The 230,686-nt window shown below is 71.0% G+C and carries 198 protein-coding genes, 1 tRNA gene, 1 pseudogene and 1 riboswitch (2 of these 201 cut by a window edge); of the genes and pseudogenes, 95 read left to right on the forward strand and 105 right to left on the reverse strand.

Annotated features, from left to right (window positions below; translation table 11 throughout):
- Positions 1-147: the beginning of a DUF2599 domain-containing protein gene (locus ACSMXV_RS19385; RefSeq protein WP_473178817.1), read on the reverse strand. Its footprint begins 1,815 nt before the window's first position; 147 of the gene's 1,962 nt are visible here — the first part of the coding sequence; the start codon lies at positions 145-147; its stop codon lies beyond the left edge, outside the window.
- A 324-nt stretch (positions 148-471) separates the two neighbouring features.
- Positions 472-1,293: an alpha/beta fold hydrolase gene (locus tag ACSMXV_RS19390; protein WP_473178818.1), complete on the reverse strand. Its 822-nt coding sequence runs from the start codon at positions 1,291-1,293 to the stop codon at positions 472-474.
- Between the two features lie 160 nt (positions 1,294-1,453).
- On the opposite strand from ACSMXV_RS19390, the gene ACSMXV_RS19395 reads away from it, so the two are divergent.
- The 3 genes from ACSMXV_RS19395 to ACSMXV_RS19405 all read left to right on the forward strand — a co-directional run bounded on the left by ACSMXV_RS19395 (position 1,454) and on the right by ACSMXV_RS19405 (position 3,884).
- Entirely contained in the window at positions 1,454-2,884 is a 1,431-nt protein-coding gene (locus ACSMXV_RS19395; protein ID WP_473178819.1) for an FG-GAP-like repeat-containing protein, read from the forward strand.
- Positions 2,885-3,174: 290 nt separating this feature from the next.
- Positions 3,175-3,441 (forward strand): hypothetical protein, encoded by a 267-nt coding sequence (locus ACSMXV_RS19400; RefSeq protein WP_473178820.1) that lies wholly within the window; start codon positions 3,175-3,177, stop codon positions 3,439-3,441.
- Complete coding sequence (locus tag ACSMXV_RS19405) at positions 3,438-3,884, forward strand: hypothetical protein (RefSeq protein WP_473178821.1); 447 nt, start codon at positions 3,438-3,440, stop codon at positions 3,882-3,884. The genes ACSMXV_RS19400 and ACSMXV_RS19405 overlap by 4 nt, the downstream gene beginning before the upstream one ends.
- A gap of 169 nt (positions 3,885-4,053) precedes the next feature.
- On the opposite strand, the gene ACSMXV_RS19410 is transcribed toward ACSMXV_RS19405, so the two are convergent.
- The 5 genes from ACSMXV_RS19410 to ACSMXV_RS19430 form a co-directional block, all read right to left on the reverse strand.
- The gene (locus ACSMXV_RS19410) at positions 4,054-4,890 is read right to left on the reverse strand and encodes a carbohydrate ABC transporter permease (RefSeq protein ID WP_473178822.1); all 837 of its coding nucleotides are present in this window, start codon (positions 4,888-4,890) and stop codon (positions 4,054-4,056) included.
- Positions 4,891-4,892: 2 nt separating this feature from the next.
- Complete coding sequence (locus tag ACSMXV_RS19415) at positions 4,893-5,873, reverse strand: carbohydrate ABC transporter permease (RefSeq protein WP_473178823.1); 981 nt, start codon at positions 5,871-5,873, stop codon at positions 4,893-4,895.
- A gap of 86 nt (positions 5,874-5,959) precedes the next feature.
- Positions 5,960-7,303 (reverse strand): ABC transporter substrate-binding protein, encoded by a 1,344-nt coding sequence (locus ACSMXV_RS19420; protein ID WP_473178824.1) that lies wholly within the window; start codon positions 7,301-7,303, stop codon positions 5,960-5,962.
- A 106-nt stretch (positions 7,304-7,409) separates the two neighbouring features.
- Positions 7,410-8,885 carry a glycoside hydrolase family 32 protein gene (locus ACSMXV_RS19425; protein WP_473178825.1) on the reverse strand — a complete coding sequence of 492 codons (1,476 nt, stop codon included), beginning with the start codon at positions 8,883-8,885 and terminating at the stop codon, positions 7,410-7,412.
- Between the two features lie 392 nt (positions 8,886-9,277).
- Positions 9,278-10,336: a LacI family DNA-binding transcriptional regulator gene (locus ACSMXV_RS19430; protein ID WP_473178826.1), complete on the reverse strand. Its 1,059-nt coding sequence runs from the start codon at positions 10,334-10,336 to the stop codon at positions 9,278-9,280.
- Positions 10,337-10,816: 480 nt separating this feature from the next.
- On the opposite strand from ACSMXV_RS19430, the gene ACSMXV_RS19435 reads away from it, so the two are divergent.
- Both ACSMXV_RS19435 and ACSMXV_RS19440 read left to right on the forward strand, forming a co-directional pair.
- Positions 10,817-11,923, forward strand: a complete 1,107-nt coding sequence (locus ACSMXV_RS19435) for a serine hydrolase (RefSeq protein WP_473178827.1) — start codon at positions 10,817-10,819, stop codon at positions 11,921-11,923.
- A gap of 182 nt (positions 11,924-12,105) precedes the next feature.
- The gene (locus ACSMXV_RS19440) at positions 12,106-12,705 is read left to right on the forward strand and encodes a DinB family protein (protein ID WP_473178828.1); all 600 of its coding nucleotides are present in this window, start codon (positions 12,106-12,108) and stop codon (positions 12,703-12,705) included.
- A 55-nt stretch (positions 12,706-12,760) separates the two neighbouring features.
- Here the strand turns inward: ACSMXV_RS19440 and ACSMXV_RS19445 are convergent, their stop codons facing one another.
- Both ACSMXV_RS19445 and ACSMXV_RS19450 read right to left on the reverse strand, forming a co-directional pair.
- A complete protein-coding gene (locus ACSMXV_RS19445; protein ID WP_473178829.1) occupies positions 12,761-14,365 on the reverse strand; it encodes an FG-GAP repeat domain-containing protein in 1,605 nt (534 codons plus the stop codon).
- A 153-nt stretch (positions 14,366-14,518) separates the two neighbouring features.
- On the reverse strand, positions 14,519-14,749 hold the full coding sequence (locus ACSMXV_RS19450; protein ID WP_473178830.1) for a hypothetical protein: 231 nt from the start codon (positions 14,747-14,749) through the stop codon (positions 14,519-14,521).
- Positions 14,750-14,999: 250 nt separating this feature from the next.
- Between ACSMXV_RS19450 and ACSMXV_RS19455 the strand changes: the two genes are divergently transcribed.
- From ACSMXV_RS19455 to ACSMXV_RS19465, 3 genes are all read left to right on the forward strand, one after another.
- Complete coding sequence (locus ACSMXV_RS19455; protein ID WP_473178831.1) at positions 15,000-15,869, forward strand: arylamine N-acetyltransferase family protein; 870 nt, start codon at positions 15,000-15,002, stop codon at positions 15,867-15,869.
- Positions 15,870-16,031: 162 nt separating this feature from the next.
- A complete protein-coding gene (locus ACSMXV_RS19460; protein WP_473178832.1) occupies positions 16,032-17,561 on the forward strand; it encodes an ABC transporter substrate-binding protein in 1,530 nt (509 codons plus the stop codon).
- A gap of 6 nt (positions 17,562-17,567) precedes the next feature.
- Positions 17,568-19,322, forward strand: a complete 1,755-nt coding sequence (locus ACSMXV_RS19465) for an ABC transporter permease subunit (protein ID WP_473178833.1) — start codon at positions 17,568-17,570, stop codon at positions 19,320-19,322.
- Positions 19,323-19,414: 92 nt separating this feature from the next.
- Here the strand turns inward: ACSMXV_RS19465 and ACSMXV_RS19470 are convergent, their stop codons facing one another.
- Positions 19,415-20,266: a polysaccharide deacetylase family protein gene (locus ACSMXV_RS19470; RefSeq protein WP_473172646.1), complete on the reverse strand. Its 852-nt coding sequence runs from the start codon at positions 20,264-20,266 to the stop codon at positions 19,415-19,417.
- Between the two features lie 205 nt (positions 20,267-20,471).
- Here ACSMXV_RS19470 and ACSMXV_RS19475 point away from each other — a divergent pair, with 205 nt between their 5' ends.
- Positions 20,472-21,014 (forward strand): glutathione peroxidase, encoded by a 543-nt coding sequence (locus ACSMXV_RS19475; RefSeq protein ID WP_473172647.1) that lies wholly within the window; start codon positions 20,472-20,474, stop codon positions 21,012-21,014.
- 80 nt (positions 21,015-21,094) lie between these two features.
- On the opposite strand, the gene ACSMXV_RS19480 is transcribed toward ACSMXV_RS19475, so the two are convergent.
- Positions 21,095-21,406, reverse strand: a complete 312-nt coding sequence (locus ACSMXV_RS19480) for a trypco2 family protein (RefSeq protein ID WP_473172648.1) — start codon at positions 21,404-21,406, stop codon at positions 21,095-21,097.
- A 74-nt stretch (positions 21,407-21,480) separates the two neighbouring features.
- On the opposite strand from ACSMXV_RS19480, the gene ACSMXV_RS19485 reads away from it, so the two are divergent.
- The 5 genes from ACSMXV_RS19485 (at position 21,481) to ACSMXV_RS19505 (ending at position 30,554) form a co-directional block, all read left to right on the forward strand.
- A complete protein-coding gene (locus ACSMXV_RS19485; protein ID WP_473172649.1) occupies positions 21,481-23,550 on the forward strand; it encodes a trypsin-like serine peptidase in 2,070 nt (689 codons plus the stop codon).
- Positions 23,547-26,060 (forward strand): serine/threonine protein kinase, encoded by a 2,514-nt coding sequence (locus tag ACSMXV_RS19490; protein WP_473172650.1) that lies wholly within the window; start codon positions 23,547-23,549, stop codon positions 26,058-26,060. The genes ACSMXV_RS19485 and ACSMXV_RS19490 overlap by 4 nt, the downstream gene beginning before the upstream one ends.
- 458 nt (positions 26,061-26,518) lie before the next feature.
- Positions 26,519-27,853: a VWA domain-containing protein gene (locus ACSMXV_RS19495; protein WP_473172651.1), complete on the forward strand. Its 1,335-nt coding sequence runs from the start codon at positions 26,519-26,521 to the stop codon at positions 27,851-27,853.
- Entirely contained in the window at positions 27,850-29,133 is a 1,284-nt protein-coding gene (locus ACSMXV_RS19500) for a hypothetical protein (RefSeq protein WP_473172652.1), read from the forward strand. The genes ACSMXV_RS19495 and ACSMXV_RS19500 overlap by 4 nt, the downstream gene beginning before the upstream one ends.
- Positions 29,130-30,554 (forward strand): alpha-glucoside ABC transporter substrate-binding protein, encoded by a 1,425-nt coding sequence (locus ACSMXV_RS19505; RefSeq protein ID WP_473172653.1) that lies wholly within the window; start codon positions 29,130-29,132, stop codon positions 30,552-30,554. The genes ACSMXV_RS19500 and ACSMXV_RS19505 overlap by 4 nt, the downstream gene beginning before the upstream one ends.
- Positions 30,555-30,802: 248 nt before the next feature.
- Here ACSMXV_RS19505 and ACSMXV_RS19510 read toward each other — a convergent pair whose 3' ends face one another.
- The gene (locus ACSMXV_RS19510) at positions 30,803-32,740 is read right to left on the reverse strand and encodes an MFS transporter (RefSeq protein WP_473172654.1); all 1,938 of its coding nucleotides are present in this window, start codon (positions 32,738-32,740) and stop codon (positions 30,803-30,805) included.
- A gap of 301 nt (positions 32,741-33,041) precedes the next feature.
- A complete protein-coding gene (locus tag ACSMXV_RS19515) occupies positions 33,042-35,768 on the reverse strand; it encodes a D-alanyl-D-alanine carboxypeptidase (protein ID WP_473172655.1) in 2,727 nt (908 codons plus the stop codon).
- A 250-nt stretch (positions 35,769-36,018) separates the two neighbouring features.
- Here ACSMXV_RS19515 and ACSMXV_RS19520 point away from each other — a divergent pair, with 250 nt between their 5' ends.
- The 4 genes from ACSMXV_RS19520 (at position 36,019) to ACSMXV_RS19535 (ending at position 38,945) form a co-directional block, all read left to right on the forward strand.
- Positions 36,019-36,156, forward strand: a complete 138-nt coding sequence (locus ACSMXV_RS19520; protein WP_473172656.1) for a hypothetical protein — start codon at positions 36,019-36,021, stop codon at positions 36,154-36,156.
- A gap of 344 nt (positions 36,157-36,500) precedes the next feature.
- The gene (locus ACSMXV_RS19525) at positions 36,501-37,241 is read left to right on the forward strand and encodes a GOLPH3/VPS74 family protein (protein WP_473172657.1); all 741 of its coding nucleotides are present in this window, start codon (positions 36,501-36,503) and stop codon (positions 37,239-37,241) included.
- A 356-nt stretch (positions 37,242-37,597) separates the two neighbouring features.
- Positions 37,598-38,455, forward strand: coding sequence for a helix-turn-helix domain-containing protein (locus tag ACSMXV_RS19530; protein WP_473172658.1), 858 nt, complete (start codon positions 37,598-37,600; stop codon positions 38,453-38,455).
- Positions 38,456-38,735: 280 nt separating this feature from the next.
- Positions 38,736-38,945 carry a DUF397 domain-containing protein gene (locus tag ACSMXV_RS19535; RefSeq protein ID WP_473172659.1) on the forward strand — a complete coding sequence of 70 codons (210 nt, stop codon included), beginning with the start codon at positions 38,736-38,738 and terminating at the stop codon, positions 38,943-38,945.
- Between the two features lie 120 nt (positions 38,946-39,065).
- Here ACSMXV_RS19535 and ACSMXV_RS19540 read toward each other — a convergent pair whose 3' ends face one another.
- Complete coding sequence (locus ACSMXV_RS19540; RefSeq protein WP_473172660.1) at positions 39,066-40,031, reverse strand: hypothetical protein; 966 nt, start codon at positions 40,029-40,031, stop codon at positions 39,066-39,068.
- A gap of 96 nt (positions 40,032-40,127) precedes the next feature.
- Between ACSMXV_RS19540 and ACSMXV_RS19545 the strand changes: the two genes are divergently transcribed.
- Both ACSMXV_RS19545 and ACSMXV_RS19550 read left to right on the forward strand, forming a co-directional pair.
- Positions 40,128-40,910: an SDR family oxidoreductase gene (locus ACSMXV_RS19545; protein WP_473172661.1), complete on the forward strand. Its 783-nt coding sequence runs from the start codon at positions 40,128-40,130 to the stop codon at positions 40,908-40,910.
- Positions 40,911-41,256: 346 nt separating this feature from the next.
- The gene (locus tag ACSMXV_RS19550) at positions 41,257-42,822 is read left to right on the forward strand and encodes a sodium:solute symporter family protein (protein ID WP_473172662.1); all 1,566 of its coding nucleotides are present in this window, start codon (positions 41,257-41,259) and stop codon (positions 42,820-42,822) included.
- 65 nt (positions 42,823-42,887) lie between these two features.
- On the opposite strand, the gene ACSMXV_RS19555 is transcribed toward ACSMXV_RS19550, so the two are convergent.
- Entirely contained in the window at positions 42,888-44,006 is a 1,119-nt protein-coding gene (locus tag ACSMXV_RS19555; RefSeq protein WP_473172663.1) for an ADP-ribosylglycohydrolase family protein, read from the reverse strand.
- A 291-nt stretch (positions 44,007-44,297) separates the two neighbouring features.
- Between ACSMXV_RS19555 and ACSMXV_RS19560 the strand changes: the two genes are divergently transcribed.
- The gene (locus ACSMXV_RS19560) at positions 44,298-45,707 is read left to right on the forward strand and encodes an FG-GAP-like repeat-containing protein (RefSeq protein ID WP_473172664.1); all 1,410 of its coding nucleotides are present in this window, start codon (positions 44,298-44,300) and stop codon (positions 45,705-45,707) included.
- A 110-nt stretch (positions 45,708-45,817) separates the two neighbouring features.
- Here ACSMXV_RS19560 and ACSMXV_RS19565 read toward each other — a convergent pair whose 3' ends face one another.
- Entirely contained in the window at positions 45,818-48,445 is a 2,628-nt protein-coding gene (locus ACSMXV_RS19565) for a bifunctional FO biosynthesis protein CofGH (RefSeq protein WP_473172665.1), read from the reverse strand.
- A gap of 262 nt (positions 48,446-48,707) precedes the next feature.
- On the opposite strand from ACSMXV_RS19565, the gene ACSMXV_RS19570 reads away from it, so the two are divergent.
- Entirely contained in the window at positions 48,708-50,216 is a 1,509-nt protein-coding gene (locus tag ACSMXV_RS19570; protein ID WP_473172666.1) for a CehA/McbA family metallohydrolase, read from the forward strand.
- A 92-nt stretch (positions 50,217-50,308) separates the two neighbouring features.
- On the opposite strand, the gene ACSMXV_RS19575 is transcribed toward ACSMXV_RS19570, so the two are convergent.
- The 7 genes from ACSMXV_RS19575 to ACSMXV_RS19605 form a co-directional block, all read right to left on the reverse strand.
- Complete coding sequence (locus tag ACSMXV_RS19575) at positions 50,309-51,868, reverse strand: APC family permease (RefSeq protein WP_473172667.1); 1,560 nt, start codon at positions 51,866-51,868, stop codon at positions 50,309-50,311.
- Positions 51,869-52,129: 261 nt separating this feature from the next.
- Positions 52,130-53,596: an aldehyde dehydrogenase family protein gene (locus tag ACSMXV_RS19580; protein ID WP_473172668.1), complete on the reverse strand. Its 1,467-nt coding sequence runs from the start codon at positions 53,594-53,596 to the stop codon at positions 52,130-52,132.
- Positions 53,593-55,332 (reverse strand): N-acyl-D-amino-acid deacylase family protein, encoded by a 1,740-nt coding sequence (locus ACSMXV_RS19585; RefSeq protein ID WP_473172669.1) that lies wholly within the window; start codon positions 55,330-55,332, stop codon positions 53,593-53,595. The genes ACSMXV_RS19580 and ACSMXV_RS19585 overlap by 4 nt, the downstream gene beginning before the upstream one ends.
- Before the next feature lie 30 nt (positions 55,333-55,362).
- Positions 55,363-56,481 carry an LLM class flavin-dependent oxidoreductase gene (locus ACSMXV_RS19590; protein WP_473172670.1) on the reverse strand — a complete coding sequence of 373 codons (1,119 nt, stop codon included), beginning with the start codon at positions 56,479-56,481 and terminating at the stop codon, positions 55,363-55,365.
- A gap of 110 nt (positions 56,482-56,591) precedes the next feature.
- Positions 56,592-57,371 carry an SDR family NAD(P)-dependent oxidoreductase gene (locus tag ACSMXV_RS19595; RefSeq protein ID WP_473172671.1) on the reverse strand — a complete coding sequence of 260 codons (780 nt, stop codon included), beginning with the start codon at positions 57,369-57,371 and terminating at the stop codon, positions 56,592-56,594.
- 50 nt (positions 57,372-57,421) lie between these two features.
- Positions 57,422-58,357: an LLM class F420-dependent oxidoreductase gene (locus tag ACSMXV_RS19600; RefSeq protein ID WP_473172672.1), complete on the reverse strand. Its 936-nt coding sequence runs from the start codon at positions 58,355-58,357 to the stop codon at positions 57,422-57,424.
- A 2-nt stretch (positions 58,358-58,359) separates the two neighbouring features.
- Complete coding sequence (locus ACSMXV_RS19605; protein ID WP_473179002.1) at positions 58,360-59,592, reverse strand: amidohydrolase family protein; 1,233 nt, start codon at positions 59,590-59,592, stop codon at positions 58,360-58,362.
- Positions 59,593-59,854: 262 nt separating this feature from the next.
- On the opposite strand from ACSMXV_RS19605, the gene afsR reads away from it, so the two are divergent.
- The 3 genes from afsR to ACSMXV_RS19620 all read left to right on the forward strand — a co-directional run bounded on the left by afsR (position 59,855) and on the right by ACSMXV_RS19620 (position 63,505).
- The gene (gene afsR, locus ACSMXV_RS19610) at positions 59,855-62,809 is read left to right on the forward strand and encodes an SARP-family global regulator AfsR (RefSeq protein WP_473172673.1); all 2,955 of its coding nucleotides are present in this window, start codon (positions 59,855-59,857) and stop codon (positions 62,807-62,809) included.
- A gap of 193 nt (positions 62,810-63,002) precedes the next feature.
- Positions 63,003-63,164: a hypothetical protein gene (locus tag ACSMXV_RS19615; protein WP_473172674.1), complete on the forward strand. Its 162-nt coding sequence runs from the start codon at positions 63,003-63,005 to the stop codon at positions 63,162-63,164.
- 185 nt (positions 63,165-63,349) lie between these two features.
- The gene (locus ACSMXV_RS19620; RefSeq protein ID WP_473172675.1) at positions 63,350-63,505 is read left to right on the forward strand and encodes a hypothetical protein; all 156 of its coding nucleotides are present in this window, start codon (positions 63,350-63,352) and stop codon (positions 63,503-63,505) included.
- Between the two features lie 78 nt (positions 63,506-63,583).
- Here the strand turns inward: ACSMXV_RS19620 and ACSMXV_RS19625 are convergent, their stop codons facing one another.
- From ACSMXV_RS19625 to ACSMXV_RS19645, 5 genes are all read right to left on the reverse strand, one after another.
- Entirely contained in the window at positions 63,584-63,979 is a 396-nt protein-coding gene (locus ACSMXV_RS19625) for a hypothetical protein (protein WP_473172676.1), read from the reverse strand.
- The gene (locus tag ACSMXV_RS19630) at positions 63,979-64,257 is read right to left on the reverse strand and encodes a hypothetical protein (RefSeq protein ID WP_473172677.1); all 279 of its coding nucleotides are present in this window, start codon (positions 64,255-64,257) and stop codon (positions 63,979-63,981) included. Before ACSMXV_RS19630 ends, ACSMXV_RS19625 begins: the two co-directional genes overlap by 1 nt.
- Positions 64,258-64,531: 274 nt before the next feature.
- Complete coding sequence (locus tag ACSMXV_RS19635; protein ID WP_473172678.1) at positions 64,532-64,867, reverse strand: hypothetical protein; 336 nt, start codon at positions 64,865-64,867, stop codon at positions 64,532-64,534.
- The gene (locus ACSMXV_RS19640; protein ID WP_473172679.1) at positions 64,867-65,238 is read right to left on the reverse strand and encodes an ATP-binding protein; all 372 of its coding nucleotides are present in this window, start codon (positions 65,236-65,238) and stop codon (positions 64,867-64,869) included. The genes ACSMXV_RS19635 and ACSMXV_RS19640 overlap by 1 nt, the downstream gene beginning before the upstream one ends.
- Positions 65,235-65,489, reverse strand: a complete 255-nt coding sequence (locus ACSMXV_RS19645) for a hypothetical protein (RefSeq protein ID WP_473172680.1) — start codon at positions 65,487-65,489, stop codon at positions 65,235-65,237. The genes ACSMXV_RS19640 and ACSMXV_RS19645 overlap by 4 nt, the downstream gene beginning before the upstream one ends.
- Before the next feature lie 138 nt (positions 65,490-65,627).
- Here ACSMXV_RS19645 and ACSMXV_RS19650 point away from each other — a divergent pair, with 138 nt between their 5' ends.
- The 6 genes from ACSMXV_RS19650 to ACSMXV_RS19675 all read left to right on the forward strand — a co-directional run bounded on the left by ACSMXV_RS19650 (position 65,628) and on the right by ACSMXV_RS19675 (position 69,105).
- Positions 65,628-66,482, forward strand: coding sequence for a helix-turn-helix domain-containing protein (locus tag ACSMXV_RS19650; protein WP_473172681.1), 855 nt, complete (start codon positions 65,628-65,630; stop codon positions 66,480-66,482).
- On the forward strand, positions 66,463-66,741 hold the full coding sequence (locus tag ACSMXV_RS19655; protein WP_473172682.1) for a DUF397 domain-containing protein: 279 nt from the start codon (positions 66,463-66,465) through the stop codon (positions 66,739-66,741). Before ACSMXV_RS19650 ends, ACSMXV_RS19655 begins: the two co-directional genes overlap by 20 nt.
- A 175-nt stretch (positions 66,742-66,916) precedes the next feature.
- Entirely contained in the window at positions 66,917-67,882 is a 966-nt protein-coding gene (locus tag ACSMXV_RS19660; protein ID WP_473172683.1) for a hypothetical protein, read from the forward strand.
- Between the two features lie 90 nt (positions 67,883-67,972).
- On the forward strand, positions 67,973-68,362 hold the full coding sequence (locus tag ACSMXV_RS19665; protein ID WP_473172684.1) for a VOC family protein: 390 nt from the start codon (positions 67,973-67,975) through the stop codon (positions 68,360-68,362).
- A gap of 121 nt (positions 68,363-68,483) precedes the next feature.
- Positions 68,484-68,843, forward strand: a complete 360-nt coding sequence (locus ACSMXV_RS19670; protein ID WP_473172685.1) for a DUF6247 family protein — start codon at positions 68,484-68,486, stop codon at positions 68,841-68,843.
- Entirely contained in the window at positions 68,836-69,105 is a 270-nt protein-coding gene (locus ACSMXV_RS19675) for a hypothetical protein (protein WP_312870506.1), read from the forward strand. Before ACSMXV_RS19670 ends, ACSMXV_RS19675 begins: the two co-directional genes overlap by 8 nt.
- Positions 69,106-69,195: 90 nt before the next feature.
- Here the strand turns inward: ACSMXV_RS19675 and ACSMXV_RS19680 are convergent, their stop codons facing one another.
- A complete protein-coding gene (locus tag ACSMXV_RS19680; protein WP_473172686.1) occupies positions 69,196-70,878 on the reverse strand; it encodes a fatty acid--CoA ligase family protein in 1,683 nt (560 codons plus the stop codon).
- Between the two features lie 103 nt (positions 70,879-70,981).
- Here ACSMXV_RS19680 and ACSMXV_RS19685 point away from each other — a divergent pair, with 103 nt between their 5' ends.
- From ACSMXV_RS19685 to ACSMXV_RS19700, 4 genes are all read left to right on the forward strand, one after another.
- Entirely contained in the window at positions 70,982-72,133 is a 1,152-nt protein-coding gene (locus tag ACSMXV_RS19685) for a lipid-transfer protein (RefSeq protein ID WP_473172687.1), read from the forward strand.
- A 1-nt stretch (position 72,134) separates the two neighbouring features.
- The gene (locus ACSMXV_RS19690) at positions 72,135-72,590 is read left to right on the forward strand and encodes a Zn-ribbon domain-containing OB-fold protein (RefSeq protein ID WP_473172688.1); all 456 of its coding nucleotides are present in this window, start codon (positions 72,135-72,137) and stop codon (positions 72,588-72,590) included.
- On the forward strand, positions 72,587-73,423 hold the full coding sequence (locus ACSMXV_RS19695; RefSeq protein ID WP_473172689.1) for an enoyl-CoA hydratase/isomerase family protein: 837 nt from the start codon (positions 72,587-72,589) through the stop codon (positions 73,421-73,423). Before ACSMXV_RS19690 ends, ACSMXV_RS19695 begins: the two co-directional genes overlap by 4 nt.
- Before the next feature lie 194 nt (positions 73,424-73,617).
- Entirely contained in the window at positions 73,618-74,253 is a 636-nt protein-coding gene (locus tag ACSMXV_RS19700) for a hypothetical protein (RefSeq protein WP_473172690.1), read from the forward strand.
- Positions 74,254-74,398: 145 nt separating this feature from the next.
- Here ACSMXV_RS19700 and afsK read toward each other — a convergent pair whose 3' ends face one another.
- On the reverse strand, positions 74,399-76,783 hold the full coding sequence (afsK, locus tag ACSMXV_RS19705) for a protein serine/threonine kinase AfsK (protein ID WP_473172691.1): 2,385 nt from the start codon (positions 76,781-76,783) through the stop codon (positions 74,399-74,401).
- Between the two features lie 191 nt (positions 76,784-76,974).
- Complete coding sequence (gene kbpA, locus ACSMXV_RS19710; RefSeq protein WP_473172692.1) at positions 76,975-77,754, reverse strand: AfsK-binding protein KbpA; 780 nt, start codon at positions 77,752-77,754, stop codon at positions 76,975-76,977.
- A 323-nt stretch (positions 77,755-78,077) separates the two neighbouring features.
- On the opposite strand from kbpA, the gene ACSMXV_RS19715 reads away from it, so the two are divergent.
- A complete protein-coding gene (locus ACSMXV_RS19715) occupies positions 78,078-78,725 on the forward strand; it encodes a TetR family transcriptional regulator (protein ID WP_181658102.1) in 648 nt (215 codons plus the stop codon).
- A 246-nt stretch (positions 78,726-78,971) separates the two neighbouring features.
- Here ACSMXV_RS19715 and ACSMXV_RS19720 read toward each other — a convergent pair whose 3' ends face one another.
- A complete protein-coding gene (locus tag ACSMXV_RS19720; RefSeq protein ID WP_473172693.1) occupies positions 78,972-79,460 on the reverse strand; it encodes a nitroreductase/quinone reductase family protein in 489 nt (162 codons plus the stop codon).
- Entirely contained in the window at positions 79,460-80,683 is a 1,224-nt protein-coding gene (locus ACSMXV_RS19725) for an acyl-CoA dehydrogenase family protein (protein WP_473172694.1), read from the reverse strand. The genes ACSMXV_RS19720 and ACSMXV_RS19725 overlap by 1 nt, the downstream gene beginning before the upstream one ends.
- Positions 80,684-81,006: 323 nt before the next feature.
- On the opposite strand from ACSMXV_RS19725, the gene ACSMXV_RS19730 reads away from it, so the two are divergent.
- A complete protein-coding gene (locus ACSMXV_RS19730; protein ID WP_473172695.1) occupies positions 81,007-82,197 on the forward strand; it encodes a thiolase C-terminal domain-containing protein in 1,191 nt (396 codons plus the stop codon).
- A 295-nt stretch (positions 82,198-82,492) separates the two neighbouring features.
- Positions 82,493-83,149, forward strand: a complete 657-nt coding sequence (locus ACSMXV_RS19735; RefSeq protein ID WP_473172696.1) for a pyridoxine/pyridoxamine 5'-phosphate oxidase — start codon at positions 82,493-82,495, stop codon at positions 83,147-83,149.
- Here ACSMXV_RS19735 and ACSMXV_RS19740 read toward each other — a convergent pair.
- Genes ACSMXV_RS19740 through ACSMXV_RS19750 form a run of 3 tightly spaced genes read right to left on the reverse strand, consistent with a single transcriptional unit; the run spans position 83,127 to position 84,955 of the window.
- Positions 83,127-84,011: a GNAT family N-acetyltransferase gene (locus ACSMXV_RS19740; protein WP_473172697.1), complete on the reverse strand. Its 885-nt coding sequence runs from the start codon at positions 84,009-84,011 to the stop codon at positions 83,127-83,129. The genes ACSMXV_RS19735 and ACSMXV_RS19740 overlap by 23 nt on opposite strands.
- A 36-nt stretch (positions 84,012-84,047) precedes the next feature.
- The gene (locus tag ACSMXV_RS19745; RefSeq protein WP_473172698.1) at positions 84,048-84,506 is read right to left on the reverse strand and encodes a Zn-ribbon domain-containing OB-fold protein; all 459 of its coding nucleotides are present in this window, start codon (positions 84,504-84,506) and stop codon (positions 84,048-84,050) included.
- Positions 84,503-84,955, reverse strand: coding sequence for a DoxX family membrane protein (locus ACSMXV_RS19750; RefSeq protein ID WP_473172699.1), 453 nt, complete (start codon positions 84,953-84,955; stop codon positions 84,503-84,505). Before ACSMXV_RS19750 ends, ACSMXV_RS19745 begins: the two co-directional genes overlap by 4 nt.
- A gap of 280 nt (positions 84,956-85,235) precedes the next feature.
- Here ACSMXV_RS19750 and ACSMXV_RS19755 point away from each other — a divergent pair, with 280 nt between their 5' ends.
- The 6 genes from ACSMXV_RS19755 (at position 85,236) to ACSMXV_RS19780 (ending at position 91,227) form a co-directional block, all read left to right on the forward strand.
- Positions 85,236-86,429: a flavin-containing monooxygenase gene (locus ACSMXV_RS19755; RefSeq protein ID WP_473172700.1), complete on the forward strand. Its 1,194-nt coding sequence runs from the start codon at positions 85,236-85,238 to the stop codon at positions 86,427-86,429.
- 67 nt (positions 86,430-86,496) lie between these two features.
- Positions 86,497-88,722: an acetate--CoA ligase family protein gene (locus ACSMXV_RS19760; protein WP_473172701.1), complete on the forward strand. Its 2,226-nt coding sequence runs from the start codon at positions 86,497-86,499 to the stop codon at positions 88,720-88,722.
- Between the two features lie 244 nt (positions 88,723-88,966).
- A complete protein-coding gene (locus ACSMXV_RS19765; RefSeq protein ID WP_473172702.1) occupies positions 88,967-89,809 on the forward strand; it encodes an enoyl-CoA hydratase/isomerase family protein in 843 nt (280 codons plus the stop codon).
- A gap of 44 nt (positions 89,810-89,853) precedes the next feature.
- A complete protein-coding gene (locus ACSMXV_RS19770) occupies positions 89,854-90,471 on the forward strand; it encodes a flavin reductase family protein (RefSeq protein ID WP_473172703.1) in 618 nt (205 codons plus the stop codon).
- Positions 90,472-90,562: 91 nt separating this feature from the next.
- The gene (locus ACSMXV_RS19775) at positions 90,563-90,832 is read left to right on the forward strand and encodes a hypothetical protein (RefSeq protein ID WP_181658113.1); all 270 of its coding nucleotides are present in this window, start codon (positions 90,563-90,565) and stop codon (positions 90,830-90,832) included.
- Positions 90,829-91,227 carry a PIN domain-containing protein gene (locus ACSMXV_RS19780; protein WP_473172704.1) on the forward strand — a complete coding sequence of 133 codons (399 nt, stop codon included), beginning with the start codon at positions 90,829-90,831 and terminating at the stop codon, positions 91,225-91,227. The genes ACSMXV_RS19775 and ACSMXV_RS19780 overlap by 4 nt, the downstream gene beginning before the upstream one ends.
- Before the next feature lies 1 nt (position 91,228).
- Here the strand turns inward: ACSMXV_RS19780 and ACSMXV_RS19785 are convergent, their stop codons facing one another.
- Entirely contained in the window at positions 91,229-92,842 is a 1,614-nt protein-coding gene (locus ACSMXV_RS19785) for an MFS transporter (protein ID WP_473172705.1), read from the reverse strand.
- 71 nt (positions 92,843-92,913) lie between these two features.
- Here ACSMXV_RS19785 and ACSMXV_RS19790 point away from each other — a divergent pair, with 71 nt between their 5' ends.
- Positions 92,914-94,092: a GlxA family transcriptional regulator gene (locus ACSMXV_RS19790; RefSeq protein WP_473172706.1), complete on the forward strand. Its 1,179-nt coding sequence runs from the start codon at positions 92,914-92,916 to the stop codon at positions 94,090-94,092.
- A 16-nt stretch (positions 94,093-94,108) separates the two neighbouring features.
- Here the strand turns inward: ACSMXV_RS19790 and ACSMXV_RS19795 are convergent, their stop codons facing one another.
- From ACSMXV_RS19795 to ACSMXV_RS19805, 3 genes are all read right to left on the reverse strand, one after another.
- The gene (locus tag ACSMXV_RS19795; RefSeq protein WP_473172707.1) at positions 94,109-95,158 is read right to left on the reverse strand and encodes a Zn-dependent alcohol dehydrogenase; all 1,050 of its coding nucleotides are present in this window, start codon (positions 95,156-95,158) and stop codon (positions 94,109-94,111) included.
- A 16-nt stretch (positions 95,159-95,174) separates the two neighbouring features.
- Positions 95,175-96,551 (reverse strand): acyl-CoA dehydrogenase family protein, encoded by a 1,377-nt coding sequence (locus ACSMXV_RS19800; protein WP_473172708.1) that lies wholly within the window; start codon positions 96,549-96,551, stop codon positions 95,175-95,177.
- A 186-nt stretch (positions 96,552-96,737) separates the two neighbouring features.
- Positions 96,738-97,649: an SDR family oxidoreductase gene (locus ACSMXV_RS19805; protein WP_473172709.1), complete on the reverse strand. Its 912-nt coding sequence runs from the start codon at positions 97,647-97,649 to the stop codon at positions 96,738-96,740.
- Between the two features lie 105 nt (positions 97,650-97,754).
- On the opposite strand from ACSMXV_RS19805, the gene ACSMXV_RS19810 reads away from it, so the two are divergent.
- Positions 97,755-98,681, forward strand: coding sequence for a cyclase family protein (locus ACSMXV_RS19810; RefSeq protein ID WP_473172710.1), 927 nt, complete (start codon positions 97,755-97,757; stop codon positions 98,679-98,681).
- Positions 98,682-99,176: 495 nt separating this feature from the next.
- Here ACSMXV_RS19810 and ACSMXV_RS19815 read toward each other — a convergent pair whose 3' ends face one another.
- The 4 genes from ACSMXV_RS19815 to ACSMXV_RS19830 form a co-directional block, all read right to left on the reverse strand.
- The gene (locus ACSMXV_RS19815) at positions 99,177-99,722 is read right to left on the reverse strand and encodes an ATP-binding protein (RefSeq protein ID WP_473172711.1); all 546 of its coding nucleotides are present in this window, start codon (positions 99,720-99,722) and stop codon (positions 99,177-99,179) included.
- Positions 99,723-100,092: 370 nt separating this feature from the next.
- On the reverse strand, positions 100,093-101,040 hold the full coding sequence (locus tag ACSMXV_RS19820; protein WP_473172712.1) for an acyl-CoA dehydrogenase family protein: 948 nt from the start codon (positions 101,038-101,040) through the stop codon (positions 100,093-100,095).
- 7 nt (positions 101,041-101,047) lie between these two features.
- Positions 101,048-102,229 carry an acyl-CoA dehydrogenase gene (locus ACSMXV_RS19825; protein WP_473172713.1) on the reverse strand — a complete coding sequence of 394 codons (1,182 nt, stop codon included), beginning with the start codon at positions 102,227-102,229 and terminating at the stop codon, positions 101,048-101,050.
- Between the two features lie 9 nt (positions 102,230-102,238).
- Positions 102,239-103,432 carry an amidohydrolase family protein gene (locus ACSMXV_RS19830; protein ID WP_473172714.1) on the reverse strand — a complete coding sequence of 398 codons (1,194 nt, stop codon included), beginning with the start codon at positions 103,430-103,432 and terminating at the stop codon, positions 102,239-102,241.
- Positions 103,433-103,746: 314 nt separating this feature from the next.
- Here ACSMXV_RS19830 and ACSMXV_RS19835 point away from each other — a divergent pair, with 314 nt between their 5' ends.
- Positions 103,747-105,282: a class I adenylate-forming enzyme family protein gene (locus tag ACSMXV_RS19835; RefSeq protein WP_473172715.1), complete on the forward strand. Its 1,536-nt coding sequence runs from the start codon at positions 103,747-103,749 to the stop codon at positions 105,280-105,282.
- A 176-nt stretch (positions 105,283-105,458) separates the two neighbouring features.
- Here the strand turns inward: ACSMXV_RS19835 and ACSMXV_RS19840 are convergent, their stop codons facing one another.
- Positions 105,459-105,971, reverse strand: coding sequence for an EF-hand domain-containing protein (locus ACSMXV_RS19840; RefSeq protein ID WP_473172716.1), 513 nt, complete (start codon positions 105,969-105,971; stop codon positions 105,459-105,461).
- 194 nt (positions 105,972-106,165) lie between these two features.
- A complete protein-coding gene (locus ACSMXV_RS19845) occupies positions 106,166-106,558 on the reverse strand; it encodes an STAS domain-containing protein (protein ID WP_473172717.1) in 393 nt (130 codons plus the stop codon).
- A 432-nt stretch (positions 106,559-106,990) separates the two neighbouring features.
- Here ACSMXV_RS19845 and ACSMXV_RS19850 point away from each other — a divergent pair, with 432 nt between their 5' ends.
- Both ACSMXV_RS19850 and ACSMXV_RS19855 read left to right on the forward strand, forming a co-directional pair.
- Positions 106,991-107,569 carry a sigma-70 family RNA polymerase sigma factor gene (locus ACSMXV_RS19850; protein ID WP_473172718.1) on the forward strand — a complete coding sequence of 193 codons (579 nt, stop codon included), beginning with the start codon at positions 106,991-106,993 and terminating at the stop codon, positions 107,567-107,569.
- Positions 107,566-108,942: a zf-HC2 domain-containing protein gene (locus ACSMXV_RS19855; protein ID WP_473172719.1), complete on the forward strand. Its 1,377-nt coding sequence runs from the start codon at positions 107,566-107,568 to the stop codon at positions 108,940-108,942. Before ACSMXV_RS19850 ends, ACSMXV_RS19855 begins: the two co-directional genes overlap by 4 nt.
- 37 nt (positions 108,943-108,979) lie before the next feature.
- Here the strand turns inward: ACSMXV_RS19855 and purU are convergent, their stop codons facing one another.
- Entirely contained in the window at positions 108,980-109,861 is an 882-nt protein-coding gene (gene purU, locus ACSMXV_RS19860; RefSeq protein WP_473172720.1) for a formyltetrahydrofolate deformylase, read from the reverse strand.
- 157 nt (positions 109,862-110,018) lie between these two features.
- Positions 110,019-110,519 carry an SCO4402 family protein gene (locus ACSMXV_RS19865; RefSeq protein ID WP_473172721.1) on the reverse strand — a complete coding sequence of 167 codons (501 nt, stop codon included), beginning with the start codon at positions 110,517-110,519 and terminating at the stop codon, positions 110,019-110,021.
- 117 nt (positions 110,520-110,636) lie between these two features.
- Between ACSMXV_RS19865 and ACSMXV_RS19870 the strand changes: the two genes are divergently transcribed.
- The gene (locus ACSMXV_RS19870) at positions 110,637-111,929 is read left to right on the forward strand and encodes an ABC transporter substrate-binding protein (protein WP_473172722.1); all 1,293 of its coding nucleotides are present in this window, start codon (positions 110,637-110,639) and stop codon (positions 111,927-111,929) included.
- A gap of 90 nt (positions 111,930-112,019) precedes the next feature.
- On the opposite strand, the gene ACSMXV_RS19875 is transcribed toward ACSMXV_RS19870, so the two are convergent.
- The 3 genes from ACSMXV_RS19875 to ACSMXV_RS19885 form a co-directional block, all read right to left on the reverse strand.
- Positions 112,020-113,675: a transporter gene (locus tag ACSMXV_RS19875; protein WP_473172723.1), complete on the reverse strand. Its 1,656-nt coding sequence runs from the start codon at positions 113,673-113,675 to the stop codon at positions 112,020-112,022.
- Positions 113,672-114,460, reverse strand: coding sequence for an ABC transporter ATP-binding protein (locus ACSMXV_RS19880; protein WP_473172724.1), 789 nt, complete (start codon positions 114,458-114,460; stop codon positions 113,672-113,674). The genes ACSMXV_RS19875 and ACSMXV_RS19880 overlap by 4 nt, the downstream gene beginning before the upstream one ends.
- A 130-nt stretch (positions 114,461-114,590) precedes the next feature.
- Positions 114,591-115,268, reverse strand: coding sequence for a bifunctional DNA primase/polymerase (locus ACSMXV_RS19885; protein WP_473172725.1), 678 nt, complete (start codon positions 115,266-115,268; stop codon positions 114,591-114,593).
- A gap of 276 nt (positions 115,269-115,544) precedes the next feature.
- Here ACSMXV_RS19885 and ACSMXV_RS19890 point away from each other — a divergent pair, with 276 nt between their 5' ends.
- The 3 genes from ACSMXV_RS19890 to ACSMXV_RS19900 all read left to right on the forward strand — a co-directional run bounded on the left by ACSMXV_RS19890 (position 115,545) and on the right by ACSMXV_RS19900 (position 121,555).
- On the forward strand, positions 115,545-116,927 hold the full coding sequence (locus ACSMXV_RS19890) for a transcriptional regulator (RefSeq protein WP_473172726.1): 1,383 nt from the start codon (positions 115,545-115,547) through the stop codon (positions 116,925-116,927).
- Between the two features lie 578 nt (positions 116,928-117,505).
- The gene (locus ACSMXV_RS19895; RefSeq protein WP_473172727.1) at positions 117,506-119,533 is read left to right on the forward strand and encodes a hypothetical protein; all 2,028 of its coding nucleotides are present in this window, start codon (positions 117,506-117,508) and stop codon (positions 119,531-119,533) included.
- Between the two features lie 612 nt (positions 119,534-120,145).
- A complete protein-coding gene (locus ACSMXV_RS19900; RefSeq protein ID WP_473172728.1) occupies positions 120,146-121,555 on the forward strand; it encodes a PAS domain-containing protein in 1,410 nt (469 codons plus the stop codon).
- 52 nt (positions 121,556-121,607) lie between these two features.
- On the opposite strand, the gene ACSMXV_RS19905 is transcribed toward ACSMXV_RS19900, so the two are convergent.
- Positions 121,608-122,426, reverse strand: a complete 819-nt coding sequence (locus ACSMXV_RS19905) for an SIS domain-containing protein (RefSeq protein WP_473172729.1) — start codon at positions 122,424-122,426, stop codon at positions 121,608-121,610.
- Between the two features lie 267 nt (positions 122,427-122,693).
- Here ACSMXV_RS19905 and ACSMXV_RS19910 point away from each other — a divergent pair, with 267 nt between their 5' ends.
- Both ACSMXV_RS19910 and ACSMXV_RS19915 read left to right on the forward strand, forming a co-directional pair.
- On the forward strand, positions 122,694-123,386 hold the full coding sequence (locus ACSMXV_RS19910; RefSeq protein ID WP_473172730.1) for an iron-dependent transcriptional repressor DtxR: 693 nt from the start codon (positions 122,694-122,696) through the stop codon (positions 123,384-123,386).
- Between the two features lie 645 nt (positions 123,387-124,031).
- Positions 124,032-124,889, forward strand: a complete 858-nt coding sequence (locus tag ACSMXV_RS19915; RefSeq protein ID WP_473172731.1) for an alpha/beta fold hydrolase — start codon at positions 124,032-124,034, stop codon at positions 124,887-124,889.
- 124 nt (positions 124,890-125,013) lie between these two features.
- Here the strand turns inward: ACSMXV_RS19915 and pdxH are convergent, their stop codons facing one another.
- Positions 125,014-125,652, reverse strand: a complete 639-nt coding sequence (gene pdxH / locus ACSMXV_RS19920) for a pyridoxamine 5'-phosphate oxidase (RefSeq protein ID WP_473179003.1) — start codon at positions 125,650-125,652, stop codon at positions 125,014-125,016.
- Positions 125,653-126,155: 503 nt separating this feature from the next.
- On the opposite strand from pdxH, the gene ACSMXV_RS19925 reads away from it, so the two are divergent.
- Entirely contained in the window at positions 126,156-127,256 is a 1,101-nt protein-coding gene (locus ACSMXV_RS19925) for a citrate synthase 2 (protein WP_473172732.1), read from the forward strand.
- Positions 127,257-127,377: 121 nt separating this feature from the next.
- Here the strand turns inward: ACSMXV_RS19925 and ACSMXV_RS19930 are convergent, their stop codons facing one another.
- From ACSMXV_RS19930 to ACSMXV_RS19970, 9 genes are all read right to left on the reverse strand, one after another.
- Complete coding sequence (locus ACSMXV_RS19930; RefSeq protein WP_473172733.1) at positions 127,378-128,124, reverse strand: TetR/AcrR family transcriptional regulator; 747 nt, start codon at positions 128,122-128,124, stop codon at positions 127,378-127,380.
- Positions 128,112-128,864 (reverse strand): enoyl-CoA hydratase family protein, encoded by a 753-nt coding sequence (locus tag ACSMXV_RS19935; protein WP_473179004.1) that lies wholly within the window; start codon positions 128,862-128,864, stop codon positions 128,112-128,114. The genes ACSMXV_RS19930 and ACSMXV_RS19935 overlap by 13 nt, the downstream gene beginning before the upstream one ends.
- Before the next feature lie 214 nt (positions 128,865-129,078).
- Entirely contained in the window at positions 129,079-130,254 is a 1,176-nt protein-coding gene (locus ACSMXV_RS19940) for an acyl-CoA dehydrogenase family protein (protein ID WP_473172734.1), read from the reverse strand.
- Positions 130,251-132,161: an acetyl/propionyl/methylcrotonyl-CoA carboxylase subunit alpha gene (locus tag ACSMXV_RS19945; protein ID WP_473172735.1), complete on the reverse strand. Its 1,911-nt coding sequence runs from the start codon at positions 132,159-132,161 to the stop codon at positions 130,251-130,253. The genes ACSMXV_RS19940 and ACSMXV_RS19945 overlap by 4 nt, the downstream gene beginning before the upstream one ends.
- A 20-nt stretch (positions 132,162-132,181) precedes the next feature.
- On the reverse strand, positions 132,182-133,780 hold the full coding sequence (locus ACSMXV_RS19950) for an acyl-CoA carboxylase subunit beta (RefSeq protein ID WP_473172736.1): 1,599 nt from the start codon (positions 133,778-133,780) through the stop codon (positions 132,182-132,184).
- A 43-nt stretch (positions 133,781-133,823) separates the two neighbouring features.
- On the reverse strand, positions 133,824-135,518 hold the full coding sequence (locus tag ACSMXV_RS19955; RefSeq protein ID WP_473172737.1) for an acyclic terpene utilization AtuA family protein: 1,695 nt from the start codon (positions 135,516-135,518) through the stop codon (positions 133,824-133,826).
- A gap of 73 nt (positions 135,519-135,591) precedes the next feature.
- On the reverse strand, positions 135,592-136,398 hold the full coding sequence (locus ACSMXV_RS19960; protein WP_473172738.1) for a TIGR03084 family metal-binding protein: 807 nt from the start codon (positions 136,396-136,398) through the stop codon (positions 135,592-135,594).
- 175 nt (positions 136,399-136,573) lie between these two features.
- Complete coding sequence (locus ACSMXV_RS19965) at positions 136,574-137,527, reverse strand: EamA family transporter (RefSeq protein WP_473172739.1); 954 nt, start codon at positions 137,525-137,527, stop codon at positions 136,574-136,576.
- Positions 137,528-137,734: 207 nt separating this feature from the next.
- Positions 137,735-140,497: an FAD-binding and (Fe-S)-binding domain-containing protein gene (locus ACSMXV_RS19970; RefSeq protein ID WP_473179005.1), complete on the reverse strand. Its 2,763-nt coding sequence runs from the start codon at positions 140,495-140,497 to the stop codon at positions 137,735-137,737.
- Between the two features lie 310 nt (positions 140,498-140,807).
- Between ACSMXV_RS19970 and serC the strand changes: the two genes are divergently transcribed.
- Both serC and ACSMXV_RS19980 read left to right on the forward strand, forming a co-directional pair.
- The gene (serC, locus tag ACSMXV_RS19975; RefSeq protein ID WP_473172740.1) at positions 140,808-141,926 is read left to right on the forward strand and encodes a phosphoserine transaminase; all 1,119 of its coding nucleotides are present in this window, start codon (positions 140,808-140,810) and stop codon (positions 141,924-141,926) included.
- Positions 141,927-142,088: 162 nt separating this feature from the next.
- On the forward strand, positions 142,089-142,508 hold the full coding sequence (locus tag ACSMXV_RS19980) for a PPOX class F420-dependent oxidoreductase (RefSeq protein WP_473172741.1): 420 nt from the start codon (positions 142,089-142,091) through the stop codon (positions 142,506-142,508).
- A gap of 102 nt (positions 142,509-142,610) precedes the next feature.
- Here ACSMXV_RS19980 and ACSMXV_RS19985 read toward each other — a convergent pair whose 3' ends face one another.
- A complete protein-coding gene (locus ACSMXV_RS19985) occupies positions 142,611-143,591 on the reverse strand; it encodes a WD40 repeat domain-containing protein (RefSeq protein WP_473172742.1) in 981 nt (326 codons plus the stop codon).
- 99 nt (positions 143,592-143,690) lie between these two features.
- Between ACSMXV_RS19985 and ACSMXV_RS19990 the strand changes: the two genes are divergently transcribed.
- From ACSMXV_RS19990 to ACSMXV_RS20005, 4 genes are all read left to right on the forward strand, one after another.
- Positions 143,691-144,380, forward strand: coding sequence for an SGNH/GDSL hydrolase family protein (locus tag ACSMXV_RS19990; RefSeq protein ID WP_473172743.1), 690 nt, complete (start codon positions 143,691-143,693; stop codon positions 144,378-144,380).
- A gap of 72 nt (positions 144,381-144,452) precedes the next feature.
- Complete coding sequence (locus ACSMXV_RS19995; RefSeq protein ID WP_181868144.1) at positions 144,453-144,668, forward strand: type II toxin-antitoxin system VapB family antitoxin; 216 nt, start codon at positions 144,453-144,455, stop codon at positions 144,666-144,668.
- Positions 144,665-145,087: a PIN domain nuclease gene (locus ACSMXV_RS20000; protein WP_181868143.1), complete on the forward strand. Its 423-nt coding sequence runs from the start codon at positions 144,665-144,667 to the stop codon at positions 145,085-145,087. Before ACSMXV_RS19995 ends, ACSMXV_RS20000 begins: the two co-directional genes overlap by 4 nt.
- A gap of 77 nt (positions 145,088-145,164) precedes the next feature.
- On the forward strand, positions 145,165-146,157 hold the full coding sequence (locus tag ACSMXV_RS20005; protein WP_473172744.1) for an aldo/keto reductase: 993 nt from the start codon (positions 145,165-145,167) through the stop codon (positions 146,155-146,157).
- A 578-nt stretch (positions 146,158-146,735) separates the two neighbouring features.
- Here the strand turns inward: ACSMXV_RS20005 and thpR are convergent.
- The 3 genes from thpR to ACSMXV_RS20020 all read right to left on the reverse strand — a co-directional run bounded on the left by thpR (position 146,736) and on the right by ACSMXV_RS20020 (position 149,404).
- Entirely contained in the window at positions 146,736-147,305 is a 570-nt protein-coding gene (thpR, locus tag ACSMXV_RS20010; protein ID WP_473172745.1) for an RNA 2',3'-cyclic phosphodiesterase, read from the reverse strand.
- 169 nt (positions 147,306-147,474) lie between these two features.
- A complete protein-coding gene (locus ACSMXV_RS20015; RefSeq protein WP_473172746.1) occupies positions 147,475-148,818 on the reverse strand; it encodes an MFS transporter in 1,344 nt (447 codons plus the stop codon).
- A gap of 148 nt (positions 148,819-148,966) precedes the next feature.
- The gene (locus ACSMXV_RS20020; RefSeq protein WP_473172747.1) at positions 148,967-149,404 is read right to left on the reverse strand and encodes a MarR family winged helix-turn-helix transcriptional regulator; all 438 of its coding nucleotides are present in this window, start codon (positions 149,402-149,404) and stop codon (positions 148,967-148,969) included.
- 226 nt (positions 149,405-149,630) lie between these two features.
- Between ACSMXV_RS20020 and ACSMXV_RS20025 the strand changes: the two genes are divergently transcribed.
- Positions 149,631-149,864: a ribbon-helix-helix protein, CopG family gene (locus tag ACSMXV_RS20025; protein ID WP_473172748.1), complete on the forward strand. Its 234-nt coding sequence runs from the start codon at positions 149,631-149,633 to the stop codon at positions 149,862-149,864.
- A gap of 15 nt (positions 149,865-149,879) precedes the next feature.
- Here ACSMXV_RS20025 and ACSMXV_RS20030 read toward each other — a convergent pair whose 3' ends face one another.
- Complete coding sequence (locus ACSMXV_RS20030) at positions 149,880-151,331, reverse strand: NCS2 family permease (RefSeq protein WP_181868139.1); 1,452 nt, start codon at positions 151,329-151,331, stop codon at positions 149,880-149,882.
- A gap of 283 nt (positions 151,332-151,614) precedes the next feature.
- Here ACSMXV_RS20030 and ACSMXV_RS20035 point away from each other — a divergent pair, with 283 nt between their 5' ends.
- Together ACSMXV_RS20035 and ACSMXV_RS20040 are read left to right on the forward strand one after the other, a co-directional pair.
- Positions 151,615-151,884 carry a DUF2530 domain-containing protein gene (locus tag ACSMXV_RS20035; protein ID WP_473172749.1) on the forward strand — a complete coding sequence of 90 codons (270 nt, stop codon included), beginning with the start codon at positions 151,615-151,617 and terminating at the stop codon, positions 151,882-151,884.
- Between the two features lie 90 nt (positions 151,885-151,974).
- Entirely contained in the window at positions 151,975-154,386 is a 2,412-nt protein-coding gene (locus tag ACSMXV_RS20040; protein WP_473172750.1) for an HAD-IC family P-type ATPase, read from the forward strand.
- 197 nt (positions 154,387-154,583) lie between these two features.
- Here the strand turns inward: ACSMXV_RS20040 and ACSMXV_RS20045 are convergent, their stop codons facing one another.
- The gene (locus tag ACSMXV_RS20045) at positions 154,584-157,877 is read right to left on the reverse strand and encodes a sacsin N-terminal ATP-binding-like domain-containing protein (RefSeq protein ID WP_473172751.1); all 3,294 of its coding nucleotides are present in this window, start codon (positions 157,875-157,877) and stop codon (positions 154,584-154,586) included.
- A gap of 450 nt (positions 157,878-158,327) precedes the next feature.
- Positions 158,328-159,248, reverse strand: a complete 921-nt coding sequence (locus tag ACSMXV_RS20050; RefSeq protein ID WP_473172752.1) for a DUF3027 domain-containing protein — start codon at positions 159,246-159,248, stop codon at positions 158,328-158,330.
- 368 nt (positions 159,249-159,616) lie between these two features.
- Between ACSMXV_RS20050 and ACSMXV_RS20055 the strand changes: the two genes are divergently transcribed.
- From ACSMXV_RS20055 to ACSMXV_RS20075, 5 genes and pseudogenes are all read left to right on the forward strand, one after another.
- On the forward strand, positions 159,617-161,008 hold the full coding sequence (locus ACSMXV_RS20055; protein ID WP_473172753.1) for an MFS transporter: 1,392 nt from the start codon (positions 159,617-159,619) through the stop codon (positions 161,006-161,008).
- Between the two features lie 183 nt (positions 161,009-161,191).
- Positions 161,192-161,692, forward strand: a complete 501-nt coding sequence (locus ACSMXV_RS20060; protein WP_181868157.1) for a DUF2771 domain-containing protein — start codon at positions 161,192-161,194, stop codon at positions 161,690-161,692.
- An 11-nt stretch (positions 161,693-161,703) separates the two neighbouring features.
- Positions 161,704-162,513 (forward strand): futalosine hydrolase, encoded by an 810-nt coding sequence (locus ACSMXV_RS20065; protein ID WP_473172754.1) that lies wholly within the window; start codon positions 161,704-161,706, stop codon positions 162,511-162,513.
- Positions 162,514-162,664: 151 nt separating this feature from the next.
- Positions 162,665-163,492, forward strand: a complete 828-nt coding sequence (locus ACSMXV_RS20070) for a 1,4-dihydroxy-6-naphthoate synthase (RefSeq protein WP_473179006.1) — start codon at positions 162,665-162,667, stop codon at positions 163,490-163,492.
- A gap of 79 nt (positions 163,493-163,571) precedes the next feature.
- Positions 163,572-163,679 (forward strand): annotated as a pseudogene (locus tag ACSMXV_RS20075) (1,4-dihydroxy-6-naphthoate synthase); the annotation flags it as partial.
- 56 nt (positions 163,680-163,735) lie between these two features.
- On the opposite strand, the gene ACSMXV_RS20080 reads toward ACSMXV_RS20075, so the two are convergent.
- Entirely contained in the window at positions 163,736-164,119 is a 384-nt protein-coding gene (locus ACSMXV_RS20080; protein ID WP_181868159.1) for a cold-shock protein, read from the reverse strand.
- 182 nt (positions 164,120-164,301) lie between these two features.
- Between ACSMXV_RS20080 and ACSMXV_RS20085 the strand changes: the two genes are divergently transcribed.
- The gene (locus tag ACSMXV_RS20085) at positions 164,302-164,556 is read left to right on the forward strand and encodes a hypothetical protein (RefSeq protein WP_181658163.1); all 255 of its coding nucleotides are present in this window, start codon (positions 164,302-164,304) and stop codon (positions 164,554-164,556) included.
- Positions 164,557-164,758: 202 nt separating this feature from the next.
- On the opposite strand, the gene ACSMXV_RS20090 is transcribed toward ACSMXV_RS20085, so the two are convergent.
- Both ACSMXV_RS20090 and ACSMXV_RS20095 read right to left on the reverse strand, forming a co-directional pair.
- Complete coding sequence (locus tag ACSMXV_RS20090) at positions 164,759-165,385, reverse strand: HAD family hydrolase (RefSeq protein WP_473172755.1); 627 nt, start codon at positions 165,383-165,385, stop codon at positions 164,759-164,761.
- Positions 165,386-165,505: 120 nt separating this feature from the next.
- Positions 165,506-166,615 (reverse strand): hypothetical protein, encoded by a 1,110-nt coding sequence (locus ACSMXV_RS20095; protein WP_473172756.1) that lies wholly within the window; start codon positions 166,613-166,615, stop codon positions 165,506-165,508.
- 288 nt (positions 166,616-166,903) lie between these two features.
- Between ACSMXV_RS20095 and ACSMXV_RS20100 the strand changes: the two genes are divergently transcribed.
- Entirely contained in the window at positions 166,904-170,107 is a 3,204-nt protein-coding gene (locus ACSMXV_RS20100; RefSeq protein ID WP_473172757.1) for a helicase-associated domain-containing protein, read from the forward strand.
- Between the two features lie 125 nt (positions 170,108-170,232).
- Entirely contained in the window at positions 170,233-171,876 is a 1,644-nt protein-coding gene (locus tag ACSMXV_RS20105; protein WP_473172758.1) for a DNA repair helicase XPB, read from the forward strand.
- A gap of 97 nt (positions 171,877-171,973) precedes the next feature.
- Here ACSMXV_RS20105 and ACSMXV_RS20110 read toward each other — a convergent pair whose 3' ends face one another.
- The 3 genes from ACSMXV_RS20110 to ACSMXV_RS20120 all read right to left on the reverse strand — a co-directional run bounded on the left by ACSMXV_RS20110 (position 171,974) and on the right by ACSMXV_RS20120 (position 173,949).
- Positions 171,974-172,351, reverse strand: a complete 378-nt coding sequence (locus ACSMXV_RS20110; RefSeq protein ID WP_473172759.1) for a hypothetical protein — start codon at positions 172,349-172,351, stop codon at positions 171,974-171,976.
- On the reverse strand, positions 172,299-173,639 hold the full coding sequence (locus ACSMXV_RS20115) for a glycosyltransferase 87 family protein (protein WP_473172760.1): 1,341 nt from the start codon (positions 173,637-173,639) through the stop codon (positions 172,299-172,301). Before ACSMXV_RS20115 ends, ACSMXV_RS20110 begins: the two co-directional genes overlap by 53 nt.
- A gap of 121 nt (positions 173,640-173,760) precedes the next feature.
- Positions 173,761-173,949 (reverse strand): hypothetical protein, encoded by a 189-nt coding sequence (locus tag ACSMXV_RS20120; RefSeq protein ID WP_473172761.1) that lies wholly within the window; start codon positions 173,947-173,949, stop codon positions 173,761-173,763.
- Positions 173,950-174,313: 364 nt separating this feature from the next.
- Here ACSMXV_RS20120 and ACSMXV_RS20125 point away from each other — a divergent pair, with 364 nt between their 5' ends.
- Complete coding sequence (locus ACSMXV_RS20125; protein WP_473172762.1) at positions 174,314-176,554, forward strand: UvrD-helicase domain-containing protein; 2,241 nt, start codon at positions 174,314-174,316, stop codon at positions 176,552-176,554.
- A 121-nt stretch (positions 176,555-176,675) separates the two neighbouring features.
- On the opposite strand, the gene ACSMXV_RS20130 is transcribed toward ACSMXV_RS20125, so the two are convergent.
- Entirely contained in the window at positions 176,676-177,386 is a 711-nt protein-coding gene (locus ACSMXV_RS20130) for a copper homeostasis protein CutC (RefSeq protein WP_473172763.1), read from the reverse strand.
- 219 nt (positions 177,387-177,605) lie between these two features.
- Between ACSMXV_RS20130 and ACSMXV_RS20135 the strand changes: the two genes are divergently transcribed.
- Positions 177,606-178,307 carry an HD domain-containing protein gene (locus ACSMXV_RS20135; protein ID WP_473172764.1) on the forward strand — a complete coding sequence of 234 codons (702 nt, stop codon included), beginning with the start codon at positions 177,606-177,608 and terminating at the stop codon, positions 178,305-178,307.
- Positions 178,308-178,496: 189 nt separating this feature from the next.
- Here the strand turns inward: ACSMXV_RS20135 and ACSMXV_RS20140 are convergent, their stop codons facing one another.
- A complete protein-coding gene (locus tag ACSMXV_RS20140) occupies positions 178,497-178,781 on the reverse strand; it encodes a DUF4031 domain-containing protein (protein ID WP_473172765.1) in 285 nt (94 codons plus the stop codon).
- A complete protein-coding gene (locus ACSMXV_RS20145) occupies positions 178,778-179,176 on the reverse strand; it encodes a hypothetical protein (protein ID WP_473172766.1) in 399 nt (132 codons plus the stop codon). The genes ACSMXV_RS20140 and ACSMXV_RS20145 overlap by 4 nt, the downstream gene beginning before the upstream one ends.
- A 123-nt stretch (positions 179,177-179,299) precedes the next feature.
- Between ACSMXV_RS20145 and ACSMXV_RS20150 the strand changes: the two genes are divergently transcribed.
- Together ACSMXV_RS20150 and murQ are read left to right on the forward strand one after the other, a co-directional pair.
- Positions 179,300-180,229, forward strand: coding sequence for a MurR/RpiR family transcriptional regulator (locus ACSMXV_RS20150; protein ID WP_473172767.1), 930 nt, complete (start codon positions 179,300-179,302; stop codon positions 180,227-180,229).
- A 129-nt stretch (positions 180,230-180,358) separates the two neighbouring features.
- Complete coding sequence (gene murQ / locus ACSMXV_RS20155; protein WP_473172768.1) at positions 180,359-181,378, forward strand: N-acetylmuramic acid 6-phosphate etherase; 1,020 nt, start codon at positions 180,359-180,361, stop codon at positions 181,376-181,378.
- 195 nt (positions 181,379-181,573) lie between these two features.
- On the opposite strand, the gene ACSMXV_RS20160 is transcribed toward murQ, so the two are convergent.
- The 5 genes from ACSMXV_RS20160 to thrC form a co-directional block, all read right to left on the reverse strand.
- The gene (locus ACSMXV_RS20160) at positions 181,574-182,698 is read right to left on the reverse strand and encodes an NADH:flavin oxidoreductase (RefSeq protein ID WP_473172769.1); all 1,125 of its coding nucleotides are present in this window, start codon (positions 182,696-182,698) and stop codon (positions 181,574-181,576) included.
- Between the two features lie 228 nt (positions 182,699-182,926).
- A complete protein-coding gene (gene groL, locus ACSMXV_RS20165) occupies positions 182,927-184,549 on the reverse strand; it encodes a chaperonin GroEL (RefSeq protein WP_473172770.1) in 1,623 nt (540 codons plus the stop codon).
- Positions 184,550-184,846: 297 nt separating this feature from the next.
- On the reverse strand, positions 184,847-185,050 hold the full coding sequence (locus tag ACSMXV_RS20170; RefSeq protein WP_009339379.1) for a cold-shock protein: 204 nt from the start codon (positions 185,048-185,050) through the stop codon (positions 184,847-184,849).
- A gap of 499 nt (positions 185,051-185,549) precedes the next feature.
- A complete protein-coding gene (locus ACSMXV_RS20175; protein WP_181658179.1) occupies positions 185,550-185,825 on the reverse strand; it encodes a ubiquitin-like small modifier protein 1 in 276 nt (91 codons plus the stop codon).
- Between the two features lie 100 nt (positions 185,826-185,925).
- Positions 185,926-187,230: a threonine synthase gene (thrC, locus tag ACSMXV_RS20180; RefSeq protein WP_473172771.1), complete on the reverse strand. Its 1,305-nt coding sequence runs from the start codon at positions 187,228-187,230 to the stop codon at positions 185,926-185,928.
- Between the two features lie 17 nt (positions 187,231-187,247).
- A riboswitch (SAM riboswitch) is annotated at positions 187,248-187,405 on the reverse strand.
- 194 nt (positions 187,406-187,599) lie between these two features.
- Here thrC and ACSMXV_RS20185 point away from each other — a divergent pair.
- On the forward strand, positions 187,600-188,574 hold the full coding sequence (locus ACSMXV_RS20185; protein WP_473172772.1) for a glucosyl-3-phosphoglycerate synthase: 975 nt from the start codon (positions 187,600-187,602) through the stop codon (positions 188,572-188,574).
- A 219-nt stretch (positions 188,575-188,793) separates the two neighbouring features.
- Complete coding sequence (locus ACSMXV_RS20190) at positions 188,794-190,206, forward strand: alpha,alpha-trehalose-phosphate synthase (UDP-forming) (RefSeq protein ID WP_473172773.1); 1,413 nt, start codon at positions 188,794-188,796, stop codon at positions 190,204-190,206.
- A gap of 137 nt (positions 190,207-190,343) precedes the next feature.
- Here the strand turns inward: ACSMXV_RS20190 and otsB are convergent, their stop codons facing one another.
- From otsB to ACSMXV_RS20205, 3 genes are read right to left on the reverse strand one after another with little or no spacing between them, the layout of a single operon-like run.
- Positions 190,344-191,195 (reverse strand): trehalose-phosphatase, encoded by an 852-nt coding sequence (gene otsB, locus ACSMXV_RS20195; protein ID WP_473172774.1) that lies wholly within the window; start codon positions 191,193-191,195, stop codon positions 190,344-190,346.
- A gap of 41 nt (positions 191,196-191,236) precedes the next feature.
- Positions 191,237-191,479: a DUF3263 domain-containing protein gene (locus ACSMXV_RS20200; RefSeq protein ID WP_473179007.1), complete on the reverse strand. Its 243-nt coding sequence runs from the start codon at positions 191,477-191,479 to the stop codon at positions 191,237-191,239.
- Positions 191,480-191,526: 47 nt separating this feature from the next.
- Positions 191,527-192,792 carry an ABC transporter substrate-binding protein gene (locus tag ACSMXV_RS20205; protein ID WP_473172775.1) on the reverse strand — a complete coding sequence of 422 codons (1,266 nt, stop codon included), beginning with the start codon at positions 192,790-192,792 and terminating at the stop codon, positions 191,527-191,529.
- A 301-nt stretch (positions 192,793-193,093) separates the two neighbouring features.
- Between ACSMXV_RS20205 and ACSMXV_RS20210 the strand changes: the two genes are divergently transcribed.
- The 3 genes from ACSMXV_RS20210 (at position 193,094) to ACSMXV_RS20220 (ending at position 196,542) form a co-directional block, all read left to right on the forward strand.
- Entirely contained in the window at positions 193,094-194,098 is a 1,005-nt protein-coding gene (locus ACSMXV_RS20210) for an ROK family protein (RefSeq protein WP_473172776.1), read from the forward strand.
- Positions 194,098-195,297, forward strand: coding sequence for an N-acetylglucosamine-6-phosphate deacetylase (gene nagA, locus ACSMXV_RS20215; protein ID WP_473172777.1), 1,200 nt, complete (start codon positions 194,098-194,100; stop codon positions 195,295-195,297). Before ACSMXV_RS20210 ends, nagA begins: the two co-directional genes overlap by 1 nt.
- A gap of 315 nt (positions 195,298-195,612) precedes the next feature.
- On the forward strand, positions 195,613-196,542 hold the full coding sequence (locus ACSMXV_RS20220) for a 1-phosphofructokinase family hexose kinase (RefSeq protein ID WP_473172778.1): 930 nt from the start codon (positions 195,613-195,615) through the stop codon (positions 196,540-196,542).
- 94 nt (positions 196,543-196,636) lie between these two features.
- On the opposite strand, the gene ACSMXV_RS20225 is transcribed toward ACSMXV_RS20220, so the two are convergent.
- Complete coding sequence (locus ACSMXV_RS20225; RefSeq protein ID WP_473172779.1) at positions 196,637-197,626, reverse strand: carbohydrate-binding protein; 990 nt, start codon at positions 197,624-197,626, stop codon at positions 196,637-196,639.
- A gap of 106 nt (positions 197,627-197,732) precedes the next feature.
- Complete coding sequence (gene cdgB / locus ACSMXV_RS20230) at positions 197,733-199,439, reverse strand: diguanylate cyclase CdgB (protein ID WP_473172780.1); 1,707 nt, start codon at positions 199,437-199,439, stop codon at positions 197,733-197,735.
- Positions 199,440-199,807: 368 nt separating this feature from the next.
- Between cdgB and ACSMXV_RS20235 the strand changes: the two genes are divergently transcribed.
- Complete coding sequence (locus ACSMXV_RS20235) at positions 199,808-200,437, forward strand: flavin reductase family protein (RefSeq protein WP_181867315.1); 630 nt, start codon at positions 199,808-199,810, stop codon at positions 200,435-200,437.
- A gap of 120 nt (positions 200,438-200,557) precedes the next feature.
- Here the strand turns inward: ACSMXV_RS20235 and arfB are convergent, their stop codons facing one another.
- The gene (gene arfB / locus ACSMXV_RS20240; RefSeq protein WP_473172781.1) at positions 200,558-200,986 is read right to left on the reverse strand and encodes an alternative ribosome rescue aminoacyl-tRNA hydrolase ArfB; all 429 of its coding nucleotides are present in this window, start codon (positions 200,984-200,986) and stop codon (positions 200,558-200,560) included.
- Between the two features lie 206 nt (positions 200,987-201,192).
- Here arfB and ACSMXV_RS20245 point away from each other — a divergent pair, with 206 nt between their 5' ends.
- Complete coding sequence (locus ACSMXV_RS20245; protein ID WP_181658191.1) at positions 201,193-201,768, forward strand: TerD family protein; 576 nt, start codon at positions 201,193-201,195, stop codon at positions 201,766-201,768.
- Positions 201,769-201,953: 185 nt separating this feature from the next.
- Here the strand turns inward: ACSMXV_RS20245 and ACSMXV_RS20250 are convergent, their stop codons facing one another.
- Complete coding sequence (locus tag ACSMXV_RS20250) at positions 201,954-203,432, reverse strand: M1 family metallopeptidase (protein ID WP_473172782.1); 1,479 nt, start codon at positions 203,430-203,432, stop codon at positions 201,954-201,956.
- Between the two features lie 160 nt (positions 203,433-203,592).
- On the opposite strand from ACSMXV_RS20250, the gene ACSMXV_RS20255 reads away from it, so the two are divergent.
- A complete protein-coding gene (locus ACSMXV_RS20255; protein WP_181658193.1) occupies positions 203,593-204,090 on the forward strand; it encodes a hypothetical protein in 498 nt (165 codons plus the stop codon).
- 27 nt (positions 204,091-204,117) lie between these two features.
- Here the strand turns inward: ACSMXV_RS20255 and ACSMXV_RS20260 are convergent, their stop codons facing one another.
- Positions 204,118-204,807: a pentapeptide repeat-containing protein gene (locus ACSMXV_RS20260; RefSeq protein WP_473172783.1), complete on the reverse strand. Its 690-nt coding sequence runs from the start codon at positions 204,805-204,807 to the stop codon at positions 204,118-204,120.
- A gap of 240 nt (positions 204,808-205,047) precedes the next feature.
- On the opposite strand from ACSMXV_RS20260, the gene ACSMXV_RS20265 reads away from it, so the two are divergent.
- The 3 genes from ACSMXV_RS20265 to ACSMXV_RS20275 all read left to right on the forward strand — a co-directional run bounded on the left by ACSMXV_RS20265 (position 205,048) and on the right by ACSMXV_RS20275 (position 209,037).
- Positions 205,048-206,208, forward strand: a complete 1,161-nt coding sequence (locus ACSMXV_RS20265) for an NAD(P)-binding protein (RefSeq protein ID WP_473172784.1) — start codon at positions 205,048-205,050, stop codon at positions 206,206-206,208.
- A gap of 204 nt (positions 206,209-206,412) precedes the next feature.
- Positions 206,413-207,417, forward strand: coding sequence for a zinc-binding dehydrogenase (locus ACSMXV_RS20270; RefSeq protein WP_473172785.1), 1,005 nt, complete (start codon positions 206,413-206,415; stop codon positions 207,415-207,417).
- Positions 207,418-207,540: 123 nt separating this feature from the next.
- Positions 207,541-209,037 carry an MFS transporter gene (locus tag ACSMXV_RS20275; protein ID WP_473172786.1) on the forward strand — a complete coding sequence of 499 codons (1,497 nt, stop codon included), beginning with the start codon at positions 207,541-207,543 and terminating at the stop codon, positions 209,035-209,037.
- Positions 209,038-209,187: 150 nt separating this feature from the next.
- On the opposite strand, the gene ACSMXV_RS20280 is transcribed toward ACSMXV_RS20275, so the two are convergent.
- Positions 209,188-209,709: a GNAT family N-acetyltransferase gene (locus ACSMXV_RS20280; protein ID WP_473172787.1), complete on the reverse strand. Its 522-nt coding sequence runs from the start codon at positions 209,707-209,709 to the stop codon at positions 209,188-209,190.
- 9 nt (positions 209,710-209,718) lie between these two features.
- A complete protein-coding gene (locus tag ACSMXV_RS20285) occupies positions 209,719-210,609 on the reverse strand; it encodes an aminoglycoside phosphotransferase family protein (protein ID WP_473172788.1) in 891 nt (296 codons plus the stop codon).
- 93 nt (positions 210,610-210,702) lie between these two features.
- Here ACSMXV_RS20285 and ACSMXV_RS20290 point away from each other — a divergent pair, with 93 nt between their 5' ends.
- Positions 210,703-212,094, forward strand: coding sequence for an NAD(P)/FAD-dependent oxidoreductase (locus ACSMXV_RS20290; RefSeq protein WP_473172789.1), 1,392 nt, complete (start codon positions 210,703-210,705; stop codon positions 212,092-212,094).
- Positions 212,095-212,223: 129 nt separating this feature from the next.
- On the opposite strand, the gene ACSMXV_RS20295 is transcribed toward ACSMXV_RS20290, so the two are convergent.
- From ACSMXV_RS20295 to ACSMXV_RS20305, 3 genes are all read right to left on the reverse strand, one after another.
- Positions 212,224-213,435: an IMP dehydrogenase gene (locus ACSMXV_RS20295; protein ID WP_473172790.1), complete on the reverse strand. Its 1,212-nt coding sequence runs from the start codon at positions 213,433-213,435 to the stop codon at positions 212,224-212,226.
- A 52-nt stretch (positions 213,436-213,487) separates the two neighbouring features.
- Positions 213,488-213,691 carry a hypothetical protein gene (locus tag ACSMXV_RS20300; RefSeq protein ID WP_473172791.1) on the reverse strand — a complete coding sequence of 68 codons (204 nt, stop codon included), beginning with the start codon at positions 213,689-213,691 and terminating at the stop codon, positions 213,488-213,490.
- A gap of 483 nt (positions 213,692-214,174) precedes the next feature.
- A tRNA-Thr gene (locus ACSMXV_RS20305) sits at positions 214,175-214,247 on the reverse strand.
- 178 nt (positions 214,248-214,425) lie between these two features.
- Between ACSMXV_RS20305 and ACSMXV_RS20310 the strand changes: the two genes are divergently transcribed.
- The 4 genes from ACSMXV_RS20310 (at position 214,426) to ACSMXV_RS20325 (ending at position 218,922) form a co-directional block, all read left to right on the forward strand.
- Positions 214,426-215,838 (forward strand): RNA-guided endonuclease InsQ/TnpB family protein, encoded by a 1,413-nt coding sequence (locus tag ACSMXV_RS20310; RefSeq protein ID WP_473172792.1) that lies wholly within the window; start codon positions 214,426-214,428, stop codon positions 215,836-215,838.
- Between the two features lie 382 nt (positions 215,839-216,220).
- Entirely contained in the window at positions 216,221-217,357 is a 1,137-nt protein-coding gene (locus tag ACSMXV_RS20315; RefSeq protein WP_473172793.1) for an ABC transporter ATP-binding protein, read from the forward strand.
- 323 nt (positions 217,358-217,680) lie between these two features.
- Entirely contained in the window at positions 217,681-218,121 is a 441-nt protein-coding gene (locus ACSMXV_RS20320; RefSeq protein ID WP_473172794.1) for a hypothetical protein, read from the forward strand.
- A 66-nt stretch (positions 218,122-218,187) separates the two neighbouring features.
- Complete coding sequence (locus ACSMXV_RS20325) at positions 218,188-218,922, forward strand: nucleotidyltransferase family protein (RefSeq protein ID WP_473172795.1); 735 nt, start codon at positions 218,188-218,190, stop codon at positions 218,920-218,922.
- Between the two features lie 166 nt (positions 218,923-219,088).
- Here the strand turns inward: ACSMXV_RS20325 and ACSMXV_RS20330 are convergent, their stop codons facing one another.
- The 7 genes from ACSMXV_RS20330 to ACSMXV_RS20360 all read right to left on the reverse strand — a co-directional run bounded on the left by ACSMXV_RS20330 (position 219,089) and on the right by ACSMXV_RS20360 (position 226,475).
- A complete protein-coding gene (locus ACSMXV_RS20330) occupies positions 219,089-220,894 on the reverse strand; it encodes a DoxX family protein (protein WP_473172796.1) in 1,806 nt (601 codons plus the stop codon).
- Between the two features lie 148 nt (positions 220,895-221,042).
- Positions 221,043-221,987, reverse strand: a complete 945-nt coding sequence (gene rlmB, locus ACSMXV_RS20335; RefSeq protein WP_473172797.1) for a 23S rRNA (guanosine(2251)-2'-O)-methyltransferase RlmB — start codon at positions 221,985-221,987, stop codon at positions 221,043-221,045.
- Between the two features lie 122 nt (positions 221,988-222,109).
- Positions 222,110-223,510, reverse strand: coding sequence for a cysteine--tRNA ligase (gene cysS / locus ACSMXV_RS20340; RefSeq protein ID WP_473172798.1), 1,401 nt, complete (start codon positions 223,508-223,510; stop codon positions 222,110-222,112).
- Between the two features lie 331 nt (positions 223,511-223,841).
- Complete coding sequence (locus ACSMXV_RS20345; protein WP_473172799.1) at positions 223,842-224,246, reverse strand: PPOX class F420-dependent oxidoreductase; 405 nt, start codon at positions 224,244-224,246, stop codon at positions 223,842-223,844.
- A 193-nt stretch (positions 224,247-224,439) separates the two neighbouring features.
- Positions 224,440-224,955 carry a 2-C-methyl-D-erythritol 2,4-cyclodiphosphate synthase gene (gene ispF, locus ACSMXV_RS20350; protein WP_473172800.1) on the reverse strand — a complete coding sequence of 172 codons (516 nt, stop codon included), beginning with the start codon at positions 224,953-224,955 and terminating at the stop codon, positions 224,440-224,442.
- Positions 224,945-225,706: a 2-C-methyl-D-erythritol 4-phosphate cytidylyltransferase gene (gene ispD, locus ACSMXV_RS20355; RefSeq protein WP_473172801.1), complete on the reverse strand. Its 762-nt coding sequence runs from the start codon at positions 225,704-225,706 to the stop codon at positions 224,945-224,947. Before ispD ends, ispF begins: the two co-directional genes overlap by 11 nt.
- 286 nt (positions 225,707-225,992) lie before the next feature.
- Positions 225,993-226,475, reverse strand: a complete 483-nt coding sequence (locus ACSMXV_RS20360) for a CarD family transcriptional regulator (protein WP_003953493.1) — start codon at positions 226,473-226,475, stop codon at positions 225,993-225,995.
- 635 nt (positions 226,476-227,110) lie between these two features.
- Between ACSMXV_RS20360 and ACSMXV_RS20365 the strand changes: the two genes are divergently transcribed.
- Complete coding sequence (locus ACSMXV_RS20365) at positions 227,111-227,830, forward strand: copper chaperone PCu(A)C domain-containing protein (protein WP_473172802.1); 720 nt, start codon at positions 227,111-227,113, stop codon at positions 227,828-227,830.
- A 67-nt stretch (positions 227,831-227,897) separates the two neighbouring features.
- On the opposite strand, the gene phoP is transcribed toward ACSMXV_RS20365, so the two are convergent.
- A complete protein-coding gene (gene phoP, locus ACSMXV_RS20370) occupies positions 227,898-228,569 on the reverse strand; it encodes a two-component system response regulator PhoP (protein WP_010985401.1) in 672 nt (223 codons plus the stop codon).
- Positions 228,570-228,574: 5 nt separating this feature from the next.
- Entirely contained in the window at positions 228,575-229,849 is a 1,275-nt protein-coding gene (gene phoR, locus ACSMXV_RS20375) for a two-component system sensor histidine kinase PhoR (protein ID WP_473172803.1), read from the reverse strand.
- A gap of 211 nt (positions 229,850-230,060) precedes the next feature.
- On the opposite strand from phoR, the gene phoU reads away from it, so the two are divergent.
- Positions 230,061-230,686, forward strand: the 5' portion of a protein-coding gene (gene phoU / locus ACSMXV_RS20380) for a phosphate signaling complex protein PhoU (RefSeq protein WP_473172804.1). 70 nt of this gene lie beyond the right edge of the window; only the first 626 of its 696 coding nucleotides appear in the window; the start codon lies at positions 230,061-230,063; the stop codon falls past the right edge of the window.

Here is a 230,686-nt window from a genome sequence, read left to right on the forward strand (position 1 = left end):
CATGACGACGTCGCCGTCCTTGTTGTAGATCTTCCCGTTGCTCGTCGCAGCCTGGGCTTCTTCCGCGGCACCCGGGCCGAACGGGACGGCCAGCAGGCCGAGGCCGAGAGCGAGAACGGTGACAAGGCGCAGTAATGCACTTCTCATCGCGAGAGGTCCCCCGTGGACTCTGGCCGCGCGGTGCCCCGTGCCGGATGGCCGGGTCCTGCGCGCGGCGTGCGGGAGGAGCGTAGGGGGAGACCGGGCAGTTGTGGGTGTGTGAGGCGTGTGACTCATGCGGGCATTGTGTGTCAACTGCGCTGTGGGGCCCAGGAGATAGGACCGCAAAAAACTGGCCAGCCGGGCCTTTCCGCGGTACGGGCGCCGGTCGAGCACGGCTTTGCCCACCGGGAGCAGCGGTTGCCGCGGGGAGCAGCGGTTGGCCGCGGGCAGCGGATACGGGAACGGCCTCCGACCATCAAGGTCACAGCACTAGCGGGCGAGAAACGGGCCGAGTAGCGCAGTGAGTTCGGTGGGCGCGTCCAGTGCGATGAGGTGAGCAGCGGTGGCAAACTCGACCAGTGTGGCATCGGGGATCTCGGAGGCGTAGCGCCGGGCGATGTCCTGGAAGTCGGCGACGTCGAGCTTGCCGATTCCGACCAGTGTGGGTACGGAGATGACGGAGACGTCGCACGTCGCGGCGCCCTGGGAAGACTCCGCGACGATGCCCTGGTTAACCAGCGACGTTCGGAGCGGGCCGCGGAGTTGGTCGGTCAGTCCGGCGGCGACGTCCTCCCACCTTCGAGCAGGCCCGCGCAACCACATGTCCAGGTTTATACGGACGGCGGCGTTCAGGTCGCCTGATGCCAGGGCCGCCGTTTCCGCCTCGTCGTACGCGACCATTTCCGCAGACCAGTGGTATCCCGGCCATGGCGGGGCGAACAGCGCAAGGGAGTGCACCCGGCCCGGGTGCGTGAGACTGAAGTCCACGGCTACACGGCCGCCCCAGGACGCGCCGACGAGCCGGACACGGTCGTAGCCGAGGTGGTCCAGGAGGCGGCGCAGATCGTCGGTCTCGCTGAACGGGCCGGTCGGTGGTGCGGATTGGCCGAAGCCGCGCAAGTCGTACCGAATGACGGTGTGCCGTTCTGTCAGGTCGGGCACGACCGCGTCCCACATACGGTGGTCGGCGACGCCGGCGTGCACGAGTACGACTGGTGGTCCGTCGCCGGTGACGACGTAGGAAAGGTGTCCAAGATCATCAGCGAGTGTGAGCATCCGCAGATGCTTGCAGGACGACAGTGCACGTGCCACCCAGTAAGGGGAAGGCTCCACCCACGCCCCAGCTGCCACTGGCATCCGGCTCCGCTCATGAGCAGAGCGACAGTGAACGTCACGCCTGCCTCGTACAACCCTTCAACCCCCTGGGTCGTCTACGGAACCGTCCGGACCGGTTCCAAGGAGTAACACCGCCATGTCTCTGCAGCTCCGCACCGTCATCGCCACCGCGACCGCAGCCGCGCTGACCGGTGGCCTGCTCACCGCCGTCACCGCGGCACCGGCAGTCGCTGCCCCTGCCGAGTACGCCGACGACTTCAATGGCGACGGACACCGAGACCTCGCGATGGGCGCGCCGTACAAGACCATCAACGGCGCCTCGGCCGCGGGCGGCGTGGTCGTGGCTCTCGGCTCCGCCACCGGTCTGACCACCCAGCGGGTCGGGCTCACTCAGAGTTCCTCCGGGGTTCCGGGGACGCCAGAGGAAGGCGACCACTTCGGCATCTCGATCGCCAGCGGAGACCTGGACGCGGACGGATACGCGGACCTGGTCGTGGGCGCCGACGGCGAGGATGTGGGCAGCAACGGCGGCCAGGGCAGCGTGACCATCCTCTGGGGCGGCGCCAAGCCGTTCACCAGCAGCACCACGACCGTGGTGGACAGCCCGCACGAGTGGCAGGGCCACGGCTGGGATGTCGCGGTGGGGGATTTCACGGGGGACAGCGGCGCGGACCTCGCCGTGATCAACACGGATTCTGTCGCCGTGTATGCGGGAGGTTTCACCCGCGGGAGCCAGCCGGAACCGACGTACACCAGCCTGACCGGGCCTGGGGGGCAGCTCGGCAACAGCGAAGCAGCCGTAGGCGACATCGACGGGGACGGCAAGGACGACCTGGCGGTGACCGGACGGGACTACGGGAACGACCGGCCGGCCATCGACGTCTTCTACGGCGCGGCAGGCAGGCCGCAGTCGGGTGCGCGGGTGACCGGCGGTGGCACGGCAATCGCCCTCGGCGACATCAACGGGGACGGTTACGACGACATGGCCGCCTCGCTGACCTGGCCCGAGTACTACTCCGCCGCCGATCCGAGTGGCGGCGCCGGCTATGTCACCGTCCGGTACGGCAGTGAGGCAGGCGTGGGCGATCCGGTGGTCATCCACCAGAACAGCACGGGCGTGCCCGGCGCAAACGAGGACTCCGACGGCTTCGGCTGCTCACTGTCGATCGGCGACATCACCGGCGACGGGCGTGCCGAACTGGTGGTCGGCGCCAATGGCGAGGCCCTCGGCAGCATCGAGAACGCCGGCGATGTGACGGTGTTCCGCGGCTCCGCCTCCGGAGTGTCGATGTCCGGGGTCGTGCGCGTCTCCCAGGACACCGCCGGGGTGCCGGGCGTCCCCGAGACCGACGACCTCTTCGGCGGCCGGGTCAGGCTCGCCGACTACAACCACAACGGCAAGGCGGATCTGGCCGTCACCGCTCCCTTCGAGAACGCTCGCAACGGCGCCCTGTGGACCCTGCTGGGCACCTCGTCCGGCCTTACCGGCTCCGGTTCCAAGGCCTTCGGCTCCGACGACTACGGCCTCGCGAACGGATCGCGGCTCGGGGAGTCGCTGCTCGACTGAGCCGGGCGGGCGATTCCGGTCCGAGCGGCCTGGCGGACCCTTACAAGGACTCAACCCGATGCGGAGCTGTAGATCTCCTCGCACCGTGGCACCCGGCATGCACGATGTCCGTCGAGAGGACGGCCCGAGCAGCCGAAGGCCCCTGGAATCCGCCCACGGTCTCGGGCCTTTGGCATCCACGCCTGACACCAGTGCGGGCGAACGACGGCATCTCGCGCACTCCCACGCTGCGGAGGCGGCTGCTCCGAGAAGAGCAGGCCGCAACACACGGAGCATGGCATACTTGAAGTATGGCAACCCGGAAGATCACCATCACCGTGCCGGAAGAGCTGGTGGAATCGATCAAGGAGCGCGTCGACGCGCGCGGGGTATCCGGCTACATCGCGGCCGCCGCTGCTCATCAGGACGCCATGGACCGATTGCGCGAGTTGGCCGAACGTCTCGAAGAAGACCACGGAGCCGTGACGGACGACGAGCAGCAAGCAGCGCTGGACCGCATCGCCGCCATTGACGGCTGGCATGACGAGCAGCGATCGCATTCGAACGAGGCCGCGTGAGCCGCACCGCCCGAGCGAAGCTGCACCGGCCGCGACAGCGCGTCTTCGTGTTCGACTCGGAGGCTCTCTCCAAGGCGGTTCAGGGCGACCGGGAGATGGCTGCGCTGATCAAGACGGCTCCGCGGCTCGACATCCCGATCGTCACCTCGGCGCTTACCACCTTGGAGGCATGGGACCCTCGCGAAACGTCGAGGCAGGCACTGTGGAGCTGGACGCTGTCCCGGATCCGCGTCGTGCACACGGACGACCGAGTGATCGCCATGGCGCGCGACATGCTGAAGGCAGCCGGCCTGCATGGGCACAAGTACGCCATCGACGCCATTCTGGCGGCTGTGGCCGGGCGGGAAGCCGCGCAGGGCGCTCAGGCAACCGTCTTCACCTCCGACACCGACGACATGAACCAACTCCTCGCGGGACACTCCGTGCGAGTCGAGAAGGTCTGACGAGACGCCTCCCGCACCTCACTCCGCCCACTCGCCCGGTCAGAAAGCCCAGCTCAGGAGCGCGCAGCGGCATAGGTGGGGCTGTACGTCGGTCGTAGGTGCGAACCCTTCCTGGGCGCGACCGTACGAGAGCAACCGACCGCCCCGCGAAGCGCTGCGCGCGTCCGGCTCAGCCCTTGACCGCGGAGCTGGCCACGCCCTGCACGAACCACCGCTGGAAGAACGCGAAGACGATCAGCACAGGCAGGACCAGCAGGACACCGAAGGCGAGGACCTGGCCCCAGTCCACGGGCTGCTGCCCCTGGAAGACGCTCATTTCCAGGGGCAGGGGGCGTACCGCGGGGTCGGAGACCATCAGGACCGGCCAGAGGAAGGAGCCCCACTGGCCGAGGAAGGTCAGGATCGCCACCGACGCGAACACCGGCTTCGACATCGGGACGATGATCGCGAAGAACGTGCGCCAGGGGCCGGCGCCGTCGATGCGGGCGGCTTCCTCGATGCTGGGCGGGATCGCGCGGAAGAAGGTGGCGAACTGGTAGATGGAGAAGGCGCTGGCGATGAAGGGGACGGCCTGGATGTAGACGGTGTTGCGCTGGTCGTTGAGCATGTAGAACAGCGGGACGGCCACTGCCTCGAACGGGACGAGCATCAGCAGCAGTACGAGGGTGAATACGGCGCCCTGGCCTTTCCAGCGCAGCCGGGAAAGCCCGTAGGCGGCCATGGAGTTGACGATCAGTCCGCCGAGGACCACGACGCTGGACACAAGCAGTGAGATGCCCATGAAGCGCCAGAAGTAGCCGGTGGCGTCGGAGTTGAAGTTGTCCAGGACGGCTGTGTAGTTGTCGAAGGACAGGTGGGTGGGCAGGAAGCCGTTCAGGCCGTTCAGCACTTCGTCGGAGGGCTTGAAGCTGCCGAGGATCAGGTAGAGGACGGGCAGGACGAAGATGAAGGCCAGGACGCTCAGGACGGCGTAGTCGAGGCAGCGGCGCAGGGATGTGCGGGTCATGGTCAGTCCTCGTTGCCGGGGCGGACGGCGCGGCGCTGGATGAGGGTCAGGGCGACGACGATCAGGAAGAAGACGACGGTGATCGCGGAGGCCTGGCCGATGTTGTTCTGATCGAAGGCGGTGGTGACGGCCTGGTACATCACGGTGCGGGTGGCGTCCTCGTCGAGTCCGCCGCCCTTGACGAGGACGTAGACCTGGTCGAAGACGCGGAAGGAGAACACCGAGGTCAGCAGGGCGACGAAGACGAGCGTGCCGCGGATGCCGGGCAGGGTGACGTGGCGGAACTGCTGCCGGCGGGAGGCGCGGTCGAGCTGGGCGGCCTCGTAGAGCTCGGTGGGGATCTGCTGGAGGCCGGCGAGGAGGATGACCATCTGGAAGCCGACGCCCTGCCAGACGGACAGCACGATGATCGAGGCCATGGCGGTGGCGGCGTCACCGAGCCAGTCGAAGGCGCCCCAGTTACCGAAACTCACCGCGTCCAGTGCGGAGTTGAGCAGGCCGTCGCCGCTGCGGGCGAGGATGAGCCGCCAGATGACGGCGACCAGGGCCATCGGGAAGACGACCGGCAGGAAGAACAGGGACCTGAACAGGCCGATGGCCTTGAGCTTGCGGTTGAGCAGGATCGCCAGGGCCAGTGCCAGGCCGGTCTGCAGGGGGACCACGACCACGGCGAAGGTGAGGTTGTTCAGCAGGGCCCGCAGGAACGGGCCGGACATGTCGGGGTCGGTGAAGATCCGCCGGTACTGCTCGATGCCGAAGAAGCGGGGCGGGAGCGGCGAGCCGAGGCGCACGTTGTAGAAGGAGAGTACGACCGCGTAGACGAACGGGACGCCGACGAAGGCGATGAGGCCGCCGAGGGCGGGCGCGGACATCAGCAGCCCGTGTATCCAGTCGCGGTTCCTGCGCCCGGACCGTGGGGGCTTGGCGGATGTCGGTGGTGGGGTGGGTTTCCTGCCGGCGGGCGTGGCAGGTGCGGGGTTCACGGTGGTCACGGTAGGGGTCCTCTTCCCGGCCGGGAGGGAAGGGCGCTGTCAGGGTGCGCCCGCCCCTCCCGGCTGCTGGATGCCGGCTACGGCAGCTGGTAACCGTCGTTGTCCGAGTAGTCCTGGTCGATGGCGCGGGCGGCCTTCTCCAGGGCGCTCTTCGGGTCGGCGCCGCCGTAGATGTCGCTCACCGCCTGGCTGAACTTGGCGGTGACCGTGGGGTATCCGGCGGTGACCGGGCGGGTCACGGCCACGCAGGACTTGTCGACCTGGCTGTCGCCGCAGGGGTTGGCGAGCTGGTCGGCGAAGAGCTGGAGCGGGCCGCCCTGCTTGTACAACTCACTCTTGGCGAGCACGGACTTGGTGCCGGGAGGAGCACCGTTGGCCGTGGTCATCGCGGTGACGTTGGTGTCGTTCAGGAGGGTGCCGAGGAAGGCGCCGGCCGCCTTGCCGTTCTTGGTGTTGGCGCCGATGCCCCACTGCCAGGAGCCCTGGCCGGTCTTGGGGCCGTTGCCGAAGTCGGGCAGCGGCAGCACGACGAGGTCGTCACCGAGGGCCTTGCTGTAGGCGGGGTACATCCAGTGGCCGACCCAGCTGAGGGCGACGCGGCCCTTGGCGAAGGCGTTGGCGTCGGGGTTGGGGTCGACGTACTTCTTCCAGGACTGGAAAGTCTTCAGCGCCGAGGCCACGGCCGGGGTGTCCAGAGCGCCTTCGGCCTTGCCGTTCTTCAGCAGCGAGCCGCCGGCCGACCAGGCGATCGGGGCGAAGCCGTAGGTGCCCCACTCGTTGGCGAAGCCGCCACTCTCCTGCAGGTCCAGGCTCTTGCCGTCGGAGTCGTCGGCGGCCAGCTTCTTCACGGCGGCGGTGAACTCGTCCGCGGTCCAGACGTCGTTCACACCGGTCGGGTATGTGATCCCGGACTCCTCCAGCAGCTTCTTGTTGCCGTAGATGCCGAGCCCGGAGTCGAACATGCCCAGTCCGTAGTGCTTGCCGTCGATCTCGCCTTGCGCCTTGATGGCGTCCGTGGCGTTGGCCAGGGTCTTGACGGAGACGTAGTCGTCGATCGGCGCGAGCTTCTTGTTGTAGGCGAAGTTCGCCATGGTCGGGCCGTCGAACTCCATCACGTCCGGCAGCTTGGAGGCGTCGGTGGTGGTGATGGTCTTGGTGTAGTCGTTGTCGGGTATCAGCGTCAGCTTGACCTCGATCTTGTCCTGCGAGGAGTTGAAGGACTTCACCGCGTTCTGCACGGCGGTGGCCTCGGGGGCCTGACCCTGGTGGGCCCAGACGGTGATGGTGCCCGTCCCGCTGCCCTCCTCGGCGGAGGTGTCGGTGGTGCCGCCTCCGCCACAGGCGGCCAGCGCGGCCAGGGGAAGGACGAGGGCCAGGGCCGCACAGGCTGTCCGGCGTGATCTCCTGCTGCCGACGTTCATGGTGGGTGCCTCCGGTGTGTGGTGCGGGTGAAGGTGGGTGGTGTGGAGGTGCATTGGGGGATTCGGGATCGCCACGGGCCGTACGGCGCCGAGAACGACGGCTTGGTTATGTGGGCCGGCCTTGCGGCAGTTCGGTTCCGGCGCTCGGCTCCTTGATCACCAGGGGCAGCAGCTCCCAGGCGTCGACCGCGTAGCCCAGGCGCGTGTCCGGCGCCGTGTGGGCCTGCAGTCGCCACGGTCCGTCCCCTGTCGGGTAGAAGCGCAGGGTGAGCACCTGGCCGGTGGAGGTCAGGAAGACTTCGGCGATGGAGTGGTCGACGACCACGCGCAGGTCGACGGGCCGGTCGGCTGGGCAGGGCATCCGGTAGGAGCCGCCGTGGGCGCGGGCGTCCAGCGAGGCGTGGTCGCGGTCGACGACCAGTTCGCCGGTGGTGGGGTCGAGGCGGATGTCCAGGTACTCGGAGCCGTCCGGGGTGGTGAGCAGCCGTAGGCCCGCCGCTCCCGTCGGCTCCAGACGGGCCGTCAGGTCGAAGGCGCGGCCCACGCTGCCGAGGTCCACCGGCTGCGGGCCGTACATCGCGCCTGCGGCGTGCACGGTGTGTTCGCCGCGCAGGGCGAGCAGTTCGGCGGCGGGCTGCTGCCGCAGCGTGCCGGCGCCGTCGACCGAGATCTCGCGGGGAAGGGTCAGCACGCCGGCCCAGCCGTCCGCGACCGCCCAGGATTCCTCTCGGGCTTCCCCGGACCAGCCCCACAGCAGCCACCGGCCGCCCGGTGCGCGCAACAGCGCGGGGGCGTAGCATTCCGGGCCATGGTCGACGAAGACGGGTGAGCCGGCCTCGAAGACGTCGCCGCGTTCCTCGCCGATCAGGGCGGTGACGCAGCGGGCTCCGTCGTGGTCGTTCCATGCGCTGAAGATGAGGGCGCCGGGCCGTCCGGACTGCGCCGGGAGGTACTGGGGACACTCCCAGCCCTCACCGGTGTGCAGGTCGGTGCCGCCGACCGGCTGCTGCTCGCGAGCATCGAAGGGGCCCCGATAGGTCCAGGTTTCCAGGTCAGGCGACTCGTACAGCAGGGCCGCGCCACGGCCGTCCGCGAGGGCGGCTCCCACCAGCATCCGCCAGTCGTCGCCGTCCTGCCAGACGTACGGGTCGCGGTACATGGTGCAGCCCTCGGGCAGCTCGGGGATGAGCAGTTCCCCGCGCGAGGTGAAGGTTCGGCCTCCATCGAGGGAGGTGGCACAGGTGACCGGCTGATGCTGGGGCGAGCGGTCCTCGCGGTGCGCGGAGTAGAAGGCGACCAGCCGGTCGCCTTCGGAGACGGCGTTGCCGGAGAAGCAGCCGTCGGCGTCCACGCCACCCGGGGTCGGGGACAGCGCGATCGGCAGCGGCTCCCAGGTCAGCAGGTCGGGGCTGCGGAAGTGGCCCCAGTGCATGTTCGCGTGGGTCGCGCCGTGCGGGTTGTACTGGTGGAAGACGTGGTAGTGGCCGTCGTGGAAGGCCAGTCCGTTGGGGTCGTTGATCCAGTTTCGGGGCGGGCGCAGATGCGTGACGGGCCGGAGCGGATCACAGGGCGCGGTGGACACACACGTGCCTTTCGGTATGGGCGGAGAGCAGGCGGGGACGGTCACCGGACAGCGCCGGTCACGAGCCCCTGGTAGAACTCGAAGCAGGTGGCCCAGCCAGCACTCGCGGCAGATCCCCGATGGCATGGCGACGGGAGCCAGGTCCGTCCGGCGCGATGCCGGCGGCGAGTTACGGGAGAGACTTGCTGAAGCTTCGACGGCTGGTCGGCGAGGAGCGCGAGGCTCAGAACGCTCGTGCCTGAGAGGTCGGAAGCAAATTGCGGCGGCTCATCGGCTCATTGAAAGACTCAGGGGACATATGTGTACCCTCACCGTGTTCCAAGTACTGACAGGGGTGACGACCGGTTGCGACGGTCGCCTGTCATGGTGCGAATTGCTTCGCCGTCCCGGGGTCAGAGTCGGGGCGGCGAAGCGACCGATGCCCGCGCCACCAGCGGGCAAAGCAGCATCTCCTGAATGTCCGGGCCCGGTGGCCGGCCCGGAGTCTTGGTGAGCGCGAGCAACTGGGCCACGGCCCGTGCCCCCATCTCGTAGTGCGGGAGCTGAACGGTGCTCAGCGCAGGATGGACCGCTTCGCAGACCAGCTCCTGATTGTCGAACCCGATGACCGACAGATCTCCGGGGATGGACAGCCCCAGCTCGGCGGCAGCCCGGTAAGCACCGGCGGCCATACGGTCGTTGAAGCAGAACAGAGCCGTTGGGCGCTGCCTCGCCGTCAGCAGGCGCCGGGCGGCCCGGTAGCCCGCCCCCACATCACCGGCGGTCGTACCGAAGGGCACTGCCGTCTCGGCGGCGACCAGAGACGGGTCGTACGGAACACCGACCTCGGCCAGCGCCTTGCGGTAGCCCTCCAGGCGGCCCTGCTTGGCGGGAACGTCGACGGTCTGCACGGTCACGCCGATCCTGCGGTGCCCGTGGTCGATCAGCTCCCGCACCGCCGTATAGCCGCCCTGGACCTCGTCGGGCACCACGAAGGGGACGGCGGGGTCCTCGGAACGGCCGTCCAGCAGCACGGTGGGGGTCGAGCCCAGGCTCTCCGGCACTCGCACTTTCTGGTGGTACATCGCGGCGTAGAGCACGCCGTCCACCTGCCGCTGGAGCAGCATCTCGATGCTCGTGCGCTCCAGTTCGGCATCGCCGCTGGTGTTGACCAGCAGCAGCACCAGGCCCTCGGCCGCGGCGGCCTCCTGGGCGCCCAGGATCATCCGGCCGGCATGGGGGGTGGTGGCGATCTCGTCGCTGACAAAGCCGATGGTCTGCGAGCGCTTCAGCCTCAGCCCGCGGGCGAGGCCGTTCGGCGCGTACCCGAGCTCCTCGGCGACCTGCAGGACGCGCTGCCGGGTCTGAGCGCTGGCCCGCTTGCCCTCGACGCCGTTCAGGATGTGCGACACGGTCGCGGTCGACACACCTGCCGCCGCGGCCACGTCCTTGATCCCGATCCGGCGCGCCATTGCCCCTGCCCAAAGTAGTGGATTCCGGATTGGCTAATCGTTTAGCCAATCGCGTGCACATGAGAGTGCCCATGGCCAGAGCTCCTGTCAATGGCTCGTAAACGAACTCTTGGACCGACCGGCAAATGGGGGGTGGGAGAAGGAGCGGGGCCGAGGGGTAGCGGGCCTGCGCACTGCCCGGCCGCTGGTCCGCCGAGTCCTGGCATTCGGCCCAGCATGCCGCCGTACGCCACGCTCCCGTACCCGGACCGAACGACAAGGCTCCCGTCGAGACACTCATTTACGACATAAGACCGCATAGCCGCCATAATCTCGTGATCATCTCATCATCGTCACTACCGGGATTCCGGAGGCTTGGTTGCCGTGCCACGAAGACGAAGCTCCGCTCGAACGAACCGCCATCGCCACATAGTGAGCGTCTGCCTCGCCGCTGCCGCCCTGGGGGCGCTCGCAGGGTCTGCCGCCGGTACCCGCGAGACGGTGGACACGGTGGAGCCGGCCCTCGCCCCGATGGCGCTGCAGAGGGACCGCGTGCCCACGACTCCCTTGAAGCCCCCCAGCGGGGCATCGACCGCAGACCCCGGCAAGAAGCTGGCCGAAGCGCTCACATCTGTTATTCCGGACGGGGGCGCACGGCTGTCCGTGGCGGCGATCGGCCTGAACGGCGGGCACCGTGAGGCCCGTGACGCCGCATACGCCAAGTACAACGACCGTTCTACGTACGACGCCGCGAGCATCATCAAGGTGAATATCCTTGCGGCGCTCCTACTCCAGGCACAGGACGAAAAGCGGCAACTGACCAGGGAGGAGCGTTGGCACGCCAAGGCGATGATCCAGAGCAGCGACAACGGCTCGGCAGGCGTTCTGTGGCGGGCGATCGGGAGAGCCGACGGCCTGAACGCCGCGAACAAGCGGCTGGGGCTGGTTTCGACGGAGGGTGGCCACGGCAACCGCTGGGGGCTGACCCAAACGACGGCGCAGGACCAACTCACGCTGCTGCGTGCCGTGTTCGGGACAACGCAGACGGGGTCGGCGCCGGTGCCCGTTTCCTCCGGCGGGTTGAACCAGGCGTCGCGCGCGTACATCCAGAAGCTGATGGGGCGGATTGCGCAGGACCAGATCTGGGGTGTCTCGGCGGCGGCCGATTCCGGGTGGGCGCTCAAGAACGGCTGGCTGCCGCGTATCACGACCGGCCTGTGGGACATCAACAGCATCGGACGAGTGACGGCGGATGGCCGCCACTACCTGATCGCGGTCCTGTCCGACGGCAATGCGTCGATGTGGAAAGGGGTTTCCCTGGTCGAGGACGCTGCGAAGGCGGCGGTCTCCGCCCTGCAGTGCCAGCGGCCGAAACCCTGGAGCCTGACTGCTCTGGAAGCGCGCAGCCTCAGCGCTGCGAAGGACGGCCTCGCGACAGCACCACCGAGGCTGCCAGCAGTACGGCGCCGAGGACGCCCGCCAGCCGTCCCGCCCAGCCCGCCGGGCTGCCGCCACCATCGGACGTGCCGCTCGGAAGGCGGGGCGCAGTCCGGGGTGGAAGCCGACCACGCACTTCACCGGTGGTCGGTTCTTCGTGCTCGAAGATGAGCGGGAAGCACCCGAGGAGATCGAGCAGCGTGCTGCGGATGCGCGCTGAGGCCATGGACCGCGCCTCCAACTTGGCCTTCATCTGGGCCAGTTGCATGGCGCGGCGCCTCTCGGCGGAGCTCCAGTTCCCACCGGCAGGGTGTACAAAGGCCGAGTAAGGCCACTGAGACTGAGGGGCTAGGGTGTTCGATCTCAAACAGGAATTGCATCGCAAGCTGCAAGCTGGCAGGGCAGGGCTACTGAGCAAGCTTGAGGACTTGAGCGAGTACGACCTGCGTCGGCCCATGACACCGACTGGCACCAACTTGCTCGGCATGGTCAAGCACCTGGCCGGTGTGGAGTACGAGTACCTCGGTGAATCATTCAAGCGACCGGCGCCCGAGACCATGTCGTGGATCGAGGACGGCTCGATCTGGCAGGGCGCCGACATGTGGGCGACACCCGATGAGTCCAGCGAGTACCTGATCGGGCTCTACAAACGCGCCTGTGCGCACGGCGATCAGACCATCGCGGACCTGGACCTGGAGACCCCCGGGTGGGTGGCCCACTGGCCGGAGGGAAAGCGCGACACGACCTTGGGCGTTCTGCTCATTCGGATGGTGTCCGAGACTGCCCAGCATGCCGGCCACGCCGATGTGATGCGAGAGCTCATCGACGGGCGCGCCGGTCCGGATCATGACGCGGTGGGAGACGAGGCTTGGTGGCGTGAGTACGTTGCCGGGATCCAGGCGGCAGCGGACTCATTCGCAAACGGGGGTCACTCGGACAAGCCGACCGGCTGATGCGGAACACTTATTCGTTGAGATTTCCTTCGGCGGGGGGAGAGAGCGGGAGCGGTCACCTTGTGCCCAGTTCCCGTACGGGTACGAACCGCGCCTTCTTGATGTCCGGACCGTCGGCTGTTCCGGGGAAGACCCAATAGCCGTGTTCCTCGCGGGGCTTGAAGAAGCCCCGGTAGCCGACGAGGAGTTCGGCGCGACCGTCGCGGTCGAGGTCGGCAGCGGCGACGTCCCAGCCGAAGTTGTCGGCGTCCGCACTGTGGGTGGGACGGCTGGGCAGGTGGAGCCGGTTGCGATCGATGGTGAGTGGCGGCGCGTAGCCGCCGTTCGGCTGGGAGAGCAAGATGGTCACGGTGCCCGCCGGTTTGCTGCGGGAGTCCCGGTTGACCAGGTCGTCCTGGCCGTCGCCGTTCAGGTCGGCTAGGACGGGGCCTCCGGTGTAGCCGATGGTCTGCAACGTTCCGGGTGGGTCCTCGCCCCCGGTGTCGTAGGGGGCGGGGAGTCGGCTGGTGCGGGCGCCGGGGCCGTGCGGGCCGCCGTGCAGGATCGTGCCGTCGGTCTGGACGATGTCCGTGAACCGGTCGCCGTCCAGTTTCCCGGCGGTGAGCAGCGGTGTGGTCCGGTCGCGGTCCGGCAGTGGCAGAGCTCTGCCCGCGCGGGCAGGCAGGGCGGCCACGGCCGGCCCTGCGGGCGTACCGCGGTAGTAGCGGGTGTCCACGAGGCCGCCGGGCAGGCGGTCCTCGTCGTACCAGTCGGACACGTCCTGATCCTCCGGCGGCACGGGCAGCCCACCGCGGGTGACCACGTCATCGCGCCCGTCTCCGTCGAAGTCGCCGGTGACGAGGGTGGACACACCCACGTATCCACCCTGGGTCGCCTCGACGGCGACGGTCCTTCGGGGTGCGCCGCTGCGGGTGAACGGCCCGTAGAGGATGGTGAGGCAGGCCGAGTGGCGCGGCTCGTGGAAGCCCCGAGGCTGCACCTCGCGGCCGTCCCGCAGCCCGATCAGGTCCAGCGATCCGTCTCCGTCGAAGTCACCGGTCGCCGGGAACAGCGGGTAATCGGCGGGGAGTCGCACCATGCGTGGCGTGCCCTTCCGGCTGCCCCAGACGATGCTCTGTCCGGTCCAGGAGCGCTCGCGGTTGTGGAACAGGTTCTGGACGACGAGGTCCGCCAGGCCGTCGGCGTCCAGGTCCCCGGTGAGGTGGGCGGCGCTGTTCGCGACCAGCGGGCGGGTGCTCGTGGCCGGGTCGAGTCCGGGAAGGCTCAGCGAGACGCCGGCCGCCGGGGCGATGCCTCGTGCCGAGCCGGGGACGAGGGCGCGGTGGTGCAGCCAGCCGCCGCCCTCCTTCGGGCGGTACCAGGCGTCGAGGTGGATGTCGGGGAAGCCGTCGCCGTTGAAATCCGTGCGGTTGACCGTCTGTTGCGGGGCTGCCCGGGCGGTGCGCGCCGGGGCGGCGGGCGGTTCGGCGCACACGGCCGGGGCGACGGTCGGCGCCTTTCCGTCCGACTCGACCGGCGGCGTGCGCTGCGGTATGCCCGGGTTGGGGTGGCCGCTGGAGGAACCGGAGAGGTGTACGTACATCACCACGCTCGCGAGACTCAGCGCGAGGACGACGACAGCGACGATGGCGGTGGCGGTGGTGATACGGCGACGGGACACAGCCCGAGTCTCGGGCCGGGCGACCGGGCGCGACCAGGCCTGACGCGTTCCGGATCGACAACGGTTTCCGAGCGGCCTGCAGCGGCAAAAGGCCCCGGACCGATCAAGGTCCGGGGCCTTTGAACCGATCAAGGTCCGGGGTCTTCGGAACTGCTAGCAGTCGTACTCCTCGTAATACCAGTTGCCGTACCCGTCTTCCACATACGACCAGCAGACGTAGTCGTACTCCTCCATGGCGTGAGGCGACTGCGTCGCATGGGTCGCGGCTGGAGCACTGGGCGTGGTGGCCGCCGAGGCCGGCGCGCTCGACACGGCCACGAGTCCGCCGAAGAGCATGGCGGACGCGGCGCCTGCCGTCAGAGTCCGCTTCGCGAGGTTACGCATGGTGATCCTGCCTTTCACTGGACGTTTTCCACCTCTTTGCGGTGGGCCTGAGGTCCAGTAAGCGGGGCCATGAGGGCCGGCGTCACGTCACGCAAAATCGCATCTTGACACCGCACGTTGATCTTGGGTGTGCCGCGGGGACGGAGCGAATCTCGCGACCGGCCCAGGCCTACCGCCTAGGTCCCACGGTCCAAACAGCCCGGTCCCCTGGTCCGACGTCGACGCCGCCGTCCGTCCCTACGATCGGAGCATGACTCACACGACCGCACCGGCGACCTCCGGCGTCCCCGCCCCCTCCCCCAGCGAGGCACCTCGGCTCGGCCTCGACGCGTATCTGGCGCGTATCGGCTGGTCAGGAAGGCGTGAGGCGAGTGCGGAGACGCTGCGGTCGGTGCACCGAGCCCACATCCAGGGCATTCCGTTCGAGAACGTCCAGCCCGTCCTGGGCTCCGCGCCCTCCCTCGCGCTGGACGACCTCCAGGCCAAGCTGGTCCGTAGCCGTCGCGGCGGCTACTGCTTCGAGCACAACACCCTCTTCGCCGCCGTCCTCGAAGCGCTCGGCTTCGGCGTCACCCGCCTCGCCGCACGCGTCCGCGTCGGCGCACAGGGCGCCGTCCGCCCGCGTACGCACATGCTTCTCCTGGTGGACGTGCCGGGCGAATCCCGGCAGTACCTCGCCGACGTCGGCTTCGGCAGCATCGGCGGCCTGCTCGAAGCCATCCCGCTGACGGCCGGCTCCGAGGTCCACGGCGGCGGCCGCACGCACCGCCTGGTCCGCGAGCCGCATCGAGGTCTGGAGGATCTGTGGGTCCTGCAGGCGTTCCAGGAGGGCGCGTGGTCCGACCAGTACGCCTTCACCCGGGAGCCGTTCGAAGCCGCCGACTACGAGGTCATCAACTGGCACGTGGCGACCAACCCCCGCTCCCCCTTCCAGCACACCCTCTACGCCCAGCGCACCACGCCCGACGCCCATCTCGCCCTCGCCGGACACGTCCTGGTGATCACGCGCGCCGACGGTACGCGCGAGAAGCGGGAGTTGACGGACCCGGTGGAGCTGCGGCGGGTGCTGGACTCCGAATTCGGTATCGAACTGCCGGAAACGGCACGGCTGGAGTTCTAGGGATCGGGGGTCCGTCGTTCCCGGGCGGCAGCAGTCCAGTAGTTGAGACTTCACCAAGCCGTCGTAAGTTTGGTAAGGCTTGCCTCATATACTGACGCCCCCATTGGCCGCCGTACATGGCACGCCAGAGGCACACCCATGCCCGTACGACAGGACGTTGACATGCGCACCCCCTCCCGCGGGCTCATCGCGGCACTTGCCCTCACGCCCTTGCTGGCCGGCTGTTTCGCGTCGGGCCAGAACGACAGCAGCTCGGGGGCGGGCTCGAAAGAGGGAGCGGCCGGGCGCCTGCGGGTCGCCCTCGCCGTGCCGCCGGCGCAGGCCCTGTCCCCGTACAGCAACGACGCCACGGTGCTGAGCAAGCTGTCCGTCGCCGAAGGCCTCACCGCCCTGGACGAGGACGGCGCCGCCGCACCCGCGCTCGCGCGGTCCTGGAAGCGGAACGACGCCACCACCTGGACCTTCGAGCTGCGCAAGGCGTCGTTCCAGGACGGCACCGAGGTCACCGCCCAGTCCGTCGTCGACGCGCTGGACCACGCGAACGAGGCCGAGACCAAGCCCCGTGTCCTCAGCGACGTGAGCCTGACGGCCAAGGCCGAGGACGCCGACACCGTCACCATCACCACCAAGAGCGCCGACCCGGTGCTGCCGCTGCGGCTGGCGAGCCCCGCACTCGCCATCCTCTCCGCGAAGGCGTACGCGAAGGACGGCACCGTCAGCCCGGTCGGCACCGGCACCGGCCCCTTCGAGATCACCCGCCTCAGCGGCAAGACCGGCGCCGCCCTCACCCGCTTCGACGGCTACTGGGGCGGCAAGGCGAAGGCCCCGGGCATCGACGTGAGCTGGATCGCGGACGGCACCGCCAGGGCCAACGCGCTGCGCGGCGGCGACGTCGACATCGCCGAGTGGATCCCCACCGCCCAGGCGAAGCTGCTGGACAAGGACACCCGTCACGAGGTGCCTTCCGTACGCACCGACAGCCTGGTCCTCAACACCGGCAGCGGCATCTTCACCGACGCCACGCTGCGCGCCGCCGCCCGCGAGGCCGTGGACGGTTCCGCTCTCGTCGCCTCCGTCTTCGGCGGATACGCGGACCCGGCCGAGGGCCTGTTCGGAGCGGCCGTCTCCTGGGCCGCCGACCAGCGCGTCACGGTAACCGGCCAGGCCGAGGCCGCGACCACCGCACAGGTCGAGTCCAGGACCGCGGGCAAGACGCTGCGCCTGGCCACCTACACCAACCGCGCCGAACTGCCCGAGGCCGCGAGCGTCCTCCAGCAGCAGCTGGAGAAGGCCGGGTTCACGGTCAAGCAGGACGTACGCGAGTACACGCAGATGGAGGCCGACCTCCTCGCCGGCAAGTACGACGCGCTCGTCTTCTCCCGGGTGACGCTCCTCGACACCGGGGACGCGGTCGCCTACCTCGCCAGCGACTACACGACCGACGGCGTCTACAACATCGCCGCTCTGAAGGACTCCGCGGTCGACAAGGCCATCAGGGCCGCCGCCGAGGAGAGCGACACGGCGAAGCGGCAGCAGAAGATCATGCGGGCGGAGGCGGAGATCCTGCGCACCGATGCCGTCGTGCCGCTGGTCCACGAGAAGGCCGTGCAGGGAATCGCCCCTGATGTCGAAGGCGTGCTCCTCGATCCCCGCGAGCGCTCCCTGATCGACCTCGACACGCACCTGAAGTAGCACCGGATGAGCGTCGCCCACGGCCTCGCCCCTGCCCGCCCGCGCCGGTGGCGGTCGGGGGCCGGCCGCGTGCTCGCCGGCGCCGGGCTGGTGTCCGCCGTCGCCCTGCTGCCCTGGCTGTCCAGGACCGACCCCGCGCTGACGGTCCTGCGGGCACGCTCCGCCGATCAGGATCCCACGCCCGCGGACCTGGCCGCCGTACGTGAGCAACTGGGCCTCGACGAAGGGCCGCTCGCCCATCTCGCCGCCTGGCTGGGCGGCCTGGCGCGCGGGGACGCGGGCACCTCCTGGGTGTCGGGCGAACCGGTCCTGCCCCAGGTGACGGGCGCCTTCGGAGTCTCCGTCACGCTGATGCTGGGCGCGCTCGCGGTCACCGTCCTGGTGGCCGGACTGGTCTGCGCCCGCACGGTCTTCCTGGGTTCCCGGCGGCGGCTGCGGCAGGATCGGGTGAGCACCGGGCCCGCGGTTCTGGCCGCGCTGCCGAAGTTCCTGCTCGCTTCCCTGCTCGCCACGGTGTGCGGGGTGTGGCTGGGCTGGTTCCCCTCGAGCGGCTGGGAGGGGCCGCAGTCCATGGTGCTGCCCGCCCTCGCCCTCGGCATACCGTCCGGGGCGATGATCGGCGGGCTGCTCGACCAGGCGCTGCCCGCCGCCTTCCACGAGCCGTGGGCGCGGACGTGGTACTCCGTCGGGTTCCCGCCCGGCCACACCGCCCGGCACGCGCTGCGCCGGGCGCTGCCCGGCGTGCTTCCGCAGTTGCTGCCGACCGTCGTGGCGCTGGTCGGGGGCGCCGTCGCCGTGGAGAAGATCTTCAACATCCCCGGGCTCGGCCGCCTCGCCCTCGACGCCGCCATCGCCCAGGACCTCCCGCTGCTGCAGACCGCGACGCTCGCACTCGCTCTGCTCGGCATGGCCGCCGGTCTCCTCGTGGGGGCCCTGCGGCACGCACTCCTCGGCCGTCCGCTCCGGGACGGCGCCCTGCCCGCGCTGCACCGCCCCGCCCTCCCGCAGGGACGCTCTCTGCGCTGGGTCGCCGGGTTGTGCGCCTTTGTGCTGCTCGGCCTCGTCGCGGCCGGACTGCTGCGCGACCCACTGCACGTCGACACGGCGGCGCGGCTGGTGCCGCCCTCCGTCGCCCACCCGCTCGGCACGGACTCGCTGGGCCGTGATCTGCTGGCCCGGCTGGGTCACGGGGCGCTGCGCACGGCGGGCGTGGCGCTCGCCGTGACAGCCGTCGGCGCCGTCACGGGACTGCTGCTCGGCATGGTGCCGCAGGTGAGCGCGGGTCTGACAGAAGCGGCAGCAACCATGCCGGCCGTCCTCGCGGGACTGCTGACGACCGCGGTGACCGGGCCGTCCGTCTGGGGCGCGGCGTGCGCGGTGTGCCTGGTCGGCTGGAGTCCCTACGCCGCCCAGAGCGCCGCGCTCCTCGAGCAGGAACGGGCGAGCGGCCACATCGCCGCGTCCGTCTCGCTCGGCGCCGGGCGGCTGCACCTGCTCCGCCGCCATCTGCTGCCCGCGCTCGTGCCGGCCCTCGTCCGCAACGCCCTGCTGCGGCTGCCCACCGCCGTCCTCGTGCTGGCCTCCCTGGGCTTCCTCGGCCTGGGCGAGCAGCCCCCCACTCCGGAGTGGGGGCGGCTCCTGTCCGAGAACCAGCCGTACGCCGAGCTGGCACCCTGGACCGTCCTGGGCCCGGCCGGCGCCCTCGTCCTGCTCTCGGTCCTCGCCGTGTCGGGCACCGCGCTGCGTCAGCGCAGTGCATGACCGCAGCCGCGAGGTCCGAAGGCGCGTTGTCCGCCCTCCCCTCGAGGACTTCGCCCTCCCCTCGAGGACTCCTCTCCGGCAACCGGGCCGTCTCACAGGTAGTCGTCCAGGCGCGCCACGGTGAAACCCTGTTCCTGGATGCGCCGGAGCAAGGTGAGTGTCATCTCGGTCGCTGTGGTGCCTTTGAGGTCTTTCGCGCCCCGGAAATGGGCGAGGATGATGTCGCCCGGCTGCAGCTTTCCGTCACCCCGCTGGTATCGCAGGTTCGTGATCTGCATGGTTTCGCGCCACAGAACGATGGCTTCGATGCCGCAGGATTTTGCGGCAGCGCGGGTTGCTTCATTCCAGTTGCCGTACGGCGGCCGGAAGAATCGCGGGGTCGTTCCGTATTCTTCGGCAAGTCTCCGTTGCTGACCGCAGATCTCGTTCGCCTGAGCAGATTGCGAGAGTGCGAGGAGGTCGGGGTGGGTCAGCGTATGGTTCTGGATGGCGTTACCGAGGTCCTGCAGGGGCTTGAAATATTTGTAGCCATTCCTGATCGCCGCGTCGGTGAGGAACATGGTGAAGGGGATGCGCAAGTCCCGCATCATCCTGACGAATTCAGGGTCCTTCTCGGCGCCGTCGTCGAAGGTCAGGAAGACAACCCTGTCCTTTACCGGGACGTCCCGGATTACCGGCACTGAACCAAGAGACATTTTCCCCGACTTGACCTGTGGCGGGGTGGGCGGTGCGGGCAGCGGTTCGAGTCCCCATGTGCGGAAAGCGGCCGTTCTGTGACTCTCGGCGGGCCCTTTACGGGGATTCGGCGAGACAGGTGCGGAGGGTGCCGAGGCTTCCCGTGTCACAGTCCCCGGCTTCTTCGCTGGGGGATTTGATGCACACCCCAGCGCGAGCATGGACATGATCCCCGCCGCGAGGAACAGTACGGCTGCTTTGGTTCGCATGAGGGGACCGTATCGACGTACAGAAAGAGTCGTTTGCTTGAATAGCTCTGTGCGATGCGAAATCCCCGACAGAGAGTATTTCCCGGGTTAGATTCTGGTTCGATTCTGGCTCGACGTAGTTCGATGTCCAGCTCGCACCGCTCGGTCGCGGTCCTGACCTTGCCCACGCCGACCCTGGAGTACGCGGCCGGGTTAGCATCCGGCCATGACTGCTGACAACGCTGTGGAAAACGTCGGAGACGTCGACGGGTCCGGCTCCGTGTACGACGTCGAGATCGGGGCGCTGCAGGGCGGCTCCGCCGATCTCGGCCAGTACCGCGGGAAGGCCGCGCTCATCGTGAACGTCGCATCGAAGTGCGGGCTCACGCCCCAGTACGCGGGGCTGGAGCGGCTGCACGAGCAGTACGCAGGACGCGGGTTCACCGTCCTCGGGGTGCCCTGCAACCAGTTCATGGGGCAGGAGCCCGGCACCTCGGAGGAGATCGCCGAGTTCTGCTCCGCGACGTACGGCGTGACCTTCCCGATGACCGAGAAGGCCGAGGTCAACGGGGACGGACGGCACGCGCTGTACGAGCGGCTGGTCGGGTTCGCCGACGCGGAGGGGCACAGCGGGGACATCCGCTGGAACTTCGAGAAGTTCCTCATCTCCGCCGACGGTTCCGTGGTCGCGCGCTTCTCGCCGCAGACGGAGCCGGAGTCGGCGGAGGTCGTGGCGGCGATCGAGAAGGTGCTTCCCGTCTCCGCCTGACGATCAGCCACGGGCCACGGGCCGGCCACAGGCCTTGTGGTCCGGCCCGTGGCCCGGATTCTGTCGCGGTGTACGAGGGTTCAGTCCCGTCCTACGTCCAGGGTCCGGCCGTCGTCGCCGCGGCGCGGCTGCAGTTCCACCTGGATGCGGTGCACCGTGTCGCGGGACAGCGCGCCGCCCGCTCCCGCCGTGACCACGCCGATGCGCAGGCCGGCCCGGCCGGAACCCTCTCGTCGTACCTGCACGGCGAATTCGAGGCTGACCTTCTCCACGCTGAAGCGCACCGGACTGTCGGCGCCTCTGCGCTGGGCCTCCTCCAGTTCCTCCCGCACCTGGCTCATCACATCGGCGAGACCTGCCACCGCGGCGCCGTCGTCGGTCCCGTGCCCCATTGCACTACCTCCTCATGTCCCTGCCCATGCATCTCAGGAGTCATTGTCCGACCCGGCACCTATCCTGAGGAAGCATGGAGGGGGATGCGGACGAGGAGGTCCCGGAAGTCACCGACCTTTATGGTCATGCCAGTTGGCGGGTCCGGCTGCGCCGAGGCGGTGTGTCCGGCAGTGGTGACGTGCTCGGTGCCGGTGTGCTGCTCGGCGCCGACCGGGTGCTCACCTGTGCCCATGTGATCCGCGATCCGGAGACGGGACAGCGGCCCGACTGCGTACAGGTCGACTTCCCTCTGCTGCAGGGCCTGCCGCGGACCGAGCGCCGTACGGCGACCGTGCTGGACGGCCATTGGGTGCCGCCGTTCGGGAAGGCACAGGGGGACCTCGCGCTGCTCGTCCTCGACGAGCCCGCTCCGGTGCCGTCACCGGTCACACTGCACCGGACGCTGGACTACCGGGGTGCGCCCGTCCTCATCGACGGTTTTCCGGAGCAGCGGTCCGGCGGGCAGTGGCTCACGGGAGCTTGTATGGGGCCCGGCGGGCACGGTGACGAGCGGGTGCAGATCGACCTGGCCGATCCGCGCGAGCCGGGGCGGCGGTTGGCGGGCGGGTTCAGCGGGGCGGGCGTCCTGGAGGAAGGGACCGGACGGTTACTGGGCATCGTCGTACAGGCCGATGAGCGCGCGGGATACGGCTACATGATTCCGGCGGCGACCGTCGCCAAGTACTTCCGCGACATCGGCAGGGCCTACGTCACCGGGCCGCCCGCCATCCCCGCCCCGCACACCGTCTCCCCGGACGCCGCCCGCGCCGCACGGCCGCACGGCCTGCAGCGCACCGTCATGCGCTGGCTCCATGAGGAGCCCGGCTGCTGGGATATCGAGGTGCTGTTCCTCGGCGAGGGCGACGTCCGGGCCCGGGACGCCCTGCACCTCGTGCTGAACATGGCCGACCGCGAGCAGTCGCCGCAGCTGTCGGTTGCTCCGGAGGGGGACGCGGGGACGCGGCGGTTGTCCGGGGCGGACCCGGGGGCCGCAGACCGGTCGCCGGACGGGGTGCCGACGGATGGTGTGCCGGAGACGCCCATCGACCCGGCCGACGGCCTGGCAGCCGGCGCCCCGCATCTGTCGCAGGCCGGGATCGAGCCTCGCCTGGGCAGCATCAGTCTGTTCCTGGACGTGACGGGCGCGTCGCTGGAGCGCGCCGAGCCGGAGCATCCCGCGATCGGCGAGGCCCTGCTCGCCCTCCGCCGGCAGCTGGCGTACTCGCGGCAGCGCGGCGCCCGTCCCGCCGTCGCAGTCCTTGGCGCCGACCTGTCCGCCACCGAGCCGGTCGTGGCCGTGCGGGTCCTGCGTGAACTGGCCGGGGCCGGCGCCCGGTTGCTGCTGGTGGTGCGCGACGGCGGCGGCAGGGGCAGTCACGACGGTGCTGACGGCGGCAGGGACAGTGGCGGCGGCAGTGAACACGGATTCGCGTACGAGATGGCGCACCGGCTGCTGCCGGACGACCGCGCCGAGCGCTGGCTCGAGCGGATCGTCGACCGCGTCTCGCTGCTGGCTGCCACCGAGGAGCGCTCCAGGGACGTGTACCGCCGTGTGGAGCGTCGGGTCGTCGATCCGCCCCGTCCGACGGCGTACGGGGCGCGGGCCCGGCTGTGGACGGTGCAGCTCGCGAGCGAGGCGGGCACGGGGGGACGGCGTCCGCCGGGCGCGCCACGCCTGCCGGCGCCCGGCCGGGAGAGGCAGCGGGCGGCCTTCCTGGAGAAGCTCTCGTACGCCGAACAGGCCGTGGAGAACTGCCTGATGCGCGCGGAACGCGCCGAGCGGGAGCTGCGTGGCGTACTCGACGCGCATCTGCGGCTGCGCGGTCTGCTCGCCGCGCAGCAGGCGCGGCTCGACGGGCAGGGCCTGGCCGAACACCCCGACGCCGTCGGCGCCTTCGGCCGCGCGCAGGAGCTGCTGATGAGCGGTCCCTGCCCACTCGCCGACGCGGAACGTGCGGTGGAGGCGTTCGCCCGGGTGGTACGTCGGCTCACGCGGGACGGGTCGTGGGAAGCGGGGCGGCAGGAGGGTGGGCCGGAGACACCACGGCCCCCCGACGCGACGCATACGGGACCCCCGGCTACTGGCGAGGCAGGTGGGCCATGACCCCGTGTCCTCACCCGGGATGCCCCGGCACGGTCACCCCATCCGGGTACTGCCGGGTCTCCGGCGAGCGGGTCGACCCCGTCTCACGGCGCCACTCGTCGGCGACCGCCCCGGACCCGACAGCGCCCGTGGCGAAGAGCTCCTCTGCCGTCCCGGAGCCGGACGCATTGGAGCACGTGGAGCCCCAAGCGCACCTTGGGCACCAGGAGCACGACGAGCCGTTGTTCGTCGTCGGAGCCGGTGCCGGGTCCGGCCCGGGTGACGGCCGAACCGCCGACGTCGAGCTTCCGGACGAGAGCCCGGATCCCACCCTGCTGCCCGAGATCAGGCCGCGGGGCGGGACGGTGTCCCCGGGCGCCCCTGACTCCCCAGGCGCCCCGGACGCGCTGTCCGGGCAGCTGCTCGCCGAGCAGTACCGGATGGTCAGGCCGCTCGGCCATGGCGGCATGGGCGAGGTCTATCTGGCGCTCGACACGAAGGTCGACGACCGCGAGGTGGCCGTGAAGTTCCTGCGGCCGGTGCAGGCCGCGGTCGCGCGGGACGCGCTGGCGAAGGAGCGGCAGGCGTTCGCCGACCTCAACCACGAGGGCATCATCCCGGTGTTCAACTACGGGCATCACGACGGGGTCGGTGACTTCCTCGTCCTGCCGTACGTGGACGGGCTCAACCTCGAAGAGGTGCGGGCCCTGGTGTGCCGCGATCCCGGACGGTTCGGCGGCGCGCGGTTCCACGAGTTCGTCCTCGCGTACGGCGTCCGTGTGCTGTCCGCGCTCGCGCATCTGCACGCGCCCGACCGCAGGAAGGTCTACGGCGATCTGAAGCCGCAGAACGTGATGCACGACGGCAGCACCACGAAGCTCATCGACGTGGGGAGCATCCGGGGCGAGCGGGCGCCCGGCCTCACGACCACCGGCTATCGTGCGCCGTCCGTGCCCGCCGCGACAGGCGCCTCCACCAGCCAGGACGACCTGTTCAGCCTCGGCGAGACACTGCGCGGCGTGTGCGGCCTTGGCGAGTCGAGGCACGATCTCGCCGCGCTCGGCGCCCTGGACCGGCTCGCCTCGTCCGGCCCCGACGAGGTGACGGTCCGGGCCGCCCTCCTCATGACCGCTCCCGCGCCGCAGGGCCTGGGGCTGGCTTCGCTGGCCCGGGTGCTGCGGCGCGCCACGCGCGAGGAACCGGCCGACCGGTTCGCGACGGCACGTGAGATGGAGGAGCAACTACGGGGCGTGTTCCGGGAGTTGCGGTCGCTGCGTACGGGGCTGGAGACGTTCGAGCCGTCACCGCTGTTCCTGCAGTCGCCCCACGCCCTCGAGGGCGCGCTCGGCGTCGCGCCCCGGCTGTCGCGGTGGGCCGCTCCGCCCGAGGACGACGGGCCGCGGGCGCCCCTGCACGCGGCGCCGTCCGCGGCCGACGTGGCCCAGCGGCTGCCGGTGCCCCGGCCGGATCCGGACGACGCGCACCATGCCGGGCTGAGCCGTCTTTCCGACGCCGATCCGGCGGCGTTGCTCCAGCACACGAAGGGATGGGACGGCTCCGCGGAGGTTCATCTGCTGCGGAGTCGGCTCGAGTTGAGGGTGGCGCTCTCGGACAATGCGGAACGCCTGTCCACAGCGGAGCCCGAGCTCATCGACGCGGAACGCGAGTTGCAGCTCGCCATTGCGGCCATCGGCGCCGGACGCGCTCGGCATGACTGGCGTGTCGACTGGCACCGGGGGCTGCTCGCCCTCGCGCGGGACCAGGCCGAGGAGGCGTGGGACCACTTCGACCGGGTCTACGCGGCGATCCCCGGCGAGTACGCACCGAAGCTCGCCCTCGGCTACTGCGCCGAGCGGCTGGGGCGCCGGCATGAGGCGCTGACGTTCCACGAGGCGGTGCGCCTGCGCAATCCGTCGCTGGGTGGCGCGGCGTTCGGCGTTGCGCGGGCACGGCTGGCACAGGGCGGACCGCAGGCCGACGCGTACGCCGTCGAGGCCCTGGACGCGGTGCCGCAGCACTCGCGCCACCGCACAGCGGCCCGTACCGCCGCCGTGCGCATCGGCGTCAGCCGGGCGCAGGACGCCGGGCAGCTGGCCGCGGTGCTCCGGCGCCTCGCCCGGCTCTTCCACGAGCACGGCCTGACCGACGAGCAGGCCCGGGTACGGATGAAGGCGGAGGTCTGGGAGGCCGCCCAGGACCTGCTGGCGCGACGCTCCGTCGACGCCCGGCAGCTCCAGGCGGTGTCCGCCGCACCGGACACCGCGCGGATCGGCTTCCCCGGCGACGAACAGCAGCTGCGCACCGACCTGTCCCGGTTCTACCTGGGCCTCGCCCAGCAGGCGGCGCGTTCCGACGCACCGGACGGCGCCGACCTCGCCGAGCGGCTTCTGGACCGGGCCTACCAAGTCCGTCCGTTCGCCTACCGACACCACAGGGACAGTCCATGGTTGGGGAAGAGGATCAGCAACTGGCTGCGGGCCGCGGCGCTCACCCCGCCGAGGGTCCGGCCACCACGATCGGGCTCGAGGTGAGCCAGGTCATCGAGCTGCCGAGGCCCAGACCGGGCACTGGCCGGACACACGGACGGGGCACCGAGCGCCCGCCCCAGGCAAACCCGCCGGAGGCGGCCCCCACGCGGGCCCCGGATACGCCAGACGCGCGCCCGCCCCACACAAACACCCCAGACGCTGCCCGCACGCAGGCCACAAACACGCCAGAAGCGCGCCCGCCCCACACAAACACCCCAGACGCTGCCCGCACGCAGGCCACAAACACGCCAGACGCGCGGCCGCCCCACACAAACACCCCAGACGCAGCTCCCACGCAGGCCACAAACACGCCAGAGACGCGCCCGCCCCACGCAGACACGCCACATGAGCGCCCGCCCCACACGAGCGCCCCAGACTCAGGTCCGCCACCCGTAAGCCCCCCACACCCAGGCCCGCCCCCCGCAAGCACCCCGGACGCGGCCGCCGCAGGCGCGACGCGCGTGCCCGAAGCGCGGGACGCCGCGCGCATGTACGCGGTGATCACCGTCTCCGTCCGCCGCCCCGGCGGCGGACGCCCCACGCCGGACGGCGCGCCGCGTCTCGCCGAGGTGCTGCTCATCGACCACTCCTCCTCGATGGTCAACCCGCCGAGCCGGCTGGCCGCCGCCCGTGACGCCGCGGCCGCCGCGCTCGACCGCATCCCGGACGGCGCCCACTTCGCGGTCGTCGCCGGACGGGACCGGGCCGCCATGATCTATCCGCAGCGGTTCGGACTCGCGGTCGCGGACGCCCGCTCACGTGCCGACGCACGGATCGCCCTGCACGCCTGCACCCCGGGCGGTGGCACGGCGATGGGCACCTGGCTGGAGAGGGCGCGCCAGCTGTTCCGCGAACTCCCGGACGTCACCGGCAACGACCCCTTCGTCCGGCATGCGCTGCTGCTCACCGACGGCCGGAACGAACCGGGATACGAATCGCGGGACGAGCTGCGGGAGCGGGTCGAGCACTGTGCGTCGGAGTTCACGTGCGACGCCGTCGGCATCGGGGACGCCTGGGACACCGACGAACTCCTGCTGATCACCCGTGAGCTGGGCGGCCGGGCGAGCGCCGTGGGTGATCTCGCGCGGCTCTCCGGCGAGTTCGCGGCGCTCACCGCGCGGGCCGCGGAGCGCGACGTCACCGGGCTGCGGCTGCGCCTGCACCACCGGGCGGACGTCACGCTGCACTCCTTCGAACAGGTACACCCGACCCGGGTCGCGCTGCGGCCGGCGTATGTCGACATGGCCGCGGTGGAGTCGGGGGCGGGCGGCCCGATCGAGGAGTACGCGACGGGCGCGTGGGGCGGGGAGACGCGCGACTATCTGCTGTGCGTCAGCGCTCCGTACCGCCCGGAGCATCTGGGCAAGGTGCTGTTCCTCACGGAGGTGGAGGTCGACGTGGCGGGGCCCGCCGGGGCCGATGTGGAACTCCCGGATCCGGCCGCCGTGTTGATGCGCTGGTCGGACGAGGCGGATCTGTACAGCAGACTCGATCCGCGGGTCGCCCACTACCTCCATGAGGACGAGCTGCACCGCACCTTCGAGCAGGGCTGCACCGCACTCCGGGAGGGCGACACGGCGGCCGCCGAGGCCCACTTCGCCCGCTCCTGGGCACTGGCGACCCGCACGGGCGACACGGCCATGCAGGACCACCTCCGCAAGCTTGTCGACGTACGAAGTCGTGACGAGGGCGATCTGGATGTCCGGCTCCGCACCGTCATCGAGCGCTTCGACATCGAGGCGGCTCGCATCCAGGCGACCACCAGCGTCCTGCCGGCTGTGGAGCAGGACCGGTGAGCGAGGCGCGCGACCGGCTCCGCACCGGCGACCAACTCCACACCGGCCACAGCCTTCGCACCGCCAACCGGCTTCGCTCAGGCGCACGGAACCAGGCCGAGCGGGCCTTACGAGGTCTACGTGCCGTGGGCGCCGGCGGCACCGCCGTCGGAGCCGTCGCCGCCGAGCTGGCCAGGCGCCTGTGGCGGTACGCGTGGCCGTCGCCGACGGGCCGCCGCAACCGCGCCTATCTGCGGGACCGGTTGATCGCGCTGCCGCTGCTCTCGGTGATCGCCTTCGGCGCGTTCGGCTGGGCGTACGCCGACGTCCGCGGCGACTCCGCGTACCTCCGGGACCATGTCGCGCCCGCGCTGGTGGATCTGGCCGACGCCAGGGTGTCGCTGCAGATCGCTCAGACCGAGGCGCGCAGGGCCCTGCTGGACGAGGACGGCGCGGTGGAGCTCAGCGGGCTCAGCGAGCGGTACCGGACGCGGATGAGCCGGGCCACGCAGAGCCTGAGCCAGGTCGCGCAGCACGGCGCACTCACCGTGTCCGAACAGCAGAAACTGAGTGTGGTCTCGGGTCTGCTCGTGAACTACGGCGGCTGGATCAACCGGGCCCAGGCGGACAGCGACCCCACACTGCGCGAGGCCGAACTCACCTACGCCCAGAGCATGCTGTGCGAGACACGCCAGGCCGACGGCACCTCGTACCCGGAATGCCGGCCGTCGACAGGAACCACGGCGACCGCGACCACGATCGTTGACCGTATCTCCGCCCTGGAGCAAGGACTGCACGACCGGCTCGAGGCGCGCGCGGCATGGGGCGGAGGCGTCCTGGCCGCCCTGGCCGTCTCGGCTGTCGCCTTCGTCCTGCTCGCCGTCGGGCTGGCCCGGACAGTCGTCTTCCTGCGCCACCGGTTCCGGATCCGGCTGAGCCTGCCGCTGGTGGTGGCCGCGCTGCCGCTGGCGGCGGCGCCCCTGCTCGCGACCGATGCCGTACTCGCGTACGACGCGCAGCAGCAGGTGGTGCCGGCGGCCGACGGCCTCTCCGACAAGACCTCGCCGGATATCGAGCTGCTCGCCGAGGAGCAGTGGGCCGGAAAGCCCAGCCCACGGGCGATCGGCGTGCTGGAGTCGTCGATCAAGGACGAACTGGCCGCGGGCCGCTTCGGGTTCCTGGACGGGGTGGCGCCCTTCGTGACGCCGGTGGGGCTGGTCGGCGCGGCCGTCATCGGCGGCGCCCTGCACGCGTACCGCCGCGAGTACCTCCTCCTCGTGCGCCCGGGAGCGGCCTCATGAGCGACCTCATCAGCCATCTCCGGAGCGGCCTCATCAGCCGCCGCCCGCACCCGCGGCCGCCGCACCCCAGCCGCCGCCGGCATCGCAGCCGCCCTCGCCCCCTCCTCCGTACCGCCCTGGCCTGCGCCCTGTTCGCCCTCGCCGCGCTCTCCGGCGGCTGCGCGCAAGGCGCCAAGGAAACGCTCGTCGTTCTCGGCCCCTGGACGGGCCCGGAGGGCAAGGCCTTCGAAGCGATGCTGAAACAGCTCGACGACGGCACCGCGTACACGTACGCGTACGAGGGAACCAGCTCCCTGCGCGAGACCCTCGTCGCACAGCTCGAGGCGGACGCCCCGCCCGACGTGGCGATCCTCAACAGCATCGGTGAACTGAGCGAGTACGCACACAGGGGCAGACTCAGGCCGCTCGAGAAGGCGGCCGAGCGCGCCTATGCGCCCTGGGCGGGGCCGCTGCGGGTGCAGGGCCGGCTTCACACCTATTGGGTGCCGTTGAAGGTGGACCTCAAGAGCCTCGTGTGGAGCAAGAAGGGCACGTCCGACGGCACTTCCGCACCGAAGTGGTGCATAGGCCTCGCGTCCCAGGCGACCTCCGGCTGGCCGGGCACCGACTGGATCGAGGACATCCTGCTGCACCAGGCCGGGCGCACCACGTACACGGACTGGGCCACCGGCAGGCTGAGCTGGCAGAACGACGCCGTGGAGCGGGCCTGGAAGACCTGGGCCGACCTGCTCGGGCCCCGTACGGACGACGCGGTCGAGGAGTCCCTCACGACCTCCTTCGAGGGCGCGGCCGACGGGGTCGGCGGCAAGCGAGGGCTGCTCAACTCGCTCGACTGCACACACGAGCACCAGAGCGCGTTCATCCGCTACCTGTACGCCGACGACGACGTGCGCGTCGAACCGTCGGCCCGATTCCTCCAGGGCTCCGACGAGTTCAAGAACACGTACGAGGTGTCGGGCGACATGGCCGCCGTGTTCAGCGACAACCCCGACGCGCAGGAACTGGTCGAGCTGCTGTCCGACCGCACAGCACGCGGACTCTGGCGGGACATGACCAGGAAGGTGTCCGAGCCGGAGCCCCAGCCGCTGTTTCCCGCCTCGGACGATCCACAGCCGACCGACCCGATCGGCCGGGAGATCGCCGGCATCCTGACCGAGCCGACGAACTGGCTCTGCTTCGACGCCTCCGACGTCATGCCGCCCTCGCTGCGGGACGCCTTCCACCGCGCCGTCCTGGAGTACTTCCGAAACCCCACGGACAAGCACCTCGAGGACCTGCTCAAGAGGCTCGACTCGGTGCGGGATGCGGCGACGCGCCCATCGACGACCGGCCCATCGGCGGGCGGCTCATCGGCGGGCGACGACGGTCCGCTGAGCACGGCCCGCCCGCCCGAGGCCATCTGCGCGTCACCGAGCGGCTAGGCCCTGTCGTCAAACTCCCGCCGTCCGCCCGAAGGGCGGGCCCCGCGGCGTCTGGTGCGTGCGATCGCAAGGCGCCGGAAAGTCCTCGTAGCGGAGCTACTAGGGCTTTTCGGCAACGCGGCGTGGGGGCACCTCCCAGCGTTAGCTGGGGGAGTGCGTGCCAGGCGTCGCGGGGCAGGGGGCACCTCCCAGCGTTAGCTGGGGGAGGGAGTTTGACGACAGGGCCTAGGGAGCCGCACTGCCGCCGCTCAGCGCAGCTCCTCGGGGCAGGGCGTCCCCCGAGGCAGCTGGTAGGGCGCGGCAAGCCGGTAGACGCCGGGGTGCGGGGCGAGGAGTTCGGTCCACTTGTCGCCGGCCGCGTCCTCCTCCGTCTCCATCAGACAGCCGTTGACGTTCCGGTACGTCTTCGGGGTGCCGTCCTCGCGCTGCCTGGACTCCTCCGTCTCCTTCGGCGGTTCGACGCTCTTGCCCTCGGTGTCGACGAGGCCGAGCCACGGCGAGTACGGAATGCGGATGAGCACCCGTCCCGCCTGCTTCACCTCGATGGTCAGCTCGCCCTGCTCGGCACGGTCGACCGTCGCGTTGGGCTCGGCGAGCGGCGTGGGGTCCTCGACGGCGAACAGCCGCCAGTTGGCGTCACCCCAGACCTCCTCGAGATAGGGCTGTCCGCGCTGCACGAGCTGGCGCTCCCGCTCCCCGCCGTGCCCGTCGGGCTCGTCCTTCGGCAGGACGACGTAGTGGACGGCCCAGCGCTTCAGCCATTCGTGGTAGTTGGCGGAGTTCAGGGTGTCGTCGTAGAAGAGCGGGTTGCGCTCCATGTCCGCCTGCCGGTTCCAGCCGCGGGCGAGATTGACGTACGGCGCGAGCGCGGAGGCCTCGCGGTGGGAGCGGGCCGGGACGACCTCGACGCGGCCCTTCTCCGCACCGACCACCTGCAGCTGGTTGACGAGCGGGGCGAGCTCCCGCGCCCAGGACGCGGCGGGCGTCGTGTGCACCACGTCGTCGACCGCCTTGTAGCCGATCCAGGCGACGGATCCCGCGAAGGCGACGACGATCGCGTACCACTTGCGCGTACGGGGTGCGGTGAACGGCAGCGCTGCGAGCAGCACCACCCCGGCGAACAGCATCGCGAGCCGGGTGATGTTGGAGCCGATCTGCGAGCTGATCAGCCAGGTGAGCAGCACGGCGAGCGCGTAGACGGCCGTCGTGAGGCGTACGGTCGTCCATTCCTTCGGTACGAGGAAGAAGACGAAGCCCGAGAACACCAGCGGCAGCACAGCCGACCCGAACCCCATCGGCTGGGTGCCGGAGAACGGGAACAGCCAGGAGGACAGGGCCACCACGGCGGTCGGCGCGAGCCCCAGCGCGTACGCGCCCGGCCGCCGCTTCTGCAGGAACAGCGCGACGGCGACGAGCCCGACGAAGAGCCCGGCGACGGGGGACGAGGCGGTCGCGAGCCCGGCGAGCGGCGCGGCGACGGCGGCCTTCGCCCAGCGCTTGTAGCGCCAGCGGTACGGCCAGCAGAACACCGCGGCGACCGCCGCGAGCCCGAACATCGTGCCTAGACCGTAGGTCACACGGCCCGACGCCGCGTTGCACAGCAGCGCGACGACCCCGCCGAACGCGGGCCACAGCGGCCGCCGCACGGCGGGGCTGCGGACCAGTATGAGCGTGATCAGACCGGCGGAGACGGTGCCGGCGATCATCATCGTCGTCCGCACACCGAGCACGGACATCAGATACGGCGACACGACGCTGTACGACACGGGGTGCATCCCGCCGTACCAGGCGAGGTTGTACGCGGAGTCGGGGTTCCGCCCGACGAACTCGGCCCAGGCGTCCTGGGCCGCGAGATCGCCCCCGCTGTTCGCGAAGGTGAAGAACCATACGAGGTGCACGACGGCGGCGAGGGCGGTCACCCAGGTGACCGGGTGACGGAGGAGCGGGAGGAGCGGCAGGAGCCCGAGGCGGCCGGGCGGCCGTCCGCTGCCTCCGGCAGGCGTCCGCTGCTTCCGCGGCGACCGCGGCGTCCGCGACGCCCCCGGCGCTCTGGGCAATTGGGGTGATGGGGATATCTGGGCGTGTCTGGTGCGCTGCTCGTGCCGCTGTTCGGGCAGTGCTATTCGCACGCCCTTTCCCTTACCCGGCTCGGCGTCGTCGGCCCGCGTCGGCTCCGCAGTGGCCACTCAGGACACTCCCCGTACGTGTGTAGTTCTCGTTCGGGGCCCCGGGGTCCATCCGCCCCGGGCAAGCCCCGGCACCCGCCCCGATCCCCGCGACGCTAGCACGAGGGCCACCCGTGGGCGCCCTGGAGGACGCCCACGGGTGGTGCGGATCGGACGGGTGCCGGTTCAGCCGGGGGACAGTCCCAGGTCACCTCACGGACAGCTCGAGGTCAACCCGGGAACATCGGCCAGGGGCGACGGGAGCCGGGACGGCTGCACGGTCGCCCGGACGGCTGCGGGATCAGCCCGGACGTCTGCGGGGTCAGCCCAGTCGGGTGACCTTGGCGCCGAAGTCGGGCTCCTTGAGCTCGTCCTGGAGTGCGATCGGGACCTCGACCGCGCTGCCCGTGCCGTCGCCGACGCTCAGCACACCGACCTTGGTGCCGGCCTTCGCCGTGTGCGGGATCGTCGTACCGTCGTCGCCGAGATCCAGCTGCACCGTGAGCCCGGCCCAGCCGACCGCGGACACGTCCTGCGTGACGACGACCGGAGTCCGCCCGCCGAGACCGTCGTCCACGTACCCGACGACGTCGCCCTTCTTCAGGATCGTCTGCCCCTTCAGGGCGCCCTGGGCCGCGAGCATCGCCGTCTTGCTGACCGCGTTGACGGTGTCGATGATCGGCGGCGTGTGCTGGCCGAGCACCGCGCCGACGACGGTCACCGTCTCCCCGCCGACCTCCTTGGTGGCGGCGAACAGGAGGTTGCCGCCGGCCTTGGTGGTCGAGCCGGTCTTGATGCCGATCGCGTTGTCGTACGGCACCAGGCGGTTGTAGTTCTGCCAGGTCCGGCCCGAAGGGTCCTTCCAGGTGGGCAGCTTGGTGATGTCCGTCAGCGCCTTGATCTTCACCAGCTCGTTGCCGAGCTTCACCTGGTCCTCGGCGGTGGAGACGGTGGTCTCCTTCAGCCCGGAGGGGTCGGTGTACGTGGTGTTGGTCATCCCGAGCTTCTTGGCGGCGTCGTTCATCTTCTTGACGAACGCCTCCTCCGAACCGGCGTCCCAACGGGCCAGCAGCCGCGCGATGTTGTTCGCAGACGGAATCATGATGGCCGCGAGGGCGTCCTTCTCGGAGAGCTTGTCGCCCTCCTTGACGGTGTTGAGCGTCGACTCGCCGTCGGCGTCGTAGCCGCCCTCCTTCTCGGCCAGCGCGTCGACGGTGATCGACGATCCGTTCGCGCCGGCCTTGAGCGGGTGCTCCTGCAGCACGACGTACGCGGTCATGGCCTTGGCCACGGAGCCGATCGGTACGGGCTTCTGCTCGCCGAAACGGTCCATGGTCCCGAGGCCCGTGACGTCCATCCAGCCCTGGCCCTCCTGGGGCCACGGCAGCGACACCTTGCCGCCCTCGAAGGCGTACTCCGACTCGGCCGTCAGCGCGAGCGTCGGCGTCGGCAGCGGGCGCACGGCCTGGACGACCGCGAACACGATGGCGAGCAGCACCACCAGCGGCGTCCAGATCTTGATCCGGCGCACGATGGTCCGCACCGGGGTGTCCGGGGGCGGCGGCGTGTTCGTCAGCTCGGCCAGCAGATCGAGCGGCGGCTTGGGCGGCAGGGGCTGCTGCGCGGTCCGCTCGGGACCGACGTTCCCGGAACCTGCCGGAGCCGGGGCGGCGGGTGCCGCGGATCCAGCGGGGGCGGATGCCGCGGATCCAGCGGCGGGTTCGCCGGACGATGTGGAGGCACCGGGAGCCGTGGGGGCGTTGGCACCAGGTCCAGCGGCGGTGCCACCGGGCGCGGCAGGGGACGAGGCGTCGGCCGGGGAAGCCACGGGCTTGTCCCCGGCGGGCCTGTTCGGCGCCGCGGGCTCGTCGAGCGGCTTCAACGCCACGAACTTGCTGGTCCGCTCGCCATCGGACTCGCCCGTGCGCCCGGCACCGCGCGCCGGCTCCCCACTCCCGGAGTCGCCCCCGGAGTCGCCGCCCTTACGGTCGTCCTGCACCCCATCGGCCTGCTGCGCGTCGCTGCTCCGCTCGGCGGCGCGGTCCTCAGGCGCCTTCTCGCCGGGCTTCGTCCCGCCGATCTTCAGCATGGTCGTCGGCTGATCGACAGCAGGCCGGACGGCCTTGAACACGGCGGTGGCCTGATCGACGGCGGGCCCGGAGGAATCACGGTCGCCGGCGTCGGCGTCGGCGTCGGCGTCGGCGTCGGCGTCGGCGTCGGAAGGAACGCTGGAGCGGGACGGGGCGTCGTCCGCGGGGTTGGGGGCGGGGTCGGAGGCGCTGTCACGCTCGGGGCCGGGGTCGGCGTCGGAGCCGCCGTCGCTCACGGAGTCGGGGTCGGCGCCTGAGCCGCCGTCCCCCTCGGAGTCACGCATGGCGTCCGGGCCGCCGCCAGGCCCCGAGTCGGCGTCGGCGTCCGCGTCGGCTTCGGCGCGGGCGTCGGCGTCTGTGTCGGAAGGAGATTCCACGCGCGCGTCGGCGTCAGTGTCGGAGCCGCCGTCAGCCCGTGAACCGGCGTCAGCCGCGGAGTTCTTCGGCCCTGCGTCGGCGTCGGCCGCGTGGGCCACGCCGTTGACCGTACCGTCCGCGCCCGGCGCGGACCCGCGCTCTTCGGCGGTCTGCGCCGCGGGCCGGGCCTGGTCGGCCGGCGCACCCGCCTCGAGAGCCACATCCGAGTCGGAGGCGGAGCCGTCGCCGGACCCCGAGTCGGAGTCCGGAACCACGTTCGCGGCAGCGCCCGAACCGGAAGCCGAAGCCGTTTCCGGGCTCGAATCCGAAGCCGAGTCAGAGCCCGAGCCCTCGGCACCCGCGCCCAAGCCCGCGCTCTCGCTATCGCTCTCGCTCGAGTCCACGTCCGCATCCGGCGCGTCCCCGCTCCCGGTAGCCGGAGCAACGTCGCCGGACGGCGGGCGACCACCGTCAGCCGCGTCCTCCGCCGTCTCCGCATCAGCAACGTCGGAACCGGTGGCCGTTCCGGCGGAGTCCTCGGTCTCCCCCGTCGCCTCGGTCGCCGCGGCCGCCTTGGCCTCCTCGGCGTCCGTGCCCGTCACCCACGCGGCGACGGCCGCACGCAGCCGGGCGTCGCCGGCGGCCTCGACGGCAGCAGCCGCAGTCTCCCCCTCGGTGTCCCCGCCGCTCCCAGCTCCGCGGGACCCCTCAGAGTCCCCGGCCCTCCCGGAACCGCGGGACCCCTCGGAGCCCCCAACACCCCCGGCGCCGCGGGAGCCCTCAGCACCCTCGCCGCCCTCGGAGCTCAGCCCGGCAGACCCGGAAGACCCGGAAGACCCGGAAGACCCTGCAGTGTCCTCCGAGGCCCCCGGGGCAACCGCTTCAGCATCGGTCGGCGTCTTCGTGTTCGAAGACGCCGCCGCCTCCGCCCTCTCCGTCGCGGACGACGCCTCCCCGCGTGTCCGCGTCGCGAAGACCGCCGTCGGCTGATCGACGCGGATCGAAACCTCGCGGGCGACCGCGAGCCGCGGGTCGCGGTCCCCCGAGGACGGCGCCGGAACCGGCGCCGCGGCCGGGTCCCCAGACGACTTCTGCTGCTTCGACCTGTCGGGGGACTCGCCCGCCACCGATGCCTCCTTCATACGCCCAGCGCCCAACCGCTCCGTCGCCGAACTCGCTGTCCGAACCATGTACCAGTGTCCTGTGTGAGGGCTTGGCCCTGGTGCTAGACGAGAACGACATACCTACCGGTTCCCTTACGAACCGGTCACGCACCCTCGACAGACCATTGTGAGAGGGGTCACCCTGTCATTCATCCACGCGGGGAGGCATGGATGGGCAGGAGCCGCAGAACTATTCCGGAGGAGCTACTGCTTCTCGCTCTGGACCCGGCCACGGGTACCACAGCGCAGCCGCAGTCGCTCGACCTCGGTCTGGCCGGAGCACAGCTAGTGGAGCTGGCGCTGGCCGGACGTATAGCCCCAGACGGGGATCGTATCGCCGTGGTGGTACCACGGCCGACAGGAGATCCGACACTGGACTCCGCACTGGAGTTGCTGCGCAGGCGTGGCGCTCCGGTTCGGGCCGTCCACTGGATCGGCGGGCCCCGCCTGGGGCTGCGCCAGACGTATCTCTCGCATCTGGAGCGATGCGGCATGGTGCATGCCGTGGCGGGCCAGATGTGCGGGGTGCTGCCGACGACTCGCTACCAGGCGACGGACACGGCAATCAGCCGGGAGATCAAGGCCCGGCTGGACTCGGCGATCCGTACCGGCGTGCCGCCGGACCCACGGACCGCGGCGCTCGCCGCGCTGGCCCACGCGGTCGGACTCGGCAAGCACCTCTACCCCGGGAACGAGGGGCGCTCGTCGCGCTCCCGGCTCCGGGACCTCATCAGGCACGACCCGATGGGCGGCCTCGTGGCGCACGCCGTGATGGACGTCCAGAACGGTGTCGGGGCGCAGCCCCGCCGGGCTGCGGCCGCCGGCGGCCGCCCGGGCGGCAGGGCACCGGAACCCGGCAGGGTTCCGATGCAGCCGCACCGCGGGTCCATGGCACGCGCCGTGGCCCACTGAGCAGCACCACCCGCACCACCGCGGCACGGCAACAGCCGCACCAGCAACACCGCACCACCCGCACCAGCGCCGCACCGCAGTCCCCAGACCCGGTTCGGGAGCCGCTGGACCGCGCGGGGCAGTGACGCCGGACGTCAGGACGACGACTCGGCGCGCTGCCCCGCGCGGCCGCTTTTCACGGCCCCATCACCGCCAGGGGGCTCCCACAGAGCCGACGCGCATACCGCCAGCCCGTACAACGGACGCGTATGCGCCGCATATCCGCCGTTTCCCAGCGGTAGGAAGCCCGTTGGTGGCAATCTGCTGAGCACCAGATACGCAAAGTTGACAGGCCCGCAGCCGGAGGTGCACGTCCCGTGGCGTCCAATGTCAATCCCACCGTCAGGCGACGCCGACTGGGCCAGGAGCTGCGCCGGCTCCGAGAACAGAAGGGCATGACCGCCGAGGAGGTGGCGGAGCGGCTGCTGGTCTCGCAGTCGAAGATCAGCCGCCTCGAGAACGGCCGCCGCTCCATCAGCCAGCGCGACGTCCGTGACCTCTGCGGTGTGTACGAGGTCGAGGACCACCGCATAGTCGACTCGCTGATGCAGATGGCCAAGGACTCGCGCCAGCAGGGCTGGTGGCACTCCTTCGGCGACATCCCGTACAGCGTCTACATCGGCCTGGAGACCGACGCGGCGTCCCTGCGTGTGTACGACCCGCAGGTCGTGCCGGGCCTGCTGCAGACACGCCCGTACGCGGAGTCGCTGATCGCCGGCGCACTGCCGGAGACCGCGCCGACCGACATCGACAAGCGCGTCCAGGTGCGGATGCGCCGCCAGGAGCGGATCTCGGCGCCCAGCAATCCGCTGCGGCTGTGGACCGTGCTGGACGAGGCGGCGCTGCGCCGGGTCGTCGGCAGCCGCAACGTGATGCGCGACCAGCTCGAGCACCTGGTGGAGCAGTCCCAACTGCCGCATGTCACGGTGCAGGTCATCCCGTTCGACATGGGCGCCCACCCGGGACTCAACGGCCAGTACGCGATCCTTGAGTTCCCCGACGCGGCCGATTCGAGCGTGGTCTACATCGAGGGCGTCACCAGCGACCTCTACCTGGAGAAGGCGAACGACGTCCACAAGTACAGCGTCATGTACGAGCATCTGCGGGCGCAGGCGCTGAACGTGGAGCAGTCGCGGAACTTCATCGCGGACATCGCCAAGGAATACGCCCGCTGAACGAAAAGCGTCCAAGAGCCCCGAACGGGACATGGATCCGCCCGAACCGGGAAGGTGCCGCACAGTACACCTTCGCCACATCAGGGCGGAAGTCTCAGATGGAATATGCCATCCGGTCGAGTGAATGGCAGCGTCGCCCGGGGATGTTGGCGAGTAGCGTCGATCACGCCAAAGAGCAAGAGCGTTGGCGCACACCGAGCAGTACAGAGGGCGTTGGCCACCACCAGCATCCACACTGCACTGCGGCAGCAACTCGACAACTGGGTAAACCGGAGCAAACATGGCAATTCAGCAGGGCGCCACGGATACGTGGGTCAAGTCCTCGTACTCCACAGGAAACGGCGCATGCGTCGAGGTCAAGTCCCCAGTTCTGCACGCGATCGCCGTGCGGGACTCGAAGATCACCGATGGCCCCGCCCTCGGCTTCGCGCCTGACTCCTGGAACGCGTTCGTTTCCGAGGTGAGCCGGGGAGCCTTCGACCTCGCCTGATGCACCACACACACTGCACGACTAGCACAACCGACAACTGCACAAGCACCACCCGACAGCCCTCTCGACTGGCCCGCCGTCCCGGCCGAGGGGGCGCTCCCCTTTTTGGACACCCTCTGATCAGCGCAGCCGATCCACGTACAAATCCGTCCCAGGCACCGTAGGAATGAACGGGGCCACCAATTCGACCCGGCCCAGGCCCGATTCGGCCACCTGCGCGTCCAGCCCTCCGAAGTGCTCCTCCCAGCACTCCCTCGGGTCCGCCTCCAGGAACCACAGCAGCGTCAGGCGCCTGTCGACGCCCTCGACCTGCTTCACATACGTCATCCGGTCGCCCGGCAGCGGCGTCGGCCGGAAGACGGTCACCATCGCGGCCGGCGAGCCCGCCAACCGGCTCGGCAGATGGCGCGACAGCAGCCACTCCAGCAACTCCGCCCGCTGGACCGGCCCTTCCGCGTCGATGACCTCGACGACCAGCCCGGCATACGGATGGTCGAGCGCATGGAAGTCACGCGGGCCGGCCGCCCCGTCCCGGTAGACCGTCGCCTCGTGGTCCTGGAACGCGGTGAAGACGTGCGTGCGCTCCCGGTAGACCCGGCCGTCCCTGTTCAGCCGCTTGTTGATGCCGACGGTCCACTTCATGTGCTCGTCGTAGCGGCCTTCGGTGACCCAGTACACCGAGATGTAGCAGCCCGCCGTCACCGGCTCCGCGACCGCCGACTTCTCCGGGTAGCGCAGCAGTTGTAGATCACGCGTGGCGACCCAGCGCCGTCCGGCGTACATCCAGGGCATCGCCATCGCGCCCGCGTAGTAGTGGTCGTCCTCGTACCAGCGGTTGTAGGCGTACTCATGCCCGGGGTGCGGTTCCACCATGGTGATCAGGGCGTGGCCGGGATGCACGCCGTAGGGCCCTACGCCGGCCAGCTCCGCGTAGACCTCACTGCGGGTGTCCACCGCCGATTCCGCGGACGACCCCGCGGCCGCCTGCGCGTCGAGGGACTTCACTACTGTCTCCGCGTCGCGGGACTTCACGACCGCCTCCGCGCGGGCTTCCGCAGTGGTCCCTGCGGCTGACTCCTCGCTCATGAACGCTCCCCTTCCTTCCTCCGCCGAACGCCCCTAACGTGACCCCCGCCCACTCTGACGCTCCGTCAGAAAATCCACCAGCCCCCGGAGGCGCACGTGCTGCTTGAAGGGAAGACCGTCATCGTCTCGGGAGTCGGCGCCGGGCTCGGGCATCGCGTCGCCGCGGCCGTCGTACGCGACGGGGGCAATGCCGTGCTCGGGGCGCGCACCGAGGCGCGTCTCGCCAAGTCCGCCGCCGAGATAGACCCGGACGGCGTCCATACGGCGTATCTGCCGACCGACATCAGGGACGAGGCCGGGTGCGGGGCGCTCGCGGCGCTGGCGCGGGAGCGGTTCGGGCGGATCGACGCGGTGGTCCACGTCGCCGCCTGGGACAGCTACTTCGGCGGGCTTGAGGACGCCGACTTCGCCACCTGGCAGGAGGTCCTGGACGTGAACCTGCTGGGGACGCTGCGGATGACCCGGGCCTGCCTGCCGGGTCTGAAGGAGCGCGGTGGGTCGGTCGTCATCATCGGTACGCAGTCGTCGGTGGCCGCCCCGTCGCAGGTGCGGCAGGCGGCGTACGCGGCGTCCAAGGGTGCGTTGACGTCGGCGATGTACTCGCTGGCGCGCGAGCTCGGCCCGCATCGGATCAGGGTCAACACGGTGCTGCCGGGATGGATGTGGGGCCCGCCGGTCGAGGCGTACGTACAGTTCACGGCCCTCACCGAAAGCGTGCCGGAGGACGAGGTGCTGCGGCGGCTCACCGACAGGATGGCGCTGCCCGAGCTGGCAACGGACGGCGATGTGGCGGACGCCGCGGTGTTCCTGGCGTCCGACCGCGCGCGGGCGATCACCGGCCAGTCGCTGCTCGTGAACGCCGGGGAGCTCATGCGGTAGCAGAGGCCGTTCGCCCCACCTCCTTCGCGGCCGCACGGGACCCGCATCCCGCGCGGTCGTACGTCTGTGCCCTAGGGCCCTCGTAGCTGTACGGCGCCTGACGAAGCGCCCGCTTATCGTCCGGGTCCCGTCGCGTGCACGACAACGCCCCGGGAGGTCAAGAACAGGCAAAATGGTTCGGCTTCCTGATTGCCGTTCACGTCCATGACCGAAATGACGTCTTGACCGGCCCACCACAGAGGGGTTCAATCCCCCGAGTCCCCAACTCCCGCACGGGGGCGCCCGCTGAACGGACGTACTGACGAAGAGCCGCAACGTTCACAAGGCGGACCCCTGGAGGGGGCACATGAACAGTCTCGACTGGGTCGTGCTCATCGGCTACTTCGGCGTGATGGTCGCGATCGGACTGTGGTCGCACAAGCGCGTCGACAGCGTCAGCGACTTCTTCACGGCCGGCGGGAAGATGCCCTGGTGGCTGTCCGGCATCTCGCACCACATGTCGGGCTACAGCGCGGTGATGTTCACCGGCTTCGCCGGTATCGCCTACCAGTACGGCATCACGTCCTTCGTCACCTGGTCCTTCCCGATCGCCATCGGCATCGCGATCGGCGCCCGGCTGTTCGCGCCCCGGCTGAACCGGCTGCGCTCCCGCCTGGGGGTCGCCTCCCCGCTGGAGTACCTCAAGGACCGCTACAACATCGCGACCCAGCAGGCGCTCGCCTGGTCCGGCGTGCTGCTGAAGATCGTGGACGTGGGTGCCAAGTGGGCCGCCATCGCGACCCTGCTGTCCATCTACACGGGCATCTCCATCACGCAGGGCATCTTCATCACGGGCATCATCACCGGCATCTACTGCACGGTCGGCGGCCTGTGGGCGGACGCGCTGACGGAGATGGGGCAGTTCGTCATCCAGTTCTTCGCCGGTATCGCGATGCTGGTGGCGGTGCTCGTGGAGCTGGACGGCGTCTCCACCTTCTGGACCATCTGGGACAAGCTGCCCGAGGGGCACGCGGAGCCGACGGCCGGTCCGTACACGGTGACGTTCTTCGTCGCGATCACCTTCATCAAGACCTTCGAGTACAACGGCGGCATGTGGAACCAGGCCCAGCGCTACATGGCCACCGCATCCGCCCGTGAGGCGACCCGGTCCGCGATCCTCTCGGCGATCCTGTGGGCGGTCTGGCCGCTGATCCTCTTCTTCCCGATGTGGTGCGCCCCGCTGCTGGTCAAGGCCGAGAAGCCGGACGCCTCCGACGCGTATGCCCTGATGACCGAGCAGCTGCTGCCGCACGGCCTGCTTGGACTGGTCATCGTCGGATTCTTCTCGCACACGATGGCCATGTGCTCCTCCGACGCCAACGCCATCTCCGCGGTCTTCACCCGGGACATCGCCCCGGCGCTGGCGAAGAGCGCGCGCACCTGGTCCGAGAGGGCGGGGCTGGTGGCCGCCCGCTGGTCGACGATCACGTTCCTGCTGCTGTCCATGGCGATCGCCACACAGATCAACTCGCCCACGTTCAAGGACATCATCACGGTGGTGGTGAAGTGGGTCGCCGGGCTGATGGGCCCGATCGCCATCCCGCTCATGCTGGGCATGCTGGGGACGTTCCGCAGGTCGGGCCCGACGGCCGCGCTGACCAGCTGGGCCTCGGGGCTGCTCGCGTTCTTCCTCATCAACTACAACCTGGACTTCTCCCAGCGTGAGGGTGTGCCGCTGCAGTACCAGGTCTCCGTGCCGCTGGCGATCTCGCTGGTCCTGTACATCGTGATCGGATTCGTGAAGCCCGAGGACACCCCGAAGCGCGTCGCGATCATCGACCGCATCAATACGGACGGCGACTCGGCGGCCGCGGCGGTTCCGGCGCCGGCGGGTCCGATGGAGGACACGATGCGGGCGCCGGCGAAGGAATGAGGGACTGCCGGTTCGCGTGAAGGGTGCGGGTTTCGGTTTCGCGTGAGGGGTGCGCGTTCGCGTGGTCAGCCGCGCGGATACCGCGCCAGCCACCCCGGAGACGACCCGGCCGGCCCGTGGAGAGCGGGCCCCTGGGTCATCTCCATCGCGAAGTCGTCGGCGAGTTCGAGAAGCGTGGGACGGCCCTCCAGCTCGGCGAGCCAGCCGGGTGGGAGGGCCGTCTCGCCGTGCAGGGCGCCGAGCAGCGCGCCGGTGAGCGCGCCCACGGCGCCCGAGTCGCCACCGTGGTTGACGGCCAGGCACAGCCCATGGCGTATGTCCTCGGCGACGAGGGCGCAGTACACGGCGGCCGCGAGCGGCCCGTCCGCCGTACCGGGCGACCCGGCCAGCTCCTCCACACGCGCGGGCGTGGGCATGCCCTGCCGCACCGCGCCCAGCGCGTGCTGCAGGCCGTCCGTGACGGGCTGGTGGCCCGGGCGGGCGGCGAGCAGGGAGAGGGCGCGCTGTACGGCGGCGTCGAGGCTCTCACCGCGGGCCAGCGCGTGCACGATCACCGCGTACGCGCCCGCCGACAGATACGCGACGGGGTGGCCGTGCGTCTGCACGGCGCACTCGACGGCGAGCTGCGCGACGAGTCCCGGTTCCCAGCCGACGAGCAGGCCGAAGGGCGCGGAGCGGAGGGCGGCCCCGACGCCCTGTTCCTCGGGGTTCTTCGGGGTTTCGACGGTCCCCATGATGTCGTCGCCGAATCCGGTGAGGCAGGCGCGGGACGGGTCGCGGCGGGCGTAGAGCCACTCCTCGCGGGCGAGCCAGCCGTCGTCCTTGCGGCGCTCGTCGGGACCCCAGTCGGTCTGCGTGGCCGTCCAGCGGCGGTAGGCGCGATGCAGGTCGGTCGGCGGGTGCCAGGCTCCGGTGTCGCGCCGGACCTGGGCGCGTATGAGCCCGTCCACGGTGAAGAGGGTGAGCTGGGTCGTCGCGGTGACGGCGCCGCGTCGGCCGTGTGCGGGGGCGAGATCGGTGAGGCCTTCCGTGCCGTGCTCGGCGCGGATCTCCTCGATCGAGAGGGGCGCGACGGGGGCGCCCAGGGCATCGCCGACGGCGACACCGAGGAGCGTGCCGCGGACCCGGCTGCGGAAGTCCTGCTGTTCGGCACGGCCCCAGACGGCACCGGCTACTGCGCTCACCGGGCCCTCCTTCCTGCCCCCCGTACGGCTGACTGCGCAGCACTGTAATCGAACAGGAATGGCCGGTTCAGGGCCCTGATCGATATCCGGAACGTCACCGAGCTGATCACTTCGGTGGGTGGAGCGTCGTCCAAGGATCATTTCTGAACGTATGGGGCCTGGTTGGCGCGAGCACCACAACCATTTGCCGGACTTGACGGTCAAGGTGAACGACTGCCGTACACAGACCCAACTGCCGGTGCGCACACGTGCTGTGGCTGCCGGCGAAGCGACGTAATGGAGAAGACGCCGATGTCCCAACCCTCCCGCCGCCGGGCCGTCGCCGCCGTGGCCGCCCTGCTCGCCGCTCCCTGCGTGGTGTCAGGCGCTCTCGCCGCACCGGCCGTCGCGACCACCACCGGGGCGACACCCGTCGTCGACTTCAACGGCGACGGATACGCGGACCTCGCCGTCTCCGCGCCCAACGGCACCGTCTCCGGCATGCCCCAGGCCGGCTACGTCTCGGTCGTGTACGGCTCGTCGGCAGGCGCCGACACCGCGCACCCCCAGCTGATCACCCGCGCGACCGCGGGCGTGCCGGGGGATGTCTCGGAGTACGACACCTTCGGCCGCAGCACGGCCGCTCGCGACCTCGACGGGGACGGCTACACCGACCTCGTCGTGGGCCACTACTCCACCCCGGTTGTGCTCTGGGGCTCCGCGAGCGGCCTCAGCGGCGGCACCGTACTGACCACACCCTCCTCCAGACTTGCCGCGGGCGACTTCAACGGCGACGGCTACGGCGACCTGGTGACCGACAGCGACGTCGGTCTTCAGGTGTCCTACGGCCCCATCTCCCGCACCGGGGCGCCCGCCTCCACGGACACCCTTCCCTTCGACGAAGAGGTGGACCCCCGGGCCATCGCTGTGGGCGACATGACGGGTGACGGCGTCGACGACATGGTCACGACCCACAGCTTCGAGGAGATGCAGTACAAGTCCCGCTTCTGGGCAGGCGGGAAGGACGGCCTCAGCCACACCTACAAGACCACCGGCTACTACACGGTCGGCGGGGTCATCGCCGATGTGAACAAGGACGGCTACGGCGACTTCATGGCCCTCCAGGTCGACCAGGTCTCCGAGGCCCGTTCCTACGACGCGGGCGCGATCCGCGTCGTCTACGGCTCGGCATCCGGCCCCTCCACCCGGACGGCGAAGATCACCCAGGACACGGCGGGCGTCCCCGGCGTGAGCGAGGGGGGTGACTACGAGCTCAACTACGGGGACCAGTTCGGCTACTCCCTGGCGGCAGGCGACGTCACCGGCGACGGCTACCCGGACATCGCCGTGGGCGTCCCCGGCGAGGACGTCGGCTCGGTCCGCGAGGCGGGCGCCATCGTCCTGCTCAAGGGCAGCGCGGCAGGCCTCACCGGCTCGGGCGCCCAGGCCTTCCACCAGTCGACGTCCGGCGTCCCCGGCATCTCGGAGAAGAGCGATTACTTCGGCCGGGGCGTGCTCCTCTCCGACGTCAACGCCAACAACCGCGCCGACCTTGCGGTGGCGACCCCCTATGAGGACGGCACCTACGCGGACTCGGGCGCGGTGTGGGTCCTGCGCGGCTCCAAGGCGGGCCTGACCACGACCAACATCACGTCGTTCGGTCCGCGCGCGCTGGGCGCGCCCGAGAAGGGGGCGCGCTTCGGGGACAGCTTCGCCCGGTAGGAGGCCGGTAGGTGGCTGCGTGCGGCGTCGGCCCTGCCGCGCGTGGCCGCCCGCACACCGCAGCCAGCGCTGCCAGGGCCCGGTCCCGGTGAACGCGGGACGGGCCCTGATCAGTCCAGCACCGGCAACAACTCCGGCAGATGCCCGTCCGATGCCTCCGCCGCCCGCTGCCGCTCCTCCGGCACCTCCCCGTACAGCGTCGTCCGGGGACGGGCCGGGCGGCCAGCCGTCTCTGCGATGGCGATGAGGTCCTTGATGGAGCGGTACGAGCCGTAACTGGAGCCCGCCATACGGGAGATGGTCTCCTCCATCAGCGTGCCGCCCAGATCGTTCGCGCCGGAGCGGAGCATCTCCGCCGCGCCCTCCGTGCCGAGCTTGACCCAGCTCGTCTGGATGTTGGGGATGTGGGGGTGGAGGAGGATGCGGGCCATGGCCGTCACCGCGCGGTTGTCGCGGGTGGTCGGGCCGGGGCGGGCGATCCCCGCCAGATACACCGGGGCGTTGGTGTGGATGAACGGCAGCGTCACGAACTCCGTGAAGCCCGCGACGCCCTTGGACAGCGCGGTCTCCTGCATGCGCGACAGGGTGCGGAAGTGGCCCAGCCAGTGCCGCGGCTGGTCCACATGGCCGTACATCATCGTGGACGAGGAGCGGATGCCCAGCTCATGGGCCGTCTCGACGACCTCGATCCAGGTCGCCGTCGGCAGCTTGCCCTTCGTCAGGACCCAGCGCACCTCGTCGTCGAGGATCTCCGCCGCCGTGCCGGGGATCGAGTCGAGGCCCGCTTCCTTCGCGGCCGTCAGCCATTCCCGTATCGACATGCCGGTGCGCGTCGCGCCGTTGACGACCTCCATCGGCGAGAAGGCGTGCACGTGCATGCCGGGCACGCGGGCCTTCACGGCGCGCGCGATGTCGAAGTACGCCGTACCGGGCAGGTCCGGGTGGATGCCCCCCTGCATGCACACCTCGACTGCGCCCACGTCCCAGGCCTGGGCGGCGCGGTCGGCGACCTGCTCCAGCGAGAGCGTGTACGCGTCGGCGTCCGTGCGGCGCTGCGCGAAGGCGCAGAAGCGGCAGCCCGTGTAGCAGACGTTGGTGAAGTTGATGTTCCGCGTGACGATGTACGTCACGTCGTCACCGACGACCGATGTGCGGAGGTCGTCCGCGACCGAGCAGAGCGCGTCAAGTGCCGGGCCGTCCGCGTGCAGCAGCGCCAGCGCCTCGTCGTCCGTCAGCTTCGTCGGGTCGTCGGCGGCCTGCCGCAACGCCTGCCGTACGTCGCCGTCGATGCGCGACGGCACCATCCCCGGCGCCGCCTGCTCGCGCAGCGCCTCCCAGTCGCCGTAGACCTCGTCGAAGTCGTCACGCCGGTCGGACGTACGCCCCTCGGTGTCGATCGTGCGGTGCAGATCCGTACGGCCGCCGGCGACGAAGCCCTCGTCGGGCTCCTGCCAGGGGCGGCCCACGACCTCCGCGTCCGGGTTGGCCAAGCCCGTCTCCGGGTCCGCCAGCGCCCTGACGTGCGGCAGCAGCCGCGGGTCCAGCCAGGGCTCGCCGCGCCGCACGAACTCCGGGTAGACGCACAGGCGTTCCCGCAGTTCGAAGCCGGCGGCCGCGGACCGCTCGGCGAGCAGCTCGATCCCCGGCCACGGCCGCTCCGGGTTCACATGGTCGATGGTCACCGGGGACACCCCGCCCCAGTCGTCGATCCCCGCGCCGATCAGCCGCTCGTACTCCGCGTCGACCAGGTTCGGCGGGGCCTGCAGACAGGCCGACGGGCCCATGATGTGCCGGGCGACGGCGACCGTGGCGACCAGGTCGTCGAGCTCCGCGTCCGGCATGCCTCGCATCGCCGTGTCCGGCTTGGCGCGGAAGTTCTGGATGATCAGCTCCTGGATGCCGTGGTACGAGCGGGCGACGCGGCGCAGCGCGAACAGCGACTCCGCACGCTCCTCGTACGTCTCTCCGATGCCGATCAGCAGGCCGCTGGTGAAGGGGACGGACGAGCGGCCCGCGTCCTCCAGGACGCGCAGCCGGACCGCGGGCTCCTTGTCGGGCGATCCGTAGTGCGGCCCGCCCGGCTCGCTCCACAGCCGCTCGGCGATGGTCTCCAGCATCATGCCCATCGAGGGCGCCACCGGCTTGAGCCGCTGGAAGTCCGTCCACGACATGACGCCCGGATTGAGATGCGGCAGCAGGCCGGTCTCCTCCAGGATGCGGATCGCCATCGCCCGTACGTACGCGATCGTGTCGTCGTACCCGTGGGCGTCCAGCCACTCGCGGGCCTCCGGCCAGCGGTCCTCCGGCTTGTCGCCGAGGGTGATCAGGGCTTCCTTGCAGCCCAGTTCGGCGCCGCGGCGGGCGACGTCGAGGACCTCGTCCGGGGACATGAACATCCCGTGGCCCTCGCGGCGCAGCTTGCCCGGCACGGTCGCGAACGTGCAGTAGTGGCACTTGTCGCGGCACAGGCGCGTGAGCGGGATGAAGACGCTCTTCGAGTACGTGATGACGCCCGGGCGGCCCGCCGCTTCCAGGCCCGCGTCCCGCACGCGCGCCGCGGACGCCGCGAGGTCCCGCAGATCGTCCCCGCGCGCCTGCAGCAGCACGGCCGCCTCGGCGGTGTCCAGCGCGACGCCGTCCCGCGCACGCCTCAGCGCACGGCGCATGGCGTTCGCGGTGGGGCCGGCCGCGTCGGCGGGCCGGGTTCCGAGCGGCTGCGCAGGCTGAGGATCAGTCATGCCCCCGAGCATACGAGCGCGCACCGACATCGTCTGCGACGCAGCGAGTGCCGCTGATCACGCCGTTTCGTGAGCCCGTTCACGTTTCGTTCCGCTCCCGGCCGTCGGCGGTACCGCGCGACGCCGCCCCTGGTCGACGTCCAGCCAAGAGGGGCGACTGCTGGGCGAAATCTGCCGCTCCCCTTCCCTTACAAGGACGTTCACGGCTCGCCATCAGGGTTGCCTGTACGACCCACCGTCACCGACGACTCCTGGAGCCGGCATGTGCGAGGACCACCACATAGGCAGACGTGCGCTGTTCGTGACGGGAGCGGCCGCCGCCCTTACCTTGGGCAGCGTGAGCTTCGCGAGTGGCGCCAACACCCCCACGGCGACACAGGAGAAGAAGACGGTGCGCGGCACCCTTCCTACCGGTTCGCCCGACTTTGTCTATCTTCCGCTGGAAATCCCCAGCGGTGTACGGGAGATCCACGTCTCCTACACCTACGACAAGCCGACGGTTCCCGCCGGCACCCAGGGCAACGGCCTGGACATCGGCATCTTCGACGAGCGTGGCACGGAGCTCGGCGGCCGGGGGTTCCGCGGCTGGTCGGGCGGGGCCCGCACGGAGTTCTTCATCCGCGCGGACGACGCGACGCCCGGCTACATCCCGGGCCCGATCCGCGCGGGCACGTGGAACGTCATCCTCGGCCCGTACACGATCGCCCCGCAGGGCCTTTCGTACGAGGTGACCATCACCCTCACCTACGGTGAGCCGGGCGAGACGCCGAAGCCTGTGTACCCGCCGGAGCGGGCCAAGGGCCGGGGCCGCGACTGGTACCGCGGCGACTGCCATCTGCACTCCTGGTACTCGGACGGCAAGCGCACCCCCGCCGAGATCGCGGCGCTCGCGCGCGCGGCCGGGCTCGACTTCATCAACACATCGGAGCACAACACGCATGCCGCGCACGCCCACTGGGCGGACCAGGCGGGCGACGACCTGCTGATCCTGCTCGGCGAAGAGGTCACCACACGCAACGGGCACCTGATCGCGCTCGGCACCGACCCCGGCACGTTCATCGACTGGCGCTACCGCGCGCGCGACAACCGTTTCGGCAAGTACGCCCGCGACATCCGCCGCGCCGGCGGCCTTGTCGTACCCGCGCACCCGCACGCCACCTGCATCGGCTGCAACTGGAAGTTCGGGTTCAACGACGTGGACGTGGTCGAGGGGTGGAACGGCCCCTACACGCCCGACGACGAGGTGAACATGGCCGACTGGGACAGCATGCTCGTCGCCTCCGTACGCTCCGGCCGCGCGTGGATTCCGGCCATGGGCAACAGCGACGCACACCGCCACCCCGATCCGGTCGGCACCCCGCAGACGGTCGTCCTCGCCGACGACCTGACCCGCGAGGCGATCCTGGACGGCCTGCGCGCGGGCCGCTCCTACATGGCCGAGTCCAAGTCGCTCTCCCTCTCCTTCAGCGCCTCCGGCAGCCGCGGCGAGCACGCCGGCATCGGCGAGCGCCTGCCGGTCGACCTCGACGCCCCGGTGACGGTCCGCCTGGAGGTGACGGGCGCCCCGGGCTGCACGGTCCGCTTCGTCACGGACCAGGGCGTCCTGTTCACCTCCCCCGTACTCCCGGCCTCCGGCTCGGGCACGGCCGAGTGGCGTACCACGGCGTCGTACGCGGCCTACGTACGGGCCGAGGTGCGGCACGCGCCCGTGGTGACGGGCCTGCCCGGGCCGCTTGCGGCGTTCACGAATCCGATCTTCCTGGGCCGCTGAGAACCAGCGGCCGGGCCCGGCCCTCGAGGGAAAGGAGCCGGGCCCGGAGGTTGTCAGCAGCCGGAGACGGCTGGGACCGGAAGGCGGGCGGATCAGTCCGCGACCACCAGCAAAGGGGTCTCCTTCGTCAGCACCTCGCCGCGGAAGAAGGCCGGACTGCGGCGCTGCATCACGCCCATGACGACCACGCCAAGGAGCAGCAGGCCGACGCCGATCACGAAGACCGAGCCGACGCCGAAGACGGCGGAGCCGGAGCCGTAGGCCGGGTCCCACATGTCGTACAGGGTCTTGCCGAAGACCGCCGCCAGCAGGGTCCCGCCGAGCACCGGGAAGAGGCCCTTGAAGGCGAAGTCGCGGGCCGAGCGGCGGAGCTCCGCGCGGAAGTACCAGGCGCAGGCGAAGGCGGTCAGCGCGTAGTAGAAGCAGATCATGAGGCCGAGCGCGTAGATCGTGTCGACCAGGACGTGCTCGCTGACCAGGGTCATGACGGTGTAGAACGCGCCGGTCGCGAGGCCCGCGACGACCGTGGCCTTGCCCGGCGTCTTGAAGCGAGGGCTGACACGGGCGAAGGAGGCGGGAAGAGCCTCGTACGCCGACATCGCGAGCACCGTGCGGGCGACCGGGATGAACGTCGTCTGGAGGCTGGCGGCGGCCGAGGCGAGGACGGCGACGAAGAGCGCGATGCCGAGGACCGGACCCATCACGGGTCCCGCCAGGGCGGCGAAGACGTTGTCGGAGGTGTCCGGGTTGGCGAGGCCGAGGCCCTTGTCGCCCGAGCCGACGGCCATCTGTGCGGCCACGCCGGTGGCCAGGTAGGAACCGACCAGGACGACCATCGCGATGAGCGCGGCGCGGCCCGGGGTCTTCGCGGAGCCGGTGGTCTCCTCGTTGGTGGACAGGCAGGCGTCCCAGCCCCAGTACATGAAGATCGAGAGGGACAGACCGGCGGTGAAGGCCGCGAACGACTGGACCGCGAAGGGGTTCATCCAGGACCAGGAGAAGTCGACGCCGGTGTCGAAGGCGCCGCTGCCGGCCTTCTGCAGTGCCATGACGACGAAGACGGCGAGCACAAGGAGCTGCAGGCCGACGAGGGCGTACTGAACGCCCTTCGTCGCCGTCATGCCGCGGTAGCTGATCGCGGTGGCGGCGGCGATCAGGGTGAGGCAGGTGAGGATGTGGACGGCCTTGTTGCCGTCCAGGGCGGCGACCGACTCACTGCCGCTGATCTCACCGGCCAGCAGCCAGAAGTAGGAGGTCGCGACGCCCGCGAGGTTCGACAGCACGATGACCGTCGCGATCACCAGGCCCCAGCCGCACATCCAGCCCACACGCGGCCCGAACGCCTTCACCGTCCAGGTGAAGGAGGTGCCGCAGTCCGGCATGGCGCGGTTGAGCTCACGGTAGGCGAAGGCCACGAGCAGCATCGGCAGGAAGCCGGCCAGGAACACGGCGGGCATCTGCAGTCCGACCTCGCCGGCCGTGGAGCCGAGGGTGGAGGTCAGGCAGTAGACGGGGGCGACCGTCGACACACCGATGACGGCACTGCCCAGGAGGCCGACGGAGTTCCCGCCGAGTCCCTTGGTCCGGACACCCCCGTCGGAGCGTCCCCTTACCGTGTCTCCGACCTGTGGCCGGCTCTCCAGCTGAGTCATGAAGACGACGGTAAGTGCTGCGGTTCCCGTATCCGGAACAACTGACTCCAGATACGGGAACCTTGAATATCGCTCGATTGAACCCCATCCGACCATGGATTGAAAGATCACCAACGCGTACCGAGCACTATTTGCAGGCGCAGAACCGAACTCTCGGGTTGCGAAAACCGCAGAGCTGTCCATTTTGCCCGTTTCAAAGTTTTCCCATTGAGGCTCAGGTCTCAGTCACCGGAGGCCCGGCAGGCGCCCCTCGGGCCTCGTTCACCCCGGCCACACGATCGCCTGCAACTCGCTGTACGCGTGCAGCGCGTACGAGCCGACGTCCCTCCCGACCCCGGACTTCTTGAAGCCCCCGAACGGCGCCTCCATGTTGCGGCCCACCGTGTTCACGCCGACTCCGCCGGCCCGCAGCCGCCGGGCGACACGGAAAGCGCGGGCCACGTCGCCGGACCAGACGTAGTCGATCAGCCCGTACTCGCTGTCGTTGGCGAGGGCGACGGCCGCTTCCTCGGGGTCCTCGTCGTCGAAGGGCACGACCACGACGACGGGCCCGAAGATCTCCTCTCGTACGACCCGCATGTCGTTGGTGCAGTCGGTGAGCAGAGTGGGGGCGACGTAGAACCCCGTGTCGAGCTCCGGCCGGGCACCGCCCGCGACCAGCCGCGCGCCCTCCTTGCGGCCCAGCTCCACGTACGACTCGACCCGGTCCCGGTGGGCCGCGGAGATCACCGGGCCCACGATCGTGCCCTGCTCCCTCGGGTCGCCGACCTTCATGAAGCCGATGTACTGCACCAGCTTCTCGACGAGCCGGTCGTGGACGGAGCGCTGGACGAGCACGCGGGTCGGGGCGGTGCAGATCTGGCCGCTGTAGAAGGCGTACGTCGTGCCGATGCCGGCCACGGCCTGGTCCAGGTCGGCGTCGTCGAAGACGATCGCGGCGCCCTTCCCGCCCAGCTCCATCAGCTGCCGTTTCATGCCGCGCCCGCACACCTCGGCGATGCGTTGTCCGACGGCGGTCGAGCCGGTGAAGCTCACCATGTCGACGTCCGGCGAGTCGACGGCTGCCTCTCCTACGCCGACATCCGTCCCCGAGACCACGTTCACGACGCCCGGCGGCACCCCGGCCGCCTGAAGCGCCTCAGCCATTCGGTACACGGACAGCGGGTCCTGCGGCGCGGGCTTCACGACCACCGTGTTGCCCATGGCGAGGGCCGGGGCGACCTTTCCTGCCGGATTCGCCCACGGGTTGTTGTACGAGGTGATGCAGGTGACGACGCCGACCGGCTGCCGTATGGCCAGGGCTCCCATGACGCCCGCCTTCCCCATCGGGCCCGCCTCGTTGATCTGAGGCGGAAGGGGGGTCTCGACGGGTTCCAGCGCCCCCTTCGCATACCGCCGGAAGCGGGCCACGCCCACGCCCACCTGCATGCCGCGCGCCGTCCCCGTCGTGGCGCCGCTCTCGGCCTGCGCGAGGTCCGCGTACGAGGCGAATTCGCGCTGTATCTCGTCCGCCGCACGGTCGAGGATCGCGGCGCGCTCCTCGGATGCCGTACGCGACCAGGACGCGAAGGCCTCGCTGGCCGCTCGCGCAGCCTCATGCACCTGTTCACGGCTCGCCTCCGGTGCGAGCCCGACGACCTCCTCCGTCGCCGGATCGATCACCTCGTAGTGGCCGCAGTCCGGCTCGACCCACTCGCCGCCGATGAACAGCCGCTGTGCGCCGGTCACCTGGTGCTCACCGTCCTGGTGTCCCGGCCGGAGCGCAGCACCTTGCCGGGCACGGCACCGGTCACCACGTCGTCGCGGATCGCCTCGACGCCGTTGACCCACACCGCGTTGACGCCGATCGCCTTGGCATCGAGGCGCGGGCTGTCCCCCGGCAGGTCGTGGACGAGGGTGGCCTGGCCCGCCTCGATCCGCTCGGGGTCGAAGAGGACGAGGTCGGCGTGCCAGCCCTCAACCACACGCCCGCGCTCCCGGAGGCCGAAGAGCTGCGCCGGATCGTCCGTCAGCATCTTCACGGCCTGCTCCAGCGGGACCAGCTTCCGGCCCCGCAGACAGTCCCCGATGAAGCGCGTCGTGTACGGCGCGCCGCACATACGGTCGAGATGGGCGCCCGCGTCGGAGCCGCCGAGCATGACGTCCTCGTGGGCCCAGGTCTCCTGGCGCAGCGCCCAGGAGGCCGGGTCGTTGTCGCTGGGCATCGGCCACAGCACCGTCCGCAGGTCGTCGTTGGCGCAGATCTCCACGAGGCACTGGAACGCGTCCTGGCCGCGCTCGGCCGCGATGTCCCTGACCACCCGCCCGGTGAGGCCCTCGTTCTCCTTGCTGTACGTGTCACCGATGACGTACCGCCCGAAGTTCGCCAGCCTGCGGAAGACCCCGGCCTCCTTGGAGCCGGCGCGCCGCAGCATCTCCGCCCGTATGTCCGGGTCGCGGAGCTTGGCGATCCGCTCGAGCACCGGCAGGCCGAGGATCTCGCCCCAGCCGGGGATGAGGTTGAGCGCGCAGAAGGTGCCGAGCGACATGTTCATGGGCGTGAGAATCGGCATGGTCAGCGCCACGATCCGGCCGCCCGCCTTGCGGGCGCGCTCACTCGGTATGAGCTGGCGCGGCACGCGCTCGGGCACGGCGGCGTCGATCGTCAGCACGTTCCAGTTGAGGGGACGTCCGGCGGCCGCGCTCATCTCCACGAAGAGGTCGATCTCTTCATCGGAGAACTGGTCCAGGCAGCCGGCGACGATCGCTTCGAGCTGGGTGCCCTCGTGCTCGCCGACGGCCTTCGACAGCGCGATCAGCTCGTCGGGCCGAGCGTGCCGGGACGCGACGGGCTTCCCGTCCCCGTCCGAATGCGTGGACGACTGGGTGGTGGACAGGCCCCAGGCGCCCGCGTCCATCGACTCGTGGAACAGCCGGAGCATCTCCTCCAGCTGTGCGGCCGTCGGCTGCCCGCCGACCGCGTCCGCCCCCATGACGTACCGCCGCAGCGCGCAGTGCCCCACCATGAACCCCGCGTTGACGGCGATACGCCCTTCGAGCGCGTCCAGGTACTCCCCGAACGTGTGCCAGTTCCAGGGCGCGCCCTCTTCCAACGCCACCAGGGACATGCCCTCGACCTTGGACATCATCCGCCGCGTGTAGTCGGCGTCCTCGGGCCGCTCCGGATTGAGAGGCGCGAGCGTGAAACCGCAGTTGCCGCCCGCGACGGTCGTCACGCCGTGGTTGAGGGACGGCGTCGCGTACGGGTCCCAGAAGAGCTGTGCGTCGTAGTGCGTGTGGGGGTCGACGAAGCCGGGCGCGAGGACGAGCCCGGTGGCGTCCTTGCTGGTCCTGGCCTCCTCGGTGACGGTGCCCGGCTCGGCGATGACGGCGATGCGGCCGTCGTGTATGCCGACGTCGGCGGTGTATGAGGGCGCGCCCGTGCCGTCCACGACGGTCGCGCCCTTGATGAGGTGGTCGAGCATGGCGGCGCCCCTTTCGCTGGAATGCCCGGGTCAGGCGGCCTGGCGGAAACGGGTGGTCCGGTGCACGGGATCCGTGTCGATCTTCGGGATGACATGCTCGCCGACAAGCCGGATCGACTGCAGCGTGTCCTCGCGCGAGATCCCGACCGGCAGGCCGAAGGAGATCTGGTCGGCGCCCGCCTGCTCCCAGCGCTTGCACTGCTTGAGCACCTCGTCCGGGTCACCGCAGATCAGCAGCTCCTCGGCGATGAGGAGTTCGATGATCTCCTCGTTGTACTCGGGCAGCGTCTCGGGCCACTCGGGGAAGCCCTCGGGGCGCGGGAAGGTGTCGTGGTAGCGGAAGACGAGGGACGGCAGATAGTGCAGTCCGCCGTTCGCCGCGATCCGGACGGCCTCCTCGTGCGTGGGCGCGCAGACGGCGGTCGTCGTCACCATGACGTTGTCGTTGACGAAGTCCCCGACCGGCTCGGCCTTGGCGATGTTCGACTTGTACTGCTCAAGGACCCACTCCATGTCGGAGACCTTCTGGACGCTGAAGCCCAGCACCCCGAGGCCCTTCCTCGCCGCCATGGCGTACGAGGGCGGGGACCCGGCGGCGTACCACATGGCCGGGTGCGACTTCCCGTACGGCTTGGGGAGGACCTTGCGCGGCGGCAGCTGCCAGTGCTTGCCATGGAACCCGACGTACTCCTCCTGGAGCCACATCTTCGGGAACTCGGCGATGGTCTCTTCCCAGATCTCCTTCGTGTAGTTCATGTCGGTGATGCCGGGCAGGAAGCCCAGGATCTCGTGGCTGCCCGCGCCCCGGCCGCTGCCGAACTCGAACCGCCCCTCGCTGAGGTGGTCGAGCATCGCGACCTTCTCGGCGACCTTCACCGGGTGGTTGACCTGCGCGAGAGGGTTGAAGATCCCCGAGCCGAGGTGGATGCGCTCGGTGGCGTGGGCGAGATAGCCGAGGAAGACGTCGTTGGCGGAGAGGTGCGAGTACTCCTCCAGGAAGTGGTGCTCGGACGCCCAGACGTACTTGAAGCCGGACTTGTCCGCCTGGATGGCGTACTCGGTCTCCTCCATCAGCGCCTTGTGCTCCGCGAGCGGGTCGGTCTCGGCCCGCTTGCCCAGATATCCCTGTACGAAGAGCCCGAATTCCAAGGAGGTTCACCGTCCCCTGGTTCACTCCCGCCATTTCTGACGGATCGTCAGATTACTTTGTGCGCCGACTGTCGCACCGCACCCTCGGCACGTCAATAGCTGACCCACCGTCAGATGACGCTGACGCCTGCCAGCCACCCGCCGTCGATCACGAACGGCTGTCCCGTGATGTACGAGGAGTCCTCGCTGGACAGGAACAGCACCAGGCGCGCCACCTCCTCGGGCTGCCCGATCCGCCCCATGGGCAGCAGGTTCCGGTAGAGCTCCTCGACGGCCGCCGAGATCTCCTCGGCGTTCGCCATCCCGGGGTCGAGCTGCGCGGGATTGCTCATGGCGGTATCGATCGCGCCCGGGCAGACGGCGTTGACCCGGATGTTCTTCGCGGCCAGTTCGAGCGCGGCGACCCGGGTGAGGCCGACGATGGCGTGCTTGGTCGCGGTGTACGCCCCTACGCCCGCCATGCCGGTCAGCCCCGCGTACGAGGCGGTGTTCACGATCGTCCCGCCACCCGCCGCCTCTATCTCCGGGGCGACGGTCTTGATCCCCAGGAAGACACCGACCTGGTTGACCTGAAGGATCTGCTGGAACTCGTCCAGCGGCGTGCTCACCAGCTCGTTGAAGCGCAGGATGCCGGCGTTGTTGACCAGCCCGTCGATGCGGCCGTACGCGCTCTTGGCGGCGGCCACGACGGACTGCCACTCGGCCTCCTGGCTCACGTCGAGGTGGAGATAGAGGCCTCCCAGCTCCTTGGCCAGCGCCTCGCCCTGGTCGTCGAGTACGTCGCCGAGGACCACCTTGGCCCCTTCGGCCGCGAAGAGCCTGGCCTCCTGTTCGCCCTGCCCGCGCGCCGCGCCGGTGATGATGACGACGCGGCCGTCCAGCTTGCCCATGACGCTCCTAATGTGTATGTCGGTGCGGTGCGGCTTGGATGCGGTGCGGATCAGGTGAGATGTGGTGCGACGTCGGTGCCGAAGGCCGCCATCTGGTCGGTGAGCTCGGTGCGGCCGCGGCTGCGGAACCGCACCTGGATCTGGTCCACGCCCATCGCGGCGTACGCCCGCAGCGACTCGGCTAGCGCCTCGGGGTGGCCGCTGAGGGTGCGCCGCCCGACGTCCCAGCCGGGCTCCCCCACGTACAGGGCTTCCGTGACGGCTCCGATGGTCATCGGCTCCGCGACCCCGGCTTCCTCCCTGAGCCGCCTGAGCCGGGCGATCTGCTGCGGCAGCCGGTCGCGCGGGTCGCCCTGCGGCAGCCAGCCGTCGCCCTTGAGCGCGGCACGGCGTACGGCGGCAGGCGAGGACCCGCCGACCCAGAGCGGAACCCGGGCCTGGGCGGGCCGGGGCCGCTGCCCGAGCCCCTCGAACGCGTAGAGCTTCCCGTGGTGCTCGGGGAACTCGTCCGGGCCGAGGGCGGCTTTCAGTGCGTCGATCGCCTCATCGAGAACGGCTCCCCGCCGCGCGAAGTCGACCCCGAGCACCTCGAACTCCTCCTGTACGTGCCCGGCGCCGACCCCGAGGATCAGCCGGCCGCCTGAGAGATGGTCGAGCGTCGCGTACTGCTTGGCGGTGACGAGGGGGTGGCGGAGCCCGACGACGGCGACATGACTGAGGAGCCGTACGCGCTCGGTCACTCCCGCCAGGAAGGAAAGGGTGGCGACGGGGTCGTACCAGACGGTGCTCATCGCGGGGGCGAGGCGCCGGGGGATGGCGACGTGGTCGCAGCTCGCGAGGTAGTGGAAGCCGGTGCAGTCGGCGACTCGGGCGATCTCGGCGAGGTCGTCCGGGCCGGCGGTGGCCTCCCAGGGCTCGGCGTAGATCGTGCTCTGCGACTGGACCGGGAGCTGCATTCCATAGACGAGCTTCGCATCCTGCGCCATGGCTAGGCCCCCGCTCCGGCTCCCGCCCAGAGGCCGTCCTCCGTCAGCCCGAGGAGGTCGATGGCGTTGCGCCGTACGATCCGGTCGACGACGTCCGGCGGCAGGTGCCTCATCTGTGCCTCTCCGACCTCCTTGGACTTCGGCCAGGTGGAGTCGGAGTGCGGGTAGTCGGTCTCGTAGAGGACGTTGGCGACCCCGATGGCGTCCAGGTTCCTGAGCCCGAAGGCGTCGTCGAAGAAGCAGCCGTACACGTGCTCGGCGAAGAGCTCGGACGGCGGCCGGTGGACCTTGTCGGCGACGCCGCCCCAGGCGCGGTTCTCCTCCCAGACGACGTCGGCGCGCTCGAGGATGTAGGGGATCCAGCCGATCTGCCCCTCGGCGTACATGACCTTCAGGTTCGGAAAGCGCTCGAACTTGCCGCTCATCAGCCAGTCGACCATCGAGAAGCAGCAGTTGGCGAAGGTGATGGTGGAGCCGACGGCGGGCGGGGCGTCGGCTGACGTCGACGGCATCTTGCTCGACGACCCGATGTGCATGGCGATCACGGTGCCGGTCTCGTCGCAGGCGGCGAGGAACGGATCCCAGTCGTCGGTGTGGACGGACGGCAGTCCGAGGTGGGGCGGGATCTCGGAGAAGGCGACGGCCCGTACGCCGCGCGCGGCGTTGCGGCGGACCTCGGTGGCGGCGAGCTCGGCGTCCCAGAGGGGGATGAGGGTGAGGGGTATGAGCCGCCCCTGCGCATCCGGCCCGCACCACTCCTCGACCATCCAGTCGTTGTAGGCCTGGACACCGAGGAGCCCCAGCTCGCGATCCTTGGCCTCGGTGAAGGTCTGCCCGCAGAAGCGCGGAAAGGTGGGGAAGCAGACGGCGGACTGAACGTGGTTGACGTCCATGTCGGCGAGCCGCTGCCGCACGTCGTACGACCCCGGGCGCATCTGCTCGTACGTGATGACCTCGAGCTTGATCTCGTCCCTGTCGTACCCGACGGCGGTGTCGAGGCGGGTGAGGGGCCGGTGCAGGTCCTCGTAGACCCACCAGTCGCCGATCGGGCCGTCGTCGCCCTTGTCGCCCATCACAGGAGCGAACTTGCCGCCCAGGAAGGTCATTTCCTTCAGCGGCGCGCGGACGATGCGCGGCCCGGTGTCCCGGTACCGGGACGGGAGCCGGTCCTGCCAGACGTGGGGCGGCTCGACCGTGTGGTCGTCCACCGAGATGATCTTCGGGAAGGGGTCCAGGGTCTTTTCCAAGGTCTCCATGGTCTCCATAGGGCTCACGGTAGCGCCGATCTGACGAACCGTCAGCTACCGTGCGTGGACTGACTCACCAGTGATGACCTTGTGAGAGGCGGCCCCCCAGAGCTGACGCATCCGCCATGAACAAGGCAAACTGACGGGTGCGTCATGACGGGCGCGTCATGACGCGTCATGACAGGTGTGGTGGGCGGTTGTGGCGACGGGCGTGCAGGACGCGGGCAGGACGGCGTGCAGGGGGACAGCGATGGACGATGTACCGCGAGTAGCGGAGCAGCGAAGTCCGACACCGGGGCCCGACCCCGAGCAGCCGGACCTGCGCTTCAGCGTGCTCGGACCGGTACGCGCCTGGCGCGGTGCCGAGCCTCTGCCCACGGGCTCGCCGCAGCAACGCGCCCTGCTGGCCGCCCTGCTGCTCCGCGAGGGCCGCACGGCCACGGCGCACGAACTGATCGACGCCCTGTGGGGCGACGAGCCCCCGTCGCAGGCCCTGGCGGCCGTCCGTACGTACGCCTCCCGGCTGCGCAAGATCCTCGACCCGGGCGTCCTGCTCAGCGAGTCGGGCGGCTATGCGATCCGTACGGGCGGCCAGGCCCTGGACCTCTCGCTCGCCGAGGAGCTGTCGGCGGACGCGGAGAAGGCCCGGAACGCCGGTGACCTGTGCCAGGCCCGCGCACTGATCAACAAGGCGCTGGGCCTGTGGGACGGCGAGCCGCTGGCGAACGTACCCGGGCCGTACGCGGACACGCAGCGGACACGGCTGGAGGAGTGGCGCCTGCAGCTGCTGGAATCCCGCCTGGACATGGACCTGGAACAGGGCTGCCACGCGGAGGCGGTCTCGGAACTGACGGCGCTCACGGCCGCGCACCCGCTCCGGGAGCGGCTGCGCGAGCTGCTGATGCTGGCGCTGTACCGGTCCGGCCGCCAGGCGGAGGCGCTGGCGGTGTACGCGGACACGCGCCGCCTGCTCGCCGACGAACTGGGCGTCGACCCGCGCCCCGGCCTGAAGGAACTCCAGCAGCGCATCCTGCAGGCGGACCCGGGGCTGGCGGAGCCGTCGGCTCCGGCCGCGGAGCCTGCGGCTGGGCCGGTCCGCCCGGCGCAACTCCCTGCGACTGTCCCCGATTTCACGGGCCGATCGTCCTTCGTATCCGAACTGAGCGATGTCCTGTCCAGCGCGGAGGGCCGCGTGATGGCGGTCTCGGCGGTCGCCGGGATCGGCGGCGTCGGCAAGACGACCCTCGCAGTGCACGTGGCGCATGCGGCACGGGCGTCCTTCCCGGACGGGCAGCTGTACGTGGACCTGCAGGGCGCGGGCCCGAGACCGGCGGAGCCGGAGACGGTGCTCGGCGCGTTCCTGCGGGCGCTCGGGACGGCGGACTCGGCGATTCCGGACTCCCTGGAGGAGCGGTCGGCGCTCTATCGGTCTGTGTTGGACGGCCGCCGGGTGCTGGTGTTGCTGGACAACGCGCGGGACGCGGCGCAGGTACGCCCGCTCCTGCCGGGCACGGAGGGCTGCGCGGCGCTGATCACGGGCCGGGTGCGGATGGTGGACCTGGCGGGCGCGCACCTGGTGGACCTGGACGTGATGTCGCCCGAGGAGGCCCTCCAGCTCTTCACGAAGATCGTGGGCGAGGAACGGGTCGCTTCGGAGCGCGAGGCGGCCCTGGACGTGGTGGCGGCGTGCGGCTTCCTGCCGCTGGCCATCCGTATCGCGGCGTCCCGCCTGGCGTCGCGGCGGACGTGGACGGTGTCGGTGCTTGCGGCGAAGCTCGCGGACGAGCGCCGCCGCCTCGACGAACTCCAGGCGGGCGACCTGGCGGTCAAGGCGACGTTCGAGCTGGGCTACGGCCAGCTGGAGCCGGCGCAGGCACGGGCGTTCCGCCTGCTGGGGCTGGCGGACGGCCCGGACATCTCGCTGGCGGCGGCTGCGGCGGTCCTCGATCTCCCGGTGGAGGAGACGGAGGACCTGCTCGAGTCCCTGGTCGACACGTCCCTGCTGGAGTCGGCTGCGCCGGGCCGCTATCGCTACCACGACCTGGTCCGCCTCTACGCGCGTGCGTGCGCGGAACGCGACGAGCAGCCGCCGAGCGAGCGGGATGCGGCGATGTCGCGGCTGCTTGACTTTTACCTGGCCACGGCGGCGGGGGTCTATGCGATCGAACGGCCGGGGGATCGGTTGGTGGATCACCTGGAGCGGACGGAGTATCCCGGCCTGACGTTCAAGGATCGTCATGAGGCCCAGGACTGGTTGTACGCCGAGGCGAACTGCCTGCTTTCCTGTGTCCGCCAATCTGCTTCCGCCAGCGGGCTGCGCCGAGCAGTCGACCTCCTCTGGGCAGCAAAGGATCTCGCCGAGTCCGGAGCGAATTCGCGTCAATACGAGGCAGTTGCCGTCGCGGTACGGGACATTGCCCAGGCGTCCGACGACACCCGGGCGGAAGCACGCGCCCGAACGGCACTGACGGACGCGCATCTTGCCGCAGGGCGCTTCGACCAGGCCGAGGAGGAATCCCGTCACGCGAAGGCGCTCGCCCCGGACCTGGGCGATGCAGCACTCAACTGCTGGGTGCCGAATCACCGCGGAGTAATCGCGGTGTACAACAACCTCCATTCGGAGGGGGCTACATATCTGCAGGAGGCAATCAACAGCTTCCGGTCGGACGGAAACTTGGCAGGTGAGGCCAGTGCCCTGTGCAACTTGTCGCGCTCCCACCTCGCCATGGGCCGTACGGCAAGCGCGATCGAGCTGGCACAGCTAGGAGTCGACCTTTACGACCGACTCGGCCACGCGCTCCGCGGTGCGAACGGCCGATACGCTCTCGGCCTCGCCCTCGCCCAGTCTGGCCAGATCGACGAAGCCACGAGTCGACTCCTGGAGGCCCTCGCGGTCTTCCGCGACAGCCGTCAGCGCCTTTGGGAAGGCATGACACTCTTCCGCCTCGCCGAAGTCGACCTGACTGCTCAGCGCCTGACCCAGGCGGCGGTCAATGCAGAATCAGCGCTGACCGTTCTGCGAGGCATCGGAGGCGAGTGGCGGCGAGGCAATGTCCTCACGGTCCTCGGCCGAGCGCTCCAGGGGATCGGCCAGTCAGGAAGAGCACATGCCTGCTGGCAGGAGGCACTCACCATCTATGAGCGCCTCGATTCGCTGGAGGCAGCTGCTGTGCGCTCTCTTCTGACGCCTACCGCAGCTGCCTGATCCTCCGCATCGACGTTCATCGTTCGTTTATCGCCGCACGGCACTCTCGTACTCACCGATCCGTCGCATCGGGGGGCAGACGGGTTGACCACGGCCGCATCGCTAGGGTGAGCGGCCTTGAATGGTCCGTCCGGCGACCCACGGGGGAGTCGCCGGACGGACCCATCCGCCACTGTCACGGGAGTTGAGAACCTTGACCGAAGTCGAGAAGAACGACGGCACCGTCAAGCCGCAGGACACCCACATCACCGACGCCGACGACGGCACGGTCAAGCCGCTGGACACCCACATCACCGACGCCGACGACGGCACGGTCAAGCCGCTCGACACCCACATCACCAGCGAAGAGGCCTAGCAGAGCCTTCTCCAACGGGGGTCGGCCGCGGCGGCGCGGAGGGGAGCCGTCGCGGCCGATGCGTGTCTGATGAAAGGTTCAGGACATTCTGCGGCCAGAACCGTTCGATCCCCTCGAACAATCGCCCCCCCTGACGCTAGCGTCCCTTGGTGTTCGGAAGTCCCCTCTCTCGCAAAGGAGTTGAAGTGACCCGCACCAAGAAGATCCTCGTGGCTGTCGCCGTGGCAGCCGCAGCTGCCCTCGGAACGGCTGGTACGGCGATGGCCGACGATCACGCCACCGTGGCCCCGCAGGACGAGCACGCCACGGTCGTCACCCCGCAGGACGAGCACGCGACCTGAGTCACTCAAGCCTGGGGGCCGGGGCCGACGCTCGGCCCCGCAGCTTTGCCCGGCTCCTGGCGCCGCGCCCCACGCACCTCACAACCCCCTGACCGACGCCCCCGCCCCGCACAGCTTCTTCATGTCGTCCACGTCGGACGTGTAGACCGCTACGTTCCCCGCCTGCCGCCCCGCGATCACCGCCAGCGCCGCGTCGATCGCGTACTTGTGACCGTGCAGCCCCGCGCCCTCCAGCAACACGATGGCCGTATCAGCGACCTCGCGGGTCACCGGCTCCACGACGACGCGCGACATCGCCCATGACCAGGCCGGGTGTCGGACCTGACCGTGATACGCCTCGATCAAGGTCATCGAGCTGGTCACCACTCGGAGCCCCTTCTCGTGGGCAGCCGCCAACAGGGCTGTCATCTTGCGCTCGCGGAGCGCAGCCCGTGACAGTCCCTCGCTGTCCAGCACCAGGCAGTCGATCACCATCAGCCCGCCAGCGGAAGATGGCCGTCGCCGGGCACATCACGCTCGGCGAAGTGCCGCCCTGCCTCGCGCAGCTCGGCCTCGGCCTCCGCCATCTCCTCCTCGGTGAGCGGCCCGCCCTCCTCCTGCATCCACGCCACCAGCTCGCCAAGCCGGTCGCGCTCCCGCTGCCGCTCTATGGCCCGCGTGACGTACGCACTGAACCCGCCGGGCCCGACCTCGCTCCGGATCTCCTCGGCGAGCTCCTCCGGCAGCGTCACGGTGTACTTCTTCGTTGCCATACCACTCACCATACCCACCCCTGCCCCAGGCCGCTCGCCGCGCTCCAGTTTGTCGATCAGCCCGCCGAAGCGATCGAGAACCGCCTGCGCCCCAGCCATGAAGGCCGTCTGCTCACGCTCACTACTCACCCTCGCCCACCCTCCCCTCCAACTGCCCAGCCTTGGACAGCAACTTGACTGCTGCGTCCAGGAGTTGAACGAACCGCGCCACACCAGGTTCTGTCCTTACCGTTGCCGAGCCCACGGCCAGACGATCAGCCGACCAGCCGACCGATCAGGCGGCCAGCGGGATGCCATGAATGACCGCAGGGCCGCAGTCCACGCCGTCCACGCCGTCCAGCGCGAGTACCAGGGCCAGGCGGCGCTCGTACTGGAGCCGGCGCTTCTCTGCCGCGCGGAAGTAGGGGCGCGTCAGTAGGGCATCCGTGACGTCGATGCGGCGGTCCACGGCCGCTTCGCGGGCGTACGGGCTGCGTGGCAGCGGTGACGGTGGCGCTTCGCTCGGCCGGGAACGCGGTAGCGGTGTCGGGCGGCCCTCGGCCGGAGCCGCCCGGCGCCGGCCGGTGCCGGGGAGCAGCAGGGCCAGGAACCCGATGAGAAACGACCGCACTACGCCTCCCCCACTTCGCACCAGACCGTCTTGCCCGCCACCCCCTGCTCAACGCCCCACCGCAGTGCCACGGCATCCAGCAGGGCCAGGCCGCGCCCGGACTCCTCGTCACCCGTGACGCGCGCGAGGACAGGAAGGACGTACGGGACCGGGTCGGTGACCTCGACGCGGGTCCGGCCGTCCGCCCGCTCCACCCGTACGCGGAGAGGCGTGCCCTCGCCCAGGTGCCGGATGACGTTGCCCACCAACTCGGTCACGCAGAGCTGGACGTCGGCGCACGGAGCACCCACGTACCGGCGCACGCTGCGACGCAGCTCGGGCACCGCCTTGGGGAGGGCCGGCAGGTCGATCTCCAGGTACGTGGCGTTCACTGCGCGTCCGCCTTGCGCAGGACAGCGGTGAGCCGGCGGGCGGTGGCTGTGTTGCAGTTGCCGAGCGCGACCAGCCCCGTCGGAGGCGCGTACGTACCCGCGAAGGTCGGCAGGTCGGCACGGAGGGAGGGGAGCGTGATGCCGTGTACGGCGAGGGCGTCGCGCAGCTCCTCCACGCAGTGGGTCACGTCGTCGACGGTGGGACGGGGACCGGGATTGGCCGGGGCGCGGTGGTCCTGGTTCGGGGTCATGGAGGGGTACGCCTTCCTGTGCGCTCTGTGATGAACCAGTCACACGTTGACGCGAAAAGGCCTACCGTAAAAGGGGTTTGGGTTCCCGGGCGCGAACCGTGGAACTGGGCACGGTAGTTGTGGAACGGGCGGGAGCACATGGCGCGGCGCAAGGACATCGACGGCTCCGAGAGCGTCCCCTGCTTCTACGGCAAGGAGTTGCGCTGGAAGCGGGAGGAGGCGGGGCTCACGCTTCAGCAGCTGGTCGAGGGCAGCTTCTACGGGCAGAGCCACCTCAGCGAGATCGAGCGCGGCGAGCGCCGCATGCCCCGCGACCTCGCAGAACACGTGGACCGGGTGCTGAAGACCGACGGGTTCTTCGCCCGCCGCTGCGAGGAGGTGCGCAAGGCCCGGCGGGCCGGGCACGCCTGGTACTTCGAGAAGGTCCTGGAGGCAGAGCGACACGCGGAGGTCATCGAGGAGTGGTGCCCGACGCTCATCCCGGGCCTCCTCCAGACCGAGGCGTACGCCCGTGCCGTCATCCGAGCCACGCACCCTCTGGAACCGCAGGAGAAGACCGACACGAAGGTGCATGCCCGGCTGTCACGGGCCCGCCTCTTCGACGACGACCCCACGACGCCCGAGTACTGGGTGATCCTGCACGAGTCGTTGCTGCGGCTGCCGATCCTCCCGCCGGAGGCTATGGCCGAACAGCTTGAACGTGTCGTGGACTTGGCGCGCCGACCCCGGATCACTCCACAGATCCTTCCGTGGAATTGCGGGGCGCATCCCCTGATGCTCGGCGCCGTCAAAGCCATGACCTTCCCCGACGCTCCGCCGCTGGTCTACACGGAGTCGCCGTACAGCGGCGACACCCTCGACGATCCGGCCCTCGTGAAGCAGTACCGCAAAGCATACGATCGGCTCAGGGCCGCCGCACTGCCGCCGGAGGCGTCCCTCGCCATGATCGAGGAAGCGGCTGAGGACTACCGAAATGGCAAACACCAAGCCTGACTTGAGCACCGCACGTTGGCGGAAGAGCAGCTACAGCAACGGCGACGGCGGTGACTGCGTCGAGGTCGCCGAAGCCTTCCCCGGCGCCGCCCTCTGGCGCAAGAGCAGCTACAGCAACGGCTCCGGCGGCGACTGCGTCGAGGTAGCCGACGGCCTCCCCGGAGTCGTCCCGGTCCGGGACTCCAAGCTGCAGGACGGCCCCGTACTGCTGTTCCGGCCCCCTGCCTGGACCGCCTTCATGTCCGGAGTGAAGCGCTGACCCAACTCTCTGTGCGGCAATTGGCAGATTTGGGCCACCCCTGTGACGTAGTCACCGTGCCAGAACGTCACATGCGTGGCCCAAATCTGCCATTCCCCGACCGCCAGCCGCCCCCTCCCCGGCCGGTTATCCACAGGGGGTGCGGGAACTCCGGGCCTCTCGGGAGAGTGGGGCCGTGGAGCAGGGGGAATTGCGCGGGCTCGTGGAAGGTGGGGTGCTGCTCACCTCGCGTGCCCTGGAGGCGGGGTGGCCGCGGCGGTCCCTCCTTCGGAGGCTCGGTGCGGAAGGGTGGACCCGCATCCAGGCGGGCGCCTGGGCCGAGCCGGGGTGGGAAGTCGACCTGCCCACCCGCCTCCGGGCCGCGCAGCTGCTCAAGCCGCAGCTCGTAGTGAGCCATCGCTCGGCGGCCGCGCTGTGGCGGATCGAGGTGCTGGGCTCGGCGCAGCGGCAGCGGCCGAAGATGGAGTTCAGCGACCCCGGGCTCGCCGTCCGGCGGGAGGGGACGGGGGTACGCGTGTACCGGGTGCCGATCCCGCACGACGAGGTGGTGGAGCGTCGCGGGCTGCGGGTCACCACCGTCCGCCGTACGCTCGCGGACCTGTTGCGGGCCGGGCCGAGGGACGACGCGCTCGTCGCCGTGGAGTCGGCGCTCACCCGACGCACCGTCGACCACGTCCGCCGCGGGCCGCTCACGACCCTCGCAGCGATCACCACCGCTCTCGAAGCTCCTCAATCTTCCGGAACCCCGCTCCGCGGGACGTCCAGAGCCCGCCGCTGGCTGGAGCTCGCCGACCCGAACGCCGGCTCACCGGCCGAGACGATTGCGCGCCTGCACATGCATGACGCGGGCCTCCGCCCCGAGAGCCAAGCCGAACTCCTCACCCCCGGCGGCCGCCGCTGCTTCCTGGATTTCCTCTTCCGAGCCGAAGGCCTGGCCGTCGAGATCGAGGGATATGCCTACCACGGCACCCGCGAGTCCCACCGCCGTGACCTCGCGCGCTTCAACCAAGTACTTCAGTGCGCCGAGGTCCGCACGCTCCTCCGCTACACCGCCGTGGACGTCTTCCAACGGCCCACTCACCTGATCGAGGACATCCGCAACACCCTCATCCGGCTCCGACACGGGCGCGCACCACAGTGACCAGCAGCCCGCTCAGCGCGGTGCCGTCCACGGCCTGGGCGCCTCAAAACCCGTGGACGCACGCGGCGCCCGAGGACGATAGTGACGCCCATGGCTTCTCTCGTGCGTCACGTGACCTTCGACTGTGCCGATGCCTACCGCCTCGCGAGCTTCTGGGCCGAGGTGCTGGAAGGTTCGCTCGCGGAGGACGACAATCCCGGTGACCCGGAGGCGCTGGTCACCGCCAAGGGAGTCGGGCTGCTGTTCATCAGAGTGCCCGAGCCCAAGAGCGTGAAGAACCGCGTACACCTTGACCTGCAGCCGCAGGACCGCTCACGGGACGAGGAGGTCGAGCGACTCCTCGCCCTCGGCGCCACGCTCGTCGAGGATCACCGGAAGCCCGACGGGACCGGGTGGGCCACGCTCGCCGACATCGAGGGCAACGAGTTCTGCGTGGAGCGCAGCGCGGCCGAGCGGCCGACCGAGCGGGCGGCCGGCTGATCAAGGGTTGGCCGGGCCCGGTACCGCAGGTCCGTCTCGATAATGATCGAGCCGAACACGCTACGTGACCGGTAACGCCTGCCGTACCGTAGGCATCGCACGGTCCCAGGGAAGGATCAGGATGACCGCACAGCACATCGAACCCGGTGGGCCACTCATCCCCCGGCCCGAGCGGACACCCGCCGCACTCCGTGTAGCACTTGCCCAGGTGGCTCCCCACCGTCTCGCCGAGATGGAGCGGCAGAAGGACGAGGCCATCGCCCTGGCCGCGCGTACCGGCAGCCTCGGACCGATCGTCCAGTTCCTCGAGACCTGGGCCGTCGTCGTGGAGATCGCAAGGGTGCCGGCCATGGCCGCACGGCTTCGGGCCGCCGAGTACACGGCGCAGAGCGTCGACCGAGACGATCCCGCTTGGCGAGCGGCCATGGACGAGATCCACGCGCTCCACTCGACTACCCGGGAGTCCCTCGACCGTGAGTAGCTGGCGGTGGGAATACGACCCGGATGAGGTCCATGTGGTCGGCGGGCCCACACCCGCGCCGCCTGCCTTCGTCGTCGAGGTCGAGAAGCGCGCCGACGAGATCGTGAGAGCCGCGGAGGCCCTTCACCTGGACGGCAGCACCTACCAAGGCGCCGGAGAAGGAGTACAGACCGCCTACGTGCCCGGCGGCATGTTTCTTTACCTGACCGTCGCGCGGCATGAGTGCGTCTACATCCTCCAGGTCACGGCCTGGCCCACCTGACGCAGAGCAGTCGCATCAGCCCATTCCGAAGGCGTCGGCAACGTCGTCGGGCACTGCGTCGAAGTCGTCCGTCACTGCCATACCCGATGTTCACGTCGCCCCGCCGGTGCCGTGCCGCCCACCCCGCCCCCGCAACTCCCCCTTGACCACCTTCCCGCTGGCGTTCCGCGGCAGCTCCCCCAAGAACTCCACCGACCTCGGCACCTTGTAGTTCGCCATCTCGCGGCGCGACCACGCGATCAGATCGTCCGCCGTCAGCGTCGTCGCGCCCGGCCGCCGCACCACGTACGCCTTCCCCACCTCCCCCAACCGGGGGTCCGGGACGCCGATGACCGCCACGTCCGCCACGTCCGGGTGCAGGCCGAGCAGCTGCTCTATCTCCGCGGGGTACGCGTTGAAGCCGCCGACGATGAACATGTCCTTGATGCGGTCCGTGATGCGGAGGTTGCCCGCCTCGTCCAGGACGCCCACGTCACCCGTGTGCAGCCAGCCGTCCGGCGTGAGCACCTCAGCGGTGGAGGCCGGGTCCTCGAAATAGCCCTGCATGACGTTGAAGCCGCGGACCAAGACCTCGCCGGGGGTGCCCGGGGACAGCGGATCGCCCGCCGGCCCCACGACCCGTACCTCCGTGCCGGGGATCGCCCGGCCCGACGTCGACGCGATCACCTCCGCCGCGTCCCCCCGCCGGCACATCGTCACGATGCCGCTGGCCTCCGACAGGCCGTACGCCGTGAGCACCGTGTCGACGTGCAGCTCCCCCCTCAGCCGCTCCACCAGCTGCAGCGGCACCACCGCCGCCCCCGTCACCACCAGCCGCAGCGCCGACAGGTCGTACGCGTCCCGGGACGGATGGTCCAGAAGCGACTGGTGCAGGGTCGGCGGGCCCGGCAGGACCGAGATGCGTTCCGCCGCGATGTTCGCCAGCACCGTGTCCACGTTGAACACCGGCTGAGGGACCATCGTCGCGCCCCGCATCAGACAGGCCACGATGCCCGCCTTGTAGCCGAACGTGTGGAAGAACGGGTTCACGATCAGATAGCGGTCGCCCTCGCGCAGGCCCGCCAGGTCGCTCCACACCTCGTAGCCGCGGAGCGTCTGGGCGTGCGTGATCACCGCGCCCTTGGGGCGGCCCGTCGTCCCCGACGTGAAGATGATGTCCGAGGGCGATCCGCCCGTGATCCCGTCCGCCCGCCTACGGACCTCGGCGGCGCCCACTCCCTCCCCGTCCGCCAGGAAGTCCTTCCACGTACGGAAGTCCGCCGGTGCGTCGTCCGACAGCACCACCACCTGCTCCAGGTGCGGCAGGCCAGGCAGCGGGCCCGCAGTCCCCCCGGCCCTCGCCGTCCCCTCGGCCCCCGCCATCCCCTCGGTCCCTTCGGCCCCCTCGCCCGCCGCCCTCCGCAGCGACGCCACATACGACGCCCCTAGGAACGTGCCCGTCACGAACAGCAGCTTCGCGCGGGTCCGTTCCAGTACGTACGCCGCCTCCGCTCCCTTGAAGCGCGTGTTCAGCGGTACGAGGACCGCCCCCGCCGTCACCGCGCCCAGCGCCGAGACGATCCAGTCCAGGGTGTTCGGGGCCCACACCGCCACCCGGTCCCCTGCCCGCACCCCGTTCGCGATGCACGCCGCCGCCGCCCGTTCCACGCGCTCGCCCAGTTCCGCGTACGAGACCCGGGTGCGGCCGTCGACGACGGCCTCCCCGTCCTCGTACCGCTCGGCCGCCGCTCGTACGAGCCCCGGGATGCTCCCCCACTCCAGATCCCCGCGCATCGCACGCCTCCCACAAGACCGAAAAACAGTAGCTGACTACCCGTCAGATTAGCTGTACTCTGACGGCCTGTCAGCAGTGGTGGCCCCACGGTGGAGGTGGCAGGTGGCGGCGAGTCTCAAGGACGCTACGGCGATAGTCGGGATAGGCCAGACCCCCTTCGCCAAACGACTCCCCGAATCGGAGAAGACCCTCGCCTGTCGCGCCGTCCTCGCCGCTCTCGACGACGCCGGGATCGCGCCCTCCGAGGTCGACGCCTTCGCCTCCTACACCATGGAGGAGACCGACGAGGTCGAGATCGCCAAGGCCATCGGGGCCGGCGACGTCACCTTCTTCAGCAAGGTCGGGTACGGGGGCGGCGGCTCCTGCGCCACCGTCGCGCATCTCGCCGCCGCCGTCGCCACCGGGCAGGCCAGTGTCGGTGTGGCCTGGCGGTCCCGTAAGCGCGGGTCAGGACCCCGGCCGTGGAAGAACACCGCCGTCCAGCTGCCGACCCCCGCCCAGTGGACCCGGCCCTTCGGGCTCCTCCGGCCCGCCGACGAGATCGCGATGCTCGCCCGCCGCTATATGCACGAGTACGGCGCAACCCGCGACCACCTCTTCAACGTCGCCCTCGCCTGCCGCAACCGCGCGAACCAGAACCCCGCGGCGATCATGTACGAGCGCCCGCTGACCCGCGAGATGTACATGACCGCCCGCTGGATCAGCGAACCCCTCTGCCTCTTCGACAACTGCCTGGAGACGGACGGCGCGCTGGCCTGCGTCATCGTCTCCGCCGAGCGCGCCCGCGACTGCCGCCGGAAGCCGGTGTACGTCCACTCGGTCGCCCAGGGCCTGCCCTCGCAACACCACGGCATGGTCAACTACTGGAACGACGACCCCCTCTCCGGCCCCGCCTGGACCGCCGCGCGACACCTCTGGAAACAAGCCGACTTCGGGCCGGAGGACGTCGACGTCGCTCAGATCTACGACGCGTTCACCCCTCTCATCCCGCTCTCCCTCGAGGGATACGGCTTCTGCGGCCGCGGCGAAGGCGGCGCGTTCACCGAGGGAGGCTCTCTCGAGATCGGCGGGCGGCTGCCCATCAACACCGGGGGCGGCGGGCTGAGCGAGGCCTACGTCCACGGCTTCAACCTCATCAACGAAGGCGTCAAACAGCTGCGCGGCACCAGCACCGCCCAGGTCCCGGACGCCGCCACCTGCCTGGTCACGGCGGGCGAGGGAGTCCCCACGTCGGCACTGCTGCTGAGGAGTTGAGATGCCCCGGTCCGACACCGACACCCTGCTCTCCCCCGTCATCGACGACGACGGCGCCCCCTTCTGGGAGCACGCCTCGCGCGGCGAGCTTCGCATCCAGGCGTGCGCCCGCCCCGCCTGCGGCGAGCTGCGCTTCCCGCCCCGCCCCTGCTGCCCGCACTGCCAGTCGTTCGACAGCGAGTGGCGCAGGATGAGCGGGCGGGGGCGAATCTGGTCGTACGTGATCCCGCATCCGCCGCTGCTTCCGGCCTACGCCGAGCTGGCCCCGTACAACGCGATCCTCGTCGAGCTCGCCGACGCCCCGCACATACGGCTGGTCGGCAATCTCGTCAGCGGGCCGGACGCCCCGCTGAACTCGGTCCCGGCCGAGCGGCTGCGGATCGGCGCGAAGGTGCAGGTCGTGTTCGCATACGTCGGCGGTGTGGCGGTGCCGCGCTGGGTACTGGAGCGGCCATGACCGTCCGTACCGAGGTGCACAAGGAGACCGGAGTGGCCGTCGTCACCCTCGACCGCCCGAGCAGGCACAACGCCATCGACCTCGAGGCGGCCGGTGAACTTGCGGCCTCATGGCGGGAGTTCCGGTTCGACGACTCCGTACGTGCGCTCGTGATCACCGGCGCCGGCACCAGGGCCTTCTGCACCGGGATCGACCGTTCCACCGAAGTCCCGCAACCCGCCTCGCCGTACTCGACCGACGACCCGCTCCTCAACATCGGGCCGAAGGCGAACGACCTCTGGAAACCCGTCATCGCCGCCGTCAACGGCATGGCCTGCGGCGGCGCCTTCTATCTGCTCGGCGAGGCCGAGTTCGTGGTCGCGGACGAGACGGCGACGTTCTTCGATCCGCACACGACGTACGGCATGGTCAGCGCGTACGAGCCGATCCTCATGGCGCAGCGGATGCCGATCGGGGAGGTCGCGCGGATGGCGCTGATGGGCACGGCCGAGCGGATCTCGGCGCGCCGGGCGTACGAGACGGGGCTGGTCTCGCAAGTGACCGCGCCCGGAGAGGCGTTGGACGCCGCTCTCGAGTGCGCCCGGGTGATCGCCTCGTATCCGACCGAGGCCGTGCAGGGCACGGTGCGTGCCGTGTGGGCGGCGAAGGATGCGGCGCGCGCCCACGCGTTCGCGCAGGCGCCGCACCTCATCGCGCTCGGCAGTCTGCCGCCCGAGCGGCAGGCGGAGCTGTTCGCCGCCCGCCGCTCGGGGCCTGGTGCGGGCTCCGGGGCCGGAGCCGGTGGCGGTGGCGGTGGCGGTGGCGGTTCTGATTCCGGCCACCGCTTCCGCTGAGCGGCGCCGGGGACGTACCTGAACTTCCCCGGCGCCGGCGGGGTGTGGGCGGGCGGTTCACGTACTCCTTCGCGGGTACCCGCGCAGTGTCCCGGGCGTCCTGGGCTGGGATGTTGCCGTATGGATGTTGCCGTATGGCGCGGCTCGCGCACGGGGCGTAGCGTCGTGATCGAGAGCTGCGGAGGAGGCCTGCGATGGTCCGCAACGTCCTCGGGTCCGTCCTCGCTCTCATCGGAGCGACGGCCGCCGTCTGGAGCCCCTTCCGTGTCTGGTACGACGGCCGTCTCGGGCGCGACTACCGCCTCGCGGATCTGTTCTCCGGTACCGGAGTCACGGCCGCGAAGGCCGAGTTGTTCGGCTCGCTCGTGCTGCCGTTCGCTGCCGCAGCGGTGGTGACGCTGGTCGGGATCGTGCTCCGCTCGCGCGGTCTGGTGGCCCTGGCGGGCCTGATCGCCCTGGGGTTCGCCGTGCTGTGGACGGTGCGGCTGGGGCTTGCCCAGGGCAGCCTGACGGTCGGCGGTGACGGTCCCGGCCTTGAGATGGGTCTCCTGGGCGCCGTCGGGGGCGGCGCGGTGCTGCTGCTCGCGGCCCTGGTGATGCCGGGGCGCAAGCGGCGCCGGGGCCGCAGGCGGCGGACCACACCGCCGGCGGCGGAGCCCACAGCCACGGTTGAACGTTCCCGGGCCGCCGAGGACCAGCCCCGGGACGAGCACGCGTACCCGGGCCGGGAGCCGCCACCGACACGTCCGTCGTACGACGGACGCACGCGCCCCGCGGCCCACGATGAACCGACGCGTCCGATCTGGCGGCGGCCGCCGGACCAGAGCTGATCGGTCGGTCGGCAGCCGTCCGAGCATCACTCCCCCACCCCGCCCCTTCCCGTAACCAGGGGGCCAGCCCCCTGGACCCCCGGTCCTCAAGCTCCCCCAGCTAACGCTGGGAGGTGCCCCAGACGGGCTGATTTTCAGGCGCGGGTTACCCCCGCGCCGTCCCCGTCCCCTTCTCCGCGTCCAGCGCGTACACGCAGCGGTCCTTGCTGCACGCGTACACGACCCCGTCCTGCACGACAGGCGACCCGGTGATCTCGCCGCCCGTCGCGAGCTTCCAGCGCAGGCGGCCGTCGTCCGCCTTGAGGGTGTACAGCAGGTGGTCCGTCGAGCCGAAGTGGATACGGCCATCGGCGACGGCGGGCGCGCCGACCACGTCACCGCCCGCCTGGAAACGCCACTTCGGGGTGCCGGTCACCGCGTCCAGCGTGTACAGGCCCTTGCCGCTGCCCACATGGACATGGCCGTCCGCGACCAGCACGGGGTCCACGGATGACCGGGACTCGGTGGCGATGCGCCAGCGGTCGCGGCCGTCCGTCGCGTCCAGGGCGTATACCGTGCCGAGGTAGTCGGCCAGGTAGACGCCGCCGCCGGTGACCGCGGGACCGGGTACGTACGCGGGCGGGCTCAGGAAGACCGCGGGCGCCTCGAAGTGCCAGCGGACGTGGCCGCTCGCCACGTCGACCGCGAGCACCCGGGTGCCCGCGGAGATGTACACATGGCCGTCGGGCGCCTGCGTCAGTCGTACCGGCACGCCACCGCAGGACGCGGCGTCGCCGATCGGGTACGACCAGCGTTCGTCGCCGGTGCGTGCCTCGAGCGCGCGCAGCCGCGCGTTCTGCCACACGTACACCGTCCCGTCGTGCACGACGGGCCCGGCCTCCGGGGTCTCGAAGTCGCTCTGCGCGCCGGTGATCTCCCAGAGCTTGTCGCCGTTCCCCGCGTCCCAGGCCTGGACGCCGCCGCCGCGCGTTGCGGTGACCACGGTCCCGCGGTCGGCCTTCAGCGAGTAGACCCAGCCGTTGACGGACAGCCGCCACAGGTCGGAGCCCTCGCGGGCGTCGAGCGCGAGGAGTGTGGGCCCGTCCGAGGCGTGGATACGCCCGTCGGCCACCGCCAGCGACCAGGCGACGTCCCGCGTCTTGAACCGGCGCCGGCCCGTGGCGACGTCCAGCGCGTGGACCTCGAACGACGTGACGTACACGAGGTCTCCGGCGACGACGGGCGTCCCCCACACCTCGTTGGACATCCGGAACCGCCAGGGGCGCCAGGCCGCTCCCGCCTCAGGCTCGGGCACGGGCGGTGCGGTCGTGGGCGCGGGCACCGCGGGAGCGCCGTTGACCGCGGCGCCGGCCCGGGACCAGGAGGCGGCGAGGCCCGCGGCGACGGGAGCGGCCTTGACGGCGGCTGCGCGGGCGTCGGCCACGCGGGGTCCGGGCCCGATGGGCACCTGGGCGCCGGGAAGGCGTACGGGTCCGGCGTCCAGGGCCGGGCCGCCCTGCCGGCCGCCGCCGTCGCCCACGGGCGCGGGCCCCGGGTGCTGCTCGGGCGCCGGGGGCCGCTCGGGTCGCGGGGGTACGGCGGGGGCCGCACCCCGTCCGCCGCTGCGCCCGGAGCCGCTGCTCCTGACGGGCGGGCGGCCGTTGCGCCGGGCCTCGATCAGCGCCACGGCACGCTCGGGCAGCCACGCGGACGCCGTACCGCTGTCGTCGGAGCCGGGACCGAACAGATGCGGTGCGAGCTGGGCCTGGAGGTCGGCGGGGGTGGGGCGGGCGGTCGCCTCCATCTGCATACAGGACTCGATGAGCGGACGGAGCTCGTCCGGCAGCCCTTCGAGGTCGGGGCCCTCGCGCAGCAGCATGAACACCGTCTCGACGGGGTTCGCGCCGTGAAAGGGCGCGTGCCCGGTGGCGGCGAAGACGAGGGTCGAGCCGAGCGAGAACACATCGCTCGCGCCCGTCACGCTGCGGGAGTCCTTGGCCTGCTCGGGCGACATGTACGCGGGGGTGCCGACGGCCACGTTCGTCATGGTCAGGCGCGTGTTGGAGACCCCGGACGCGATACCGAAGTCGATCACGCGCGGCCCGTCCTCGACCACGAGCACGTTCGACGGCTTGAGGTCGCGGTGGACCAGGCCGGCGCCGTGGATGGACTCCAGCGCCTCGGCGACACCGGCCGCCAGCCAGCGCACCGCCTGGACCGGCAGCGGCCCGTGCTCGTTCACTATCTCCTCGAGCGAGGGGGCGGGAACGTACGCGGTGGCGAGCCAGGGCACCGCGGCGCGCGGGTCGGCGTCCACGACCGCTGCCGTGTAGAAGCCGGACACGGCACGGGCCGCCTCCACCTCGCGCGTGAAGCGGACGCGGAACAGCTGGTCCTCGGCGAGCTCGGTCCTGACGGTCTTGATCGCCACACGCCGGCCCGAGGCCGACCGCGCGAGATAGACCAGCCCCATGCCTCCGGCACCCAGCCGGCCCAGCACTTCGAACGGCCCGATCCGCCTCGGATCGTGCTGCGTCAGCTGATCCACCACTTCCCTGCCACCTCCCCGTACGCGGCTGCGCGGCAGCCGCCACTGCGCAGCGTCTCACCCCGGATCGCCACGGCGCCGCGCACCCCGATTCTTCCTGTCTTGGGCACCGGTTGCGAACCCGGGGCCGCTTCGGGGTGTCTCAGGGCAAAACGTATCCCTTACTTCCCCGCCGCCGCCCCGGGTGACCGGGTTCAGTCCTGCAGCACCGCGAACGACGCGCCCTGGTCGTCCATGAGAACCGCGATGCGGCCGTACGGGATGTCGAAGGGTGGCGCCTGAACGCGGCCGCCCAGCCGGACCACCGCATCGGCTGTCGCGTCGCAGTCCGCGACGTTGAAGTAGATGAGGAAATGGGAGGGCATCTCGACGGGGAAGGCGCCGGACATCACGCTCCTGCCGCCGATCGCGGTGTCCGGTCCCGGCTTCGCGCCGGCGGGCGACCAGGTGCGGAAATCGACCCCGGCGTCCTCCAGGTCGTATCCGCCGTAGCCGAAGACGCTCTCGTAGAAGGGGTCGACGACCGTCTTGTCGCGCGAGTACACCTCGGTCCAGCAGAAGGACCCCGGCTCCTGCTGCTTCTCGAAGCCGGTATGGGTGCCGCCCTGCCAGAGCCCGAAGACGGCGCCTTCGGGGTCGGCCGCGAGCGCCATGGTGCCGAAGGGCCCGACCGGCATGGGCTCCACGACCAGCTGCCCGCCGGCGTCCCGGATGCGGCCGGCGAGCGAGACCGCGTCGGGGGTGGCGAAATAGACGGTCCAGACGGTGGGCAGCCGGCCGTCCTGCTTGGGCGCGAGGGCCGCCACGTTCTTTCCGTCGCTGTACGCCTGCGTGTAGTAGCCGTACTCCGCGCCCGCGCCCTCGTCGAAGGTCCAGCCGAAGATCTCGCCGTAGAAACGCTTGCCCGCTTCGACGTCGGGGAGCATCGCGTCCACCCAGCACGGAACGCCTTCCGCGAAGGTTCTCTCGCCCATGAGCCCGCCCTGCCCCTCTTTTCTCTGTGGTCCCTCTGGTTTCGGCGTCCGCCCTGTGGCACCCGCCCGACACCCACGTGTGGCGTCCGTCACACATAAGCTAACGGCCACCCACGGCCCCCGCAGGCCCTTAATTCGAACACTTGGTCAATTTCTCATCCACCGATCTTGTCCACAGGCTGTTGATAACACTTGTGCATAACCGCCCGTACGTGAACATCCTGTGACGCACGAGACCCGCGTGACACACGCTCACGGAGGCCGCCAACCCCATTTGCAGTCGGCCGAATCGCGCTCCGATCACCCCTCGGTAAGCTGACGGCATGACAGGACAAGTACGTACCGTTGACGGCCGTGTGGCCGGAAGGCGCGGGCAGGCGACGCGTCAGAAGCTGCTCGAGTGCCTCAGTGAAATGCTCAGCTCGTCGCCCTATCGGGACGTCAAAGTCATCGATGTGGCCCGGAAGGCGGGGACCTCGCCCGCGACCTTCTATCAGTATTTTCCGGACGTGGAAGGGGCGGTCCTCGAGATCGCCGAGCAAATGGCCGCGGAGGGAGCCGGGTTGACCGAACTCCTCGCCGGCCGGTCCTGGGTCGGCAAGGCGGGCTGGCAGACGGCACAGGACCTGGTCGACGGCTTTCTCGACTTCTGGCGCAAGAACGACGCGATCCTCCGGGTCGTCGATCTGGGCGCGGCCGAGGGCGACAAACGCTTTTACAAGATCCGGATGAAGATTCTCAACTCCGTCAACAACTCACTTACCGAGACGGTCAAGGAGCTCCAGGCCAAGGGCAAGGTCGACAAGGAGGTGAGCCCCGCGGCGATCGCGGGTTCCCTGGTCGCCATGCTCGCCGCGGTCGCCGGGCACCAGAAGGGCTTCCAGTCCTGGGGTGTCAAGCAGGCCGAACTGAAGCCCAACCTGGCTTTGTTGGTGCATCTGGGCATCACGGGAAGGAAGCCGACCCGGTAGCCCCGGGCAACCGAAGTCCTGTCAGGCAGGCGGCAGATCACCCAGGTGATCTGCCGCCTGTTGCGTTGCGGGGAGACGGCGGCGGGCCGGGTCCGCCCGTCTGTGCGATGGAGGAGGGCCGGGTCTGCCCGTCTGCGCGAGGGCGGGGCCGGGTCTGCCCGTCTGCGCGAGGGCGGGGGCCGGGCCTGCCCGTCTGTGGCCAGGCGTTCCAGCACGACCGTCAGCGGCGAGCGCCCCGCGGCACTGTCATCGAGGCGTCAGCCGGAAAACGCGAATCTCCCGCTCGACCCGGGCCTGGTACAGCCCGTACGGCGGCCAGAACCCGAGCGCCTCCTCCCACACCCGCGCCCGCTCCTCCCCCTCCAGCAGCCGCGCCGTCACCGGGATGTCCCGCCCCCTCCAGTTGATCTCGGCGTCCGGGTGGGCGAGCAGGTTCACGGTCCACAGCGGGTGGTCCGGCCGGCCGTAATTGGAGCCGATCACGATCCAGTCGCCTGACGCCTCCGGCATGCAGGCGAGGGGCGTACGCCGGGGCAGACCGCTCTTGGCGCCGCGCGCCGTGAGGACGAGGCCCGGCAGCGCCTGCGCGCTGAGCTGCACCTTTCCACGGGTCAGCCGGTGCACGGCGAGGTCCACCGCGGGGAGGAAGTGCGGTGCCAGCTTCATGAAGGCGCGGGAGCTGGAGACCTTCTGCACGAGGCGCAGCGCGGGCGTGCCCGAGGTTGCAGGAGACATCAGATGCCGGCCTCCTCGAAGAGTCCCGACCGTTCCGCGGCATGGGCCCGAAGGCGGTGCACCGGGCCGAAGAGCAGTTCGTCGCTCGAGGCGCGTTTGAAGTACAGGTGCGCGTCATGCTCCCAGGTGAAACCGATGCCGCCATGCAGCTGCACGGCCTCGGATGCGGTGGAGCGCAGCGCCTCGAGGGCCTGCGCCAGGGCCAGGCTCCCCACGGCCGGCTCCTCGCCGCCCTGGCCGCCGTCCGCTGCCGCGGCCCAGGCCGCGTAATACGCGGCGGAGCGCGCCGCCTGCACCTGTACGTACATGTCGGCCAGCCGGTGCTTGACCGCCTGGAAGGAGCCGACCGGGCGCCCGAACTGCTCGCGCTGCCGCACGTACTCGACGGTCCGCTCGAGCACCCGGTCGGCCGCCCCCACCGCCTCCGCGGCGATCACCGCGGCGGCCGTCTCCCCGACGGCGGTCAGGACACCCGCCACGTCGGCCTCGCCCTCGGCGCCACTCTCCCGTCCGGCCCCGCCGAGCAACTCCGCTTCGACGTCGCGCAGTTCGACACGTGCCTGCGGGCGGGTCTCGTCCAGCGACGTCTGCCGGGTGCGCCCGAGCCCCGCCGCCCCCTCCGGGACGAGGAAGAGGAGCGTGCGCGAGCGGGCGAAGCCACCGGTGTGGGCGGCCACCAGGAGGAGGCCGGCGCTGTGGCCGTCCAGCACCTGCTCGGCTTGCCCGTACATCCGCCAGCCCCCGTCCGCCCGCCGCGCCTGCACCCCGCCCGCGCGGCCGCCGCCGGCCCAGTCGCCGCGGTTGTCCCCGGTCAGTCCGAGTGCCGTGGCGAGCCCGGCACCGGGGACCGCGAGGGCCGCGGTGAGCCCGCCCGAGGCGATGCGGGGCAGCAGTTCCGCGCGCTGCCGCTCCGTGCCGAGGGCCATGAGGAGAGGCGCCGCCAGGACGGCGGTGGCCAGCAGCGGGGACGGTGCCAGGGCGCGGCCCGACTCCTCACAGACGAGGGCGAGTTCGGTGGCCGAGCAGCCCACGCCTCCGTAGGCCTCGGCGATGGCGAGCCCGGGGAGGCCGAGCTGCTCGGAGAGCGCGGTCCACAGGGCGGTGTCGTAGCCGGCGGCGGCCCGCGTCGCCGATTTCACCTCGTCCGGACCACAGCGTTTGAGCAGGAGTTCTCGCAGGGTGCGGCGGATCTCGTCCTGCTCGGCGGTGAAGGTGGCATCCATCGGCGGGGCTCCTCCCCGGGCCGGATCCGTACCGAACCCGATCGGATCTGAGCAGTTATCCACGTGTCCAGGTGAAGATCCACGTGTGCAGGCAACAGCTGATCTGACGGGCCGTCATGTTAGGGCTCGAGTGCACAGAAGCACAGGGGCGGGATCGCTTGAGCGGGATTGCCTGGGCGGGATTGCTCGGGCGGGTCCGCTTGGGCGGGATCTGGCGGGTTCGCTTGGGCGGGTTTGCCTGGGTGGGTTCGCTTGGACGGGATGACGCACGCCCGCGCCACTCCCCTCCCGTCGCCCACCAAATCTGATGTACCGTCAGATTCATGCCAGGTTCATCGACCTCCGGCGTAGCCGGGACCCGCAAGGTGGCCGTCGTCGGCATAGCCCTCTCGGACTGCGGCCGCGTCGACGAGGCCACCCCCTACGCCCTGCACGCCCAGGCCGCCCGCCGCGCCCTCGCCGACTCCGGGCTCGGCCGCGAGGTCGTCGACGGCTTCGCCTCCGCGGGGCTCGGCACTCTCGCGCCGGCCGAGGTGGCCGAGTACCTGGGCCTCAGGCCCACCTGGGTCGACTCGACCTCGGTCGGCGGCTCCACCTGGGAGGTCATGGCGGCCCACGCGGCGGACGCCATCGCGGCCGGGCACGCGAACGCCGTGCTGCTCGTCTACGGCTCGACGGCCCGCGCCGACATCAAGGCGGGCCGCCGCACCTCCAACCTGTCCTTCGGCGCGCGCGGCCCCCTCCAGTTCGAGGTGCCGTACGGGCACACGCTGATCTCGAAGTACGCGATGGCCACGCGCCGCCATATGCACGAGTACGGCACGACGCTCGAGCAGCTCGCCTCGGTGGCCGTACAGGCGCGCGCCAATGCCGCACACAACCCCGACGCGATGTTCCGCGACCCGATCACGGTCGACGACGTCCTCTCCGGCCCGGTGATCGCGGACCCGTTCACGAAGCTGCACTGCTGCATACGCTCCGACGGCGGGGCGGCCGTCCTGCTGGCCGCCGAGGAGTACGTACGGGACTGCCGCACCGCCCCCGTCTGGATCCTCGGCACCGGCGAGCACGTCTCCCACACCACCATGTCTGAGTGGCCCGACTTCACGGTCTCCCCGGCGGCGGTCAGCGGACGGCTGGCCTTCGAGCGCGCGGGCGTGCGGCCGGACGAGATCGATGTGGCCGAGATCTATGACGCCTTCACGTACATGACACTCGTGACGCTGGAGGACCTCGGCTTCTGCGCGAAGGGCGAGGGCGGTTCGTTCGTCGAGAAGGGCCGCCTGACGCTGACGGGCGACCTGCCGGTGAACACGGATGGCGGCGGTCTTTCGGCCCAGCACCCGGGGATGCGCGGGCTGTTCCTGCTGGTCGAGGCCGTGCGGCAGCTGCGTGGCGATGCGGGCGAGCGACAGGTCCGCAGGCCGGGCGGCCGCCCGCCGCAGCTCGCGGTGGCGTCCGGTACGGGAGGGTGGTTCTGCTCGTCGGGGACGGTGGTGCTGGGGCGGGGCTGAGCGCGGGCCGAGGGCTGCCCGGGTGACGGGCTCCCGGGGACTCCGAGGCTTTCGGGCCCGGGGCTTCCGGGGCCGGGGCTTCCGGGGCCAGAGGCATCGGAGGCCTCCGGGCCCGAGGCGTCCGAGGCGTCCGGGGCCTCGGGGGCCTCCGGGCCCGAGGCATCCGGGGTCTCCGAGGTTTCCGGGCCCGGGGGCTTCCGGGCCCGGGGGCTTCCGGGCCCGGGGGGCTTCCGAGGCCGCCGAGGCTTCCGTGTCCGGGTGAGCGCTGTCAGTGCCAGCGGTAATACTCGGGCGCATGGGAACGGATCTTCACGAGCTGCTGAGGTCACTCCGGGTGTGGGACACGGAGCTGCCCGTCTTCGACCCGTCCGCCGCGCCCGCGGAACCGCTGCCGCTGTTCGAGCAGTGGTTCGCCGAGGCCGTGACTGCGGGCCAGACCGAACCGCACACCGTCGCACTGGCGACGGCGGACGAGGACGGTCTGCCCGACATCCGCACGGTGATGCTGCACGGGGCGGACGCGGAGGGCTGGTCGTTCGCGACACATTCGACCAGCCGCAAGGGCCGGCAGCTGGCCGCGCGCCCGTATGCGGCCCTGGGGTTCTACTGGCCGGTCCACGGCCGCCAGGTCCGTGTCCGCGGCCCCGTCACGGTGGCGCCGCCGGAGCAGAGCCAGGCGGATCTGCACGCCCGCTCGACCGGCGCACTGGCGGCCGCACTGGTGGGGCGCCAGAGCGAAGTCCTGGAGTCCACCGAGGAGTTGACGCGGGCCTCAGAGGCGGCTTGGGAGCGCGCCCAGCGCGAACCGGACGCCGCCGCCCCGTCCTGGACGCTGTACCGGGTCGCCCCGGACGAGGTGGAGTTCTTCCAGGGCGACGAGCGCCGGCGGCACGTCCGGCTCACGTATCGCAGGAGCGGTCCCGGCTGGGTCAGGCAGCTGCTGTGGCCGTGAAGAGGCAGACCATGGAGTCCTGTACGGGGCGGTAGCCGATGCGCTGGTAGAGGCCGTTGCTGGTGGGGTTGGCGAGGTCGGTGAAGAGCAGCACCTCGTCGGCGCCAGCGGCCAGCGCGGCGCGGCTCACCTCGGCGGTAGCGGCACCCGCGTAGCCACGGCCGCGCAGCGCCCGCGGGGTGTAGACGGGGGCGACGCGGACCATGCCCGCGATGCGCCGGGTCGCGCCCGCCATGGACACCGGGGTGCCGTCGGGTGTCTCCCAGAGAGTGACGCCTCCGTAGGCGAGGCGGCTGTCGGCCCACTCGCCCGGGTCCATGCCGGGCCCATCGCCGACGGCTTCGCTGAACTCGGTGTGCCAGCGCTTCAGCAACTCCCGGTCGCCTTCGCCTGCGACCCGGGCGCGGCCGGGCGGTGCGGGCTCCGGCGGCGTGAGCTTCTCGAGCCGGTAGAGGCGCTGGCGGAGGCCGACACGGGGGACCGCACCGGTGCGCTTCTGCCAAGCCACCCCGAACGCGTCGGCGGTCGCCTGTTCGGCCGCCACGCCGGGCACATCCGCGGTCCGGTCGGCCAGCCGCTCCGCCAGGGCAGCCGCGGCCTCCGCCGGTACGGACGTGAGCTGAACCGGAAACGGCGGCGTCCAGAGGAAGGCACCGACGACCTCACCCCGTACCGAGAGCGAGCCGAACAGCGGCTCGCCTGCGCCGTAGACATGAAGACCGCGCCCTCGCAGGTTCTCGGTGACGGTCAGCAGCACGGTGTGCAGAACGGGATCAGCGCGCAGGAAGTCCCCGGCGCGGTCCATGAAATCGTCGAGGTCGCTGGTCAGCTGCCAGTCGATGTCATACGAGGGTGCGGCCATACCTCATGGTGGCGGGAGCCGCAGGTACGGCGGAAGCTAATTTCGGGGTTGCCCGTGCCCCTGGTCCCCGGCCGCCGCGGGCCGGAACACCGGAACCACGAAGTCATCGCCCGCCACGGCCCGGAACGCCACCTCCAGCCTCATCCCGATCCGCAGCGCCTCCTGCTCGCACTCCACGATCTCCGTCATCATCCGCGGCCCCTCTTCGAGGTCCACGACTGCGGCGACGTAGGGCGTACGCGTGCCGAAGGGCGGCAGGTCGTTCCTGTGGACCACGGACCAGGTGTAGAGCGTGGCGCGGCCGCTCGCCCGTTCCCAGTCGGTGTCCTCGCTCCAGCAGTGCGGGCAGAACTCGCGGGGGTAGTGGTGGGCGCGGCCGCAGGCACGGCAACGGCGCAACAGCAGACGGCCCTCGGCCGCCGCCTCCCAGTAGGGGCGGGTGAACGCGTCGGGTTCGGGAAGGTCGAACCGCGCGGCCGCTCTTGCCGGCGTCATCCGAAGAGTCCGATCGCGCTGTCGAGGGACCAGGTCTGCCAGGACATGCCGAAGAGCGCGACGAACGAGACCAGCGCCATCATCGAGTTCTGCCCCTGCTCGGCCCAGTCATGGATCATGAGGACGAGGTAGAGGACGTTGAGCAGCAGCCCGCCGACCAGGGCGATCGGCGTCAGGAAGCCGAGGATCAGGCCGAGCCCAAGGGCGAGTTCGGCATAGACGACGACATACGCCATGACCTTGGGCCGGGGTGCGACGACCGCGTCGAAGCCGCTGCGTACCGCGTTCCATCTGTGCTTCGCGGCGACGTCCGCCGCCCACGCGATCCCCGTGCCCCGCTCGAACCAGCCCTTCTTGTCCTTGTGCCGCCAGCTCTCCAGCCACCACAGACCGAGTCCGATACGGAGCACGGCGAGCCATTCCGCACCGGTGAGCCAGATGGACTCCATGGGCGGGTTCCTCCCACTGCTGGACGCTGTCCCGACGGCACTACGGACACCCGAGGGTGTTGCCGACGGCACGTATCTGACGATACGTCAGTTCAGCGCATTAGGACGCGTCTGACAAGAGCCCTGCCGACGCTCGCGCCGGCGGCCCCGTGTGCGTACGCAGTACCTCCGTGCACGGAAAGGGACCCGCACGAGCCCGGTTGACGCCCGTGATCGATTCGCAATCGGTTTCCGCCTCGACCATGTCCCTACCAGGGGCAACGCCGATACGCTCCCGCCCATGAACGACTCGACCACCCCCGCACACCCCTCGGTGCCGCACCACGAAGGCCGCCCCGTCTACGTGATCGGCGGCGGGCCCGGCGGGCTTGCCGCGGCCTTCGCGCTGCGGTCTCGGGGCGTACGAGCCGTCGTACTCGAGCGGACGGAGCACGTCGGAGCCTCCTGGCGCCGGCACTACGACCGGCTCCATCTGCACACCACCCGGCGGCTGTCCGCCTTGCCGGGACTGGCCATGCCGCGCTCCTTCGGGCGGTGGGTGTCGCGCGACAACGTGGTCCGCTACCTGGAGAAGTACGCCCAGTACCACGAACTCGAGATCGTCACCGGGGTCGAGGTGTCCCGCGTGGAGCCGTCTCCCGACGGCTCGGGCTGGCTGCTGCACGCCACGGGCGGACGCGAACTGACGGGCAGCGCCGTCGTGGTCGCCACCGGCTACAACCACAGCCCGCGTCTGCCCGACTGGCCCGGCCGCGGCTCGTACGCCGGCGAGCTGCTGCACGCCTCCGACTACCGCAACGCCGCGCCCTACGCCGGCCGCGACGTCCTCGTCGTCGGCGTCGGCAACACGGGCGCCGAGATAGCCGTCGACCTGGCCGAGGGCGGGGCCTCGCGGGTGCGGCTCTCGGTCCGCACGGCACCGCACATCGTGCGCCGGTCCACGGCGGGCTGGGCGGCCCAGTTCACCGGCATCCTGGCACGTCGGCTGCCGGTCGCGGTCGTCGACCGCCTCGCCCGGACCCTGGCGAAGGTCAGCGTCCCCGATCTGACGGAACACGGCCTGCCGCGACCGGACACAGGGCTGTACTCCCGCGTCAACGAGGGCTCCATCCCGGTGCAGGATGTCGGCCTGATCGACGCCATACGCAAGGGCCGCGTCGAACCGGTGGCGGCCGTCGAGTCCTTCGAGGACGGCAAGATCGTCCTCGCGGACGGCAGCCGCATAGGCCCGGAGGCCGTCATCGCGGCCACCGGCTACACCCGGGGGCTGCAGGAACTGGTCGGCCACCTGGACGTACTCGACGGGCGAGGCCGCCCGGTGGTCCACGGCGCACGCACGCCGGAGAACGCCCCCGGCCTCTACTTCACCGGATTCACCAATCCCATCAGCGGGATGTTCCGCGAACTGGCCATCGACGCGCAGAAGATCGCCAAGGTGATCGCCGGAAGAGCGTCGGCGCCAACCCGTTCCTGACTGGGCGTCAGTTCAGTAATCTGACTATGCGTCAGTTATTGACTGTCACACAGGAGCGGGCGGACCGATGCTTGGATCGACATACGGCACCCTGACCACCGACTCCCGCCGCACGCGCGTCGTGGCCTGCGGCGAGACCCTGCCGCCTGCCGTGCACGGCAGCGCCGCGACGGCCGGCGACCTGGATGTCAGCGGACGGCCGCTGAACGCCGCCGTGCCCGACCTGGACCGCCTCTTCCGCCCCGAGTCCGTGGCCGTCGTCGGCGCCTCGGACACCGAGGGGCGGCCGAACACGGGCATCACCAGGCAGCTGCTCTCCTGGGCCGAGCGGGTCGGCGCCCGGCTGCACCCGGTACACCCGACCCGTCAGTCCGTCTTCGGCATACCGTGCTTCCCTTCCGTCAGAGACCTGCCCGAACAGGTCGACCTGGCCGTACTGCTCGTCGCGGACCCCCTTCCCGTGATCGAGGAACTCGCCGAAACCAAGGTGAAGTTCGCGGTGGCGTTCGCCTCCGGGTTCGCCGAGACCGGCGAGGCGGGTGCGGACGCCCAACACCGGCTCACCGCCGCCGTCGAACGCTCCGGCATACGGCTGCTGGGCCCCAACACCAACCTCAACGCTTTCGAGCGGTTCCGCGAGGACCTGGACGGACCGGCGATCGCGCTGATCACACAGTCCGGGCACCAGGGCCGCCCCGTCTTCGCCCTGCAGGAACTGGGCATCCGCCTCTCCCACTGGGCACCGACGGGTAACGAGGCCGACCTGGAGACCGCGGACTTCATCTCCTACTTCGCCGAGCAGCCCGAGGTCGGCGCCATCGCCTGCTATGTCGAGGGCCTCAAGGACGGACGCTCCTTCCTGCTCGCCGCAGACCGGGCCGCCCGGCGAGGAGTGCCGGTCGTCGCGGTCAAGGTCGGCCGCACCGAGACCGGTGCCCGGACGGCCGCCTCACACACCGGCAAGCTGACCGGCGCGGACACGGTGGTGGACGCGGCGATGCGGCAGTACGGCGTGATCCGCGTGGACGGGCTCGACGAACTCCAGGACACCGCGGCCCTGCTGGCACGGGCCCGCAGGCCGGAGGCCGACGGGGTCGTCGTCTATTCGATCTCGGGCGGCACGGGCGCGCACTTCTCGGACCTGGCGACGGAGGCCGGGCTCGAACTGCCGACGCTCTCCGAGGAGAAACAGGCCGAACTGCACCAGTGGATACCCGAGTATCTGAACGTCGCCAATCCCGTCGACAACGGCGGGCACCCCGTGGGCGACTGGCGCGGACGCAAGATCATCGACGCGATCCTCGACGACCCCTCCGTCGGCGTACTGATCTGCCCGATCACCGGGCCCTTCCCGCCGATGAGCGACAAGCTCGCGCAGGACCTGGTGGATGCCGCGGAGCGGACCGACAAGCTGGTGTGCGTGGTCTGGGGATCGCCGGTCGGCACCGAGGACGCCTACCGCAACACCCTCCTCGGGTCCTCGCGCGTGGCCACGTTCCGGACCTTCGCGAACTGCATCACCGCAGTTCGCGCGCACCTGGACCACCACCGGTTCACCACCGCGTACCGCTCGCCCTTCGATGAGGCGCCCCGCACCGCGTCCCCCGCCTGCCGCAAGGCGCAGGCGCTGATGCGGCCAGGCCGGCAGCTGAGCGAGCACGCGGCCAAGCAACTGCTGCGCACCTACGGCATCCGCGTGCCGCGCGAGCAGCTGGTGACCAGCGCGGCCGCGGCCGTGCGCGCCGCCGGGCTCGTGGGCTATCCGGTGGTGATGAAGGCTTCGGGCGCGCAGCTCGGCCACAAGACCGAACTGGGCCTGGTGAAGATCGGGCTGACCTCGGCCAGCCAGGTCCGCGACGCCTACCGTGAGCTGACCGACATCGCCCGCTTCGAGGGCATCTCGCTGGACGGTGTCCTCGTCTGCCAGATGGTCGAGCGGGGCGTCGAGATGGTCGTCGGCGTCGCGCAGGACCCGCTGTTCGGGCCCACCGTGACCGTCGGCCTCGGCGGCGTACTCGTCGAGGTGATGCGGGACGCGGCGGTGCGCGTGCCGCCCTTCGGCGAGGACCAGGCACGGGCCATGCTCGGCGAACTGCGCGGGCGGGCCCTGCTCGACGGGGTCCGGGGGGCGCCCCCTGCCGATGTGGACGCGCTGGTCGAGGTCGTGCTGCGCGTTCAGCGGATGGCGCTCGAACTCGGCGACGACCTCGCGGAGCTCGACATCAACCCGCTCATGGTGCTGCCCCGTGGGCAGGGGGCGGTGGCACTGGACGCGCTGGCCGTGTGCCGTTGAGGTTCCTCGCGTATACACCGCAACCGGCGGCGGCGCGGGCGCCAGGGCCCGCACCCCTGCCCATGCTCGCGCCGCCCGTGCCCATGCCCGCCTCCGCGCCCCTGCCCGGGTCCACGCCCACTCCCCTGACCATGCTCGCGTCCGCACGCATGCCCGCGTCCGTACCCATGCGGGCGCCGACACCGATGCCCCCGCCCGCAACCACGCCCTAGCCCACCGCCGTACCGAACGGAGCCACTCCCCCATGACCGACGCCCCCCTCACGACACCCTCCCCCGACGACTCCCCCGAGAAATCCGTCGATTCATTGGTACTGCACGCCACTGACAACGGCGTCTTGTGGATCACGCTCAACCGGCCCGAAACCATGAACGCCGTCACCTGGGACCAGCGAGAACGCATCATTCAGCTGCTCGCCGACGCCTCCGCCGCCCCTGACGTACGAGCCGTCGTGATCACCGCCACCGGCAGGGGTTTCTGCGCGGGAGCCGATCTGCGCGGGGCCCCCTCCACCGCCGAGCGGATCCCGGGCGACGTGGCGAGGACGATCCGGCTCGGTGCCCAGCGTCTGATCGCGGCCGTCCTGGACTGCGAGAAGCCGCTGATCGCCGCCGTCAACGGCACGGCCGCCGGTATCGGCGCCCACCTCGCGTTCGCCTGCGACCTCGTACTGGCCGCGGAATCCGCCAAGTTCATCGAGGTGTTCGTACGGCGGGGACTGGTGCCGGACGGCGGGGGTGCGTATCTCCTCCCTCGTCTCGTCGGTCCGCAGCGCGCCAAGGAACTGATGTTCTTCGGCGACTCGCTCCCTGCCGCCGAAGCCGAACGGCTCGGGCTCGTCAACCGCGTCGTGCCGCCCGACGAACTGGAGAAGACGGCCCGCGACTGGGCACAGCGGCTGGCCGCCGGCCCGACCCGAGCCCTGGCCCTCACCAAGCACCTGGTGAACGCCTCGCTCGACTCGGACCGCGCGACGGCCTTCGCGGCCGAGGCCGCCGCGCAGGAGATCAACATGGCGACGGCGGACGCACAGGAGGGTGTGACCGCGTTCGTGGAGCGCCGCGCTCCGGCGTACAAGGGGCGCTGAACGACTTCACTTCTGACGTATCGTCAGATTCAATGGATGGCGTGATGGGACACGCAGGGATGGCGGCCACCGTCGTCCGATACCTGAGGTCTGTCGGGGCGCCCACCGCCGCCGCCGTCGAAGCGCTGCCACGGCCGGAGTTGCGTGCGGTCGGGGACGACGAGCGCGCGCCGGTCGATGCGGCCGAGTTCCGGCGCGTACTGGGGAGCTTCGCGACCGGCGTGACCGTCGTCACCGCCCGGGCCGGCGAGGAGGAGGAGGGCCCGGCGGGCTTCGCCTGCCAGTCCTTCTCGTCACTCTCCCTCGATCCTCCACTCATCGCGTTCATGGTGGCCCGTACGTCGACCACCTGGCCGCGCATCGCACGAGCAGGCGTCTTCTGCGTCAACATCCTGGGAGCACATCAGGGCGACTTGTGCCGCGGCTTCGCGGTGAGCGGCGGTGACAAGTTCGCGGGCGTCGACTACGACCCGGCACCGGTGTCCGGCTCGCCCCGCCTCTCCGGTGCGACTGCCTGGATCGACTGCACGATCCAGGCCGTGCACACCGGCGGCGACCATCTGATCGTGGTGGGGCGGGTGAACGCGCTGGGCACGCTGGACGACGGTCCGGGTGACCCTCTGCTGTTCCACCGAGGGCGGTTCGGACGGTTGAGCGACTGAATCCTCGATTCCGCAGATGACGCTCATCAGTGCGAGTGATTCGTACGATGGGGGCTGTTACGGAGCGTGGCGGGGCCTCTACCTTCGAGGCATGAACGAACCCACGCGCATCGACGTGTCCGAGCTGCACGAGCCCCACCGCCTGACGCAACTCGTCGCCGGTCCCTACCCGGTCGAGATCACGGATCACGGTGAGGTGATCCAGGTCATCGAGGGCGACAAGCCCTACCTCACAGCTGAGGAGATGATCCGGTTCTGGGAGTCCGGTGGCGGCATTGACCGCGAGATGCTGGACGAGATCGATGCCCTGTTCTCCGGCTCGGACGAGTACACCTCCGGAGACTCCGGTGACGTGTCGTGAGTAGTGAACTCGCCCTCGCAGACACCGGCTTCTTCGTGGGCCGCGAGGCGGGCCGCCCCATGGCCGCGGCGCTGCCCCGACGGTTCGGGGTCTCATCGATCACACTGGCTGAGCTGAGTCTGGGCGTCAGCACAGCCCGCGACGGGGAGACACGCGCGCGTCGGCTCGCGACCCTCCGCACAGCAGCCGGGCACCGGATCCTCGTGCCCGACCGTATCGTCGCCTCCGTCTGGTCGCAGATGATGGCCGAGATAGTCAGGTCCGGCCGCCGGCTGCCCAAGGCGCGCGTCAACGACGCCTGGATCGCGGCCACCGCCCGGGCCAACAGCATCCCTGTCATCACCCAAGACGACGGCTTCACCGCCTTCCCCGGCGTCCAAGTCATCCGCGTCTGACCTACGCCCCCGCCACCACCGGTGCCATCGCGCGCCCCTTCCTGATCACCAACGCCATCAACGCCGCCACCGCACACAGCGCGCCCGACGCGTACCAGACCATGTCGTAGGAGCCGAACACATCTCGGGCGACGCCGCCGAGGAAGGCCACCAGGGCCGCGCCGACCTGGTGGGAGGCCAGGACCCAGCCGAAGACGATCGCGCTGTCGTCGCCGTAGTGCTCGCGGCACAGGGCGAGCGTGGGCGGGACCGTGGCGACCCAGTCGAGGCCGTAGAAGACGATGAAGAGGATCATCGGCGGGTGGACGGAGGGGCCGCCGAGGGCGAGGAGCATCGGCAGGAAGAGGAGCGAGATGCCGCGCAGGGCGTAGTAGACAGCCAGCAGGCGGCGTGCCTCGAAGCGGTCGGTGAACCAGCCGGAGGCGATCGTGCCGACGACGTCGAAGACGCCGATGATCGCGAGCAGCGAGGCCGCCGCCGTGACGGGAATTCTCTCGTCGTGGGCCGCCGGGATGAAGTGCGTCTGGATGAGGCCGTTCGTCGAGGCGCCGCAGATCGCGAAGCTGCCGGCAAGCAGCCAGAAGGGACCGGTCCGTGCCGCGGAGAAGAGGATCGTGACCGCGCGACGAGCGGCACCCTGGACGGGCGGGGGCTTCTCCACGAACACCTCGGAGCCATACGGCTTCAGCCCCACATCAGCCGGATGGTCGCGCAGGAGCAGCCATACGAAAGGCACCACCGCCAGCGCGGCGAGCGCCACCGTCACCGCCGCCGGCCGCCAGTCGTGCTTCTCCACGATCCGGGACAGAAGGGGGAGAAAAATGAGCTGTCCCGACGCTGATGCGGCCGTCAGGATGCCCGTGACCAGGCCACGGCGCTCGGTGAACCACCGATTGGTCACGGTCGCCGCGAACGCCAGCGCCATCGAGCCGGAACCGAGACCGACGAGCACGCCCCAGCAGAGCAGCAGTTGCCAGGCCGCCGTCATCCATACCGTGAGACCGGAGCCGAGCGCGATCACGGTCAGCGCGACGGCGACCACCCGCCGGATGCCGAACCGGTCCATAAGCGCCGCGGCGAACGGCGCGGTGAGGCCGTACAACGCGAGGTTGACGGACACGGCGAGGCCGATCGTGCCGCGCGACCAGTCGAACTCCCGGTGCAGGGGGTCGATCAGAAGGCCCGGCAGTGAGCGGAAGGCCGCAGCGCCGATGATCGTCACGAAGGTGACGGCCGCGACGAACCAGGCCCAGTGCACCGGCAGCCTGCGCGTCCGCAGCGGGCGCGCGGTCGCGCCCGTCGCGCCGGTCCCGGTCGCGCCTGGCGCGCGGTTCGCCTCGGTCGCGCCGGTCCCGGTCGCACGACCCGCGCCGCTCGCGCCGGCTGAGCCGGTCAGGCCGTCAGGTTCGACACCATGGCGCGAACCGGCACCCCGGTCCAGCCCTTGTCCTGCCCCATCGGTCGAACGGTCCGCGCCCGGCTGTCCAGCCCCCTCCATCGAACGGCTCGGACCCGGCTTTCCGGCCCCCTCCGTCGAACGGTTCGGGCGGTCTGCGGTCAGCTCGTCCTGGGTGCCGGGCGCTGCGGTTGTCGGGGTCACGTCGTTCTGCGTCACGCCCTATAGCTTCCGTGTCCCTGTCACCGCGAGCGAGTGGCCCGGAAGACATCCTTCGCTAGGATCGGGCCATGACTGCCGTCCGCGCACTACGCAGACACCGCATCGTCGTCCTCGCCATGGACGGGCTGCTCCCCTTCGAGCTGGGCATCCCCCAGCGCATCTTCGGTCGCGCCCGGGATGCCGAGGGACGACGGCTGTACGAGGTCGTCACCTGCTCCGTCCGACCGCCGGGTCCGGTGCGTACGGACGCCGACTTCGACATCCTCGTCCAGAACGGGCCGGAGACGCTGGCCACCGCGGACACGCTCGTCGTGCCTGCCTCGTACGAGCTCGGTCCGGTCTTCGAAGAGGGCCGGCTCACGAAGGAACTGGCCGCCGCCCTCGCCCATCTGAGGCCGGGGACCCGGCTTCTCTCCATCTGCACCGGCGGCTACGTCCTGGCCGCAGCCGGCTATCTCGACGGGCGGCCCGCGACCACACACTGGGCTCACGCCGAACACTTCCAGCAGCTCTTCCCCTCGATCAAGGTCGACGCGGACGTCCTCTTCATCGACGACGGCGAGGTGCTGACCTCGGCCGGGGTGGCCGCCGGCATCGACCTGTGCCTGCATGTCGTACGCCGGGACCACGGCACCGCGGTGGCCAACGATGTCGCGCGCCGCACCGTCGTGCCGCCCCATCGCGACGGCGGGCAGGCGCAGTACATCCAGCGCCCGATCCCCGAGCCGCAGCAGGCCACCACGGCTGCCGCGCGCGCCTGGGCGCTGGAGCGGCTGCACGAGCCGATCCAGCTGCGCGACATGGCCGCGCAGGAATCCATGTCGGTACGCACCTTCACGCGCCGGTTCCGTGAGGAGGCCGGTGTCAGCCCTGGCCAGTGGCTGACGCAGCAGCGCGTGGAACGGGCCCGGCAGCTGCTGGAGTCCAGCGACCGCTCGGTCGACCAGATCGCACATGACGCCGGTTTCGGCACCGCCCAGTCCATGCGCCAGCACCTGCAGGCGGCTCTCGGCGTCACACCGACCGTCTACCGGCGCACCTTCCGCTCCACAAACCCACCTGCCAACCGGCCTGCCGCCCCGTTTGCGAATCCGCCCGCCGAACTGCCTGCGAATCCGCCCGCCAACCCGCCTGCCAACCCGCCTGCGAATCCGCTCGCCGAGCTCGCCAACCCGTCTGCGAACCGGCCCGCCAAACTGCCTGCCGATCCGTCTGCCCACGGGGTTGCCCACCGGGCTGCTTCATGAGGTGGTACCGCCACGCTCAGAACGTCAGTACGGCCCGCGCCACCCGTCCCTCGCGGGCGTCCTGGGTCGCCTTCGCGAAGTCCTCCACCGGATACGTCGTGGTCACCAACTCGTCCAGGAGCAGCCGGCCGTCCCGATACAGGTCCGCGTACAGGGCGATGTCCCGTTGCGGACGCGATGAGCCGTATCGGCAGCCGAGGATGGACTTGTCGAGGTACATCGACGAGACAAGGAACGACGCCTCGGCGGTCGCGGGCGGGACGCCGAGCAGGACGGCCTGGCCGTGACGGTCGAGCAGGTCGATCGCCTGCCGGATCAGCTCCACGCGCCCCACGCACTCGAACGCGTGGTCCGCGCCGTTCGGCAGTACGTCCCTGACGCTCTCCGTCGACGTGAGGAAGTGCGTGGCGCCGAACTGCCGGGCCACCGCCTCCTTCTCCGGGTTCGCGTCCACCGCGACGATCGTGAGGGCGCCCGCGATCCGCGCACCCTGGATGACGTTCAGGCCGATGCCGCCGGTGCCGATGACGAGCACGCTGTCGCCGCGGTCCACACGCGCGCGGTTGAGCACGGCGCCGACTCCCGTCAGCACCCCGCACCCGATCAGCGCCGCCGATGTGAGGGGGATCCCCGGTGGGATCCGCACGGCCTGTACCGCCTTCACGATCGTCCGTTCCGCGAAGGCCGAGTTGGACGCGAACTGGTACAGCGGCCGTCCGTCCCGTGCGAACGGCTGCTGCGGCATGCCGATCGCCTTCCGGCACATCGTGGGGCGTCCCCGGTCGCACTCCGCGCACGCCCCGCAGTTGGCCAGCGTCGACAGTGCTACATGGTCACCGGGCTGGACATGGGTGACGCCCACACCCACCGCCTCGATCACACCGGCGCCCTCATGTCCGAGCACCACAGGTATGGGGAAAGGTATGGTCCCGTCCACCACCGACAGATCGCTGTGACAGAGCCCGGCCGCGGAGACCCGGACGAGCACCTCACCCGGGCCCGGCTCCCGTATCTCCAGGTCGTCGACCACCTGGACCTGTTTCCCGTCGAAGATCACGCCTCGCATCACTGATGCACGCTCCTCATCGCGGCTCCCTGGGTAGGCCGAGCACCCGCTCGGCGATGATGTTGCGCTGGATCTCGTCCGAGCCGCCGTAGATCGTGTCGGCACGGCTGAAGAGGAACAGGCGTTGCAGCGCGTCGAGTTCGTACGGTGCGTCCGGCGACCAGTCCGCCGGTCCCACGGCAGCGGCGGCGCCTCGGACCTGCATCGCAAGCTCGCCGAGCCGCTGGCGCCAGCCGCCCCACAGCAGCTTGGCGACGCTCGGCGCGCCCGAGTCTGAGCCCGCCCCCGGCCCGGAGCCCGCGCCCGCCCTGGAGCCCGCCCTCGGCCCGGAGCTCGTCCCCGGTCCCGGCCCCGACCCCGATCCCGAGCTCGCCCCTGGCCCCGGACTGCCCAGCGTACGAAGGGCGTTCCAGCGCATCGTGCGCAGCTCGGCCCACTGCCGTACGAGGCGGTCCCGCAGCAGGGGGTCGGCCACCGCACCGGAGGTGACGGCGAGCCGGACGACGCGCATCAGCTCCTCCGCGAACCCGATCTGCTGGGCCAGAGTCGACACACCGCGCTCGAAACCGAGCAGCCCCATGGCGACGCGCCACCCGTTGCCCTCGCCACCGACGACGTGCCCGGCGTCCGCCACCGCGCCGTCGAAGAAGACCTCGTTGAACTCGCTCGTGCCGGTCATCTGCCGGATCGGCCGGATCTCGATACGGCCGGGCTGGTCCATCGGCACCAGAAGGAACGACAGTCCGTGGTGACGGCGCGCCGTGGGGTCCGTGCGCGCGAGGACGAAGCACCAGTCGGCCTCGTGCGCGAGCGAGGTCCAGATCTTCTGACCGGTGATGCGGTAAGTGGCCGGGGCGGCGCCACCGGCGACGTTGTCGCGTACCGCCGTCGTGCGTACCGCCGTCGTTCGTATCGCCGTCGTGCGTACCGCCGTCGTGCGTACCGCCGTCGTCCGTACGCCCGCGAGGTCCGACCCCGCGCCGGGCTCGCTGTATCCCTGGCACCACAGTTCCTCGCCCCGGGCTATCGACGGCAGAAACCGCTGTTTCTGCTCCTCCGTGCCGTAGGCGAGGAGGGTGGGGGCCAGGAGGTTCTCGCCGATGTGGCCGTAGCGGGCGGGCGCCTGGGCGCGGGCGTACTCCTCGGCCCAGACGACCTGTTGGGTGAGGGTCGCGCGGCGGTTGCCGTATCCCTCGGCGTCCCAGCCGAGGCCTATCCAGCCGGACGCGCCCAGTTCCCGCTCCCACGCTCTGCGGGCATCCGTGCTCTCGTGTTCGCTTCCCGGGCCTCCTCGGCCTGCTGCTTCGGCGTACTCCTCTGTGAGGTGTTCGCCGAGCCAGGCCCTTGCCTCGGCCCGGAAGGCCTCGTCCTCCGGGCCGAACCGGAAGTCCATCCCCGCCTCCTCCGTTGTCGGGGTTGCGCCCTCCCTACCCCGGGATCAGGTCTCACGCGCGGGAGCCGCCGTCGGGGGTTGTGGCCACCCGTTCCGCCCTGCTTCCGCCCTGCGGAACGCCTGGCCACCACGGGAGCGGCGCACGTGCCCACGCATGCAAGCCCCCTACGCCACAGCCGGAAACCCCTACGCGTTCGGCCGTTCCTTCGCTGCTGCCGCCCTCGCCATCTCCTCGAGTCGGGCCAGCATCGGCATCGGGTCCGTGCCGACCGTGCCGGGGAGGAAGTCGGCGATCTTCTCCGGGGTCCAGGCTCCGTCCGCGTACCCGGCGCGCAACTCGCGCGGCTGCGCCCACACGGCGATCTTGGGGCCGGCGATCGTGTACACCTGCCCGGTGATGTTCTCCGCCTGCGCGCGGTCGCTGAGCAGATAGACGACCAGAGCGGCCACGTCCTCGGGCTCGCCGATCTCCTTGAGCTCCATGGGGACGCCCGCAGACATGCGCGTACGGGCCACAGGGGCCACCGCGTTCGCCGTCACGCCGTACTTGTGCAGGCCGAGTGCCGCGCTGCGTACGAGCGAGATGATGCCGCCCTTGGCCGCCGAGTAGTTGGCCTGGGACACCGAGCCCTGATGGTTGCCGCTGGTGAAGCCGATGAGGGCCCCGGAGCCCTGCTTGCGCATGACCGCCGAGGCGGCGCGGAAGACCGTGAAGGTGCCCTTGAGGTGCGTGGCCACCACGGGATCCCACTCCTCCTCGGACATGTTGAAGAGCATGCGTTCGCGCAGGATGCCCGCCACGCAGACGACGCCGTCGATCCGCCCGTACTCCGCCAGCGCCACGTCGACGAGCCGCTGGCCGCCCGTCATCGTGGAGATGTCGTCGGCGACCGCCACCGCCTCTCCGCCCGCGGACTCGATCTCCTTGACCACCGCAACGGCTATCTCGCTGGCCGGTTGGGCGCCCTCGACCGAGACGCCGTAGTCGTTGACGACGACTTTCGCGCCTTCCGCGGCCGCGGCGAGGGCGACCGCCCGGCCGATACCGCGCCCTGCGCCGGTCACCGCGACGACCTTGCCTGCCAAGAAGTTCCCCACGTCCGGCCCCTTCCCGAGTTTTCTGACGGACCGTTAGATTCGATGCCGAGCCGATTCTACGACCCGTCAGATACCTCGACACAAGCCCCGGGGAGGGACCGACCCATGTCGCTGCCGGACGAGTTCCACGACATCGCCAAGCGCGTCAACAACTGGGGCCGCTGGGGCGCCGACGACGAGATCGGCACGCTGAACCTGATCACGGACGAAGTCGTACGGGAGGCGGCCGCGACCGTCCGTACGGGGCGCCGGGTGGCCCTCGCGCTGCCCCTCCAGCAGGACGGCGTGCAGACCGGCATGATCCCGGGCCGGGTCAACCCCCTGCACGCCATGGTGCAGATCAACCAGGAGATCTTCGGCCCCGGTACCGTCGCCTGCAGCGACGACGCCGTGACGATGGGCCTGCAGGCGGCGACCCATTGGGACGCCCTCACTCATGTCTCACACTCGGGGAAGATCTACAACGGCCGCCCCGCGAGCACCATCACGCCGCACGGAGGAGCCGGGTTCAGCGGTATCGACAAGCCGCGGCACATCGTCTCGCGCGGGGTCCTGCTGGACGTGGCCCGCGCACACGGCACGGACCGGCTCGACGGCGCTCACGCCGTGACCCCCGAGGATCTCGAAGCCGCCGAGGAGTTCGCGGGCACGACGGTACGGGCAGGCGACATCGTCCTCGTACGCACCGGGCAGATCCAGGCGTATCTGGCAGGGGACAAGCACGCATACGGCTATCCGTCCCCCGGACTCTCCGTGCGGACGCCCGAGTGGTTCCACGCCCGCGATGTTGCGGCGGTCGCAAACGACACCCTGACCTTCGAGATCTTCCCGCCGGAGATCGAGAACCTGTGGCTGCCGGTGCACGCGCTCGACCTGGTCGAGATGGGAATGCTGCAGGGCCAGAACTGGAATCTCGAGGAGCTCTCCGAGGCCTGTGCGGACGAGGGGTGTTACAGCTTCCTGCTGTCCGCCATGCCCGAGCCGTTCGTCGGCGGGACGGGAACTCCCGTGGCGCCGGTCGCGATCCTGTAGCCCAGCGCGATCGCAGAGCGGGCTGGAGGGAAGCGATGGAGTGGCGGCGCGCCGCATCCGCCCCGAGCACGGAACCACGCACCGCCATCCAACTCCGGCGTAACGGCACCGCATCCCCTGTGCCCCCGCGAGGTGCCGCCGCCACGCCGCGATCCACACTCGCCGAGGACCCCCGTGATGGACGCCCTCGGCGTCCCCTCGCCGCGAATCGCTGACCACAAGGGTGATGAATCGGACACCTCACGTCAACACCCGCTCGGGTGTTATGTAAGTTATGCCTGATTTATGGGGGCGCGCATGGGAGCGCACAGGGGCGCGATCTCGCGCGCACTTCAACTCGGGGCTCAAGCTCCGGCGCCTCACGCCGCCTGCTCAACGGCCTCTGCTGCACGGACCCCTGCCACAGGACCCGCAAGACGCGTAAGACGCGCATGACCCGCGAGACCCGCAAGACGCGCATGACCAGCATGACCCGCACGGTGCGCGCAACCTCTGCTACACAGCTTCTGCCTGCACGGCTTCGTACGCCGCACCCTCGTACCGCGTACCCCCGTGCGCCGCACCTTCGTACGCCGGGCCTTCGTACCCCGCACCGCCGTGCACCGTCGCCTCGTACGACGTGGTGGTCGTCGCCGGTTCACAGCGGTCCACCTCGCACCAGATGCGCTTGCCCGCTCCTTCGTGCTGCCAGCCCCAGCGGTCGGCGAGCCCGTCGACCAGGGCAAGGCCGCGTCCGTTCGTCTCGTCGCCGTCGGCCTGCCGCGGCCGCGGGGCCCGGGCGCTGGAGTCGGCGACCTCGACACGGACCGTGCCGGGAGGCGTTGCGGGCACGCCGGGGAGAAGCATGCGCAGCACGGCGGGGCAGCCGGTGTGCACAACGGCGTTGGTGACCAGTTCGGAGACGAGCAGGACAAGCGTCTCGGCCAGCGGTTCGTCGGCCTCTATGCCCGACCCGGCGAGCCGCGACCGGGCCCATCTCCGGGCCCGCCCCACTTCCGCGGGGTCGGGCCGGACCTCGATCTGAACCTGAAGCACCTGCACCGCTCACACCATCCGAACCGGCGGACACATCGCCTCGCGCCTCCACGGGGTCACGGACCGTGATCCCCTTGTGAGACAGCATGGTTGACGTACAGTCACCCCAACAAGCGCTTCGGGCATATTCCAGCGCGAAGGAGTACGCGTGCGGCATACTGTGCGACGCGTGCTGCGGGGGGTCGAACAGGCGGGCACGTGACGTCGCCATGCCCTGCGACCGGCGCGCATCACCCGTTCCGGCGTCGCCCCAGGGGCAACTCCGGGATGGCTCAGTCTCGGAACCGGTCGCATCCCACACAAGGTACCCGAGCCGGGACGTGACTCCTTGCTGTGACGAGTCACGCGTAGGACACAACCGTGTATCGACGCAGGGTTACCGTTTCTCCGGTACCAGCAGGTCCGCTGCCAGAGACTCCTCGTGCGCCACGGTGCTCTGCCCCCGCCGGGCCCTCACCCATGCCCGTTTCAGGTACATATGTACGTCGGCCTCCCAGGTGAAGCCCATGCCGCCGTGGATCTGGAGGCAGTCGCGGGCCCCGCAGACGGCCGCCTCGTCGGCGAGGAGCCGGGCGGCGGCGATGTCGAGCGGGTCGGCGGTCACGGCGGCGGCGTAGACCGCGGCGCGCGCCACCTCGGTGCGTACGAGCATCTGGGCGCACAGGTGCTTGACCGCCTGGAAGGAGCCGATGGGCCGGCCGAACTGCTGTCGTTCGCGGGCGTACTGGACGGCCATGTCGCAGGTGCGGGTGGCGCCGCCGAGTTGCTCGGCGGCGGTGAGGAGCGCGGCCGTGTCCGAAGTGGGCGGGCCGTCGGCCGGTACGGCGTCAGCGCCCGCCCCCGGCATAGCGTGCAAGGGCGTCAGCGGATCCACCGAGCGCAGGGGCACTGCCCCAGAAGCGTCTCCCTGTACGACATCCGCCTCGTTCAGCCACTCCACCACCGCCCCGCTCCCGACCCCGTCCACTGCCGTGACCACTGCCGTGACCACGGTCAGGCCCTCGGCGGCTCCCGGGACGGTGCCCGCGGCGAGGTGTGTGGCGATGAGTGGGCCCGGCAGCAGGGCACGCCCCGCCTCCTCGAAGGCAAGTACGGCCTCGGGGAGTCCGAGTCCGACGCCGCCGTCCGCTTCCGGGAGGCACAGCGCGAAGAACCCGGCCTCGCCGAGCTCCCGCCACAGGCCGCGGTCAAGACGGGCCCCCGACCCGTCCACGCCGGCCTCGTCGACGGCCGCACGCAGCGCCTCGCGCCCGAACCGGCCGGCCACCAGCTCCCGTACGCCCTTCTGCAAGGCGCACTGCTCGTCCGTCAGTTGGAAGTGCACCCCGAACTCACCCGTCCTTCCGTCCGTTCCGGTCCTTCGGGAGGCCGAGGATGCGCTCGGCGACGATGTTCTGCTGGATCTGCGACGTTCCGGCGGCGATGGTGTACGAGAGCGAGGACAGCCGGTCCAGGGTCCACTCGTGGGACAGGTCGAGGGAGTCGGGACCGAGGACCTCGGCCGCGGTGTCGTACAGCTCCTGGCGGGCGTGCGAGTACCGCAGTTTGAAGACCGAGCCGCCAACGCCCGGGACTCCGCCGGTCCTCTCCGACTCGCTCACGTTCCACTGGGTCAGCCGCCACAGGGCCCGGAACTCCGCGTTCAGCCGGCCCAGGCGGCGCCTGAGCACGGGGTCGTCCCAGCGGCCGTTCTCCCGTGCCTGGCGGGCCAGCTCTCCAAGCACCCGCCGGCAGGCCACGACCTCGCCGACGAACGCCGTGCCGCGTTCGAAGGACAGCGTCACCATCGTCACGCGCCAGCCATCGTTCTCCGCGCCCACCCGGTTCCCGACCGGAACGCGCACCTCGTCGAGGAAGACCTCCGCGAACTCCGTCGAGCCTGCGAGGGTCCTCAGTGGCCGGACCGTGACGCCGGGCGCGTCCATGGGCATCACGAGCCAGGTGATGCCGCGGTGCTTGGGCACGTCGTCGCTGACGGGCTGCGTGCGCACGAGCAGTTCGCACCAGTCGGCGACCTCGGCGTGCGAGGTCCAGATCTTCGATCCGGTGATGACGTAGTCGTCGCCGTCCCGGACCGCCCTCGTACGCAGGGACGCCAGGTCCGAGCCCGCGTCCGGTTCGCTGAAGCCCTGGCACCACACCTCCTCGCCGCGCAGGATCGGCGGCAGCCAGCGGCCCCGCTGCTCCGGCGCCCCCTCCGCGGCGATCGTGGGTCCCGCGTGCAGCAGGCCGACGAAGTTGGCGCCCACGTAGGGCGCGCCCGCCCGTTCCGTCTCCTCCAGGAAGATCAGGTGCTGGGTCGGGGTCGCTCCGCGGCCGCCCGCGTCGACGGGCCAGTGCAGCCCCGCGTACCCGGCGTCGTACAGCATCCGCTGCCAGCCGAGGTCGTACGCCCTGCGCGCGGGCCAGTCGCCGGGGTCGGGCTTCGGCGGGAGTCCCGGCAGCACCTTGGTGAGCCACTCGCGCAGCCCGGCCCGGAACTCTTCCTCTTCCTCCGTGTACGTGAGGTCCACGTGCGCGCTCTACTTGTCGAAGTCGAGGTCGAGCATGCGGATGGCGTTGCCGCGCATCAGCTTGTAGACCGTTTCGTCGTCGAGGCCCTTGACGTGGTCGAGGGCCACCTCCTTGGTGTGCGGGAAGGTCGAGTCGACATGCGGGTAGTCGGTCTCGAACGTCGCGTTGTCCCGGCCGACCACGTCCAGCGAGGCGACGCCGTGCTTGTCGCGGAAGAAGCAGCAGAAGATCTGCCGGTAGTAGTACGTCGACGGGGGCTCGGGGATCAGATCGCGCACCCCGCCCCAGGCGCGGTGCTCCTCCCACACGTCGTCGGCGCGCTCCAGGGCGTACGGGATCCAGCCCATCTGGCCCTCGCTGTAGGCGAGCTTCAGCCGCGGGAACTTCACGAGCACCCCTGAGAACAGGAAGTCCATCATCGAGGCCATGGCGTTGTTGAAGGACAGCGACGCCTGGACGGCGGGCGGGGCGTCGGGGGATGCGGCGGGCATCTGGGACGACGACCCGATGTGCATGTTCACGACGGTGCCGGTGTCCTGGCAGACGGCGAAGAACGGGTCCCAGTAGCCGGAGTGGATGGACGGCAGCCCGAGGTGGGTCGGGATCTCGCTGAAGGTCACGGCGCGCACCCCGCGGGCCGCGTTCCGCTGGATCTCGGCCACCGCGAGGTCGATGTCCCACAGCGGAATGAGGCACAGCGGGATGAGCCGGCCGCCGCTGTCGCCGCACCACTCCTCGACCATCCAGTCGTTGTAGGCGCGTACGCAGGCGAGGGCGACCTCCTTGTCGTGCGCCTCGGCGAAGGTCTGCCCGCAGAAGCGGGGGAAGGTCGGGAAGCAGAGCGATGCCTCGACATGGTTCAGGTCCATGTCCTTCAGCCGCTCGACGGGGTCCCAGCAGCCGCGCCGCATCTCGGCGCGCGTGATGCCCTCCAGCGTCATCTCGTCGCGGTCGAAGCCGACGGCGGCGATGTTCCGCTTGTAGGGGAACTTGAGGTCCTCGTAGATCCACCAGTCGGTCGGGGGCCCGTCCGGGTCCATGGTGATCTGGTACTTGCCGCCGACGTACGCGAGCTCCCCGATACCGGCGGTGAGGGGCTTGGGGCCGCGGTCCCGGTACTTCTGCGGCAGCCAGGTCTCGAAGAGATGCGCCGGCTCGATCACATGGTCGTCGACGCTGATGATCCGAGGCAGTTCGGTCATGTGTCCGTGTTCCCTCCGGCGTTTCCGGTGGCCCGTCGGCGCCCGTCGTCGCTGATCAGCCTCATCATTTCTGACGGTTCGTCAGATACCTGCTGAGGTCAGGCTAACCCCGCACCCCTGGACCGACAAGGCGACGGGCCCTACGCTCTCCGCACGATCTGACGCAACGTCAGCTACGGGGCGAGTGAGCCGAAGGGGCGCGCCGGTGTCGAGAGGTCGAACGCGCGGAGGCCCGAAGGGCTGAGCACGATCGAGCTCTCGACACCGGCTCTAGCGCCCCGGAGGCGAACCGAGCCACAAAAAAGGGGACCGCCGTGACCGACACCGCACACGCACTGGGCGCATCCCGGACGCTCTGGGAGCTCGTCGACCGCCGCGCCGCACTCACCCCCGAAGCCCCCGTCCTGTTCCAGGACGACCGGAGCCTCACCTTCGGCGCCCTGCGGGACCGCGCCGAGCGGGTCGCGGCCGGCCTGTACGACATGGGCGTACGCCCCGGCACCGTCGTCGCCTGGCAGCTCCCCACGCGTATCGAGACCGCGCTGCTCTCCTTCGCGCTGGCCCGGCTCGGCGCGGTGCAGTCACCGGTCATCCCCTTCTACCGGGACCGTGAGGTGGCCTTCGCGCTGACGGAGTCGAAGGCCGAGTACTTCGCGGTACCGGGCGTCTGGCGTGGCTTCGACCACACTGCGATGGCGCGACGGCTCGGCGCGAAGGACGTCTTCGAGGCGTACGACTCACTTCCCGACGGCGACCCCGCCATCCTGCCCCCGCCGCCCGCCGACGGCACCGCCGTGCGCTGGATCTACTGGACGTCGGGCACCACATCGGACCCCAAGGGCGTGCTGCACACGGACCGTTCGCTGATCGCGGGCGGCTCCTGCCTGGCCCACGCGCTGCGCCTCTCCACCGACGATGTCGGCTCGATCGCCTTTCCGTACGCCCACATCGGCGGCCCCGACTACACCGTCATGCTGCTGCTGTACGGCGTACCGGCCGTCATGTTCGAGCAGTTCGCGCTGCCGGAGGCGCTGGAGGGCTACCGGCGGCACGGCGTGACCGTCGCGGGCGGCTCGACCGCCTTCTACTCGATGTTCCTCGCCGAGCAGCGCAAACAGCCCGGCCGGAAGCTCATCCCTACGCTGCGCCTGCTCGCGGGCGGCGGTGCGCCGAAGCCGCCCGAGCTCTACCACGCGGTCGTACGGGAGATGGGCTGCCAGCTTGCGCACGGGTACGGCATGACCGAGGTCCCCATGATCACGATGGGCGACCCGGAGGACACCGCCGAGAACCTCGCGACCACGGAGGGCCGTCCACCCGAGGGAATGGAGATACGGATCACGGACGGGAACGGCGATCAGGTGCCCACGGGGACGGACGGAGAGGTGCGGCTGCGCGGAGAGGCCGTCTGCCAGGGGTATCTCGGCCCGGTACAGAGCGCGGAGGTCTTCGACGCCGACGGTTTTCTCATCACCGGCGATCTGGGGCATCTCACGCCCGGTGGACATCTGGTGCTGACCGGCCGCGTCAAGGACGTCATCATCCGCAAGGGCGAGAACATCTCCGCGAAGGAGATCGAGGACCTGCTCCATCAGCATCCGGCGGTGGGCGATGTCGCGGTGATCGGGCTGCCGGACCCGGAGCGGGGCGAGCGGGTCTGCGCGGTGGTGGAACAGCCGGCGGGCGCGGAGAAGCTGACCTTGGAGACCGTCACGGCCCATCTGCGGGCGGAAGGGCTGTCCGTGCACAAGCTTCCCGAACAGCTGGAGCTGGTGGACGCACTTCCGCGCAACGAGACCCTGCGCAAGGTCCTCAAGTACAAGCTGCGCGAGCGGTTCGCGGGGGCGTGAGCCGGCTGCTGGGGCCGGCTCCACGCCGGTTGCGTAAGAGAAAACGGTGAAGGTTCGTCACTGGGGAACGGTGAAGGTTCGTCACTGGAGAACGGTGAAGGTTCGTCACTGGAGAACGGTGAAGGTTCGTCACTGGAGAACGGTGAAGTCCGTCACTCGAGAGCGGTGCGGATTCGCTACTCGGGGACGGTGAAGTACCGCGCGAACGCGGTCACGATCTCCGCTTCCATGACCCGGCCGTCGCCGTCCGAGTCGAGGGTCGCGGCGGCCGCGGCGGCGACGTCCTCGGGCACGCCGAGCACCTTCAGTACCCGTGCGGTCTCCTCGACGGTGGCCGCGCCGTCCCCGTCGCCGTCCGCGACGGCCAGCGCGGCGTGCAGGAAGGGGCGGGCGATCTCGGCGAACCGGTCCGGGTTGTCACGCAGGCGCTTCACGGCACCGTTCACGAACTCGTCGCGGGTGATCCGCTGATCGCCGTCCCGGTCCGCGATCCCGGCCATGCCCTGCCAGAACGCCTCCGCGCCGATGTACAGAGCCTGGCCCCTGTCGCACCGGGCCGTCGTACCGAACTCGGCGAGCAGCGACTTGGCGGCGCTGCTGAAGTCCTCGCGGTCGATATAGCCGTTGCCGTCCTGGTCGAACGTGGCGAAACGGGCAGCGATCCTGCGTTCGTACTCGGTGCTGACCATGTGTTCTCGGGCCGCCTTACCTCACTTGGTGGTGTATCTGGCAGGGAGCGTACGACGCCGGGGCGGGTTCGGGAGCCGGAAAACGACGCTTGTACCAAGACCGCAGGAATTCCGGGACAACAGCGTGGCACTGCGATGGCGTGATGTGATCGATGCCGCACAGCGGGAGGCCGCCTGGGATCAGGCGCCGGCCCTCACGCGGAGAGAGGGCCGGCCTCGTCGTCGACGGCCGATGCCGCGTCGGGATAGACGTCGAAGAGCCGGCGTACGCCCAGGGCGGCGAGGACCTTGTTGACGTGGGCGCCTCCCCCGCTCGCCGAGCCGTCGTCGGCGCCCTGCGCGGGAAGTATCAACCGCAGCCGGCCCTGGCAGGAGCGGATGAGACGGCGCGTGGCGATCAGGACGCCGACCCCGCTGGAGTCGCAGAAGAAGACCTCGGAGAGGTCCAGGACGAGGCTGCGGCGGCCGTCGGCCACGGCGTCGTGCACCCGCTGCCGCAGCAAGGGGGAGGTCACCAGGTCCATTTCACCCGATACGGACAGAACGACCCACTCGCCCTTGACTCCTTCTCTCACGCTCAGTGTCACGTCACGTCCTTCGCCAGTCGATCCGGAAGCTTCACCTTCGCTTCCCTTCGCGGCTGCCCGGCCGCCGTTCCACGAAACACCCCGGACGAAACCCCTTGGTACGGCCCCCCTCGCGAGGGATCCGGTGCGGCACCCGTCACGGGGAGATCTGATGGAGCACCTCGTGAAGCACCTTGCGCATTCGACCGCACAAGGACCCGCAGACGTATCACACTTGGACTGGTTCGGTCTCTTTCAGTCACCTGTGGGTCTCGTATGCTCACAGTACGCGCAAGAGGAGTCGGCGGAAGGGTCTGGGGTGGCCAATACCACCTCAAGGCCTGAACTGGACGGGCATTGACGCAAAGCGACGTGGTCCGCAGTGACCGCGGACTACATTCGAAACACGGTGGCAGACGCACGGAGCGCGGCACGACCAGGTGAGGGGGTCGCATGGCGAAGGAATCACCGCCCCGCTGGGACCGCACCATGCAGCAACGACTGGCGCGCGGCGAGGCGGCGGCGCTCGGCGAGCTGTACGACCGCTTCGCGTCACTCGTGCACGGACTGGCGCATCGCGTCCTCGACGACGAGGGGGACGCCGACCGCATCACCCGCGAGGTCTTCAGCCACATCTGGGAGAACCCCGAGACGTTCGACCCCAAACAGGGTCCGTTGCGCTCCTGGGTGGCCACGCTCACCCACCGGCTGGCCGTGCAGCGGCTGCGGCAGACCGAGGCCGCGGCGCTGGCCCGGGACGGCTCGGGCACCACGGAGGATCTGGAACGCAAGGTCCGCCGCGCGTCGGCGGCCGCCCGCGCGGACTACATCGTGACGAACATGCCCGCCCCGCTGCGCGCCGCCCTCGAACTGGCGTACTTCCAGCGCCGCGACTACCGGCAGGCCGCCGCCGACCTCGGTGTCACCGCGGACGAGGCCCGCCGCAGGCTCCGCCTTGGTCTGCAACTGCTGTCCACCGCCCACGACAACAGCACCTCGGGTGCACCGCCCGGACACGGGAGGACGTGGTGAACGGTCCGGAGCGGTTCGAGTCGTACGACGGACGCATCCCGAACCCCCGCTTCTCCGTGGAGGACGGCGGGCAGCCGCTGCCCGAGCCCTCGCCGCCCGCCCCCGGCGCGTCGACGACCGCGTCCGCGCCTCTCGTACTCGAGCACCGGGTACTCAAGTCGCTCCTGGGAGCCTGGGCGCTCTCCGCGTGCTCCCTGGAGGAGGCGGAGGCCGTCGAGGCGCACCTCGGCACGTGCGGACCGTGCGCCGAGGAGGCGCTGCGGCTGCGCGACGCCGTGGGACTGCTGCATCCCGCGGAGCCCCTCGACCTCGACCCGATGCTGCGCACCCGGGTCCTGGAGGGCTGCCTCGACCGGCGGCCGCCCCGGATCCCGGTGCCGGAGTGGGTCGCTCCGTATGACGCGGAGACCGCGCGACTCGACGCACTGCTACAGGACATCGGCGACTCCGAGTGGCACGCCCCGGTGCGGCTGCAGTGGTTCGACCGGGACGGGCTCGTGAGCCGCAAGACCACGGTCGCCGGGGTCCTCGCGCATCTGATGATGGTCGACGGCCTGGTGGCGCTCGCGCTCGGCCTGGACGAACTTCCCCCGATGGTCGAGGCGTCCGGGCACACCGGCGGTGAGGCGAGCGGGGGCCGTCCGGGTCCCGCGGAGCGCACCGAGGCGTACTGGCGCGCATCGCACCGGCCGCCCACCCGCGCGGTACGCCGGCCGTGGCGTGACCAGACTCATACGCTCGTGCGTACGGTGGCCTTCGAGGCCGGGAGCGGCCCCGAGGACCCGGCCATCGCACTCGGCTCCGGCTCCGGCTCCGGCTCCGGCTCCGGCTCCGGCTCCGGCTCCGGCTCCGGCTCCGCTGAAGGATCACGCGGACCGGGGCGGCTGTCCGTCGACTACGGCAACTTCGAACTGTCCCTGCGCGACTCCATGCTGGACCGCGCCTTCGAGTGCTGGGTGCACGCGGGGGACATCGCGGACGCCGTGGCCTACCCGTACGACCCGCCGGCCCCACGCCATCTGCACCACATGTTCGACCTCGCGGCGCGCCTCCTCCCGAAAACGCTGGCGGCGCGGCGGCGCGCCGGGCTCGCGAGCCCGCCCCGCCGACTGGTCGCCGCCGGGGCTCCCGGCCGCACGCTGCGGCTGGAGGTGGAGGGGGCCGGCGGGGGCGAGTGGCTCATCTCCCTCGACTCTCCGGGAGCGGTCGCCTCCGCCGAGCACGAGGTGGCCCATATCGCCCTGGACGGCGTCGAGTTCTCCCGGCTGGCCGCGGGGCACATCGCCCCGCACGAGGCGGTGGCAGGCCTGGACGGCGACCGCGAGGCCATCAGAGAGGTACTGTTCGCGGCGGCTTCACTGAGCAGGATGTAGGGCGCCGCTCCCGGCCCCGCTGGGCGGTCAGGGCAGGTCAGGCAAAGATCACCGTACGGTGCCCGTTCAGCAGAATCCGGTGCTCCGCATGCCACTTGACGGCCCGCGCCAGCGCCTGGCACTCCACATCGCGCCCGATCGCCACCAGCTGCTCGGGCGTCACCCCGTGCCCGACCCGCTCGACCTCCTGCTCGATGATCGGCCCCTCGTCGAGGTCGGCCGTCACATAGTGCGCGGTCGCACCGATCAGCTTCACACCGCGCGCATGCGCCTGGTGGTACGGCTTCGCGCCCTTGAAGCTCGGCAGGAACGAGTGGTGGATGTTGATGATCCGGCCGCTCAGCTGCTTGCACAGGTCGTCGGAGAGCACCTGCATGTAGCGGGCCAGCACCACCAGCTCCACGTTCTCCGCGCGAACGAGCTCGAGAAGCTGCGCCTCCGACTGCGCCTTGGTGTCCCGTGTGACCGGAATGTGGTGGAACGGAATGTCGTACGACGCCACCAGCTCGGCGAAGTCCGAGTGATTGGACACGACCGCCGCGATGTCCACGGGCAACGCGCCGATACGGGCGCGGAAGAGCAGGTCGTTCAGGCAGTGGCCGAACTTCGACACCATCAGGACGATGCGCATCTTCTGCTCGGCCCGGTGCATCTGCCAGTCCATCTGGAAGGAGTCACCGACGGCGGCGAAGCTGGCCCGCAGCTTGTCGACGGTCACCGAGGGCTCCGCCGAGAAGTGGACCCGCATGAAGAACAGGCCCGTGTCGTGGTCGCCGAACTGCTGGCTGTCCTCGATGTTGCAGCCGGTCATGAAGAGATAGCTCGACACGGCGTGCACGATGCCCTTCTTGTCCGGGCAGGAGAGGGTAAGGACGTACTGCTCAGGGGACACGGAAGACCCAGCCGGCTGCTCACTCATGCGGTCAGGGTCCCACAGCAGCCCGGGCCGCGGGCAAACCCACTCCCCCAGCGTCTCAAGGGCCGGGAGACACCTCACGCGCCGGAACGGAACGTCACGGCTCCGCCACGAGCCGCAACGACTCGCCCGGCCGACGCCCGACCGGCCCCCGCCGCCCTCAGGCCGACCGGGTAAGGATCCGCAGCACCTCGAGCGTCCGCGGCGGCGCGTCCGGGTCCTCCCCGTCGCTCATCGCGAGCCGCACATGTGCGTCCCTCGCGGCGCGCACCGCCTCGGGCCACCCGTGGTGGTCGATATACGCGGACACCGGGGCGTCCGGCCCCACCTGGTGCATGATCCGCAGCACGCGCAGCACAGCGGTGTCCACGAGGGCCGCCTCCTGCGAGTCGCGGAAGATCGTCCCCACGTATTTCTCGGCGGACCAGTTGTCGAGCCAGGTGTCCTCGACGAGGCGGTACACGGCGTCGGTGACGTCCCCGTACCCCTCGACGCCGGCCAGCCAGACGTCCCGCTGGAATACGGGGTCGGAGAGCATGTGGAGCGCCGAGCGCACATTGCTGCGCCAGCGCCACCACGGCATGTCGTTCACAGGCATGCCGCCCATGGTGGTGTAGCGGCGGGCGCGACGGGAAGACTTCTCCGAACCTTGCACGGTCATCGATCGTACGTTCCTCATTCGGCCGACCGATTTGACCCCCGTAATTCACCCACGTGTCACCATGTGTTGGCCCAAGATCACGCCGCGGTTAGAGATGCGGCGGAATCGTGCGTGTCCATGACCGGCAGGCGACGCATGAGCACCACCCATCCCGCTCCTCCCCGCCGGGCCAAAGCGGTCCTGCTCGCTGCAGGAGCCGTGACGGCCTGTGCGTCCGTCCTCGCCGCATGCGGCGTGCTCCCTGGGGCCACGGGGGGCTCCAGGGAGACTGTCACCGTGATGACGATGGCGCCCGAGAAGACCGAGGCGACCAACAAGCCCGGAATGCCCGCCATGGCGCAGGCGTATGCGCGCTGGGTCAATGCCAACGGTGGCCTCGGCGGCCGCCAGCTGAAGGTCATCACCTGCAACGACCACAACGACACCGTGGGCGCCGGCGAGTGCGCGCAGCGCGCGGTCGACGAGCAGGTCGTCGCGGTCGTCGGCTCCTACAGCCAGTACGGCCGGTCCTTCCTCGCCCCGCTGGAGGGCGCCGGCATCCCCTACATCGGCGGCTACGGCGTCACCGACGAGGAGTTCACCAGCCCGCTGTCGTACCCCGTGAACGGCGGCCAGCCCGCGCTCATGGCGGGCCTCGGCCGCCAGCTCGCCAAGACGTGCTCCCGCGTCTCGCTCGTACGTCCCGACACGATCGCCGGCGACGAACTGCCGGACCTGTTCAACGCCGGACTCGCCGCGGGCGCCCGCAGCGAGTCCCTCGACATACGAGCCGTCGAGGACGCCACCGACTACACGCCGCAGGCGCGCAAGGCCCTCGAGCGGGCGAGTGCGGATCCCGCCACCAAGGGCTGCGTGACGGCCGCGCTCGGCGACCGCACGGACACCTTCTTCGACTCGTTCCGGCGCACCCGCGACGAGTATCCGGCGGTCAGGATCGCCTCGGTGCTCGGCTCCGTGGACCAGTCCCTCGTCGACCGTACGGGCGGCAGGTCCGGTGTGTACGAGGGGGCTTCCGTCACGGGCTGGTACCCCGTGTCGAGCGACCGCCGCTGGGACACCATGCGCAAGGTCATCAACGAGCACGCTTTCGGCGACAACCGGATCGATCCCACGGACGCGGGCGTGCAGACCACCTGGATCGCCTACACGGTGCTCAAGAAGGCCGTCGAGTCGCTCGGGGACGGCGAGGTGACGGCCCACAGCCTCCGGGACGAACTCGACGACGGCCTCAAGGTGACCACCGGAGGCCTCACCCCGAAGCTGAGCTGGCGCTTCGAGGACATGATCGCGGCCCGCGACTTCCCCCGTCTGGTCAACGCGTACGTCACCTTCCAGAAGGTCCGCGACGGACGCGTGGTCTCGGAGCAGCGCGGCTTCGTCGACATGAGGAAGACGCTGGAGAACGAGTGACGCGCGGGGCCGGGCCTCACTTGTGCCGACCGCTGACGACCTCTTGCCGACCGCTCAGCCCTTGCCGAGCCGTCATCCCTTGCCAACCGCTCACCCCTTGCTGACCGCCGCCAGGATCTCCGGCAGCCGGCCCGCCGTACGGGGTGCAGCCAGGCGCAGCCCCAGAACTGTGATCCCCGCGCCGTACGCCGTGCCGAGGGGCAGCAGCAGCCAGCTCCAGGTGTCCGCGTCCGCGACGTGCAGCCAGATGGTGAGGGCGAGGACCGGGGCGCACAGCAGGGCCGCCGCGACCATACCGCCGAAGATCGAGATCCAGGCGAGGCCGGTCTGTCCGGGGGCCACGTTCTTGTAGCCCTCCTGCGGGATGGAGTAGGGGAAGCGGGCCGAGGACCAGGCGCCGGTGGCGAGCATGGCGCCGAGGAGGGCGAAGGACAGGCCCAGGACTTCGGGGAGCGCGGGCCAGTCACCGAGCATGGCGGTGGTCACGACGGTGACCAGGGTCGCGTACGGAAGGGTTATCACCAGCAGGGCCAGCGCGCGGCCACGCAGTTCCACGTAGGCGTCACGGGGCGACGAGATCGTCATCGCGACCATCCAGAAGGCCGAGGTGTCCTGGCCGAACTGGTTGTACATCTGGATGCCGAGCATCCCGGCGGCGAAGCAGGCGAAGTAGATGGAGCCGGTGCCCTGGAGGGCGTTGAAGAGCGGGACGATCAGACCGATGGCCAGTGAGGTGACCCAGGCCGCCTTGGTCTTGGGGTCGCGCCATACGTAGCGCAGGCTGCGTTCCATGACCGTGGCGGTACGGCTGGGGACGCCGCCGCGGGCGTCGGCTCGGAGGAAGGGCAGAAGGCGGGCCGGGCTCGTCGAGCCGCGCGTCCCGTCGGTGGTCGGCCCGGCGGCGCCGAGCGTCGAGCCGTCGGGGGAGGTCATCAGGCGGGTCAGATTGCGCTGCCAGGAGCGGAGCAGCGCGGCCAGCACGACCCCGGTCAGGGCGAGTTGGGCGATCGCCGTGGCGTACGCCCCGTCGCCGACGGAGTCGACCGCGTCGAGGGCCGCTGCGGGCGGGATCCAGCGCAGTACGTCGGCGAAGGGTTCGAGCGCGGCGAGGCCACCGGCCGAACCGAGTTTCTGGAGGCCGAAGTTGACGACCTGAGCGCCCAAGGCAATGACGAGGCCGCTGAGTACGGCCAGGTCCCGGCCTTTGCGGCTGGTCAACAGCCGTACGTTGGCGGCGGCGACGGCACGGGCCAGAGCAACGCAGACGAGGAGCGTGAGGGCGATCGCCAGGATGCCCACCGCGAAGGCGGCGGCGCCCTGCGCGATCGCGATCACCGCGCCCACCGTGAGACAGAGGGTGAACAGCGGTCCGATGCCCACGAGAGAGGCGGCCAGCAGGGCCCGTACGAGAGGCTCGGGGCGCAGCGGGAGCATCACCAGCCGCGTGGGGTCAAGGGTTTCGTCGCCGCCGGGGAAGAACAGCGGCATCACGGCCCAGCCGAGCGCGAGCACGGCGACGAGCAGGACGCCGACGGCCGTGGCGTGCGGGTTGCCCCGCAGTGCGATGAGGCCGATCAGCTGGAGTGCGGCGACGAGCAGGGCGACGACGATGGACGTGATGTAGGCGGCTCTGCGTCGGGTGGACTGCCGGAGTCCGTTGCGCAGCAGGGACACCTTCAGCCGTACGACGACGGAGGTGAGGGACCTCGCTGTGGCGCCGCCGGATGCGGTCGTGGTGGTGCTCATCGGGCGCCGCCGCCGAGCCAGTCGAGCTCGGATCCGGCGGTGCGGGCGCCGGCGCCGACGAGTTCGAGGAAGGCTTCCTGGAGGGAGGACGCCTTGCCGCGCACTTCGTCGAGGGGGCCGTGGGCGCGGATACGGCCGGCGGCCATGACGGCGACCCAGTCGCACAGCGACTCGACGAGCTCCATGACGTGGGAGGAGAAGACGACGGTCGCACCGGAGGCCGTGTAGCGCTCCAGGACTCCGCGGATCGTCTGGGCGGACACGGGGTCGACGCCCTCGAACGGTTCGTCGAGGAAGAGCACTTCGGGGTTGTGGAGCAGAGCGGCGGCCAGCCCGATCTTCTTGCGCATGCCGGTCGAGTAGTCGACGACGAGCTTGTTCCGGGCTCCCGCGAGGTCGAGTACGTCGAGGAGCTGGGCGGCACGCTTGTCCACCTCGGCGCCGGGCAGACCGCGCAACCTCCCGGTATAGGAGAGGAGTTCACGTCCGGAGAGCCGCTCGAAGAGCCGCAGCCCCTCGGGCAGCACGCCGATGCGGGCCTTCACCTGGGCGGGGTCGCGCCATACGTCATGGCCGACGACCTCGACGGTGCCATGGTCGGGGCGGAGCAGGCCGGTCACCATGGACAGAGTGGTCGTCTTTCCCGCGCCGTTGGGTCCGACGAGACCGATGAAGCGGCCCGCGGGCAGCTCCAGGTCGATTCCCGCGACCGCGATCTGCTCCCCGAACCGCTTCCACAACCCCTGCACGCGCACCGCCGGTACGCCCGCCGCTCCGTCGACCACTCGCCGGCCTCCCGTCGTTCCCTGCGAGCACGATACGGGTCGAGGCGGCGGTTCCGTTGCGGCAACGGTTCTTCGGCCCGGACCTCGGCTGAACCGAGACCCGAGCCGAGACCTCAGCCAGGCAGAGCCTTCAGCGCCTGGCCTCCCGCCCGCACGCGTACGCCACCGGCGAGACGATCTCCTCGGCGGCGGGCAGCCACCGATTGGAGGCGGTGGGACGGCAGGCCCACTGAACGGCCCCGCGCCCACCGACCCTTGTGGGCGGCGCCGCGACGTAGGAGCCCTCGCCGAGGACCACGAGGTCCAGCGAGAGGGGCGACCAGCCCAGCTTCCGAACGAGATCGGTCACCTTCGCCGCGCCGCCCGGCTGCACGAGGAAGTGCATCCGGCGGTCCGGGGTGCGGGTCACCGGACCGAGCGTGAGCCCCATGCGTTCCATACGGGCCAGCGCCAGGAATCCGGCGGTCTCGGGCACGTCGATCACGTCGAACGAGCGCCCTGTCGGCAGCAGGATCGACGCCGTGGGCTGTTTGGACCACAGGCGGCGCGCGACCGTCGCGCTGCCCGTGGCCTGCGTGGGCCAGTCCTCGCGCGCGGGATGCGCGCCGGGCGCCTCGCACGCCGGGTCGCCGCAGGAGCACCGCTGGCTGCCCTCGACGGGCTCCAGCCAGGTGCCCGGGAACACGTCCCAGTGGCGCTCTTCCGCGTACTGCACGGCGGTGTCCAGCAGTGAGGTACCGCGTGGTGTGTCGCGGGCTGCTCCACGCTGCTTCGGGATCTGTGCGGTTGACGTCACTCCGATGGTCATCTCATCCACGGTGGCCTCAACTCCGGTCGCCCGCAGGGGTTACGGCCGCCATGCCCCCTACGGCGGCGCATCGTTCCTGCATCCGGGGCGCACGGGTGCACGTCCGGGGCGCGCATGAGGATCGGCACCAGGGGACGGGTAGCCAGCTGTGGGGTGCAACAGTACTTACCCCGGCATATCTCCCATATCCCGCATCTTCCGTTCGTCAGTGGGGCATTGATCTTCGCGGACACGTCTCTTCCGGTGCACAGGCCCTAGTCACAGGGGGTACACGCCATGGCCGCAAGGCCTCTCGTGGCGCGGCAGCCGAACGAACGGCTGCAGGCGCTCATCCAGGAAGCCGGCTGCTCCAACGCGGGCCTGGCCCGCCGCGTCAACGTGTGCGGCGCGGAGCACGGGCTCGATCTGCGGTACGACAAGACCTCGGTGGCCCGCTGGCTGCGCGGGCAGCAACCGCGAGGACGGGCGCCCGCGATCATCGCGGAGGCACTCGGCCGCAAGCTCGGCCGGACCGTGACGATCGACGAGATCGGCATGGCGAACGGCAAGAACCTGGCGGCCGGGGTCGGCCTCCAGTTCTCGCCGTCCGTCCTCGGCGCCATTGAGCAGGTGTGCGAGCTGTACCGCAGCGACGTGGGGCGCCGGGACTTCCTGTCCGGCTCGTCCGTCGCCTCGTCCGCGCTCGTCGAGCCCAGCCGGGACTGGCTGATCTCCGCGCCGGACCCGCAGGTCGCGCGGTCGGCCGGACCGCGCGTCGGGCCGGCCGACGTGGACGCCGTGCGGTCGATGACCCAGGCGCTGGTGGATCTGGACCATCAGTACGGCAGCGGGCACGTACGGCCGGTCGTCGTCCACTACCTCAACAGCGTCGTCTCCGGGCTGCTGGCCGGGTCGTACCGGGAGGCGGCCGGGCGTGAACTCTTCGCGGCGGTCGCGCGTTTGACGGAGCTGGCCGGCTACATGGCGGTCGACACCGGCCAGCCGGGGCTCGCTCAGCGCTACTACATCCAGGCGCTGCGGCTCGCCCAGGCGGCCGGCGACCGCGGCTACGGCGGGTACGTCCTGGCCGCTTCCATGAGCCACCTCGCGGCCCAGCTCGGCAACCCGCGGGAGATCGCACAGCTCGCACGCGCCGCGCAGGAGGGGGCCCGCGGCCGGGTGACACCGCGCGCGCAGGCCATGTTCTACGCCGCCGAGGCGCGCGGACACGCGCTGATGGGCGACGCGCGGGCGGCGCAGGCCGTGATCGGGAAGGCGGTCTCTGCGATGGAGCAGGCCGACCCCGGCTCCGGGGACGACCCGGCGTGGATCGCGCACTTCGACGAGGCGTATCTCGCCGACGAACTGGCGCACTGCCACCGGGACCTGGGCCAGCCCGACGCCGCCGGGCGCCAGGCCGAGGAGTCGCTCGCCAGGCACCCGCAGTCACGGGTGCGGCGGCGCGCGATCGGGCTGGTGCTCCTTGCGACCGCGCAGGTGCAGAAGCGCGAGGTGGAGCAGGCCTGCCATACGGGGCTGCAGGCGATCGAACTGCTGGGCAGGCTGCGGTCGAACCGGGGCGCGGAGTACCTGGAGGACCTCCAGGAGCGCCTGGCGCCGTACCGGGAGGAGTCGGTGGTGCGGGAGTTCGGGGCGCGGCTGGAACTGCAGGCTGCTTGACGGGAGCGGTTCGAGGGCGCGCCCGTTGGGGGCGGTCGCGCCACTGCGGGCTGCGCCGCTGCGGGCCGTCGCGCACTGCGGGCCGTCGTGCTCCCGGGGGCAGTCGCGTCACTGCGGGGGTCGCGCCACTGCAGCGGGAGTCGCGCCGCTGGGCGCAGTCGCGCCACTGCGGCCGTCGCGCCACTGCGGCCGTCGCGCCGCTGCCAGCCGTCGCGCGCTCCGGGCCGTCGCGGCGCCGGGGGCGGTCGCGCCACTGCAGGAGTCCGCGCCACTGGGCTGTCGCGCCACTGGGCTGTCGCGCCGCTGCGGGCAGTCGTGCCGCTGCGGGCAGTCGTGCCGCTGGGGCGGCACGGGTGGGCGCAGCGCCACCCCGACGGCCTGGGCAGGCAGTCGGCCTGTGCCGGAGGCCGGGCGCGGAGAAGGGGCACGGAGAGAGGCCTTAACAGCGCCGGGGCAGACGGTTTTGTTACTGCGGACGATGTGGCCGCAGTAACGCCCTGAGCTGCATGGCATCGCCGTAGGGCCACCCGGTAGCGTGAACCGACGATTCCGTAAGTCCCCCACTAGTAGGAGTCCCGGTGACGCAGAGCGGACAGGGCGAGGAGCCGCGTCTTCCCGCGGCGCGGCCCGTGCGAGAAGGCATCGTGCTGCCCGCCGACGGAAGCGAGCCGCTGCTGCCGGGCACCACGGGCGACCAGACGGCTCCGGCCGGCGGCCACCCCTGGGGACAGCCCTGGGGCCCGGAGGAGGCACCGCCGGCACCGCCGGCGTCCGCGGCCTCCGGGTACGAGTGGGGAGCGGCCGCGGGCCAGGCTTCATCCGGCGCGGGGGCACCGGGATATCCCCAGGCGGGCGTACCGGGCTGGGGCCCGGCCCCGGGCCACGCCACGTCCCCGGCCGCCCCTGCGCCCTGGGGCATCGACGACGCGGGACAGCCGACGCAGCAGCCCCCCACGGCCGCAGCCCCGTACCCCGGCACACACCACGCCGACCCGCAGCTCCCGGACGCACAGCACCCCGGGACCCGGACCCCCGGCACCCACGGCCACGGGGCCCAGACCCCCGGCATCCACAGCCACGGGGCCCAGACCCCCGGCGCACAGCACCCGGGCGCCCAGATCACCGGCACCGAGGTCCCCGGCGCAGAGCACTCCGAGGCCCAGTTCCCCGGTGCCCGCCAGCCGGGAGGGGGCCCGGCGCCGCTGCCCCCGGCGAACGCCTTCCCGACCGCCGACCAGGGCGCCGCGCGTGCGGGCGGCGGCCAGGGTGCGCCGCAGCCGCCGGCTGCCGGGTTCGGCGGGGCACTTCCGCCGACCCCGCCCACCGGCTTCGGCGGGGCACTTCCGCCGGCCCCGCCGACCGGCTTCGGCGGGGCACTGCCCGCCGCCCCCGGACAGGGCACCGGCCCTCAGCCGCCCCACGGGCAGGCCACCCCGCTGCCCCCCGCCGGACAGGCCGCTGCCCCCCTCCCGCCCACCGCGCACGGCACCCCGCTCCCGCCCGCCGTCGACCCGGTCGAGGCGACGCAGTACATGCCGCCCGTGGCGGGCGCCGGAGCGCAGGCCGGCGCCGAGGGCTTCGACGAAGGCGCCACGCAGTACATCCCACCCGTGGCCCCCGGCGCACTGCCGCCCGAGGCCGCCGCCGACGCCACCCAGTACCTGGGGCGCGCGCCGCGCGACGGCGCGCCCGCGGGACCCGGACCCGACAGTGAGCCCACGCAGTACATCGCCCCCGTGCCGGCACCGCCGCCCGGCGCCCCGTACGGCATCCGGCCCGGCTCCCCGGACGACCGGCAGGCGCCCCCGGCCGAGTTCGACAGCCTCTTCCGTGCCGACCCGGAGCCCCAAGGCCCCGCGGCCACCCAGCAGTTGCCCCGCTTCCAGCCGCCGACGGCCGCGGCGGGCCACTACGGTGCAGCCGTTCCCGAGACCGGCGGTCGCGCCGCCGCACGCCAGGCGGCAGGCGGCGGCGCCGGCGGCCGTACGCGCTCGAAGCTGCCCCTCATCGCAGCCGCCGGCATCGGCATCGCGGTCCTCGGCATCGGCGCGGGCGCCCTCCTCGGCGCCGGCGACGACACCAAGGACGACAACAAGACCGCGTCCGCGAACGCGCCCGCCGACGACGAGTCCGCATCGCCGACCGCCGACCCCGCCAAGGAACAGGCCGTCGCGCTGGACAAGCTCCTGGCGGACAGCAACAACAGCCGCGACGCGGTGATCAAGGCCGTCGCGAACGTCCGCGCCTGCAACAACCTCGGCCAGGCAGCCACCGATCTACGGAACGCGGCGAAGCAGCGCAACGACCTCATCACCCGCCTCGCGGCGCTCTCCGTCGACAAGCTCCCGAACCACACCAAGCTGACCACCGCGCTCAACAACGCCTGGAAGGCGTCCGCTTCGGCGGACAACCACTACGCCGCATGGGCCGACCAGGTCGCCGCCAAGGGGGGCTGCAGAAAGGGCGAGGCCCGCTCCACCGCGCACCATCGCGCAGGCGACCGCGCGAGCGGCACCGCCACCACGGAGAAGAGCAAGGCCGCAGCGCTCTGGAACACCATCGCGACGACATACGACCTGACGCAGCGCAGGCCGTACCAGCTCTGAGCGGTGGCACGGCTCCGCCACCCGCCACCGGGAAGGGCCCGCTACTCCTCCCCACGGGGGAAACGGGCCGAAACGCAGACGACCCGCGAGCCATGGTCCCTCCGAGGAGGGAGCCGGCCGGACGTACCGGCGGCCCGCGGGTCGGGTGACTGCGTGGAATTTCGGCCGGCTGCGCGCTCAGCTCGCGCGCTGGTCCGGCACCGCACTGAGTGTGATGACGGGCCGCTAGCCCGCAGTCACCTCTCGCGTCCGGTATTCATACATGTGCCGAACCACCTCCTCTCTCGAGTGCCCATACCTTAGGCACGGCCCCAAACGCCCCTCAAGGGGTTTTTCGCGATGCTGATGACATCGGCTCTGACCTGGGGCAGCGGGCTCACCAGCGGTCGGCCCGCCCGCTGGTCGCCGGCCGGTCTCGCCCGCTGAGCAGGGCCCCTCGGCTTCCGGTGGTCGAATCTCCAGCACGCAACGATTTCCCGGGAACTCTATGTGGGCTGGGTCACGTTCGAGTTGAATGATCCATGGTGCGGTACACGTAGTGCGGCACGCATCGCAGTACAGGGCAGTACACATTTCGCAATACACGCGGACACGGCCTGCAGGGGGTGCCAGGTGAGTGCTTCCCGGCGTAGTGGGACCACGGACGAGCTGGGGCCTCCGGAGCCCGAGCGGGATGGTTCGGATCTTCTTGCGGCGTTGCTCGACGGTATGGACGCGGCGTTGTGCGCGTTCGACGCGGACGGTGTGGTGACGCACTGGAACCGTGAGGCCGAGCGGATTCTGGGCTGGTCGGCCGCGGAGGCGGTCGGGCGGCGGGGTCTGGCGGGGTGGGCCGTGCGGGCGGCGGATGCCGAGGAGGTCGAGGGGCGGCTGCTGTCGGCGATGCAGGCGCCCGGTCGGCAGGTGCACGAGTTCGCATTGCTGACGAAGGACGGCGGGCGGGTGCTCGTACGGATGCAGTCGGCCGCGGTGCGCGGGCAGGACGGGAAGCCGGCGGGTGTGTACTGCGCATTCAGCGAGGTACATGCGCAGATCGATCTGGAGCGGTCGATCGCCCTGAGCGAGGCGCTGTTCGAGGATGCCTCGTGGGGTGTCGTGCTGGTGGACGCCGATCTGCGGCCCGCCCTGGTCAATGCGCATGCGGCGCGGGCGCTGGGTTCGGGGCGTACGGCGCCGCTGGGGCGGCCGCTCGGTGAGCTCCTTGGGCAGGGCGCCGAGGAGTTGGAGAGCGCTCTGACGCATGTGCTTGCGGAGGGTACGCCGCCTGCGCCCGCGGAGATGTGGGTGACGGTGCGTACGCCGGACGGTGAGCGGCGGCGGTGCTGGCGGAGCGGGTTCCTGCGGCTCGCGTCGCCGTTGGCGGAGGAGCCGGTGCCGCTGGGTGTGGGCTGGCTGTTCTGGGACGTGACGGAGTCGAAGCAGGCGGAGCAGGAGGCGGCGCAGCTGCGGTTCCGGGCGAACCAGCTGCACCGTGCGGCGCGGGCGGCCGCGGAGTGCGAGGATCCGGCGGAGGCGGCGACGATCCAGCTGGACTTCGCGCTGGCGGGGTTCGCCGATCACGCACTCATCGATCTTGTGGTGGGTGAGCCGGCGGCGGGTGAGTCAACCGGCGATGCGGAGCCGGTGCGTCTGGTGCGGGTGACGGCCACACCTGCCGGTGCGCCGGGGCCGAGTATGCCGGCGCCTGGGGCGGGGTTGCCGGTGCGTTACGCGGAGGGGCATCCGGCGCTTCAGTGTGTGGAGCGTGCGGGGTCGGTGCGGGCGAGTGCGGGTGCGTCGTCGCCGGAGAGGGCGCGGGAGTGGGCCGCGGAACGGCAGTGGCCGCACGATGCGGTGCATGCGCTGTGCGCGGTGCTGCGGAGCCGGGGGCGGACCCTGGGCGTGGTGACGTTTCTGCGGGGTGGCAGCCGGTCCGCGTTCGAGCGGGCGGATGCGATGTACGCGGAGAGCATCGCCGTACGGATCGCGGCGGCGCTGGATCTGGCGCGGGCCTCGGAGCGTGGTGGGGAGCGGGAGCGGTGAGGGGCCGTGAAGGGCTGCGCCGACGCCGCGGGCGGCGACGCTCGGCGCCGCTTCAGTGCCGGTAGAAGATCCGGTCCGCGTACTCGGTGAGTACGCGCGCGTTCCATTCGTGGCCGCCGTCGACGTTGCCGGAGCGCAGGAGCGGGGGTTCGATGCCGCGGCCGGCCAGCTCACCTGCGGCTGTGGCCATGACGGCCTGGAGGAGTGCGCTGGTGACGACGGTGGAGGCGGGCGCGAAGGGCGCCGCGATGCCTTCGGTGGCGAGTTCGGCGTCGCCGATCGCGATCTTGCTGTCGAGGACGATGTCGCAGTGGTCCTTGAGGTAGGTGCCGGACGCGTGCCGGGACTTCGTCTCGCTCGCGTACGCCACTGAGGTCACGCCGATGGTTCTCAGGCCGAGGGCGCGGGCGTTCATGGCCATCTCGACGGGCAGCGCGTTGCGTCCGGAGAGGGAGATGATCACGAGGGTGTCGCCGGCGCGGGCGGGGCTGGTGTCGAGTACGGCGCCGGCGAGTCCGTCGACGCGCTCGAGGACGGAGCCGAGGGTGGCGGGCATGACGTCGACGCCGACGGTGCCGGGGACGGCGAGCAGGTTCATCAGGGCGAGGCCGCCGGCGCGGTAGACGACGTCCTGGGCGGCGAGCGAGGAGTGTCCGGCGCCGAAGGCGAAGAGGCGGCCGCCGGCGGCGACGGTGTCGGCGATGAGGGTTCCGGCGGCAGCGATGTTCGGCGCTTCCTCTTCGCGGACCCGCTGCAGAAGGCCGATGGCGGCGTCGAAGTACTGCCCGGCCAGCGTGCCGTCGCCGTGCTGCCCGGCCGGCGTGCTCTCGCCGTGCTGCCCGGTCGGCGTGCTGTCGCTTTCGTCGCTCATGCGCGTTGCTCCCCCGTCCATCCCGCCTGCCCCTTCGCCGATGATGGCCTCCGTCGCGTCGGCCTCACGGTGCTGTCCCGGCCGGTGACGTGTCAAGGTGGCGCCGAGCCGCTGCAGCGGCCGTCGGTCCGGGCGCGCGGTCCGGTCCGTCGGACGTGGTTTTCCCGGCGCGGCACGGTTGTCGGTGGGATGCGTCAGAATTGAGTCAGGGCCAGCGCACAAGCCGGTGAGCCGTCGAGCCACTGGCAGAGCTAACGAGGGGCACGTATGTCCGGACTGATCGACACTACGGAGATGTATCTCCGCACCATCCTCGAGCTGGAAGAGGAAGGTGTGGTCCCCATGCGCGCCCGTATCGCCGAGCGGCTCGATCAGAGCGGTCCGACGGTCAGCCAGACGGTGGCGCGTATGGAACGCGACGGATTGGTGTCGGTCGCCAGTGACCGCCATCTGGACCTCACGGAGGAGGGCCGCCGGCTGGCCACGCGTGTGATGCGCAAGCACCGGCTCGCGGAGTGCCTGCTGGTCGATGTGATCGGCCTGGAGTGGGAACAGGTGCACGCGGAGGCCTGTCGCTGGGAGCACGTGATGAGCGAGGCGGTCGAGCGCCGCGTCCTGGAGCTCCTGCGGCACCCGACCGAGTCGCCGTACGGCAACCCGATCCCGGGCCTCGAGGAGCTCGGCGAGAAGGACCACGCGGACCCGTTCCTGGACGAGGGCATGGTGTCCCTGGCCGACCTGGACCCGGGCAGCGACGGCAAGACGGTCGTGGTGCGCCGTATCGGGGAGCCGATCCAGACGGACGCGCAGTTGATGTACACGCTGCGGCGCGCGGGTGTGCAGCCCGGTTCCGTGGTGAGCGTGACCGAGTCGCCCGGCGGGGTGCTGGTGGGCAGCAGCGGCGAGGCGGCGGAGCTGGACACGGGCGTCGCTTCGCACGTGTTCGTCGCGAAGCGCTGAGGCCGCGCAGCGCCGGGGAAACCGCCGGGTAATCGGCGGGAAGTCGCCGGGTGATCGGCGGATGCGGACATCCACCCGCCGCGACACGGACATCCACCCGAATCCAAGATTCAGTGTGCGGAATGGCAGCGGCCGGACGTTTTGCGTGCCAGGCTGTCGTGAGGCATATGACTTGAAGGTCCTGATCGTTTCGGACCGGGTCGGGCCGAGTCGGACCGGGTCGGGCAGCCCGGTCGGGAGGGGGCGCATGGATGTGCCGCAGACAGACGGAGGGCCCCGGCGCCGTTCGGCGCCGGGGCCTGTCCACCCCCTGTGTCGACCCAGAGCCCCGAGCTCTCAGGGTCTTCCCCTTCGGACCGGTATCCCCGAGCGGTCCGCCTCCCGCAGAAGATCTCCCCTCGGCCGCGCCGATCAATCCTGGGGAGCGGTCACCCGAAAGAGGGGTGTTGACGACAAAATACGCGCTTTCGAATAGGGGTTCGATAGCGTGTCCGTACGTTGGTGCCGCGCGGTGACGCATCGCGCGATGCCTGCGATGACCTACGGGATGCACGGGACGCAGGGGACGCAGGAGCGAGTGAGGCCACCGGCCGCTCGGGCCTGACGCGACAAGGCCCGGCAAACACACAAGGGGGGTGCCAGACCATGGTGCGCATCGACGTGAAGGGAACAGGCGGCGTACGCCTCGCCGCCTGGGAGTTCGCCGATCCTCCCAAGACCGGGGAGGTCGAGCGTGCTCCCGGCGTGTTGTTACTGCACGGCCTCATGGGCCGCGCCTCGCACTGGGCGTCCAGCGCCCGCTGGCTCGCGGAACGGCATCGCGCGGTCGCCCTCGACCAGCGCGGCCACGGCCGCAGCGACAAGCCGGCCGAGGGCCCGTACACCCGTGAGGTCTATGTCGAGGACGCCGAGGCCGCCCTCGTCCAGCTCGGTCTCGCCCCCGCCGTCCTCATCGGCCACGCCATGGGCGCCCTGACCGCCTGGCAGCTCGCCGCCCGCCGCCCGGACCTGGTCCGCGGCCTGATCATCTGCGACATGCGCGCCTCCGCGCTCGGCGCGGCCTCCCAGCGCGAGTGGGAGAGCTGGTTCAAGGCCTGGCCCGTCCCCTTCGCGACCCTCGCCGACGTACGCAAGTGGTTCGGCGAGGACGACCCCTGGGTGGAGCGCCCCAATCCGTCGCGCGGCGAGTTCTACGCCGAGGTGATGGCCGAGTCCCCCGACGGCTGGCGGCCCGTCTTCGACCCCGAGCAGATGCTCAGGTCCCGGGAGACCTGGGTCCATGACGCGCACTGGGAGGAGCTCGCGCAGGTCCAGTGTCCCGCGCTCGTCGTGCGCGGCCTCGACGGGGAGCTCGGCCGGGCCGAGGCCCAGGAGATGGTGCGGGTCCTGCCGAAGGGTGAGTACGCCGAGGTGGCGGACGCCGGCCACCTCGTCCACTACGACCAGCCGGAGGCGTGGCGCGCTGCCGTCGAACCGTTCCTGAACCGTGTGCTCGCGGAGTGAGGAAGCGGAACCGTCAGTTCGGCGTCGAGGCTGATGCTGACCTTGGCCACGGCGTCCCCCTCATCGCGTCGCGTCCGCACTCCGGCCGCTCCGGAATCGTCGGCACGCAGTCACGGTAGCCGCCTCAGGGGCTGAGCCGTTCGATCCGCCAGGTGCCGTCCTCGCGGTAGACGTAGCGCAGCCTGTCGTGCAGCCGGTTCTCGTGTCCCTGCCAGAACTCGATGGTCTCCGGGAAGACGCGGAAGCCGCCCCAGTGCGGCGGGACCGGGACCCGCTCGCCCTCCGGGTAGCGGGTGTGGAGTTCCTCGTACGCATGGTCGAGCTCGGCGCGGGAGGCGATCACCGAGGACTGGGCGCTGGCCCAGGCGCCGAGCTGGGAGCCGTGCGGGCGGGTGCGGAAGTACGCGGCGGTCTCGCCGCGGCCGGTACGGGTGACCGTGCCGGTGACGGAGACCTGGCGTGCCATGGGGTGCCAGGGGAAGAGCAGCGCGATGTGCGGGTTGGCCGCCAGGTCACGGCCCTTGCGGGACTCGTAGTTGGTGTAGAAGACGAAGCCGCGCTCGTCGTACTGCTTGAGGAGCACCGTGCGGGAGCTCGGCCGTCCTTCTGCGTCGGCCGTGGAGACGACCATGGCGTTGGGTTCGTAGATGCCTCCGAGTTCGGCGGCGTGCACGGCCTCCTTGAACCAGCGGGCGAACTGGTCCATGGGGTGTGCGGCGAGGTCTGCCTCGTCGAACCCCTGGGCGCGGTAGTGCGCGCGCATCGCGGCGGGGTCGGGGGCCTCGAAGGCGTCGGGGTCGTGGGCGGTGCGGTCGGCGGGAGCACGGTCGTTCACGCGGTCATCTTGCCGTACGAAGCGATGTGTACGGCCTGGAGATCCATAGATGAGTGCCCGGACGCACCACCATGCGCCCATGCACACCTGGACACTGGCCTTTGATTCCGGGCCCGGCATCCGTCGAACAGGCGCCGAGCCGTCCGAAGTGGCACTGTGTGTGATGTGGCACTGAGTGCCGCGGGGACTCCCCAAAGGTGGCACTAAGGGATAGGGTCCTGCTGCCGAATCGGTTGGGGGTGACCGCCTGTCCCACGGGGCATCACCGCTGTGACCGATCCGGACCGCGAATTTTCGGAACCGACCGTGGAAACCGGAAACGAAGCCCGCCGAAGCCAGAAGCCGCTGCACACGCTGCACCCCGCTGAAGCCCGCTTCTGAACGACTCCGGTCCTCCCTACCGTCTGTCGCACACAGTGAGGAGCCGCCTGATGTCCGACTTCGTACCCGGACTCGAGGGAGTCATCGCGTTCGAGACGGAGATCGCCGAACCGGATAAGGAGGGCGGCGCCCTTCGCTACCGGGGCGTCGACATCGAGGATCTGGTCGGCCACGTCTCGTTCGGGAACGTGTGGGGCCTGCTCGTCGACGGGGCCTTCGACCCCGGTCTGCCGCCCGCCGAACCGTTCCCCATCCCCGTGCACTCCGGCGACATCCGCGTGGACGTCCAGTCCGCGCTCGCGATGCTCGCCCCCGTCTGGGGCCTGCAACCGCTGCTCGACATCGACGCGGAGCAGGCCCGCGAGGACCTCGCGCGCGCCGCGGTCATGGCCCTGTCCTACGTCGCTCAGTCGGCGCGCGGGCAGGGGCTGCCGATGGTGCCCCAGCGCGAGATCGACAAGGCCCACTCCGTCGTCGAGCGGTTCATGATCCGCTGGCGCGGCGAGCCGGACCCCAAGCATGTGGCGGCCGTGGACGCGTACTGGACGTCCGCCGCCGAGCACGGCATGAACGCCTCCACGTTCACCGCCCGCGTCATCGCCTCCACCGGTGCCGATGTCGCGGCCGCGCTGTCGGGCGCCGTGGGCGCCATGTCCGGGCCGCTGCACGGCGGCGCGCCCTCCCGCGTGCTCCACATGATCGAGGAGATCGAGCGCACGGGCGACGCGGAGGCGTACGTGAAGAACGCCCTGGACCGGGGCGAGCGGCTGATGGGCTTCGGGCACCGCGTCTACCGGGCCGAGGACCCCCGCGCGCGAGTGCTGCGGCGCACGGCGCGTGAGCTGGGCGCCCCGCGCTTCGAGGTCGCCGAGGCCCTGGAGAAGGCGGCCCTGGAGGAGCTGCACGCCCGCCGCCCCGACCGGGTGCTGGCCACGAACGTGGAGTTCTGGGCGGCCATCGTCCTGGACTTCGCGGAGGTTCCCGCGCACATGTTCACCTCGATGTTCACCTGCGCCCGCACGGCGGGCTGGTCGGCGCACATCCTGGAGCAGAAGCGGACGGCGCGGCTGGTGCGGCCGTCGGCCCGGTACGTGGGGCCGGGGCCGAGGAGCCCGCAGCAGATCGGGGGGTACGAGGGCATCTCGCGCTGATCGGCGTCCGCGGCGCGGAACGGGGGGTGCGCACCCGAGCGAGGGGTGCTGTGCGTCGTGGGTGGGCTGTGCCCACCCACTCCCAGCCCTGCGGAACGATCGCCCACAGCACTGGCCGCCCTCAGTCCAGTGCCTCCTCCAGCAGCGCTGCCCACTGGGTCACCACCCGCTCCCGTCGTGCCCCGTCGTCCGTGAGCAGGTTGGCGAGGCCCAGGCCGCGGGCCATGTCGAGGAGGCCCTGGACGGTCTCGCGGACGCCGGGGCGGGACTCGTCCGCGGACAGGAGTTCGACCGCGATGCGGTGGGTCTCGCGCCCGACCCGGGCCTCCAGCTCGGTGACCTGGGGGCGCAGTTGCTCCTCGTTGGAGGCCGCGACCCACAGCTGGAGGGCGGCGCGGAAGAGCGGTCCTGTGTAGAGGTCGACGAGAGCCGCCACCACGGCGCGGCGGTCCGCCGGGCCTTCCGTGGGGGTCCCCGGGAACAGCGCCCGCAGCGCGGTCGAGCGCTCCTCTGCGACGTAGGCGACGGCCGCGGTGAACAGGTCCTCGCGGGTCGGGAAGTGGTGCTGGGCCGCGCCCCGCGAGACGCCTGCGCGCTCGGCGACGACCGACACCGTGGAGCCGGCCCACCCGTGCTCGGCGAGGCAGGCGACGGCGGCTTCCAGGAGGCGCCGCCGGGTGGCGCGGCTGCGGTCCTGTTTCGGAAACCGGTCCTGCTTCGGCAGCCGGTCCTGCTTCGGCAGCCGGTCCTGTCGGGGAACGTGGTCGGCGCTGGTCGCGGCCGGGGTGCCGCTGGAGGGGACCGGACGGTCGGCGGGAGCCGTGCCGTCGGCCGGTGCCGCGCGTCCGGCCGGAGTCACAACACCCATACGGGATCCCGTCGTTCAAGGAAGGCCGTCATCCCTTCGCGGGCCTCCGCGGAGGCGAAGAGCCGCGCGGAGAGAGCGGTCAGGGCCGCCGCCTCCCGGTCGAAGGTTTCCAGCACCTTAGCCGTGACCAGCCGCTTTGTCTCCGCCAGGGCTCCGGGGGCGGCCTTGCGCAGCCCGTCGAGTACGGGAGCGAGCGCCGCGTCGACATCGTGCCGGGCCGCCATGGTCAGCAGCCCGACGCGGGCCGCCTCGGCCGCATCGAAGCGCTCACCGGTGAGGTAGTAGCGGGTGGCGGCGCGCGGGTCGATGCAGGGCAGTAGCGGAAGCGAGATGACGGCGGGGGCGACCCCGATGCGTACCTCCGTGAAGGCGAAGGTGGCTTCGGGGCCCGCGGCCGCGATGTCGCACGCGCCGATGAGGCCGAGGCCGCCTGCGCGCGCGTGCCCGGTCACCCGGGCCACCACAGGCTTGGGCAGGTCGACGATCTGCCTGAGCAGCGCCACCAGGGCGGCGGGATCGGGCGGTTCGCGCAGGTCGGCGCCCGCGCTGAAGGTGTTCCCGGTGTGGGTGAGGACGACCGCGCGTACGTCCTCGTCCTTGCCGCACTCCGCGAGCGCGGTGGCGAGGGCGGCGACGAGCCCGGCCGAGAGCGCGTTGCGCCGCGCGGGCGCGTCCAGCGTGAGGGTGGTGATGCCGCGGTCGTGGTGCCGGGTGACCGGACCGGTCCCTTGGGACGCCATGTCGGCTCCTTGGGGCACCATGTCGGATTCCTGGGACACCATGTCGGCTCCTTGAACGTGAGGCCCGCGATCGCCGCCGCGGGGCGCGTCTAAGCAGGCGGATGAAGTCGGCTGCGGTTCGGCAGCGCCCTGAAGGGGCGCGGGGAACTGCGCGACCAGCCACGACGGCGCTGCAGCGAACCGACGGCACATCGCGGCACTTCCAGCGGAGCGCTTAGTACGACTTGGGCAGTCCGAGGGTCTGGTGGGACACGTAGTTGAGGATCATTTCTCGGCTGACCGGAGCGATACGGGCCACGCGCGACGCGGTGATGAGCGAGGCGAGGCCGTACTCGCGGGTGAGGCCGTTGCCGCCCAGGGTGTGCACGGCCTGGTCGACGGCCTTCACACAGGCCTCGGCGGCCGCGTACTTGGCCATGTTGGCGGCCTCACCGGCACCGATGTCGTCGCCCGTGTCGTAGAGGTGGGCGGCCTTCTGCGTCATCAGGCGGGCGAGTTCGAGTTCGATGTGGGACTGCGCGAGGGGGTGGGCGATGGCCTGGTGGGCGCCGATCGGGGCCTGCCAGACGGTGCGGTCCTTCGCGTAGCCGACGGCACGGGCAAGCGCGTGACGGCCCATGCCGATCGCGAAGGCGGCGGTCATGATGCGCTCGGGGTTGAGGCCCGCGAACAGTTGCAGCAGCCCCGCGTCCTCGTCGCCCACGAGCGCGTCCGCGGGCAGCCGGACGTCGTCGAGGACGAGCTCGAACTGCTTCTCCGGTGCCTGGAGTTCCATGTCGATACCGTGCCGCTGGAAGCCCTCGGCGTCACGCGGTACGACGAAGAGGGAGGGCTTGAGGCCGCCAGTGCGGCCCCCTTTGTCGGACACGGTCTCGGTGCGGCCGACGATGAGCGTGGCGTCGGCAATGTCGACGCCGGAGATGAACACCTTGCGGCCGCTCAGCACCCAGTCCGTGCCGTCCCTGCGGGCCGTGGTGGTGATGCGGTGCGAGTTGGAGCCCGCGTCCGGTTCGGTGATGCCGAAGGCCATGGTGCGGCTGCCGTCGGCGATGCCCGGCAGCCAGGTGCGCTTCTGCTCCTCGGTGCCGAAGCGGGCGATGACGGTGCCGCAGATCGCGGGCGAGACGACCATCATCAGCAGCGGGCATCCGGCGGCGCCCAGCTCCTCGAGGACGATGGCGAGTTCGGTGATGCCGCCGCCTCCGCCGCCGTACTCCTCGGGGAGGTTCACGCCGAGGTAGCCGAGTTTGGCGGCCTCGGCCCACAGTTCCTCGGGGTGGCGGCCCTCGGCGACGGCCTTGGTGAGGTACTCGCGCCCGTAGCGCCTGCCGAGCTGGGCGACGGCGGCGCGCAGGGCTTTGTGCTCGTCGGTTTCCAAGGTGGCGCTCACTGGTCGTGGTCCTCCTGTACGGCGGATGCGGCGACGGCTTCGACGGCGGACTCGGCGACGGCTTCTGCGACGGTCTCGACGACGGCGAGCAGGGCACCGACCTCGACCTGGCGGCCGGGGGCGGCGTGCAGGGCGGTGAGCGTGCCGGAGGCGGGAGCGGCGATCTTGTGCTCCATCTTCATGGCCTCCAGCCACAACAGGGGCTCTCCGGCCCGTACGGCGGCTCCCACGGCAAGCCCGTCGGCGACGCGGACGACGGTGCCCGGCATGGGCGCGAGCAGCGACCCGGGGACGTGTTGCGCGGCCGGGTCGGGGAAGCGGGGCAGGACGGTCAGCGCGGTGGCGTTCACCTGCACCTGGTCGCCGTACCGTGCGACCTCGAACTTCCTCCGCACCGCGCCGACTTCGAGGATGACGAGCCGGGCGTCGGCGTGCACGACCCGTACCCCGTCGGCGGTCAGGCCCGCGCGGGTGTGCCGGTAGCGGACCTCGTGCTCCTCGCCCGCCATGGCGTACCGCTTGACCTGCGGCTGCGATGGCAGATTGCGCCAGCCGCCGAACCGGGAACGGCCGTGGGCGTCGGCGAGGGCCGCGGCCAGCGGGGCGTACGGGTCGGGGTCCGGCTCGGTCAGCTCCGGCAGATGACGGCCGTAGAACCCGGTGTCCATGCGGCCGGTGGTGAACTCCTCGTGCCGCAGGGAGCGGACGAGCAGATCCCGGTTGGTGACAGGGCCGTGCACGACCGCCCGTTCCAGGGCGCCCGCGAGCTTGCGGATGGCCTCCGCGCGCGTGGGGGCGTGGGCGACGGCCTTGGCGAGCATCGGGTCGTAGTGGACGCCGATCGGGTCGCCGTCCTCGTAGCCCGTGTCCAGTCGGATGCCGGCCGGCACGGTCAGACGATGCAGGGTGCCGGTCTGCGGTGCCCAGTCACGGGCCGGATCTTCCGCGTACAGGCGGGCCTCGATCGCGTGCCCACGCGCGCGTGGCGGCTCGGCGTCCAGCGCCCCGCGCTCGGCGATCCGGATCTGCAGCGCGACGAGATCGATCCCGAACACGGCTTCCGTCACGGGGTGTTCGACCTGGAGGCGGGTGTTCATCTCCAGGAAGTGCGCGCGGCCGTCAGCGACCAGGAACTCGACGGTTCCGGCGCCGCGGTAGCCCGTCGCGTGCGCGGCACGGACCGCCAACAGGTGGAGGTGATCGGTGAGTTCCCGCGAGAGTCCCGGGGCGGGTGCCTCCTCGATCACCTTCTGGTGGCGGCGCTGGAGGGAGCAGTCGCGGGTGCCGAGCGCCCACACCGTGCCGTGCGCGTCGGCCATGATCTGGACCTCGACATGCCGCCCGCCCTCGATGTACGGCTCGACGAACACCTCGCCGTCCCCGAAGGCGCTCAGGGCCTCGGCCCGCGCCCCCTCCAGGGCCCCGTCCAGCTCGGAGAGTTCCCGTACGACCCGCATGCCGCGCCCGCCACCGCCCGCGGCCGCCTTGACCAGCACCGGAAGGTCGTCCTCCGTCACGTTCTCCAGAGGGGCGATGCCGATGAGCTTCTTGGCGCGCGTCTTGGACGCCATCGCCTCGATCGCCTCGGGCGGCGGTCCGATCCAGACGAGGCCCGCGTCGAGCACGGCACGCGCGAAGTCGGCGTTCTCGGAGAGGAAGCCGTAGCCGGGGTGCACGGCGTCGGCGCCCGCGGCCAGCGCCGCCTTCACGATCAGGTCGCCGCGCAGATACGTCTCCGCGGGCGCCGCTCCCGGCAGGCGTACGGAGGTGTCGGCCACGCGCGCGTGGAGGGCGTTCTCGTCGGCGTCCGAGTGCACGGCGACCGTCCGGATACCCAGGTCACGGCACGTACGGAAGACGCGGCAGGCGATCTCGCCGCGGTTGGCCACGAGCACAGAAGTGATCACTGGAGAGGACCTCATATCCGTCACATCCGGAAGACGCCGAAGCCGCCGCGCGCGCCCTCGACGGGCGCCGTGTGGATCGCGGACAGGCACAGGCCGAGCACGGTGCGGGTGTCGCGCGGGTCGATGACCCCGTCGTCGTAGAGCCGCCCGGACAGGAACATCGGCAGGGACTCGGACTCGATCTGCTGCTCCACCATGGCGCGCAGCGCCGCATCTGCCTCCTCGTCGTAGGGCTGCCCCTTCGCGGCCGCCGACTGACGGGCGACGATGGAGAGCACCCCCGCGAGCTGCTGCGGGCCCATGACTGCGGACTTGGCGCTGGGCCAGGCGAAGAGGAACCGCGGGTCGTAGGCCCGCCCGCACATGCCGTAGTGCCCGGCGCCGTACGAGGCGCCCATCAGCACGCTGAGGTGCGGTACGCGCGAGTTGGACACCGCGTTGATCATCATCGCGCCGTGCTTGATGATGCCGCCCTGCTCGTACTCCTTGCCGACCATGTAGCCGGTGGTGTTGTGCAGGAAGAGGAGGGGGATGTCGCGCTGGTTGGCGAGCTGGATGAACTGGGCCGCCTTCTGCGACTCCTCGCTGAACAGCACGCCCTGCGCGTTGGCGAGGATCCCGATCGGATAGCCGTGCAGGGTCGCCCACCCGGTGCACAGGCTCGTCCCGTACAGCGGCTTGAACTCGTCGAAGTCGGAGGCGTCGACGATCCGGGCGATGACCTCGCGCGGGTCGAAGGGGATCTTCAGATCACCGGGCACGATGCCCAGGAGCTCGTCCTCGTCGTACTTGGGCAGGGCGGCCGGGCCCGGATCGGGGTGCGCCTTGCGGTGGTTGAGGCGGGCGACGACGCGGCGGGCCTGGCGCAGGGCGTCCTGCTCGTCGAGCGCGTAGTAGTCGGCAAGACCGGACACGCGCGCGTGCATCTCGGCTCCGCCGAGCGACTCGTCGTCGCTCTCCTCGCCGGTGGCCATCTTCACGAGCGGCGGCCCGCCGAGGAAGACCTTCGCGCGCTCCTTGACCATGATCACGTGGTCCGACATACCGGGGATGTACGCGCCTCCGGCCGTGGAGTTCCCGAAGACCACGGCCACGGTCGGAATGCCGGCCGCCGACAGCCGCGTCAGGTCACGGAAGATGGCCCCGCCGGGGATGAAGATCTCCTTCTGCGACGGCAGATCGGCGCCGCCCGACTCGACGAGACTGATGCAGGGCAGCCGGTTGGCGTAGGCGATCTCGTTGGCGCGCAGCGCCTTCTTCAGCGACCACGGATTGCTGGCCCCGCCGCGTACGGTCGGGTCATTGGCCGTGATCAGGCATTCGACGCCCTCTACGACGCCGATCCCGGTGACGAGTGAGGCCCCCACCGCGTAGTCGCTGCCCCAGGCCGCAAGCGGCGACAGCTCCAGGAAGGGGGTGTCCGGATCAAGCAGCAGCTCGATGCGCTCGCGGGCGAGCAGCTTCCCGCGCGCGCGGTGCCGGGCGACGTACTTCTCGCCGCCGCCCGCGAGCGCCCTTGCGTGCTCGGCGTCGAGCTCGGCGAGCTTGCCGAGCATGGCTTCGCGGTGGGCGGCGCGGTCAGGGGCGGTGGTGTCCAGCGCGGACGCGAGGACGGTCACGGGGTCACCTCCGGCGAGGAAAAGACATGGCGCCAGGCCTCCGTCACAGCAGTACCTCCGGTATCTCCAGGTGCCGCGACCGCAGCCACTCCCCCAGCGCCTTGGCCTGCGGATCGAAGCGGGCCTGCGCGGCGACGCCCTCGCCGAGCAGGCCCTCGACGACGAAGTTCAACGCCCGCAGGTTCGGCAGCACATGGCGTACGACGGGGAGGCCGGAGCACTCCGGGAGAAGCTCCCGCAGGCGGTCGGCGGTCAGGGTGTGCGCGAGCCAGCGCCAGGCGTCGTCGGTGCGCGCCCACACGCCGATGTTCGCGTCGCCGCCCTTGTCGCCGCTGCGGGCCCCGGCGACCAGGCCGAGCGGCGCGCGACGGGTGCGGCCGGGCGGCAGCGGCTCGGGCAGCGGTGGCTCGTCGGCCGCTTCCAGTACGCGGGTGGCGGCGGGCGGAGCCACCGGGATCCGCTGCCCGTCCCACAGCACCGCCGTGTGCGCCACGGCGCCCTGCTCGACGTAGGCCGCCTCGAACACCCCGTACGGCGCGCCCCTGCCCGGCGGCGCCGTCAGATGGAACCCCGGGTAGCTGCCGAGCCCCAGCTCGACGGCGGCCCCGCTGAGGCGCCGTCCCACGGACTCCTCGTCGGCGTCGCGGACGACGAGCCGGAGCAGCGCACTCGCGCTCTCCTCGGTGTCCGCGTCCGGCCGGTCGGTGCGGGCCAGCTCCCATCGCACCTCGCTCGGACGGGACTTGGCGGCATCGAGCGCGGCCTCCATCTGCTCGCGCACAAGCGCCGCCTTCGCCTCGACATCGAGCCCCGTGAGGACGAAGACGACCTCGTTGCGGAACCCGCCGAGCCGGTTCAGCCCGACCTTGAGGGTCGGGGGCGGGGCCTCGCCGCGCACGCCGCTGATGCCCACGCGGTCGGGTCCGTCCTGCGTGAGGCGTACGGAGTCGAGGCGGGCGGTGACGTCCGGCCCCGCGTACCGCGCACCGGACGTCTCGTACAGGAGCTGCGCCGTGACCGTGCCGATGTCCACGACACCGCCCGTCCCGTCGTGCTTGGTGATAACGGACGAGCCGTCCTCGTGGATCTCGGCGACCGGAAACCCGGGATGCCGCAGGCGACGCCCGTCGTGCTCGGCGAAGAACGCGTAATTGCCGCCCGTGGCCTGGGTCCCGCACTCCAGGACATGCCCGGCGACGACGGCACCCGCCAGCTCGTCGTACGCCCCCGGCCCCCAGCCGAAGTGGGCCGCGGCGGGCCCGCTGACCAGCGCCGCGTCCGTGACCCGGCCGGTGACGACGACGTCCGCGCCCTCCCGCAGGCAGACGCCGATTCCGCCGCCGCCGAGGTAGGCGTGCGCGGCGAGCACCCCCGGAAAACGGCCGCTGAGCTCGTCACCCTCGACGTGGGCGACGCGGACGGGGATGCCGAGCCGGTCGGCCAACGCGCGTACGGCGTCGGCGAGTCCGGCCGGGTTCAGCCCGCCCGCGTTGGCCACGATCCGCACGCCTCGCTCATACGCGAGCCCGAGGCACTCCTCCAACTGCCGCAGAAAGGTGCGCGCGTAGCCGCCGTCCGGGTTCTTGAGGCGGTCCCGCCCCAGGATGAGCATGGTCAGCTCGGCGAGATAGTCGCCGGTCAGGACGTCGAGCGGGCCGCCCGTCAGCATCTCGCGCATCGCGTCGAACCGGTCGCCGTAGAACCCGGAGGCGTTGCCGATGCGCAGCGGGCCGGTCATCGGGCGGCGCCCTTCGGCGTGCGTCCGGCGCCGGGCGGACCGGCGAAGGCCTGCGCGATGCGCAGCGGGCCCGTCATCGGCCGGCCCCCTTCGGCGCACGCCCGGCCCCCGGCGGGCCCGCGAAGGCCTGCGCGATGTCCAGCCACCGGTCGGCGTCGGGCCCCTCGGCCCGTACGGCGAGGTCGGCGCGGTGGGCGCGCTGGGTGACCAGGAGGCAGAAGTCGAGCGCGGGCCCGGTGACCCTCTGCGCGGCCTCCTCGGGCCCGTACGTCCACACCTCACCCGAACCCGACCCGTCGGGCGGGGTGAGCTCGACGCGGAACTCCTCGCCCGGGGCGGCCAGTCCCCGCACCGCGAAGGAGAAGTCACGCGCGCGTACGCCGATACGCGCCACGTGACGCAGCCGCGCGGTGGCCCGACGGGTCCTGCCGAGGGCGTCCACGATGTCCTGACCATGCGCCCAGGTCTCCATCAGACGGCCGGTCGCCATGGAGGCCGCGCTCATCGGCGGCCCGTACCAGGGAAACCGGGTCCCGGTCGGAGCCGCCCGCAGCGCCTTCTGCAGCAGCTCGCGCCCGGTGCGCCAGCGGGCGAGCAAGTCGGTGTGCGGCAGTGCGGCGCCCGCCTCGGCCGCCTGGTCGACGAAGGTGTCCGGCGCGGCCAGGGCCTTCGTGGCCTCGGCGGCGAAGCCGTCCGGGTCGGTGACGGCCAGCAGCGCCATGCGGTCGGTCCACTCGAGATGAGCGATCTGGTGGGCGACGGTCCAGCGGGGCGCGGAGGTCATCCAGGCCCACTTCTGACGGCTCAGTCCACCGACGATCTCGTCGAGTTCATCGCCTTCGGCACGCAAGTCGTCCAGTACGACAGCGGGTTCGGACACGGTGCGCTCCCCTCGGGACCGGCACGGCGGTGTGCCCCCGGAGCATGGCAGCCGCCAGAAAAACAAGCAAGCGTGCTTGCATTGATTTCGGACCGTTCGTTACGGAGCGGCAGCCGGTGGACTCCGGGGAGGACCAGGCCGACGCGGACGGCCAGACGTAAGGAAACGCGTCGCGTCAGAGGGCGGTGCCGCCCTGGGCCGCGTCGTCCAGCCCCGTCGCCTTCCCCCGCCCCACCTGCGTCCGCACCGCCCCCATGCTCGCCCCGATGACCAGCGCGATCGCCAGCGCCTGGGTGGCGGACAGGGCCTGGTGCAGGACCAGGAAGCCGGCAAACGCCGCGAGGGCCGGTTCCAGGCTCATGAGGACGGCGAAGGTGGACGCGGGCAGGCGTCGCAGGGCGATCAGTTCGAGGGTGTACGGCAGGACGGACGAGAGCATCGCGACGCCCGCGCCGAGGCCCAGCGTGACCGGGTCGATGAGCTTCGTCCCCGACTCCGCGATGCCCAACGGCAGGAAGAGCAGGGCCGCCACGGCCATGGCCAGCGCCAGGCCGTCGGCCTGCGGGAAGCGGCGTCCCGTACGGGCGCTGAACACGATGTACGCCGCCCACATGGCGCCGGCGCCCAGCGCGAAGGCGACGCCCAGGGGGTCGAGGCTCTCGAAGCCTCCGCCGCCGAGCAGGAAGACGCCGGCGAGGGCGAGGCCTGCCCAGATCACGTTCACCGCCCGGCGGGACGCGAGCACGGAGAGCGCGAGCGGGCCCAGGACCTCGAGGGTGACGGCCGGTCCCAGCGGGATACGGGCGACGGCCTGGTAGAAGAGCCCGTTCATGGCGCCCATGGCGACGCCGAAGGCGAGGACGGTGCCCCAGTCGGCGCGCGAGTGACCGCGCAGCCGCGGACGGCAGACGGCGAGCAGCACGACCGCGGCGACGATGAGCCGCAGCGTCACGACGCCGAGAGCCCCCGCCCTCGGCATCAGACTCACCGCGAGCGCGCCGCCGAACTGCACGGAGACACCGCCTGCGAGGACGAGGCCGACGGGACCGAGGGAGCCGAGACCGAAGCGGAAACTGCGGCGCCTTCCGGGTGCGCCCGGCGCGTCGGCTGCGGCCTGCGCAGCCGGCACGGCACCTGGCGCTGCCCCCGCCACGGCGGGCGCCGTATGGCCGACGCCACCAGGAGTGCCCTGTGCACCTTGTGCGACGCCTGCTTCCGACACGTCCGACACGGCTCTCAGCCTTCCCCAGGTCCAATCCACGCCACAAGTCCATTCACCTAGACTTGCGTATTCAAAATAGTGCACTCGTCCAGCACTGTGAAACGCTTTTGCAGCTTACGTCCGCGGCCGCTCGGGCCGGTCGCCGAAATTCCCGAGCGCTTCGGCCAGCACCTCCGCCACATGCCTCCCCCGCCGCCCCGCGAGCTGCTCCAGCTGGGTGCGGCAGGAGAAGCCGTCGGCCAGCAACACCGTGTCGTCCGACGCCGCCCGTACCGACGGAAGCAACTGCTCCTCGGCGCAGGCGGTCGACACCTCGTAGTGGCCCTTCTCGAAGCCGAAGTTGCCCGCGAGGCCGCAGCAGCCACCGCTGAGGTCGCCGGTCAGGCCCGCCTTCTCGCGCAGGCGGCGTTCGGCCGCGTCGCCGAGGACCGCGTGCTGGTGGCAGTGGGTCTGGCCGGCGACGGGTCGGTCGAGGCGCGGCGGCTGCCAGTCGGGAGCCTGCTCCTCCAGGTACTGGGCGAGCGTGCGGACCGAGTCGGCGAGTTCACGCGCGCGTGGGTCGTCGTGGAGGAGTTCCGGCAGGTCGGTCCTGAGCGCTGCCGCGCAGCTCGGCTCCAGTACGACCAGAGGGCCGCCCATGATCGGCTCCATTCGGTCGAGCGTGCGGCGCATGACGGCGCGGGCGCGGTCGAGCTGGCCGGTCGAGACGTACGTCAGGCCGCAGCACACGCCCGACGGCGGCAGGACGACCCGGCGTCCGGCGTCCTCCAGGACCTTCACTGCCGCCTTGCCCACCTCGGGCGACAGATGATCGGTGAAGGTGTCCGGCCACAGCACGGCGGCCTGGTTCGACGAGAGGATCTCCGTGCGGCCTCCGCCGAGCCGTCGTGCGCGGCGGTCGAACCACCGCCGGAACGTCTCGCGCGGCAGCCGCGGAAGCTCCCGCTCCGGCGCGATGCCGCCGAGCCGCTTGGCGAGCGCGGCCAGCGGGCGCAGCCGCAGCGCCGCGTTCACGGCGGCCGCGAAGTTCACGGCGCCCGTGAAGGGCGCGGCGAGCCGCAGCCAGCGCGGCAGCCACCCCATCGCGTAGTGCGCGGCCGGTCGCCGCCGCCCCGCGTAGTGGTGGTGCAGGAACTCCGCCTTGTACGTGGCCATGTCGACGCCGACCGGGCAGTCCGACCGGCAGCCCTTGCACGACAGGCACAGGTCGAGCGCGTCGCGGACCTCCGTGGACCGCCAGCCGTCCGTCACCACCTCGCCCGCCAGCATTTCGTGCAGCAGGCGCGCGCGCCCGCGCGTGGAATGCTCCTCCTCGCCTGTGGCCCGGAAGGACGGGCACATCACCGCGGGCCCCGCCGCCGTCTCCGTACGGCACTTCGCGACGCCCACGCACCGGCGGACCGCCGCCGAGAAGTCCCCGCCGTCGTGGGGGTAGCCGAAGGCCACGTCGACCGGTTTCCGCGGCAGGACGGCGAACGGCAGGTTCTCGTCGAGCCGGGCCGGGCGTACCAGCATCCCCGGGTTGAGCAGGTCGTCCGGGTCCCAGGCGCCCTTCACCCGTTCGAAGAGCCGCACCATCTCCGCGCCGTACATCTTCGGCAGCAGCTCGGCGCGTGCCTGGCCGTCGCCGTGCTCGCCCGAGAGCGAGCCGCCGTGGGCGACGACCACGTCCGCGAGCTCCTCCGAGAAGCGGCGGAAGCGGCCGATGCCCTCGGGCGTCAGCAGGTCGAAGTCGATGCGGACGTGGATGCAGCCGTCGCCGAAGTGCCCGTACGGCGTGCCGCGCAGGCCGTGCTGGGCCAGCAGCCCCCGGAAGTCCCGCAGGTAACCGCCCAGCCGGGCCGGCGGCACCGCACAGTCCTCCCAGCCCGGCCAGGCCTCCGTGCCGTCCGGCATCCGCGTCGCCGTGCCGCTCGCGTCCTCGCGGATCCGCCACAGGGTGCGCTGCCCGGCCGGGTCGGTGACGACGACGGCGTCCACGACGTCGGCGGCGCGCACGATCGCCTCGGCACGCGCGCGTGCCTCCGCCTCCGAGCCGCCGCCCGTCTCGACGAACAGCCAGGCACCGCCCTCGGGCAGCGCAGGTGTGCCGGGCGGCACGAGGTCGGCGGCCATGCCCTCCACGGTGAGCGGCCCGAACGGCAGCAGTCCTGCGGCCGCGTCCGCGGCGGCGCCCTCGTCGGCGTACCCGAGAACAGCGAGCGCACGCGCGCGTGGCGCCTCGACGAGCCGGACGACCGCCTCCGTGAGCACACCGAGCGTGCCTTCGCTGCCGCAGAACGCACGCGCGACGTCCGCGCCCTTCTCGGGCAGCAGCGCGTCCAGTGCGTAGCCGGAGATACGGCGCGGCAGCTCGGGAAAGCCGGTGCGCAGCAGCGCCAACTCGCCGTCCACGAGAGCGCGCAGGCCGTCAGGGGCACCGGCCCATCCGTGGCCCAGCCGCAGGCGCTCGCCCCGGCCGCTGATCACCGACAACTCGCCGACGTTGTCCGCGGTCGTCCCCCACGCCACCGAGTGCGACCCGCACGAGTTGTTGCCGATCATCCCGCCGAGGGTGCAGCGGCTGTGCGTGGACGGGTCGGGCCCGAACCGCAGGCCGTGCGGAGCCGCGGCCTCCTGGAGCCGGTCCAGGACCACGCCCGGCTGGACGACCGCCGTACGCTCCTCCGGGTCCAGGGAAACGATCTTGTTCATGTGCCGAGTGAAGTCCAGGACGACACCGGCGCCGGTGGCCTGGCCGGCGATGGACGTGCCGCCGCCGCGCGCCACGACCGGCACCCCGTGCTCGCGGCACACGGCGAGCACCGCGGCCACGTCGTCGGCGTCCCGCGGGGCCACCACACCGAGCGGCACACGCCGGTAGTTGGACGCGTCCATGGTGGTCAGCGCCCTCGCGGTCACCCCGAAGTCGACGTCCCCGCCGACGGCCGCCCGAAGCCGGCTCCGCAGCTGAGCGCGCAGGTCAGCGCCCGGGTCACCGCCAGGCTCAGTCCTCCGGCCGGCACGCCGGTCATCGCCCCCGTCAACCCGCAGCTCGCCCGGTACCCCTTCGAGATCAGCCATGCCCCCAGGATGCCCCCGCCCGCGCTCCTCATGATCCGGCTGCCTCGTTCTCATGATCCGGCTCGCCCGTCTCATCCGACGGACACGTTTCCGCCAGGTTTCACCGAGCGACTAGGCTCCCCACGTGGCTGAGATCCAGATTCCCGCTGACATCAAGCCCGCCGACGGACGTTTCGGCGCGGGCCCCTCCAAGGTGCGCACGGAGGCGCTGGACGCCCTGGCCGCCACCGGCACGTCCCTCATGGGCACCTCTCACCGCCAGGCCCCGGTCAAGAACCTGGTCGGCAAGGTCCGCGAGGGTGTGCGCGACCTCTTCCAGCTCCCCGAGGGCTACGAGGTGATCCTCGGCAACGGCGGCTCGACCGCGTTCTGGGACATCGCGACCCACGGCCTGATCGAGAACAAGTCGCAGCACCTCAGCTTCGGCGAGTTCAGCTCCAAGTTCGCCAAGGCCGCGAAGCTGGCCCCGTGGCTCGCCGAGCCGACGGTCATCTCCAGCGACCCCGGCACGCACCCCGAGGCGGCCGCCGAGGCTGGCGTCGACGTCTACGCGTTCACGCACAACGAGACCTCGACCGGTGTGGCCATGCCCCTCAAGCGGGTCGAGGGCGCCGACGCGGGCTCGCTCGTCCTCGTGGACGCCACCTCCGGCGCGGGCGGTCTGCCGGTCGACATCGCCGAGACCGACGTCTACTACTTCGCGCCGCAGAAGTCCTTCGCCGCCGACGGCGGCCTGTGGATCGCGGTCTTCTCCCCCGCCGCGATCGAGCGCGCCGAGCGCATCCACGCGTCGGGCCGCCACGTCCCGGAGTTCTTCAGCCTCCCCACGGCGATCGACAACTCCCGCAAGAACCAGACGTACAACACCCCGGCCCTCGCCACGCTGTTCCTGCTCAACGAGCAGCTGGAGTGGATCAACGGCCAGGGCGGCCTGGACTGGGCGGTGCGGCGCACCGCGACCTCCGCGCGGACGCTCTACGGCTGGGCCGAGGACGTCAAGTACGCCAACCCGTTCGTCGCCGACCCGGCGAAGCGCTCGCAGGTCATCGGCACGATCGACTTCTCGGACGACGTCGACGCCGCCGCGGTCGCCAAGGTGCTCCGCGCCAACGGCATCGTGGACACGGAGCCGTACCGCAAGCTGGGCCGCAACCAGCTGCGCGTCGCGATGTTCCCGGCGATCGAGCCGTCGGACATCGAGGCGCTGACGAAGTGCATCGACTACGTGATCGAGAAGCTCTGATCACTGCGGTACGACACTGAAGGGCGCCCGGCGAAACGCCGGGCGCCCTTCCTTCGCCCCCTTCGCGTTCCGGCTGCGACGGATCCTGGACGGGCTGGAAGCAGTTGTCGCGGAGCGCGCCAAAGGGTGGACAAGCGGGGCGATCACTGCCTGCATGGAGTCATGAGCACTCCGCGTACGAGCCCAGAACTCACCCCGTTCGTCAATCAGTGGGCCGTCCTGCTCACCAGCCACAGGAAGGACGGCACGGGCGTCGGCACCCCCGTCAGCATCGCCGTCGAGGGTGACCACGCATACGTCCGCACCCCCGGCAAGGCCGGGAAGGTCAAGCGCCTCCGCAACAACCCCGCGGTGGAGATCGCCCCGTCCACCGCGCGCGGCACCCCGACCGGCCCCGGACTCCACGCCCGGACCCGGCTGCTGGACCACGGCAGCGCGGAGGACCGGCATGCGGCGCGGCTGCTGCGACGCAAGTACCCGTTTCTGCAAGGCCTGTTGGTGCCGCTGGCGCACAAGGTGCTGCGGACGCGGACCCTGCACTACGAAGTGCGGCCGGAGAGGGAGAAGCCGGAGCAGGCGTAGGCCGCTGCCGGACCATCAGGCATCCGGTTCACTGCCGGGAGCTTCAGGCATCCGGGTCACAACCGGGACCTCAGGCACCCGCTCGGGGGCGTCCGGGACGTCTCAGCCCCGCCGCAGCAGCCGCTTCAGGCCGAAGACGACGGCCAGGGTGACGGCGAGAGCGATGGCGCCGGTCCTGAAGTCGGCGTCGAAACCCGGCCCGCTGCCCGTGGCCGCGCTGTCCGCACCACCACCTGTGGACGGCGTCTTGGATGCCGCGCCGCCCTCCTCCTTCACCTCGACGGGCTCGACCGGGCTCTGCGCGCCCTCGCTGCCGTACATCAGGGCGGAGCCGTCCGCCGTATAGGTCATGGACTCGCCCTGCCCCTGCAGCGGCACGCTCAGCCGCTCCTCCCGCTCCGGCTTCCCGTCGCGCCACGCGTAGAGCACCCCGCCGAAGTAGCCGCGCAGCGCAAGGTGCTCGCCGTCAGGCGAGAACGCGCCGTCGGTCACCCAGAGATCCGTGCCGGCCACGCGCTTGAAGACGTTCGTGCCGGAGGCGGAGAGCCGGGCCGGGCCTTCGTAGAGGGAGCCGCCGTCCTCCTTCTTGTCGGCGATGTACACCCGCCCGGTCTTCGGATGGACCATCAGTGCCTCCGCGTCTCGCGGCCCGTCCTCGTACTTCACGACGTACTGCGTGGCGCGGACCGTCTGATCGCGCAGTTCCCTGGGCTCGGGAAGCTTGTAGATCCAGACGTACGGCCAGGTGCCGCCGAGGTTGTCGCCTATGTCGCCGACGTAGAGGTTGTCGTCGGGCCCTATCGAGATGGCCTCCATGTCACGCGGCCGGCCGACGCCCGTCATGGTGACGGTCGCGACGGTCCGCCCGGTCTTCGAGTCGATCGCGTAGAGATACGCGCCGTCGTCGCTGTCGTTGTGCGTCCAGTAGATACCGGGGTGGAGGTGCGAGGCGGCGAGGCCGCTGGACTCGGTGATCCGCCGATCCTTGATCGTGAACCCCTCGGCGCCGCCGTCGGCGAAGGCGGCGGGCGTCGACAGTGCGACGAGGAGGACGGCTCCGGCGAGGGGCGGCAGGGATCGCATGCCCTCAAGCCTGCCACCCCGCCCGGCTGTTCACCGGGCGTGTCCAGCCTCACATCGCCGGCCGCCACCGGCCCGGCATTGATCGACGATGATGAGCGGATGCTCAGGTTCATGCCCGTCGGGGACTCCATGACGATCGGAAGCGCCGGCGAACACACCTGGCGGTACCGGATGTGGCAGCACCTGTGCAGGGCGTACGGCGGCCCGTTCGCGATCGTCGGGCCGCGCGAGACGCTGCACGACAAGGCCGCGGACGCGCCCCTGTCGTACGAGTACGCGGACCCGGACTTCCCGGCGCACGCCCGCCGCCACCTCGCCGGCTGGGGCGAGGGCTGGCTGCACATGGCCCCGCTGATCCGCGAGACGGTGAAGCGCGAACGGGCGGACGTGCTGCTGGTCTCCCTGGGCCTGATAGACCTCGGCTTCTACACGGACGCCGAGCAGACGGCGGAGAACATGCGCCGCTTCGTCACCGAGGCGAGGCTGGCCAACCCGCGGGTACGCATGGTCGTGCTGCCGGTGATCCCGAACGTACGCGCAGAATCGGACGCGGAGTTCGCGACAGAGGTCGCCCGCTTCAACGAACTCCTGGCGAAGGCCGTCGCCGACCTGGACGAGCCGGCCTCCCCCCTCCTCCTGGCCTCGGTCCCCGAGTCGTACGACATCCACTTCGACACGTACGACGGGACGCACCCGAACGCGAGCGGGGAGCACAAGCTGGCGGGGGCGTTCGGGGACGCGATGTACCAGGCGTGGGGGCTGGGGGAGCCGTACGACGCTGGCACGTAGGCCCGATATCGACTTTCACGGGATTTGATATCATCGCTCGTGATGGCCGCAGCTCGCCCTCAGGAGACGCACATGGCTCGCACAGTGATCGACATCGACGACGAGAAACTGGCCGAGGCGGCCGAGATCTTCGGCACGACCACCAAGGTCGCCACGGTGAACGCGGCCCTCGAGGACGCGATCAAGCGCCGCAAGCGGGCCTCGTTCCTGAACTGGCTGGCCGAAGGCGGCCTTCCGGACCTCACGGGCCCGGTGGAGAAGCCGGACGACCAGCATGATGCCGCGTGACTCGGAGCGATCGGTACCTGATCGACAAGTCGGCGCTGGCGCGCTACCCGAAGCCTGCTGTGCGGGTCGTGATCGATCCGCTGCACAACGCCGGGCTACTCGCCGTATGCGGTGCGGTCGAACTCGAGGTACTGCACAGCGCCAGATCGAAGGCGGACGCCGAGCGGATCCGTGACGAGATGCAGGGCTTCGACTGGCTGCCGACACCGGATGAGGCATGGGATCGCGCCCTGGAGGTGCAGTCACTCCTCATCGCTAAGGGGAACTGGAAGGCCCTGTCGGTCGCCGACCTGATCATCGCGGCGACCGCCGAACGTCACGGCGTCACCGTCCTGCACTACGACGGCGACTACGACATGATCGCCGAAGTCACCGGGCAGCCGACCGCCTGGGTCGTCCCCGCCGGAACCGCGGACTGAGCCGGCACGTCCGGCTCCGGGCCGAACAACCTGCCGCCCTTGCCTAGAGCGCACTCCACGGCGTTGGCTAAAGCCTCATGAAGTACACGCAGCTCGGACGTACGGGTCTCAAGGTCAGCCGGATCGTGCTCGGGACGATGAATTTCGGGCCCCAGACCGATGAGGCCGAAAGCCACGCCATCATGGACGCGGCGCTGGACGCAGGTATCAACTTCTTCGACACCGCCAACGTGTACGGCTGGGGCGAGAACAAGGGCCGCACGGAGTCGATCATCGGCAACTGGTTCGCCCAGGGCGGTGAGCGGCGCGACAAGGTCGTCCTCGCCACCAAGGTGTACGGGAACATGGCGCCCGACGGCGGCGACGTGTGGCCCAACCATGACAAGCTCTCCGCCCTCAACGTCCGGCGGGCCGTCGACGCCAGCCTGAAGCGGCTGCAGACGGACTACATCGACGTCTACCAGTTCCACCACATCGACCGTCAGACCCCCTTCGAGGAGATCTGGCAGGCCATCGACGTACTGGTCCAGCAGGGCAAGATCCTCTACGCGGGGTCCTCCAACTTCCCCGGGTACAAGATCGCCCAGGCCAACGAGACCGCCGCCCGGCGCGGCAGCTTCGGGCTCGTCAGCGAGCAGTGCCTGTACAACCTCGCCGAGCGCCGCGCCGAGATGGAGGTCATCCCGGCCGCGCAGGACTACGGCCTCGGGGTCATCCCCTGGTCCCCGCTGCACGGCGGGCTGCTCGGCGGCGTCATCAAGAAGGAGACGGAGGGCGGTCGGCGCGCGTCCGGTCGCTCCGCCGACGCCCTCGCCAACTCCGCCGTACGTGAGAAGGTCCAGGCGTACGAGGACCTGCTCGACAAGCACGGCCTCGAGCCCGGCGAGGCGGCACTCGCCTGGCTGCTCACCCGCCCCGGCGTGACCGGCCCGATCGTCGGCCCACGCACGGCGGCCCAGCTCGCCTCGGCGCTCCGCGCCGCGGAACTGGAACTGTCGGACGAGGTGCTGACGTCCCTGGACGAGATCTTCCCGGGACCGGGGCCGTCGCCGGAGGCGTTTGCCTGGTAACCGTCACATCCGGCCGGAGCGCCGCCTCGGCCGGGGGTCCGGGGGTTGCCCCCGGGACAGCACAGCCCGGGACCGGGGCCGTCGCCGGAGGCGTTTGCCTGGTAACCGTCACATCCGGCCGGAGCGCCGCCTCGGCCGGGGGTCCGGGGGTTGCCCCCGGGACAGCACAGCCCGGGACCGGGGCCGTCGCCGGAGGCGTTTGCCTGGTAACCGTCACATCCGGCCGGAGCGCCGCCTCGGCCGGGGGTCCGGGGGTTGCCCCCGGGACAGCACAGCCCGGGACCGGGGCCGTCGCCGGAGGCGTTCACCTGGTAACCGCCGCAGCATCCACCCGGACCCCTGCTCGGCCGGGGATCTTTCGGCCGCCCCCGGGACAGCACAGCCCGGGACCGGGACCGCCGCCGGAGGCGTTCGCCTGGTAGCACAACAGTCGCCCCTGGCCGAGAGGCCAGGGGCGGCGCGCCTTGGCGCGGCCGGTCTACTTCCCCACCGCCGCCGACAGCGCCACCACGACGAACATCAACACGAGCACACCGGCCATGATCCGGTTCCTGGTCTTAGGGTCCACGTACTCGAGGTTAACCGGCCCCTCCGAGTGGCCAGCGGGCGACCGTCTCGTAGCGCGGCTGCTCACCGCGCACCCCTGACACGGGCAGCCGGCTCCGCACCAGACGCAGCTCGTCCACGGTCCACTCGCTGCCCGCGAAGTGGCGCAGTTCGGCCACGTACGGCCGCAGGTCGTGCGGTCGCCGGGTGCGTGCGATGGACAGGTGCGCATGGTAGCGGCGGTGCTCGCCCATCTCGATGCCCGCCTTGCGGCCCGCCGCCTCCGTCCGTTCGGCCAGCAGCCGCATGGTGCCCACGTCGCCCTCGGCTCCGGCCCACAGCGCCCGGTCCCCGAAGTGGCCGCCGCCGTGCAGGGCCAGCGGGAAGGAGTCGGTGCGACGAGCGGCCCTGGCCAGCCGCTCCGACAACTCGGGGACCGTCTCCTCCGCCACCTCACCGTAGAACGCCAGCGTGAAGTGCCAGCCGGGACGGGGGGTCCAGCGCAGCGCGTCGGCGCCGGGCAGGCTCCTCACCCTGTCGACGGCAGAGGCGAGTTCACGGCACGCGTGGTCCGGGGGCAGCACGGCGGCGAAGAGTCTCATGGTCAGAGTCTGTCCCACGCCTGCGCCACCGCACGTCCGGCGCAGGAGCCAGCACACCGTGCCCCACCCCGTACTTCACCCGGCAGGCCCGGTCCGGCAGGCGGCACAGCCGGGGGCCCAGGCGGGCCCCCGAGGGCCGCACCCCTCGGCGCTCGCCCGGCACGGCATCTCACGCCGCCGTGGCCAGCCGCTCCCGCGGTACGAACCGCACATGCGGATGGCCCCGGTGCCAGCCCACCGAGAGGCGCAGGCCGCCCACCCGCGCCAGGATCAGGCCGACGGCGACGGCGGCCGCGGCCGAGACGAGGCCGCCGGCGGCGAAGCCGACCCTCGCCCCGTACGTGTCCGTGACCCAGCCGACGAGCGGCGCCCCCAGCGGCGTACCACCCGTGAAGACCATCATGAACAGGCTCATCACACGCCCGCGCATCGCGGGATCCGTGGCCATCTGCACGGACGAGTTGGCCGTCACGTTCACCGTCAGGCCGAACATCCCGATGAGGACGAGCAGCGCGGAGAAGATCCACAGGGACGGGGCCACGGCGGCCGCCACCTCCAGGACACCGAAGAGCAGCGCCGCGACGACCAGCAGCCGCAGCCGCGACGTGCCGCGCCGGGCGGCGAGCAGCGCGCCTGCCAGCGAACCGGCGGCCACCAGGATGTTGAACATGCTGTACGCGCCCGCCCCGGCCTGGAACACGTCGTCGGCGAAGGCCGACAGCCACACCGGGAAGTTGAAGCCGAACGTGCCGATGAACCCGACGAGGACGATCGGCCAGATCAGCTCCGGCCGGCCCGCGACATAGCGCAGGCCCTCACGCAGCTGACCCTTGCCTCGCGGCGCACGCTCGACCTGGTGCAGCTCACGGGCGCGCATCAGGAGAAGACCGGCGATGGGGGCGACGAAGGACACGCCGTTGAGCAGGAACGCCCAGCCGGTACCGACGCCGGTGATGAGGACGCCCGCGACGGCCGGCCCGACGAGGCGGGCGGACTGGAAGTTCGCCGAGTTGAGGCTGACCGCGTTCTGCAGCTGGCCGGGCCCGACCATCTCGGACACGAACGACTGACGGGCCGGATTGTCGACGACCGTGACGAGGCCGAGGACGAAGGCCGTGAGGTACACGTGCCAGACCTGGACGTGTCCGCTGAGGGTGAGGGCCGCGAGGGCGAGGCCCGTCAGGCCCATCGCGCTCTGCGTGAACAGCAGGACCGGCCGCTTGGGCAGGCGGTCGACGAGGACGCCGCCGTAGAGGCCGAAGAGCAGCATCGGCAGGAACTGCAGCGCCGTGGTGATACCGACGGCGGCGGCCGAGCCGGTGAGGCTGAGCACCAGCCAGTCCTGGGCGATGCGCTGCATCCAGGTGCCGGTGTTGGAGATGACCTGCCCGGTGAAGAAGAGCCGGTAGTTCCGGATCTTCAGCGAGCTGAACATGTTGGTCTTGGTGGTGGCGGGCTGGGAGTCGCGGGTTGTTGGTCCGGGTGCGGAATCTGCTCCGGTTCCCGTACTCAAGGTTTCGCCTCCTTTGGCGGTCGCGGTCAGTTCGTACGCGTGGCGCTCGCGGTCAGTTCGTACGCGCGGCTGGTGTGCTCGGCGCGGTGTGTGATGCCGTAAGCCGGTCTGTACTGCCGGAAGCCGCCCGGCCCCCCGTCGCGGCGCGTCAGAGGTGGGCCAGCTTCTCCAGGACCGGGGCGGCGGCGCGCAGCTTCGCCCACTCGTCCTCGTCGAGGCCCGCCACCAGTTCCGCCAGCCACGCGTTCCGCCGGCGGCGGCTCTCCTCGAGCATGGCCTCGGCCTGCTCGGTCTGCGTCACCACCTTCTGGCGGCGGTCCTCGGGATGCGGCTCCAGACGGACCAGTCTCTTGGCCTCCAGCAGGGCGACGATGCGGGTCATCGACGGCGGCTGTACGTGCTCCTTGCGGGCGAGCTCGCCCGGCGTGGCGGAGCCGCAGCGGGCCAGGGTGCCGAGCACCGACATCTCGGTGGGGCTCAGCGACTCGTCGACCCGCTGGTGCTTGATCCTGCGCGACAACCGCATCACGGAGGAGCGCAGTGCGTTCACGGCGGCAGCGTCGTCGCCATGCGTGAGATCCGGCATGTCTTTAGGATACCTCATTACTCTCGCTAAGTTCTCGCCGATCGGGGCCGCGACGCGCGTGACTGCGCTCACCGGACCAGAGGCACCCGTGGGCCTCGCCCACGGGTGCCGGAAGCTGCACATAACCCGCCCGGCGCAAACTCCGCATGCAGGACATCACCCAAATGAGTGATCCAATTCCCGAAAGTGACGCGTGGGCCGGTCAGGTCGGGCAACCCTCGTCCCCATGGGGACCGACGTGCTCAGCCTGCGCCTGGACCGTGAGCTGCTCGAGCGGCTCCGCCGGCATGCCGCGAAAAGAGGAATGAGCGTCCAGGACTATGTCGTCCGGACGCTCATTCGCAGTGACTTCGACGAGCGGTTCCAGTCCGCGGTCGAGGAGACGGAGAGGTTCTACGGGGCCGCCGAGGGGTTCTACGGGACCCCGGCGTCGCGGCGGCCCCGCAGCCCCGCCGAATGACTCCCTACGCCTGCGTCACGTAAGGCCCAGCGCGGGCATCAGGTAGTAGAAGGCGAACACCGCCGACACCACGTACATCGCGGCGGGCACCTCGCGGCCGCGGCCCGCGGCCAGGCGGAGAACCGTGAAGGTGATGAAGCCCATGCCGATGCCGTTCGTGATCGAGTACGTGAACGGCATCATCAGCATCGTCACGAAGGCCGCGATCGCGATCGTGTGATCGCTCCAGTCGATCTCCCGGATGGAGCCGGCCAGGATCATGAAGCCCACCGCGACCAGCGCGGGGGTGGCCGCCTGGGACGGCACCATGGTGGCCAGCGGGGTCAGGAAGAGCGAGACGGCGAAGAGCGCGCCGGTGACGACGTTCGCGAAGCCGGTCCGTGCGCCTTCGCCGACGCCCGCCGTGGACTCGACGAAGCAGGTGGTGGCCGAGGAGGAGCTGGCGCCGCCCGCGGCGACGGCGATGCCGTCCACGAACAGGACCTTGTTGATGCCCGGCATGTTGCCGTTCGCGTCGGTCAGCTTGGCCTCGTCACCGATGCCCATGATCGTGCCCATCGCGTCGAAGAAACACGACAGCAGCACGGTGAAGACGAACAGCAGGCCCGTCAGGATGCCGACCTTCTCGAAGCCGCCGAAGAGGCTGACCTGGCCGATGAGCCCGAAGTCCGGCGTCGCGATCGGGTTGCCGGGCCACGCCGGAGTGGTCAGACCCCAGGAGGGCACGTCCGCGACGGCGTGGATGACCGCGGCGGCCACCGTCATCACGACGATCGAGATCAGGATCGCACCCGGCACCTTGCGCACGATCAGCGCGAACGTGAGCAGCACGCCGACGATGAAGACGAGAACCGGCCAGCCGCCCAGGTGCCCGTCGCCGCCGAGCTGCAGCGGCACGGTGGTGTGGGCGGCGTCCGGCATGCGCGTGACGAAACCGGCGTCCACGAGGCCGATCAGCAGGATGAACAGGCCGATACCGATCGCGATGGCCTTGCGCAGGCCGAACGGCACGGCGTTCATCACGCGCTCCCGCAGGCCCGTGGCCACGAGCAGCATCACGACGAAGCCGGCGAGGACCACCATGCCCATCGCGTCCGGCCAGCTCATGCGCGGCGCGAGCTGGAGGGCCACGACGGTGTTGACGCCGAGTCCGGCGGCCAGCGCGATCGGCACGTTGCCGATGACGCCCATCAGGAGGGTCGTGAACGCGGCGGTCACCGCGGTCGCCGTGACCAGCTGGGCGTTGTCCAGCTGGTTGCCGTACATGTCCTTCGCGCTGCCCAGGATGATCGGGTTCAGCACGATGATGTAGGCCATCGCGAAGAAGGTGGCGAACCCGCCGCGGATCTCCCGCGGAATGCTCGAACCTCGCTCGGAGATCTTGAAGTAACGGTCGAGCGCACTGTGCGGAGGCTGCTGCTGCGGCTGCTCCGGAGTGGCGGCCTTGGCGGTGGCCGAGGTGGGCATGCGGGAACCTCAGGGGTGCGGGTGATTCACGGAACTTGATCGGGTCCGGCCGTCGACGGTCAACAACAGGTATTTCTTTGCGCCTCTGCGGTCACTCAGCAGTCACTGTTGGAGCTTCATACGACTAGAAGTAGCCAGACTCGGACCGTTTCAGTATGAACATATGAGCCCCATATCGCCATCTCCGCGCGTAGACCTCTTGTGGCACAAGGGATCCGGCGTCGCGCGGAGGCCCGGAGCGGGGGCGGCGGACCGGACATCGGGGCCCTCGTAAGCTGTGCACATGGCGAAATGGACCCCCAGGCACGAGGCGCCCGAGCCCCTTGAGGGGCCCGTGGTCGCCACCATCACCGGCGGCACCATCCTGTGGTTCCTGGTCTTCCTGGTGCAGCTGCCGTTCTACGGGTGGTTCGACGAGCACGGGCACACCTGGTGGCTGTGGACGTGCCTGGCCGGCGGGGGGCTGGGGCTGATCGGCGTCTGGTACGTGCGGAAGCGGGATGCGGCGTTGAAGCGGGACGTGGCGCGAAAGGCCGGCGACGCCGCCGAGTAGGGCCACCCTTTCTCGCCGCAGGCCGCCCGCAGCAAAGGCGGCCCGGCGTTCGGGGGGTGAAGCCGCAGGTCCGCCCGTACCGTCGTTTGCATGACGCACATCGATGCGGGTGCTGAACTCGATCCTGTGCACCCCGTGCCGATACCCCGCGGGAAACCCTCGCCCGGGCTGACGGCGGCCGAGGTCGCCCGGCGGGTGGCGCGCGGCGAGGTCAACGACGTTCCGGTGCGCAGCAGCCGCTCGACGGTCGACATCATCCGGGCGAACGTCTTCACCCGCTTCAACGCGATCATCGGTGTGCTGTGGCTGATCATGCTGTTCGTCGCGCCGTTCCAGGACAGCCTGTTCGGCTATGTGATCCTCGCCAACACCGGCATCGGCATCATTCAGGAGCTGCGCGCCAAGAAGACGCTGGACTCGCTCGCGTTGATCGGCGAAGCGCGGCCGACGGTGCGGCGGGACGGCGTCACCGCCGAGATCAGCACCTCCGAGATCGTCCTCGGGGACCTGATCGAGATCGGGCCCGGTGACAAGATCGTCGTGGACGGTGCCGTCGCGGAGGCCGACGGTCTGGAGATCGACGAGTCGCTGCTCACCGGCGAGGCCGACCCCGTCGTCAAGAACCCCGGCGACCAGGTGATGTCGGGCAGCTTCGTGGTGGCGGGCGGCGGCGCGTTCACCGCGGTCAAAGTGGGCCGCGAGGCGTACGCCGCGCAGCTCGCGGAAGAGGCGTCCCGCTTCACGCTCGTCCACTCCGAGCTGCGGACCGGTATCTCCACGATCCTCAAGTACGTGACGTGGATGATGATCCCGACCGCGCTCGGCCTGATCATCAGCCAGCTCGCCGACGAGGCCCACGGCTCCGGCTTCAAGGACGCGCTCGCGCGCACCGTCGGCGGCATCGTGCCGATGGTGCCCGAGGGACTGGTGCTGCTGACCTCGGTCGCCTTCGCGATCGGTGTGATCCGGCTTGGCCGAAAACAGTGCCTCGTGCAGGAGCTGCCGGCGATCGAAGGGCTCGCCCGCGTCGACATCGTCTGCCTGGACAAGACGGGCACGCTGACCGAGGGCGGCATGGACGTCACCGAGGTGCGCGCGCTGGACGGCGCGGACGACACGTACGTACGCAAGGTCCTCGGCGCCCTGGGCGAGTCCGATCCGCGGCCGAACGCCAGCCTGCAGGCGATCATCGATGCCTATCCGGACAGCGACGAGTGGCGCTGCACGGAGTCGCTGCCCTTCTCCTCGGCCCGCAAGTACAGCGGGGCCAGCTTCAGCGAGGGCAACGGCGAGTCCAGCTCCTGGCTCCTCGGAGCCCCGGACGTCCTGCTGCCCGAGGGGCACCCGACGCTGGCCGAGACCGAGCAGCTCAACGAACAGGGGCTGCGGGTGCTGCTCCTGACCCGCGCCGTCAAGGAGCTGGACGACCCGGAGCTCACGCACGGCGCACGCCCCACCGCGCTCGTCGTACTGGAACAGCGGCTGCGGCCGGATGCCGCCGCCACCCTGCGCTACTTCGCGGACCAGGACGTGCGCGCCAAGGTGATCTCCGGTGACAACGCCGTGTCGGTCGGCGCGGTCGCCGCGAAACTGGGCGTGCCCGGCGCCGAGAACACCCTCGACGCGCGGGCGCTCCCGCAGGCGCGCCCGGAGATGGCCGAGGTCCTCGACGACCACACCGTCTTCGGCCGGGTGACCCCTCAGCAGAAACGGGACATGGTCGGCGCGCTGCAATCGCGGGGGCACACGGTCGCGATGACGGGCGACGGCGTCAACGACGTCCTGGCGCTGAAGGACGCCGACATCGGTGTCGCCATGGGCTCCGGCTCCGAGGCCAGCCGGGCCGTGGCACAGATCGTGCTGCTGAACAACAGCTTCGCGACGCTGCCCTCGGTCGTCGCGGAGGGCCGCCGGGTCATCGGCAACATCACGCGCGTCGCGACGCTCTTCCTCGTGAAGACCGTCTACTCGGTGCTCCTCGCCATCATGGTGGTCTGCGCCCAGGTCGAATATCCGTTCCTGCCGCGGCATCTGACCCTGCTGTCGACGCTGACCATCGGCGTCCCGGCGTTCTTCCTCGCCCTGGCCCCCAACAAGGAACGCGCCCAGCCCCACTTCGTACGACGCGTCATGCGGTACGCGATTCCGGGCGGGATCCTCGCGGCCACCGCCACCTTCGCGACGTACCTGCTGGCGCGGCACCACTACACCGGGCCCGACGAGCTGGACGCCGAGACGAGCGCGGCGACCCTCACGCTCTTCCTGATCGCCATGTGGGTCCTGGCGATCATCGCGCGTCCCTACACGTGGTGGCGGATCGGCCTCGTCGCCGCGATGGGCACCGGGTTCCTGCTGGTCCTCGTCGTGCCCTGGCTGCAGCACTTCTTCGCGCTGAAGCTGGTGGGCACGACGATGCCGTGGGCCGCGGTGGCCATCGCGGCGGTGGCGGGGGCCGCGCTGGAGTTCCTGTGGCGGTGGGTGGGGCGCCGGTTCCCGGCGTAGGGGTGGACGGCGGGGCCCGGCCGGGCATCGCTTCGCTCGCCACGGGCCGGGCCCCGCCGGGGGATTTTGCCCCGCCGGGGTGGGATTTCGCCCCCGCCGCCCCTACCCGTCCCGTCCCCGAGGGCTCCGCCCCCGGACCCCCTTGTCGGCCTGAACGGCCTCGTCCTCAAACGCCGGACGGGCTGATGGGCCCGCCCTCAGTCGAACCAGCGGTCCCGGGCCAGTTCCTCCGTGCGCGACGGGTCCTCGAGGAGGGCCGCGACCTCGAAGCGGCGCGGCCACTGGCCCGCCGCCCAGGCCAGACCCGCCGCGACGCCCTCCAGCGTCGCCGCGTGGACCGTGCCGTCAGGCGCCTGCCGCCAATCCAGTTCCGTGCCGGCCACGACGAGTTCCTCGTACTCGGTGTACGTCGCCGGGGTCGACGGTCCCAGCAGCACCCGGACCGACTCCGGGACCGGATGCACCACTCCGTCGCCCGCCACCTCCGCGGTCACCGTCTCGCTGAGGCGCCGTACCTGGAACAGCTCGGCGAGGTCGGCGGCGCGCGACGGGCGTACGGGGAGCAGGGGCAGCCCGGCAGTGAGCGGAAGGAGGTCCGGGGCGTCCGCCACCACCGCGTCCGCCGCGTCGACGACCGTGACGCGGCCGTCCACGACGGCCCGCAGGTCGTCCGGGAGCGTCACCTGCTCCGGGTCGAGGTCCGCCAACAGGCCATAGATCGCGTGGAGTTGGGCCGACGTGACGTCGCGCTCCGGGTCGGCGAGGCGGTCGAGGAGCTCGGCCGCGCCGCCGGGTTCGGAGAGGAGCGCGGCGACGGAGGTTCGGACGCCGAGCGCCCGCAGCACCTGCTCGTCGTCGAAGCCCGTCGCGTCCGCCGAGTCGTAAAGACCGGCCAGCAGCGGGTCCCCGCCCGCGGCCCGCAGACCGGCCGGGCGGCGGCCGTCGAGCACCGGGTGGCCGCGCAGCCACCAGGCCGTGTACGGGCGGACCGTCTCCGTGGTGCCGTCCGGCAGCAGGATGCGCACCGGCTGCGTGAGGGCGTCCCGCAGCGGCGGCTGCGACAGCAGCGCGAGAGCCTGCGGCCAGCGGTCGTCGTCGACGAGGTCGAGATCGCGTACGGCGATGATCTCGGTGGCGACCGGCGGTACGGGAGTGTCGGGCAGCCTGTCGAGGATGTCCTCGCACCAGACGTCGACGGCGTCGAGCAGCCCCGCGTCGTCGGGCTCGGGGAAGTCGCCGCTGCGCGGCTCCACTTCGTCCGGGTCGAGGACCACGTCCGTGGCGCGGACCAGCGCGAAGTTCGCGAGGACCCCGCAGGCGGCGAGCGGCTGTTCGCCCCAGCGCTCGGCCAGTTCGGCGTCCACCTCGGCCAGTTCGCCCTCGCGCACGACCCCCGCGAAGGGGCTGCCGGGCAGCACGAGCTCGCCCGCAGGGGCGAGCTCCCCTTCGTCGTCGGGCAGCGCGAGCGCCCCGAGCCAGGGCTCGTCGCCCGGCTCAAGACCGGCATCCCGGACGAGCGCGAGGACGAGGTCCGCGAGCTCCTCCGCGTCCAGCGCGTCCTCGTCCCAGGAGTCGTCCTCTAGCGAGCCCGCGACGGCGGCCCGCACCTGGGGTGTCGTCAGGACGGCACGCGGTGTGGCGGGCAGGGCGCCGAGCTTCTCGAGGAGGGGGTGCGCGGCGTCGGGGTGCGCGACCTTGAGGCCGAGACGGGCGAGGGAGGCAGGAGCGGCAGGCTCTTCCGCGGGCTCGCCCGTTTCCGTGCCCTCGCCGGACGGCGGCACCGGCAGCAGCACCTGCCGGGGCCCGATCGTCGTACGGCCGTCGGCGAGGGGCACCGGCAGACCTGAGAGCCGGTCCGGGTCGACGCCGGCCAGGCTGTCGTACAGCCGCCGCCACCAGGCGGGCTCCCGTTCCAGACCGGCGAGCCGGTCGATCGCCTCGGTCAGCGGAACGCGGGCGACGCCCAGCGTGCGCAGCTCCACGCGGCGTTCGAGCCCGGCGGGCAGCAGGCTCGGCAGCACCTCGGCCAGCACCCGCACCGTGTCGGCGCCCGCGCCCTCGACGACCTCGGCCTCGCGCGGCCGCAGCGCCACGGGGCCGGCGGCCGCCGTACCGCCCGACATCATGGCCTCGCCCTGCGGGGCCCAGGCAGGCGCGGCCTCGGAGCCGCGGGCCCAGGCCTGCGCCGCCTCGGCTCCCTCCAAGGGCCAGGCCGGAGCGGCCTCTGCCCCCTCGCGCTCCACCGCGGGCGGCAGAAACGCCGTACGCGGCAGCCGGTCGAGGATGGCCTGACGCAGCGCCCCGTCCAGGACGCCCTTGCCGAGCGGACCCGGCACAAGATCGATCAGGCCGGTGCTCAAGGGGCGCCAGGACGCGAGCAGTTCGGCGTACGCGTCCGCCGCGCGCTGCACGAGGAAGTCGGTCAGCGGGCCCGGCGCGGCGTGCCGACGCATCGTGTCCAACGGCAGCGACGCGATCAGCAGTGCCGGTACGCCTAGGGGTTCGTCGCTGGGCGTCGGCGCGTGCACGACCGGGGCGGTACGGGGGCGTCGCGGGGCGCCCTCGTCGTCCACGGGGACGGCCCACGTCACGGACCAGTACGGACGCAGCCGCTCCTCGACCGGGCGGTCGGCGAGCAGTTCGTGGTCGAGGGAGCCGTGGCGGCTGACGGTGCGCCACCGGCTCGTACCGTCGCGGCTGTCGTCGATGACGATGTCGGATGCGGCCCCGGGGTGCGGGCGCCGCCGCAGCGTCCGGACGCCGTCCACCGCGCCCTGCGTCTCGACGACGACCTCCTCGAGCCCGGGGAGGCTCAGCAGGAGGGCGTCGTCGATGCCCTCGAGCAGTCGTTCGACCAGATCTCCGGCTGCCGCGTCGCGCAGCGGCAGGATGACGACGGTGTCGTATCCCTCCGGGGCGGTGCCCTCGGCGGGCAGCGGCAGGCGGAGGAGCGGTACGTGGCCCTCGCGGCGGCGCAGCTCGTCGCCCAGGCCGGGGCTGTGGCGCGCGGTCTCGGCGGCCAGCTCCCGGGCCTCGGCGAGCGACCACCGTACGCCGCCGTGGCGGCCGACCACCGCGGGCTCGTCGGTCACGGCGAGCACGGCGGCGAAGCCGACGCCGAAGCGACCGACGGCCGCGGTCCTGCCCTCGCCGTGCCCCTCCCGCTTCGCGGAGGCGCGCAGCGTGGACAGCGACTCGGCGCCTGCCGCGTCGAGGGGGGCGCCGGTGTTGGCGGCGGCGAGGACGCCGTCGCGGAGGATGAGGCGGAGCCGCCCGGGGACGCCCGCGCGTGCCGCCGCATCGGCGGCGTTCTGCGCCAGCTCCACGACGAGGCGGTCGCGGTAGCCGCCGAGCGCGAGGTCCTCCTCGGCGTTGGCGTCCTCGCGGAACCGGGCCGGGCTCGCCGCCCATGCGTCGAGTACCCCGCGCCGCAGACGCGCCGTCCCGAACGGATCCGCCCCCTCCGGGGCCGGCCGCACGAACTTGCTCACGGTGGTCACTCCTTGCCTCCGGCACGGTTTGCTGTTCCCTGCGTCGGCGCGGTTACGCGTTCGCCGCCGCCCGAAGGTACCGCGCGGCGGCGTCCGACCGGGTGGGCGGTTCGCCACCCGGGGCTTCCGGCTGTGGGTGGTTCGCCACCGGGCGGTGGCTGGATCGGCGCGTGCGCGTCTGCGGGTCCGCTCTGGTACGCCACCCTGCCGGTGTGGGCGCACATCCCGCCACGTCCCCTTCGGCACGTACGCGGCGATCCGCCGGTGGCCGGTTCAGCCATTGCGACGGGACAGGTGGGCAGCCGCGCCACTGACCGTTGTGGGCATGCGTTCCGCCTGGGGCGGAACGGGTGGGCACAACCCACGACGGCGGGTGCCGTGGAACTGTGGTCCAGCCCTGGCTGGGGCACCCAAAAAGCGGGGGCACCCCAAAACTGCGGCCGCCGGAGGCTAACTGTGGCCGAACTCCTCCGCTGGCCCCTCCGTCTCCACAGACCCCGAATCCGCCGCAGGCCGCAACGGCATCTCATCCACCCGCGTCTCGTCCAGCACCGGCGGAGCCGGCCGCGGCGGCTTCGGCATGACCGCGGCCTCGGAGTGCGCCCCACACCCGTACGCAAGGGACACCACCCGGCCATCGGCCGGCGAGAACTCGTTCGAACACACCCCGAACGCCTGCCGCAACGACCCGGCGAGCGGCACCAGGAACCCACAGGACACACACGACGCGGGCGCGGCCTGCGCCATCTGCGTCTTCGGTCCGTACGACTCCTCCCAGCGGTCGGCCGCCGTGTGCAGCCCGTACCGCGAGAGCACCCGCGCCCGCCGCATGCCGAGCTCCTCGGCGACCGCCGCGATCGAGCCGCGTGACGGCGCGACCGGCAGGTTCGCCGGCGCCCCGGCCGTGACCTCGGCGTCCTCGGCCTCGACGAGGTCGGCCATCTCCTCCGACACGGCGGAGTTCGGCGGCGGCGCGTCCTCGCCGCTGTACCCGGGCTCGAGCCGCAGATCCTCCGCCTCGGTCGGCAGCAGATCGCCCGGCCCCAGATCCCCTGGCCTCAGCCGCTCGCTCCACGGCACCCACTCCGGGGCCAGCAGCGCGTCGGGACCGGGCAGCAGCACTGTCTCGTCCAGCGTCACGATCTTGGCGCGCGAGGCCCGCGCCACGGTGACGGCCCAGCGCCAGCCCCGGTACCCGGGCTCCTTGCACTCGAAGAGGTGTGTGACGACGCGGTCGCCCTCGACGACGATCCCGGCATGCTCGCCGACGACGCCGGGCGCGGCTGTCTCCTCTGCCGCGGCGCGGGCGAGCTCGACCGCCTCAGCGCACAGGCGGTCAGGGGTGCGGCTTCGCGTTGTCGCTGCGCTCACAGGTATCGCTTCTCTCCTACGCCGTCTCACGAGTGCGCCGTACGGCAGCGGATGCACCGGTATGCGGACGGAGCGGACCGGGGGACCGCGTCGACGTCCGCGCCCGGTGGTCCTCGGGCGCACCTACGTCACCCATTCTGCGGGATGACCGAGGGGTGCGCGGCCGTGGACTGCCGTTGTATTGCGCGCTACGCACGCTACCCTCTCCGGGCCCCTGGGCCCACACCGACGTACGGACCCTGCGGCTCCGCCGCCTGCGCCACGGCTGCCCGCAACGGGACCCGGGCAAAGGCGGGCCCGCCCTGCGCGCCATACCCATACGCGCGGTAACCGCACTACCCGCCCGCTCCTCGGGGCACTATGACGGGGTGGCAGCCGCAAAATCGTCCGCCTCGGGGAGCGAGGCGAATCCGGTCGGCAGGGTCGCCCGCACGGTCGGGCGTGCCCTGCATCTGCCGTTCACGGGAACTGCGCGCGGCATCAGAAAGGCGACACACGCGCATGGAGCGGGCGAATCGGGCCTCGGCAAACTCATCGAGCTGCACGGTGTGAACGGAGCGGGCGACGTGATGATCACCGTCGCCCTCGCCTCGACCGTCTTCTTCTCCGTACCGACCGACGAGGCCCGTGGCCGCGTCGCGCTCTACCTCGCCATCACCATGGCGCCCTTCACACTCCTCGCCCCCGTCATCGGCCCCCTCCTCGACCGCATCCCGCACGGCCGCCGCGCCGCGATGGCCGGCGCCATGCTGGCGCGGGCACTGCTGGCGCTCACGCTCTCGGGCGCGGTCGTGACGGGAAGCCTGGAGCTGTACCCGGCGGCCCTCGGCGTCCTCGTCGCCTCCAAGGCGTACGGCGTGGTGCGCAGCGCCGTCGTCCCCCGGCTCCTCCCGCCCGGCTTCTCCCTCGTCAAGGCGAACTCGCGCGTCACGCTCGGCGGGCTGCTCGCCACCGGCGTGGCCGCGCCGATCGGTGCGGGGCTCCAGCTGATCGGCCCGCGCTGGCCGCTGTACGGCGCGTTCGTGATCTTCGTCGGGGGGATGTTCCTGTCGTTCTCGCTGCCGCCCAAGGTCGACTCGGCGAAGGGCGAGGACAAGGCGCTGCTGGCCGCGGACGAGGAGCATCTGCACGGTCCGCACCTGAGGACGACGGGACGGCGCCCGGGGCTGCGTACCGTCGGCCCGGCCGTGACGCACGCGCTCGCCGCCAACGCGACACTGCGCTGCCTGTCCGGCTTCCTCATCTTCTTCCTCGCGTTCCTGCTGCGTGAGGATCCGATGGCCGGGCAGAGCGCCGCGGTGTCGCTGGGCATCGTGGGCGTGGCGGCGGGCACGGGCAACGCGCTGGGCACGGCCGTCGGGGCGTGGCTGAAGGCCCGGGCGCCGGAGGTGATCATCGTGACGGTCGTCGCGATCGTGCTGGGCGTGGCGATCATGACGGCCGTGTTCTTCGGAGCGTTCCTCGTCGCCTGCCTCGGCGCGTTCGCCGGGTTCGCGCAGGCGCTGGCCAAGTTGTCCCTGGACGCGCTGATCCAGCGGGACGTGCCCGAGCAGGTGCGTACGTCGGCGTTCGCGCGCTCCGAGACGCTGCTCCAGATGTCCTGGGTGGTGGGCGGCGCGATCGGCATCGCCCTTCCGCTCAACGGCGTACTGGGCCTGTCCGTCGGTGCCGGCATCCTCGCCGTCGGCTGGCTGTCGACGGTACGCGGCCTGCTGGCGGCGGCCCGGCACGGCAGCACGGCACGGGCCTGGGTGGCCTGACCGAGACAACCCGGGCCGGCCCTGGAGGCCGCCCGCACGCGCCCGCGCCGCCGGAGTCGTCCGGCCCCGCACACGCCCGCGCCGCCGGAGTCTTCCCGCCCGCCACACCCTCGAGTGGCACGACCCCGCGGCGCGCCGCCCCCCACATGGCATGGCCACACAGCGCCCGGATAGCCTTCGGCCATGACCTCCCTGCCCCGCGGCAGTGCCGCAAGTGAACACCGCCCGGCGAACCGCCGTCGCGCCGTCGCTGCCATCGGCGCCGTCTCCGCCGGACTTCTCGTCCTGTCGGCATGCGACAAGCCGACGCCGATCGCCACCATCACGGTCGGCGGCGACTCGGTGCACTCGGAAGCCTCCTGCTACGAGGGCGGTGAGGCCCTGAAGGCCTCGCAGCTGCAGGAGTGCCTGAAGGACAAGGACATCGAGACCATCAAGGTCGACCCCGACGAGACCGTGCGCTTCGGTGTGGACCCGGAGATCGCGGACAAGGGCTGGACGATTCTCATGAACGGCCAGGCACTGACCGACGCCAGCAAGAAGACGTACCGCACCATCCCGGGCAGCGTGTTCTTCAACCAGCAGTACGGGGCCAGCGGCACCACCACGACGGTGAGCATCCTCGAGGGCGACGCCTCGAAGGCCACGGGCCTGTGGTCGTTCAAGCTCAAGAAGGACGCCTGACCACGGCCTCCGTGCGGGTTCTCGTGGCCACCGCGGTCCCCGTCGAACGGGACGCGGTGGCGCGGGCCTTCGCCTCCCCGCCGCGGGAGGTGCCGCTCCCCGGGACGACCCTGCACCGCGTCGAGCACCCGGCCCCGCCGGCCGAGGCAGCCGTCGCCCCTCTTGTCGACGCACGTGCCGTCACTCCCGCCTCGGCGCCCGCGACGGCTGTCCCTGTCGCCGACGCCGGGAGCCGATACGACCTGCTCGCCGCCGGCGTGGGCCCTGCCGCCGCGGCCGCCGCCACCGGGGCGGCCCTCACCGCTGCCGCGCTCGCCGGGCAGCCCTATGACCTCGTCGTTTCCGCCGGTATCGGCGGCGGGTTCCTGCCCGACGCCCCCGTCGGCTCGGTCGTCGTCGCCGACGAGATCACCGTCGCGGACCTCGGCGCCGAGACCGCCGACGGCTTCGTGCCCGTGACCGGCCTCGGTTTCGGCACCGTCACCCACCATCCGCCCCGATCACTCGTACGGGATGTGGCCGCTGCCACCGGTGGTGTGACGGGCACCGTCCTGACCGTCTCCACGGTGACCGGCTCGGCCGCGCGCGCCGCCGAGCTGCGTGCCTGCCACCCGGGCGCCGTCGCGGAGGCGATGGAGGGGTTCGGTGTCGCCGAAGCAGCGGCCGCACACGGCTGTCCGGTGCTGGAGATCCGCACGGTCTCCAACCCCGTCGGTCCGCGCGACCGCGCCGCCTGGCGCATCCCGGAGGCGCTCGCCGCGCTCACCGAGGCGTTCGGGAAGACCGTGCATGTAGTGGAGAGTTGGAAGAAGCATGACTGAGCAGCCGCAGACGGAGACGGAGAAGACGGGGCCGGGGACGGTTACGGGTCCCGGCGACGAGACGGTTACGGGTTCCGGCGAGGAGACGGCGACGGAGCCGGGGCGCGAACGGCCGGAGTCGCCCGCCGCGCCCCGCGAAACCCCCCTGAAGATCGCGTACTCCCCCTGCCCCAACGACACCTTCGTCTTCGACGCCTGGGCGCACGGCCGTGTCCCCGGCGCCCCGGCCCTCGACGTCACCTTCGCCGATATCGACATCACCAACGGCATGGCGGAGCGCGGCGAGTTCGACGTGCTGAAGGTGTCGTACGCCGTGCTGCCCTGGGTGCTCGACGAGTACGCCCTGCTGCCCTGCGGCGGCGCGCTCGGCCGCGGCTGCGGGCCCCTCGTCCTCACCCGTGAGCCGGGGACGGACCTGCGCGGGAAGACGGTCGCCGTGCCGAGCGAGAAGTCCACGGCGTATCTGCTGTTCCGGCTGTGGGCCGCGGACACCGTGCCGGGCGGGGTCGGGGACGTCGTGGTGATGCCGTTCCACGAGATCATGCCCGCGGTGCGCGACGGCAAGGTCGACGCGGGTCTTGTGATCCACGAGGCCCGTTTCACCTATCAGAACTACGGTCTGCACTCCCTCGCCGACATGGGCGAGCACTGGGAGCTCACGACCGGCCTGCCGATCCCGCTGGGCGCCATCATCGCCAAGCGCTCGCTGGGCGCCGGGACGCTGCGGCTGCTCGCCGAGTCGGCGCGCACGTCGGTCCGTATGGCGTGGGACGACCCGGAGGCCTCGCGTCCGTACGTCCTGGAGCACGCCCAGGAGATGGACCCGGCCGTCGCGGACCAGCACATCGGGCTGTACGTCAACGAGTTCACCGCCGAACTGGGCGAGGACGGCTACGCCGCGGTCCGCGGGCTCCTCACACGCGCGGCGGCCGAGGGACTCGTACCGCCCCTCGGCCCGGACGCGCTCGCGTTCCCCTGACACACGTCCGACGGACGGAGTCCGGCGCAGCCGCCCGAAGCCTGCGAAGCAGTGCGAGCGCGGCAGAAAAAAGGGGCCCGCCGACCTGGGCGAGGACGGCTACGCCGCGGTCCGCGGGCTCCTCACACGCGCGGCGGCCGAGGGACTCGTACCGCCCCTCGGCCCGGACGCGCTCGCGTTCCCGTAATCCCATTCGTTCGATTCGCCGGTACGGGAACGCCGGGTGTCTGCCTCTACGCCGAGCTATACGTCCAGCTGGTCGGCGACCGCCCGCAGGAGGCCCGCGATTTTCTTGCCGGAGGCCTTGTCGGGGTAGCGGCCCTTCTCCAGCATCGGCGTGATGTTCTCGAGCAGGGTAGTCAGGTCCTGGACGATCGACGCCAGTTCATCCGGCTTGCGGCGCTGCGCGGCGGCCACCGAGGGGGTCGGCTCGAGCAGCGTCACCGACAGGGCCTGGTCGCCACGCTGACCTGCGACGACACCGAACTCCACACGCTGGCCCGGCTTGAGTGAGTCGACGCCTGCGGGCAGTACGGAGGAGTGAACGAAGACGTCGCCGCCGTCGTCGCGGGAGAGGAAGCCGAAGCCCTTCTCGCTGTTGAACCACTTGACCTTGCCGGTAGGCACCTGAAGTCCTCGTCCTCGTACTCGTCTGCGCCGCCTTCCTCGGATGAAAGCGGCAGGGAAAACGGCTCTGGATAGCAGTACAGCGGGTCATGGGGACCCGCCGGCACCAAGGCTAACGGTCCGGGGGTCCGTGACAAGACGTCGCCGGACTGTTCCTATGCGCTGGGAACTACCCTGGTGCGGTGCGTGACAAAACCCAACCGAATTCCGCCGGAGCCGGTGACCGGCTGGTGCGCGCCGGCGCGATCGTCTTCTTCGCCGGTGCCGTGGCCACCCTGATCACAGTGGCACCGCTGTTTCTCGGCACCAAGCCGTTTCCGACGTACATGTTCGGCCTGAGCATGCTCATGGGCGTGGGCTTCGCGATCGCGGGCGCGGGGGTGCTGCGCTCCATCGCGGCACAGCGCCGACAGGCCAGGTCGGTGTCGGCGCGGTAGGCCCTCGGCGCCCAAGGCTCGCTGGCGCGTCAGGCGGGTCGGCGCGTCAGGCCGGCTGGCACGTCAGGCGGGTCGGCGCGTCAGTTGCCCCGAGGCACCAGGCCCCCAGGGTGCCCGTGCGTCCACAGGGGCCCATGCGCCAGCCGGCTCGCTGTGCGGTCGGGGCGCGACCGCGGGCCGCACCGGCGGTGCGGTCGTGGGATCAGGGGTTGGTGGTGCGGTAGTGGTCCGCCAGCCAGGCCGGGAACTCCGTCAGGTCACGGAGTACCACGTCGGCGCCCGCCGCGCGCAGTTCCTCCGCGTCGCACGGGCCGGTCGTGACCGCGACGGACAGCGCAGCCGCGGTGCGGGCGCCCAGTACGTCACCAGTATGGTCGCCTACGTAGACGCTCGCGCCGTGCTCGCGCAGCGCGTCCGCCTTCCGCTCGGCCCACAGGTCGCCGATGACCTCGTCGGCGTCGATGCGCAGATGCGTCAGGTGCAGCTTGGCGTTGGGCTCGTACTTCGCGGTGACGACGATGGCGCGGCCGCCCGCCGCCTGCACGGCGTCCACCGCCTCCCGTGCGCCGGGCATCGCCAGCGTCCCGGTGATCGCGTATGTGGGGTACATCTCACGGTAGAGATCGGCCATCTCCGGAATCTGGTCCTCCGGGAACCAGTGCGCCAGCTCCACCTCGAGCGGCGGGCCGAGCCGGGTGATGGCGAGATCGGCGTCGATATACGTGTCCGTACGCGCCGAAAGCGCCAGGTACGCCGCGCGGATGCCCGGCCGGGAGTCGATCAGGGTCATGTCGAGGTCGAAGCCGACCGTCAGAGCGCGCGAGGTCATGCAGGCCATTGTGCCCACCCCACGAGCGCGGCCTTCCCCCGCCGTACCTCGCGGCCGTTCCCGACACGCTGCTCGCGGCCGTTCCTGCCACGCTGCTCGCCACCGGTACCGGTGCGCTGGTCACTGACGGTGCCGGCGGGCCCGCCACACCAGGAAGAGGGCAGATGCGACGGCCGCGCCTCGTACCACCCAGGGCCAGGTCTCCGTCAGCGCATCGCTCATGTGTCCCTGCGCGATCGGCTCGCCCCAGCGTCCCTCGTTCCGGCCCCACAGCCAGACGACCGCGCCTGCGGCCACCAACCCGGGCATACCCAGCACCGCCCACTTCGTCTCGGCGGTGCTGAGCCGGCTCGATGCGTAGGCGAGGACCCAGCCGAAGGCGAGGGCGAGCCACTCGTCGAGGACGGCGCCCATGACGAGGAGTGCGGCGGCGAGCAGCAGCAGCGGGCTGCCGAGTCCGGTCGTACGGAGTCTGGGCAGGCGGCGGCGGTCGGGGGTGGCGAGGTCGTCCTCGGCAACCAGGTCATCGGACGGGTCTTCCGCCGCTCCCTCGTCCTTGCCCTCGTACGGGCCGTTCTCCTCCTGGTCGATCTCCTCCGGGTCGTTCTCCTCCTGCGGCGGCTGCAGTATCTCGGGGATCTCGACGCCGCCGACGAAGCCCGGCACGGTGTCCGCCACGCCGAACGGGCTGCTGTCCACCCGCCACCAATCCGGTTCGGAACCGCTGGGGCCCAGCTCGTCCTCGCCCGCGAGGTGCGGCGGCGACGCGGCGGTCCGGGGCCGGGGAGGCTCCTGCTCGCGACGCGGCCGCGGCACCATGCGACGCAGCCCCTTCGGCCGCTCCGGCGGCGGCGCGGCCTCGCCCCCACGCTGCTGCGGCACGGCAGAACGGGCGGACCGCGCGCTCGGCGCGGCCCCCGGCTCCGCCTCCTCCACCCGCCCGGCCTGCTCCGTCTGCCCCGGCCTCCGCGCCTGCTCCGTCCGCGACACGTCGCCGCGGCCGGTGCCGCCCGCCGCGGCGACCACCTCGTCAGGGGTACCGAGCCGGGCCAGGATGCGGCGGACCGCTGCCGGACTGTCGACGGTCGCCTTCGACCTGCGCCGCTCGATCTCGCTCCGCAGCTCTGAGACCAGCCGCATCCGCGTGGCGGACGGCAACTGCCGCTGCTGGGCCAGGTCGCCGACCCGGCTCAGATAGTCGAAGACGAGCTGATCGCTCTCAATCCCCACGAAGTCCCCTCCGGGACAAGCACCTTGAACTGCCCGCACCGACGACGTTACCGCGCCCACGACGCCCCACCCCGCCACCACCACCCCGGCCGCGCCGCCACGTACCGCTGTGGGCAATCGTTCCGCTCGGGCGGAACGGGTGGGCACAGCCACGACGTACAGCACCCCCCGAGTAAGCCCAGCCCCGTGCAACGGATGGCGCCCACGACGCACAGCACCGCACGCACAACCCCAACCCCGTACACCAGAACCCGCCCCCCGCCGGAGGCACCCGGTACCGTTGACCGGATGAGCACCGAGCAGACCCAGGAGCCCGCCGCGACGCCGGCGCGGCCGGCTCCGGAAGCGGCGGCACCCCCGCGCTCCCTCGCGGAAGCGCTCCGCGCCCGCGACGACGAGTCGCTGGCCGCCCTCCTGCGCGCCCGCCCCGACCTGCTCAGCCCCGTCCCTGGCGACCTCACCCAGCTGGCGACCCGAGCCGGCACCCGCGCCTCGGTCGTCCGCGCCCTGGAACACCTCGACCGGTTCGCCCTGCAGACGGCGGAAGCCCTGGCTGTGGCCCCGGACCCGGCGACGTACGAGACGCTGCTCTCCCTGCTCATCGGCGACCGCACCGAGGCGGCCCCAGAAGCCACCACAGCCCATGACCGAACCGTAGGCACAGCGGACCCAGCCGTGGCCACGATCGAGCATGCCCTCCCCCGAGCCCTCGCCACGCTGCGCGAACAAGCCCTGGTCTGGGGCCCGGACGACCGTCTCCGCCTAGTCCGCACCGCCCGCGAACTGCTCACTCCCTCACCGCAGCACCCGTCCCCGACGGGGCTCGGGCCGACGGTCGCCGAGACCACGGCGGGCATGTCGCCCGGCCGGATCCAGGAGATCGTGGCGGCGGCCGGGCTGCCGACGACACACGACGCGGTGTCGGCGGTCGCCGCGCTGACGGAGCTCTTCACGGACCGCACCCGTATGTCGGCCCTCCTGGACGACGCGCCGGCGGAGTCGGTGGCGGTGCTGTCGCGGCTCGTATGGGGCCCTCCGTACGGGCAGGTGACCGCCGATCCGGCGCCACATCTGCGCTGGCTCCTTGACCGCGGTCTGCTCCTGCCGACGGCTCCGGGCACCGTGGTGCTGCCGCGCGAGGCCGCGCTGCATCTGCGTGGCGGCCGCGCGCACCGGCAGCCGGAGCCGGTGCCGCCCGCGCTGGAGCCGGCGGCCGAGCACCGTCCACAGGTTGTGGACGCGACGGCCGCAGGCCAGGCGTACACAGCGCTCGCGACCGTCGATGAGCTGCTGAAGGACTGGGACGAGGGCGGCCCGGCAGTGCTGCGCGCGGGCGGCCTCAGCGTCCGCGACCTGAAGCGGACGGCCGTGGCACTCGACGTCTCGGAACCCCTCGCCGCCTTCTGGGTCGAACTGGCTTACGCGGCGGGGCTGCTGGCGTCGGACGGGGAGGCCGACGAGCGGTACGCGGCGACGCCCGCGTACGACGAATGGCTGGAGCTGCCCGCCGCCGAGCGCTGGGCCCAACTGGCCTCCGCCTGGCTGGCGGCCACCCGCACGGCGGGCGTGGTCGGCGGCCGGGACGCCAAGGACCGCACCCTGTCGGCGCTGGGCCCGGGCCTCGATCGCTCGGCCGCGCCCGAAGTACGCCACCGCGTGCTCGCGCTCCTCGCCACGCTTCCCGAGGGCTCCACGCCGACGACCGAGTCCCTTCTCGCCCGCCTCCGCTGGGAACGCCCGCTGCGTACGAGCGCCGTCCAGCCGTCCCCGTCCGCCGCCCAGGACGATCTCCGTACCCGCCTCGCCCGGTGGACCCTGCAGGAGGCGGAGCTCCTGGGCGTCACGGGCAGGGGCGCCCTGTCGTCGCACGGCCGGGCGCTGCTGGGCGCCGCTCCGGCCCCGGCCGCCGGGCCGGCCACCACGCGCGGCACCGCCGGCGCACAGCCCCCGGCGCCCGGGCTGCCCACTTCAGCCGGGACTTGGCGCGGCGACGAACAGGCGGCGGGAACCGCGGTTCAAGGTGTCGGAGCGCCCGCCCCCGGGGACGGTGTCACCACCGCGGGAGACACCGAGTCCCGCCCGTCCGAGTCCCGCCCGTCCGAGGGCCGGACGCAGTCGGCCCGCGCAGGGCGCGCCGCAACGACGGCAGGCACCGAGGCCGACACGGCCGCCGAGCCGGAAGCGGCCACCATGCCCAGCGCCGCCGACAGGCCAGGCGCGGCCGACAAGCCCAGCACCGCCGAGCCGGAAGCGGCCGCCATCCCCAGCGCGGCCACCATGCCCAGCGCGGCCACCAACACCATGCCCAGCGCCACCGACAGGCCAGGCGCGGGCGCCGGTGCGAAGCTGCCCGCCCGCAAGGCGATCACCGCCGACGAGAAGGCGACAGACGCCCCGCCGACAGGCGCCCAGCCGACCGGCGGCGGCACCGCCCCGCCCGCCCCCGGCGTCCGCCGCGGACCGGCGGAAGCACCCTCCGGGGCACCGGCGACGGGCCCCGCGGCGGCCGCCACGGTCGCCCTCGCCACGCCCCCCACCTCCGCCGAAGCCGCCGTCAACGCCGCCCGCGCCGCGCGCCTGCTCGCCCCCCTCCTCCCCGAACCCCTCGACCACGTCCTCCTTCAGGCCGACCTCACGGCCGTCGCTCCCGGGCCGTTGCAGCGGCCGCTCGCCGACATGCTCGACGTGCTCGCCGACGTGGAGTCGAAGGGCGGCGCGACCGTGTACCGGTTCACGCCGGGGTCCGTGCGGCGCGCCCTGGACGCGGGCCGGTCGGCGTCCGATCTGCACGCGTTCCTCGCCGCGCACTCGCGTACCCCCATCCCGCAGCCCCTCGCGTATCTGATCGACGACGTGGCCCGCAAGCACGGGCATCTGCGCATCGGGGCGGCCTCCGCGTACGTCCGGTGCGACGACGACGCGGTGCTGAACGAGATCCTCGCCGACAAGCGGTCGGCGGCGCTGCGGCTGCGCCGGCTCGCGCCGACCGTGCTGGCGGCGCAGGCCGACCCGGCGGCGCTGCTCGACGGGCTGCGCGGCATGGGGTTCGCGCCCGCGGCGGAGGGCCCGGAGGGCGATGTGCTGATCACGAGGGCGCACGCCCACCGCACCCCGCCGCGCACCGCACCCGAGCCCGTGCCGGAAGGGCCCCCCGTGCCCGACACCACGCTGCTGGGCGCCGCGGTGCGCGCCATCCGCGCCGGGGACCGTGCGTCGACGGCCCCCCGCAGGACGTCGCCGGAGCACACCGGCGAGCTGCCGCGCACCACGCCGGCCGAAACCCTCGCCACGATGCAGGCCGCCGTGCTCACCGGCCAGGCGGTCTGGATCGGGTACGTCAACGCCGAGGGCGCCGCCAGCCAGCGCGTGATCGCGCCGGTCCGCGTGGAGGGCGGCTTCGTCACGGCGTACGACCACACGGCGGACGAGGTCCGCACCTATCCGCTGCACCGCATCACGGGCGTCGCGGAGCTGGCCGAAGACCAGATCTGACCGCAGTCGGCGACTTAAGGGTGTGACCGGCGCCACATGACCTCCCCACCGTTTTCGGCGGTGCGGCACACTGGACGTTTGGCTGTGCACACCGCACAGACCGCGCAGAAAGGGACGGGACGCGCGTGAACGGACCCCTCATCGTCCAGTCGGACAAGACGCTGCTCCTCGAAGTCGACCACGAGCAGGCCGGCGCCTGCCGTCGTGCCATCGCGCCCTTCGCGGAGCTGGAGCGGGCCCCCGAGCACATCCACACCTACCGTGTGACGCCACTCGGCCTGTGGAACGCGCGTGCCGCGGGCCACGACGCCGAGCAGGTCGTGGACGCCCTCGTGCAGTACAGCCGCTATCCCGTGCCGCACGCGCTCCTGGTCGACATCGCCGAGACGATGGACCGCTACGGCCGCCTCACGCTCTCCAAGGACCCCGCGCACGGCCTGGTCCTGACGACCACCGACCGTCCCGTACTCGAGGAGATCCTGCGCTCGAAGCGGATCAAGCCGCTGGTGGGCGCCCGTATCGACCCCGACACGGTGGCCGTGCACCCCTCCGAGCGCGGCCAGATCAAGCAGACGCTGCTGAAGCTGGGGTGGCCGGCGGAGGACCTCGCCGGGTACGTCGACGGCGAGGCGCACCCGATCGAGCTCAACGAGAGCGGCTGGGCGCTGCGCCCGTACCAGAAGCAGGCCGTGGAGAGCTTCTGGCACGGCGGGTCCGGTGTCGTCGTCCTGCCCTGCGGGGCCGGGAAGACGCTGGTCGGCGCCGGGTCGATGGCGCAGGCGAAGGCGACGACGCTGATCCTCGTCACGAACACGGTCTCGGCCCGCCAGTGGAAGCACGAGCTGGTGAAGCGGACGTCGCTGACCGAGGAGGAGATCGGCGAGTACAGCGGTACGCGCAAGGAGATCCGCCCCGTCACCATCGCCACGTACCAGGTGCTGACCACGAAGCGGAAGGGCATCTACCCGCACCTGGAGCTGTTCGACTCCCGCGACTGGGGCCTCATCGTCTACGACGAGGTGCATCTGCTGCCCGCGCCGGTCTTCAAGTTCACGGCCGATCTGCAGGCCCGCCGCCGTCTGGGTCTGACCGCGACGCTCGTACGGGAGGACGGCCGCGAGTCGGACGTGTTCTCGCTGATCGGGCCGAAGCGTTTCGACGCTCCGTGGAAGGAGATCGAGGCGCAGGGCTACATCGCGCCCGCGGACTGCTGCGAGGTCCGCGTCAACCTCACCGACTCGGAGCGGCTCGCGTACGCGACGGCGGAGACCGAGGAGAAGTACCGCTACTGCGCGACGACCGACACGAAGCGCAAGGTCACCGAGGCGCTGGTGCGCAAGCACAAGGGCCAGCAGACCCTCGTCATCGGCCAGTACATCGACCAGCTCGACGAGCTGGGCGAGCACCTGGACGCGCCGGTGATCAAGGGCGAGACGTCGAACGCGCAGCGCGAGAAGCTCTTCGACGCGTTCCGGCAGGGCGAGATCAGCGTCCTGGTCGTGTCGAAGGTCGCGAACTTCTCCATCGACCTTCCGGAGGCGACGGTCGCCATCCAGGTGTCGGGCACGTTCGGTTCGCGCCAGGAGGAGGCCCAGCGACTCGGCCGCGTGCTGCGCCCGAAGGCCGACGGCCATCCGGCGATCTTCTACTCGGTGGTCGCCCGCGACACGATCGACCAGGACTTCGCGGCCCACCGCCAGCGGTTCCTGGCGGAGCAGGGGTACGCGTACCGGATCGTGGACGCGGACGAGCTGCTGGCGGGCGGCTGAGCGCTGCTCAGCACCGACGGGACGAAGGTCGGGCCATCGGCGGGATGAAGCTCAGAGCGCCGACGGTGTGAAGCCCAGAGCACCGACGGTATGAAGCTCAGATCGGCAGGGTGAACACGAGCAGCAGTACGGCGACCGGCGGCAGCAGAGAGGCCAGCGCGGCGCAGACCCGGGCGCCCGACCAGCGGCGCGTCCGGGGCAGCGCCCATGCGGTGACGAGCGCCGGGAGCGTGAACACGGCCCCGTACTCGAGGATCCGGTAGATCCACTCGAGCTGGGTGAAGAGGCGCGGCGGGCAGTCGTCGGGGCCGCAGACGTCCGTGGCCATGGCGGAGAAGCCGCCGAAGAACAGCGCGGCGGGGCCGAGCACCAGGAGCAGCAGCGTCGCGATGAGCGGCGCCACCCATGCCCTGCGGTCCCGCTCAGCCGGTTCCGGCGCGTTCGTGCGGTGTGGCCCGATGTGCTGTGTCGTCATGCTGGCAGGGAACCGTCCCCGCCGGGGCCGGGGCATCGGGTCGTTTACTCAACTGCGGCACGTATCCGCACTCAGCCGCCGATCCGTACTGCGCCGCCGTTCCGTACTGCGCCGCCGTTCCGTACTCGGCCGCCGTTCCGGACCCGGTCGGCGCGGGCACCCCGCGCGGCTGCCAACGCCTCATGGCCACCCATCCCAGCAGCCCGAGCCCCAGCAGCGGATACGGCGAAGCCAGCGGCTGCTGCCACCAGGGGATCCGGAGGTCCAGGTCGCCCTGGTGCGGCACCAGCCACAGCGCCCGTGAGGTGAACAGCACGGCCACGCCCGCCGTGAGGCGCAGGCGGCCCTCGGCGACCAGCAGCCCGATGAGCGGGACGCACCACACCCAGTGGTGCGACCAGCTGATGGGCGAGACGAGGAGCGCGGTGACGGCGGTGACGAGGATGCCCCACCGGTCGTCGGGGACCCGGCGGGCCAGCCACAGGCCGGCCACCGCCACGGCGGCCGCGGGCACCGCCCAGGCGAGTGCCGGCGACGGGTCGCCCAGGGCCCGGGCGACGAGTCCCTGAAGCGACTGGTTGTCGACGATCCACGCCTTGCCGACCCGGCCGGTCTCGAACATCCGGCGGGTCCAGAACTCGACGCTGGCGGCCGGGAGGGCGAGCGCGCCCAGCAGTACGGTGCCGGCGAAGGCGGCCAGTCCGGTGAGGCCCTCGCGCACCCGCCGTGTGACCAGCAGATAGAGGATGAACACCGCGGGCGTGAGCTTGACTCCGGCGGCGATGCCGAGCGCGAAGCCCTTGCCGACGGCACCGGGCGCCCTGGTCAGGTCCCAGAGGACCAGACAGGCCAGGGCGAGGTTGATCTGCCCGAAGAGCAGCGTCTGGAAGACGGGTTCGAGCCAGAGCGCGGCCGCCGACGCGGCGCAGACGGCGGGGAACGTCGCGCGCAGCCCGGCGAACCGGCACGAGAGCCACACCAGCAGCGTGAGCAGCGCGGCGTTCCCGGCGACGAAGACGGCCTTGAGGATTCCCAGGGGGAGCCAGGTGGTGGGTACGAACAGGATCGCGGCGAACGGCGGATAGGTCGCGGGCAGACGCCATTCGGTGACCGTGAAGCCGTAGAGATCGCGGCCGGCGACGACGGCGGAGCCCTCGGCCCGGTACACCAGGGCGTCGGCCATGGGGATGCGCTGGACGGCACAGAGCACGAGGAGGGCGGCGAGGGACAGCGCGAGCAGCAGACCCGCTGCACTATGCGATCGAAGGATCACAGTCCGGTACTTCACGGGCGCGACCCTAGTGGATCGACGCCGTCGTCAGGGGTTGCGGCGCCTGCCGTCACGCTCACGGGGGCGCTTGCGGCACAGAGGGGCGGGCGGGCCGAGTGGGTGGAGGCCGGCGGTCGGCTCAGCGGCGGCGGACGCCCGCCTCCTCCGCGTACTCGCCGAGGACGATCACCCTGAACGCGGCGCTCAGAAAGACCCTGACGGCGCGCAGCACGTCGCCGATGCGGTGGCTGTGGTGGCTTCCGGTGGCGGCGGTGGCGCCCGGCGGGCCGGAGTGGAGCGAGGTCGGAGAGAAGGCTGCAGTGGTCATGTCTCCATGATGGAAAACCGGCCCTGCAGGGGCATCGGCCCACGGATGTAACCTGCGGCGGCACCGCGTACGACCCGCGGCGGAGCCGTCCCCCTAAGGTGCTGCGAGGGTCGCAGTCTCCGGTACGGCGCAGACAGGCCGCGGGCCCCGGCTTCGCGCGGCGTCGCGCACGCGACGACCCGCCTGCGGAAATTGGTTGGCCCCGCCCCCGCCCCGTGTCCTAGAATCGCCGACCTTGCCCGCCTCCCCTGCGAGGAGCGCGGTCGGCCGGACGGAAACCGGTCGGCATCCCGCACGACAGCATGCGCACGCCGCGGCCCGTACGGCACCACGAGCGACGCGCCTCGAGTCGTACGCCCTACGCATGCAGGACCTTGTCACGCAGCACCTTTCCGGAGGCAACCCCGTGTCCAGCTCGTCCGCGCCGTCCGCCGCCTCGCCCGAAGGCCCGTCGGAAGGCCCGTCCGAAGGCCCGTCAGAACGGCCCACAGATGGTCCCTCCGAACGGCCCTCCGACGGCCCGTCAGACGGCCCTCTCGCCCGTGAGCGCTCCCACCTCGCCTCGTCCCGCGCCGCGTTGCGGGCCATGCGCGAGGACGTCGAGTCCCTCGACATCAGCGACGTCACCGCGAACTGGGTGAACGCGGCAGTCCTCGAGCACCAGATCGACGAGCGCATCAAGTCCCTCGCGGACCTCGCCCACACCCCGCTGTTCTTCGGCCGGCTGGACTACATGCACGCACCGGGCGCCGATCAGGCCGAAGGGGCTGACGGAGAGCGCTTCTATATCGGGCGGCGGCACGTCCACGACGCCGAGGGCGACCCGATGGTGATCGACTGGCGAGCCCCGGTGTCCCAGCCGTTCTACCGGGCGTCCAAGAAGGACCCCATGGACGTCGCGCTGCGCCGCCGCTTCGGCTACACGGGCGGCGACATCACCGCGTACGAGGACGAACACCTCTCCGACCCGGCAGCTGTGACATTTTCCGGCTCCGCCGGGGGTGCCCGCACGAGCAAACTCCTCCAGCAGGAGATCGAGCGCCCGCGCGTCGGCCCCATGCGCGACATCGTCGCCACGATCCAGCCGGAGCAGGACGAGATCGTACGGTCGGGGCTGTCCGGCACCGTCTGCGTACAGGGCGGCCCGGGCACCGGGAAAACCGCCGTCGGCCTGCACCGGGTCGCGTATCTGCTCTACGCGCACCGCGAGCGGCTCGCCCGCACGGGCACCCTCGTCATCGGCCCGAACGCGTCCTTCCTGCACTACATCGAGCAGGTCCTGCCCGCCCTGGGCGAGCTGGAGGTCAAGCAGGCGACGGTCGACGACCTGGTCGCGCACGTGGAGGTGCGGGGCACGGACGACCCGGCCGCCGCGCTGGTCAAGGGCGACGCGAGGATGGCGGAGGTCCTGCGCCGGGCCGTCCGCTCGCACGTCACGATGCCCACCGAGCCGGTCGTCGTCGTCCGCGGCTCGCGCCGCTGGCGCATCCCGGCGTACGAACTCGAGGAGCTCGTCCAGGAGTTGCTGGACCGCGACATCCGCTACGGCGCCGCCCGCGAGGCCCTCCCGCAGCGCATCGCGCACGCCGTCCTGGTGCGGATGGAGCAGTCGGGCGAGGCACCGGACGACCGGGTGCAGGACGCGGTGGCCCGCAACGCCGCGGTGAAGGCGGCCGTCAAGGCGATCTGGCCGCCCGTCGACCCGGCGAAGCTCGTGCTGCGCCTGCTCTCCGACGCCGACTTCCTCGCCGAACACGCGGAAGGGATCCTCGACGAGGACGAGCAGAAGGCGATCATCTGGGCGCAGCCCGGATCCGGTAAAAGGGCTGCGCGGAGCGTGAAGTCGGCGAAGTGGTCGGCAGCGGACGCCGTGCTGATCGACGAGGTGACCGACCTCGTCCAGCGCACGCACTCCCTCGGGCATGTCGTACTCGACGAGGCGCAGGACCTCTCCCCCATGCAGTACCGGGCGGTGGGCCGCCGCTGCACGACGGGCTCGGCGACCGTGCTCGGCGATCTGGCGCAGGGCACGACGCCCTGGGCGACCCCGAGTTGGGACGTGGCGCTGCGCCACCTGGGCCATCCGGGCGCGATCGTCGAGGAGCTGACCGCGGGCTTCCGTGTGCCCCGCGAGGTCATCGCGTACGCGTCCCGGCTGCTGCCCGCGATCGCTCCGGAGCTCACGGCGGTGGAGTCGATGCGTGAGACGCCGGGCTCGCTGGCGGTACGCCAGGTGGGCGAGGCCGCCGACCTGGACGCGGCGGCCCTGGAGGCCTGCACGGAGTCGCTGCGCCACGAGGGCTCGATCGGCCTGATCGCGGCCGACGCCCGGGTCCCCGCGCTGGCCGAGGCGCTGGCGGCGGCCGGGATGCCGTATCTCTCCCCCGGCGAGGAGACCACCCCGGACACCCGCCTCACCCTGGTGCCGGCATCGCTGGCGAAGGGCCTCGAGTACGACTACGTGGTGCTCGACGAGCCGTCCGCCATCGTCGACGGCGAACCGGACGAACGCACGGGCCTGCGCCGTCTCTACGTGGCCCTGACCCGAGCAGTCTCGGGCCTGACCGTGCTGCACGCGGCACCGCTGCCGGCCCAGCTCGCGTAGCGGCCGGGCCCTAGGGCCCGGCTCGCCTCTCGTGGACCAGCCGGCTGCTCGATGCGCCGTTTGCGGACTCCGGCTCAGGGAACCTCAGGCGTCCGGCGTCCTCAAGCGTCCTCAAGCGTCCTCAGGCGTCCTCAAGCGTCCCCAGCATCGCGCGCCACTGCGCGACGGCATCCACCGAGACGGGTGCCGCCCAGCCGCCCGGGCGGGCCGCGCCACCGATGTGGAAGCCGTCGATGCCCGCATCCCGCAGCCGCGGCACATGGTCGAGGCGGAGGCCGCCGCCGACCAGGATCTGCTGGGAGTACCCCGGCTCACCGCGCCGGGCCGCCTCGGCGACGAGGACATCGAGCCCGTCGTCGACACCGGCCGCCGACCCGGCGGTCAGATAGGTGTCGAGCCCCGGCAGATCCGCGAGCTGCTTGCGCAGCGCGTCGCGGTCGGCGGCGTGGTCGACGGCCCGGTGGAACGTCCACCGGCATCCGTCGACCGCGCCGGCCACGGCCTCGATCGCACCCAGGTCCGGCTCCCCGCCCGCGGTCAGGAACCCGAGCACGAATTCGTCGGCCCCTTCCGACCGCAGCGCGCGCGCCTCCCGTACGAGCCTGTCGAGCGCAGCGGCGTCCCCCGCAGCGAACCCGTCCGAGAGCCGCAGCATCACGCGCAGCGGGATGTCGACGGCAGCGCGGATCCGGGCGAAGGTGTCGCGTGACGGCGTCAGCCCGTCGGCGGCCATGTCGGTGACCAGCTCCAGCCGGTCCGCGCCTCCGGCCTGGGCGGCGACCGCGTCCTCGGGGGTGAGGGCGATCACCTCCAGAACTGCACGCTTGCTCATGGGACCCCAATCGTCGGGTGGCTACAGGGCATACGGGCCTACCGGCCCCTCAGACCTGCACGCCCAACAGGTCTAGTCCAATATCCAGCCTACGCCCTGACGGCCTCGCTCGACAGACGATCACGCGGGGGGGTGGGCGGAGCGGCGACAAACCGGGCCGGAGGGCCGCAACGCTCGGCCCGGAGCACCGCAGCCCCGCTCCCGTAGACAATGGCGGGCATGGCCGCCACACCACCCCAGCCCGCCCCTGCAGACCTGCGCACCCGCTGGTCCTCAACCGTCGCGACCGTCCGCGACATGGACCGCGACATGGACCGGGACGCCGCCCGCGATACGGCCGGGGACCAGCCCTCCCCGCACCCGTACGCCGACGACCTCCTCGCCCGCTGGTCGGAACCCCACCGCCGCTACCACACCGTCGATCACCTGCGAGCGGTCCTCGACCGCATCGACGTACTGGAGCAGTACGCCGACGACCCCGCCCTGGTCCGCCTGGCCGCCTGGTTCCACGACGCGGTCTACCTCCCCGACCGCTCGACGAACGAGGAGCGCAGCGCCCGCCTCGCCGAGCGGGCGCTGCGGGAGCTCGGCATAGAGGAGGCCCGCACGGCCGAGGTCGCCCGCCTGGTCCTTCTCACGGTCACCCACGACCCGCAGGAGGACGACGCCAACGGCGCGGTCCTGTGCGACGCCGACCTGTCGATCCTGGCGTCGCCCCCGGAGACGTACGCCGCCTACGCCGCCGCCGTCCGCGAGGAGTACGGCTTCGTACCCGACGACGCCTTCCGCCAGGGCCGCGCCGCGGTCCTGCGCCACCTCCTCGACCTGCCGAGCCTGTTCCGCACTCCGTACGGCAGGGAGCAGTGGGAGGACCGGGCCCGCCGGAACCTGGCGACGGAGCTGGAACTGCTGGCGGACTGAACACAAGCCTCTGCCCTGGGCCGGGGCGGAGTAGCGTCAAACACGAGAACAACTACACGTACGCACTGCGGGCCTGACACGTACACGGGACAGGCGCCGGACTCACGAACCCCCGCAACCGGCGACCGGGCTCACGAACCCCCGCAACCGGCGGCCGGGCTGCACGAACCGCGCGCCCGGCGACCGGGCTCACGAACCCGAACCCCTCGACACGTACGACCCCTTACGCCTGCGCAACCCCGACTCCGTCAGCAGCCGCACCACCTCGCGGCTGCTGACCTCCACCGCGCCCGCCGCCACCGCGTCCGCGTACCGGTGCGACGGCAGGTCGTAGTGGTCGCGTTCGAAACCCCGGGCCGGGACGCCCAGCCGCTCGGCGAAGGCATGCAGTTCGTCGTACGAGACGTCGCTGATCAGGTGGGACCACATGCGGCCGTGGCCGGGCCAGGTGGGCGGGTCGATGTAGAGGGTCACGACGTGGTCGTCTCGCCGCACGACCCGAGCGAGCCGACCGCCGCGACCTTCACGCCGATCTTGCCGCACACCCAGTGCGGATCGGGCCCGAGTTCGGGCTCGACGTCAAGGGCATGAGGGTCTCCGGAGCCGCAGACCGGGCACAGCGGCCACCGGCCGTACCGTTCCAGGAGGGCGTCCTGCACATCCTGGGCGACCAGCCCGGCCACGTAGTGCACGCCCTCCGGCCACTGCTCGACCCACCAGCGACGCTGGGCCACCGACTCCTCGACCATCGAGACGACGTCGGCCTCGGCCACCTCACGCGCGACGAGATCCGCCAGCACCAGCGCACGCGCCGCATGCAGGGCCTGCTCCAGCGGGCTGACGTGGTGCGGTGCGTCCGAGGAGTCCATGAGCCCATTGTGCGCAGCGCTCGCGCGTACCACCAAGCTCCCACGACCCCCAGAGGTCAAGACCGGTGGAAACCGGGCCGACGCACTCTTGACCGCCGACCACCCCGAAAATATCTTTCAAATGTGACCAGGAATGTGAAGGAAATTTTCGCGGGCGCGGGCAGCGCCTCGCCGGCCCCTGCCGCCCTCGCGGCCAAGGTGCGTACGCTCGCACCGTCGATGACCCGCTCCATGCAGCGGGTCGCCGAAGCCGTCGCCGGCGATCCGGCCGGCTGCGCGGCCCTCACGGTCACCGGACTCGCCGAGCTCACGGGCACCAGCGAGGCGACGGTGGTCCGCACCGCCCGCCTCCTCGGCTACCCCGGCTACCGCGATCTGCGCCTGGCCCTGGCCGGCCTCGCCGCCCAGCAGCAGTCGGGTCGCGCCCCGTCCGTCACGGCGGACATCGCGGTCGACGACCCGATCGCGGACGTGGTGGCGAAACTGGCGTACGACGAGCAGCAGACCCTCGCCGACACCGCCGCCGGGCTCGACACGGCCCAGCTCGGCGCGGCCGTCACGGCGCTCGCCGCCGCCCGCCGCATCGACATCTACGGCATCGGCGCGTCGTCCCTGGTAGGCCAGGACCTGGCGCAGAAGCTGCTGCGCATCGGCCTCATCGCGCACGCACACGGCGACCCGCACCTGGCCATAACCAACGCCGTCCAGCTGCGCGCCAAGGACGTGGCGATCGCGATCACCCACTCCGGCTCGACGGGCGACGTCATCGAGCCGCTGCGCGTGGCCTTCGAGCACGGCGCGACGACGATCGCGATCACGGGCCGCCCCGACGGCCCCGTCTCGCAGTACGCCGACCACATCCTGACCACGTCCACGGCGCGGGAGAGCGAGCTGCGCCCCGCGGCCATGTCCTCGCGCACCAGCCAACTGCTCGTCGTGGACTGCCTGTTCGTGGGAGTGGCCCAGCGGACGTACGAGTCCGCGGCGCCGGCCCTGTCCGCCTCGTACGAGGCGCTGGCGCACCGCCACTCCCCGCGCAACACGGGCCGCTGACCCGGCGCCCGGCGCCGCCGTCAGGCCTCGACCACGGGCACCGCCGTCACACCCCCAGTCACCGCCGCCCCCGACCCGACCCCACGGACAGCCGCCCCCCACACACGGCACCGAAATGAGCCGCCGCCCATGACCTCCCGAACCTCCAGAAGCTCCCGGAACGACGACGACACCACCATCGCCGAGACCCCCTCAGGAGCCGCGCCCACCGCCCACGGCGGGCCCGCCGCCTACCGCGAGCTCCGCGCCGAACTGGCCGCCCTCACCACGGAGGCGTTCCGGCCCGAGCTCTCCGAGATCGACCGGCTGCCCACGCTGGAGATCGCGAAGATCATGAACGGCGAGGACGCCACCGTCCCGTCCGCCGTCGCCGCGCAGCTGCCCCGGATCGCCGCGGCGATCGACGACACCGCCGCCCGTATGTCCCGCGGCGGCCGTCTCGTCTACGCGGGAGCGGGTACGGCAGGCCGCCTGGGCATCCTCGACGCCTCCGAGTGCCCACCCACCTTCAACACCGACCCGAGCGAGGTCGTCGGCCTGATCGCGGGCGGCCCGAGCGCCATGGTGACCTCGATCGAGGGCGCCGAGGACTCCAAGGAGCTGGCCGCCGCCGACCTGGACGGGCTCAGCCTCACCGCGGACGACGTGGTGGTCGGCATCTCGGCCTCCGGCCGCACCCCCTACGCGATCGGCGCCGTCGAACACGCACGCGCGCACGGCGCGCTGACGATCGGCCTTTCCTGCAACGCGGACAGCGCACTCGCAGCAGCGGCGGACCACGGCATCGAAGTGGTCGTAGGGCCCGAACTCCTGACCGGCTCCACGCGACTGAAGGCGGGCACGGCCCAGAAGCTGGTCCTCAACATGCTCTCGACGATTACGATGATCCGGCTCGGCAAGACGTACGGAAACCTGATGGTCGACGTCCGCGCCTCGAACGACAAACTCCGCGCCCGCTCCCGCCACATCGTCGCCCTCGCCACGGGCGCATCGGACGACACCATCGAGGCAGCCCTGAGCGCAGCCGACGGCGAGGTCAAGACGGCCATCCTGATCATCCTCGCCGACGTCGACGCGGCCACGGCGACCCGCCTCCTGAAGGACGCGGGAGGCCACCTGCGCACCGCGCTCAACGCAGCCGACGCCTGACGCGACATCGGACGAGGCCGCCCGAACACCCCCGCCTTCGATTGGGGGACGAATCTGACTTCGAAGCAGAAAGCTCAACAAGGGGGCAGACGTTCTGCCCGGTGTGGGAAACGCCCAAGGGCGGCCCTCTGGGAGCAGAGGTGCCGCCCTCGGCGTACGGCGATCAGTCAGTCAGTCAGTCAGTCAGTCAGTCAGTCAGCTGAGCGTCCGCAGCGCCGCCGCGTCGTACGCCGCCAGCTCGTCGAACCGGTCCCCGAGCACCTTCGCCGCCCACTCCGGGTCCTGCAGCAGCGCACGTCCGACCGCGACCAGGTCGAACTCCTCGCGCTCCAGCCGGTCCAGCAGGTTGTCGATGCCCTTGACCGGGGCGCCCTCGCCCTGGAAGGCGCGGAGGAACTCGCCGTCCAGGCCGACAGAGCCGACCGTGATGACCGGCTTGCCGGTGAGCTTCTTCGTCCAGCCGGCCAGATTGAGGTCGGAGCCGTCGAACTCGGGCAGCCAGTAGCGGCGGGTGGATGCGTGGAAGACGTCCACTCCGGCCTCGGCGAGCGGGGTGAGGACCGCCTCGAGCTCGGCCGGGTTCTCGGCGAGCCGGGCGTCGTAGTTGTCCGACTTCCACTGCGAGAAGCGGAAGATCACCGGGAAGTCCGGCGACACCGCCTTGCGGACCGCCGCCACGATCTCGGCGCCGAACTTCGTACGGGCCACCAGGTCGCCGCCATACTCGTCGGCGCGGCGGTTGGTGCCGGACCACAGGAACTGGTCGATGAGGTAGCCGTGGGCGCCGTGCAGTTCGACGCCGTCGAAGCCGATCCGCTCGGCGGCGGCCGCGGCCTCGGCGAACGCCTCGATGACGTCGTCCAGGTCCTGCTGGGTCATGGCCTTGCCGGTGCCCTCGGTGCCGTCCAGGCGGATGCCGGACGGGCCTACCGCCGGGGCGTCCGGGAACGGGGGCTCGCCCGCGGCCCGCACCATGCCGATGTGCCACAGCTGCGGCACGATCTTCCCGCCCGCCGCGTGAACCGCCTCGGCGACCTTCGCCCAGCCGTCGAGCTGCTCCTCGCCGTGGAAGCGCGGGACGCGGTCGCTCTGCCCGGCCGACTCGTGACCCACGTACGTGCCCTCGGTGACGATCAGTCCGACGCCGGCGGCGGCCCGGCGCGCGTAGTACCCCAGCACGTCCTCGCCCGGGACACCGCCCGGGGAGAACTTCCGGGTCATGGGCGCCATGACGATCCGGTTGGGGACGGTCAGGCCGTTCAGGGAGACGGGACGGGAGAGGATCTGTGCCGCGCGGGACGCGGAGGCCGTAACAGTCACGTGGGGGGCTCCTCGGAGGGGGAATGGGCCGGCAGTCACGACGAGGACGTCGAACAGATATGTGCACGTGCATCAACTCTGCCTATGCGTCAACTGCCCGCCCCACCACGGCATTCCTCCGCGCCCCCGACACCCCACTGTGATCCCGGACACGCCCGAGGGCGGCACCCCCTGGGAGAAGGGGTGCCGCCCTCGAAACTCAGGACGGTTGATCAACCTTCAGGTCGATCAGAAGTCCATGTCACCGCCCGGCATACCGCCGCCGGCCGGGGCCGCGGCCTTCTCCGGCTTGTCGGCGATGACGGCCTCGGTGGTGAGGAACAGCGCGGCGATGGAGGCCGCGTTCTGCAGGGCAGAGCGGGTCACCTTGGCCGGGTCGATGATGCCCTCGGCGATCATGTCGACGTACTCGCCGGTCGCGGCGTTCAGGCCGTGGCCGACCGTCAGGTTGCGGACCTTCTCCACGACGACGCCGCCCTCGAGACCACCGTTGACGGCGATCTGCTTGAGCGGGGCCTCCAGGGCCAGCTTCACGGCGTTGGCGCCGGTCGCCTCGTCACCGTCGAGCTCGAGCTTCTCGAAGACAGCGGATGCCTGGATGAGAGCCACGCCACCACCGGCGACGATGCCCTCCTCGACGGCCGCCTTCGCGTTGCGGACGGCGTCCTCGATGCGGTGCTTGCGCTCCTTGAGCTCGACCTCGGTGGCGGCACCGGCCTTGATGACGGCCACGCCGCCGGCCAGCTTCGCCAGGCGCTCCTGGAGCTTCTCGCGGTCGTAGTCCGAGTCCGAGTTCTCGATCTCGGCGCGGATCTGGTTCACGCGGCCCGCGACCTGGTCGGCGGAGCCGGCACCGTCGACGATGGTGGTCTCGTCCTTGGTGATGACGACCTTGCGGGCGCGGCCCAGGAGGTCCAGGGTCGCGTTCTCCAGCTTGAGGCCGACCTCCTCGGAGATGACCTCGCCGCCCGTGAGGATGGCGATGTCGCCGAGCATGGCCTTGCGGCGGTCACCGAAGCCCGGGGCCTTGACGGCGACGGACTTGAAGGTGCCGCGGATCTTGTTGACGACCAGGGTCGACAGGGCCTCGCCCTCGACGTCCTCGGCGATGATCAGCAGCGGCTTGCCGGACTGCATGACCTTCTCGAGGAGCGGCAGCAGGTCCTTGACCGAAGAGATCTTGGAGTTGGCGATCAGGATGTACGGGTCGTCGAGGACGGCCTCCATACGCTCCATGTCGGTGGCGAAGTACGCCGAGATGTAGCCCTTGTCGAAGCGCATACCCTCGGTGAGCTCGAGCTCCAGACCGAAGGTCTGGGACTCCTCGACGGTGATGACGCCTTCCTTGCCGACCTTGTCCATGGCCTCGGCGATGAGCTCGCCGATCTGGGTGTCGGCGGCGGAGATGGAGGCGGTCGAAGCGATCTGCTCCTTGGTCTCCACGTCCTTGGCCTGCTCGAGCAGAGCGGCGGAGACGGCCTCGACGGCCTTCTCGATACCGCGCTTCAGGGCCATCGGGTTGGCGCCGGCGGCGACGTTGCGCAGGCCCTCGCGGACGAGCGCCTGGGCGAGGACGGTCGCGGTCGTCGTACCGTCACCGGCGACGTCGTCCGTCTTCTTCGCGACCTCCTTGACCAGCTCGGCGCCGATCTTCTCGTACGGGTCCTCGAGCTCGATCTCCTTGGCGATGGACACACCATCGTTGGTGATCGTGGGGGCGCCCCACTTCTTCTCGAGGACGACGTTGCGACCCTTGGGGCCAAGGGTGACCTTGACGGCGTCGGCGAGCTGGTTCATCCCGCGCTCGAGACCGCGCCGTGCCTCCTCGTCGAACGCGATGATCTTGGCCATGTGAAGTGGTCCTCCCGGACTGGGGTGGATTTCTCCGGACCGCGCTGGCGCCCGCGACGGACGGCCTGCATGCCTCGTGGTTCCTTGCCCCACCCGGCCTGCGGGCCTCACCGACCCGGTCCTTCATTGTCACTCTCACCTTCAGAGTGCTAACGCCAATGATTAGCACTCGCCCCCCTCGAGTGCAAGCGCCTGTAGGGGTGCGCCACCCCCCGGGGGCCCGCGGGCACACCGGAGGGCCCGTACCCCCACCGGGATACGGGCCCTCCGCGAACGTCGCTGCAGTCGGTCGGCGCTTCAGCCGGCCAAACGGACCATATCCGCCTGCGGCCCCTTCTGACCCTGCGAGATCTCGAACTCGACCCGCTGGCCCTCTTCAAGGGTGCGGTAGCCGTCCATCTGAATCGCGCTGTAGTGGACGAATACATCCGCACCACCGTCGACCGCGATGAAGCCGTACCCCTTCTCCGCGTTGAACCACTTGACGGTGCCCTGAGCCATGCCTAACTCCCCTATTACTGGCCCTTGCACAGGACCGCACTTCGCGGACCCGGGTCAGACCTCACCCCCCAACGGTTGGGGGTGTGCGCCGGAACGCGTCGACCGCGGCTGAATGTATCTGTCCAACTGCCGTCTGCAACAGGTCAATCGGACGAGAAATCCGGGCACGCACGATCGGAAATTTGCGGAGGATCCGCCAGGACTCAGGGCAAGTCGGGCCCGGCAAAAGGAATGTAAGGCGCAAAAGAATGGTGCACTTTGGCTACTTCTCATCGGCCACCGGGCGTGAAGTCATATGCACCGGACAAGAACGGCGAACCGAGTTCCCCAACTGTACCGCGCTCAACCATGCAGAATTGCCCCCTCCGCTTCTCTCGCGGAGGGGGCAATTCTGGTGACGCAGTGTGCGATATGCCGAACCGGCATACGGGGGCCCGGCATACGAGCGGCCGGCATACGGGTGGTACGGCTCAGCAGCCGCCCGCACCGTGCTCGATCGTCAGCCTCCGGCGACGGCCGGGATGATCGAGACACCGGCGCCGTCCGGCGTGGCGGTCCCCAGGCCGTCCTCGAAGCGGACGTCGTCATCGTTGACGTACACGTTGACGAAGCGGCGCAGCTTGCCCTGGTCGTCGAGTACGCGCGCGGCGATGCCCGGGTGGTTCTTCTCCAGGGACTCGATGACCTCGGCGAGGGTCGCGCCCTCCGCCGTGACCTCGGCCTGGCCGCCCGTGTAGGTGCGGAGGATCGTCGGGATGCGGACGTTGACGCTCATGCGGTTCACCTTCGGTGGGAGAGCGGGTTGTGGATACGGGAGCTGATCAGGCGCAGGCCGGTGGTCGGTTGTGCCCACCCTCCCCCATCGCCTGCTGCCTTCAGGCCAGGCCGGCCTCGCGGAAGGCGTCGAGGTTCGGGCGGATCGTCGCGGTCGGGCCCGTGGTCGGCGCGACGGCGTCCAGCGTCTTGAGGCCGTCGCCCGTGTTGAGGACGACCGTGGTCAGCGACGGGTCCAGGACGCCGTTCTCGATCAGCTTGCGCGTGACGCCGACGGTCACGCCGCCCGCCGTCTCGGCGAAGATGCCCTCCGTACGGGCCAGCAGCTTGATCGCGTCGACGATCTGCTCGTCGTTCACGTCCTCGACGGCGCCGCCGGTGCGGCGGGCGATGTCCAGGACGTAGGGTCCGTCGGCCGGGTTGCCGATGGCGAGGGACTTGGCGATGGTGTCCGGCTTCTGCGGCTTCACGACGTCGTGGCCGGCCTTGAAGGCCGTCGACACCGGGGAGCAGCCCTCCGCCTGAGCGCCGAAGATCTTGTACGGCTTGTCCTCGACGAGGCCGAGCTTGATCAGCTCCTGCAGACCCTTGTCGATCTTCGTGAGCTGCGATCCTGAGGCGATCGGGATCACCAGCTGGTCCGGGATCTGCCAGCCGAGCTGCTCGCAGATCTCGTACGCGAGGGTCTTGGAGCCCTCGCCGTAGTACGGCCGGAGGTTGACGTTGACGAAGCCCCAGCCCTCGCCCAGCGGGTCTCCGATGAGCTCGGAGCAGAAGCGGTTGACGTCGTCGTAGGTGCCCTCGATGCCGACCAGCTCGCCGCCGTAGACCGCGGCCATGACGACCTTGCCCTGCTCGAGGTCGTGCGGGATGAACACGCAGGAGCGGAAGCCGGCGCGGGCTGCGGCGGCGCCGACGGCGCCGGCCAGGTTGCCCGTCGAGGAGCAGGAGAGCGTGGTGAAGCCGAAGGCGCGGGCGGCCTCGATGGCCTGGGCGACGACGCGGTCCTTGAAGGAGTGCGTCGGGTTGCCGGAGTCGTCCTTGATGAACAGGCCGCCGGTGACGCCGAGTTCACGGGCGAGGTTGTCGGCCTTGACGAGCTTGGTCCAGCCGGGGTTCAGGTTCGGCTTGGTGGCCACGTCCGCGGGGACGGGCAGCAGCGGTGCGTACCGCCACAGGTTGTCGGGGCCGGCCTCGATCTGCTTGCGCAGGGCCTCGGGGTCACCGGTCGGGAGGTCGTATGCGACTTCGAGCGGGCCGAAACAGATCTCGCAGGCGAAGATCGGGCCGAGCGGGAAGCGCTCGCCGCATTCGCGACAGGACAGGGCCGAGGCGGGGCCGAGGTCTACGGCGTCGGCGTTGTCGACGGCGGTGGTGTCGTTGGTGGCAACAGTCTGCGCAGCCATGGAGGCGAGGCCCTTTCTCCTCATCTTCCTCGCGGCGCACTTCGCCGCGAGACGGATTTGGCACCTTCCCTAGCCGGGGCCTCGCGGAAATGATCAACAGTGATCGATACGAGAACCGGCTGGAGGGTTGCCGGGGCTTCAACGGGCCGTATCCCTCTGCCCCTCTGGATGAGCGGTATGGCGCCGGGCCGTGCGGGTCCCGGAGCGTTTGTTCGCGCCATGACCCCCGACATGCGATGGTCATCCGCGTTGTTCAAGACTGTAACCGAAGGCCAGGACAGTTGAGCTAGTCGTCCGAACCGCGAGATGGATCACAGGGGGCCGTCCCAGTGACGGGCCCCGGTGGTCCCAGTAAGGGGGCACCAGAACGTGCTGGATGAAGTCGAGCGCTGGCTGAGCACGCGCTCCTGGTCGGTGACCGACCGTCCGCTCCGTCAGCTGATCGCGGCGAAGCGCGCCACAGGGCAGTCGGTGAGCGTCGTGCTGCCCGCCCTCAACGAGGAGAAGACGGTCGGCGAGATCGTCGCGGTGATCCGCCGCGAGTTGATGACCCGGGCCGTGCCCCTCGTCGATGAGCTCGTCGTGATCGATTCCGGTTCGACGGACCGTACGGCGGAGGTCGCCACGGCCGCCGGCGCCCGTGTCGTCCACCGCGACGAGATCCTCCCGCGCATACCCGCGCTCCCCGGCAAGGGCGAGGTCCTGTGGCGTTCGCTGCTCGTGACCAGCGGCGACATCGTGGCCTTCGTCGACGCGGACCTGAAGGAGTTCTCCGCGGACTTCGTCTCGGGCATCGTGGGCCCGCTGCTCACCGAGCCCGGCGTGGACCTGGTCAAGGCGATGTACGACCGCCCGCTGGGCGCCGAGCTCGCAGGTGAGGGGAGTCGCGCAGGTGGCGCGCAGGGCGGCAGGGTCACCGAGCTGATGGCCCGACCGCTGCTGAACATGCACTGGCCGCAGCTGGCAGGGTTCGTCCAGCCGCTGGGCGGCGAGTACGCGGCGCGCAGGTCCCTGCTCGAACAGCTGCCGTTCCCCGTCGGATACGGCGTCGAGCTGGGCATGCTCGTCGACGCCCTGCACCTCGTGGGCCTGGACGCGCTGGCGCAGGTCGATGTCGGCGTGCGCAAGCACCGGCACCAGGACGGGCAGGCGCTGGGCCGGATGGCGGCCGCGATCTACCGCACGGCGCAGCTGCGCCTGGCCCGCGGCCATCTCGTACGGCCCGTCCTCACCCAGTTCGAGCGCGGCGCCGGCGGATTCGAACCGCGTACGTACTCGGTGGACACGGAGGAGCGTCCTCCGATGGCGGAGATCGCGGAGTACGCGGAGCGGCGCGCGGCGTAACCGCGGCATGAACATCTGGGTGGTGCGGCCTCTCGCCGCCCGGGCCGGAAGGGTGAGACGCCTTGATCGGGGGGTCTCGGTGCGCTGCTGCCGATACCCCGGCGCGCGGTCGCCCCGTGTGACCGCGGTGTAACCCGTCGCGGCGACCGTATACGGCCATGGGTCCAGCCGAGTCGCCCGTACGTTTGAGCGTTTCCGGGCCGGGCTAAGTTTGGGCGTATGGCTTCCACTCAGGGTGCTCAGATCCTCGTCGCGTCCAATCGCGGCCCGGTCTCCTACACGCTGGAGGAGGACGGCTCGCTCACCGCCAGGCGCGGCGGTGGCGGTCTCGTCTCGGGTCTGTCGGCGATCGGCCCGGACGCCGGCGCCGTATGGGTGTGCGCCGCTCTGGGCGACGGCGACCGCGAGGCCGTACGCCGCACGGGCGGCACGCTGGACCCGGCCGACACGGGCGGACAGCACGTGCGCATGCTGGGGATCGCGCCGGACGTGTACGACGACGCGTACAACGGCATCGCGAACTCGGTGCTGTGGTTCGTGCACCACATGCTGTACCAGACGCCGCTGGAGCCCGCCTTCGGCGCGGAGTTCCGGGCGCAGTGGGCCTCCTACGAGGCGTACAACCGGGCCTTCGCCGAGGCGCTGGCGGACGAGGCCGGGCAGGGCGCGGCCGTGCTGGTGCAGGACTACCACCTGGTACTGGTGCCGGGCATGCTCCGCGAGTTGCGCCCCGACCTCAGGATCGGGCACTTCTCGCACACGCCGTGGGCGCCCGTCGACTACTTCCGGATGCTGCCCGACGACATCGCGCGAGAGGTGCTGCGAGGCATCCTCGGCGCCGACCGCGCGGCGTTCCTGACCTGGCGCTGGGCGAACGCGTTCACCACCTGCTGTATGGAACTGCTGGGCCCGGACGCCCTGGCCGACACCCGGATCGGGGTTCACGGGCTCGGCGCGGACGCGGACTTCCTGCGGGAGCGGTCGCGCCAGGAGGACGTCGAGGAGCGCATCGCCGTCCTGCGCGGCCAGGTCGGTCCGGGCCGCAAGACCATCGTCCGGGTCGACCGCACCGAACTGTCGAAGAACATCGTCCGCGGCCTTCTGGCCTTCCGGCAGCTCCTCGAGGACCACCCCGAGTGGCGCGAGCAGGTCGTCCACATCGCCATGGCCTACCCCTCGCGGCAGGATCTCGCGGTCTACCGGGACTACATGACCGAGGTGCGCCGGCTCAGTGAGGAGATCAACGAGCAGTACGGCACGCCCGGCTGGACCCCCGTCCAGCTGCACCTCAAGGACGACTTCGCCCGCTCCCTTGCCGCTTACCGGATCGCCGACGTCGCACTGGTCAACCCCATCCGGGACGGCATGAACCTGGTCGCCAAGGAGGTCCCGGTCGTCTCCGACGAGGGGAGCGCCCTGGTCCTGTCACGGGAGGCCGGCGCGTACGAGGAGTTGGGCGAGGACGCGATCACGGTGAACCCGTACGACGTGTCGGGCACGGCCCAGGCGCTCCACGAGGCGCTCACCCTCCCCGACGGCGACCGCATCGAACGAGCGAAGCGCCTTGCGGCGTCCGCGACGGCCCTGCCCCCGACCCAGTGGTTCCTGGACCAGCTGCACGCACTGGACTGACGCCTCTCCCGCCGCTACCCCGCTGTGGGCATGCGTTCCGCTAGGGGCGGAACGGGTGGGCACAGCGGAACCCGCCGACGGCGGCAACCCCGTCGTACACCCGGGCACCCCCGACGCAGGGTGCCCGGACAACGAGGTCACCCCAGTCGGGCAGCAAGCGCCGCAAGGAACCGCGCAACCCCCGACGGTCCGTCCACCACCACATCGGCCCGCCCGGCCAGCTCGGGAACCTCAGAGCTGCCGCTGCACACGAGCAACCCCGGCACCCCTTCCCCCCGCAGCTTCTCCACGGCCCCGAACGCGGGAAGATCCCCGAGATCGTCCCCGCAGTACAACACGGCCCCGGCCCCCACCTCCCGTACGTACTCGCTCAGCGCCACCCCCTTGTCCATCCCCGGCGGCCGCAGCTCCAGCACGAGCCGCCCGGGCTCGACGATCAGCCCGTGCCGCGCGGCGAGCTCGGCGAGCGGCGTGCGCAGCACCTCGAGCGTGGCCTGGGGGTCCTCGGCGCGCCGCGTGTGGACGGCGATCGCGCGGCCCTTCTCCTCGATCCATGTGCCGCGGGAGACGCCGAGCGCGTCCAGGAGGCCGGGCAGTTCGGTGCGGACGGCCGCCACACCCGGGGGCGGGGCGGGCGCCTGCACGGTACGGGTGACGGCGTCCCAGCGCTCGGCGCCATAGTGCCCCAGTACGACGAGGTGTTCGAGGCCCGGCGCGTCGCCGAACCCGCCGTAGCGGACGGCGAGATCGGCCGGGCGCCCGGTGATCACCGCCACGGAACAGACCTTCGGCGCGAGGGCCGACATGGCCGGGACGGCGTCCGGGTGGGCGCGCGCCTGCTCGGGGTCGGGCACGATCGGGGCGAGTGTCCCGTCGAAGTCGAGACCGATCACGGCCCGCCCGGGGTGGGCGAGGATCGCCTCGAGACCGTGGCGGCCGGCGTCGTTCCGGGGAGTCGGCAAGAAGTCCTGCTGGCTGTGGCTGCCCATGCTTCGACCCTATCCAGCGGGGGCCCCGGGCACCCCTGCCGTCACCGTTCGGTACGGCGGGATTCGCGTATGCGGCGGAGGCGGTTCACCGTGACCGGGTCGTGGGCGAGGGCGCGGGGGTCGTCGAGCAGGGCGTTGAGCAACTGGTAGTAGCGGACCGGGACCATGCCGAGCTGCTCCCTTATCGCGCGCTCCTTCGCTCCTGGGGTGGGCCAGGAGCGGCGCTCGAGCGCCAGCACCGCACGCTGCCGCTCGGTGAGCTCGCCCGCGTTGCCCTCGCCCATCGCCTCACCGTCCACGTCTGGCACCGTATCGCCCGCCGCCGACAGTGTTACTCCGCGTTCTCCGCTGACGCCGCCTCGCGCTGGATCTGGCCCAGGATCGACGCCGGCTTGCCGTTCTTGGTGACGGCCTTGCCGATCTGCTGCTTGATGGCGGCGCTGACCTGAGCCCAGGAGGTCTTGCCGACGGGGTAGAGCTCCGAGTTCGGCAGTTCCTCCAGGAACCCGGCGAGCTGCCGGTCGTCCTTGTCCTCGGACATCGCGTAGGACGCGGACGTCGTGACGGGCAGCAGGTCGTACTCGTGCGAGAAGGCGAGCACGTTCTTCTCCGAGTAGACGTAGTCGAGGAACGTGCCGATCTGCTCACCGTGGCCGTTCTGCTTGAAGGCCATCATCCAGTCGGCGACGCCCATGGTGGCCTTGGACTGGCCGTTCGGCCCGGGCATCGGCACCATGCCGAACTTCACGCCCTTCTTGGCGGCCATCTGCATCAGCGTGGGGTGGCCGTTGAGCATGCCGACGTCGCCGCGCGTGAAGGCCGCGAAAGCCTGCGCGCGGTTGAACTTGCCGGGCGGGGTGGGGCCGGTGAGACCCTCGCCGACGAGGTCGTCCCGCAGCCAGTCGAAGGTCCTGATGTTCTCGCTCGAGTCGAGGTCGTACGTGCCGACGTTGTCGGTGTAGCCGGCGCCGCCGCTCAGCAGCCACATCATCGTCTCGGCCTGGGCCTCCTCCGGGCCGAGGGGCAGGGCGTAAGGAATCTTCACCCCGCGGGACTTGAGCACGCGGGCGGCGGCCTGCAGGTCGGCCCAGCTCTTCGGCGGGGTGAGGCCCGCTTCCTTGAAGAGCGTCTTGTTGTAGAAGAGGAGCCGGGTGGAGGCGGCGAAGGGCATGCCGTACTGGACGCGGTCCACCTCGCCGGCCTCGCTGAGCTGCGGCAGGAAGTCGGCCTGGACGGGTATGGAGAGCAGGTCGTCGGCGCTGTAGAGCTTGCCGTCCGCGGCGTAGTCGGCATACGCGCCGATCTGCGCGATGTCGGGCGCCTTGCCCTCGGCGACCATCTCCTTGACCTTGCGGTCGACGTCGTTCCAGGAGTAGACGCTGACCTTGACCTTGATGTCCGGGTTCTTGGCCTCGAACGCCTTGACCAGCTTGTCCCAGTACTTCTCGGAGCTGTTCGCGGCCGAGTCGCCGTAGTCGGCGGCCACGAGGGTGAGAGTGACGTTACTGCTGCCCTCGGACGCGCCGCAGGCAGCGAGCGACGCCGTCATGCCCAGTACGGCCACCGCCGCGGTCAGACCCCTCAAGCGACGCTGCACAGTTGTTTCCCACCCTTGTGTTCCATGTTGTTCCAGTCGTGCCCTGTGGCACCTGTGAAAGCTTTTCATGGGCGCATGTCCCGACTGGCCGAGGGTAAGGTCTACACCAATGGGGTAACGCTTCGGAAGCGAGGAGCCCCCGAGGAGTCCCTCTCCGCGGGACTCGCACGCCGGCCGCACACCACCCCCACGTTCGTACGACCGAACACCACCTCTCACAGGCCCCGGCGATCCAGGGAACTGGACTAGACCCTCGCAACTGGACTAGACCTCTCGAGGGTCTACGCGCGAGACTGTTCCCGTGAGACACGTCATCGCCCTCGATGTGGGCGGCACCGGGATGAAAGCCGCCCTCATAGGGGTGGACGGCGCGGTCCTGCACCGGGCGCGCCGGGCGACCGGCCGCGAGCGCGGAGCCGACGCCGTCGTCGAGACGATCCTCGCCTTCGCCGCCGAGCTGCGCGCCCACGGCGAGGAACACTTCGGTGAGCCCGCCTCGGCCGCGGGCGTCGCCGTCCCGGGCATCGTCGACGCCGAGCAGGGCATCGCTGCGTACGCCGCGAACCTGGGCTGGCGCGACGTACCCCTGCGTGACCTGCTCAGCAGCCGGCTCGACGGCGTGCCCGTCGCCCTCGGCCACGATGTGCGCACGGGCGGGTTCGCGGAGGGCCGGATCGGCGCGGGCAAGGGCGCCGACCGGTTTCTCTTCGTCGCGCTGGGCACCGGGATCGCCGGCGCCATCGGCATCGACGGCTCGGTCGAGGCGGGCGCCCACGGCTTCGCGGGCGAGATCGGCCACGTCGTCGTACGCCCGGGCGGCATCCCGTGTCCCTGCGGGCAGCGCGGCTGTCTGGAGCGGCTGGCCTCGGCGTCCGCCGTGGGGCAGGCATGGGCGGAGGCCGGCGGCGACCCGGACGCGGATGCCGCGGGCTGTGCGAAGGCCGTGGAATCGGGGGACCCGAGGGCCATGGCCGTCTGGCAGAACGCCGTCGACGCGCTCGCCGACGGGCTCGTCACCGCGCTCACTCTGCTGGACCCGCGCATCCTGATCATCGGTGGCGGTCTCGCCGAGGCCGGGGAAACGTTGTTCACGCCCTTGCAGGCCGCCGTCGAGCAGCGCGTCACGTTCCAGAAGCTGCCGTCCATCGTCCCGGCCGCCCTCGGGGACAGCGCCGGATGCCTGGGCGCCGGCCTGCTCGCCCGGGATCTGATCGGCACGGGCGTCACCGACGCCGCAGAACGCGACACCACAGGTCAGGGCACCACAGACATCGACCCCACAACCCCCTCGGAGGTAACCACCTGATGGCCACTAGCAAGGTTCTCGCCGGTGCCCGGGTGGTACTGCCCACGGGGATCGTGGAGGGCGGCCGCGTGCTCGTCGAGGGCACTCGGATCGCCGCGGCCGGTCCCGGAGACGGCCCATCCCCCGACGGTCCCGAGAACGCCCCCTCGCCCGGCGGACATGAGAAAGCTCAGGTCCTCGACCTGACAGGCCACTGGCTGGTCCCGGGCTTCGTCGACATCCACAACCACGGCGGAGGCGGCGCCTCCTTCACCAACGGCACGGTCGAGGAGATCCTCCAGGGCGTCCGGACGCACCGGGAGCACGGAACGACCACGCTCGTCGCCTCCACCGTCACCGGCGAGTCGGACTTTCTGACCCGGCGCGCCGGGCTGCTGTCCGAGCTGGCCGAGGAGGGCGACATCGCCGGCATCCACTTCGAGGGCCCGTTCATCTCGCCGTGCCGCAAGGGCGCGCACTCCGAGGAGCTGCTGCGCCACCCGGAACCGGCGGAGGTCCGCAAGCTGATCGACGCGGCACGCGGGCAGGCCCGGATGGTCACGCTCGCGCCCGAACTGCCGGGCGGCATCGACTCCGTACGGCTGCTGGCCGAGCACGGCGTGATCGCGGCCGTCGGGCACACGGATGCCACGTACGAGCAGACGGTGGAGGCCATCGACGCCGGTGCCACCGTCGCCACGCACCTGTTCAACGCGATGCCGGCCCTCGGCCATCGCGCGCCCGGGCCCGTCGCCGCGCTGCTCGAGGACGAGCGGATCACGGTCGAGCTGATCAACGACGGCACGCATCTGCATCCGGCCGCGCTGGAGCTGGCCTTCCACCGGGCGGGCGCCTCACGGGTCGCCTTCATCACGGACGCGATGGACGCGGCCGGGTTCGGCGACGGGACGTATCTGCTCGGGCCGCTGGAGGTCGATGTGCAGGGCGGGGTCGCGCGGCTCGTCGAGGGCGGTTCGATCGCGGGCTCGACCCTGACTCTGGACCGGGCCTTCAAGCGCGCGGTGACCGTCGACCGGCTGCCGGTCGAGGACGTCGTGGGCGCCATCTCCGCCAACCCGGCGAAGCTGATCGGCGCCTACGACAGGGTCGGCTCGCTCGAGCCCGGCAAGGACGCCGACCTGGTGGTGCTGGACGCGGACTTCGAGCTCAAGGGCGTGATGCGCAAGGGCTCCTGGGTGGTGGAACCGCGGCTGGGCTGAGGTCGTGCCCCGGTGGCCGCGGTGCGCCCGCTGCGGGGGAGGCCTTGGCACGGCGACCTGTTCAGGGGGTTTCAGCTAGTTCAACGCATAACGAACTCACGGCGGTTGGTCCGGGACTCTGGGCCAACCGCCGTCGCTTTGGCATGATCGGGCCCGGCACACGGCAAGCGCATTCTGCAAGCCGACAGGCCGGTTTCATTGTTTTTCAGGCACGTCACGGTTCGTCAGGGGCATGTTGTTCCAGGGCACTTCAGGCATGTTGTTCCACGGCTCTTCAGGCATGTTGTCGCACGTTTCTTCGCGGGGGAGGTCCAGGTGATCCTCACGGTCACGCTGAACACCGCCCTCGACATCACCTATCGCGTCCCGTCCCTGCGCCCTCACGCCTCGCACCGTGTCACCGAGGTCACCGAACGGCCGGGCGGCAAGGGCCTGAACGTCGCACGCGTACTGGCGGCGCTGGGCCACCCCGTGACGGTCGCCGGCTTCGCGGGCGGCGGCACCGGCCGCGCCCTGCAGGACGCGCTGACCGGCATCCCACGCATCACCGACGCACTCGTACCGGTCGCCGGCGCCACGCGCCGCACGGTCGCCGTCGTCGACACGGCGACGGGTGACACGACTCAGCTCAACGAGCCCGGGCCGGTCATCGCCCCCGCCGAGTGGAGCGCCTTCCTGGAGGCGTACGAGGACCTGCTGCAGTCGTCGTCGGCCGTGGCCTTGTGCGGCAGCCTGCCGCCCGGCGTGCCCGTCGGCGCCTATGCGCACCTCGTCCGGGCCGCACGCGCCGCCTCCGTTCCCGTACTCCTCGACACCAGCGGGGAGCCGCTGCGCCGCGGCATCGCGGCCCGCCCCGACTTCGTCAAGCCCAACGCCGACGAGCTCGCCGAACTCACCGGATCCCACGAGCCGTTGCAGGCCACCCGGGACGCGCGGCGCCGCGGGGCACGCGCCGTCGTCGCCTCGCTGGGCGCTCAGGGGCTGCTCGCGGTGGCCCCGGAGGGCCACTGGCAGGCCACCCCGCCCTCGCGTGTCGCGGGCAATCCGACGGGCGCCGGGGACTCGGCGGTCGCCGGTCTGCTGTCGGGCCTCGTCGAACACCTCCCGTGGCCGGACCGGCTGGCCCGGGCGGCGGCCCTGTCCGCGGCGACGGTACGGGCGCCGGTGGCGGGCGAGTTCGACCGCGCGGCCTACGAGGAGCTGTTGCCGCGGGTCGCGGTCACGGAGCGGGCGACGGCGGCCTGAAGCCACCGAGCCGGCGACGGCGGCCTGAAGCCACCGAGCGGGCGACGGCCTCAGGACCTCGCCCGCTCGAACCCGCTCCCGCTTGAGCAGTGCGCTACTTCTTGACCTGCCCGGCCTTCAGCCACACCCGGTCAAGGAGGGCGTTGCACTGGTCACCGGCCTGGCACGAGATCGTGATCGTGTTGGTGCCCTTGGTGAGGCTGGGATACGCGTAGGTCTGCGTCCAGCCCTTCTCCCAGTCGCCCTTGGGGGCGTCCGCGAAGTTGCCCATGTTGAGCTTGGAGCCGAACACGTTGCCGTTGACGGTCAGCGTCGTCTTCGCATCCTCGCCGGGGACGCTGTAGCCCACGAAGAGGGTGTACACGCCGTCCTTCGGGATGCCGTTGACCGTCCAGGTGACCTGCGCGCCGACCTGGTTGAGCCCGTTCACGTAGACCCCGCCGGCGGCGTCCGCGCCCTTGATGTCGGAGGCGGTCACCGTGCCGCCCTCCAGCTTCAGCGCCTTGGCGTCCGCCTCGGGCAGCTCGGCCTGCTCGCCGGCGCCCTTGGTCGCCGACGGGCTGGGCTCGGCCGACTCGGAAGCAGTCGGCGTCGCGCCGCCCGCCTGGTTGTCCCCGCTGTTCTCGGAGTCGTCGCCGGTGAACACCGCGATGCCGATGCCGATGACGACGGCGGCGACCACCGCGATGGCGCCTATCAGCAGTCCCTTGGTGTTGGGGCCGCGACCCCGGCCGCCACGGGCGGCGTCCGGCGCCGGCTGGTACTGCGTCGTGGCGGCGCCCCCGGGCAGTGTCTCGGGCGCCGCGTAGTGGGCGTTCTGCTGGCCGTACGAGGACTGCTGCGGGACCTGCCCGTAGGCCGCCTGCTGCGTCTGCTGCGCGGACTGCCCACCCTGCGCGGCCTGCTGCCCGTACTGACGCTCGCCGACCGCGCGGACCTGGTTGTACGAGGAGCGGGTACCCGGGTAGCCGTAGCCGCCGCCACCGGTCGGCGGGGTGGCCCCGGACGCCTGACCGTCGGCGTAGAGATAGCCGAACGGGTCGTCGTCCTCGGGCGTGCTCGCGCCGTTGTTGCCGGGCGTCATCCCTTGGTCACTCCTCACCACGTGCAGTCTGCGGACCCGGCGAGCCTACCCGCTCCCGGGCGCACAATCGGGTGGCCTACGCCTCACCACCACGCTGACCTGGGGTTCAGCCGGCACGACGATGCGCTTTGGGACGAGACCGTTTCTCGTCGTACATCCGCTCGTCAGCTGATTTCAAGACGTCGTCCGCCGACATTCCGCACTCGGCCCAGCCGATGCCGAAGCTGGCGCCCACCCGGACCGCCCGGCCGTCCACCCGCATCGGCTGGATGATCTCGTTTCGCAGCCGGACGGCGAGGTCCTGGGCGTCCGCCCGGCCGAGCCCGTCCGCGAGCACCACGAACTCGTCGCCGCCGAGCCGGGCGACCGTGTCCCCGTCCCGTACGCCGCTGGTCAGACGCCTGGCGACCTCGATGAGGACGGCGTCGCCCGCGTTGTGCCCGAACCGGTCATTGATCGACTTGAAGCCGTCGAGGTCGCAGAAGAGGACGGCGAGCCCCTTCGTGCCGTCGTCCGCGCCGCCCTCCGGCGCGACGGCGTGCACATGGTGGTCGTACGCGCCGAAGGCTTCGCCGGCCAGGTCGGAACCGTGCCCGAAGTCGAAGCCGTGCCCGTCCGTGTCGTACCCCATGTCGTACGTGATGTCGTACGCGCCGTCGCCGACGCCCGCGGCGGGCTCCCCGTACGCCGCGTCGAGCGCGGCCACCGGGCCGGGGACGGCGTGCTTGGGGCGGCCGCACAGCCGGGCGCCGAGCCGGGTGCGCAGCTCGGCGCTGTTCGGCAGGCCGGTGAGCGAGTCGTGGCTGGCCCGGTGGGCCAGCTGCAGCTCACGGCGCTTGCGCTCCTCGATGTCCTCGACATGCGTGAGCAGGAAGCGCGGCCCGTCCGCGGCGTCCGCGACGACGGAGTTGCGCAGGGACACCCAGACATACGTGCCGTCGCGCCGCACGAACCGCAGCTCGGCCCGTCCGCCCTCGGCGGAGGTGCGCAGCAGGGTCCCGATGTCCTCGGGGTGGACCAGATCGGAGAACGAGTAGCGGCGCAGCGCGGAGGCGGGCCGCCCGAGCAGCCGGCACAGCGCGTCGTTGGTCCGCAGGATGCGTCCGTGCTGGTCGCCGCCCATCTCGGCGATGGCCATGCCGCTCGGCGCGTACTCGAAGGCCTGCCGAAATGATTCCTCGCTGGCGCGCAGGGCCTGCTGCTCGCGCTCGAGCCGGACCAGGGCGCGCTGCATGTTTGCCCGCAGACGGGCGTTGCTGATGGCAATGGCGGCGTGGAATGCGTACATCTGCAGCGCTTCGCGGCCCCAGGCGCCCGGCCGGCGGCCGTTGCGCGGCCGGTCCACGGACAGCACGCCTATCAGCTCCCCGCCGGCGCCGCCCGCCGCGTACATGGGGGCGAAGAGGCGGTCGCGGGGGTGCCACTCGTCCTCGAAGCGGGGCTCGGGACCGTCGGTGAGCCACTGCGGCACGTCGTCCTCGTCGAGGACCCAGCCCTCGGTGTACGGGATGAACCGCAGGTCTTCCCAGGCCTCGCCCATGGACAGGCGCCGTTCCCAGGAGGCGCGGGAGCCGACACGGCCGGTCATGAGCGCGTCGGCCGCTGCGTTGCCCGCGAAGGCGGCCACGACGAGGTCGCCGTCCGGACGCACGAGGTTCACGGCGGCCAGCTCGTACCCGAGCCCGTTCACGACACCGTCGGCGACGGTCTGCAGCGTGTCGGCCAGGCTGCGTGCCGTGTTCATGTCCGCCATCACCCGATGCAGCTGCCGCAGGGTCGCAAGACGGACATACGGCTCCGACTCGGTCTCCATGCTCGCTCTCCCCGAGACTTCGACAGCAACTCCAGAAATGATCGGCGTACTTTTTCCAGCGTCCCCGCCACTGAATCACAGCGAGCTGTCCACTCGGTACACAGGGTCAACAAAATATGGCTCCTGTGACTCAAGTCACAGGAGGTGGAGACCAATGGCGACGGCGCGTCGGGCTCGACGCGAGGCGCCGTGAAGTGTTATTGAACGCAAACCGCAGGGGACGGTCGGCCGGGAGGGTGCGGTGGGCCGGGAAGAGTGCGGTCGGCCGGTGCGACCGCTCGGACGCGGGGTTCGGCCTTCGGTCCTAGTCCCCGGTTGCGACCCTGGTCCGATGTGGCGGGCGGAGCCCGCGGTTAGCGTTCGGCAATGTGCTGAACACGCCATCCGTTCCCTCCGCGCCGCCTGTGCCCTCCGCACCCGCGGCATCCGCTACGCCCTCCGCCCCACCCGTCCCGCACCTCCGTCACGGCGACGGGCATGCTGAGGGGGTGAGTGAGGACGAGTTCCGCGCTGCCATGTCCCGGCTGGCCGCGGGTGTGGTGCTGGTGACCGCGTACGAACCGGCACTCGACCCGGAGGGGCCCCGCGGCGACGACGTCGGCATGACGGCGACGGCCTTCATGTCGGTGTCGCTGGACCCGCCGCTGGTCCTGATCAGCCTGCGCGAGGGCTCCCGTATGGACGACCTGCTCGCCGAACAGCCGCTGTGGGGGGTCTCGATCCTCTCCGAGAGCCAGCGCCACATCGCGGGCCGCTTCGCCATGAAGGGCCGCGTCAGCGACCGCCTGCTGTTCGAGGACATTCCGTACGTACGAGGCAAGGAGTCCGGCGCCCTGCTGGTGGGCGGGGCGCTCGCCACCCTGGAGTGCCGCACGGAACAGCGCGTGCCGGCAGGCGACCACACACTGGTCATCGGCCGCGTCCTGACGGCGACGGTGCCGAGCGCGGACGGCGGGCCGTTGACGTATTTCCGGGGGCGGTACCGGCAGTTGGGGTGATGGCGGTCGGGATGACGGCAGTCGGGATGACGGCAGTCGGGATGACGGCAGTGCCGTCACGGGGTGGGTCCAAGCGGGTCCGGGGACGTGCCTGAACTTCCCCGGGTCGCTCAGAGGTGCTCAGCCCCAGTCGCGGCCGGAGCGTCCCTGCTTCGTCTCGCCGCGCCGCTTCTTCTCCCGGAGCCGCCGCTCGTTGATGCCGCGAGGGATACGGGTGGGCCGCCGCGGCTTGGGCGGCGGAGCCGTCGCCTCCGCGAGCAGGGACGCCAGCCGCACGGCCGCCACCTCCCGGTTGCGCCACTGCGACCGGTGCTCCGAGGCGCGGACGGAGACGACCCCGTCGACGAGCCTCCCGGCGAGCCGCTCCAGGGCTCGCTCCTTCCACACGGGCGGCAGGGACTCCGTCCCGGCCAGGTCGAAGCGCAGTTCCACTTGTGAGTCACTGGTGTTGACGTGCTGCCCGCCCGGCCCTGACGACCGCGAGAAACGCCACATCAGCTCGGCCTCGGGCAGGAGAACCGAACCGCGGATGGGATAAGGACCGGACATGAGTTCCATGGTCCCGCGCACATCCGCCCGCCGTCACCCGTTTTTCCGCGGTCCGACTACTCCACCCGGGCGCCTTCGGTAAAGAAAGTAAAGAGAGCTGGAACCTCCTGGTCCCCCCGCGACGTTCATACGGGTGACGGTAGCTTCGTCCCCAGCACGAAGCCCGCATGCGGAACGAAACGAACAGAACCAGGAAGGGACTTCCCATGGCTGTAAGCCTGTCCAAGGGCGGCAACGTCTCGCTCACCAAGGAGGCACCGGGCCTGACCGCCGTCACGGTGGGCCTCGGCTGGGACGTCCGCACCACCACGGGCACTGACTTCGACCTGGACGCATCGGCGATCGCGGTGAACCAGCAGGGCAAGGTCTACTCGGACGCGCACTTCGTCTTCTTCAACAACAAGCAGACGCCGGACCAGACCATCGTCCACACCGGCGACAACCGCACGGGCGAGGGCGCCGGCGACGACGAGGCCATCAACGTCAACCTGGCGGGCCTGCCGGCCGACGTCGACAAGATCGTCTTCCCGGTCTCCATCTACGACGCCGAGAACCGCAGCCAGAACTTCGGCCAGGTCCGCAACGCGTACATCCGCATCGTCAACCAGGCCGGCGGCACCGAGATCGCGCGCTACGACCTGAGCGAGGACGCGGCCACGGAGACGGCGATGGTCTTCGGCGAGCTGTACCGCAACGGCGCGGAGTGGAAGTTCCGCGCGGTCGGCCAGGGCTACGCCTCGGGCCTGGTGGGCATCGCCCAGGACTTCGGCGTCAACGTCTGACGTCGACATCCGGCTTGAGCCCGGCGAGCTCCTCACCGAGCTCGCCGGGCTCTAGGCGTCCGACCGGCGGCGGCCGCGCACCACCCCCACCCGGTCCACCGCACCGGGTCGACTCCGCCGGTCCACCCCACCCGCCCCAGCCCACGCGGTCGACCCCGCCGGTCCACCCCACCCCGTCGAGCCGCTCAGGCGTGGTCCGGTTTTCCCTTTCCGTGCAGCCAGTCGGCCCAGATCAGGGTGAAGTCCTTGTCGGGCGCCTTCTTCTCCACGTACGCCGTGAAGTCGGCGGTGTTCGCGTTGCCGTGGCGGTACGCGGCCGCCCAGCCCTTGAGGATGTCGCGGAAGGCGTCGTCCCCCACGGTCTGCCGGATCTTGTGGAGAACCATGGCACCGCGCAGATAGACCGTGTCGTCGGAGATGTGTGCGGCACTCGGCGGATCAGCGGGGGCGAAGGACCAAATGGCATCGGCATGCTCCGCTTCGGCGTCGCCGCGGTAGAGGGCGTCGAATGTCTCCTGCGCGCTGTCGCCGCCGTGGTCCTCCGCCCACAGCCACTCGGCGTAGGACGCGAAGCCCTCGTTCAGCCACATGTCCTGCCAGGTCTTCGGCGTCACCGAGTTCCCGAACCACTCGTGGGCCAGCTCGTGGACGAGCAGTTCCGTACCGGGGGCGCCGGGGAAGACGGGACGGGTCTGGGTCTCCAGGGCGTAGTCAGCGTCACCCGGCCGTTCGACGATCGCTCCGGCCGAGGAGAACGGGTAGGGGCCGAAGTTCTGCTTCCCCCACTCCAGAACATCGGGGATACCGTCGAGAACCTTCTCGCTCGTCTCCGCCTCGGTCGGGTCGACGGCGGTCAGGACAGGCAACTTCCTGCTGTTCTTGCCGCTGCCGTTCCCGCTGCTGCTGCCGTCCCCGTCCCCGTCCCCGTTCCCGTTGCCGTCCGCCGTCGTCTCGTAGCGGCTCATGTCGAATGTGCCGATGGCGACCGTCGCCACATAGCTCGCCGTCGGCTCGGGGCTGTGCCAGGTGGAGGTGGTCCGGCCGTTCTGGGTCTGCTCGCGCCTCAACTGGCCGTTGGATACGGCCTGCACGCCCTCGGGGACGGTGACCTGCACGTCGAACGTCGCCTTGTCGGCGGGGTGGTGATTGCCGGGGAACCACGCCATGGAGCCGGTCGGCTCGCCCAGCGCCAGTGCGCCGTCCGCGGTGAGCAGCCAGCCCTCGCGGGAACCGTCCGGATCGTTGATGGTCTCCGGCGTGCCGGCGTAGCGGACGACGGTGCGGAACGTTTCGCCATCGGCGAGCATGTCGGGCGGCCGGACGGTCAGCTCCTGGCCGGCGCGGCGGAAGCGGGCGCCGGCGCCGTCGACACTGACGGACTCGACCTTCAGCCCTTTCAGGTCGAGGTTGAACGCGCTGAGGGCCTGCGTGGCGCGTGCCGTGATCTCCGTCTCCCCCGTGAGCCGACGGGAAGCGGGGTCGTAGTCGACCTTCAGGTCGTAGTGGACGACGTCGTAGCCGCCGTTGCCCATCTTCGGGAAGTACGGATCGCGCAGGCCGGCGGCGCCCACCGTGCGCTCGGCGCCCGAGTCGCAGGCGCTCAGGGCGAGGGCGGCGACGGTCGCGACCGCGGTCACCACGCGAACGAGAGGACGACGTTCCACGCGTTGATCGTATGGGACTTTGGGGCCTCAGGCGGCATTTGTCCGGGAGTCGTCCGCGGCGACGGGAGGCGCGACTGTCGAACGCGCGTACGACTGGCGTCTTCGCAGGTCAAGGCATACGAAGACCTCCACCCGCGCGGCCCATGACACCATCGGCTACGTGCTCGACATCGGCTACGCCCTCTCCAACCGCTTCCCCGACCCGCCGCAGACGGACTACCGCCGCGCGGACGTCCACGCCCTGCGCCACGACCTCTTCTGCGGTGACGTCTATCTCGCCGACACCAAGGCGGACCGGGAGCTGTCCACAGCCTGGGGATGGGTGCCGGTGCTCGACTTCGCCTGGGCGCTGTGCGACATCGTCGAGCAGCTCGACCGCGATCCGGCCGGCAGCCGCGCCGCCAGGCCGCAGTACGCCGAGCTCGACTTCACCGAGTCCACGGACCGCATGCTCTTCGAGCGCCGTTTCGGCTGGGTCGACATCGAGGCCGACTGGATGCCGGGCGACGAACCGCCCCTGACGTTCTCGCACGCCGTACTGCGCCGTGAAGCCCGCGACTTCCTGCACGACCTGATCGCCGATCTGACGGACATGCACGAGGACCTGGCAGAGAACCCCGCGATCTGGACGCTCCAGGCGCGGTTCCCCCGCATCTGAACAGCCGGCCCCGTCGACTGACTTCCGTCACTCCTCTCCTGGCGCCTCCACCCGCACTCCGATCTGCGCCGCGAACGCCGGTGCCAGATCGATGAGTTGGGCCGGGCTGATGACCGCCCCCGCCAGGCGGTCGAGGCCCCGCGCGATGCCCAGCTCCGCTGCCGACCGGAGATCGACGTCGGTCATCGTCGTCCCGCTGAAGTCCGCCCCCTTCAGCGCACAGTCCCTGAACTCGACCCGCTCGAGCCGCGCCCCGCCGAAATCCGGCTCGACCAGCACGCAACCCTCGAAGACGACGTCCTTCAGCCGCGCCTTCCGCAGATTCAGATAGTCGATCTTCCCGCCCCGGATCAGCACCCGCTCCAGCACGCCCCCGTGCAGCTGCACCCCACCGAGCCGGGCGTCCGTCACCTCCACGTCCCGCAGCGTCGCCTCCGCGAGATCGGTGCCCACTCCCCGTATCCCCGACAGCACCGCGTCGATGAAGCGCGCGCGGTGCAGCCGCGTCTCGTCCAGCGCGCAGCCCGTCAGCGCGCAGTCCAGGAACCGGGCGCCGCCGCCGTCCTGGCCCGCGAGGGCCAGCTCGCGGAACTCCACGCCGTCGTAGTCCCCGTCCGGCTCCAGCTCACCGCCCGCGTACGGAACGAGCGGCGGCAGCCGCACCTCGGGCCGCCGCGCCTTCCTCACCACTGCCTTCACCGCTGGGTTTCGCGCCATGTCCCCCATGCTGCACCCCGCCACTGACAACGGGCCGCCACGCCGACCACAGCAACGGACCGCCACGCTGAACACGGCAACGGACCGCCACGCTGACGACGGCAACGGACCGCCACGCCGACCACGGACAGCCGCATGTCCATCGAGTGCGCACTGCTCCAGTCATGTCACATCCGCGGCCCTTCGATCGGTCCTAGGAGGAGACAGGCAACGCCACCGGAGCAGAGGGAGACCCCAGCCATGCACCGCATCACCGTCGTCGGCGGCGGCTTCGCCGGACTCACCGCGGCCATCACCGCCGCCGAGGCGGGCGCCAAGGTGACCCTGTACGAGTCGCACCACACCCTCGGCGGCCGCGCCCGCACCGCCGAGGGCCCGTACCGCACCAACGAGGGACCGCACGCCCTCTACAACGGCGGCCCTCACTGGACCTGGCTCGAACAGCGCGACCTGATCGGCCCGCTCGCCCCCGTCCCGCCCCTCGAAGGCTCGCGCCTGCGTCTGCATCTGAACGGCGCCCTCCGCCGCATACCGCCCCTGGCACTCCTCAAGCTGGCGCGCCGCAAGCCCGAACAGACGCCCGTCGACAGCAACTTCCTCACCTGGGCGACAGCGCAGGTCGGCGAGGCGGGCGCCCGCGCGGCCGCCAACTACACCGCCGTCGCGCTCTTCCACCACGACCCCGGCTCTCTCTCCGCCGCCTTCGTGCACGAGCGACTCCGGCGCGCCGCCAGGCTGCCGCCCGAGGCGCACTATCCGCGCGGCGGCTGGGCGTCCGTCATCGACCGGATGGCCGCCCGGGCCTGGAACATGGGAGTCCGGGTCGAGACGCTGGCCCGTGTCGACATGCTCCCGACGGACACGCCCGTCATCGTCGCGACCTCCCTCGACGCCGCCCGCCGGCTCCTCGGCGACGACACGCTCACCTGGGACAGCGGCCGTACCACCCTCATCGACCTGGCCGTACGCACCCGCCGCGGCGACGCCTTCGCCGTCTCCGACCTCGACGCACCAGGCTGGATCGAACGGTTCACCGCCCAGGACCGCACCCTCGCCCCGCGCGGACAGCAGCTCATACAGGGCCAGATCCCCATCTCGCCGGCCGAGTCCAAGGCCGACGGGGTGGCCCGCGCCGAGCACCTGCTCGACCTGGGCTTCCCGGGCTGGCGCGAACGCACCGTCTGGCGCCGCGAGTCGGTCGCACACGGCCGTACGGGGGCGGTCGACCGGCCCGGCACCACCTGGCGCGACCGTCCCGCCGTGGACCGCGGCGACGGCGTCTACCTCGCCGGCGACCAGGTCGCCGCGCCCGGCGTGCTCTCCGAGGTCTCCTTCAACAGCGCGATCACGGCCGCCACACTGGCCCTGACGGCGGCAGGGCGCCGGCAGCGCACCCACTGACCTCAACCGGCAGCAGACCCGCTGACCTCATCCGACAGCAGACCGGCTGACCTCAACCGGCAGCAGACCGGCTGACCTCATCCGACAGCAAAGCCCTTGACCTCAATCATGCTTGAGGTTGAAAGGTGGGCGCGTGCCGGCACCCCGGCACGGAAGGGAACCACGCGCGAGGGAACACCCGCGGCAACCATCGAGGAGCCCGTCATGCACGCCGTCCGCCTGCACGCCTTCGGCCCGGCCGAGAACCTCACGTACGAGAAGACAGAGGACCCCGAGCCGGGCCCCGGCCAGGTGCGCGTCGCCGTTGCCGCGGCCGGCGTACACCTGATCGACACCGCGATCCGCGAGGGCCTCCAGGGCCCGCTGCCCGAGCTGCCCGCTCTGCCCACGATCCCCGGCCGCGAGGTCGCCGGCACCGTCGACGCTCTCGGCGACGGCGTGTCCGAGGCCTGGCTCGGCAAGCGTGTCGTCGCCCACCTCGGCTTCGCCCCCGGCGGCTACGCGGAACTGGCCGTCACCGATGCCGACCGGCTGCACGAGATCCCGGAGAACCTCGACTTCGCGCAGGCCGTCGCCATGATCGGCACGGGTCGTACGACGATGGGGATCCTGCAGTTCGCCGAGGTCACCCCCGCCTCGGTGGTGATCGTCCCGGCCGCGGCGGGCGGTATCGGAACGCTGCTCGTGCAGTACGCGCGGCACGCGGGCGCCACCGTGATCGGCCTCGCGGGCGGCCCCGAGAAGGTCGCCCGCGTCCGGGCGGGCGGCGCCGGCCTCGCCGTCGACTACAAGGACCCCGCATGGCCCGAGCAGGTCCGCGCGTACCTCGGCGACCGCACCGCGACGGTCGTCTTCGACGGAGTCGGCGGCGACACGGCCCGCGCGGCCGTCGATCTGCTCGGCCCCGGCGGCAAGCACGTCGTCTTCGGCTGGTCGGGGCAGGGCCTGCATGACGGATCGCCGCTGACCTTCACCGAGGAGGAGCTGGCCGAGCGCGGGATCACATCGGAGGGCGTGCTGGGGCCGGTGATGATGCAGAAGGCGGGCGGCGCCAATCCGGTGCGCACCCTGGAGCTGCGCGCCCTCGCCGAGGCCGCGGCGGGCCGCCTCACCCCGGCCGTCACACGCTTCCCCCTCGCGGAAGCGGCGGCCGCACACCGCGCACTGGAGTCGCGCGGCACGATCGGCAAGGTCGTACTGGAGCCGTGAGGCGCACCGCCACGGGGCGGCCGGCACGTCGCCGCAGAGGAGCCGCCGCCCCGCCACGTCCTCCGCCCCGCGCCCCGCCACCCGAAGGATGCGCCACCCCCCGATCCATGGTCTTCTGTTGCTGTGACCGGCACCCGAACAGGTGAACCTGTCACCCCACCGGACCCCCACCGCTGGTGGGGCCTGGTGGTCATCGCACTCGCCCAGCTCATGGTCGTCCTCGACGCGACGATCGTGAACATCGCGCTCCCATCCGCCCAGCGCGATCTGGGGATGTCGGACGGCAACCGCCAGTGGGTCGTCACCGCCTACACCGTCGCCTTCGGCGGACTGCTGCTGCTCGGCGGGCGCGTCGCCGACCTCGTCGGCCGCAAACGCACCTTCGTCATCGGTCTGATCGGCTTCGCGGGCGCCTCCGCACTCGGCGGCGCCGCCGTCAGCCCCGGCATGCTCTTCGGCGCCCGCGCCCTCCAGGGCTCCTTCGCCGCCGTACTCGCCCCGTCCGCGCTGTCCCTGGTCACCACCACCTTCACCGCCCCGAAGGAGCGCGCGAAAGCCTTCGGGATCTACGGCGCCCTGGCCGGCAGCGGCTCCGCGATAGGGCTGCTCACGGGAGGACTGCTCACCGAGTACCTGAACTGGCGGTGGTGCCTCTACGTCAACGTCCCCATCGCCGCCCTCGCGGTCTTCGGCGCCTGCTCCCTGCTCCGCGACCGCCCGGGAAACCGCGGCGGGCGCCTCGACGTCCGCGGTGTCGTGATGGGCTGCGGCGGTCTCGTCTGCGTCGTCTACGGCTTCGGCGAGGCCGCGGCGCGCGGCTGGACCGACCCGTTCGTCCTGGCGGCTCTCGCCGGCGGACTCGCACTCCTCGCCGCCTTCGCCTGGTGGCAGACCAGAGCCCCGAGCCCCCTTCTGCCGCCCCAGATCATCAAGGACCGCACCCGCGCGGGCTGCTTCCTCACCATGGCCCTCGCCGTCGCCGGCCTGTTCGGCATCTTCCTCTTCATGAGCTACTACCTGCAGGTCGTCCTCGGTTACTCCCCCCTCAGGACGGGCCTGGCCTTCCTGCCCCTGACCGCCGCGATCATCACCGGCTCGACCCAGATATCGGCCCGGTTTCTGCAGCGCACGGCTCCCCGGGCGCTCCTGGTCCCGGGCATGCTGCTCGCCTCTTCCGGCACGCTTCTGCTCACCACGCTCACCGTCGAGGCCGAGTACGCCACCCGCGTCCTGCCCGCCATGGTGCTGATGGGCCTCGGCATGGGCCTGACCTTCACGCCCGTGTTCGCCACCGCCACCGCGGGTGTCGCCCCGCACGACGCCGGCGTCACCTCGGCGACCGTCAACACCGCGCAACAGGTCGGCGGCTCCATAGGCACCGCGCTGCTCAACACGATCGCCACCATGAGCAGCACCGCCTACGTCGCCGCCCACCTCCGCGACCCCGCACAGCAGGCGCAGATCACCCGGGAGGGCATCGTCCACGGCTACACCGTCGCCCTCTGGTGGTCCGCCGGCCTCATGCTGCTCGCGGGCCTGATAGCGGCCCTGATGGTCACGGCGAAGGCACCCGACCGCCGGGCGCCGACGGACGCACCCGCGCGCGAATCAGTGGCCTGAGCCGAGTCAATCGCCTGAGCCGAGTCAATCGCCTGAGCCGAGCCAGCCAGCCACCTGAGCCGAGCCAGTCGCCTGAGCCGAATCAGCGGCCTGAGCCGAGCCAGTGGTGTGAGCCGAGCCAGTGGTGTGAGCCAAGTGCTCCGAACCGAGTCAGTGGCCTGAGCCGAGCCTCTCTCGCCGGGCGCCGCCGGACGCCGCCGGAGCCCCGAGCCGCGCCAGTGCCTCGTCCGTCAGCCGGTACACCGTCCACTCGTCCTGCGGCAGCGCACCCATCGCCCGGTAGAAGTCGATCGACGGCTCGTTCCAGTTCAGAACCGACCACTCCAGCCGCTCGTACCCGCGCTCCACGCAGATCCGCGCCAGCTCCGCCAGCAGGGCCTTGCCGTGCCCGCCCCCACGCCGGTCAGGACGTACGTACAGGTCCTCCAGGTAGATCCCGTGCACCCCGCGCCACGTCGAGAAGTTCAGAAACCACAGGGCGAAGCCGACCGGCTCGCCGGTCGCGTCGTCCTCGGCGATGTGCGCGAACGCGGCCCGGCGCTCGCCGAACAGCGCGTCGTGCAGCTGCTCCTCGGTGGCACGGGCCTCGTCCAGCGCCTTCTCGTAGGCGGCGAGCTCGCGGATCATGGCGTGGATGACGGGGACGTCGGCGGGTACGGCGGTACGAATCATGGCCGCAGGCTAACCGCGACCCCTCAGCAGCCGCCGCCCGATTTCCAGATGGTGCGGCGCGAGCGGGTGCCCGTCCTCGATCGCCCACAGCGCGTTCTGCAGGACACGTCCCAGCGTCCAGGCGCGCGCCCGCTCCCGGTCGAGCCCCAGCACGTCCGCCATCGCGCCGAACCGCCACCGCACCTCGTCGGCGTCGAAACGGTTGTCCAGCGCCGGGAACAGCTCGAACCCCGGATCGCCCGCGAGCGGCTTCGGGTCGATGGCGAGCCAGGGCTCCCGGTCGGCGGCCAGCACGTTGTCGTAGTGCAGGTCCCAGTGCAGCAGCCGGTCACCGGGCTCGCCGGCCACTTCGCGCACCGCCGCCGCACAGTCCTCGAGGAGCCGCCGGTCAGCGGGATCCGGCACCCGCGGTACCGCCCCCGGCACCCGCTCGAGCATCCGTTCAGCGATGTCACCGAGCCGCCGCATCCCCTCCGGCGCCGGCACAGCGGTCAGCCGCGCCAGCAGCGCGGCGATGACCAGCACCGCCGCGCGGGAGTCCGGCACGGTCGTCAACATCCGGGCGGAGTCGAGGCGTTCGAGCAGCAGGGTTCCCGTGACGTCGTCGTACTCGAGCAGCCGCACGGCCCCGTCGCCTCCCCACACGCGCAGCGCGACCGGCTCCCCCACACTCTCCTCGTCCAGGTACTGGAGCTTGAGGACCGCCTGGGAACCGTCCGCGTCGTGCGCCACGGGCAGCACCAGCGCGCACATTCCGTACATCACGGGACCGTCGGTCCGCAGCCCCCACCGCTCCAGGAACTCCGCCGCCCGCCCCGGCAACGCGGCGATGAAGGCCAGCCCATCCGCACCGTTGAACCTGGTCTGCGTGGCCACGAGCTCGTCCGGTACCTCGATCACGCTTCGATCCTAGGGATGCGCACCCTCACCGGCCACGACTTTTCCCCGCCACCGACTTGTCCCGGCCGGTCCCCCAGGCGCTAACGTCCGCCCATGAGTACCGTCAACGGCGGCATATCGTTCTGGTACGCCAGCGAAGGCCTCCCCACCGCACGCGAACCCCTGCCCGGCGACGCGACCGCCGACGTCGTCATCGTGGGCGGCGGCTACACCGGTCTGTGGACCGCCTACTACCTGAAAAAAGCAGCACCGTTCCTGCGCATCACCGTCCTTGAACAGAAGTTCTGCGGCTACGGCGCCTCCGGCCGCAACGGCGGCTGGCTCTACAACGGCATCGCCGGCCGCGACCGGTACGCGAAACTCCACGGCCACGACGCCGCCATGCGCCTCCAGCAGGCCATGAACGACACGGTCGCCGAGGTCGTCCGAACCGCGGCCGAGGAGAACATCGACGCCGACATCCACCAGGGCGGCGTACTCGAAGTGGCGTACACTCCCGCCCAGTTGGCCCGCCTGAAGGCCTTCCACGCCACGGAACTCTCGTACGGCGAGAAGGACCGCGAGCTCTACGGCGCCCGCGACACCGCCGAACGCATCCGGGTCACCGGAGCGGTCGGCTCCACGTGGACCCCGCACGGCGCCCGCCTGCACCCCGCCAAGCTCGTCAAGGGTCTCGCGGCCGCCGTCGAATCGCTGGGCGTCACGATCCACGAGTCCACGCCGGTCACCGAGATCAAGCCCAAGCACGCGATCACGCCCTACGGCACCGTCCGCGCCCCGTACGTCCTGCGCTGCACCGAGGGCTTCACTGCCTCCCTCAAGGGCCACCGCCGCACCTGGCTCCCCATGAACTCCTCCATGATCGTGACCGAGCCCCTGCCCAAGGAGGTCTGGTCGTCGATCGGCTGGGAAGGCCGCGAAACCCTCGGCGACATGGCCCACGCCTACATGTACGCGCAGCGCACCGCCGACGACCGCATCGCACTCGGCGGCCGGGGCGTCCCCTACCGCTACGGCTCCCGCACGGACAACGACGGCCGCACCCAGCCCGCCACGATCGACGCGCTGCGCGAGATCCTCGTCCGCTTCTTCCCGCAGCTGGCGGGCGTGGCCGTCAGCCACGCCTGGTCCGGTGTCCTCGGCGTCCCCCGCGACTGGTGCGCGACCGTCACCCTCGACCGCACCACCGGCCTCGGCTGGGCCGGCGGCTACGTCGGCTCCGGCGTCGCCACCGCCAACCTCGCCGCCCGCACCCTCCGCGACCTCGTCCAGCAGGACTCCGGCCAGTCCGGCCCGACCGAACTGACCGCCCTCCCCTGGGTGAACCACAAGGTCCGCAAATGGGAGCCGGAGCCGTTGCGCTGGCTCGGCGTCCACGGCATGTACGCGACGTACCGCGCCGCGGACCGCAGCGAACGCACCTCACCCACCGCCGAAACCGCCCGCCTGGCCCGCCTCGCGGACCGCCTGTCGGGTCGCCACTGAGTCGCCACTGAGTCGCCACTGAGTCGCCACTGAGGGAACCCGCCGGACCCGGCGGGACGACAAAGGCCCAGGTCACAGCGCGGTGACCTGGGCCTCAGTGGAGCCCCCTGTCGGATTCGAACCGACGACTTACGCAACCGTCGCCGGGGTCTCCCGCAGGGTGACGTTGGCGTGGCTCTCCTGGAAGCTCTGGTCTGAAACGAGGGTCAGCCGGGCCGTGGCCTGGAACTCCGGCAGGGTAGTGGAGCCGCAGGAGACCATCGTGGTCTTGAGCTTGGCCATGGTCAGAGCGAGCCCTTCGTTGAGGTCGCCGGCGTAGGGGACGTAACCGTCCACGCCTTCTTCGAAGACCAGCCCCTGGCCGCCCTGCCCATAGCGCTGCCAGTTGCGGGCACGGTTCGAGCCCTCACCCCAGTACTCCTTCACGAATCCGTCACGGGTGGGCAGCTTCGCGCCGGCCGCTTGGTCGAAGCGTGCGAAGTAACGCCCCATCATGACGAAGTCGGCTCCCATCGCCAGCGCCAGGGACACGTGGTAGTCGTGTACCAGCCCGCCATCGGAGCAGATCGGCACGTACTCGCCGGTGCGTTCGCGGAAGGCATCCCGGGCCGCCGCGACGTCCAGCACGGCGCTGGCCTGGCCGCGGCCGATGCCTTTCTGGTCCCGAGTGATGCAGATGGAGCCGCCGCCCACCCCGACCTTGACGAAGTCCGCCCCCGCCTCGGCGAGAAAAGTGAACGCCTCGCCGTCGACCACGTTGCCACCCCCGACCGGGATCTCCGGATAGTGCTTCTTCACCCAGGTCAGGGCCTGTGCCTGCCAGTCGCTGTAACCGTCGGACGAATCGAAGCACAACGCGTCCACCCCCGCTTCCAGCAGTGCCGGGACGCGCTCCTGATAGTCGTGGGTGTTGATACCCGCGCCCACGCGCAGGCGCTTGGCAGCGTCCACAAGCTGGTTCGGGTAGCGCTTGTTGTCCGTGTAGTCGGAACGGAACACCAGATGCTGCAGGTGACCCTCGGTATCCAGCACCGGGAGGCAGTCCAGCCGTTCGTCCCACAGCCGCGCGTTGGCCTCGGAAAGCGTGGCGTCAGGCCCGGCATGGGCCAGGTCGGCGATAGCGGTCATCCGCCCACTGACCGGTCCGTCCAGGTCGTGGCGCTGGGGGTGGAAGTCGCGGGAGGTCACCAGGCCGAGCAGGCGACCGGTGGCGGTCCCGTCGTGGGTGACCGCGGCGGTGCTGTGACCGGTGCGGCGCATGACATCGACCAGGAGGCTCAGGGTGTCGTCGGGGCGGACGTTCGTGTCGCTGGTGACGAATCCGGCCTTGAAGTTCTTCACCTGGCGGACCGCTGCAGCCTGGTCCTGGATCGGCTGGTTGTGGTGCAGGAAGCTAAGAAGCGGGTGTGCTGACGGCCTGCATGATCGCGGACGTGAACGGGGACTGCAGGTCGATCGCCGAAGCCTCGCCCGCGATGTGCCGCACCAGGGGCGTGCGCAGGTCAACCGTCGCAGCCGAGCAGTCGGTCCGAGTCCGGTTCGGCAAGAGCAGAAACTCGTTGAACGTCCGTGAGACCTCGGCGATGATCTGTGCCACTTGTTCCTCCTGACCCGGCGGCCGGGGCGTGACTGCCCCGCCGTGAGGATCGCCCCCGTATACCAGGGCCTGGGCAGGCAGAGATCAGCACGGCAGCCGTGGAAGTGCCACCAACTGCGGCAGAGCCCTGACCGGCCCGTGGATCGAACGGGGTGCGGTCGTGACCCGGCACCTTATCGATCAACTCAGCCGCTGCACGAATCGTGAACCTCACCGGCCGCCGCCACCCCCGGGTGGCGGTTTCAGGTCCTCGGCCCGGTCCGCGAGCTAGTCGGCCCAGTCGCGTCTGGCGTAGGCGACCCAGCGGAGCGCGGTGTGGCGGTACACCTCCGCCCCGTGGCAAACCGCGGACCTCAGCCGCAGGGGAACCCGCTGCGCACGACAGCGCCGTGGCCGGGGGCCATGGTCACCAGCCCCTCGGCCTCCAAAGCCCCAGAAACGACGGAACCCCCGCTGACCAGCGTCAACGAGGGGTCCGAACCGAGCCGCCTGTCGGAATCGAACCGACGACCTAGAGCTTACAAGGCACTCGCTCTGCCAACTGAGCTAAGGCGGCACCACGCACAACAACGCCGTACGCGAGGGCTGGTCCACTGTACACAGAGCACGTTTCCCCGATCCACGGAGTTCCCCACACCACGCGGCGCCGAGAACCCTGCGTAACCGACCGCGCACCCGTTCGTTGAACGGACTGATGTGCTGTTCCGAAGATCGGACTGCGGGGAGGGGCTCATTTGGAGGCGGCGGAGTCGGCGAAGAAGCCGAAGCCGGAAGCGGTGACCGGCGAGGACGCGAAGCGCATCAAGCGCGAGACTCTCGGCATCGCCGATCGCCGCAGGCACCACGCCCGCCCGGCAACGCCGATGAAGAGCCGCGCCAAGGAGCCCGGCACACAGCAGCGCGCCTACCGGTTCCGGTTCTATCCGACCGAAGTGCAGGCCGAGCAACTGGAGAAGACGTTCGGAGCCTGTCGATGGGTCTACAACGAAGGGCTCGCACTGCGGTCCGGGGCCTGGAAAGAGCACCAAGTGAACGTCGGTTTCGCGGAGACGTGTCGGGCGCTCACGGGGTGGCGGCAGTCCGACGCGACATCCTGGCTGCGGGAAGTGTCGTCAACGGTGCTTCAACAGTCGCTGCGTCACCTGGACCAGGCGTACGCACGCTTCTTCAAGGGTTCGGCGAAGTACCCGAAGCGGAAGAAGAAGCGGCGGTCCCGGGACTCGGCGACGTATGTGCGGACGGGCTTCAAATGGGTGGAGGATCCCGAGCGGCCCGGTACGGGTCTGATCACGCTGGCCAAGCAGTCCGAGCCGTTGGATGTGCGCTGGTCGCGGCCGCTCCCGGGCGGGATGGTGCCGGTCCGGCTGTCGGTTACCCGCGACAAGGCCGGGCGGCACTTCGTCTCAATACTCGTGGAGGAGCGGATCGCATGTCTTCCGCCCGCCTTCCTCCCCGGCTCACGGGAGCCGAAGGCCGTGGGGCTGGATCTCGGTCTGGCGTCGCTCGTCACGCTGGACGACGGGACGCGGCTGGATCATCCACGGCTGCTGAGGCGGTACGCGGAGAAGCTGGCGCGGTTGCAGCGCGAGCTGCACCGGAAGGAGAAGGGTTCGAAGAACCGGGAGAGGATCAGGCGGCAGATCGCCCGTCTGTACGCGCTCATGAATGACGTGCGCAGGGACATGCTGGACCAGTTCACAACCCGCCTGGTGCGCGAGAACCAAGTGCTCGTGGTGGAGGACCTGTCCATCGTGACCCTGCTGCGTCCGGCGCGCGGCAAGGGCAGGCGGTGCAAGGCGAGGCTGAATCAGTCGATCATCGATGCAGGATGGGGCGAGCTGCTGCGGCAGTTGCAGTACAAGTGCGCGTGGTACGGCAGGACACTGGTAGTCGTCGACCGCTTCTTCCCCTCCACACGGCGGTGCTCGGCATGTCACGCGAAGGGACCGAAGCTCGATGTCTCGGTCCGCGCATGGACGTGCAGCGAGTGTGGTGTGGCCCATGATCGGGATGTGAACGCTGCGATCAACCTTCGGGGAGAGGGGATGCGGTTGTACTGGCTGGTGGCGGCCGGGCTGCCGCCGGGGACGACAGCGCCAACGGTGATCCGGGCGTCGGAACTACAGGAGTGTCTGCTGGCCGCGTAGGCGTGGCTGGGCGCGGCCAGGTGGTACGGACCGACGGGCCGTCGGCCGGAATGCCTGTGGAGCCCGCATAGGACCGTTCGGGCGCAGCTCGCCAGGGCTGCGTGCGGGCGGCGGTGGGCGGTGAAGCAGGAAGCGCTGTCCGCGAGGACAGCGGTGCGTTCGTCGACGCTTCAGGCCAAAAGTGCGTTGCTGTGGCTCAGAGCTCGAAAATTTCGTCGAAGTTCACATGCGTCGGACTACTGACAGACCAGGTGAACCCCAGGTACCGTCTCGATCCAGTTCACCCGCGTGGACTACACCACAACGGGATCATCCGTAGTGGCACACCACCTTTACAACGGATCGTCCGGCACGTTCCTGCCGGTGAAGGGGGCCCCTCACCATGGCCACTGTTTCGTTCGACAAGGCGACCCGGATCTACCCGGGTTCCGACAAGCCCGCCGTCGATGCACTCGACATCGAGATCGAGGACGGCGAGTTCCTCGTCCTCGTCGGCCCGTCCGGTTGCGGCAAGTCCACCTCCCTGCGCATGCTCGCGGGTCTCGAGGACGTCAACGCCGGCGCCATCCGCATCGGTGACCGCGACGTCACGCACCTGCCGCCGAAGGACCGGGACATCGCCATGGTGTTCCAGAACTACGCGCTCTACCCGCACATGACGGTCGCCGACAACATGGGCTTCGCGCTCAAGATCGCCGGTGTGCCGAAGGCGGAGATCCGCCAGAAGGTCGAGGAGGCCGCGAAGATCCTCGACCTCACCGAGTACCTGGGCCGCAAGCCGAAGGCCCTCTCCGGTGGTCAGCGGCAGCGTGTCGCGATGGGCCGCGCGATCGTGCGTGAGCCGCAGGTCTTCCTTATGGACGAGCCGCTGTCGAACCTCGACGCCAAGCTCCGCGTCTCGACCCGTACGCAGATCGCGTCGCTGCAGCGCCGCCTCGGCATCACCACCGTCTACGTCACCCACGACCAGGTCGAGGCCATGACGATGGGCGACCGTGTGTGCGTACTGAAGGACGGGCTGCTCCAGCAGGTCGCCTCACCGCGCGAGATGTACGACAAGCCGGCGAACCTCTTCGTCGCGGGCTTCATCGGCTCCCCCGCCATGAACCTCGTCGAGGTGCCGATCACCGACGGCGGTGTGAAGTTCGGCAACTCGGTCGTGCCGGTCAGCCGTGAGGCGCTCTCCGCCGCGTCCGACAAGGGCGACCGCACCGTCACGGTCGGCGTCCGCCCCGAGCACTTCGACGTGGTCGAGCTGAACGGCTCCGCCGCCAAGACGCTGTCGAAGGACTCCGAGGACGCCCCGGCCGGTCTGGCCGTGTCCGTCAACGTCGTCGAGGAGACGGGCGCTGACGGCTACGTCTACGGCACCGCCGAGGTCGGCGGCGAGTCGAAGGACCTGGTGATCCGCGTCAACAGCCGCCAGGTGCCGGAGAAGGGCGCCGAGCTGCACGTCGTGCCGCGTCCGGGCGAGATCCACGTGTTCTCGACCTCGACGGGCGAGCGCCTCACCGACTGACGCGCGTCCGCGCCATCACTGCGTACGGGAGTCCCGCACCGGAAGGTGCGGGACTCCCGTCGTTGCACCCCGCGGTTACATCCCTCGTTGCACCCGCTGTTACATCCCTCGTTGCAGCCGGGGTTACATCCGTCGCCGCGCCCTGGTTGTATCCGTCCTCGCATCCACCGTCGCGTCCGTCATCGCCCCGGTCACACAAGTCGGGGACACAACGGGCATTTCGATCCTGTACGTCAACACCCGTCGAGCAATTCTCACCACCTCATCGCTCGACAGAGTGACCAAATGTCGCCAAATCACTACCGGCCGCTACTCTCACTCGCGTGACGCACTCCTCAAGGCCGCCGGCGCGGCGCGGCGCTGCCCTCCGCATCGGCCGTACTCTCGCTCTCGTTCTGCCCGTTGTCCTGGTGCTCTCCGGGACCCTCGCGGTCACCCACGTCAACTGGTCGGGCGGTTCCTCGGACTCCGTGCTCACGGCCTCCGCCGCGGACGTCTCCACGCCGGCCAGGTCCCGCGCCCCGCAGGACGTGCTGCGCGACCGGCTCCTCCTCGAGCTCCAGGAGAAGGACCCGGGCATCGCCCTCACGCACCTCCAGCAGGAGGTCAACGACCGGCCGTCCCTGGCCCGGCACTGTGTTTCGATCGCCCGCGCTCTCGGCCGCGCCGCCGTGCAGTACTACGGAGCGTCCCGCGCCCAGTCGTTCGCACGTCCGGTCTGCGACACGTCCTTCGCATCGGGTGTCGCCGCTCAGCAGGGCTGAGCGGCATGGCACGGAGCGATCGCGGCGCCCCGGGCCGGGCGGGCGGACGGCACGTACAGTTCGGACATGACAGCTGATGCGAACGGGCTGATCCGCCCCACTCAAGCCGTCGTGCTGGCCGGTGGCCAGGGTTCTCGGCTCCGTCCCTACACCGACGACCGGCCCAAGCCCATGATCGAGATCCCCGGTACGGGAACACCGATCATCGGCCACCAACTGGCCTGGCTCGCAGCCGAGGGCGTCACGGACGCCGTCGTCTCCTGTGGCCATCTGGCGGAAGTGCTCCAGAAATGGCTGGAGTCCGCGGATCTTCCGCTCCGCGTCACCACGGTGGTGGAGACGGAACCGCTGGGCCGAGGCGGCGGCCTCAAGTACGCCGCCGCCCACCTCCCCCACCCCGACCAGCCGTGGTACGCGACGAACGGGGACATCTGGACCCGTTTCTCACTGCGCGACATGGCGGCGTTCCACGCGGAGCGCGACGCCGCGGCGACCCTTGCGCTGGCTCGCCCGCGCATCCCCTGGGGTGCCGTCGAGACGGACACCTTCGGGCACATCACGGACTTCGTCGAGGCCCCGCCGTCGCCGTATCTCATCAACGCGGGTGTGTACGTGTTCTCGGCGGAGTTCACCGCGCTGCTGCCGGCCCGAGGCGACCACGAGCGCACCACGTTCCCCAGGCTGGCGCGCGAGAGGCGCCTGGCGGGTTTTCCGATCCCGCAGGGCGCGTACTGGCGGGCCATCGACACGGCGAAGGACCTGACCGAGGCGGCGAAGGAGCTCGCGGCACTGGGCCGTTGAGCCGACGACACCCGCCGGGCGCAGCCACGCATCTGGTCGCGAGACAGACGCAGCGGGAACTCTTGTACACGCACATAGGGCTCGGCACATCAGTGCCGAGCCCCGCGTCTGCGCATGTGCTGCACACGGATTCACACGCGCCGGCTCACCGGCGCCCTTCTCCGCCTCAGCCGAGGATCCCGCCCACGAACTCGTCCGACCCGCCGTCGCCGCCTCCACTGCCGTCGCTGCCGGTGCCACCCGAGCTGGTGCCGCCGGAGCCGCCGCCCGTGCCGCCGCCCGAGGAGGGTCCGGCGCTGGAGGCGGGGGGCGCCTGGGGTGACGTCGAGCCCTGGGACGGGGCCTGGCCGGTGCCCTGGGTCTGGCTGGGCTGTCCGGCGCCGCTGCCCGCCGTCTCGCGGGCCGCGCCGGAGCTGCTGGCGGACTGCGACGGGCCGGCCGCGGCCCCCTGGCCCTGTGTCGGCGAGCCCGATACGGACGGGCTCTTGCTGCCGGCGCCGCGCTTCTGGTCCGGCTTCTGGGGGAGCGGTGAACCGGGCAGTTCGTTGCGCGGGGGTTCGCCGGGGCCGGGCACGGTGACACGCCCCGCGTCCCGGACGGCGCTGCCGAGCAGCGCGCCGACAAGGAGTGTGAGTCCGGCAGCGACGGTCGTGACAAGAGCGCCGCGCCGCAGTACGCGCCGTCGCAGCTCCCAGAGCCCGGCGCGCGGTCCGAGCGTGCGCCACGCCTCCGAGGCGAGGCGTCCGTCGACCGAGTAGACGGGGGCGCCCGCGATGACCAGCGGGGACCAGGCGGCGAGGTAGATGATGTCGGCCGCCTCGTAGACGGGCGCGGTCTTCCAGCTGACGGCGAGGAGGAGCCCGGCGGCCAGCAGCGCTCCGGTTGCGGCGGCGAGCCGCTGCCAGAGGCCGAGGACGGTGAGCGCGCCCACGATCACCTGCAGGAAAGCCACGCACAGGCCGACGCCCACCGGGTGCCGGAGCGCGAAGTCGTGCAGTGGCCCGGCGGCCGCCCAGGGCTGCAGCGAGTGGAGCCACCCGGCCATCGAGCCGTGCCCGGCCCGGTCGAAGTAGACGGGGTCGCAGAGCTTGCCCATGCCCGCGTAGATGGACACGAATCCGAGGAGGATCCGCAGAGGCAGCAGGACGACGCCGAGGTTCATACGGCGGCCGGGATAGTACGCGTGCCGCACCGGTTCCGAGCCGTGCCGCCGGGCGGCGCGGCCCTCGCCCTCGCCTGCGCTCTCCTCGTCGTATCCGTCGCCGTAGACACCGGGGCGGTACGGGCCGTATCCATCGGAGTCGTACGTGCCGTAGGGGCCGGTGCCGTAAGCGCCCTCGGTGAACTCGCCGCCGGCTTGGAGGGGTTCTTCGTAGGCGCTGCCCGCGGAGCGCAGGTGCGCGAGCAGCCGGATCTCGTCGGCGTCGGTTCCGGGGTGGGAGGTCCCGGTGACGACGGGGGTCTCGATGGTGTCGTCGTAGCGCGTGTCGTCGCTGAAGGCCGTGGCGCCGCCGTATCCGGCGTAACCGCTGTAGGACTCCTGGTTGTTGAAGTCGCTGCGACCGTAACGGCCGCTGCCTTCACCGAGGTTGACGCGCGGGATGACCTGCGTGGCGCCGGCGTCGTCCGTGGTGTAGCCGTTGTCGGGCAGGGTGACCGCGCCGGTGTTGCGTACGGTCTGCAGGAGGCCGCTGGCGGCGGCGTCGCCGGGCTCGGACTTCCCGCTCCAGACGATCGGGGCACGGCGTGCGCCGGGGACGCGGCCGGTGTCGGCTGCGGCGCTCAGGTGGAGTCCGATGCGTGGGGACTGGGTTGGCCGCGTGGTGGGGAACTGCACACGGAAGCTCGCGTGGTTGACGATGACCTGCGCAGGATCACACGGCACTTTCACCATGGCCAGCGCGGGAGCGTCGTCGAACCCTGACGAGCGGCCCCCCGTGGGAGTGCGGGGTGTTCTGGTGTCCACACTCATCTAACCGAGTGACGTGTCCTTAGGACACTGCCTTGACTGCCCCGATCTGTCCGGACCGCGTCAAGATCGCCAGGCGTGCCGGCAGTGAACCGCACTCGGTGTCCCGGCGACGGAACGCGTCACGCCCTCCGCCGCCCGGGGCCGTTTCTCAGCCGCGTCGCCGCGCCGCCTCGTACAGCACCACGCCCGCCGCCACACCGGCGTTGAGCGACTCGGCTCCACCCGGCATGGGGATCCGCACCCGGAAGTCGCAGGTCTCCCCGACGAGCCGGGACAGGCCCTTGCCCTCGCTGCCCACGACGATGACCACCGGACCCTCGAGGGCCTCGAGCTCACCGACCTCGACCTCGCCGTCCGCGGCGAGTCCGACGACGACGATGCCCGCCTTCTTGTACGCCTCCAGGGCCCGCGTCAGATTCGTGGCGCGTGCGACCGGCGTACGGGCGGCGGTGCCGGCGGACGTCTTCCAGGCGCCGGCGGTCATTCCGGCGGCCCGCCGCTCGGGTACGACGACGCCGTGGCCCCCGAACGCGGAGACGGACCGCACGACGGCACCGAGATTGCGCGGGTCGGTCACGCCGTCGAGGGCGACGATCAGCGGGTCCTCGCCCTCGTCGTACGCGGCGTTCGCGAGGTCCTCGGGATGCGCGTACTCGTACGGCGGGACCTGGAGGACGAGGCCCTGGTGGTTGAGCCCGTTCGTCATGCGGTCGAGCTCGGGGCGGGGGGCCTCCATGAGGTTGATCCCGCCGCGCTCGGCCGCGAGCTGGAGCGCCTCGCGCACCCGCTCGTCGTTGTCGATGAACTGCTGGACGTACAGCGTGGAGGCGGGCACGCCCTCGCGCAGTGCCTCGACGACGGGGTTGCGGCCGACGACGAGCTCGGACGAGGACTTGCCGCCCCGGCCGCGCGGCGCCGCCTGGCGCCCGGTCGCGCGCCGGGACTTCGCCTGTGCGGCGCGCTGCTTGGCGTGCCCCTTGCGCATCTCGGCGGGCGGCGTGGGGCCCTTACCTTCCAGCCCGCGGCGTCGCTGGCCACCGCTGCCGACCTGCGCGCCCTTCTTGCCGGACATGCGACGGTTGTGAGCGGCCATGATCTACCTGTCTGCCTCTTGTCGGGTGAATCTCGTGGGTGCGTACGCCCTTGAGCGTCCGCAGCGTGTACGTCTACGAAGTGTGCCGCCCGTTCGGCCGGACAGCACATTCGCCCTGGTGGTCAGCGCGGACCGAGCGACCAGCGCGGGCCCTGCGGGCTGTCCTCGATGGCCAGGCCCGACTGGTTGAGCTGGTCGCGGATGGCGTCCGCGGTGGCCCAGTCCTTGCGGGCCCGTGCGGCCTCGCGCTGCTGGAGCACGAGGCTGACGAGGGTGTCGACGACGCCGTGCAGATCCTCGCTGCGGTCGCTCTCGCCGGCCCAGTGGGGGTCGAGCGGGTCCAGGCCGAGGACGCCGAGCATGGCGCGGACCTCGGCGAGGCGGGCCACGGCGCCTTCCTTGTCGTCGGCGGCCAGCGCGCTGTTGCCCTGCCGGACGGTGGTGTGGACGACGGCGAGCGCCTGCGGCACGCCGAGGTCGTCGTCCATGGCCTGGGCGAAGGCGGGCGGCACCTCGGGGGCGGGCTCGACCGGGCCTCCGGCCTTCTCCACCACCCGCTGCATGAAGCCCTCGATCCGCGCGAACGCGGACTCGGCCTCGCGCAGGGACTCCTCGCTGTACTCGATCATCGAGCGGTAGTGCGGGGTGCCCAGGTAGTAGCGGAGGACGATGGGACGCCAGCGCTTGACCATCTCGCTGACGAGCACCGAGTTCCCGAGCGACTTCGACATCTTCTCGCCGCTCATCGTCACCCAGGCGTTGTGCACCCAGTACATGGCGAACTCGTCGCCGTACGCCTTGGCCTGCGCGATCTCGTTCTCGTGGTGCGGGAAGATCAGGTCGATGCCGCCGCCGTGGATGTCGAAGGCGGTGCCCAGGTACTTGTGGGCCATGGCGGAGCACTCCAGGTGCCAGCCGGGGCGGCCGCGGCCCCACGGGGTCTCCCAGCTCGGCTCGCCGGGTTTGGCGGCCTTCCACAGGGCGAAGTCGCGGGCGTCCCGCTTGCCGGTCTCGCCGGCGCTCTCCGGCTGCTGGAGGTTCTCGAGCTCCTGGTTGGACAGCTCCAGGTAGTCCGGGAAGGACTTCACGTCGAAGTAGACGTTGCCCTCGGACTCGTAGGCGTGGCCGCGCTCGATGAGGCCGCGCATCATCTCGACCATCTCCGTGACATGGCCGGTGGCGCGGGGCTCGTACGTGGGCGGCTGGCAGCCGAGCGCGGTGTAGCCGTCGTTGAACGCGCGCTCGTTCTCGTAGCCGATGGACCACCAGGGGCGGTTCTGTTCGGCCGCCTTCTGAATGATCTTGTCGTCGATGTCGGTGACGTTCCGCACGAACGTCACTTCGTAGCCGCGGTACTCGAACCAGCGGCGCAGGATGTCGAAGTTGAGGCCGGACCGGATGTGCCCGATGTGCGGGGCGGCCTGCACGGTCGCGCCACACAGGTAGATCGAGACACAACCCGGCACGAGCGGGGTGAAGTCACGAATCTGCCGAGCGCTGGTGTCGTACAGGCGAATAGTCACCGCTCCAGGGTAGTGGGCCCGAAGCAGTGCCCTGTGACTTATCGGGCCCACAGGGCACTGATTCTTGGCATCCGTGACGACCCGGGCTCTCACAGGTGGTGTCAGAGGCTCCCGACGATCTTGCGCGGCGTGATCCGCACGACGAGACGCTCGGCGTCCTGCGCCGAGGCCGGATTACTGTTCCTCACAGCGGGCTCCGCCCGCGGGCGGCGTACTTCACAGACTTCCGACGACCTTGAGCGCGGTGATCCGCACGACGAGACGCTCGGCGTCCTGCGCCGCGGCCGGATCACTGTTCCTCACAGCGGGCTCCGCCCGCGGGCGGCGTACTTCACAGACTTCCGACGACCTTGAGCGCGGTGATCCGCACGACGAGACGCTCGGCGTCCTGCGCCGAGGCCGGATTGAATTCGGCGTATTTCTTGCCCGCGTACTTGATCGACAGCTCGTCGATGAGTTCCTGTCCGCCCTCGGTGGTCATCTCGGCGGTGCCGCGGATCTCCGCGTAGGTGTACGGGGAGTCCGGGGGCACCACGACGACGCTGACGCGGGGGTCGTGCCGGAGGTTCTTCGGCTTGCGGCGGTCGACGGTGGTGGAGAACAGCACGTCGTCGCCGTCCCGCTTGACCCAGACCGGCGACGCGTGCGGACTGCCGTCGGGCTGGACGGTGGCTACGACGACGAAGATCGGGCTGTCGAGAAGCGCCTTGAGCTTGTCGGACAGTTGGGCGGACATGATGGCCTCTCTCCTGTGCGGTTCTTGTTGACGGTTGCACGGGTTCGTACGGGTACCCGATACTCCGCCACCGCACCGGCCTGAACCGGCATTGCTCCCTCCGCCGGGCGCGTCCGCGACGGCCGTTGGCGTGGTCACCGCTGCAGCCGGCGACTGCTCGACGCCTCACCGACTCGCCGTCGCCGTCCGGCGCTTACGCCCGCCGCACCACCAGCGCCGTGGCGATCGCCGCGAGCCCCTCCCCGCGCCCCGTCAGGCCGAGCCCGTCCGTCGTCGTGCCCGATACGGCGACGGGCGCCCCGGCCGCCTGGCCGAGTGCCTTCTGCGCCTCGTCCCGCCGCTTGCCGATCTTCGGTCGTACGCCGATGACCTGGACGGCGATGTTGCCGATCTCGAATCCCTCGGCCCGTACGATCCGCGCGGCCTCGGCGAGCAGCGCGGCACCGGAGGCGCCGGCCCACTCCGGACGCGAGGTGCCGAAGTGCGCGCCGAGGTCGCCGATTCCCGCCGCGGAGAAGAGGGCGTCGCAGGCGGCGTGCGCGGCCACGTCGCCGTCGGAGTGCCCGGCGAGCCCGTAGCCGTCGCTGTCCCGGTCCTCCCAGAGGAGGCCCGCGCACCACAGCTCACGCCCCTTCTCGAAGGCGTGCACATCGGTGCCGATGCCGATCTGCGGGAGCGGGACCCCGGACATCGACGTCTCAGAAGCCATCGTTGGCCCTCCTGCGCGCCAAGACCGCCTCGGCGAGGACGAGGTCCAGCGGACGCGTGACCTTGAAGGCCTCCTCATGTCCGGGCACGACCACCACGGGCTCACCGAGCTGTTCCACCATGCCGGCGTCGTCGGTCGCGCCCTCGCCGCTGAGCGCGACGGTCTCGTGGGCGCGAACGAGAGTGTCGCGGTCGAAGCCCTGCGGGGTCTGCACGGCGCGCAGCCGGGCCCGCTCGGGCGTGGCGACGACGGGTTCAGGCTCGCCCTTCGCGCGCGGCTCGACCTGCTTGACGGTGTCGGCGAGGGGCAGCGCGGGCACGACGGCGGGGGCGCCGGCGCGTACGGCCTCGATGACGCCGTCGACCGTGTCGACGGGCACGAGCGGGCGCGCCGCGTCGTGCACGAGCACGATGTCGATGCCGGGCGGCAGCGCGTCGAGACCGAGTTTCACGGACTCCTGGCGGGTGTCGCCGCCGGTGACGACCAGGAAGTCCGTCCTCTCCGGCAGCGCGTGCGAGGCGAGCAGGCTCTTGACCTCGGCGGCGCCGTCGGGCGGGGCCACGACCACGACGAGCGACACGGCGCGGGACGCGGCCATGGCGCGGACGGCGTGGATGAGCATCGGCGTGCCGTTGAGGGCGCGCAGCGCCTTGGGAGCGCCCGGCCCGAGGCGCACTCCGCGGCCGGCGGCGGGGATCACGGCGGCGGTGCGGGACTTGCCGCCCGTGGGCGGCCGCGAAACGTCAGACATCGGTTCCGTTCAGGTTTGTGTGCTCGGCCGACTTGGGTATGGCCAGTGGGGACAGCCCCGGCCGAAGGCTGGGGAAGTGCCGGGTGCGAGGCCTCGACCGGACCCTTCCGTGACTTCTGGTCGAGTCGGCCGCCCGGGCCCGGCACGCCTCGCGTCCGGACATCGCGGGAGACGAAGCGGACATGCCGCAGCGCCCGGCGACCATCAGGGTCAGCGGGCACCGCGGCATTTCACTGCGCCGGACAGGGCGTCGGAGCAACGTGCGCCAGGACGCTGGGACGGGCGCTCAGGACGCGAGAACCTCGTCGAGCAGAGCCTCGGCCTTGTCCTCGTTCGTGTTCTCAGCGAGGGCGAGCTCGCTTACCAGGATCTGCCGGGCCTTGGCGAGCATGCGCTTCTCACCGGCGGAGAGTCCACGCTCGCGCTCACGACGCCACAGGTCACGCACCACTTCGGCGACCTTGATGACATCGCCCGAAGCGAGCTTCTCGAGATTTGCCTTGTAACGACGGGACCAGTTCGTGGGCTCCTCGGCATACGGCGCGCGCAGCACCTCGAAGACCCGGTCCAGCCCGTCCTGACCGACCACATCACGCACGCCGACGAACTCCGCATTGTCCGCTGGCACACGTACCGTCAGGTCGCCCTGGGCGACCTTCAGCACCAAGTAGGTCTTGTCCACGCCTTTGATCTGGCGAGTTTCGATGGCCTCGATCAGCGCGGCCCCGTGATGGGGATAGACCACGGTGTCGCCAACCTTGAACGTCATGTGACAGGTACCCCTTCCGTGGCTATCCAGAGTAACACGAGAACCGCCGGTTCTGAATGGCGTTTTCGCAGGTCAGGGCATATCTCGGGGCTTGACAACAACAACGTGAACGTGCTGCGGAGGCCTACCGGAAGCGGGTATTCGCAGGTCGGAGGTGTTGTCCGGCCGAAGTGAAACGCGCACGTTACACGCATCCGGAGCTCTCCCCAAGTGGCCGAACGTCCCGTTTTGCCGGATTCCCGACAGTCGACTTCCGCTACTCCGTTCGGTGACTGCCGCCACGTGCGACGTGAATCCGGAATTGATCACACGTGTTGGTGATCAATTCCCGGGACCGCCATGCATTCCTTACGGGAAATCCGCAAGAGGTACTGACGCGCAGACGCCGCTGACCGGGCTTATGTGATTGCTGAACCTTATGAGAGCAGGCGAGTGTCAGAACAACAGCGGGGCTCAGGCGAGCTTGGTGACAGAAGTGACCTGCGGTGGGTGCGCCAGCCTGCGGGGGTGTAGGGGCGGGTCGGGTGCGGCGGTGCGGGAGCGGCTCGGTAATCTGAGCGGGCTGACCAACCCTTAGGGCGGCTTTACGGCCGTCCGCACCGTCGTACCAGCCACGTCCAAGGAGTTGCCGCGCCGTGAGCCTCCCCCTCACTCCGTCCGGGGGTACCCCCAGCCTTCGTCGCGGTGTCCTCGCCGCCGCTGCCGTCGTGTTCGCGATCGGCGCCCTCTCCGCGTGCGGCGCCGGCAACAACGCCCAGACGCTGGAGATCAAGCCGGACAACGCCGCGACCGCCGTCGGTGACATCAAGATCCAGAACGCCACGATCATCACGCAGCCGGATCTGAAGTCGACGGGCCCGGCCGTGGTCACCGGGAAACTCTTCAACAACGGCACGACGGCCCAGACTCTCGAATCGATCACGGTCGTCGGCACCAACAAGAAGGCAGAACTCAAGCCCGCCAAGGGCTCGGGTCCGCTCACCATCCCGGCCGGCGGCTCCGTCATCCTCGGCGGCAAGGGCAACGCGTCCGCCGTACTGCCGAGCAGCCGTGAGGCCGTTCAGGACGGCAACGCGCAGCAGGTGACCTTCACCTTCAGCGAGACCGGCGACATCAAGCTGCGGGCGTTCGTCGTGCCGGCCGAGAGCTTCTTCACCGAGTGGGGCCCCAGCGAGAAGCCGGCCGCGGGCGGTGAGGCGTCGCAGAGCGCGACCGCCGGTACGCCGTCGGGCGCGGCCAGCGCCTCCCCGTCCGAGGCCGCCTCGGGCGAGGCGGAGGCGGGATCGGGCGCGGAGACCGGGGCGGGCGCCACGGACGAGGCGTCGTCGAGCGCCTCGCACTCTGCCGGGCACTGACACGTACGACGCGAGGGGGCGCCCCGGGTTTCCCGGGGCGCCCCCTCGCGTCTTTGCCCACGACGGTTTACGGCTCGAACTTGTAGCCGAGACCGCGCACCGTCACCAGGTAGCGCGGCGCCCCCGGGTCCGGCTCGATCTTCGCGCGGAGGCGCTTGACGTGGACGTCGAGCGTCTTGGTGTCGCCCACGTAGTCGGCGCCCCAGACGCGGTCGATGAGCTGCATCCGCGTAAGGACGCGGCCCGCGTTGCGCAGGAGCATCTCCAGGAGGTCGAACTCCTTGAGCGGGAGGTCGACCTTGGAGCCGGAGACGGTGACCACGTGGCGGTCGACGTCCATACGGACCGGGCCCGCCTCCAGGGCGGCCGGGGTGACCTCCTCCGGCTCGCCGCGGCGGCGCAGGACGGCGCGGATGCGGGCGACCAGTTCGCGCGAGGAGAAGGGCTTGGTGACGTAGTCGTCGGCTCCTATCTCCAGCCCGACCACCTTGTCGATCTCGCTGTCCTTGGCGGTCACCATGATGACCGGGACGTTGGAGCGGCCGCGCAGCTGGCGGCAGACCTCCGTGCCGGGCAGGCCCGGCAGCATGAGGTCGAGCAGGACGAGGTCGGCGCCGTTGCGCTCGAACTCGTCGAGTCCGTCGGGCCCGGTGGTCGCGATGGCGACCTCGAAGCCCTCCTTGCGGAGCATGTACGACAGGGCGTCGGAGAAGGACTCCTCGTCCTCGACGACGAGCACTCGGGTCACGGAAGGACCTCCGGGGCAGAAAGTGGTTCGTGTGCGTACGGGGATGAGATGGCGGTCTCGACGGGCTGCCCGTTCTCGTCCTCGTTGTCGAGGCCGGGCCGGTGGCTCGAACGGACGCGGGCAGAGCCCGCCTCCGGAAGCCGCAGGGTGAAGGTGGAGCCCTGTCCCTCGGAGCTCCACACCGTGACCTCCCCGCCGTGCGAGGCGGCCACGTGCTTGACGATGGCCAGGCCCAGTCCCGTGCCGCCCGTGGCACGGGAGCGGGCCGGATCGACGCGGTAGAAGCGCTCGAAGACGCGCTCCTTGTCCTTGTCGGATATGCCGATTCCCTGGTCGGTGACGGAGAGCTCGATGAGGTCCCCGCCCGGCGCGGCCACCCGGCGTGCGGCTATGCCCACGCGGGTACGGGCCGGGCTGTAGTTGACGGCGTTCTCGACGAGATTGCCGAGGGCCGCGGCGAGCTGGCCGCGGTTGCCCCAGACGTGCAGATCGGCGGTGCCTCCCGAGGCCATGGTGATCTGCTTGGTGCCGGCCTGATGGCGGCAGCGGTCCATGGCCTCGGCGACGAGCTCGTCGACGCGTACGGGTTCGGCGTCCTCCAGCGGGTCGTCGTTCTGCACCCGGGAGAGGTCGATGAGCTCCTGGACGAGGTTGGTCAGCCGCGTGGCCTCCACCTGCATGCGTCCGGCGAAGCGTTCCACCGCCTCCGGGTCGTCCGACGCGTCCATGACGGCCTCGGACAGGAGGGAGAGGGCGCCGGTAGGGGTCTTGAGCTCATGGCTGACGTTGGCGACGAAGTCGCGGCGTACCGCCTCGATGCGCCGGGCCTCGGTGAGGTCCTCGACCAGCAGCAGCACCAGGCGCGAGCCGAGCGGGGCCACGCGGGCGGAGACGGCGAGGGCCTCGCCGCGGCCGGTGCCGCGCCGGGGCAGGTCCAGCTCGACCTGCCGTATCTCGCCGTCGCGCCGGGTGTCGCGGGCCATCTGCAGCATCGGCTCGACGGCCAGTTTCCCGCCGCGTACCAGACCGAGCGCGTAAGCGGCCGAGCTGGCCTTGACCACGCTGTCCGCCTCGTCCAGGACGACGGCGGAGGAGCGCAGTACGGACAGGACCGTGTCGACGCCGGGGGGCAGTACGGGATCGGTGTGCAGGGAGGTGCGGGTGGGACGCTTCTGCTCGCGCTCGCTCCAGCGGAACGCCAGCATGGCGATGACACCGGTGCACACGCCGGCGATCGCTGCCGCTGCGGCAACCGCCGCGTTCACGTCCATGTCTCCAGGTTATGCGTGCCATGACCTCGGCCCACAGCCATCGGAGTGCCAGCTCGAACACTCGTCGCCCAGAGTTCACCGAGGGGACAGAGCCGGTTCATTTGGTCTGCCGGAAACGGACGCGTACGGCCCGGAACGTGGCAGCGTGGGGTTCACAGCCCCGACCCCGGAGCCCCGGAGCCCCGACGAAGACGGAGAGAGGGACAGCCACATGCGGGACGCGTACCACGAGGAACTTGACTCGATCGGCGAGGACCTGGTCGAGATGGCCCGCCTGGTCGGGTCGGCGATCGGGCGCGCCACCACGGCCATTCTCGACGCCGACCTGAAGCTGGCGGAGAGCGTGATCGCCGCCGACCAGAAGGTCGACGACCTGCAGCACGACCTGGAGGCCCGGGCCATCGCTCTGCTCGCGCGTCAGCAGCCGGTCGCGACGGATCTGCGGATAGTCGTCACCTCGCTCCGCATGAGCGCCGACCTGGAGCGCTCGGGCGACCTGGCGCAGCACGTGGCCAAGCTGGCCCGGCTGCGCTTCCCGGAGCGCGCCGTCCCCCACGACCTGCACGCGACCATCCTGGAGATGGGGCAGCTGGCGCAGCGTCTGATGGCGAAGGCGGCCGAGGTCGTCATCACCAAGGACGTCGACCTGGCGATGCAGCTTGAGGCGGACGACGACGAGATGGACCTGCTGCACCGGACGCTCTTCCAGCACCTGATGGACGAACGCTGGAAGCACGGCATCGAGACGGCGGTCGACGTGACGCTGCTCGGCCGCTACTACGAGCGCTTCGCGGACCACGCCGTGTCGGTCGCGAAGCGGGTCGTGTACCTGGTGAC

The sequence above is a fragment of the Streptomyces sp. DSM 42067 genome (genome assembly GCF_055792885.1).

Coding starts and splice junctions, on each gene's coding strand:
- ACSMXV_RS20020 (WP_473172747.1), bottom strand. CDS start 149,404: ATGCCGGATCTCACGCATGGCGACGACGCTGCCGCCGTGAACGCACTG.
- ACSMXV_RS20360 (WP_003953493.1), bottom strand. CDS start 226,475: ATGACGTTCAAGGTTGGCGACACCGTGGTCTATCCCCATCACGGGGCC.
- ACSMXV_RS19905 (WP_473172729.1), bottom strand. CDS start 122,426: ATGAGCGACGAAAGCGACAGCACGCCGACCGGGCAGCACGGCGAGAGC.
- ACSMXV_RS19875 (WP_473172723.1), bottom strand. CDS start 113,675: ATGAGCACCACCACGACCGCATCCGGCGGCGCCACAGCGAGGTCCCTC.
- ACSMXV_RS20315 (WP_473172793.1), top strand. CDS start 216,221: ATGGCCACTGTTTCGTTCGACAAGGCGACCCGGATCTACCCGGGTTCC.
- ACSMXV_RS19570 (WP_473172666.1), top strand. CDS start 48,708: ATGTGCGAGGACCACCACATAGGCAGACGTGCGCTGTTCGTGACGGGA.
- ACSMXV_RS19745 (WP_473172698.1), bottom strand. CDS start 84,506: ATGACGCCGGCAAGAGCGGCCGCGCGGTTCGACCTTCCCGAACCCGAC.
- kbpA (WP_473172692.1), bottom strand. CDS start 77,754: ATGGGCGAGAGAACCTTCGCGGAAGGCGTTCCGTGCTGGGTGGACGCG.
- ACSMXV_RS19885 (WP_473172725.1), bottom strand. CDS start 115,268: ATGACCATCGGAGTGACGTCAACCGCACAGATCCCGAAGCAGCGTGGA.
- ACSMXV_RS20130 (WP_473172763.1), bottom strand. CDS start 177,386: ATGAGCAAGCGTGCAGTTCTGGAGGTGATCGCCCTCACCCCCGAGGAC.
- ACSMXV_RS20325 (WP_473172795.1), top strand. CDS start 218,188: ATGACAGCTGATGCGAACGGGCTGATCCGCCCCACTCAAGCCGTCGTG.
- ACSMXV_RS20330 (WP_473172796.1), bottom strand. CDS start 220,894: ATGAGTGTGGACACCAGAACACCCCGCACTCCCACGGGGGGCCGCTCG.
- cdgB (WP_473172780.1), bottom strand. CDS start 199,439: ATGGAGACCGAGTCGGAGCCGTATGTCCGTCTTGCGACCCTGCGGCAG.
- ACSMXV_RS19535 (WP_473172659.1), top strand. CDS start 38,736: ATGGCAATTCAGCAGGGCGCCACGGATACGTGGGTCAAGTCCTCGTAC.
- otsB (WP_473172774.1), bottom strand. CDS start 191,195: ATGGGCAGCCACAGCCAGCAGGACTTCTTGCCGACTCCCCGGAACGAC.
- ACSMXV_RS19990 (WP_473172743.1), top strand. CDS start 143,691: ATGCTCAGGTTCATGCCCGTCGGGGACTCCATGACGATCGGAAGCGCC.
- ACSMXV_RS19550 (WP_473172662.1), top strand. CDS start 41,257: ATGAACAGTCTCGACTGGGTCGTGCTCATCGGCTACTTCGGCGTGATG.
- ACSMXV_RS19755 (WP_473172700.1), top strand. CDS start 85,236: ATGAACGACTCGACCACCCCCGCACACCCCTCGGTGCCGCACCACGAA.
- ACSMXV_RS20170 (WP_009339379.1), bottom strand. CDS start 185,050: ATGGCTCAGGGCACCGTCAAGTGGTTCAACGCGGAGAAGGGGTACGGC.
- ACSMXV_RS19600 (WP_473172672.1), bottom strand. CDS start 58,357: ATGGCGCAGGATGCGAAGCTCGTCTATGGAATGCAGCTCCCGGTCCAG.
- ACSMXV_RS19730 (WP_473172695.1), top strand. CDS start 81,007: ATGCCAGGTTCATCGACCTCCGGCGTAGCCGGGACCCGCAAGGTGGCC.
- ACSMXV_RS19725 (WP_473172694.1), bottom strand. CDS start 80,683: ATGGATGCCACCTTCACCGCCGAGCAGGACGAGATCCGCCGCACCCTG.
- ACSMXV_RS20110 (WP_473172759.1), bottom strand. CDS start 172,351: ATGACGACACAGCACATCGGGCCACACCGCACGAACGCGCCGGAACCG.
- ACSMXV_RS20100 (WP_473172757.1), top strand. CDS start 166,904: ATGAGCACCGAGCAGACCCAGGAGCCCGCCGCGACGCCGGCGCGGCCG.
- ACSMXV_RS19795 (WP_473172707.1), bottom strand. CDS start 95,158: ATGCGAGGCGTGATCTTCGACGGGAAACAGGTCCAGGTGGTCGACGAC.
- ACSMXV_RS19460 (WP_473178832.1), top strand. CDS start 16,032: ATGCGCACCCCCTCCCGCGGGCTCATCGCGGCACTTGCCCTCACGCCC.
- ACSMXV_RS19680 (WP_473172686.1), bottom strand. CDS start 70,878: ATGCGCGGGGATCTGGAGTGGGGGAGCATCCCGGGGCTCGTACGAGCG.
- ACSMXV_RS20090 (WP_473172755.1), bottom strand. CDS start 165,385: ATGACCTCGCGCGCTCTGACGGTCGGCTTCGACCTCGACATGACCCTG.
- ACSMXV_RS19980 (WP_473172741.1), top strand. CDS start 142,089: ATGAGCACTCCGCGTACGAGCCCAGAACTCACCCCGTTCGTCAATCAG.
- ACSMXV_RS20190 (WP_473172773.1), top strand. CDS start 188,794: ATGGCTTCCACTCAGGGTGCTCAGATCCTCGTCGCGTCCAATCGCGGC.
- ACSMXV_RS19930 (WP_473172733.1), bottom strand. CDS start 128,124: ATGGGTGTTGTGACTCCGGCCGGACGCGCGGCACCGGCCGACGGCACG.
- ACSMXV_RS19985 (WP_473172742.1), bottom strand. CDS start 143,591: ATGCGATCCCTGCCGCCCCTCGCCGGAGCCGTCCTCCTCGTCGCACTG.
- ACSMXV_RS19865 (WP_473172721.1), bottom strand. CDS start 110,519: ATGACCGTGCAAGGTTCGGAGAAGTCTTCCCGTCGCGCCCGCCGCTAC.
- ACSMXV_RS19995 (WP_181868144.1), top strand. CDS start 144,453: ATGGCTCGCACAGTGATCGACATCGACGACGAGAAACTGGCCGAGGCG.
- ACSMXV_RS19925 (WP_473172732.1), top strand. CDS start 126,156: ATGTCCGACTTCGTACCCGGACTCGAGGGAGTCATCGCGTTCGAGACG.
- ACSMXV_RS19850 (WP_473172718.1), top strand. CDS start 106,991: ATGGCGAAGGAATCACCGCCCCGCTGGGACCGCACCATGCAGCAACGA.
- ACSMXV_RS19475 (WP_473172647.1), top strand. CDS start 20,472: ATGACTGCTGACAACGCTGTGGAAAACGTCGGAGACGTCGACGGGTCC.
- ACSMXV_RS20200 (WP_473179007.1), bottom strand. CDS start 191,479: ATGGGCGAGGGCAACGCGGGCGAGCTCACCGAGCGGCAGCGTGCGGTG.
- ACSMXV_RS20040 (WP_473172750.1), top strand. CDS start 151,975: ATGACGCACATCGATGCGGGTGCTGAACTCGATCCTGTGCACCCCGTG.
- ACSMXV_RS19655 (WP_473172682.1), top strand. CDS start 66,463: ATGGCAAACACCAAGCCTGACTTGAGCACCGCACGTTGGCGGAAGAGC.
- ACSMXV_RS19700 (WP_473172690.1), top strand. CDS start 73,618: ATGGTCCGCAACGTCCTCGGGTCCGTCCTCGCTCTCATCGGAGCGACG.
- ACSMXV_RS19695 (WP_473172689.1), top strand. CDS start 72,587: ATGACCGTCCGTACCGAGGTGCACAAGGAGACCGGAGTGGCCGTCGTC.
- ACSMXV_RS19750 (WP_473172699.1), bottom strand. CDS start 84,955: ATGGAGTCCATCTGGCTCACCGGTGCGGAATGGCTCGCCGTGCTCCGT.
- ACSMXV_RS19485 (WP_473172649.1), top strand. CDS start 21,481: ATGGAGGGGGATGCGGACGAGGAGGTCCCGGAAGTCACCGACCTTTAT.
- ACSMXV_RS19410 (WP_473178822.1), bottom strand. CDS start 4,890: ATGACCCGCACATCCCTGCGCCGCTGCCTCGACTACGCCGTCCTGAGC.
- ACSMXV_RS19560 (WP_473172664.1), top strand. CDS start 44,298: ATGTCCCAACCCTCCCGCCGCCGGGCCGTCGCCGCCGTGGCCGCCCTG.
- ACSMXV_RS19650 (WP_473172681.1), top strand. CDS start 65,628: ATGGCGCGGCGCAAGGACATCGACGGCTCCGAGAGCGTCCCCTGCTTC.
- ACSMXV_RS19915 (WP_473172731.1), top strand. CDS start 124,032: ATGGTGCGCATCGACGTGAAGGGAACAGGCGGCGTACGCCTCGCCGCC.
- ACSMXV_RS19890 (WP_473172726.1), top strand. CDS start 115,545: ATGGCCGCAAGGCCTCTCGTGGCGCGGCAGCCGAACGAACGGCTGCAG.
- ACSMXV_RS19470 (WP_473172646.1), bottom strand. CDS start 20,266: ATGCGAACCAAAGCAGCCGTACTGTTCCTCGCGGCGGGGATCATGTCC.
- ACSMXV_RS19430 (WP_473178826.1), bottom strand. CDS start 10,336: ATGGCGCGCCGGATCGGGATCAAGGACGTGGCCGCGGCGGCAGGTGTG.
- ACSMXV_RS19630 (WP_473172677.1), bottom strand. CDS start 64,257: ATGGCAACGAAGAAGTACACCGTGACGCTGCCGGAGGAGCTCGCCGAG.
- ACSMXV_RS19740 (WP_473172697.1), bottom strand. CDS start 84,011: ATGGCCGCACCCTCGTATGACATCGACTGGCAGCTGACCAGCGACCTC.
- ACSMXV_RS19830 (WP_473172714.1), bottom strand. CDS start 103,432: ATGACCGAACTGCCTCGGATCATCAGCGTCGACGACCATGTGATCGAG.
- groL (WP_473172770.1), bottom strand. CDS start 184,549: ATGGCCAAGATCATCGCGTTCGACGAGGAGGCACGGCGCGGTCTCGAG.
- ACSMXV_RS19595 (WP_473172671.1), bottom strand. CDS start 57,371: ATGGGCAAGCTGGACGGCCGCGTCGTCATCATCACCGGCGCGGCGCGC.
- ACSMXV_RS20035 (WP_473172749.1), top strand. CDS start 151,615: ATGGCGAAATGGACCCCCAGGCACGAGGCGCCCGAGCCCCTTGAGGGG.
- ACSMXV_RS20345 (WP_473172799.1), bottom strand. CDS start 224,246: ATGTCCGCCCAACTGTCCGACAAGCTCAAGGCGCTTCTCGACAGCCCG.
- ACSMXV_RS19465 (WP_473178833.1), top strand. CDS start 17,568: ATGAGCGTCGCCCACGGCCTCGCCCCTGCCCGCCCGCGCCGGTGGCGG.
- ACSMXV_RS20265 (WP_473172784.1), top strand. CDS start 205,048: ATGCACCGCATCACCGTCGTCGGCGGCGGCTTCGCCGGACTCACCGCG.
- ACSMXV_RS19935 (WP_473179004.1), bottom strand. CDS start 128,864: ATGGCGTCCCAAGGGACCGGTCCGGTCACCCGGCACCACGACCGCGGC.
- ACSMXV_RS19645 (WP_473172680.1), bottom strand. CDS start 65,489: ATGACCCCGAACCAGGACCACCGCGCCCCGGCCAATCCCGGTCCCCGT.
- ACSMXV_RS19760 (WP_473172701.1), top strand. CDS start 86,497: ATGCTTGGATCGACATACGGCACCCTGACCACCGACTCCCGCCGCACG.
- ACSMXV_RS19800 (WP_473172708.1), bottom strand. CDS start 96,551: ATGGACTTCCGGTTCGGCCCGGAGGACGAGGCCTTCCGGGCCGAGGCA.
- ACSMXV_RS19790 (WP_473172706.1), top strand. CDS start 92,914: ATGACTGCCGTCCGCGCACTACGCAGACACCGCATCGTCGTCCTCGCC.
- ispF (WP_473172800.1), bottom strand. CDS start 224,955: ATGGCTTCTGAGACGTCGATGTCCGGGGTCCCGCTCCCGCAGATCGGC.
- ACSMXV_RS19775 (WP_181658113.1), top strand. CDS start 90,563: ATGAACGAACCCACGCGCATCGACGTGTCCGAGCTGCACGAGCCCCAC.
- ACSMXV_RS20025 (WP_473172748.1), top strand. CDS start 149,631: ATGGGGACCGACGTGCTCAGCCTGCGCCTGGACCGTGAGCTGCTCGAG.
- ACSMXV_RS19625 (WP_473172676.1), bottom strand. CDS start 63,979: ATGGTGATCGACTGCCTGGTGCTGGACAGCGAGGGACTGTCACGGGCT.
- ACSMXV_RS19450 (WP_473178830.1), bottom strand. CDS start 14,749: ATGCGTAACCTCGCGAAGCGGACTCTGACGGCAGGCGCCGCGTCCGCC.
- ACSMXV_RS19770 (WP_473172703.1), top strand. CDS start 89,854: ATGGGACACGCAGGGATGGCGGCCACCGTCGTCCGATACCTGAGGTCT.
- ACSMXV_RS20030 (WP_181868139.1), bottom strand. CDS start 151,331: ATGCCCACCTCGGCCACCGCCAAGGCCGCCACTCCGGAGCAGCCGCAG.
- rlmB (WP_473172797.1), bottom strand. CDS start 221,987: ATGGCCGCTCACAACCGTCGCATGTCCGGCAAGAAGGGCGCGCAGGTC.
- ACSMXV_RS19585 (WP_473172669.1), bottom strand. CDS start 55,332: ATGCTCGACCACCTCATCAAGGGCGCGACCGTCGTGGACGGCACGGGC.
- ACSMXV_RS19735 (WP_473172696.1), top strand. CDS start 82,493: ATGGGAACGGATCTTCACGAGCTGCTGAGGTCACTCCGGGTGTGGGAC.
- ACSMXV_RS19540 (WP_473172660.1), bottom strand. CDS start 40,031: ATGAGCGAGGAGTCAGCCGCAGGGACCACTGCGGAAGCCCGCGCGGAG.
- ACSMXV_RS19970 (WP_473179005.1), bottom strand. CDS start 140,497: ATGGACGCGTCCAACTACCGGCGTGTGCCGCTCGGTGTGGTGGCCCCG.
- ACSMXV_RS20225 (WP_473172779.1), bottom strand. CDS start 197,626: ATGACGCCCGGCAACAACGGCGCGAGCACGCCCGAGGACGACGACCCG.
- ACSMXV_RS19840 (WP_473172716.1), bottom strand. CDS start 105,971: ATGGTCAGCACCGAGTACGAACGCAGGATCGCTGCCCGTTTCGCCACG.
- pdxH (WP_473179003.1), bottom strand. CDS start 125,652: ATGCGCGCGCACTACCGCGCCCAGGGGTTCGACGAGGCAGACCTCGCC.
- ACSMXV_RS20270 (WP_473172785.1), top strand. CDS start 206,413: ATGCACGCCGTCCGCCTGCACGCCTTCGGCCCGGCCGAGAACCTCACG.
- ACSMXV_RS20120 (WP_473172761.1), bottom strand. CDS start 173,949: ATGACCACTGCAGCCTTCTCTCCGACCTCGCTCCACTCCGGCCCGCCG.
- ispD (WP_473172801.1), bottom strand. CDS start 225,706: ATGTCTGACGTTTCGCGGCCGCCCACGGGCGGCAAGTCCCGCACCGCC.
- ACSMXV_RS19720 (WP_473172693.1), bottom strand. CDS start 79,460: ATGTCTCCTGCAACCTCGGGCACGCCCGCGCTGCGCCTCGTGCAGAAG.
- ACSMXV_RS20175 (WP_181658179.1), bottom strand. CDS start 185,825: ATGAGCGTCAACGTCCGCATCCCGACGATCCTCCGCACCTACACGGGC.
- ACSMXV_RS20290 (WP_473172789.1), top strand. CDS start 210,703: ATGAGTACCGTCAACGGCGGCATATCGTTCTGGTACGCCAGCGAAGGC.
- ACSMXV_RS20245 (WP_181658191.1), top strand. CDS start 201,193: ATGGCTGTAAGCCTGTCCAAGGGCGGCAACGTCTCGCTCACCAAGGAG.
- murQ (WP_473172768.1), top strand. CDS start 180,359: ATGACCTCCCGAACCTCCAGAAGCTCCCGGAACGACGACGACACCACC.
- ACSMXV_RS19715 (WP_181658102.1), top strand. CDS start 78,078: ATGACAGGACAAGTACGTACCGTTGACGGCCGTGTGGCCGGAAGGCGC.
- ACSMXV_RS20280 (WP_473172787.1), bottom strand. CDS start 209,709: ATGATTCGTACCGCCGTACCCGCCGACGTCCCCGTCATCCACGCCATG.
- phoR (WP_473172803.1), bottom strand. CDS start 229,849: ATGGACGTGAACGCGGCGGTTGCCGCAGCGGCAGCGATCGCCGGCGTG.
- ACSMXV_RS19525 (WP_473172657.1), top strand. CDS start 36,501: ATGGGCAGGAGCCGCAGAACTATTCCGGAGGAGCTACTGCTTCTCGCT.
- ACSMXV_RS19665 (WP_473172684.1), top strand. CDS start 67,973: ATGGCTTCTCTCGTGCGTCACGTGACCTTCGACTGTGCCGATGCCTAC.
- afsR (WP_473172673.1), top strand. CDS start 59,855: ATGGACGATGTACCGCGAGTAGCGGAGCAGCGAAGTCCGACACCGGGG.
- ACSMXV_RS19455 (WP_473178831.1), top strand. CDS start 15,000: ATGACTCACACGACCGCACCGGCGACCTCCGGCGTCCCCGCCCCCTCC.
- nagA (WP_473172777.1), top strand. CDS start 194,098: ATGGCCACTAGCAAGGTTCTCGCCGGTGCCCGGGTGGTACTGCCCACG.
- ACSMXV_RS19490 (WP_473172650.1), top strand. CDS start 23,547: ATGACCCCGTGTCCTCACCCGGGATGCCCCGGCACGGTCACCCCATCC.
- ACSMXV_RS19420 (WP_473178824.1), bottom strand. CDS start 7,303: ATGAACGTCGGCAGCAGGAGATCACGCCGGACAGCCTGTGCGGCCCTG.
- ACSMXV_RS19810 (WP_473172710.1), top strand. CDS start 97,755: ATGTCGCTGCCGGACGAGTTCCACGACATCGCCAAGCGCGTCAACAAC.
- ACSMXV_RS19690 (WP_473172688.1), top strand. CDS start 72,135: ATGCCCCGGTCCGACACCGACACCCTGCTCTCCCCCGTCATCGACGAC.
- arfB (WP_473172781.1), bottom strand. CDS start 200,986: ATGTCCGGTCCTTATCCCATCCGCGGTTCGGTTCTCCTGCCCGAGGCC.
- ACSMXV_RS19670 (WP_473172685.1), top strand. CDS start 68,484: ATGACCGCACAGCACATCGAACCCGGTGGGCCACTCATCCCCCGGCCC.
- ACSMXV_RS19575 (WP_473172667.1), bottom strand. CDS start 51,868: ATGACTCAGCTGGAGAGCCGGCCACAGGTCGGAGACACGGTAAGGGGA.
- ACSMXV_RS19395 (WP_473178819.1), top strand. CDS start 1,454: ATGTCTCTGCAGCTCCGCACCGTCATCGCCACCGCGACCGCAGCCGCG.
- ACSMXV_RS20260 (WP_473172783.1), bottom strand. CDS start 204,807: ATGGCGCGAAACCCAGCGGTGAAGGCAGTGGTGAGGAAGGCGCGGCGG.
- purU (WP_473172720.1), bottom strand. CDS start 109,861: ATGAGTGAGCAGCCGGCTGGGTCTTCCGTGTCCCCTGAGCAGTACGTC.
- thrC (WP_473172771.1), bottom strand. CDS start 187,230: ATGGCTGCGCAGACTGTTGCCACCAACGACACCACCGCCGTCGACAAC.
- ACSMXV_RS20145 (WP_473172766.1), bottom strand. CDS start 179,176: ATGGACTCCTCGGACGCACCGCACCACGTCAGCCCGCTGGAGCAGGCC.
- ACSMXV_RS19910 (WP_473172730.1), top strand. CDS start 122,694: ATGTCCGGACTGATCGACACTACGGAGATGTATCTCCGCACCATCCTC.
- ACSMXV_RS19870 (WP_473172722.1), top strand. CDS start 110,637: ATGACCGGCAGGCGACGCATGAGCACCACCCATCCCGCTCCTCCCCGC.
- ACSMXV_RS19765 (WP_473172702.1), top strand. CDS start 88,967: ATGACCGACGCCCCCCTCACGACACCCTCCCCCGACGACTCCCCCGAG.
- ACSMXV_RS20005 (WP_473172744.1), top strand. CDS start 145,165: ATGAAGTACACGCAGCTCGGACGTACGGGTCTCAAGGTCAGCCGGATC.
- ACSMXV_RS19955 (WP_473172737.1), bottom strand. CDS start 135,518: ATGACCGGCCCGCTGCGCATCGGCAACGCCTCCGGGTTCTACGGCGAC.
- ACSMXV_RS20135 (WP_473172764.1), top strand. CDS start 177,606: ATGGCCGCCACACCACCCCAGCCCGCCCCTGCAGACCTGCGCACCCGC.
- ACSMXV_RS20060 (WP_181868157.1), top strand. CDS start 161,192: ATGACCTCCCTGCCCCGCGGCAGTGCCGCAAGTGAACACCGCCCGGCG.
- ACSMXV_RS19505 (WP_473172653.1), top strand. CDS start 29,130: ATGAGCGACCTCATCAGCCATCTCCGGAGCGGCCTCATCAGCCGCCGC.
- ACSMXV_RS19480 (WP_473172648.1), bottom strand. CDS start 21,406: ATGGGGCACGGGACCGACGACGGCGCCGCGGTGGCAGGTCTCGCCGAT.
- ACSMXV_RS20125 (WP_473172762.1), top strand. CDS start 174,314: ATGCAGGACCTTGTCACGCAGCACCTTTCCGGAGGCAACCCCGTGTCC.
- ACSMXV_RS19565 (WP_473172665.1), bottom strand. CDS start 48,445: ATGACTGATCCTCAGCCTGCGCAGCCGCTCGGAACCCGGCCCGCCGAC.
- ACSMXV_RS19400 (WP_473178820.1), top strand. CDS start 3,175: ATGGCAACCCGGAAGATCACCATCACCGTGCCGGAAGAGCTGGTGGAA.
- thpR (WP_473172745.1), bottom strand. CDS start 147,305: ATGAGACTCTTCGCCGCCGTGCTGCCCCCGGACCACGCGTGCCGTGAA.